Origin of the sequence: Pseudoalteromonas sp. DY56-GL22 (genome assembly GCF_041414715.1) — a bacterium.
GTDB classification, from domain to species: Bacteria; Pseudomonadota; Gammaproteobacteria; order Enterobacterales; family Alteromonadaceae; genus Pseudoalteromonas; species Pseudoalteromonas simplex.
In genome coordinates this window covers 57,672-288,357 of sequence record NZ_JANHZR010000001.1, presented here as the reverse complement: position 1 = coordinate 288,357, position 230,686 = coordinate 57,672, and the positions used below count along the sequence as shown (strand labels likewise).

The following is a 230,686-nucleotide window of genomic DNA, read 5'->3' as shown; positions in this document are numbered from 1 at the left end:
TATAAAAAGGAATTATAATGACTTCTGAAAACGATAAAACACGTATTGCCTCAATAAAAAATAAAAATGCAATACAAAAAGAAAGCAAGCTTCATCTAATTGGTAAAACACTCGCAAAACGCTATTTAATTGAAGAATTAATTGGCGAAGGTGGGATGGGTTATATTTACCGAGCGCGAGACACCTATCTAAATACTCATTCTAATCAAGATGATATTGTAGCAATAAAAGTATTACATCCAGAGCTAGCTGACTCTGAAGATGCGTTATTGTTGTTGAAAGATGAGACTATTAAAACTCGCGCTCTCTCTCATCCTAACATTGTGAGAGTTTTTTCTGCTGCATCAAGTGACATGTACCATTTTGTAGTAATGGAATGGATTGAAGGTGAAACTCTTGAGCAATTAATTAAAAGAAATAAACCCAGTGGTTTATCTCAAAAAAGAGCTAAGCCTATCATAAATCAGCTAATCGATGCCCTTACTTATGCCCACTCTAAGGGAATAGTTCATAGTGATTTAAAGCCTTCAAACATAATTCTTGACTCACAAGGAAACTTAAAAATCTTGGATTTTGGAATTGCAAAGACAAATCTACATGAAGATAAATATGCAGCTCCAGCTAACGATGAACAACCTAATAGCAATGGATATACTCCTACTTATGCGAGTCCTGAGCAATTAAATGGAGGCAAACCTTCCGCCAAAGACGATGTATTTGCATTTGGCTGCCTCGTATTTGAGTTATTAACAAGCAAGCATCCGTACAATAGAGTCGCTGCAAATCAAGTAGCAAAAGATACAAGTGTCAAGAAACCAAGCAATTGCTCTATCAGTGTTTGGCTCAAACTCAAAAAATGCATTTCACTTGATGCTGCAAATCGTCCTAAATCATTGTCCGAAATTAGGTCCGAACTAAACAATAATAGAACCACTCTATTTATCCATGCAGCTTGCTACGCTTTACTTCTTGGCGGTGCTGGTTACCTTTACTTCTCTCAAAGTGATACACAGCAATTGATTGAAGCAAACTATCAGAACTCGCTCGCAAAAGTTGAACAACTTGAAACATGGATGGGTTGGTCTAGTGATGGCTTACCACAACGCCTAAATGAAATACCTCCACAATATAAAGTTTTAAAAGAAGGGCTTTTAGCTGTCCATCAAAATAAAATCGTAGAAAAATTTTCTCAGCAGGTTGAAGATTTACCACGAACTTCCATAAATACAAGAGCCTATGATGAAGCTATTCATATCTATGACGAAGCGAAAAAGGTCTACCCTGATTCTGAAACACTAAGTAATAAACTCGAAAGTTTACTTACTGAAAGGCAGTCGATCCTTTCTGATCTTAGCTATCGTCTGGATGTACTTTTATCGCAATCGAGGTATACCGAGAGCGGTGACAATAATATAGATAGCCTTGTATCTCAAATAAACATTATTGATTCTAGTTTTGTATACGCACCCAACCAAGAACACATAGATAATTTCAAACTAGCTGTTTTAAGCTCGATTGAAAACGAGGATTTCGTTACACAGAAAAGGCTACTTGATGTAGGTGAATTAGTTTTTTCAAATACTTCAGAACTTGAGCCACTCGTTACTGCGTTGAGGAAAAAAGAGTCAGCCATGATCGCTTTAGCTGAATATAAGAAAAAAATCAGTGAGGGGATCACAGTCAGTTACCCTGACGATGATGCAAAGATTTTTTATCAAGAAAAGTTAGCAAAGTTTAGCTCTCAACTAGCTAATGTTTCAGACTATAAGCAGCTTATCGAATTTGATGAGTCATTTAGCAAAGAAGCAGAAATTTTCCCTGAGTCATTTGAGCCTATTTTAATGATCAAAGATCAGATAGCGACAACGTATATTTCTATGGCAAGCAGCTTAATGAAAGTAAAAATGTACCGAACGGCAGAGAAGCTAGTTGAACGCAGTGAAGAAATACGGAAGAGTCTAGAAAATACCCTCTAACTCAGTAACTTAAATAATCAAGCGTCAGAGAAGAGCAATTTTGCAAAGTTTTACTTTTGAAAACACCACTCTTCTTCTTTCACGTTTACTAAATAGTGTAATTAAATGGAGTAATTATGAAAAAATTAAGTCTGGCTTGTGCGTTAGTAATACTAGCGGGCTGCTCATCAACTACAGAAGTTTCACCGGAGCCAGAGCCAATTGTAGAGCCTGTAGCTGAAGTGGTAGAAGAAGTACCTGTAATTTCATTAACGGTAGTCACAACACCTGATGATGCGCGCGTTCGTATTATGAATATTAAACCTGTTTATGAAGATGGTATTGAACTTGATGAAGGTAAGTACGACATTGAAGTAACCAAGCCAGGTTACTTAACTTACCGCAAATGGGTTGTTGTTGATAAGAAAACAATTCTAACAATTGAACTTGATAGCATTGAATCAATTCAAGCTGCTCAATAAGTGGTTTTAACAAAAAAGGAAAGCGACTGCTTTCCTTTTTTGAGCTTCTTTTAAATTAACTTAAAATAATATAGCGACCATATCGCACTGCAATTAACAATAACTGTTAACCAGAGTACAGCAATAAAACTGCGTTTTTTAGATTTGTGTCTTAACCATTGCTGTGCAATGAATGAACCTGGCCAACCGCCGATTAACCCTAAAATATGCAGTGTACGCTCAGGTACTCTTATCACATGCTCGCCATGTTGCATTGCTAAACGTTTATCCCAGCCATACACCAAAAAGCTTACTAAGCTCGCTACACTGTAAGTGCCTGCAATAAAGTAGGTAATATTAAGTTGCCATGATGTCAGCCATAGCAGCGCTAAAAACAACAATGAAAATGTAATTAATGTTTTCTTAATCAACGAAGTATCACCTATACTGTGCAAAACAAATTAATTTTATCGGGGCGCTATTATGGCATACCTAAAATCACTTTTACTATCAATCTGCCTGTGTTCGCTTTCTGTTATGGCAGCAGAGCAACAACTTGATGACAAGCTAAAAGTGTTTGAACCTTACTTAGGCACGTGGCAGTCAGACTTTAATGTCGCAGCAGGTAAACCTGCGGTGCAAGATGTGAGTACCTGGCAACGCGCGCTCAATGGCACGGCTATTAAAACCATTCACTCTATCAATGAAGGTGAATATGGTGGTGAGTCGATGATTTTTTGGGACAATAAAAAGCAGTCTTTGGTGTTTTATTACTTCACTACAGCTGGGTTTTACACCCAAGGCACTATGAATGTACTTAGCCCTACTCAGTTTGTTGCTTATGAAAATGTAACGGGTAATAAAGATGGGATCACTAAAGTCAAATCGACAAGCGAGTTTAAAGATAACAGCTTTGTAGTGTCGACCTCTTACCTTAAAAAAGGTCAATGGACAAAACCCGATACCCGAACTTACACCCGCAGCGAAAAAACGGTTAAGTTTAAGTAAGCTATGCCCAAACCTCCTCAAGATGCAGAAACTCGCACCTTGAGGTGGTTTGGGTATATAGCCGTGCTTTATTTATTACTTAATAAATTTTTTAAACGGCTGATCAACAGGCGTATCAGCTAAATGGTTCGTATAATTACTCATCACTTTTTGTGCTAAACCTAGAACAATTTCTAATAATTGCTGATTTCCATAACCCGCACTGTAAAACTCTTCTAACTCACTTTCGTCAATTACACCTCGGTTTCGCGTCATTGCTAAGGTTGTATTTCTTAAAGTTTCTAACTTGGGATCAGCAAGTGGAGTTTTATTAACTAACGCATCAACAATCTCTTGATCAACCTTCATACTCGCAGCGATTGCACTATGTGCAGGTACACAATAATGACAATTATGTTCAACATTAATTGTTTGCCAAACAACTGTCAGCTCTTGAGCATTAAACGATGTTTTTTGAAATAACTCATGAAGCACTTGGTAACCTTCAAGTAGTGTAGGTGCCTCTGCCATCACGGCATGTAAATTTGGCAACATACCAAAGGCTGATACTGAGTTATCGATAAGTGCTTTTGAGCCCTCTGGCGCGGTTTCTTTTGTGTAGAGTTCAAAGTTTTTCATGTTATCTCCTATCGTGTCTGACTAAGATTTATGATTAGCCTAGTTGTTTTTGAGCAGTTGTTCAAGTTAAAATTGAACAACTGCTCAATTTTGGTATTCGTCATGGTCAATAAAGTTAAATTCAATCGCGATGAAGTAATCACGAAAGCACAAATGCTATTTTGGAAAAAAGGTTTTTCTACGACATCTACCCGTGATCTCCAAACGGTCGTTGATATGCGCCCAGGCAGTATTTATTCAGCGTTTGGTTCAAAAGAAGGTTTATATTCAGAGTCTTTAAAAGTCTATGCTACGCAACTTAAGCTGTTGCTAGCGAGCCATATTGAGAATAGCGAAACAATGCTTGATGGCTTACATGCATTTGTTGTTACGGTACTTGAAAGTGCTGAAGATGGATGTGAAGTATGTATGTTAATCAAAGCAAGTACAGAATTCGATCACACTCAGCCTAAACTTAAAACGTTAACCGATGACCTTTTGCAGCAGTTTGAACACGACTTATCGACTCTATTTGATATTGCACAACAGCGTGGTGAACTAGCCAACACTCATAGTCCGCTAGAATATGCTCGTTTATTTCAGATACAATTTACTGGCTTAAGAAGTTATTTACACAGGCCAATGTCGAAACCGATGACTGAGCAGCTTATTGGTATGATGTTCACACTTATAAAAAATTATTAAAGGGTAAGGCGTTTATCACCTTACCCTCACATATCAATGTCTAAAGTCTGACATTAAAGCCGGAATACCTGGCAGCATCCCCACTATTGCCATCACGCTTGTTAAGATAACAAACATCACTAATGGAATAATCCAGCGGCTCATTGGAGACAGCTCAGAGCTTCGCTCTTTACAACCAATTAAGCCCAAATTGTCGAGCAACATAGTTAATGACCAACCAAATGCAGGGTTCACTAAGGTCGAGGAAAACACCACAATAGCAGCTGATTGCGTAGTTTTACCTTCACGGGTCATTTCCATGCCAGCTTCAAGAAGTGGGATAAACACACCGACAATCAAAGCGACGCATAACACAGGTTGCCAAATAGCTAAATCCATTGGGTAGCCCCAAATACTGGCAATGATACAAAATAATGCTGTTAACACCGCTCCCGCAGGAATTGGGCGTTTAGCGATAGCTGCTGGCACGATGTAGGTTCCCCATGACGAGGTAAAGTTAGAGCCGCCTAACAATGAACCAAATGTCTGGCGGATTGAAGCACTAAACATGGTATCGTCAATGTTCATTTGTACTTTTTCAGTGCGTTCTGGGTAACTAATTTTTTGGAATACTTGATGTCCTAAAAAGTCAGGTGACCACATGGCAACCGCAAGCACCGCGAATGGCAAGACCACTACAAAGCTCTCTAGGGTTGGTAATCCCAGCATCCAACCGGTATTTTCACCCCACCAATACATTGGGTTCATATTTGGTAAACCCGGTGCTGTTTTAAACTCAAACGGCGCCCCTAGTAAAAATGCAATTAAACCGCCAAGCAAGCAACTTAATGGCACGGCTAACCAACGTTTTTTGTAGTGCTCAAGTAAGGCGTACAACACGATAGTCGATAAAATTACAATGAAAGCAATATGGGTCATATCAATGCCTTCAGCCCATGCAAACAGCTTTTTAACCTGTGAAATCGTACCAATAAAGCCAAGGTAAAGCAGTAAACCGCCACACACGCCTCGGCTGGTTAACCCCGCCAGTAAACTCCCGCCTTTACTAAGCGCCAGTAATAAGCCAAACGCCCCTATCAGTAAACCGAAGGCCATTGGGTGACCACCCGCTGCCACCACTATCGGGATCAAAGGAATAAGCGGCCCATGCGTACCCGCTAAGTTTGCTGTTGGTAAAAAGAAGCCCGAAAATAATAAAATGAAGATCGATACAATTAACAGCTCATAACGCACGTTTTCTAAAATAAAGCCTTCACCTAAGCCCAGTGGCGCTGCAAATGTTGCAGCAATTGCACCCACCATGACCACCTTGCCTATGGTCCCTGCCATGGCAGGGATAGAGTCTTCTAATTCAAATCGATAGTCACGAAATGGTAAATTTGGACGCCAACGCTTAGGCTGCATAATTTGTAATTCGTGTTCAAGGTATTCGTCACGACTCGAAAATTCACTGCTGGGTTTATGAAGATCTTGATAGCTTTGTTGCTTCTTATTCATAAGTTCTCCTACTACCTATCTTGAAAAATTGTGTGAGTTTTTATTATGCAGTTAGGGTAAAGCAGCCTGATGTAAAACACGATTAGGCAAAAGGTAGGGTATGAATTTATAAAATAGGTGTTTTTAATAAACTGAGAGCATCCGAAAATAAATTTAATACATTGATATAAATAGCTTTATTTAGAAAAAACGCTATGAAAAAGTAAGCTAAAGGTTATTTTTCAAACACATTAACTATTAGTCTAATAAATTGTATGAATAGCAGACAATCAAGTTGTTAAGTCACAGAAGACAAGCGTCACGCTTGCTTGGCGCACGAAACACGTTTCACGCCTACGGCCAAGGTTTTACTTTTGTGTGGTGATTAATCTTTCATGACTAAAGTCATTCCTACGATAAATGAGGTGCGAGGTGCGAGGTGCGAGGTGCGAGGTGCGAGGTGCGAGGTGCGAGGTGCGAGGTGCGAGCATGAGCTTAAGTTTCTTTGCACTATACGACTAGTAATTAATTAACGGCTCTGATAAAAATACACTGAATATGGAAGAAAACGAGCTATAAGCCCGTTAAGTTTAATGGAATTACTATCCTAGTGAGGTTCAAATGGAAATTGAAGTAACCAGACCAAAACAATATCATGATAAAATTAGAGATTACACTTTATGGGCCGATTCTAAAAAAATCGGAAAAATCAAACCCAACTCTTTAACCAACTACACAATACCTGACGACGCTAGATTCATCTGGTTCTCCATTGATTGGTGCTCTAGCCCTAAACTTTCTGTCAAAGATATTCAATCAAATAAAGTAACTGTTTCGAACACTATGAGCAGTAACTTACTATCGGGTCTATTTTTACCCATTTATTACGTTACTTTTGGTAAAAATAAATATCTAACAATTACGAGCGATGTATAACCACCCTTAATCGATTTCAGATTCGATTACTTCATCGCATAACGATATTTTTACCCTTCGTCGCGGCATAAAGCCGCTGCGACCTGTAGGCGTCACGCTTGCTTGGCGCACGAAACACGTTTCACGCCTACGGCCAAGGTTTTACTTTTTTGTGGTGATTAATCTTTCATGACTAAAGTCATTCCTACGATAAATAGATACAAGATGCGAGCTTGTAGCAGCGATTTCACATCGCGTTTTTCTCGCATCTCTTATCTCGCAACTAGAACTTATAGCTCCCTCTCTATTTCGTTTTTAACTTATTCAACTCATCATCTTGTTGTGCAACAAGTGCATTAAGAGTTTGGCTACCATCACCGGCTTGGGTAGATAGCTCAGCGAGTTGTGATGCGGCATCTGAAATTAACGTCAGGTTGCGGTTTATTTCTTCTGTGACCGAGCTTTGCTCTTCTGCAGCCGTTGCAATGTGGGTAATTTGTTGCGTGATTTCGTCTACTTTAACTACAACTTCGTGTAATGCATCAAATGCAACTGAGGTTTCATCTACCGCGGTCTGTGCACGCACAACACCTTGCTCAATAACCTTAGACGCATTACCTACTTCTAGCTGTAAGCTGTCAATTAAACCACTGATGTCATCGGTTGATGAACGCGTTTTTGAAGCAAGGGCCCTTACTTCATCAGCCACCACCGCAAAGCCACGACCTTGTTCACCAGCCCTTGCTGCTTCAATTGCCGCATTCAGTGCAAGTAAGTTTGTTTGCTCTGCAATCGTTCGGATCACGTCTAAAATTTGTGTAATGTCGTTACTACGTGCCGCAACTTTTTCGACCGCTTGATTAGCCTCTTTAATTTCGTCCGACATGGTTTTAACTTGGGTAACCGCAGACGACAAGCTCGATTCACTGCTAACAACTAAACCATTTATTTCATCGGCTTGTTGCGCTGACTGCTCTGAGGCTCTTGCAACTTCAAGGGCTGTTGCGCTCATTTCGTTCATAGCGGTCACTACGCTCTCAATTTCTTGGAATTGAGCTTGAACGTTGTGCTTAGTATCAACAGCAACACTAGTCGCTAGGTGAGCCTGCTCTTTGGTTTGCGTTGATACATTCTTAAGCTCACCAATTAAATCGCGCAATTTAGCAAGAAACGCGTTAAAGCCAGTTGCTAATGCGATTAGCTCAGCGTGAGTATCAACATGTAAGGTCTGAGTTAAGTCACCTTCAGCACTAGCAAGGTTATCAACGCGCTTTTGAATCTGCTGTAATGGTGCCACAATTGTACGGATCACTAAGGTCATGATCACAAAGGCTGCACCAGCAATAATAATACCCGTCACCAAAATCAAACCGCCTAGTGTGTTGGCATTTTCACTCATGCTATTTGCTAGCGCTTGAGGCCCTTCAAGGGCAAGCTCGGCGGGTACTTCAATCAGTAAGTTCCACTGTGTTTTAGCAAGCTTTATGGTAATTGGGTAGTTAACTAAATACTCATCACCGACTTTAAATACACCACTTTGCTTTTTCGCTTTTACGTAATTGTCTAAAGTGCTTTTAGCCACCGCCTCTTTTAACGGTCTGCCAAGCTTATCTTTGTAATGGCTGCTACCAACCACTAAATCGAGTGAGCTTAATAAAGTGACGCGAGCTTTGCCGTTATACAATTCTTTTGAGAGTTGCTCGGTCATGCTTTGAAATACAGGCAATGTTAAATCAACCCCGGCAACACCAATAAATTCGTTATCACGAAGAATGGGCACAGTTAAAGAGGTCATCATTTCAGAATAACCAGGGGTGATTTCGTATAAGTAGGGTTCCATAATACATGGCACTTTGGTGTCTTTTACACACAAGTACCACTCAGCTTCACGCTGACCAAATTCATTGAGCGTATCCACATATTTTTCAGCCGCATCGTCAACTGCCTGCTGTTCTATGCTGCCATCTCTATTACGAGTAAAGTAGATTTCTAAAGTACCTACACCAGCAACTGAGTGATCATATCCACTAATAAAATTAGCATCTCGGCCATCAAACGCATTTGCTTCAAATTGCGAATAAATAGATGAAAGAATAGTATTTTTTTGTAGCAAAGAGCGATTTAACTCAACCACCGCATCTCGAGTTAAGGTGCCTGCTGCATCGTGATCCCCTAAGATTGCTGCAAATGAGTAAGGTACTCGATAGGCTTCGTTTATGAAACCTGCAACTTGTTCACCATACGCTACGGCATTTGAGGCTAGCTTTTCTTCAACTTCGGCGACAATCAGCTTTTCTGATTGCGCAGCTAAATCTTGGTTACTGCTCGATAATTGCCACCATAAAACACTTGATAAAACAAAAACGGTTATGAAAATGCTTCCAACTGTAAGCCATAACAACTTTTTCGCTAACGCTAACTGCCGCATTGATTCTTCCTGCTACTATTATAAATCACCTTTAGTTTAGACCATTTGTCTGGTTTCATTAGGATAAATATAAAAAAAGTATGATTTCTAATAATTAAAAAGTAAGTTAATAATCAGCTAAATTAATAATAAACACCAATAGGCGAAAACAATGCAGCAACACACATTTGATTTTGACCAAATTATTATAGGCTCGGGATTTGGTGGCTCTGTGAGTGCGCTTCGCCTAAGCGAAAAAGGTAACCGGGTTTTAGTACTTGAAAAAGGTCTTCGCCGCGAAGACAAAGAGTTTCCAAAGACCAACCTAGATATCAAAAACTATATGTGGCAGCCAGAAATTGGCCTTAAAGGCTGCATTCAATTTTCGTTTACCAGCAAAGTCGCAGTGTTACATGGCGTTGGTGTTGGCGGTGGCTCACAAATTTATGCCAATGTGCACCTTATTCCTGATGATGAAGTCTTTCAATCTCCTGCTTGGACACGGATAAAATCAGACTGGAAAGACAGCCTCATGCCCTACTATGGCCTTGCACAGCGCATGTTAGGTAGCGCCAAAAATACCTATACCAATGTTGCCGATCACACACTAAAAGACATTGCTGATCAGATGGGGCAAGGCGACTCATTCAAAACCGTGAACACCGGGGTGCTTTTTGCAAAACCCGGCGAAGCCTATAAAAAAGAGCTACCCGACCCATACTTTAATGGCGATGGTCCGAGGCGAAATACCTGCCATTACTGTGGTAGCTGCATGATTGGTTGTCGCCATAATGCCAAAAATACTTTAATGAAAAATTACCTGTACTTTGCTGAACGCAACGGTGTAGAAATAAGACCTAGCTCTGAAGTAATCAAAATCATCCCGCTTAATGCAGATGGCAGCGCCGGATACAAAATTAAAATTAAAGATACCAGCCATCGCAATAGCCATATTTATACGCTGACAACACGGGGCGTCGTGCTAAGCGCAGGGGTCATGGGCACCGTGCCTTTGCTTTTAAAAATGCGCGATAAAGACAAAACACTGCCCAATATTTCAGCTTGGCTAGGCCAGCAAATTCGCACTAACTCAGAAACCCTCACCACCGCGAACAATACCACTAAAAAAGTTGATGATGGCGTTGCGATCAGCTCATTTATTTCGGTCGACAAAGACACCAACATTGAAATTTGCCGGTTTAGAGAAGGCGCTGATGGCACATGGCTATATTTACCTTACGTTCCTATGGTGACAGGCAAAGGCCTCAAGCGTATTGCTAAGTTTTTAGTGAATACACTGCGCCATCCAATAAAAACAGCTAAAGTATTGCGGCCAAAAGGCAAAGCCCGCAGCTCAATTGTATTTTTGGTGATGCAAAAATCCGAGGCGTTTATTCACCTTGAATGGCGACGCAAGTGGTATCGGTTATTTAAGAACAGCATTACTGCGGTGCAAAAAGACAATGACACGCCGCTTAGCGTTAGTTTTCCAAAAGCAGAAGAAGCAACCAAACTCTACGCCGAAAAACTCGGTGGCGTGCCCGGTTCAGCCTTAACTGAAGTGCTCTTTGGTGCCCCAATGACGGCGCATATAATGAGTGGAGTCGCCATGGGCACTGATGCCTCTAACGGCGTTGTTGATAGCTCAGGTGAAGTGTTCGGCTATCAAAACCTACGTGTTATTGACGGCTCAATCATACCCGGAAATTTAGGGGTAAACCCATCATTAACCATTACCGCATTGTCGGAATACGCAATGAGCCAAATACCGGTATTCGATGCAGCCCGAGCAAGCAAGATAAAGCCAATACAATTTAGTGAACCACGCGAAGGTCTAGTATCAGCACTTACTGGTTCAGGCGATTTAGCAAAATCGATTGCTGAAAAACAAAAAAGCCGTGCATAAAGCACGGCCTATTTTGGTAAATAGCGATTAGATCACTGATAACTCTACAGCAATGTTACCGCGTGTTGCGTTTGAGTATGGGCATACTTCGTGCGCTTTATTAACCAGTGCAAGGGCGGTGTCTTTATCAAGATCACCTACCGATACCGCAAGCTTAACTGCAATACCAAAACCACCTTCGATAGGACCAATTGATACTTCAGAATTAATGTGGGTATCTGCTGGTAATTTAATTTTTGCTTGGCCTGCCACTAACTTTAATGCGCCGATAAAACAAGCCGCGTAACCAGCTGCAAATAACTGCTCAGGGTTTGTACCTTGACCATCATCACCACCTAACCCTTTAGGAGTTGATAGTGCCACATCTAAACGACCATCGTCTGATTTTGCTGTGCCTTCACGGCCACCTGTTGCTGTTGCGTTTGCTGTGTATGCGACGCTTTGTAGTTCTTTCATGATTACTCTCCTAATTGAGTGAAAATATATTTTGTATGCAAAGTATATTAGATCAGCTTTTTCGGGATTGCAAATACTTTGCATGCAAATTAAAATACTCGTGTTGAATTTTGAGGATCGTGCATGAAATACCCACAACTAAAATTAGATAACCAGCTATGCCACCGCTTGTATATGGCATCGAATGGGATTGCCCGTGCGTATCGAGATTCTCTCAATCAATTAGATTTAACCTACCCGCAGTACGTAGTTATGATGGCGCTGTGGGAAAAAGATCAGATCAGTATTGCTGAATTACTTGAAAAAACCGCCATTGATGGCGGTGCGATGACGCAAATTTTGAAAAAAATGAGCGATAAAGCATTGTTGTCGATCACTAAGGATAGCCATGATAAACGCAAACGACTCGTGCAGCTCGAAGCCAAAGGCAAGGCGATGCAAGATCAAGCCGCTGAGATACCGTCGCAAATTCGTTGTCGCTTCCCGAGCATTAACGAACAACAAGCACTGCAACTAATTGAATTACTCGATTTAGTAAATAGTGACCTTAATTAACAAAAATTATTTGAAAGTGAATTTGGATTACACCTCTTTTTAATATAATTCTATACGCTATAGTGTTTAAAACTCATCAATACGGACACCATTATGAAAGCATTTGGATACACTACAGCAACCCCAACGTTATCTGACTCATCACTACAAGCGATTGAATTAGCTGATCCCGTTGCGACAGGTCACGACATTCTTGTCGCCGTAGAAGCAATTTCAGTAAACCCTGTAGATACTAAAATTCGCGCTAACGTTTCACCAGACAATGGCTACAAAGTTATTGGCTGGGACGCCGTGGGGACGGTTAAAACTGTTGGCGACAAAGTATCGTTATTTAATGTCGGTGACCGTGTGTTTTATGCTGGCGACTTAACGCGCCAAGGCAGTAATGCTGAGCTGCAACTTGTTGATGAACGCATTGTCGGTCTTGCACCAACAAGCCTGAGTAATAGTGAAGCAGCCGCCCTGCCCTTAACAAGTATTACGGCATGGGAGCTATTGTTTGACCGCTTACAGATTGAAAAATCTAAGAACAATAAGCCAGCCTCTGTATTAGTAATAGGTGCCGCAGGTGGTGTAGGCTCAATTTTAGTGCAGCTTGCCAAACAGCTTACCAATTTAACCGTTGTTGGTACCGCCGCACGAGAAGAAAGCGCCAACTGGCTTAAAGGTTTAGGTGTTGATCATGTGCTTGATCATAGCAAAAACCTTAACGAGCAACGTCTTGCGGCCGACCTGAATGAATTTGATTACGTAGTGAGCTTAACGCACACCGACCAACACCTTGATAGCATTATGGAAGTGATCAAGCCACAAGGTAAATTGGCACTGATCGACGACCCTGCAAGCTTTGATATTTTGAAGTTAAAGCGTAAAAGTATTTCGTTGCATTGGGAGTTTATGTATACCCGCTCAATGTTCCAAACAGAGGATATGATTGCCCAGCATCAGCTTCTATCAGAACTTGCCACCTTGGTTGATAACGGCACAATTAAAACAACATTGGGTGAGCATTTAGGTAAGATAAACGTAGCAAACCTTATTAAAGCCCATGGGATTTTAGAATCTCACAAAGCTCGCGGAAAGCTTGTGTTGGAAGGGTTTGAGTAACGAGGAATGAAAAACGAGGTGCGAGCACGTAGCAGCGATTTCACATCGCGTTTTATTCTCGTATCGCACCGACCTTAGCCATGTCGCGGCATAAAGCCGGTACTACCTGTAGGCGTCACGCTTGCTTGGCGCGCGAAACAAGTTTCACGCCTACGGCCAAGGTTTTACTTTTGTGTGGTGGTTAATTATTCATGACTAAAGTCATTCCTACGAGAAATAGATACGAGTAAGTAGTAGCGATTTCACATCGCGTATTTCCTCGTTCAACAATAAAAGCACGCATCATTAAAGTGCATTACTGCATTTGCCTTTCACTATTTTAGTGCCTGATTTTAGGGACACTCAAACCACCATAAGTTAACCTATTGATTTTTAATGAATTTTAATTTAATAAAGGGTTGGCACAGATCTTCCAATAGTGAGTGTGAACTGGCACTAACAAGGAGACTAACGTGACTAACTTCTTTCACACTCTTTATCTACTTTGGCGATTAGACATCAGCACATGGCATATACATGAAGCAAACGATCCGCATAATGTTGCTGATTTGGAGCGTCGTTATGTTAAATAATGACCCTGCATTTATTGAAGCGCTAAAAAAAATTTCGGTGCACCAACTGACAATCACCGAAGCGTCTGAGCAGTACCACATTCCTAAGCGTGTGTTATATAAAGCTGCACGACAGCAACAAGTTAAACAGAACAAACAAAAAGCGTATTTAATTGCCACTCAGAAACGCCTTCAACAAAGTTTGCGTCATGTCGAATTAGAGTTAGCTAGCTTCAGCTAAATAACTTCTGTATGGTTAAAATACACGCACAAAAATGATGGACAAAGTATGCACGCAGTAGAAGTTAATTTTGATGGCTTAGTGGGGCCTACCCATAATTACGCGGGATTATCGTATGGCAATGTCGCTTCACTAAGTCACGCCTCTTCACATTCAAACCCTAAAGAGGCTGTACTACAAGGCCTTGAAAAAATGAGGGCGATGCACGAGTTAGGACTAGAGCAAGGTATCTTTGCACCTCATGCTCGCCCCGACATTAGCGTACTAAAACGACTGGGCTTTACAGGCACCGATAGCCAGATTATTGAAAAAGCATTTAAAGCCGACCCCATTTTACTGCGAGCTTGTTACAGTGCATCGGCCATGTGGACAGCCAATGCTGGCACTATCTCGCCTTCAGCCGATACCCTTGATGGCAAAGTACACTTTACGGCTGCTAACTTAAATAATAAGTTTCACCGCTCGCTAGAACCCGTTACAACTACAGCATTATTAAAAGCCATGTTTAACGATGAGCGTTACTTTAGCCATCATACGCATTTACCTGCTCAAGGCTTTTTTGGTGATGAAGGCGCCGCAAATCATAATCGATTATGCGACAGCCATGCAGATACAGGGCTTGAGATCTTTGTTTATGGGGCAAGTAGTTTTAATAGCGCCTTACCAAAACCTGTTAAATTTCCTGCAAGACAATCTCTTGAGGCTTCGCAAGCAGTTGCCCGTTTGCATCAGCTAAAGCCAGAAAATCAGTTATTTATTCAACAAAATCCTGATGTGATAGATCAAGGTGTCTTTCATAACGATGTGATCGCTGTGGCCAATGGCAATGTACTTTTATGCCACGAACAAGCCTTTTTGCACCAAGCAGATACGCTGAAACAAATTAAACAAGCCTACCTTGGCAACAAGCCGCTACATATTATTGAAGTGCCAACCAATAAAGTGAGCATTACAGATGCTGTAAGCAGCTATTTATTTAATAGCCAATTAATTACCTTAAGTGATGACAGCATGATACTGGTTGCCCCTAAAGAGTGTCAGCGCAATCAAGCTGTTCACGATTACATTCAAGAAATGATTTTGGCTGATAACCCTGTTCAGCAAGTGCGCTTTTTTGACTTGCGCCAAAGCATGCAAAATGGCGGTGGCCCTGCTTGTTTACGCTTGCGTGTTGCACTCAATTCGGACGAACTGGCAGCGGTTAATCCGGCAGTACGATTCAGCGAAGAAAAATATACCCAACTAGTAAATTGGGCGAATAAGCATTATCGTGACTCGTTAAGTAGTGACGACTTTGCCGATCCGATGCTTTTAACCGAAAGCTATCAGGCACTTGATGAGCTAACCAGCTTACTTAACTTAGGTTCTGTGTATCCATTTCAACAAGAATAAATAATGAAAATTAAAGCAGTGCATTCTATAAAAGGGGTGTCGAAATCCCTCAATAATTTGCTAATTGATAGCGTGGCCAGTGGCGCATCAATTGGCTTTATTGCTCCTTTATCATTACAGTCAGCACACGACTACTGGCAAGGGGTTGATAGAGATTTAGCAACACCTTACCGTAGGCTTTACCTTGCCCTAGATGGTGATACGGTGATTGGTTCAGTACAGCTTTCTTTATGCGCCAAAGCTAATGGCGCTCACCGCGGTGAAGTAGAAAAGCTCATGGTGCACAGCGAATATCAAGGCCAAGGAATTGCAAAACAATTGATGAATAGCCTAGAGACCGACGCGCGTATTTTAGGTATTCAATTACTATTACTTGATACCCGCCAAGGTGACACTGCCTCATATTTGTATCGTAAACTCGATTATATTGAAGCGGGCACTATTCCTGGATTTGCGAAAAGTTCCTCCGGTGAATTTGATGCAACAGTGTATTTTTATAAACAAGTCGCATAAATCAGCTTCAATAGCCTATCGATCTAACCATAAAGTCGACTAATAAAACTTTTGAAAAGTACTAAACTAGTACTGCGGATTTTTATTAGGAGCGATAAATGGCGCTATCAATACAGCAACGGGTACTCTTTCTAGCCCTACTTCCCCCCCTACTCATTGCAATTATGCTGACACTCTACAATTATGTGCAATCAAAACACAGTGGTGCACAAACCGTTGAAAGTTTTGCAACACAAATGGAAAACGACCGTAAGTCTGAAGTTAGCAATTACCAAAAAATTGCCATGAGCTCGATTGCTAACCTCATCGCACAAGATGATGGCTCTAATACTGAGCAACTACAAAACCAAGCAAAAAGCATTTTACGTAATTTGCGTTTTGATGATGCTGGCGATACTGGCTATGTGTTTGTTTATGATGTAAAAGGTGTCAACATTGCCCATGGGGTTAACACCTCTCTTGAGGGTAAAAACCTTTATGATTTCAAAGATCCTAATGGGGTTTATCTCATTCGAGAACTGATTGATGCTGCAAAGAACGGCGGTGGTTATGTGCAGTATTCTTGGAAAAATACCAATGGCAGTGTGAATCCTAAGCTCGGCTATGCCGCTTTGGTACCAAAATGGAATTGGGTGCTAGGAACAGGTTTTTGGATCAGTGGTCTTGAGCAACAAGTCGCAGCGACAGAACAACGCGTTAATGAAGGTATCGATAATGCCTTTATAAACACCATCATCGCTTCTGTATTTGCTGTCGCAATTACCGCAGCTATTGCAGTGGTGGTATCGCGCAGTATTACTAGCCCTTTGCACACAACCGTACTAGCAATGAACGATATATCACAAGGTGATGGCGATTTAACCCAACGTTTAATGGTGAAACGAGACGATGAACTCGGCAAGCTTGGCAGTTCGTTTAACCGCTTTGCCGATGACGTTGGTAAAATGGTTATTGATATTCGCCAATCATCGCAATCGATGAATCAAGCGTCACATAGGCTCAACGAGCTACTTGCCAATATGCATGCAGGTATTAATCGCCAACATGAAGAAAGTGAACAAGTTGCAACCGCAATAAACGAAATGTCGGCGGCGTCAATGGAAGTTGCACGCAGTGCGCAAGAGGCCTCAACGGCTGCTGAGCATGCCGATCATTTAGTCAAACAGGCTAACAACCAGTTGCTCATTGCCATAAAGGTGATTAACGGCCTTGCTAAACAAGTTGATGAAGGGGCGAATGCGGTCGATCAGCTTAATCAACAATCGAGTCAAATTGGTAGTGTGCTTGATGTGATCAGAAACATTGCCGAGCAAACAAACCTACTAGCACTAAATGCGGCAATTGAATCTGCCCGAGCTGGTGAAGCGGGTCGTGGCTTTGCGGTGGTGGCTGATGAAGTGCGAACGCTAGCAAAACGCACGCAAGATAGCACTCATGAAATAGAGGCGATGATTGAGCAAGTACAACAAGGAACAACAACTGTAAATAACATTATGCAGTCAATCAAATCAGGCAGTGCAACCAGTGTTAATGAAGCGGGCGAAGTCGAAAAAGCACTCAATGAAGTATTGCTTTCGGTTAACACTATCACGTCACAAAATGCACAAATAGCCACAGCTGCTGAAGAGCAAACATCAGTGTCTGAAGCGATTAACCAAAACATGACGACCATTGTCGATATTGCGAATAAAACCGCCAATGATACCGATGTAGCCACATCGTACATGCACGAGCTGACAGACACAGCAACTCAGTTAGAACAAAATGTAAGTCGTTATAAAACCTAATATCTAGCGCCATGGTTAAGCAGGTAAATGTGCCTGCTTAACAAAAATCATTGGTCTTTTGTAAGTTCTTTAACCAATCAAACAAATCGTTATCGTAGCGCTTTAAGCGTTGTTGGTGTTTGTCATTAAGGCTATAAAAAGGCGCAAAGCAAATATATTTTTCGCCCATAACAAGCACTAATCGCAAACCAAAAAACGAGTAATGGTGAATAAATTGCACTTGTCTTGCATGCATATGGCGGCATTGCCCGAATAAATTGCGGTAATGCACACCGTGGCGGCATACCGTTAAATTGCGTTTTGAATTGAATACAAGTACCGCTAATAGTAATGAAACAGAGCACAACAAAAAACTAAAAAGTAAATTACTTACCTCCGATTTACTATTCATAAACCCCACTAGTAAAAGCATATTTACTGCACTTAATAATGCCCAGCTCATAAGCTCAAAGCGCTTTTCCAAGTCAATAACCTTCATTTTCGTTCCTAGGTTCTTATTTTTTGTCATGGTGTCAGCAAAATGTGGAAGAAAAATGGATTTACCTAAAAAGCATTCTAAACTTGCAGTTATTTTTTATTCTGACTTTCAGCTTGTTACATAAAAGGTACAAAGGTGTTAATCGAAACTTATCATTAGAAGTTCAAGTTACATTAAGTTTTAGTTATTACACTGCTAATAAATTTTTAGAACACAAAGGGAAGAAATGATGAACTTTAAAACTACATTACTTAGCAGCGCCGTTTTATTTGCACTTGTTGGTTGTGGCTCAGATAACGACAAGAACGACTCGGTTGATCCTCAGCCGCAAACTGCACAGTTCACATTAGGTGTGTCTGATGCACCAGTGACAGGTTTAAAAGCTGTAAATGTTGTGTTTGATTCAATCACATTGAAAACCCAAGGTGGAGAAGAATTCACGTTTGAGACCCGTGAAGATAATGATGAAACCATGCCTGAAATGGTTAATTTATTAGACTACACAGGTGATGATGTATTTTCTTTATTAGAAGATGAAGAAGTGCCTGCTGGCGAATATCAATGGATCCGTGCAGATGTGATCAATGGTGACACAAACGATTTAACCATGACTTCGCATGTTGTTTACGAAGATGACAGCATTGCACCACTGGTTGTTAAACGTAAAGGCAACGATGGTGTCGGTGAAATCCAACTGGATGGCTTTACCCTTAACCAAGCTGGTAACGACTTTGTTATTGAATTTGACCTTAAAAAGTCATTAGTTGATCCACAAAATAATGATGAGATCTTCTTAAAACCACGCGGTGTTCGCTTAGAAAACCTTGCTGAATCTGAAGATATCGAAGGCACTGTAAGCGACGTACTTATCGCTAACTGTGAAACAGATAATATCGATATCGCACTAGAAGATGGCTCATTCGGTCATGCTGTTTACCTATATAGCAGCGATGTTGAAATGCCAATGGACAACTATGAAGTTAACGAAGATGAAACACCATTAGATGCACCTCTTGCAACGGCGGATGTTGTGTTCGATAGCGAAGATAACCAATTCGAATTTGAACTTGCGTTCATTCAACCAGGTGATTATCAACTTGCTTATACCTGTGCAGCGCACATCGATGACGCTGAAACGCAAGACGAAGCATTTACGCTTTATCAAGTAAAACCAATTACAGTAACATCGGGTGAAGACTTAGACGTATCTTTCACTGTTTCTGAATAATATTGGCATACCCCATTAAAAAGCCCGCACTGCGGGCTTTTTAATTATTGGCCACCCATTTAGCGACTCCTAGTGCTTCCATCACAAACTCAACAGATAATGCAGCTAAAATTAACCCCATAATTCGCGTTAGTATCGATGCACCGCCAACCCCAATAACTTTCAAAATTCGCTCACTTAACAACAGCAATAATAAAGTGATCAATAACACTACCAGCATTGTTATTGCCGAAATTACTTGTTCCTGAACGCTATAAATATGGTTATCGGTAATTAGAATAACCGCTAAAATTGCACCCGGCGATGCTGTTGCGGGAATTGCTAAAGGGAATACAGAAATATCGTGCTGTGACTCAACATCACCTTGCTGGGCCTCCTCAGCAAAAATCATTTGTAGACCGAACAGAAATAAAATAATGCCACCAGCAACTTGGAACGACAACAAACTAATACCCATTGCAGTTAACAGCAACTGCCCTATGACAATAGCTCCAATTAATACAATGGCAGCATAACCCACCGTTTTAAAAGCAGTCTTTCGCCTCCTATCGGCAGGCAATTTAGCTGTTAAAGCAGCAAACAACGCCATTGTGCCGATAGGGTCTATTGTTGCCCAAATGACTAAAAAATCATGCAAAACTTTATCTAACATATGTACCTTAAAATGAGAATACACTCCTTTTACATTAGCAATTTTTTGCACTAATAAGTATTACACAGATCCTTGAGTTATTGAGCTGCAGATTTTTAGAGCCTTTTTGTAACGATTTAATGACAGGAAAACTCTTAATTAGCCAAATACTAAAACCGGCATAGCCTCCCCTTGTAGCTATGCTGGTTTTCTCGTTGTTACTATCTGAATATGTTAATATTATAAGCCTTACCCAAACAGCCTAGGCTTTGTTATGACATCGCGTATTCTCAAATCGATTTTTTACTCATCTTTTCTATTAGGCTCTGCTGTATTTTTGCAAGGTTGCCAAGAACAACCTCAATCAGATCAAATTGCCGTCACCGGCGGGCTTATCCAAGGGCAAAAAGAAGGACGTTTTATTGCCTATAAAGGCATTCCGTATGCTGCAGCTCCGGTGGGAGAGTTACGCTGGCGAGCACCGCAACCTGTGCCCAAGTGGCAAGATATAAAAGTGCTTAACGATTACGCGCCTGACTGTATGCAAAAGCCGTTTGCAGCCGATGCAGCGCCGCTGACAACAACCCCTTCGGAAGATTGCCTTTATTTAAATGTATTTAAACCCACTAAACCCAGCGATACTCCTTACCCTGTTGTGGTGTGGATACACGGGGGTGGTTTTATAAATGGTGGCGCATCACCTGCTGTTTATTCAGGTGAGAGCTTTGCTAAACAAGGGGTTATTTTTGTTAGCTTTAATTATCGCTTAGGCCGATTTGGCTTTTTTGCGCACCCTGCTCTGAGTCGTTTTGAGAACGATGCGCTTGGCAACTACGCTTTAATGGATCAAATTGCGGCACTTGAATGGGTGAAACAAAATATCGCTCAATTTGGTGGTGATGCTGCAAAAGTGACACTCATGGGTGAATCTGCAGGAGGCGCATCGGTACATGCGATGATGCAAACCCCTGCTGCTAATGGCTTATTCCAGCAAGCGATTATTATGTCAGCGGGCGGACGAGAGCTATTTAAGCAGTTGCCACTTAATAGTGATGATGACACCGTGTTAAGTGCCGAAAAAATTGGCGAAAACTTTGCCAAACAACACACCATTTTAGGCAGTGATGAAAATGCTCTTGCTGCACTGCGTGAGTTATCTGCCGAAGACGTGGTTGATAACCTAAATTTGAGCACATTAAATCGACAAAATAATGATGAGTCTACTTACGTTGGCGGGCCAATTATTGATGGCACTATCATCAATTCGGCGACAGAAGCGCGCTTGAGTAAAGGCACATTTAGCCATGTTGCGACCATGGTTGGCACAACAGATATGGATTTAGGCTTTGCTAATTTTGCTTCTAAAGAGGCGCTATTCGCAAGTTTTGCCCCGCACAGTACACAAGCAAAAATGACTTACGATGCAAGCGGCGAAACGCCATTGCCTTTACTCAATTACCAAGTTGGGCAAGATGCTTTAATGCAAGAGCCAGCAAGGTTCGTTGCAAAACGTGTGACAGATATGGGTAACGATGCCTTTTTGTATCGATTTGGTTATGTGGCGCAAACCTTAGATAAACCTGGTGCAGAGCACGCCAGCGAAATTCCGTACTTCTTTAATACTGTGGCTGCTAAATATGGACATGTAACCACTGAGCAAGATAAGCAAGCTGCTAAAATAATGCACCGTTATGTGACGAACTTTATTAAGTTAGGCACACCAAATGGCCCAGGTTTGCCGACTTGGCAAGCATATAAAAATGATGAATCTTTTATACTGCAAATGAATAAATCAGGGACTGCAGAGTTTTTACCGGACCCCTTACAAGCGCGGTTAAACATCACAGCAACCAAAGCTGAAAAGTAATAATTAAATAAGGCGCTTAATATAAGCGCCTTATTTTTATCCTTGCTGCTGAACATACTCAAGCGCTGTCATCTTGTGGTATGTCACATTAGGATGAAATACGTGAGTAGGATCTGGGTCTACTACTTCAATTGGCGTGCCTTGACTGCGTGCAATGTCGAGTGCCATTTGCGTAATGTTGACGCTAAACGAGGTGCCGATAAAGACGATTTTATCGGCATCGAGCATACGCTGTTGCGCCTCAGAGATTCGATAAAGCTCAGTGTAGTATTCATCAAATAACAACACGTACGGCTTAAACGATTCGTTTAGCTTGGGGCTTTCATTATTAATATTGAACACCTCAAGCAAGGAGTGGTGGAGGTTGTCTTCGTTTACTTTATCCCACGGCGCGTTAAAAGCCATCACATCGTCACCTTGATGGTGAAACAGTGTCATTTGATCTAAGCGACCATGAATAGCAATAAAATCAGTGTTTCCAGCTTTGCCATCAAGGCCATCAATATTTTGCGTAATGAGATTTTTATCACTCAACCAATGATGAACCTCATTAGGGCCGTGATGGCGGTAGGTTGCAAAACGATGATAATACCAAGCTAAAAATTCGCGAGGGTTGTTTTGGTACATAGCACGGGTTGCCATTTCCATCGGCGTATAATTTTTGCTACCAATGGTCCAATAACCATCTTCACCACGAAAGGTTGGTATACCGCTAGCGGCACTCACTCCCGCTCCAGTAATATAGAGTGTATTCATAGAGATAACTTTACCTTGTAACCAAGCGCATCGGCTGTCACTTGTTGATTATTGTCCATACCACCCAGACGATACAAACTTCCTTGGTGCTCTAATAAACCTCGATGATCCATGCTCGCGGTATCGGCTTTTGGCATTACTTGCCATGTGTTTTTTTCAATATCAAAGCGCCAAACATGATCACTCGCTGGTGCTGGTTTGCCATCGTATCCCATGCCATTGTAGTTATATGGGTTATCAGAGCCTCCCATCATATAAATATCGCCATTAAAACTGGTTGCTGCCATACGGTAATGGGCAACACCTGTAGGGTGCGGCACGGTACGCCAATCTATTTTTAATGGGTTATCAGCATCAATCGTGCCTTTTAAACACTGTGCAACCGCAGCAAAAGAGCGGCGCTTATCAGCATTCGCCTGTGTTTTAACGCCATCACACACCAATAGAGTGTTTCCACTAATTGCCGCTGCTTGGCCAAACACCGGTTGACCTAAAAACGGCGATGCCTGTTGCCAAGTATCTGTTTGCGTATCATACACTTGTACTAAGTTAACATTACCATCGTTATGCCAACCACTGACCAAATAGATATAACGCTGCTGGTACTTAAGTGCCACACTGTCATCCACCGGAACAGGCATACTGGCAAGTTGCGTATATGAATTAGAGAGCACATCATAGCGATATACATCGGGTGTAGAGATTTCTTGATGATCGGCGCTAACGGTATACCCACCAAATACATAGGCATGCTTACCAACCCCCACTGCGGTACTTGCCAAGCGCCCAGTAAGGGGCAACGTACTTGGCACAGCTTTAGCCGCTTGCCAGGCGTTATCGCCCACTTTAAGGACCCACACTTTATTATGAACATCGGTATGTGCCTTGCCTGAGCTCAAGCCCATAAAGCTTAAAAAGTAGGCTTGCTCATCAATAACAACTTTGGCGACAGCATTGTTCGCGACGGGTTCAGGTAAAGCAGGAATGGTTGCAAGTGCAATAGAAAATAACAGGCTCATAAATTAAACAGGTAACTTAACACGTCTCTTAAGAATACCATTTTATGAGCCTGAATAAAGGCTCGCTATTAGTAAGCAATACTAATACGTTGATTTAAATGCGCTGCCGACTGTGCTTCATCAAGCATCGCTTTAGCATAATCAGTAACTGATATTTTGCTTTCGCCATTTGCATCAGTAAAGAAGCTGTCGCCACCAACACGGTACGGGCCTTCTGACTCCCCAGGGTAAATGACCGCTGCCGGTGAAACAAAAGTCCAAGCTGTATCTGCTGCTGATGCTCTAAATACATCAAGTGCCTCACCTTGAGCAATGGCTTCTGCTTTGTATTCAGCAGGAAAGTCTGGGCTTGATACCAGAGTTACACCGGGTGCCACTTCTAAGCTACCAGCTCCGCCCACCCATAAAATACGTGTGCCAGTACCTGCAAGCGCGTTTAATAATTGCTTTGCTGTGTTTGCAACAATTTCATGATTCCCTAAAGCACGACCACCAATTGCCGCAATAACAACATCACTACCTGCAGCTGCAGTTGCGATATCGTCTTTAGTTAAATCAAATTCAGTCACAGTGACGTTATCTTGGGTTACTTTACTTGCGTCTCTAACTAATGCATTAACTTGATGACCACGTGCGATTGCTTCTGAAGTAATGTGGCTGCCAATCCAACCTGTTGCGCCAATAACTGCTAATTTCATGAGGAATTCTCCGTTGCTTGTTTCAATGATTGCAGTTTACTTGTTCACCAATTACTGATAAATACACTATATAGATACAAATTGTTTCATTTTAAGATACCAATGGATAAACTCACTTCAATTACTAGCTTTGTCGAAGTTGCCCGTACAGGCAGTTTTACTCAGGCTGCAGAGCATCTAGGTTTAAGCCGATTACAAGTTTCTAGGCATATTCAAGACATTGAAAAGTGGCTAAATTTAAGGTTGTTTCATCGCACAACACGCAAAGTAAGTTTGACCCTTCAAGGCGAAGAAGCCCTTAGCTATTGCCAGCAAATATTAAATCAAGTGTCTGATTTACAAAGCCGAGCACACAGTCATAACAACGAATTGGTAGGTACCATTCGCGTTGCCTCCCCGATTGGGCTTGGCCAACATAAGCTATTTGATGCCATCGAAGAGTTTACCAAACGCCACCCGCAGACGCGATTTGAACTGTTACTTTCTGATAGTTTATCGCAGCTGGTTGATGACCGCGTTGATATCGCTTTGCGTTACATCCACCAGCCCGATGAAGGTCTTATTGCCCGTAAGCTAATGTATATCGCAACCGCCGTATGTGCCTCTAACGATTATTTAGCTGTGCACCCACAGATTTTTGAGCCGAGTGACTTATCTGTTCACAATTGTCTTGTTCATAACAAACACACTATTTGGCAATTTCAACACGGCGACAACACACAAAAAGTGACCGTGAAGGGCAACATTGTTGCCAACGATATGGGGGTGCTTCTAAAAGCAGCAAAACAAGGAATCGGGGTGGCTCACCTACCATGCGATCTCGCCAATGACTATTTGGCATCGGGTGAGCTTGTAAAAGTACTGCCAGAGCATACTACTATGGGCTCTCACTTATGGGCGGTGTATTTATCGCGTAACTTCCAACAAAATGTAGTCAGAGCGTTCATCGACTTTTTAGCAGAGCACTGGCAACACGATATTTTATAATCTAAACCTGCTGCAAATACGTATAAGCTACAAAAAGGAGCCGGAATGCAGCACTTAGATCATGAAGTATCACGCATCATAGAGATGGCGTGGGAAGACAGAACCCCGTTTGAAGCAATAAACCAACAGTTTGGTTTAAATGAAAAAAACGTTATTGCACTGATGCGTGAGCAATTAACGAGCTCGAGTTTTAAACTCTGGCGAAAGCGCGTATCAGGGAGACAAAGTAAACATATTAAACTTCGCCATCCCGATATTTTAAGAGGTTATTGCAAAACTCAATATAAGCACAGGTAACACTATTTAAGTTGGTCAGCGAACTGACCAACCGCATCGACCACTTTTTGTGCGCCATTTTGAATATCTGACATAACTTTGCCAGATTCAGTTGCTAGGCTGTAGCCTTGTTCAGCTTTGCTCTTACCTTGTTCTATAACTTCAACTGTATTTTGAGTCAGTGCCCTGTTTTGCTGTACAACATCAACAATTTCAACAGTCGCTTTTGAAGTACGTGAAGCGAGCTGTCTTACCTCATCAGCAACAACAGCAAAGCCCCTTCCTTGTTCGCCAGCACGAGCTGCTTCAATCGCTGCATTAAGCGCTAATAGGTTTGTCTGATCAGCAATACTACTGATACTTTGAACTATATTTGCGATTTGCTGAGACTGTTTATCAAGTGCTGTGATCTCATTTGCTGCTTGTTCCATTTTATTTGCAAGTTCATCCATAACACTAACCATATTACTGAGTACTTCAGCTCCTTGATGAGCGATTTGATCAGTTTCAGTCGAGGTACTATAAGCAATGTCAGCTGCTTGAGACACAGCTATTTCACGATTTACTTGATCAGTAATCACCGTTGCAAACTTAACAACCTTATAAAGCTCCCCTTGTTCACTAAACACAGGATTATATGTGGCTTCTAACCAAACGGGATCACCATATTTATTAACACGTTTGAATCGAGAGGAAACAAACTCACCTTTTTGTAGTTTCTGCCAAAATGCCGCGTACTCTGATGAGCTTGCTTCTTCAGGTGAACAAAACATACTATGGTGCTTACCAATAATTTCGTGTTCTTTATAGCCGACACCCAGTAAAAATTGCTGATTTGCTTTTAATACATGACCCGTTAAATCAAACTCGATTACGGCCATAGAGCGATGAATTGCTTTTACTAAGTCCTGGTTTTCGCGTGACGATTCAATCGTGCGTGTTAGTGCATTTGCATGCAATGTAAAATGAAGAAATTGGTTTTGCTTATTTACCACAGGATGAACGAACACTCTTAGCCAAGCCTCTTCACCTTTAGCATTGACCAACTGAACGGCTCCTGCCCATGGCTTTTTGTTTTGTAGTGCGTGTTTAAAGTTCAGATAGTGTTCTGTTTTTCGCGCCAATTGCGGCACTAAATCAAGTAATGCAATCCCATCAAGTTGATTTGCGCTAAAACCCAGTTCAATTTGAACTTGGGGATTAGTATCAATAACACAGCCTTTGCCATCAAGCGTTAATGTAAGCATTAGCTCATCAAGATTTTGCTTTATTTGAGAAACCCTAAATAATTCGTCTTCAAGATTGGTTATTTTATTTTTTAGTGGCTTGGTAGAAAACATGGGGTACATCACTTCATTGCTAAATTAAAATTCAAACAGTGAACTCATTTACTTAAAAAGTTACTGAATATTAAACTATTACAATATATCCCTATATTTCTATGATATGGAGTTTCAAGAAGTGAGACAAGGTATTCCTTCCAATTCGCAAAAAATAGGAGGAGCTTTAAGGAAATTGAACCGCATTGATAACACAGCAAAATTTCGTTATTAGGTTGCTTATAATAATCTGTACCTGCATCCATGCAGATGTCTAAAGCTTATTGCAAATTAGAATCACTTATTTAACTGGTTAGCAAACTGGCCAACTGCATCAACAACTTGCTGTGCTCCATGTTGAATATCTTCCATTACTTGTCCTGATTCATTCGACAAAGCAAGACCTTGCTCTGCTTTGACTTTCCCTTGTTCTATAACCTTTACTGTATTTTGAGTTAATGATTGATTTCGCTGAACAACTTCCACAATCTCTTCAGTTGCTTTAGATGTCCGAGATGCTAATTGCCTAACCTCATCTGCAACCACCGCAAAACCACGGCCTTGCTCACCTGCACGAGCAGCTTCAATTGCAGCGTTAAGCGCTAATAAGTTAGTTTGATCAGCAATACTACTAATGCTTTGTACAATACTTGCTATATGTTGCGACTGCTTATCTAAGGCTGCGATTTCTTGCGCCGCTTGCTCCATCTGTAAAGCAAGTTCATCCATAACAGCCACTGTGTTTTTAAGTACTTCAGCTCCTTTTACAGCGAGTTTGTCGGTTCCTGTTGAGGTACCGTAAGCAATCTCTGCCGCTTGAGAAATTGCATGCTCACGATTCACTTGTTCAGTGATCACAGTTGCAAATTTCATTACTTTATAGAGATCCCCAAAATCATTAAAAATCGGATTGTAAGAGGCCTCAAGCCAAACGGTATTACCAAACTTATCAACACGTTTAAAGCGAGACGCTATGTACTCACCATTTTTTAAACGCTGCCAAAATTGCTCATACTCAGTAGAGTTTGCTTCTTCTGGTTCGCAAAACATTCTGTGATGTTTACCTTTTATCTCTTTTTCGGAGTAACCCATCGCATTATAAAAATGACTATTTGCACTTAAAACATGACCCTCTAAATCAAATTCAATAACCGCCATAGCACGGTGTAACGCTTTAATAATGTCTTTATGCTCTCTTGCGGTAGCAATTGTATCGGTTAGTAAAGTGGCATAAATTGCGAAAAATAGAATTTGATCTTGAGGCCCTTTTACTGGGTGCGAAATAATTCTAAGCCACTCTGTTTTACCACTTTTGTGATAAAACTGCAGCGCCCCAACCCAGTGCTTACAATGCTCTAAAGCAGAAGAGAATTGGCTAAATTGTTCAGTAGATTTGGACTCATTTGTAATGATGTCAAATAGGTGCGTGCCAGGGAACGCATCTTTATCGTAGCCAAGTGCTTTGATAAAGTTTTGATTTATATAGGATACCTCGCCGCTTTCAAGTACATTAAGCGAAATCATTTCTTCATTCAAGCCATCACGCACCTGCTGTAGATGAAATAACTCAGTCTTTAACGACACAAGCTCAGAGTTTACTGACTTACTGAAAAACATAGGATCCTCAAGAGATTAACGTGCATTAAAGTAAGTGTAGAACATTTGAATCAAGGTGTACTAATAAGCAGTAAATTTTATTTTTAATTCACTCAGTCAGCTTAATATACTTTTCAGCAAGCTCATCTAAGGTTTCACGATGATTAGGATCGGGCTTAATACAGTCGATAGGACATACACTAACGCAGGTAGGATTATCATAATGCCCAACACACTCAGTGCATTTATTAGGATCGATTTGATAGATTTTTGCACCCATATAAATAGCTTCATTCGGGCACTCAGGATCACACATATCACAGTTAATACATTTGTTATTGATGAGTAATGCCATGACACACCTTTAAGCACTATAAATGGGTATTGTTTTTAAAATCTAATCTAGTTTTTAAAAACAACGAAAATTGCAGCCGCGCACTATAAATTGCAGCGTATTAAGTTTCTTTGATCTAGATCAAGCTTAAAAGTAGTTAAGATCCTCCGAGAGCATTATTAAAGCTGTAATGTAGTGGGATTATCTACCGAACTAAGTTATGTGATGAGATAAGTGAGAGGTTTGGTGACTATGTATGTTTTAAGTATGAATAGCATTAATAAGATAATAACTCGTTACTGGACAAAAGCACGTTAGAGTATTTATTCGGTAACTCCTGAGTATGGTGCGCGACGAAATCGCGTAACAGTTGAGCTTGCTCAACGGCATAATTCTTTTGTTAGTTTTTATCATACCGCTCTTTCCAGCTAGAGTTATAATTCTGGTTTTTCATTTCGATCCACATTTCCGCATCACTGCCCATAAACATATATGCAATGTGATCTGGACTAAAAGTCAGCGTAGTTTGGTATGTAATCCCAGATTTCTCAATTTGTGAATAAGGTGTGTTGTTTAAGCCTATCTTTTTTACGCTGCGCAAATTTTCAATTAGTAACTCTTTATCGTGCCATGATAATAAGAAACCCTCCCAAGCATTTAACGATGACTTTGCTAAAACGATAGAGTCAGAATTATTTTTACCATCATTAAACATAACAACCAGTTCAGCGCTTTTATCATCTTCATTTGCTTTAATGCCAACCGAAAATGATTTTGTCCCACCTTCGCTTCGCACCAATAAAAAAGCACCTGACTCTACATCTTCACTAAAATGCAGTTTGTTGACATTGATATACCCAGTAAAGCTACATTTGTTTCCGCAGGTTTTCTTGAATGTATTTAATTCAGCCATCCCCACAGGTACAGAATGTTCGCTTTTCACAAGTACATTGGAAAGGCTTTCGACGGAGAATAAAAGCAACAAAATAAGTAAATATAATCGCATAAACTCCCTTGCTAACTAACATTTTAGTATTTATGCGACACGCAGTTTGTGTTGCATAATCGGTTGTTGGACTGAGCTGTTACCTGCTCGGAGTGTCAGAGTTGGTATTGTCTATGCTATGGCTTTACTTATAAAAACTAGGCTTTTTTGAGGCTCTCACTTTCCTAGCTAGTTTAATCAGGTTAGTTAGTGTTATGTAAGCTCGGCCTGCATTGCTCAGCGTTTATTATACTTTCATTACACCTAAGTTTGGCTAAATAAGCAACTATATATTTGCACGCGCAAAGCAGCCATGAGAGCATTTATCCTAACTCGTCTTGGGGCAGAAACAAGTTGAAATACTAGCCATGTTTCTAATTACATTAAATGATAAGTAAACAAAAAGAAGTAGCACGCTACTCCTTCATTGCCCTTAAGCCTCGCCTTACATTATCGTTAGCAATACGCTTTTGCATTATCACAATGGAAAAGTATATTTGCGTACAATTCCCTCACTAGTATTATCAGAGTGAACTCTGAATGCGTTTGTTTGATTTACGATATGGTCTAAAGGAACGAGGAAGGGGTAATATTAAGAAAGCGAACCCGAAGGTTCGCTTGTTTAAGTTTTTAAATTGGCTGTTTAATTTAGCTGACCTTCTTCACACTCTTCCCACTCATTGAAAAGACTGTCGTCATTGGCTGTGCGCCATATTTCGTATACATAAGTAATTTCTGGGATTTCTCTAATATTGAAAGAGAAATGGAAGCCTTCAGACTTATCGTCATTACGAATACAAGGCACTGCAGGTACTACGGTTTGAAATGCTAAGCTTTCGCCTTGTTGAATAACACGTCCTTCATATAGGTTTTCAAAACGAGGGGTAAGACTCGCAAGACCACCATTAATATGGCTCACCTTAACATTTTCAACTGTATACGCACTGTCCATAGCACTTAGCTCCCACTGCACATAGCCTTCTTCTAAGAATGGACGCGAGCTTGCACTAAAGCCATTTGCAAATGGTGGAATTGTTTCATACGGTAGTGGGTGCCATAAGCTTTCGCCATCTTCATTAATACTTCGTAAGCGAACACCTTTCGCTTCTGATAATGGATCAACTTTAACAACAAAATCATATTGTGGTGCATCGTCTATTAAATCAGTCGCTGAATAACGGAATGTATAAGTACCTGGTTTGGTAAACACTTGACCGCGTGTGGCAGGACAATCAGCTTCATCAGGGTAACTTGTGAACTCACCACCTTCAGGCGTGCTAATTAACTCTTCATGGGTGAATACTTCGTCACCATCAGCATCAACCGTAACAGGGCGATGTAATAATGACATGCACGGTAAGATTTGATAGTAATCTTCACCTGGCTGTAGTCTTCCCCAACTACGTGCCCACACAACAGAACGAATTTCAGGCGCAGTATTGGTAAGTTTTGCAAGGCCATCATCTTCTGCATAAGTTTTTGCAAAAAGTCCGCGGTCATCTTCAACAATCAAGCGCGCAGTATATGAGCCTGGTACGTCAGTTACCACGCGAGCACGGCGATACTCTTGGGTTTCAGGTTCAATAACTGGCTCAATAACCGCGTTACTGCCATCTGGACGATCAACAAGTTCCCAATGGAATGTCATTGGATCATCATTTGGGTCTTCACTTGATGCATCGAATACGAGTGCATCACCTACAATCACTGATTTAGATTGAGCATCTACACCGCGTGTTGAAGGCTGCCCATTAACATTACCAATTTTAGCTTCCATTGTTGCATTGGTTGTTAGTTGATTAACACCATCAGATACAACCATTCGTACTTTATACATGCCTTCAACATCAAGCTTTTGGATCTTTTTGCCCATTGGCTTCCAAGAACCAATATCAACTAACTCAACAGTACTTGTTTCTGGCTTTTCTATAAGTTCCGCACTGATTATTTGCAGTGCTTCACCTTCTGGATCATAGCCTGAAAAATTAAACTCAGCGCGTAAACCAACTTCTTGTTCACCAATACTATAAGAAGGGAAATAGCCTGTTGCGAGTAACTCGCCAACGGGTGCTTTGTTTTTATTAGACTCAGGATCTTTCTCTACAGTTACAAGAACTTCACGCTCTTCGCTTTTTCTTGCACCATCAAACACAAACAGTACCAATGAATACTCTCCCGCTGCAGCTGGCGTAAAAGTAAGTGTATCTGTTGTTCTTCCTGTTAATTCAGGTAATGGAATAGCATCAGGTTCAACAGGACTGTAAGCCCATTTCCAACGGTATTGTAAAGACGCTCCTTCAGGGTCATTACTTTGTGATGCATCAAGCGTGACTGTTTGCCCAAGCTTAACCGTCACATCGTCAGCAATCGCAACAGGTGGAGCATTACCTGATGAAACAGTTACGGTAACCGTTTTTGGTTCACTGGCAATATTTCCGTAATAAACAACCAACTCAAGTTTGTAATCTCCAGCTACATCAACAAATAGAGTAGCTAAACTAAGTGTTTCATTGCTTAAATAACCCGCACTTTCAGCCGGTTTTTCAACAATCTTCCATTGATAATCTAAACTGCCTGTCTCGCCTGTAGGAGGTAAACTAGCACTTGCATCTAGGCCGACACTCGTTGTGCCCAAACTTACACTGTATACAGGCTCAGTGATTGCTGTCGGATATGGTGATGTTGCATTAAAAGTAATGCGTGTTGCTTCACTGTTATTAACACCGTCATTAACAATAAGACTAATGACATATTCACCAGGAAGATCAGCCACAAAGTCGGTGCTAAGACTATCATTGCTGGTTAAAACCGCTTCACTTTGTTCTGGGCGAGAAATAAGTTGCCATTGATAACTAAGTTCTTTGTTATCAGCGCTACTACTTTGATCAGCACTTAGTTGAATTTGTACTGCACCATCTTTAAGTGAGAACGTTGTTTGTTCTGTACTGCTAGTGATAACAGCCGTCGGTTTTTGTTCAACAACAACAGGGGTGCTATCGTCGTTACCACCACCTCCACCACAAGCGGTTAGCGCTAAAGCTAGCCCTATAGCGGTGAATGTATGTAGCATCAATTTCATCGGGGTCTCCTTGCAGGTTTTTCTGGCAATTAAAATTGTAAAGTTAAGCTAAGCTTGGCTGTGCGCCCTGGGGCTGGCACAAGTCCTAAGCTCAATGCGTCTAAGTAGTAACGATCGGTAATATTATCGATAGTAAAATCAAGGGTCGCCGTATCGTTAAATTGGTATGAACTGTAGAAATCTAAAAGGTTATAGCTGTGCCATAGCACAGGCTCATTAAAACCTGTTGGTGCGTTGTATCGAGGAATTGAGTTTCTCTCGCCCATAAAGGTAGCGCGTAAACCAGTCTCGAATTTTTGATCAAAAAGACGTAAGCCTAAATGCATGCTGGCATGCCAGTTAGGCGGGATCATATTATTGATGTAGCTCTCAGGGATCCCCCAGTCATTACAGTAATAGCGTACATAGCTACCAACATTACACACTTCAATATGGGAATATTTAGTGCCACTTAATTCAACTAACCAAAAAGGTGTTGTGTAACTAAAGTTCAACTCAACACCATTAAGATCTAAACTGTCGATATTGCGCATGCGGAAAAAATCGAGCATACCGCCTTGTGATTGCTCCCATGCATTTGGTTGTGTTCGAGTCAAATAGTCATCTACATGATTCTCGAAATAGGCAAGCTTGATAGCCAGTTGCTCTGTGTTATTCGCTATTTTTTCGTTTAAATAATTAATACCCAATTCTTGGTTTTTGGCATGCTCGGGTTTCAGAGGGATATCAAGCACAGGGCTCACAGACCAGCCCGAAGTACTTTCAAACAAGCTTGGCATGCGTAAAGCTTCTGCGTGTCTAATGTATAATTGAAGACCGTCTAACGCTTGCCATGTTAAAGCAATAAGCGGCGCACTACCTGAGTGACTATTCTGATAATTGACAGGGACACAGCTTCCTTGCCCATCAGGTGTGCATGCGGGATCATTGGGCTTAAGCTCTAAAGGATTTTTATCTTTTGAAGAGAAATGACTAAAGCGTAATCCTGCTTCTAATTGCCACTGCTTTGTAATTTGCCAATCGACAGCGCTAAAAGCACTAAACTCTTTACGCCAACCGCTTCGTGAACCAGCATAAAAACCTTCTGTTTGGGGCGTGTCGGTATCCATATCTTCCCACTGCCCAGCAATGCCATAGCTCAATGCAAGTTCGCCATGATTGTAGAACATCATTTTATTACTAAATTCAGCACCCCAACGCTGATAGTCATCTTTTCGAGCTATGTTATCGGCAATATCCACCGAGCCGACATCTGGCGTATTTAAATCTGTAATCGCATCTGTGTGCCACAAATTAGCCGAAAAGTCGGCCCAATCATAAGTAAGCGGTTGCCATTTGTATTTTAATGTATAGGTATGGTTTGTTACTTCGCTGTCAAGCCATTGTCTTGCTTGACCAAAAGAGCGAATTTGCGAAGGCATCATTTCGCCATATTCGCTGTTATAAAGGATATAACTCATCTCTAAGCTATGATCTTTTGGCATCACCAAGTTCGTTTTAAGTAATACCGACTCACTATTGAAATTTGTATTTGGTATACGCTCATTAGCACGAAATCTTGACGCACCTTCCACTGACACTGGGGTCTCGGTATACCAAGCCATTTTAACCGGCTCACCATAAATCAATTCGGGTTTAGGGCCATGGCTACCTGCATAATAATTGCCTTGTTCACGCTTAGCGTAAGCACCAACTAAGTCACCCCAACTAAAGCGTTTTGCTGCAGCGACACTCCCCGCGTAACTCGCAAACTCTAACAAACTAGGCCTGTCCATTCCTTCTTCTGGGGCAAAATGCTCAGGCATCAAGTACTGTTCAGTACAATAAGTTGGAAAGCGACAGTCTGAGCGATAAGCATTACGAGGGAGATAATAGCCTGCATAGGTTCCAGGCTGAGGTGCGTTTGAGCTATTACCAATAGCACTCGCTCTTAAACGTACACCTGACAGCTCCCCTTCTTTGACAATATCGTCTGCATTAAGAGTGCTAACACTTACTAATCCGCCCGTCGCACCGGTCCCTTGCGCGTCCATAACAGGGCCTTTACTAATCGTCATTGAGCCAATTAAATCAGGGTCAATATAACTGCGGCTAGAGACACCTGAATACCCTCGATAAACAGTTGTTTCTTGGCGACTTCCATCAATAATAACTGGCACACGGCCTTGACCTTGCATACCGCGGATATTGATGTCTAAACCACCTGAGTTACGGTTCTCACTGACTAATACCCCAGGTGTACCTTGGAATATATCGCCAACACTGGTACCGCGAAATCGTTCAATATCTTGCTGAGTGATGACGTTTACCGATTTTGCCTCGGTATAGGTTTTATTTTTGAGTTTATTGTGTTGTCCCTGAACTTGAATAGTATCAAGAGCAATCACATCTGATTGTGGCTTTGCTTTAATGATCCAAGCGTTTTGAGCAATCAAAAACGCTTCTAATGAGGTTGATTGTAAAAGTTTATTTAAAGCAGTTTCTGTGCTGTAGCGTCCTTTAAGCTCTAATACAGAGATATTTTTTACGATTTGCTCATCAAAGCTCAGTGTGATCCCTGCTTGTCGTGAAAGCAGCGTTAATGAATCACCTAGATTACCTGCAGGTAAGTCAAATTGAACTAATGTGAAATTAGCTGAACTAGCTGATGATTGCGCCGCATAAATTGGGGCCACAGACAACAGGCTCGAAACAAATATGGCACAGCTAGTAAGCAATACACGAGACGGCATGTGAGTTTCCTTTTTTCGTTACATACCTATAAAGCCGAACGAAAAATGAAAAGCCGTAAAAATAAATGAGAATTATTTTACTTTGGTAAAATTTCAGCCCAGAAACGGGTCAGATAGTTAAGCTTTGCACCCACTGATTGTGCAACAGTTGATAAAATTAAATCTGTATCTGAAAGCTGAAATACACCAGAAATTAGCGTGTCGTTTAAACTTGGATGGCAACGAATATGGCCGCTTCGATAACGAGCCAATTCGTGTAAAAAATCGGCAAGCGGCATGGCTCTGGCAGTGAGTAGATTTTGACGCCAACTACTGTAATCAAAAACCCCAGAATTTAACGTAAATTGTTTATTGGAAAAGAGTTGATACGTTGAGCCTGCTTGTAGGGATAAACTGTTTTCACTTGCCGCTGCACTGTAATGCAGTAAGCCTTTATTTACTTGTACAACCGCATGGCTTGCCTCATGACGAACAAATACTTCTGCGTTTTGAGTAGCAAATACACCATGCGCAGTGTGCAGTTGTACTGGTGCATCAATAGCTGCGGTTTTTAAAAATAACTCACCTTGCGTGAGCGTAATAGAATTACTCTTGTGCTCATCAATTTCTACCGTACTATGGCGGTTTAACCACAGTTGGCTATTTTTGAAAACGGTAAATTCTTCGCGACTATTTCTGGTTGATAAATCGGCACTTAAATAATGACGAACGCCTTGCTGCTCAGCTAAAAAAGCCACACCAGCTACACTTAGTGTCGTACCAAGCGCGCTTTTGAGCAAACGTCTACGCTGCAGATTATCAATTTCATGGTCTGTTTTTTGTAATGTTTCTCGTGCATACCCAGCGGACTTAACAGCAACATCACTAAATGCTTTATCAAGGTGTAGTAACCGAGCACATGCCAGCTCATGCAATGGATCTGCACTGCGCCACTTCACAAAATGTGCCTGCTCTGCCTCACTGATGCTGCCAGATTCAATTTTAATTTGCCATCGAATTGCTTGTTGAACTATGTGTTCTGGAATATGAGCTTGATTGTGATTGAGTCTAAAATTCATCAGATTTAGCTGTCAAAATAAACAAGTTGGTAGCACTGTAGTGTTGCTTTAGCGATATATTTTTCGACTGAAGATAAACTTACTTTTAGTTCGCTTGCGACATCTTTATAACTCATGCCATCCAATCTAACCATTAAAAAAGCTTTTTTTTCTTTTGCTTTCAAACCCGTGAGTAACTTGTCAATTTGCTCAAGTAAGTTAAGCAACTCTAATTGCTCTTCGGGCGAAAAGTAGTCAGACTCAGGCATTGATTCGAGCATGCTTTGATAATTACGTTCAAGCACTTGCCTGCGTAATTGATCTGTCATCAAGTTACCAGCAACTTTCGTAAGCCAGGCACGAGGGCTACGCATATCATCATAAAGCATTGGCTTATTTAACAATTTTATAAACGTATCTTGCGCCAGATCCTGGGCATTATCAGCACTACTTGTTCGCTTAGCAATCCAACGAACTAACCATTCGTGGTGTTCTTGATACAGCGAGTTGAACCCAGTTCTGTTAGTGGTCTTGCTAGTCAAAATTTACAAAGTCCCGTTGCGTGGCAGGCGGACATTATAAACAATAATCATTCTCATTCAAACTAATTTATTAGGTAAACCTTCTTAATTATTAATTAAAGTGAAATTCTTTTTAATTATCAGCCATTGCATGAGGAATACGATCAATAAAAGGTTTAAACAAATAACTCAGCATCGAACGCTCTCCATTTTTAACAAATGCTTGAACTGGCATCCCTGGCTGTAACACCAAATCTTTTAGCAGCGCTTGTTCATTGACGCGAATAGTTACTTGATAATAAGGTTGCCCAGTTCGTTGGTCGTTGACAATATCTTGTGTCAGGCTATCTATATTGCCTTTTACCTTTGGCGTGGTGCTGGTATTAAAAGCATTAAATAGCAAATCAACTTCTTGACCAAGTAAGATGCTATCAATTAGATGAACTGGTACTTTCGCATCGACAATAAGAGTTTGGCCTTTAGGCATTATTTCCATTAATAATTGTGATTGGGATACTACATCACCAAACGCATTAAGGCCTACGACTTGCCCCGCTGCTGGTGCGCGAACTTCACTATTATCCAGGCTAAATTGAGCCGTAATGATCTGCTGTTTGAAATGACTAATACTTGCTTGATTGGTAGCCATCTGTTGACTGAGATCTTGTTTGTAAGCTTTTATTGTCTGTTGTAATTGAGTGTCTTGCTCTAATAACCTGGCCTGTTGTGCTTTTAGTTCTGCTTGTGAATTTGCTGAATCAGCACTGATCTCCGCAGCTTGTGCCTGTAATTGATAAAGTTTTTCTTGTGATTGATAGCCTTTATCAACTAAAGCTTGTGTGTCTCTAAGCCAGTTTTTATATACCGCCAATTGCTGTTGCTGACTGGCAACCACATTTTGTAGGCCTAAAATTCTCGATTGCGTAGTGTGTTTGTTATTTTCTAACAGTAAGAGTTTAGCATCCTGTGTTGCTTTTCTTTGTACAAACAATTGCTGATGCAAGCGCATAGCCTCTTCGGCTTGTGGTAATGCTATTTCGGTTAGCGCTGATGAATAATGCAACTTCGGCGTTTGTGTAAACTCAGCATATAAACGTTCCTTTTCTGCCAGTGCCATATAATATTGAGTTGTTGCGGCCTCAAGCTGACTTTTAGCGACTCGGTTATCGAGGGTCACTAAAGGCTGATTTTTCTCAACCCACTGACCATTTTGCACTAACAACTGGGCAAGCACCCCACTTTGTGGAGCTTGTATTTGTTTTTTTCTTCCAGATACAATAACTTGACCTTCAATCACAGCACCTTTATCCAGTGGTGCAAAGGCTCCCCAAAGTAAAAAAACACCCAAACTTAGTGCCGTCATAATCCAGCCCCAAAGAATGTATTTACGACCTGCTATGCCGTGTTGAGCATTCATGCTATTGCCACTCCTTGTTGACTTTGTTTGGCTCTTTGCATGGCGTTTAATACGTTTTCTTTAGCGCCAAATGCCTGAACATGGCCTTTGTTTAGTAACAATATTTTATCGCTCATAGCTAAAATATTCGCTCTGTGAGTTATGAATATCACACTACTGCCAGCTTGCTTTAACGTTTTGATTGTTGCTGCTAACGCAGCCTCACCGCTGTCGTCTAAATTCGCATTTGCTTCATCTAAAATAACCACCTTAGGATCAGCATACACTGCTCTTGCAAGACCTATGCGCTGTTTTTCGCCGCCCGATAAACCGGTTCCTGCTTCACCTAGTTGCGTTTCATAACCATTACTTAACTTGAGTATCATGTCATGGACCCCAGCCAACTTCGCGGCTTTAATCACCAAGTGATCATCCACCTCGCCAAATCGTGCAATATTTTGCGCGATACTGCCTGCAAAAAGGCTCACATTCTGTGGTAAATAACCAATAAAAGGGCCTAAGCTTTGTTTATTCCACTGAAATACATCTGCGCCATCTAAACGCACTTTACCTATACGCGGCTCCCAAATACCGCATAGCATTCTCGCAATTGATGATTTACCAGCACCTGAGGGGCCTATAATGGCCAAAATTTCTGCAGGTTCAAGCTCAAAACTAATATTTTTAAGAACAGGATGCTGAGCCATTGGTGGGATTAAAGTGGCGTTCTCAATGGTTAATTTACCGCTTGGTTTAGGTAAACAAAGCCCTTCCTTTACTGATGGATATTGACATAACAAGCCATTTAAACGTTGTTGTGATTGCTTTACTGATTGCCATTGTTTAAAAGCACCAACCAATTGCTCAACTGGCGAGAGCATGCGTCCTGCCAAAATAGAGCCCGCAATCATCATTCCAGCTGTTATTTCTCCCGCAACAGCTAACCATGCGCCTGCACCTAGCATCATTGACTGTAATGCTAGTCGTAAAACTTTACTGGTTGCAGTAAGCACAGAACTTAAATTACTCGCTTCACTTTGATGGCAAATTCCAGCCCAGTGTTCTGACTGCCATCGTTCTTGTAAATTTTGCTGCATACCCATGGCTTGAGCAACTTCGGCATTATTAATGATATCGCTGGCGAGTCTGTTAGCATTTGTAGTTGCTTGTGAGGCTAAAACTAGAGACTGTTTAGCCCATAATTCATTTGCTAAAGCCAAAGCAAATAACACTAAACTACCAACCAATGCGAGCGTGCCCAATAAAGGGTGAAAAAAGAACAGAATGACTAAGAAAATAGGCGCCCAAGGCGCATCAAAAAAGGCAAACACGCTACTCCCTGTCATAAACTGACGAACTTGATTAAGATCGTTAATCAGTAGTCCTGAGTTAGCGTTACCAGTTTTAAGTTGATGCTGATATAACGCATTAAATACACGGTTGTGTAAAGTTTTATCAAATTGTTGACTAATGCTTATTAATACTCGGCTCCGGATCCACTCCAGCCCCCCCATTAATAAGAAAAATACCGCAACCATCGAAGAGATTAGCCATAAGGTGTCTAAATTTGCTGAGCTCAAAACGCGATCATAAACCTGCAACATGTAGATTGCAGGCAACAGCATTAATACATTAATGACCGCACTAAACCCTGCAACATGATAAAAACTGCGCATTTGCAGCTTTAAAGCATCTTTAAGTGGTTTACTAAGCGCTTGCGAAGCGTTCATTTAAACCTCGTTGCACGAACTGGTTTAAACAATGCTGCCGCAGTTAACAAAAACAGCCAACGCCAGTCTAAACTGCCGCCATTACCATAGCTAAGTGACTCACTGTCTTTTGCTTTTGCTTCTGCATCCACATACAAGGTTGCTAGGGCAGCAAAACGACTATTCACATCGCTATCCTTACAATTAACTGTCAATGTATAAACCCCTGTCTGTGGCGAAATAACCATACTGCCTTGCGGCTCTAGTGGCGAATCAGGTTGCCAGTCGCCAATCACTGTTTCCCCCGTTGCTTTACAGTCTGTTGCATTAAAACTGGACCAAGTCACTTCGGCTTGCTCTCCTTGCTTTATAGTCCCTGGAGTTATGCTGATTGACACTGAGCCTGTCGGCTGTTGAGCACTTAAATCTACTTCAAATACAGTACCGAATTTATCATTGAGGTATTTATTACCAGAATTATCGGTATACCCTCGGCCACCATATAAGGTGGTGCCGTATAAGTTACCGTTTGCAGCTAACATAATACCGGTTGGCACTTTGCCGTCGGCATCAACATCTATCCCCGCTTTAAAAGAGTGTACATGTTCAAAACCACTTTCAACGACCACGCCATTTTCAACTTTAATATCTGCGAGGCGAATGCGATAAATGGTGCCATTCCCGGTTACTTCCCCAAATTGTGAAGGATATGGGTTACCTTGCTTTACGCTTATAACTTCATCTTTATGGACACCGCCCCCCATCGTTGTACCATAAAGGTAGCCATTGTCCGTAATCGCCATTGGTCCGCGGGGCTGACTGCCATCTAGGTCACTAAATGTATGCACTAACACAAAATCAGAACCATCTTTTTTTACTCTAAATACAGAGCCAAAAGGGTTACTGCCATCATAATGAGGATATTCTGTATGGATGAGGTTTTCTTTATCGGTCACAGAATATAAGGCATAGCTACCACCACAAATGCCATTATCAAATTTTGCCTCTTGCTGATTATGAACGATTATTCCTTTTGTTTTACAAGTACCTACCGACGTGGTGCCGTATAAATAACCTTGTTGGTCTTCAACCAAATAGGTGGCTATACGCGCAGCTTCACCTCTTGTCCACGGAACTTCTCCCTCGGCTAAGGTAAACTCGTGTATAATTTCAGGGCTTTGTACTGGGTCGTTACTTAAGTCCATTGCGTAGAGGGCGCCGACAATAAAATCATCATCAATCGAGAGTGTATCTAAAAATGGTGTGCCTCTGGGGTAGGCCAAATAGCCAAATAATGTATTACCACTCAATAACATACCTCCCGCACCAGTATAATAGCCATGCGGGTTATTGTTAAATCTATGCAGTTCAATCAGGGTGTTATCGGCGTCTAAGCGCATTAACCGCGAGTAAGATTCGCCGTCAGTGTCTATAAACAATAGCCTCCCCTGCTGATCAAAAATAGGCTGAACGTTAGGTTGACTGCTAAGCTCTTCCTCACTGTTATCAAAAACAATATTTTTATTGCTGCCATCTGAGTGGACATAAAAAATGTTACCATCTAAATCAATACTATAAAGCCTATCAAGCTGTGGATGCTCAGCAAAACCCACGTATGATTTAATATCTTTAGCCAATGAAAAATAATGACCTTGCACCGGCGCCAGCCCCCACATATTTGCTGCCCTAGTGTCGTTACCAAAAATATCTACATGTCCTGTGGATGATATTCCCAGCAGTTGGTCTCGCTCAGCATTATAGATAGGGGGTGCATAGGGTTTCCCTGCCGTAGGCCAACCTTCAGGGCCACTATAATGAAGTGAAGTCAGGTAATTTACACTAACATCGTCAACCGCCGTGGTAGCAAAACAAGAAAGCGGCAAAGTGAATAAAAAAATGCAGAGTGTTTTCATAGCTAGCTCAATAAGTTTTAAGTAGCACTGCAGCAAAGCTACAGTGCAGTTAGATTATGCAACGAGTTCGTATTCGACAAAGCTTGAAACACCAATAGTGTCAAGTGATGCAAAGCTAGCAGCACCTGTGTCGTTTAGGGTTAAGTCAATTCCATTGTCAGATAGTAAAGTAGTGAAGTAATCAAACTCCGCATCTTTTAAGCCATCTACAATGTTATGGGTGGTATTGTCACCAGTTGTACGGTCAATCACATTGCCGCTTGCATCAATACCGGCATTTAAGCCTATGGTATCTAGACCATCGAAACTAACTAACTCATCAGTTAAGCTGTATTCACCGCTAGCATCTTGAGTGATGCCGTAACCAAAGGAAATTGAGGCAATTTCACCGTAAATTGTATGAGATGGGCTAGAGAAGAAGGTGTAATCTAAGTAAGAACCATCAGCAGCCTGAATGATAAAGCCTAGGCTGCCATCGCTTGAAGTGCCCTCTTGCACAAATTGCGTGCCAGAGAATGTGCCAAAGCTCCCCCAAAAACCTAAATCTACAATAGGATCTGGATTTTCAGTACCAGCGAAACTACCAATGCTTTCATCGTAAGTTGTATCGGTAAAAAACTCACTTGCGTAGGTGAAAAAGTCATTTAAACTGCCGTAGCTATAATTTGCACCATATGAAACTTGTATAGACATAATATTTCCTTTTCTGTTTTTGTAATGACCTAGAGGTCTGAAACAGTCATATCAATTGCGCGCCAGATTGATATGACTGGGTTAATTAGCAAAACTGGTTGCTAATTTAGCTTTTAATTTTGTTACGAAAGCGCCTACCAACTAATAAGCCAAGAGCCAAGATTACACCGCCAAATGCCCCACCACTGCTGCTATTATCTTCCGGTTCAGGCTCTGGTTCTGGTTCAGGCTCTGGTGCAGGATTAACTAAAATATCCAAAGTTTGAACATAGTCAGTTTGGTCGTTATCTTGGCAAGTTAGAATGTATGATTTGTTGCCATCAGTGCTTGGCTCGATAGTTTCGGTACCACTGGTTTCTTTTGTACCTTCCCAGTCACCACTAGCCGTACATTGGCTTAAGTTAGATGTTTGCCAATTTAACTCTACGCTTTCTCCTAAGGTGATTTCGGTAACTGAAGAAGTAAAGTTCAGCTCTGGTTTTGGATTTACAACCACATTAACTAACTGAACATGTGTTTTTTGGTCAGTGTCTTGGCAACTTAATAAATAAGATTTTTCACCTTCAGAGCTTGGCTCAATTGATTCAGTACCACTGGTTTCTTTTGCACCTTGCCAATCGCCACTGGCAGTACATTGGCTTAAGTTGGTTGACTGCCAGTTGACTTCAACACTCTCTCCTAAAGTTATTTCAGTGGTTTGAGTATTAAACTCCAAGGCATGCTCTTTTACAGTGAATTGATATACGCTTCCTGTGTCGTTTACCGCGTCGCCATTGGTGGCACCGTAAATAATTTGTTCGCCATTCTCTCGCGCACCAGCAGTTAAACCTACTGGTAAAGGTGAAGCTTGATCTGCAAAGTGGAGTACAAGCTGAAAATTGTCTTGCTCTTTATCAAGATCACGTGCATCTGTACTTAGATTAATACGAAATAGCACACCTGAATTATCGTCACTGCCTCCGGCGGTTATTGTACCGTAAATATTTCCATCTGCTGCAACTACAAGTGGACCCGCTGGCGTTTTACCATTTAGGTTTGTTTCTGCTTCATCTTGTTCTGAACCAAATGTATGTAACACGGTAAATGCGTCTAAATTGGTTTTGTGGGCACGCCATACTGTTTTAGCTGACGTTCCGTATAACCAATCACCGCTTTCTACTAACGAGTTGGTTGCTAAGGTATGGTCATCGATTAGACCATGTAGGTTATTAGAAAAGGTTTTTAAAATTTGTACTTCTGAGCTGCCATCCGTTTTAACATTGGTTAAATCTAGCTTAAACAAGGTGCCGCTTGGGAAGTCGCCATCTTCTAAGCCTTCGGTACTGCCTGCTCCATCAGACTTTGAAGATTTATGTGCAAGGCCATATATAGCATTATCTTGCTCACTGTATATCAGTGAGGCAGGCGCTTCACCTTTAGTAAAAATATTGCCCTGTTTGTATTCATCACGGCTAAAGTCAATCAGTACTGCGATTTCACCTTCACTATTAAGACGCAGTAATGCACTATAATCACTACCTCGTTCATAAGCGGCAAAATAGATGTTGTCTTGTGCATCTATTGTCATCAAGCCTTGTACTCGGAAGTCTCCCCCATTAATACTAGAGAGATCCAAATGCGATAGTGCATCCTCTATTACTTCGCCTTCACTCCATTTGAATAATGTTCTGTTTGCGCCACCGTAAACAACTCCCTGACTATCAACCACGGTATTCGTTACAAAGGCTAGCGTGTCGTTATTAACTTCGTTTATATATGTGATGTAGTCGGTCAACTCGCCTTCGGTTAATTGGGGAGTGAAGCTATAAATACCCGACTGCGTTAGCGTGGCAAAGTCACTACCACCACCAGAAAGAAAAGTACCTATTAATTTACCATTATGGGTATTTAATGTCGGTGGTTTTGCAGGCATCATGCCTTTATCGCCGCCCATCATAATGGTCTGCGGTGTACCAAATGCATGTAATTGTTGTAGGTTAATTTCAGCTGCACTTGCAAGATTTGCGCTAAACAATGCACTGGTAATAAGGGCTAGCTTAAAGGTATGTTGCATTTTTATTCCTTTATTATTTAAAATGTTGCGGTTAATTGAGCAGTGGCGGTGCGCCCAGGCGCAATCCAATATGAAGTACCATTTGCTTCGGCATAATTGAGATCGGTCAGGTTGTCGACCGACATACGTAATTTAAACTGTGATGTGAATTGATATTCCAACCAAAAGTCATAAACTTTCCAGTCAACAACGTCTTCATAAGCGCTGCCACCACGACCGTCGTTATCTTCGTAACGCATTCGAGCGCCTAACTTTAAAGTGTCTTCAAATAACTTTAAGCCTAGGGTCAATGCACCACTGTGTTTTGGTGGAGGGATATAGTTCAAGCTTCCCGATCCAGCTTGACCCATACTTGTTTCTGGATAACCTACTTGGCTGCCGAGAGGAAATGGATCATAGCCTCCCTTGCCAAGGTCAACATTCATTTTGGTGTAATTAAGCTCAGCAAATAGCCTTTTTGATTCATAATCAGCTTGCAGTTCAAGGCCATCAAAACGGATTTCATCTTGTAAATTGACATAACTCAATGTCATTCCACTGTCATCAATAGAAGTAGGTCTCATCACGCGACCTTGGACAATAAAGTTATCGATGGTATTTTCGAACCATGCTGTTTTAATGAATAAATCGTGGCCTTTGGCTATATCAAGCAACTCAAAATTAAGACCAATTTCATTATTCCAAGCTTCTTCAGCTTCAAGTCCAGGGTTTGGGTAAAAAGGGAAAGAGTTACCAACATGAGCACCAAATAATAAGGTTTCTGTGATTTCAGGCGGCCTGACTGCCTGAGCTGAACTTAAGTAGCCTTGTATTTTATCGTTAAAGCGATAGGCTAAACGCATATTTGGTGAAAGGTAATTTTCATGCCGGTCAACGTCAAAGTCGGTATAGATCAAAGTGCGACTAGGCGAAACTCCGGGAGGGTTAAGAATGTAACCAGAGTATATTTCTCCACCTCCTTGCAGTGAAAATTGCTCATAGCGCAAACCTGATTCAAAAGAAAAATGCTCGCCGTATTGCCAATCTGCTTGAATATAAGCACTGCCTAGAGAGCGATCACCTTCTGGGGTTGCACCTGTAAACCAAGATGGGTCGCCAGTTCCTGGCGTTTGCTGTATTGCTTGAGGCTCTGTCCAGTCTTTAAAATACTCGCCGCCTAAAGTAACTAATAACAATGACTCATGTTGTGTTAACCAATCATGCTTGAGACTAAAAAAGGCAAGATTATCAACAACCATACCTAGGGTGTTGGTTTCATATTGCAATTTAAACTCGCCGTAGGGATTGCTGCTTTCTCCCATTTCATAAACATGCTGACGCATTTGAGTGCGGTTGTAATAAACACTGGCATTAAGATTGAGGTAATTTGAGTTTGCAGCCCATGTGTAATCTAATTTAATCGTATCGTTATTAAGTGAACTGCTACTTTCGGGCTCTGCATCTACTGATGTCGTTGAGCCTTCTTCAAAGTTGCCATAAAAGCCGATATAGCTAAGTTTTACTGACTGCTCTTTATTTATTGTGTAATCAGCTTTGAGTAATGACGACCAGTTATCTTGCTCGGTAAAGTTACTCATTGCGCTAAAGTAATTACTAGAATCAGCATTACCACCATGTTGGCCTGGCTTAAAACGGCCAACATTCTTATGTCCTACCGCAGCAACAAGTTCTAGATCTTTTCCCACACGCACAGTAGACGCTAATAAGCCTTGCATGTGATAGGCATTGTTGCCAGATGAAATGGCTAGCTTAGTACCATGATCTTTACCGGGAGCCGCCAAATCATCAAATTCAAGCGTTTTAAAATTTACAACACCAGCAATCGCGCCAGCACCACCACTTTCACCTACCGGTCCTTTTGCAATTTCGACATTCGACAGTAATTGAGGATCTAAATAAACCATCCCATTGGCACCATGACCACTTCGTTTGAAGTTCTGCCTAGCTCCGTCAATCATCACATTAACTCGACCAAAATCTTGTAAGCCACGAACATTTACTGCAACCCCAGGCTCCTGCCGAGTTTGGGAAGTGGTAACACCTGAAACGTTATAGAAAATATCTGATGTATCACGTGGGGCAATACGTTGAAGCTGAGCTTGATCAAGTTGAGTATTTGAAGAGGCTGATTGATAAATTTCTATACGCTTATTAGATGTGGCCTGAACCTCTAAGGTATCGAGTAAAATATCACCATTTGATTGGGCTAAGAGTGCACGTATAACATAACTTCCATTAGCCGTTTTCTCGGCATACAAGCCAGTCCCTAAGAGAAGCTGTTGGAACCCCGTATCAAGTTCGAATTCACCTTTTAGACCAGTTGATTGCAGATCGCCAACTTGCTTAGGATCAAACTGCAGCAAGATGCCTGTTTGGAGGGCAAATGTATTAAGTGCTTCAGCCAAACTACCTTGCGGTATATCAAGTTGGTGGGCTTGATCTGCTAACACCTTTGCAGAAAATGTAAATTGCAAGCATAGCCAGACTGTAAAAATGAAACGCGATAAGCGGCCTTGTAACATAAATAGTTCTCATTATTTTTTAGAGCTATTAATAGGACGCAGTAAAATCAAAAAGCAGTAATAAAATTTATTAAATAATGAAATTAATTTTATAACTTATTTTATTTCAATGAGATATATTCAAAATAATTGGCGACAGAGGTATGGGTCACCGCGGGTTCTGACGCTATCATCTGTAGCGCCATAGCAATATTGTCTGTTGGGTAAACACCTGAAACTCGGATATGTTCAAGTGCGGATTGGTTGTAAATAAACACGCCTTGATAATGAGGCTCAAGCAAACTTAATAACCTAGCTAAACTCATATTATTAGCAACTAACCTATTATTTAACCATGCTAATTCTATATCGGGGTTTGTAGCTGTTGGCCCAATGAGGTGACTATTAGCCACTGACATTGCTTGACCTTCCTTACCTACGACACATTTTTGAGCAGGTAAATAGCACAGCTCTACTTTTGATTCACTCACAACGACAAAGGTATCTTGTTCGTGGCGTTTAACAGTAAATTGTGTCCCCAAGGCTGTTGCCGTTGCTTTATCTGTCTCCACCACTAATGGCCAACTTGAATTAGTTTTTGCCACTAAATGTATCTCTCCCTGATTCAACTTAATCAATCGTTGCTTAGAACTAAATTCTATATCCACTTGGGTTTGCGCGTTGAGAGTCAGTATGGAGCCATCTTTAAGCTCAACAGTTTTTTGCTCCCCTTTTAGAGTGTAATAATCAGAACTGATTCCTGTTAGACCTACATGACTGGCTATGAGACCAAACCCGACAAAAAGTGCCGATAAAACGACCGATTTAGCAAAATGATTAGACTTAGGCTTATCTTTATCTAGTACCCTATTGAGGATTTTCGAATCAAAATGGCTGTTATCAGTGCTGTCAAATTCGCGCCACAGTGCTTGCAATTCTGAGTAAGCTTTTTGATTTTCAGGATCGGCTTTGAGCCACTGACTATGGGCTTGAATATCGGCATCGGTGAAGTTGTCAGAATTGAGTAAAACACACCAATTTGCGGCTTGTTCAAGCTTAGATTTGTAGTCTGGGTACTGTACGGACATTATGGCTTAATCGAGTAATTGACTGTGACAATGAAGCAATGTTTGAGCGATATATTTTTGCACCATACTCAAAGATATATTCAGTTCCTGAGCAATTTCTTGATACTTCAGACCATCTAACCTTGCCATTAAGAATGCGCGCCTTGGTTTATCTGCTAACCCTTCAAGTAAGCGCGATAACGCCTCTAGTTTTTGAATCATTTCATGCACTTCTTCACACGAAGGGGCATATTCTTGTGAAGACTCTAACTGAGCTTCAAGGTAGGCTTGCTCAATGCGTTTACGTCTTGCTTTATCGATAATTAAACGATTTGCAATTGTAGCAAGGTAAGCACGGGGTTCTTTCACTTCAAATAAATCAATTGACGAAGTCAGAGCACGAATAAATGTGTCTTGTGAAAGGTCTTGTGCATCGTGATGGCAATGAAGTTTAAGTTTCTTCTGTAAAAACCTTAATAACCAAAATTGATTGTCGCGAACAAATAGATCCATACCGGTGTAATTAAGCACTGCGGTTCCCTACCAACAACAGCAAATGATAACAATTATCATTACCGTATCATTGTTATTTATTCAAGGCAAGTTTGTTGTTTAAAATATGATAATTACTACTTTTGGCTAATCTCTTTTCAAAACATTCCATTCAATCAGAGAATTACAACGAATCGCTTAAGGCAAATGCCCGCCGTCGACAAAAAATTTTAATTTTTATTACGGGAAAATGATTTTGGTGCGTCTTATTAAATATGACGTTTATTTTTTTCGCCATTTTTGTCAGTTGGCTGGAGTAGATTTAATGAAATTTGGAGAAGTGCTTTTTGTGGCTCTTGTTGGCTTTTTTACCGGGCATAGTTATTCATCTGAGCAAGACCCAGTAAATGAAATAGTAAGCCAAGTAACTAAATTAGATAACCCACAATTAGCCGATAGCGCAGCTTTTGTTAGTCATGATCTGTCGCCTTGGGGTATGTATTTAGCAGCCGATGTGATTGTTAAAACCGTTATGATTGGCCTACTACTAGCTTCAATTGTGTGTTGGGGTATTTTTATCGCGAAGCTTATTTATCTTAATAAAAGTAAACGTGAAGGCAGGGCTTTATTAGTCAAACTATTAAATAGTCATAACTTAAAAATGGCAGAACAAGGTTTAACTCAAGAGCCAAGTACGGCAAAACTATTAATTCAAGCTTGCCTACATGAGCTTAGCTTAAGTAGTAATAACGCAACGACAAGTGATGCATTAAAAGAGCGTGTTGCAGCTCGATTAGATAGGGTAAAAGCCGAGCTATCTGCAGATATGAACAAAGGTACGGGGGTTTTAGCAACCATTGGTTCTGTTGCTCCATTTGTTGGTTTGTTTGGTACTGTTTGGGGGATTATGAATAGCTTTATTAGCATCGCCAAAACACAAACAACCAACCTTGCTGTTGTCGCGCCAGGCATAGCTGAAGCATTACTAGCAACAGCTCTTGGTTTAGTTGCAGCAATACCCGCAGTTGTAATGTACAACTATTTTTCACGCTCTATAACAGCCTATAAATCGCAATTGTTAGACACAGTGACTGTCATAATGACAATCCTTAGCCGAGACTTATCAGCAAAAGATTCTCAAGCAAAACCATTAGAGCAGTTAATTGACTATCAGCAAATCAAAGCTGCAGGGAAATAAAGCCGTGTCTTTTAACTTACAACAAGATGATGAAGAACTAGTTGAACAACATGACATTAATGTCACGCCGTTTATTGATGTTATGTTGGTTTTACTGATTATTTTTATGGTTGCTGCACCATTAGCAACAGTTAGCGTGCCTGTTGAACTACCCAGTATTGATTCTGAAACGAAAGCCTCTGAACAAAAACCAACTTACCTTACATTACAAAAAGATTTGTCTTTGGTTATTGGTGAAAAGCAGTCTGTCGCGAAAACCGAACTAGTTGAAGCGTTATTGCAGCAAAAAATCACTAATGAGCACGCAATTTTGATCCGCGCAGATCGCAGTGTGGATTACGGGGACTTTGTTGATTTGCTGAATATTCTTTCTAAAGCAGGCTATAAGAACATTGCGTTAGTTGGGCTAGAAAAAACACAAGCGAGTCAGCAGTAATGAGCATGATAGCTGGCCAGCCAACGCTTAGAACAGGCTATCGTAAATTACAGTTACTCTGTGTTTCAACAGTATTAGTTGTTCATCTATTGGTTGCAGCTTACTTTATTATGAGCCCAGCAGTTGCAATAACACAAACGGCAAATGCCGCAATGCCTGATGCCGTCGTCATTAGTATGGTAGCCGCACCTAAAGTACCCAAAAATGCACTACCTGAGGGGCCTGAACAACAGATGGCAAGTCAATCCTCAGCTGAGAGTAAGCCTAAACCCAAACCAAAAGAACAACCAAAAGTCGAGCAACCAGAGCTTATCGCCAAGCAGTCTGAAATTAAAATTACAAAGCCTAAAGTAACTAAAAAACCCAAAGTAGCTAAAGTTGAAAAAGTGCAAAAAACAGCTGTTGATGACGCTAAGCCTGTTAAAGAGAAAGTTGAACAGACAAAACAAAATTCCCAGAACGACAGCGCTGTTGCACAGACAACTGCACCAAAATCAATTGATGCAGCCCCAGCAGAACAGCGTACAGGCCCAGTAAGTAATGTATTTAGCAAGCAACAAGCTGAGGCTAAGCAGCGCTGGCAAATGCAATTATCAGCTCACCTTGAAAGACGTAAACGCTATCCTCGAATGGCAAAACTGAAACGTCAGCAGGGCGTGCCTTGGGTCAAATTTACAATGGATCGAGAAGGCCAAGTAATTGCAGTCTCTTTATTTAGAGCAAGCGGTGTGTCATCCCTTGATGAAGAGGTACTTGCTCTGGTCAAACGTGCAGAACCATTACCCTTACCCCCAGACGAAATAGCAGGTACTACATTAACGCTCACCTTACCTGTTGAATTTTTTATAAATTAAATATTAGCTACACGGAGTTAATCATGTCTTCATTGGATATGGAAACAATTAAAGAGAACACTTTAACAGCCCAGTTTAAAGCAGAAACATCTTCTATTCATGATGGTTTAGATAAAGCGATTATGACTAAAAGGCCTTTTTCAAGCATTGAACGCTATGCATTGTTTTTACAAGTACAGCTAGCATTTCATATTACGGTCGCCCCTTTATATCATGATAAAAGGTTTCAAGATTGCATTGCAGGGCTTGCAGGTATGCAGCGCTTAGATGCTGTGTACGATGATTTATGCGATTTATCATTTAAGCAGCAGGCCGATGAAATTCGTAAGCAATACGCTGATAAGCACACATTCTCATTTGAACAAGGCTTAGCGTGGTTGTATGTAGTTGAAGGCTCAAATCTCGGTGCAGAATATTTATTAAAAGCCGCCAAACGTATTGATTTATCAGAGACATTTGGCGCTAGACATTTAGCACCAGCCGAGCAAGGCCGCGGTGCTGCATGGCAACAGTTTTCTAATTCAATCAATAAAATAGAGCTTGATGATTTACAAAGAAAAAATGCGCTTATTGCTGCTCAACAAGCATTTTCGTTTGTTCGTGAGCTAGTCGATAAAACATTTGCATAAGCCAAAAATAAAAATGAGCAGCAACAAAATAAAAAACACACAGGGAATGACTGAAGGTTCCAAAGTACTGAAAGTACTATTCTTTCTCACAGGTTTAATTTTTACTGGGCTTGGAATTATAGGTGCGATTCTACCCGTGATGCCAACGACTGTTTTTTTAATTGTTGCTGTTTATTGCTTTGGGCGCTCCTCATCGCGGTTCGAAGCCTGGCTTTTAAATCATCGCCATTACGGACCAACATTAAGAAACTGGCAACAATATGGCGCGATTTCGCGTAAAGTTAAATGTATTGCCTGTGTGGGGATGGCAATAGGCTTCATATTATTTTATCTTGGTGCGTCACCAGCGTGGCCGCTTACAACAACAGTCGCTTTGTTTATGCTATTGTCAGCTTGGTATGTCTTATCAAGGCCGGTTGCAAATGAGTAAGAAACTCACGTTAGCTGTTTAAAGTTACAGCTAATACTAATCTGCAATAATACTTAATCATTTTAAGGGATTAAACCCACTATCTGCGTTAAAAATTTCTGCTTTACGACCGCATGGATGCAAATGGTAGAGCAATGCATAGGCAATTGCCGAGCACAACTGAATAACGAAATTTTTGCCTTATTATCAACGAGGTTTTATTGTCTCAAAATAGACCACTTTATTAAGCGAATTGGTATAATTCGATATCGTAAAATTGTGTTTATTTTTAAATTGCTCTTTGAATGAAACATAAACTAATTTTCTTCTAACCATTGAGTGATATCAGTAATAAGCTGGGTAAGTATTTGCTCTATTTCTATAATAGTTTTCTCAAGGTTTAAATTGCCTTGGCTCGCTTTTTTTTCAACGTCAGCGAATAAACTTCTCAAGTGACTGGCACTTATTTCTCCGCACATCCCCTTTAAGGCATGTGCAACCTGACGAACTTGCTCACTATCTTTAGCATTAATTTGGCTTTGCAATTCTTTAAGCCTTAGCGGCGCTTTAGTAATGAACATCTCGCATATTTTGATTAATAAGGCTTCTTTATTTAAAAGTCTAACCAATGCTTGCTCACGATCCCAAAGAGGCTCTAAATTACTTTGTTCAGTACTAAGCGAATCTCCCTCGTAATTCGATAAAGACCACTTAACAACTTTTGACTGAACTTCGTGAGCTTGGATAGGTTTACTAACATAATCACTCATACCAACTGCAATACACTTTTCCTTCTCACCAGCCATAGCACTTGCCGTCATTGCTATGATGGGAATTTGTGCATAGTACTGACCAGCCTCTGCGGCTCGGATTTTTTCACACACTTCATAACCATTGAGAACCGGCATTTGGCAGTCCATTAAAATACAATGAATAACTTCGTTACTCGCTTTAGAATTTAATAAAATTTCCAGCGCTTCTTGACCATTTTGAGCAGTAATAACCTCTATAGGCAATCCATCTAAGGCGCCAAGTGCAACTTCAATATTTATATCATTGTCATCCACAATTAATATTCGGCAGCCTTTAAGTTGGGTTAAAACATCTGCTGTTATGTCATTTTCTGTCGTTCTGTTTTCACTCAGCAAATAAAGTGGCTCATTTTCTGATACTTCAAAACCTGCAACTCTCAATAAATTAGTTTGTGTAATTGGTTTATTAAGGGATGTAACTTTTGTATCGAGCGCCTTTGGAAGGGGGTTAGTTGGTAGATGCAGTAAAATTATACGGCCTTGTTCTAATGTATTCGCGAGGCTATTTACCAGTGATTGAGGGTTTATCGCTTGAATACTTTCATAATCAATAAAAACATAATCAACATTGCTTGTATGTTCATCAGCAAGTGTGTTTATGTCGCTAACTTTAACATCAGCCCCATATACTTTTAGTAACTTTTGCATCACATCATGGCATTGCGAGTTGTTACTAATCAATAAAATACGTTTATGATTATAATAGTCTGAAACATCTGGTTTAGGGGCTTGGCTACTCCCAACTTTAATGTAAAAGCTAAATGCGCTCCCTTCATTAATTGCAGAATTAACTGCAATATCACCATTCATTATATTACACAGCTGTTTGCATATTGATAAACCAAGCCCTGTTCCGCCATAGTTGTCGGCTATAGAACTATTAGCTTGTTGAAATGCATCAAATAAATGACGTTGAGTATTTAACTCTATTCCTATCCCCGTATCTTGCACGGTAATTTTTAAGGTATGCTCCGTATTAGAAACCTGCTCAGATGATGCCGTTACTTTGATAAAGCCTTGCTCTGTAAACTTAATCGCATTACTAATCAAATTATTAATGATCTGAGTAAGCCTAAGTGGATCAGTCTTAACTTCGTAACAAGCCAGCCCGCTCGTATCTAAATACACATCAAGACCTTTATCAAAAGCCCTCACAGAGCATGACTCGACTAAACTTTCGATCAGTAATTGAGGTTTGATTTTTTGAATGTTTAAATCGAGTTTACCCGACTCAATTTTAGATAAATCTAAAATATCATTTATTAATAGCCTTAAATTTGAAGCACTTAACTCCATCATATCTACAAGCTTACGGGCATTATCGGGCAATGTTTGACGTTTTAAAATATTCAACGTGCCAATCACTCCATTTAATGGCGTGCGTAGTTCATGACTGATATTAGATATAAATGCGCTTTTGATATCGCTGTGCTTTATTGCTTCATCTTTAGCTTCAGCAAGTGCTTGAGTTCTTTGCCTTACTTTTGCCTCAAGCTCCGAATTTAAACGTTTAACTTTATTCGCAGCTTCTTGTTCTTTGCTAATATCTCTAATTATCAATGCAACCCCGATTAAAACGCGCTGATCCGAAAAAACAGGGCTAACCGAAATGGCGAAATAATTCACCACACCGTTTTCAGAAATACTGCATTCATCTTTGATTTGTGTTTTTGAGTTTTGAATATCCGCAATGTAATCAGGAATAGGTAATCGGGCCAAAAAATCAATATCTTTACTCGCTTTTCCTATCGACATCGAACTTGCCAACATTAATAGGTTTTCAGCTGTTTTATTTAAACTTGTCAATTTACCTTCTAGATTTAAACCAACAATGGCATCTATCGACCCTTCAACGATAGCAGACGCTTCTCTTCTAGCCTCTGCTAGTAACTGGCTCCGGTTTGCGTTTCGGTAAAACGTTAACAGTAATACCCCCGTAAAAAGAATTATCAAAATTAATAAGCTATAGGTCATGACCCGCTTTTCATTTATTACTTTATCAACGTATTGCTTAGCCACTAAAAGATTAAAATTGATAAAGCCATAGCTTTTACCTGGTCTTGTTTGTACTTTTTCTGAATGAACATAAAACTGCCGAGTTGTTGGTGAAGTTGCAGTGACTAAATATAACCCTTGGTGCTGAACAGGCTGAGCGTACACTGACTGCCATGTAATAGACGGATCTAAGTCTCTCGTAAATTGATACCCTTCATAAGGGTGATAAATAAAATCTCCCTCTGAACTGCTGATCACTAACTGAGAATAATCAAAAATAGTTTCTTTTAGCTTCTGTATTAATGGGGTGGCATTTACATTCATGATTAAAAAAGCAAATCGCTTTCCTTTATCACTGTATATGGGTATAGAAAAACGCAACATGGGTTTGTAAGGAAACACTACCTCGCCAAACTCTTTGTTTAGCGACATAGGCGACATGTATATTTGGTTCACTTCTAATAATGAACTTGGCAAAAAATAAGGTTCTGCGCTTTTCGCTTGTAAAGAATAGTCAGGTACAGCTTCTACTGAAGCGCCAACACGTTGCACACGAATTAACTCTTTTCCTTCTGCGCTCACAGCTATTATGCGCAGCTGTTCAACCGCAAGATTGTTCTCCATAAAGCCTATAAAAATGGTTTCAAGCCGCTCCTTCCATTGCTGATAGGTTGTACCATCGTAGGGGTCAATTCCATCATTAAAATGAGCCCGAGGTAGGCCAGCTATAGGGGGCGTTGAATATAAAAATCGTAAATCAGATTTCGACTGCAATATCGAAGATGTGAGTATTTTCTTTAAACGCTGGTTTGTTTCTGTAAACTCTTGATCAATTGAGTTTAACGCATCCCGTTTAACATGCCCCTCGAAAAAGTAGACAGCGATGGCAGCAAAAACGCTAAAAATTAATGAAACAAATAACAAAAACGTTTTAGATGACATTGTGCTTTTATTATCTATATTGAGACTGTTCACATTGCTTCCTTGTTAGTTTATTGGTGATGCTAAGAGCACCACTTAACCAAAACACGTTTTAAGTTTTCGAACTTAATTGGCTTGCCAATAAAGTCGTTCATACCCGCTTCAAAGCATCGCTGTTTGTCTGCTGCAAGCACATTTGCGGTTAATGCCACTATGGGTGTGTGCTTATAGGCAGGTAGTTTTCTAATTTTCAATGTTGCCTCAGGGCCACCCAATACCGGCATTTGCATATCCATAAAAATAATATCAAACGCCCCTATTTCACACTGTGCTATGGCCTGTTCCCCATCATCAGCTAAACTGATCGACTTTATATTAAACTCAGCCAGCATAGACTCGATTACCACTTGGTTAATATCATTGTCTTCAACCACCAGTGCAGTTACATGGGAAAAATCAACGGACTTTTCACTACTCTCTTCAAGAAGGCTTTCACTAATAGCAGGGGTTATGAATGTTCGGGTAACATTAAGCTCAAAATAAAACATAGAGCCTTTATCTGGTTCACTTTCTACTTTTAATGACGAATTCATCAAATGTAACAACTTGCTTGAGATAGTCAGGCCAAGCCCAGTGCCACCGAAGCGACGAGTAATAGAAGCATCTGCTTGAGAGAAAGCGTCAAACAAAGAATCTAGCTGTTCATTGGCAATACCAATACCCGTGTCAGATACACTAAAAGTAACTTTAAACTCATCATTCACTACTTCTTCAATAATGACGTTGAGTAACACGCTACCACGATGAGTGAACTTAATTGCATTGCCTAATAAATTAATGAGTACTTGTTTGAGCCGAGTTTCATCACCTAAAAATATAAAGTCGGTGAGCTCTGGCGTTGTCGTAATAAATAACTCAATACCTTTATTTTCAGCTTGTTGCGAAAATAAATGCGTTAACTCGTTCAACAAGGAGCTTAATTCAATTGGACCTGACTCAAGCTCTACTTTAGCAGCCTCAATTTTACTCAAATCTAAAATATCGTTAATAATAACCAGTAAACTTGCACCTGATGATTTAATGATATTGAGCATCTTTGCTTGCTCTGCCGATAATGGTGTGCGACTTAGCTGCCGAGCCATACCTAAAACACCATTCATAGGAGTTCTGATCTCATGACTCATATTTGCTAAGAATTCAGATTTTACTTTCGCTGTACGCTCAGCTGATTGCTTTGCATCTGCAAGGTCTTTACTTAAAACCCTGAATCGTTCTGCTGCATTCGCTAAAACACCAATTTCATCTTTGCGATTTAAATCATAAATTTTGGCCGAAAGGTCACCACTCAAAAAGTATTTAAAACTAACGGTAAGGCGCTTAATTGCATGCGAAATTTGCAAATGAAACGCAATTGCAAAAGCCACAATATAAATAACAACGCCGATCGCAAGGAGCTTTAAAATACGCTCAGAATTTGAAACTGTTTTTTCAGCATCCGATTTAATTTGCTCAAGTCTCGATAAAGAAAGCTCTCTTAGCTGGTTTGATAAAGTACTAAATTCAATAGCATCGCCTGCCATAACCACATTGACTAAACTTAAGTAATGACGGTTAGCTTGAATACTTTTAGAGAATTGCTGCTGATAATTAGCAGTAAACTGGGACATTTTATCGAGTGTTATCGCAGGACCTTGAAGCACTTGTAGTTTTTGATTAAGCAAGCGCAGTGTAGTATTCACTTTAGCCCTTTTTGAATAGTCTTTCTTCGATAAAAATTGATACGCATCATGATGCATTGAATGCCATAGGTTAGTGAGCTCTGCGATACTTAATTTATCTTCTGTATTGATGCTCTTTGATTTCAACTTTTCAAGTTCTGCTATCGCATTAGTGTAGATACTTGGTAACACCTGATAGATTAAATGTGCCCTGACCTCATAGCGTTTTGTAAGTACTGCTAGGTTCTCATCGTATCGGCTCAAAAGCTCAGACATCGAATCTAAGTAAACCTGACTGTTTGCTTCATTTTGATTAAAATTTATATTACCTAAACGTTTTTTTATACTTTGAAAGTTATCTTCTATTTTATTAAAAACAGACTTACTCCCTGAGTTGCCGTACACAGAAATATCACGCTGCATCTCTACAATGTCTTTATTTATTCTTAAGATACTCACCGCATAATTACTGATACGGCTAATCTCTATAAATGCCGTTTCTATGGTTTTTAATCGCTTATCCATTACAAAAAAACTAGCACTCAATGCTAATAATAATAGCAGCAGCGCCAGCGACATCTTTGCAGCAATTGATTTAGAAAAGATGTTAAGCAATCTAAGCCCTTATGAATTTAACAATTCAAACCATTTATCTAAGCTGTAATCGTAATTAGGCATCACAGTATTCCATACTGCGATATTTGAAAATCGCTGAATATAGCTACCACCATCACGCTTTTGACCCGTTTTTACAGATACCTTTTCATCGGTACCGCGTAAATCTACAACGGCTTCTTTACCCTCATACCAATAACTCCACTCCGGCTTTGACATTAAGGGCTGGCTTCGCTCTGGGTTTGAAATGTAGTACCCTTGCCTTGCGATAAAAGCTCCTGGATAACCAGATAACCACCAATTCATATAATCGTATGCTGCATCTTTTACATGCCCTTGTGTATTGGCTGATAAGCACATAACACCATGCCAAGCTCGGTAGCCTTCTTTTGGAGATGCATAAACCACGGGAATGCCTGCTCCACGACACGCACTCACCCCTGGCGAGAACATACTTTGGATGTTTACTCGTTTTGTTTTCATAAAGTCCACCGATTGTGGAACCGATGTCCAAAAGCCAGAAAAATGCCCTTGTCGTTTTTTTTCTAATAAAATAGCAAAAAGTTGATCAATTTCGGCAATACTCATATCGCCCATGTCATTAAAAGTCATTAGTCCCTGACCCTGCGCAGCAAGGGCCGCATCAAAGATACCTATTGTAGGGGCGTTTACTAGCGCAACTTTTCCTTTGTGTTTTTCATCAAGTAACCAAGCCCATGATTCAGTTTGATAAGGGATCCCTTGCTCTATCACTTGGGTGTTGTATCCGAATGAGTCAACATTATGAACATAAGGCATAAAGCTAATTGCTTTGCTCGGAGTTTGCGATAGCGTACCGTCGTCTTGAACATAAAGCAGTTTATTAGGAGAGTCGCCCGCGCCAAGTTTAGCTTCAGGGACTATTTTTCCGGTTTTTGTTAATGGGTTTATTTCATCCCAATAAACAAGCCTATCTATATCGATAGGTTGAATTGCCCCCGCTTGCCATAAAATATTAATTGAGTCTGACCATTGTTCGTACAAATCAAATGAACTTGGATTTGCTGCTGCTTTTTGTAAAACGGCGGCGCTTCCCATTGGCGTAAACTCTAGGTTAATGCCTAATTCACGCATTGCCCTGCTTCTGAGTTCTTCTTGCAATGTAACATGTGTGCCAAGCACCCTTAATGTGACTTTATTTTTAGCAAAAACATAAGGTGCTTTAAATGCAAGAGTAGAGACGGCCGCGCCAGCTCCTAAACCTTTAAGAAAACGCCGACGATCAACTGAGTTAGTCATTTGAAGTTCCAACGAATTTATAGTTTTTAAAGTGTAGAATAAATTTCAAAAATTGATTCAAAAGACATACAAAAGATAAACTTAAGCTCAAACATACTGGTCGTTATTGTGCAACGAGGGTAAAAGCAATTGCGTTAGGCTTTCATAATTCATTGGCTTACCAAGCAAGTAGCCTTGCCCTGTGGCACAGCCCAGCTCATCTAGTTTGTTTTTTTGCTCAGCCGTTTCTATTCCTTCAGCAACAATTTGAAGATGAAGAGAGTGCGCAAGTTCAATAATCGTTGAAACAATATCAAGCGCTTGCGAATCAGTTAGCATATCACGTACAAAGGACTGATCTATTTTCAATACATTTAAAGGAAACAGCCTTAGATACGACAAGCTAGAATACCCTGTACCAAAATCATCAAGGGCAATACTTACTTTCATATTGGCAATTAATTTAAGTTGGTTGACCGCATACTCATAGTTTTCAATTAGCGCTGACTCTGTCACTTCTAACTCTAAATATTTACTCGGTAGCTGAGTTTTCTCTAAAATCATCGCGACTGTGTCTACAAGTTTTGAGTCGGTAAACTGTTTAGCGGAAATATTTACGGCCACTTTTGTCGGCACACCTGCATCTAACCAGCGTTTTGCACTAATACAGCTTTTTTCTAAAACTTGCTCGCCTAACCTAAAAATTAAGCCCGTTTCTTCAGCATACTCAATAAAATTCAGTGGTGATATAAACCCGCCCTCATCATCACTTAAACGAACTAAACTTTCTACGCCAACCATTTCGCCACTACGTAAATCGTATTTAGGTTGATAGTGCACATCAAGGGCGTTATTTTCGAGGGCTTTTCTTAACTTATTACCTACATCAAGGCGTTTATTCATTTCAACCTGTAAGTCTGTGCTGAAATAGCAATAACTATTTGCCGCTTCGTTCTTTGCCTTATACATAGCGGAGTCTGCATGGCGAAGCATTTCTTCAACACAATTAGCATCATCAGGGTAAACACTTATGCCTAAGCTTGCAGAAAGAATATGTTGTTCGCCACCAGAGCGAAATGGCTTACTAATTACATTAAGCACTTGATTTATCAAAGGCTCTAGACTCAAAGAATGTGACTCATGAGGGACAACAAGCGCAAATTCATCCCCCCCGACACGTGCAACTGTAATATCGTTACAAGCAAAGCAATCTAAAGAGTGGCCAATATGAGCAATAATTTCGTCTCCAATATGATGACCTAACGCATCATTTATAAACTTAAATTTGTCCAAATCGAGCAGTAATAAACTTAGCTTAGTGTCATTAAAAGAGGCTCTGGCAATACCTTGAGTTAATCTATCATGCAGTAATACGCGGTTTGGTAGTGAGGTTAGTTGATCATGATGTGACAAGTACGTCATTTGAACCGACATAGCGAGCGTTTCACTAACATCTTGAAAAACCATAACAGCACCGCATTGTTGTTTTTTTTCATTTAAAATTGGTGCTGCGCTATCTTCAACTCGGTGTTCAACCCCTTGTTTACTCGTTAGTTGCGTGTTTATTGCCATCGCCACAGGGCGGTTTTCCTTTAGAGCAACAGTAAGTGGATTTATTGAAGGTGTTTTTGTTGTGGAGTCAGCTAATTTCATCACCTCTTCAATATGACGACCCTTTGCAGCAGTTTGAGACCAGCCCGTAAGCCTTTGCGCTACAGGGTTCATATAAGTAATTTGGGCATGTTGATCCGTTGAAATAACGCCGTCTGCTATCGAATCAATTGTGATACGTAAATGCTCTTTTTCAGCAAATAAAGCAGCTTGGGTATTTTGTAAAATATTCTCTTGCGCTTTAACTTTAACGTGATTTTCTATTCGCAATCGACATAACTTTAAGTTCAGAGGTTTAGAAATAAAATCGATTGCGCCTAAAGACAATGCTGATTCTTCAATTTGTGGATCACCATGTGAAGTAATAACAATAATTCGTAGCTGTTCAAACACTGGGTTGAATTGAAGTTCTTGTAAAATATCAAAGCCACTAATTTTTGGCATTTCTAAATCAAGTAACAAAACATCAGGTTTTGCTTTATGGATTAACTCCAGTGCTTGGGTACTGTCGTTTAAAGTGATTATGTTACCAACATCTTCTAGTGCGTGTTCAAGTTGTAAAGTGTTAATCTCTTCATCATCAATGATAAGAATAGTGCAATTATCGACCATCTTTTTCCCTCTACTACGTATTTGTACCTGATTAAACATAGTTCGAAAATCAAAAAAGCGGCAACACTTTTTCATTAGAAAAATTAAAATTAAATCCATTTTCATTAACTGCTTTAACTTTCTAAGCCAAAGCCAATTCCTTTTAACTAGCTAAAGGAGCGCTTTGCTTGGCCTTACTCTAAATAGTCTTGCTTCGATGCCGCTTTTAAAAGCCTTGGCCAACTGCTTTTTAGAATAATTACTCAAATTAGACTTGCAATTACCACATTTCAGCTTACACTTGTTCGCCAAATGGGCGTACACTTGTAAGCTAAAGGCGAAAAATGAGAGCGTTATTAAATTCATTATCAAAACATTTATTGCATCATCAGTCATGGGCAGGATACTGGGAGCCGGTGGTTCAGTGCTTTAAACCAGGCTGGCGCGAAGGCTACTTTCGTGCACAAGTAAAACATGTACAGGTGTTTGCTGAACAAAGCGTTGAGTTGATTATTGAGCCAGAAAAAACATGGCCAGTTCATCAAGCAGGCCAGCACATTGCGTTAACAATCCAAACGAATGGACGATTGCTAACGCGTGTATTTACCATCGCAAGCGAACCACAATTAGCAAGGCAGCAGCGACAAATTCGTTTATTGATCCGCAGCCAAGAGTTCGGCGCATTTACATCAAAGCTAACATATTTGAGGCCAGGACAATGGCTTAATATTTCTGAGCCTAAAGGCCAGTTTGTTATGCCAAATACCGCGCGTTCTTTAATCATGCTTGCCGGTGGCTCAGGCATTACGCCATTTATAGCCATGCTTAAATCTTTACCTACATACAGCAAACAAACTATAACCCTGCTTTACTATGCAAAGCCGAACAGCCACTGGATTAAAGATGAGCTTGATCAACTAAAGCAATCACTGAGCAATTTTGATTATCACCTACTTGAGCGCAGCAAAGACGGTGATGCGACGACATGGCTGACAACAAATGCGCATAAGTACTGGTTAGTGTGCGGCCCAGCTGCTTTGTATAAGCAAGCAGCCGCTTTAGCTAAGCAACTAAATACGCCGATAGACAGTGAGCATTTCAGTGCAGTCCCTGCTGCTGTAGTAACCTCTGATAAGCACGATTTAACACTCACTCATCAGGGCAAAACATTCACGATTGATAACCAACAAACCTTACTGACCCACTTACAAGCGAATAAGCAACCTGTGACAGTTGGCTGTGGTATGGGGATTTGCCATCAATGCCAATGCGTCAAAAAGCAAGGCATCGTGCGTGATATTCGCACCGGTGAGCTCTCTGATAGCTCAGAGCAGTTAATTCAACTTTGTATATCTCAACCAGTCAGTGACGTGGAGTTATCAGCATGAACACAACAAAAACAGTCAATTATGAAAAATTAGCAGCTCAACTCGATAGCGTTAAAGCAGATGTAAAATCAAAACTCGGTGAGCAAGACGCGAAATACATTCGCCGCGTTATTGTTTGCCAGCGAGTGTTTGAATGGAGTGGCCGAATTCTATTAATGCTAGGCTTTATTCAGCCTGTTTTATGGCTCGTGGGTGTGCTTAGTTTAGCCACTGCAAAAATCCTCGATAACATGGAAATTGGCCACAATGTGATGCATGGCCAATACGACTGGATGAATGATAAATACATAAATTCAAAGTCTTACGAGTGGGATATAGCGTGCGATGGAGCTAGTTGGAACCGCGTTCACAACTACGAGCACCACACTTATACCAATATTATTGGTAAAGATCGCGACTTCGGTTATGGATTACTGCGCTTATCGAATGACTTTCGTTGGCGGCTAAAAAACCTGTGGCAATTTGTCACTTACCTATTACTCAGTGTGCTGTTCCAATGGGGTGTGTCGTACCATGAAATGGCAGCCGAGCGCGTATTTTTTGGCAAGAAAAAAGATGACCGCGATTACAAAGTATCGCACAGCGAACTGAAAAAGCGCTTTTTTAGTAAGGGTGCACGCCAGCTAGTGAAAGACTATCTGCTCTTTCCAATGCTTGCTGGGCCTTTATTTTTGTGGGTTTTAACGGGCAACCTTGCCGCTAATTTATTACGTAACCTGTGGACCTCAACCATTATCTTTTGTGGGCACTTTACCGGTGAAGTAGAAACATTTAACCAACAAGACTGCGAAAATGAATCACAAGGCCAGTGGTATTACCGCCAAGCGTTAGGCTCATCAAATATCAAAGGGGGTAACCTGTTTCATGTAATGACTGGGCACTTGAGCTATCAAATAGAGCATCACTTATTCCCAGATTTACCCGCAAAACGCTACCACGAAATTGCCCCTAAGGTGCAAGCTATCTTTAAAGAGCACGGCATCCACTACAATACCGGAGGCTTCTTTCGCCAGTACTTTTCTGTTGTAAAACGGATTGTGCGCTACTCTTTTCCGTAATTGATGAACGCCAGTGCACAGCGCTGGCTTTTTTAAAAATAATTTTATGGCAAGGAGTTAGCTGCGATAATCAGTTCGTTAATATCTAACTGTAATTCATCATCTGCTGCTTGTTCCACGAAAGTTAAAGCTGTATTGGCAAAGTTTAGGGCTTGGGCCTTATCAGCTTTCTCTAGGTAATTCTCTGCAATCGCAAAATTAATCGACGCTAAATAATCCTCTAGTTCGAGTAACATTGCTAACTCTAGCGCTTTAAAATAATAGCTAAGTGCAACCTCTGGCTTTTGATAGGTAAAGTCAGCGAGCGTTTCCCATTGAAACGGATGATCAAGCGGTGTGCCTGCAAACTTGTCGCATATTTCTTTTATTTGATTGTACGCCGCCCACTCTTGTTGTTTATTTGGAGCATTTACAATATCAAGCGCAAGTTGATGAATCGCCTCATAATGAGGTGGCTTTTTAATTGATTCAACTTCTCCAAATTGTGCCTTATGCATTCCCTGCCCTCTCTAAGCTAATTAAATCTCATTTGATTCAGACCAAACTCGTAACTCATCGAGTATATGCAGTGCTGAGCGGCCAAAATCAGTAAGTTCATAGGTCACCGCTATCGGGCGGGTGCTAATAACATGACGGGTGATCATCGCTCTACTTTCAAGCTCTTTTAGACGTTGGTCGATCATCTTTTTGCTTGCACCACCCAGCATACGCGTTAAATCATTAAAACGAACTGGGCCATCTTTTAAATGATAGATAATAGATCCCGTCCATTTACCGCCAATCAAACGCATGCCTTTTTCAATAGCACAGGGTTCCATGCAAGCATTTAAAACTTTTTTTCTACCCTTACTATCTGTTTCTACTGAACTTTCCAAAACATCCTCGCATTTTTCAGACTAGTTACAAAAAGGTGACTGGTTGATTTAATAATCTAGGTTACTATTATATACCACAGAATATATTTTGAACACGATAAAGTAATTAGCAAACGGATACTCAACTATGAAAAACGTATTAATTCTTAACGCACATCACTATTACCCTTTTTCTGAAGGTAAGTTAAATGCTGCTTTAATCGAAAAAGCTGACGCTTTTTTTAAAGCAAAAGGCTATCAAACTCGCGTGGTTAATACACAAGACGAATTTGATGTAGAAACTGAACTTGAGAACCATCAATGGGCAGATATCGTCTTTTTGCAATCACCTATTAATTGGATGGGCATGACATGGTCATTCAAAAAATACATGGATGAAGTGTACACAGCGGGTATGGGGGGAGCGCTTTGCCATGGTGATGGTCGTCATCAAGACAATCCAAAAGCCAATTACGGTAAAGGCGGCACCTTGACTAACACTCAATATATGATGTCGCTGACTTTAAATGCGCCTGCAGAATCATTTGCAGATGCCGCTGACTTTTTTGAAGGTAAAAGTGTTGATGACCTTGTTTTCCCAATGCATATGAACTTTAAGTTTTTCGGTATGCAAGCGATGCCAACTTTCGCCTGTTATGACGTGATGAAAAATGCAGACATCGACAGCGACTTTGCGCGCTTTGAAAAACACTTAAACGAGAACTTTTAAGGAACAATCATGAGTAACGAATCTGTTTATAGCAATAAACTCCATCCGGGTAGTGCATTTCCTAGTATTAGTGCTGCACTTTTAAATGGTGAAGAGGCTGTTCTTGGTCAACCTCAACACGGTGCAAGCTGGCAGCTTGTTGTTGTTTATCGTGGTAAGCATTGCCCTTTATGTACCCGCTATTTAAATAGCCTCGAGCAGTACAAAGCGGCGCTATTAGAAACGGGTGTTGATGTAATTGCTGTTTCAGGTGATAGCAAAGAGCAGCTAGAAGCGCATTTAGAGCAGCTATCTGTGTCATTTCCACTTGCTTACGGTTTGACTACAGAGCAAATGCAAGCATTAGGTACTTACATTTCTGATCCCCGTTCACCACAAGAAACGGATCACCATTTCGCAGAGCCCGCACTGTTTGTGGTTAACGAGCAAGGTAAAGTACATGTGGTTGATTATTCTAATAATCCATTTGTAAGACCTGATTTAGCAACTTTGGTAAGCGGGCTTAATTGGATACGCGAACCAAAAAATAATTACCCAATTCGCGGTATGCATAAGTAGAGTGTAGCCATGAGCAAAATGACAGCTTTGCTGATTGGCTTGGTGAGCACAATTATGTGCTCACAACATGCTTTTTCAGCACAACTTCCCCATGCACATATTGCTTCACCCAATCACTATGAAGTATTGCTAGATAACAGTGAAGTACTTGTTTTACGTATGACTTTAGCACCAGGTGAGCAAGATAATTGGCATAAGCATAATGCTGAAACAGTCTATTTTGAGACAGGTGGTAAAGCGACCATCAGTACTAAAGAGTCACAAACAACAATTGAGATCCCTAATGGCTATGTGATGTGGCATGACGCATGGACTCATCAAGTCAAAAATGAGGGTGAAACCACCATCACTGCAATTATTGTCGAAAGGAAATAGATAGGATCAATTATGGCATTAGAAAACCACCCAATGTGGCGCTTACCTAAGCATCACCTAGATTTAAAAAGTTCACATGACCATGTTCATTGGGTTGAATTATTTTATGACCTTATCCATGTGGTAATCATTTTTTTGCTAGGTAATTTTTTGAGCGACCACTTACATTTAAGTGGTTTTCTTACATTTGCAGGTTTGTTCATCACCGTATGGTTTGCGTGGGCTGACTCCAGTGTTTTTAATTCACTCTATGTCAGTACTGATGTAAAACACCGGCTGATCATGGCCTGCCAAATTGTTACCGCCATGGTTATGGCTGCCTCGCTCCCTCATGTACTTGATAAAGGTTGGACATATTTTGCATTAGCCTATGCTGCTAATCGCCTTATTACAGCTTATTTATTTCATCGCACCAATCAATTGGGGGTCGAATCAACAAAATTAGCACGCAGTGTGAGCCGTAACTACTTTGCTCTTGCCATCATTTTTGCTACCACAGCATTTATGCCTGCCCCCTATCGTTATTGGGTGTTTGGCGCTGCGATTGCCGCTATCCAAGTTTTATATATGGCTCCAAAAATTGGTGTACTTGAAAATAAACGCTTTTTACCACGCCTTGGGCATATGTCTGAGCGCTTCGCCCTTTTACTGCTTATTGTCGTAGGCGAAGGTTTCTTTAAATTGGTGATTACTTTATCTGAAAAAGGAGTTTATAAAGTCGACCCCACTGTACTGGCTAACTTTATGTTTGGTGGTATTGCGGTATTTGTGCAATGCTGGATTTACTTTGATTTTGTTGGCAATGGTAAACCTAAAAATCAACACAAATGGACACTCGTTAGTTGGTGGTTAGCTCACCTATTTTTAATGCTATGTGCAGTTATGGTTGGCGTTGCACTCGCCGGCGAAGTGAAAGCCGGGTTTTGGCAGCCGTACCCCCTAAAATATGGTGTCATTGGTTGTGTAGGGTTAGCAGGCTACTTATTAAGCTTATTGTGGATCCAGCTAATGATCGAACATCGCGTAGCCCATCGTTTTGCTACAGCCAAAGTAAGAATGTTTGGCGTCATACTTGCCTTGGTTACTATTCCTATTTTACCCCATGTGCCTTCGCTCATTGGCAACTTACTTTGGGGCACAGCACTGATTTCACAAATTGCCTACCCAGTCACTCGCGCATACTTTACCCTTTCAAAAGAAGAAGCTAATTCATAACGATTAAAACACCTTTGCAAAAACGACAAAGGTGTTTTGTTATCCCTGCTGTTTTTCGCAAAAACTTTCCTCGCCATAATACCCTCATTACTTAATCATCAATCACTTTCAGGGCCGCATTAAATTGTTAAGTATTGCTTAGCTATGTCCCTTAAAGTTTGGAGTCATAATGAGTTTTGATAAATTAGCGCAAAAACCATTCTCAATTGGGGTTGAACTTCCACTTGATAATGATTGGGCACATTTCAATCAACAATCAAATCAATCATTTGGGATCCCTAATTTAGCTAACCATGAATCACGTGTTCAACTTGCTGATGAGCTTGGCTACGCAGCGGCATGGGTTCGAGACGTACCGATTTATGACCCGAAATTTGGTGATGCCGCCCAAGTTTATGAAACCTTCAGTTACCTTGGCTACTTAGCAGCTAAAACCAAGAATATATTACTTGGCACCGCAGCGGTGGTATTGCCATTGCGCCAACCTTGGCTTGTTAAAAAGGCAGCAAATACTGTGCAAGCGCTTAGTAATGATCGGCTAATTTTAGGTGTTGCCAGCGGTGATAGACCTATTGAATATCCTTTATTCGATATTGATTTTGCAAGCCGTGGTGAGCAACTACGTGAATCTGTTTCGCTACTAAAAGGCGCCCCTAAGCGACCTTTAGAAGCGGGTCAAAAGCTACTACCAGAAGTGAAAAATTTCCCACTTTATGTAGCAGGTCTTGCTCAGCAAAGCCCTCAATGGGTTGGCGAAAACATGGACGGCTGGCTTGCTTACCCAGGCACACCAGATGATCATTAAAAGCGTGTCGCTTTGTGGCGAGAGGTCGCAGGAAATAAGCCGTACGTTAGTTTTATTCATTTAAATTTATTAGATGATCCTGATGCACCTATAAAACGTCACCGTTTTGGGGTTGAAACAGGCGTCAACGGACTCATCTCAGAACTAAAGGCAATGAGAAATGCCGGTGTGAATCACATTGGCCTGCACTTTAGACGTAACGAATTACCCATTGAATGGGCATTAAAGCACATTGGCGAACATGTTTTGCCCAAGTTCCATAATTAAGGAGTTATGATGTCACAATCAATTATGCCAAAACTGGGTTTTGGTACATTTAGATTACAAGACGAAGTTGCATATCAAAGTGTGCTAACAGCTATTGAAGAGGGCTTTAGACACATCGACACTGCGCAAATTTACGGTAACGAAGAAGCTGTTGGCCGAGCGATTAAAGACAGTGGTGTTGCACGTGGTGAGTTATTTATTACCACCAAAGTATGGAATGATAAGTTAAATAAAACGGACTTTATTAACAGCGTAAAAGAGAGCCTGACTAAACTACAACTAGATTACGTCGACTTACTGCTTATTCATTGGCCAAGCCCAGCCAATGGCGAAAGCATGGATGAGTATTTAACCGAGTTACAATCAGCAAAAGAGCTTGGTTTAACGAAAGAAATTGGTGTTTCAAACTTTACCATTGCACAAATGGAAGAAGCCTTAAGTATTTTGCCAAAAGGCGCATTATTTACCAATCAAGTTGAAGTTCACCCCTACCTAACCAATCAAAAGGTACGTGATTTTTGTGCCCAAAACGACATTCTCGTTACCGGCTATATGCCATTTGCGGTAGGTAAAGTACTTAAAGATCCAACCATCAAAGCGATTGCAGACAAACACCAAGTGAGCACCGCTGAAGTAGTCATTGCTTGGGAGTTAGCGCATGACATGGTAACGATACCGTCATCTACCAAACGCGAAAATATGGCTACTAACTTAAAAGCCCTTTCGCTTAGCTTAAGCCAAGACGAGATCAATCAAATTGATGCCCTTAGTTGCGGCGACAGGCAAGCAAACCCGGATTTTGCTCCTGACTGGGATCATGATGAAGTAAAGACAACTCAAGCTTGGCAGTTTCAAGGTGCTGATAAAGCACTCGCTTTGGGATTAAAAGCTGTACCAGCACTTAAAGCAGGGCAAATTTTGGTCCGAAACCTAGCGGTTGGTATTAATCCAGTTGATTGGAAGTTTATTCAAGCTGACCCTATAAATTGGGCAGATACACATACACCTGGCGTAGACGGTGCTGGGGTTGTTGAGCAGGTAGGCGATGGCGTCGATACCAAACTAATAGGTAAAACAATCGCTTATCATCATAGCTTGAGTGAAAACGGCAGCTTTGCTAAACACACAGTACTTTATGCAGACCGTGTTATGCAGGTGCCAAAAGGGTTAGCTGTCAATGTTGCTGCTGCATTACCTTGCCCACTGCTTACTGCATGGCAAGCTTTTAGCAAAATACCATTACGTAAAGACGAAAAAGTATTAGTAACCGGCATGGGAGCTGTTAATAAACTGCTGACACAAATGCTGAATCACAGTGGCTTTGAAGTACATGCTTTATCAAAAAGCCTAACGACTGAGCAAGCCGAAAAGCTTGGCGTTAAGTTAGTATTACGCGACGCACCATCTGAAGGTGGCTACTTTGCACTCTTTGATGCTAATGGCCCTGAAGAAGCTAAAAAGTTAGTGCCACTTCTACAGGCAAATGGTCATGTGATCAGTATTTTAGGACGCATTGAAACCCCAGTCGATGAACCATTCACGCGCACTATTTCTTATCATGAAATTGCCCTTGGTGCATTACACGATTATGGTGATTCACAGCAATGGCAACGTCTTGTAAGTGATGGCGAAAAGCTCCTTAATGACATTGCGTCGGGTACTTTAAATGTTGAAGAACCCACTGACTTTGAATTTAACAATCTCAATGATGCCCTTGAGTTTTCTAAAGTTCAAAAGCAAAAAGCCGTTGTAGTTGTTTAGTTATCATTTAAAAGGCCTCTTCTGAGGCCTTTTTATTTTATTCTGCTGTTTCTTTAGGTGTATTGTTGAATACAGCTAAATGATAAATAATCACTAAATTCGCTATAAACCACAGATCTTTAATTACAAACTGACCTAATCGCTCAAACACTGTAACGCTGCTAAGCGCATTAGGTGCGGTAATTAAAAATGTTTGTGTCATGATAAATACCGAGCAACAGGCTAGTCCAGCAAGTAAAATAAGTTTCGCATTTCTGATAAACAAGCCAACACCTAACAGCGCCACACTCAAAATATCAAATATGCCAATCGCATTTGATGCCCCTTGCACGCTAAAAACAATATACAACCAAGACATAAACGGTGAAGACTCAACAAGGCTAACAATCGCATTTGCTTCAAAAGCAAAAAACTTCATTGCGCCAATCCAAACCAACACTAATGCCACCGATGCATAATTCAAAGCAACATGCGCTTTATCACTCAAAACATCTTTGTAAAACACAAATAAAAATAAAGGAATAACAGCAAAATACTTAATAATACCCTGCCCCGAACCAATTACTGGAAAACCCCCTTCACTTGCAAGCCAACGATTTGCACTGAACAATGTAAGTAAACAGGTAAGTGCAATAATAAGAGCTGTCACGGTGGGAAGCGCCCTATTAATAAATCCTAAATGAGAATGAAGGCTGGTAATACCTACAAAACAAAGTGCAAAGCCTGCAATCATACTCATGAGATGATCAGGTACCTGAGTCTCTAAACCATAAAACGAAAATATACTGCCAATAGCATTGGGGTTTGCCCCCAAAATAAAAGACAAACCCAATAAAGAAAAACTGATAGTAATAAGTGCAATCACTAAATTATTTGATATACGTAAATTCATTTAAACCCCTCTATAAAACTCAATTAGAAGACCTAAGTTAGGGATAAAAACATTCACCATTTTATAATTTACTATCACCTTTTCCTGTTAAATACATATAACATTTTGAATAATAACAATTATAAAGTTAGTCTTGTGAAACTTTCACAAAGAGTGAAAAGATAGTCGCCAAAGCAATTAACATCGCTATTACGACCAATGCAGACGCAAGTGAAGAAAAATGTGCAATTTGACCGACACTTGCAGGCCCCATTAATACACCTAAATAACCAAATGTTGTTACAGCAGGAATTGCCGTAGCTTGCGACATGTAGGTTTGCTTCCCTGCCGCAGAAAACATAATTGGTACAACATTGGCACAACCTATTCCCATTAACACATAACCAAATAGCGCAACATAAAAGCTCATTGATACAATAGCGATTATCAAGCCAAGGCTTGCTACTAAACCACTTATAGTCAGAACAGCCCTTTGCCCATGCTTTGCAATAATGCGATCGCCAAATAAGCGCCCTAAAGTCATTGTGACTGAAAAGCTAAAAATCCCTAATGCCGCCATTCCTGTTGATGCATTTTGATAATCAATTAAATATATTCCGCTCCAATCTAAAACGGTTCCCTCTGCGAGAAACATTGCAAAGCAAATAATGCCAATTAAAATCACCGGGCCTTTTGGGAGCGCAAATGCAGGACCTTCATTGGGGCTTGCAAAAGGAAGTAAGTCTCTCTTTGCGAAGATCAAACACAGTAATACTATCGCCGCCATTAGCATACAGATTTCGAATGCCGAAAAACCAGCAATTAGCAGCATTGCTACAGCACCCGCCCCTAAAATACCACCTAAACTGTAAAAGCCATGAAAACCAGACATAAGTGAAAGCTTAGAACGTTCTTCAACCAACACAGCCTGAATGTTCATAACACAATCAGTTGCGCCGATAGAAAGGCCAAAAATCACCAGTAAAGTTGCCAAGCTAGCCACACTATTTACTAAAGCAAAAAATGGTAGGCAAAAAATAATCATCATCGTTGAGAGCTGTAATACACGTTTACAACCATACTTAGTTGCGAGCGCACCTGATACAGGCATAGCAAATATTGCACCTGCACCAAGACACAAAAGCAACAACCCTAAAGTACTCTCATCAATGCCAATATGCGCTTTAATTACTGGTATGAGCGATGCCCACGTAGCCGTGGCTAAACCTGCACACAAAAATAGTAACCTTGTAACGAGTACTTCGCGCTTTTTAAACGGATACCTTTCTAACAACATCAAGCAAAACCTTCCATAAAACATCACAATCGAGCATGGTAAGTGACTAGGTTAAAACCCGTCACCTTCCCTCATTCCAGTTTATAACTAAGCTAAGGCTTAGTTATTGAGCTATTTAACTCTAAATAATCACAAAATTGCTAAAACGAGCATGCAATGCTACATTAGACTCAGTTTAAACTGCTCAATTATGATTATTTATGCTCGATTATGCTTCATTCCCAGATCAGAGGCAAGCACTGATCAAAGATCATTTACAACAAACCGGCCGAGTTGTGTGTGTTCAATTAGCCAAAGAACTTAATGTCTCAGAACATACGATCCGCCGAGATCTGCAAGAATTAGCAAATCAAGGGGTGTGTAAAAAAGTGTATGGCGGCGCTGTCATTAATGCACAAAATGATGGCAGTTTAGTGCAACGAATGGTTTTAAATAGTGACCGTAAGCAGCTTTTAGCTAAAGCGTGTATTCCTTACTTTAAAGAGCATGCATTTGTATTTATTGATTCTGGCAGTACCAATTTAGCCATTGCAAGTAAGATCCCACACGATCTTGCCTTAACGGTGGTTACCCACACGCCTGCAATTGCTATTGCACTACAATCACATCAACAATGTGATGTAATTCTATTAGGTGGAAAAATAAGTAAGCAACAAGGCGCTGCAATTGGTAGTTGCTCGTTAAAGCAATTACAAACAATGCATTTTGACCTAGCAGTTTTAGGCGCTTGCGCAATCGATGTCGAGGTGGGTGTTTCAGCGTTTGACGTTGAAGATGCACAGTTTAAACACGCTATAGTAAAACAAAGCAATAATGTATTAATCGCCGTTACTGAAGAAAAACTGTCTTCAGTCGCAAGGCATAAAGTGACAGCGTTAGACGCTATTTCTGTTTTAGTTACTGATGCCAAGAAAAACGATATAAAACTCGCTGAATTTAAAGACACTGAATTAGAACTTGTCTGTACCTCTGAATAAATTAAAACAGCAATTTTGTTCAAGTTTTTAGGTTGCCAGCTTCGCTATATTGGCGTAGGAATAATAACGAAGCGCACACCCTTCAGGAGCACCTGTGAGCAAAGACAATCACTTTAAGTTCATTAACAACGAACAGCATCAGAGCATCTCGATGTTGACTGCGACTATGAGTGATTTTACCTATGCAAAACATGCTCACGAAGAGTATTCAATTGGTATTACTCTACAAGGGCGGCAAGATTTCTTTTGTCGTAATGCGTTTTATAAAAGCGTACCTGGCAATGTCATTTTGTTTAACCCTGAAGATATTCACGATGGTCACTCTGGCACTGAGCAAAACCTAGAGTATCTAATGCTTTATATTCATCCCGATGAATTTCAGCCGTTGTTCAAAGCGCTAGGGTATAAGCAAGACTGCACATTACGTATGGCAAACACCTTGTATGCTGATCCATTACTGCGTAATCAAGTGATTAATTTATCAATGCTTTTACAAACCAATAGCACCAGCAAAATAGAGCGAGAAGCTGCAGTATTGCAAATGGCGCAGTCTTTAGTCAGGCTCAACGGCAGTCTTGATTTGCCAACTTTAAGCACCCGAGTTGATAGCTTACTTCTGCGCGCAAAAGACTATATTTTGGCAAATATCGACAATGACATTGCTATTGATGACATTGCCCATGCTGCCACTATGTCGAAGTTTCATTTTATCCGCCGCTTTCGCGAGCACTTCGGTATTACTCCACATCAATATGTTTTGAACTGTCGTATTAATTATGCCCGTAGAGCGTTACAAGTTGGCCGCGATGCCACCAGCGTGGCGGTTGAATCTGGTTTTGCAGATGCCAGCCACCTCAATCGTAACTTCAAACGAGTATTTGGTATGACACCAAAACAATTTCAACTGCAATGGGCTCGAAGATAGAGCTAAATGACTGATTTGGAGCTGTTATGGCAGATATTTTTGCATATGCTATTGGCATTATGTACACCCCTGGGCCAATCAATTTACTCGGTTTAAGCAGTGGCTTAAATAAACAAACTCGTTCACACCTTGGGTTTTTTATCGGCGTGGGTAGCGCGATGTTTATCTTATTTGTGCTGCTTGGCTACCTTGGCTTACAAGTGATCAATCCGCAGTTTTTGCCTTATGTGAGCTTAATTGGTTGCGGCTATATTTTGTATATTGCTTGGAAGGTTGCAAAAGCAAAAGTACAGGTGAATGATACCTCAGCGGATGCCTCACTTAGCTTTTTCAATGGCCTGTTTATGCAGCTATTAAATCCAAAAGCCTTGGTGGCCACTTTGCCAATTGCTACGATTCAGTTCCCAAGCGCAGATATTACCGGCGCTGCAATCGTATTTTGGTCTCTTATTTTAGCCATTCTTGCCTTTGGTGCGCCTACAAGTTACTCGTTAGCGGGCTTAATGCTTGGCAAACAAGTATCACGGCCGGGTGTTTTTAATGTGTTTAATAAATTGATGGCTGTTTTGTTGGTTTATGTTGCGCTAATGATTGCCTACGAGCATGTGCTAACCCCGTTAATGGCCTAAAATTGATCATCCCTAGCAAACAGGCATAATAGCCTTATTCAGCAAACGGTTATCACAAAACGATGCAAGGCAATCTATCTATTCGTTCTTACAGTACTAAGCCTGTTAGTCATAGCCATGACTATCATCAACTTGTACTGCCCTTAAAAGGTGTGATTGCCATTAGTGTGGGTGATTTTCAAGGTAAAGTCGCTCCCGGTGAATGCGTGGTTGTCAAAGCCTCGCAAACACACCTGTTTACCGCAATGCCAGAAGCCCGATTTGTGGTGGCCGATATGCCAAAGCTACCAGATAACCTGGCCACTGCTGAGCGCTGCGTGTTTGCTATTAATCAATCACTTTGGGCATTTTTGCAGTTTGTGGCAAAGCAACTTGAGCAAGCGGTTAATCGTGAATTAGAACTTGCCATGTTTAACACCTTCGACTTGCTGTTAGCTGAGCAAATTATGCAGCCTAAGGTCGACAGCCGTATTAGCGAGGCACTGCTTTATATTGACAGTCACTTAGGTACTCCTCTTCATATCAAACACCTTGCCAGCATTGCCTGTTTAAGCCCTACGCAATTTAAGCTGCTGTTTAAGCAACAAACCGGATTAACTGTCATGAACTATGTAACTAAACAGCGAATGGAAAAAGCCCAAGCCTTACTCAGTCATACCGACTACCCGTTGCAGCGTATTAGTGAGTTAGTTGGTTACAATGAGCTTTCATCTTTTAGCCGTAGTTTTTCAAAGTACTTTGGCTTATCACCGAGTAAATTCAAAAAGTAACTTTAGTTTTTAACGCCAACAAAACCGTCCTTTTTGTCAAAAACCTTGCATCAATTTTGATTATGCTTTTGATATCTTAAATTTAAAGCGAATCATCAATGAACCATACCATCGCGACCATTGCCGTTTTAGTTGCCAGTGTGTTTTGGGGCACAACAGGCACAGCCGCAAGCTTTGCACCAAACATTAGCCCTTTTGCAATAGGTGCGTTTGCGATGGGGTTTGGCGGCGTATTACTTTGCTTAACCTCACTAACTCAGCTAATAAACAATGCAAGTACACTGCGTAAGCACTACCCCCTAACCCTACTTGGCTCAGCCTGTGTTGCTATTTATCCGCTGGCATTTTATACCTCGATGAATAGCGCTGGTGTGGCTATTGGCACTGTTGTTTCGATTGCCAGCGCCCCTTTATTTACCGTCTTATTAGAATACTTAATTGAGAAAAAGCCCATTACAACTCGCTGGCTAGTCAGCTTTTGCTTTGGTGCGATTGGCATTGGCTTAATCGCGTCAGGTAAAGAGCATAACCTTGCCGCTACGGGGCTGTTTAGCCAAAACATCGGCATTTTACTTGGCTTAATTGCAGGGCTTACCTATGCGGGCTATTCATGGGTTGCCAAACGCTTAATTAGCAACGGCGTTCATTCAAGAGCGACCATGGCAAGCTTATTTGGCGGCGCTGCATGTGTACTCTTGCCTTCGTTATTGATCACTGGAGATACGCTTTTTGCCACAGTTACCAATACCAGCGTGGCGCTTTACATGGCCATTGTGCCGATGTTTTTAGGTTATTGGCTATTTAGTATTGGCTTAAAAACCATCGCGGCTAGCCAAGCCGTGCTCATTACTTTACTTGAGCCGATTATCGCCACCGTACTGGCTATTGTGATTTTAAATGAGCAATTTCAGCAAATTGGCTGGCTTGGAATTAGTTTAGTGAGCGTTAGTTTGGTAATTCAAACGGTCAATATTAAGCAGTTCGTGATACACTGCAAAAAACGCATATTGACGACTTAAGATGAGAAAAGACAGCCGATTATCACGGGTTTTGCATGTGCTGATCCATTTAGACAGTTACAGCCACCCTATTACATCAGAGACATTAGCAAACATGTTAATGACCAACCCTGTGGTCGTGCGCCGTACAATGGCGTTACTGCGCCAAGCAGGTTATGTGTCGGCAATCAAAGGCCACAATGGCGGCTGGCTACTGGCCACTCCCTTAACAGACATCACTTTATTTGATATTCACCAAGCGCTTGGCGAAAAGAACCTGTTTGTAATTGGTCTAACCGATGAGCACAGCAACTGCCCTATCGAACATGCAGTTAACAGCGCCCTGCAAAACGCAATGGACGATGCAGAAGCCCTGTTATTAAAACGTTTTGCTGAAGTGTCGCTTGCAGAGCTTGCCAGTCAATTTAAAAAATAAGCGTCGTTACACTGCCTATTAATTGGCTTACGGCAATAAAAATAGGCAATCACAGCCTAATTAAGAGCCTTATACTTATAAAGCAAGCGGTATTTCGATTTTAGAAATAAAATCCCATCACTGTCATCATGTAGAGCAAGCACTCTAAACACCCTACAAACCCGACCATTTCAAGCAATTAAGTAAATTCCCAATCTATCCTGGTCATTTTCCGATTGCCTGCCATAGTGCTTTTTCGGCATTTTAGACAAACACCCTGTCATTTTAGGCAAACATTCGTTTCAGCCCACTCCTATACTTAATCTCAATCAAGGACGCAAAGCAAACAGCTCTGCAATCGAGAATAGTCTCTGTCCTTACTTATTAACCCAAAGAGGATTTACGCTCATGAACAAAGTTACTTTTCCAAACACGAACGGTTTAGATATTACTATCGCGGGCTTATTAAATTTACCTGCTGATTTTGATGAAACAAAAACATACCCAGCCGTTGTCGTATCGCACCCAGGTGGTGGTGTTAAAGAGCAAACAGCAGGGACTTACGCACGTAAACTAGCTGAGCAAGGTTTTGTCGCTATTGCATACGATGCATCTTACCAAGGTGAAAGCACAGGCGAGCCACGCCAACTTGAAAACCCACATGTTCGTACCGAGGATGTGAGTGCAGTAATCGATTACTTAACGACCTTACCTTATGTAGACAATGATCGCATTGGCGCAATGGGGATCTGTGCGGGTGCAGGTTACACCGCAAATGCTGCAATTAACGACCGCCGTATTAAAGCCGTTGGCACAGTCAGCATGGTAAATATTGGCCAAATGTTCCGTAATGGCTGGGATAACAATGTAAAAGACAGCGACGCTATCCCATATATCCAAGCTGGCTCTGATTCTCGCACATCGGATGCAAGTGGTAACGAGATTGCGACCATCCCAATGGCACCACTTAAAGAAGAAGATGCACCAAACGAAGAGCTTCGCCAAGCGTGGGAATACTACCACACAGACCGCGCAGCTTATTGCACTGCACCGGGTTTTGCGACTGCACGCAGCTTAAATCAAATCATCACTTATGATGCATTCTTTAAAGCTGAAGCATTTTTAACGCAACCATTACTGACCGTCGTCGGCAGCAATGCAGGCAGCAAGTGGATGAGCGATGACCTAATGGCGCGCGCAGCATCAAGCAGCAAAAAAATGTACATCGTTGAAGGTGCGAACCACATGGACCTATACGATGGCGAAAGTGAAATCACTGAAGCAATCAGCGTATTAGCCCCTTTCTTTACAAGCAATCTGTAATTATTAATCCGTATGAGCCCAAACAGGGCTCATACCTAAACGGTATTTAGGAGAAAAATATGAACATTCAAACAGTTAGTATTCAAAACCACGATATGGCTTGGGCTATCTCAGCACTTGTTTTAACACCTGCTAATTTTGATGAGTCAAAAACCTACCCAACCATGATCAGTGTTCACCCATTTGGTAGCTGTAAAGAACAAACCTCAAGTAGTGTATATGGTAAAGCACTTGCTGAAGCGGGTTATGTGGTTATTGCCTTCGATGCCAGCTATCAAGGTCAATCTGGCGGTACACCTCGCTTTATTGAAAATCCATCACAACGTGTTGAAGATATTAGCCATGTTATTGATTATGCGGTGACACTGCCTTATGTCGATAACGAGCGCATTGGTAGCATTGGGGTATGTGGTGGGGGTGCTTATGTATTTAACTCTGCACTGACTGAAAAACGCGTAAAAGCCGTGGTCGGCATTACGCCGGTTAATTTAGGTCGTCTATTTAGAGAAGCATTCACCGAGTTTAACCCGCTTGGCGCACTTGAAGCGATGGCGGCACAACGAACTGCTGAAGCACTTGGTGGTGATTTACAAGTTAACGAATTACTCCCACCAAGCATTGAGTTTGCCCGCGACAATGGCCTGACTGAACGTGATGTTTTCGAAGCGACTGATTACTACAAAACATCGCGTGGTCAAAGTGAAGGTGGCGCAACACGTATGTTATTTTCTCATGCACAAAAAACTCTCACTTGGGACGCCTTCGCATTTGCCGAAACATTAATGACCCAACCTATGATGGCTGTAATTGGTCAAAAAGTAGGGGCATTTGGTGCATACCGTGACGGTAAAGAAATTTACGGAAAATCATTTGCATCAAAAGACCGACAACTCGTTGAACTAGAAGAATGGTCGCACTATGACCTGTACGATAAGCCTGAGCCAGTTGCGCTAGCGATGCAGCAGATACTGCCTTTTTTAACCAAGCATTTATAAAAAGGCACTTGTAAGCTGAGCATGCATAAAGCAAAGAAGTTAGGCCTCATGCTTGGCCTAACTTACTTTTGTTGTTGATTTGAATTTGCGATTTTAGGAGTTAACAGAATGATTAAATGGCTATTTATAATACTCGCAGTGGTCGTATTAGGGCTTTTATCTCTTGCCATTTGGGTCACACAAACAGAAAAATCACAGCATGCTAAAAACAGCTTACGTCTACAAAATGCTGAGCCGAAAATCACGCTTGATGCCAAAACAGCCGTCGTGGTTTTTTCTCGCTCTGGGAATACTGGGGTTTTAGCAGATCACATAGCGCAAAAGCATAACGCGGAGCTGTTTGAGATAACGGCTACCGATTACGAACTAGGTATTCCTGGTTGGATAGCCGCTCTTAATGATGCCAGAAGCAACGTAGCAACAATTACCCCGAGCAATATTAACCTTGAGAAGTACCACACCATTTATTTAGGCTCGCCTATTTGGCTATACAGCCCTGCCCCACCGATATGGCAGTTTGCAAAAAATAATGACTTTTCAGGTAAAAATGTGATTTTATTTAATACCTTTAATAGTAAGTTCGAACAGCATTTTATTGATGATTTTGAAAAACTAGTTCGGGCAAATGGCGCAAAAACGTTTTCTCACAGGTACGTGAATCGTGGCCGTATGGGCTCTCAAATTAGTAGCCAAGATATGCTTGATAAATTTGACAGCCAAGATAACTAACCGTGAGTTTTAAACATGATAGACACCAACCATCAAGAAATTGCTAAACCACTCGCGCAAAAAATTATGTTATTCGCTAATAAAGCGGGTGATATTACCTCTCATACGCCAGAGCTCACATTACATATTCGTCACGCCCCAACCGACCCCTTGCATTGTATTTACACATTAAGCCTTGCGGTGGTGCTGCAAGGTGCAAAAATGCTTTCAGTCGAAAACAGTGTCCTGCCCTGCGCTGGTGGGCAAACCATGTTAACAACTTTCGACTTACCTGTGGTATCCCATGTGACCGAAGCAACACGCCACCAGCCATTTGTTGCCATGGTGCTAAAACTTGATTACAACTTAATTTTGCAAACAGCCGCAGAACTTAAACTGCCAAAACAATCACGCAACGAAACGTTTGCGCCGATTTCTATTCATAATATCGATGCAGGACTCACTGATGCACTCACTCGGTTATTTGAGCTTGAATATAACCCTGCACTTCGCGACGGCTTACAGCCATTACTCATGAAAGAAATTGTTATTCGCCTTTTACAGGGACCTCACGGGCCTCACCTTAGAAAACTGGCATCAGAGGGGTCACCAAGTAGTCATATTGTCAGAGTTGTGAGCTGGCTTAAAACCAACTTTATGCGCCCAGTACAAATTGACGAGTTAGCAAAACAAGCGCATATGAGCTCATCAACATTTCGCCAGCACTTTAAAACCATTACTGGCACCAGCCCATTGCAGTATTTAAAAACCTTACGCTTACAAGAGGCTCGCGATCAAATGCTGATCAATGGTCTTGATGCTGGTCAAGCAAGTGGTGTGGTTGGTTACGAAAGCCCTTCGCAATTTAGTCGCGAGTACAGCCGTTTATTTGGCCTGCCACCGCAAAAAGATATGCAAAGGCTAAGGCAACAACAGTTATAAGAGATAATTGCGCTAAGTATGACTTAGCGCATCTTCTATTAAGCTTTATTAAATGGGTTACGGGTATCTTGGTCGGCATCGAGATTCCGCATCAAAATTGCGTGCTCTAAATCGATATCTTCTGGTAGAGGGATTTTAACAATATGGCCCGAACCTTTTGCATCGCTAATGGCTTCGCCTTTTTTGTTTTCCATAAAGTCTAGCTTGAAGTTAATATTCCCTTTTGGTGTCATTAATTCTAATGAATGACCAGTACAGAACTTATTCTTCACATCAATTTCAACTAAGCCATTATCGTTGCGGCCTAATACTTCACCCACAAACTGCTGTTTATCTGACACCGAATGACCGTATTCATAGTTTTGATAGTCTTGATGTGCGTGGCGCTTTAAAAATCCTTCGGTATAACCACGGTGCGCTAAGTTTTCGAGGGTTTTAAATAAGTTTGCGTCAAATGGACGACCAGCAACGGCATCATCAATGGCTTTACGATACACTTGCGCAGTACGTGCAACATAGTAGAAAGACTTAGTGCGGCCTTCAATTTTTAAACTATGCACGCCCATTTTCGTTAGTTGATCAACATATTGAACTGCACGTAAATCTTTTGAGTTCATTATGTAAGTACCATGCTCGTCTTCAAAAGCAGGCATATACTCACCAGGACGGCCCTGCTCTTCAAGCATAAATACTTCGTTACTTGGGACACCATCTCCTAGAGTTGGGATCACCGCTTTAGGGTCGATTTTATGTACCATTTCGCCGGTTTCATTTTCGGTGCCTGGTTTCACATCGTAGTTCCAACGACATGCATTAGTGCACGTTCCTTGGTTTGGATCGCGTTTATTAATATAACCCGATAACAAACAACGGCCAGAATATGCCATGCAAAGTGCACCGTGAACAAACACTTCAAGTTCTGTATTTGGACATAGTTCACGAATTTCAGCGATTTCTTCAAGCGACAATTCGCGCGATAAAATGACTCGTTCAATACCCTGCTGAGCCCAAAAGTTCACTGTGGCATAGTTTACCGCATTGGCCTGCACAGATAAGTGAATAGGCATATCTGGCCATTTTTCACGCACTAGCATAATTAGGCCTGGATCAGACATGATCAGCGCATCTGGCTGCATTTCAATGACTGGCTCAATGTCGCGTAAATACGATTTTACCTTGGCATTGTGAGGAGCAATGTTCGACACTACATACAATTTTTTATTTTGCGCATGGGCTTCGTTAATACCGATTTGCAGGTTATCTAGGTCAAACTCATTGTTACGAACACGAAGGCTATAACGAGGTTGGCCAGCGTAAACGGCATCTGCACCATAGGCAAAGGCATAACGCATATTCTTTAAACTACCCGCAGGTGATAACAACTCAGGCGTAAAAGGACGAGGGGTCAAAATAGGTGACGACATGAAAGCTCCACACATCGAACCGAGTACAAGTCGGTTGCATGAATTAATACGATAATGAAGCGCGGCAGTATAATAACCTGCCCAGTAATTTTATTGATCTAGATCATGCTTGATAGAAACTTAGCAAACCAGCTGTGAGCCTATAAAAAGAAAAAAGGTGACCAATCCTATGGCCACCTTTTTAGATCAAACTCAATTAACTATCCAGGGTAATTGGTTTGGAATTGCTAATAATATCACTTAACCATCACTTTCTATTAGGTAATTTTGCTATATGAAGAAAGCAAAACTCTCAATACAAGCTGTTAGTATATTTGTAACTTATTAAAATTTATCACATATTTATGACACTGATATGAAAAAAGCTCATAAAATATTTATGAGCCTTTGGCAACTAATACAGTAATTAAAGGCTATGTATCTAAGTGTGCACAGCGGCCAAACTTGGCACCAGCTTTAACAGCTTTAACCACTTGCTTAGGAAAACTAAGCTCACGATCTTGCCCTTTATCACACACAAAGGCCTTATTTGCATCAACCTCAATGGTTAATGGTGTAGGCAAACCTACAACCCCGGCCATCATTTCAGAACCATCACTGCTTACGCCAAAAATACCATTAGTCATCAAGTTAGTTGCTTCTACAACACCTTGTTTAGTGAAGAACTCTTCCCCAGTCATCCATCCTAATCCGTCAATATAAATCGTTGCCCCTGCAGGCATACCATTAATTAACACACGACCAGTTATGACCGACAAATCATCATTCGCATCCAAAACCATATTTAGTGGTAAGCCTGCGGTTTGAACGATATCTTCGTGGGTTTGATTAAATGGTGATGCGCATAAATTATTATTAAAGTAAAAATACGGTACATCCTCACACCAGCGTAAACCACCTAACAAGGTTACTTCATCTGTTACGGTATTCCACACTTTAACGCCTTCACCGAAGGCACTACGACCAAACCCCCTTTGTGTACCAAAGGCGACAAGCTCACCATCAACTGAGATCACCGATGAATTTAACGCTCCAAACTCTTTGTAAGTATCACGTAATTTTCCATCCACCCAAGCGAGCTGTGAGTTATTATTATTACCAGATCCTGTCACAGTGCGGCCATTACCAGATACGCGATCGGCACGTACCCACGCTTCAGTTCGTTCACCATTGATCAAAGCTTGTACTGTTCCATAACTACTAGGAATGAACTCTATACCATCTGTTAATAAAGTTGCCTTTCCTGTTTTTGTATTCCATACAGTGGGCACGCCATACGAACTGGCTCCTTCACCAACAGCACACTCATCCCCGCCAGCATTAGGTTTTCGAGAGTTACCAACTACCTTGTGGCCCAGATCATCCATATCCCAAATAGAGTGCGAGCTTACGCCTTGCTGGCCACCTAAAGAGCAGGTGTTATTGGTTGGATCTTCAAGTTCAATTAATTTATTTGAGCGAATATCCCAAACAGCACCTTGGCCTACACCATCATTATCAAGATCTGCAATCACAGCCGCTTTGGTTGCATTTTTGTTCATTGCCGCGTTGGTGGCAGACAAAACCGCGTAACCCTCTGGCGTCGTTAATGTCTCAAAAGTATTATGATTGCTATCATAAACAAACGGCGTGCCTCCCTGCGTTGTACCAAACGCCCTTTTACCATTTTTTGCATGATCACTTACCCATGCAGAAACTAAAGGCGTATATTGAATGCCATCATTATAGCCATTGAAATACATAGCGACTTCTTTAGTTTCACCTCCTGCAACGACGATAGGTGTCATGTTGCAAGCATCATCCAGTGCTGGAGAACTGCTTTCGCCTTCATTCCAATATTCATTCACGGAAATAATATCGGTAGGTGTCGTTGGGTAGCCGCCAGCTCTAATTGGGTCCATGTAAAGTGCGTAACGCCCACCAGGCGTCAAACCATTAATTGTAAAAGAACCGTCTGGGCCAATACGACCTTGAGTTAAATTACCACTTTGTTGAGTGATCACATCGTACAAAGGATTATCAAGATTACGTGCAACCATATTCATACCTGAATATTCAACGCCTTCTTTTGTAAATAGCTTTCCTTTTATAGTTCCATACTCACTGAGATAACTTGCGCTTGGGTATAAATCAGAGATATTTACAATGTCATCTCGAACATTAACTGTTCCCTGCTCTTGTCCTTCAATGCTGCGAACATTAATAAAAGGAAACATTGTTTCAATACTATCAGTCGGTGCTTGACCACGACCGGTGTAAGCTGTTGTTCCCGTACAGCCTGCAACACCATCGTGCATTTGATACCATGGCGTTGCAATATAGGTAAAATGACCATTTGCTTGAGAGTGAGACATATTCATCGCGTGGCCAAACTCATGGGTGAACACACCTTGTACCATCTTCCCTTCTGTATCATTAATATCGATATACCAACCATTCATTAAAGCCGTTGCTTCAGTAATTTCACCGGTTTCTTCATCAGCCCATTCAGGAAAAGCAATACCTAGTACTTGGTCGCGTGGAATACCAAAATAATTTTCTAAGATAGCACCATCAGTGTCGTAGTTAACCCAAAAACCATAACCGTTTTCTGCATTATAAATCTGGTCTACATTCGATGCATTGACATCGCGGATCCCTGTTTGACTTTCTATCGTACCCGCCACAGACATTGTTAGGGTCGATGTTTCAACATTTGACCACTGCGCAACAGCCTCTGCTGTTACGGCATTAGCTTGTGCAATTGTCAAAAAAGTATAATCACGCTCTAACGCTACATCTTTGGGCAACACAGTGCCATCAGGCAATGTGATATCGACATTAAAGATTGTTCCCTTCTCTAAAACAGTAAATGACTGAACATCTTTCCCATTCTTATCTTTAATTAGTTGCCCCCCATCAGTCCAAACTGGAATGTCACCTTTTGAGGTATCCCATTTATAAGGTTGCATGGTTTTATCATGAATATATAAAGGCCCACCTGCTAATGCAGTTGTAGAAAGCGATGCCAATGCAATACTTGCAGCAAGTTTCGTAAATCTCATCATTATTTTTCTCCCGCTAATTTGCCAACTAAGTGCATAAATTCATCCACGTTTATGTTTTGAGGGTTAGTCAGCATATTACGCTCTTCATGCGAAAAATTAGCAGTGTCCATGCCTTCAAATAATCCACTATTCGCAAACTGGTTAAGAACCTTGCCATCACGAACAATAAACTTACCTTGCGCCATGCCAGCCGTTGTTTGAAAACCAGTAATAGATGCTGGTTTATACATAAACGCAATGACATTTTCTCCTTCATGCCATTTTGCAAAGCCATCAGGGGTTACCCCCAGATACACCTTGCCATTACCCATTGAGCGAGGCTTGATTAGGCCAAACTGACGGAAGGTGTAATTTGAATCGTCTTTTAACTTACCTTTAGCATCTGACGAAACCTGAATAGTCACTTCGGTATAGGGACGGTTGTTGTCAAAACCATCGGTTACGCTTACTACCTGCCCGGCAATAATGCTCTGTGAAACAACGGCCATCTCTTGTAAGTTTTGTTGTTTTAGTTTCATAGCATTGGCTGCTGGGCTCAAAGTTAGCATGCTGCCAAGTGCAAAAGCTGACGCGCATGACAACTTAGAAAGTGCACTGCGTAGTTTCATTATTCTCTCCTTTATTATTCGAATGAAAATAAGACTTTTTGTTTATAAAAAACCCAATTGCTAATATTTTATGATTGAATAAGTTCAAGAATTCACGAAAAACTATGTAGCGTTTTGCACACCTAAATTTAACATTTGAGTTACAACTTAGTTGTTGCTATTTCTCACAAACAAGATAGGCTAAAGATCCAATGAAATTATATACTATTAATTTTCAACAATTTAAAACGAAATAGTTTATCATTAGCAATTAGATAAGCCGCGTAAAGTGAACAAGAGGTTAACGGAATAAGTTGGTGTTTTTACACTTTTTAGATGTATTATGCAGAGGGGTGAATTACTACTAATTAGCTTAGCTAGGTGAGCTAATTGTAAGCGAGTAGAGATTAGGTATGTCAGCAGAGAAGCCCCCGCGACAATAGCTGATTAATAGCGATTTAAAAAATATGACTACTTCCAACTTCAGGAACTTGGTTAGGTTTAGTTCAATAAATATAGGGGCTGTAATGGGTAATACGCTTGCGAAGTCCTCTACACATGCATAGTTGCCATCACTGTAATAATCAAAATCATTAACAAACACTTCTGTGATATCAAACACGCTATGTATACTCGTAACCACGCTGAGTTCATTGTGGAAACAAGTGCTTAACTGTAAAAGGTGTTCGCATTTTATACTCGTTTTGCTGAACATTTTTAGATTCATGAAAATGCCATCAAATGACTATTTAATTAAATTAGGAATTTTCACGTAAAGCGCGTATAATTCGCGCCCGTTAATATTTAACCTTTTAAATTTAAAATTATTGGAGCATAAAGATGGCTTTAGAGCGTACTTTTTCAATCGTAAAACCTGATGCAGTTGCTAAAAACCACATCGGTGCTATCTACAACCGTTTCGAAACTGCGGGTCTTAAAATCGTTGCAGCTAAAATGGTTCACCTTTCAAAAGAAAAAGCTGAAGGTTTCTACGCTGAGCACAGCGAGCGTCCTTTCTTCGGTGCTTTAGTTGAGTTCATGACATCTGGTCCAGTAATGGTTACTGTTCTTGAAGGTGAGAACGCAGTACTTAAAAACCGTGAAATCATGGGTGCTACTAACCCTGCTGAAGCACTAGCTGGTACTTTACGTGCTGACTACGCAGACAGCATCGACGAAAATGCTGTTCACGGTTCTGACGCTGTTGAATCAGCTGCACGTGAAATCGCATACTTCTTCGCTGACGAAGAAATCTGCCCACGTACTCGTTAATTTCGAGTTCACAGCTAAGTCTGTGATGCAGAAGAAAAAGGGCTTTCGGGCCCTTTTTTAGTCATTAGCTAAGCCCATTGTAAATCTGTTTAGCTAATGACTAAGTCGATTAAATAATGTACAATCGCGCACCCAAACTACTTACCACCGTCACTGATTGAGGTTGTTTCATGACCACTGAAAAAAAGATTAATTTATTAGATTTAAACCGAGATGCAATGCGTGAGCTTTTTGTATCATTCGGTGAAAAGCCATTCCGTGGCGATCAGGTGATGAAATGGATTTATCATTTTGGCGTAGACAATTTTGACGACATGACAAACGTCAACAAAAAGCTGAAAGAAAAGCTAAAAGCTGAATGTGAAATTGTTGCTCCTGAGATCTCAGTTAAACAAGTAGCGACTGATGGCACTATTAAATACGCCCTGATGCTACAAGGTGGCCAAGAAGTAGAAGCTGTTTGGATCCCAGAAAAAGACCGTGCAACTTTATGTGTATCTTCACAGGTAGGTTGTGCCCTTGAATGTACCTTCTGCTCTACGGCTCAACAAGGCTTTAACCGAAACTTAGCGGTGTCTGAGATCATCGGCCAAGTTTGGCGTGTCGCGAAAGATATTGGTTTAGACGGCGACAGCACTAAACGCCCTGTAACTAACGTTGTAATGATGGGTATGGGTGAGCCATTACTTAACCTTAAAAACGTCGTACCAGCAATGGAACTTATGATGGACGATTGGGGTTTTGGTTTATCAAAACGTCGCGTTACATTAAGTACCTCAGGTGTGGTTCCTGCGCTTGATCTATTAAAAGAGAAGATTGACGTAGCATTGGCTATTTCACTGCATGCGCCAAACAATGAGCTGCGAGATGTACTAGTACCAATTAATAAAAAGTACCCAATTGAAGAGTTTTTAGCCGCATGTCGTCGATATATCGATGGTTCTAAAGCAAACAAAGATGTGACTATCGAATACGTTATGCTACAAGGTGTGAACGACAGTACCGACCAAGCCCACGAATTGGTTAAAACACTTAAAGGTACACCTTCAAAAGTGAACCTGATCCCGTTTAATCCATTCCCGGGTAATGAATATGGCCGTTCGAGTAACAGCCGTATCGACCGCTTCTCTAAAGTATTACAAGCAGCAGGTATTACCTGTATCGTTCGCCGTACTCGTGGTGATGATATTGATGCAGCTTGTGGTCAATTAGTGGGTGATGTCGTTGACCGTACTAAACGTTTAGCGAAAAAGAAAATGCGCGAAGATAACGCAATTGCGGTAAACATTCACCAAGCATAAGCGTAACTTTTGAAGTTAAGCCTTTGTGGCAAACTCGTTATTTTTAAAATAATAGATGCAACACAAAGGCTTTTCGGTAAGATAGGCATACGGAATCAAAGAAGAGATTAGGTAATGCGTTCTATACTTGCCATTACTGTTAGTGCATTTGCATTAACAGGGTGTGTTACAGAAAACAGCTACGAAGGTAGCGACAGACCCGTTGTTGAAAAACAAGTTAACAATACCGGTGCTGCCCGTACCCGTATCGCCCTTGCGTTACAGTACTTAAAAACAGGCAATAACTCACAAGCAAAATATAATTTAGAACGCGCCGCAGATTTTGCACCTGACCTCCCTGAAGTTCATTACTCTTTAGCTTATTACTATCAACAGGTTGATGAACCAGAACTTGCCGATAAAGCCTATCAGCGCGCATTGAAAATTGCCCCTAATGATCCAAACACCTTAAACAATTATGGTGTATTTTTGTGTGGCATTGGTGAGTATGACCGCGCTGCAGAAGAGCTTCTTAAAGCGATTTCAATTCCTAGCTATATCCGTGTAGCTGAAAGTTACGAAAACTTAGCTTTATGTGCGATTGAATTTGATGACTTTGAAAATGCGGAAAAATACCTAAAATCAGCACTTAATCACAGCTCGCAGCGCCCTTCTTCAATGATAAGCTTGGCTGGTTTGTATTACGCAAAAAGCGATCTACATAAAGCTGAAGATATCATTGAAAAATATGAATCAACAGGCCGCGTAACACCTCGTGCACTTATGCTCAGCTATCTTATCCAGCAACGTATGGGACACATAGAAAAAGCCGAAGCAACTGCAGGTATCATTTTACAAACTTACCCCGGCTCAAACGAAGCTAAAGCCATTTCTTCTGGGCAGGTTAAACGTTCAGAGTTTGAAATATTACGAGAAAAATATCGTCAAGCTCAACTCGAAGAGCTCCAGATTTCAAGCGATAACTCATCGGTTAGCAAAGACCAACCAAAGATCCGAATCGTAAAAAGAAAAGCCCCAACAAAGGCGAATGAAACAGTAATTGTAGATAAGACAGATGTACAAACTTCTAATGCAAAAGAAGTATATGCTACGAATCAGCAAAAGTCAGAAGTGCCTGCAATTAATGAACAAGAAACTGTCGAATCAACCCAATCTGTTGCAAACATGCCAGCCCTAGTTGTAGAGCAAGCAAAGATTCAGCCCGAAGCTTCGGGTTTTAAGACTGAGTCGTCAAAAAAAATAGCATCAACTCCAACTAAGCCTGTCGATACTGAAGCTGTTGTTAATGCGCTTGCGATAAAAACACCAGAACAAAAGAAAAGTATATCAACACCTAAAGCAGCTAACGATGAAGTCACTATTGTTTCTTTTGGGGCTCCCACATCTCCTGAAATTAAGCAACAAACTTCGACTTCTGCAAAAGCTGTCAGCAAAAATGAAAGCACAGTGATATTTTATCAGCCTGAAAAAGATGAAAGTGTCTTTGGCGAAGAATCCAACCATGCAGGCCAAACGAGTCAAACCTCGTACTCAGTGACTTCTGAACAAATACAATTACCCATGCTCAACCCACGTGTACCTGCGCTGAATATCCCCTACCATATTATTGAAAATGGTGAAAACCTATTTAGCATTTCAGTGCGATACAATGTTAAACTACAGAAGATTTTGCTGTGGAATGGCTTAAAAGAATCGGATCGCGTACAAAACGGTACTCGCATCTATTTAAATGATCCGAATATTTACCACGACATTAATGCTGGTGATACTTTGTACGACATTGCCACGCAGCATAGCGTATTAATCGATCAATTAATGCGCTGGAACAAATTGAGCCCAGATGTTGCCCTTAAGCCTGGGCATAGACTTTTATTGGTAGATCCAGACTCATACGCATTATGAATGAAGAAAACAATTTAGAACAACCACAAGAAACGCTCGGCCAGGCGCTAAAAAAACGCCGCGAAGATGCAGGAATGAGCCTTGAGCAGCTTGCTGGTGCATTAAAATTATCAGTTTTACAATTACAACGATTAGAAAACGACGAACATGAGTTACTAGGCCCTGCAACCTTCGTAAAAGGTTATATCAGAAGCTATTGTCGCGAGCTAAAAATAGATAGCCAAGCCATGCTTGAATTGTTACCTGAGCATGTTGAGCCAGCTAAAAAATCTAATATGCAGAGCTTCTCTCGTCGCACCGAAAAAGAAGCAAACGATAGCCGTTTAATGCTGTTCAGTTATTTTATTTTAGCTGTCATTATAGGCTCATCGGTCGTTTGGTGGTGGCAAAATAGTAATCAAAGTATCGAAGAGCCGGTAACGACGGCGATGCCAAATCAGCTTGAAAGCAATGAGCTAACCACTAATTTAGCAGACGAAGCGCCAGTTGAAGAAACAGTTCAATTGCCTACAGAAGACAAAGAAGTTATTGAGCCACAAGAAACTGTGCCAACAACTAACAACGAAGCAGCAAATCAGGCTGCATCACAAAACCAATTAACTGCTCAGCCGCAAACCAAAAAAGCTGATCCTGAGCACAGCGAAGTGGTGATGCACTTCAATGAAGATAGCTGGGTAGAGATTCACGATGGCAACGGCGATCGTATTGCTTTTGGTGTTAAAAAAGCAGGTTACGTTATGACAGTAACCGGCCCACAGCCGTTTAGTGTGGTGCTTGGCAAACACCAAGTAGTCGATATTACTTTTCAAGGTCAAGCCGTCGATACCTCACATTTTGCCAAAAATCGCTTAGCTAAATTTACTTTACCGTTATCAGAGTAACCGCAATGTTTTCAGAATCTCCTATTAAACGCAGAAAATCGACCCGTATTAACGTAGGTAATGTGCCAATTGGTGATGGTGCACCAATTGCCGTTCAGTCGATGACTAACACCAACACCCTAGATATCGATGCAACGGTTGCACAAATTCAAGCTATTCAAGATGCTGGCGCCGATATTGTGCGTGTGTCTGTACCAACCATGGAAGCAGCTGAAGCATTTAAAAGCATTAAAGAACAAGTCACAATTCCACTAGTAACAGATATTCACTTTGATTACCGTATTGCGTTAAAAGTGGCTCAGTATGGTGCGGATTGTTTGCGTATTAACCCAGGTAACATAGGTAGCGAAGAGCGTATTCGTGCCGTTGTAGACTCAGCCCGTGAGCACAACATCCCTATTCGTATTGGTGTTAATGGCGGTTCATTAGAGCGTGATTTACAAGAAAAATACGGCGAACCAACACCAGAAGCACTGCTTGAATCAGCTATGCGCCATGTTGAGATCTTACAACGTTTAGACTTTGATCAATTTAAAGTATCCGTAAAAGCGTCAGATGTATTTTTAGCGGTCGGTGCATATCGTTTACTTGCCAAAGAAATCGACCAGCCACTGCATTTAGGTATTACCGAAGCAGGCGGCATGCGCTCAGGATCTGTTAAATCAGCTGTTGGCTTAGGTATGCTACTTGCCGAAGGCATTGGTGACACATTACGCGTATCACTTGCTGCCGATCCGGTACAAGAGATCAAAGTGGGTTTTGATATTTTAAAATCATTACGCATTCGCTCGCGCGGCATTAACTTTATTGCTTGCCCGAGCTGCTCACGCCAAGAGTTTGATGTGGTAAGCACCATGAACCAACTTGAAGAGCGCCTTGAAGACGTGGTTGAGCCTATGTCAGTGTCGGTGATTGGTTGTGTGGTAAATGGCCCTGGTGAAGCGCTGGTTAGTGATATCGGCCTTGCTGGTGCGAACCGTCGCTCTGGCTTATACATCAATGGTGAGCGTCAAAAAGCACGTATCGATAACGATAACATTGTCGACCAACTTGAAGGCTATGTGCGCGACTTTATCGCTAAAAAAGAGAAAGAAACGCCAATCGACATCAAAATCGTTGAATAATTCGCATATACTCGGCAAACCCTTGGGTTTGCCGTTTACCTTTAGAGCCCAAACGGTATAATAGCGGGTCAATTTTTAGTTTTTCTTGAGGCGCGATTTTTTCAGCGCAATTACAGTATTTAGGATTTATCAGTGGCAAAACAAATTCAGGCAGTTCGTGGTATGAACGATTGTCTGCCAGGCGATACGCAAATTTGGCAGAAAGTAGAAGACATTTTACGTGAAACAGTTTCATCGTTTGGTTATCAAGAAATTCGTTTTCCAATTGTTGAATCAACCGACCTATTCAAGCGCTCTATCGGTGAAGTAACCGATATCGTAGAAAAAGAAATGTACACCTTTGCTGACCGTAATGGCGATAACTTAACTCTTCGCCCTGAAGGTACCGCAGTGTGTGTACGTGCAGGTAATCAAAACGGTTTACTGTATAACCAAGAACAACGTTTATGGTATATGGGCCCGATGTTCCGTCACGAGCGTCCACAAAAAGGCCGTTACCGTCAATTCCACCAATTTGGTTTAGAAACATTCGGCATTGCCACTGCTGATATTGATGCAGAAGTTATTTTGCTGACAGCCCAATTATGGAAAGAGTTTGGTATCAATGAACACGTTCGTCTGGAGCTTAATTCATTGGGTTCAAATGAAGCGCGTGCAGACTACCGTGATGCACTTGTTGCTTACTTAGAGCAACACGTCGATGTACTTGATGAAGACTCTAAGCGTCGTATGCACACCAACCCTTTACGTGTGTTAGATAGCAAAAACCCTGATGTACAAGCCATTTTAACTGATGCGCCTAAACTATCTGAGCACTTAGATGCTGAATCAAAAGAACATTTTGAAAATTTATGTGAACGTTTAGACGCTGCTGGCGTCGAATACACGGTAAATGAAAAGCTTGTACGTGGCCTTGACTATTACAACCGCACCGTTTTTGAGTGGGTAACCGATAGCCTAGGCGCACAAGGAACCGTTTGTGCCGGTGGTCGTTACGATGGCCTAGTTGAACAACTTGGCGGTAAAGCAACACCAGCGGTAGGTTTTGCAATGGGTCTTGAGCGTTTAGTGTTATTACTTCAAGCACTAGAAAGTGTAGGTGACATCCGCCGTAGTGCTGATGTATATTTGGCAGCCATGGGCGATAAAGCCAGCATTCAAGCGCCTATCATTGCCGCTCAGTTACGTAAAGATGTTGCAGGTCTTCGTGTTATGGTGCACGCAGGCGGTGGCAACTTTAAAAAGCAATTAAAACGCGCAGATAAAAGCGATGCGCTAGTCGCAGTTATTATCGGCGAAGATGAATTAGAACAAGGCGTTGTGACAATTAAGTACTTACGTGAGCGTAAAGAACAAGTCACCTTAAAACTAGAAGAAGCGAAAACGCTACTAGCTGAGCTTATTTAAGCCCAGCTAGCAACAGAGGTAAGCATGGAAATTTATTCAACAGAAGAACAACAAGAAGAAGCGATCAAACGCTTTTTCCGTGAAAATGGTTTAGCACTTGCAATTGGTATTGTTGCAGGTTTAGGTGGTTTATATGGTTGGAAAGCTTATAACCAAAACCAAATCACCACAGCTGAGAAAGCATCTGACTCTTTCACACAACTTGTTGAAAGCGGTGCCGTGCTAGAAAAAGCGGATACGTTTATTAAAGAAAATAACGAGTCAAGCTACAGCACGCTAACAGCATTTGTTGCGGCAAAAGAAGCCGTAGAAAAGAATGACCTTGATGCGGCAAGCGAAAAGCTTAACTGGATCATCACCAACGAGCAAAACCCTGAGCTTAAAGCAACGGCAACAACGCGCCTTGCTCGTGTTCACCTTGCGCAAAAGCAATATGAGCAAGCGTTAACAACGCTAAACGCCCAGCTTCCAGCATCATTTACTGCTGCAGTCGCTGAATTAAAAGGCGATGTTTATGCTGCACAAGGCGATAAGGCAGAAGCACGCAGCCAATACCAAGCTGCTGCGGATAATGGCGGCCTTGAAAACAACCCGTTATTACAAATTAAACTTGATGACTTAGCACAAACTAGCCCAGCGGCGTAAGGGGTTAAGATGAAGAAGTTAACAGCGGCAACACTTGCTCTGTGTATCGCAACCCTAACTGGGTGTTCGTCAAGTGATGACGAAGAAGAACTGGTACTGCCTGAAATTGTTAATCAGTTTGAGACAGACGTAGTATGGCAAGAATCAATTGGTGACGGTGTTCAGCATTATTTCTCGCGCTTAACGCCGGCTATTCATAACGATGTTGTGTATGTAGCAAACCGCGAAGGTGAAGTTGAAGCCCTTTCGCTTGAAAATGGCGATACGCTATGGCAAACCGATGTGCGTGAAAACCCTGCCTTTTGGCCTTGGGAAACCACAGAAAGTGCCAAGTTATCGGGTGGTATTTTACAAGCTTACGGCAAAATTTTTGTTGGTTCTGAGCATGGTTACTTAACCGCGCTAGACCGTGAAACAGGTGAAATTGTTTGGCGTAAAACGATGCCTGGCGAAGTACTTGCTAAACCTGCTGCAGGCGACGGCTTAATCTTTGTAAACCTAGGCTCTGGTAAATTATTAGCAGTGCACCCAGATACAGGTGAAGAACGTTGGCGCTTCGAACAAGAAGTACCACCACTGACATTACGTGGTCAAAGTTCACCAACTGTGGCAAACGGCGGTGTATTACTAGGTCTTGAAACAGGTAAATTGAGCGTATTAATTTCAGAAAACGGCTACTCTGCATGGAGTGCTGAAATTGCCTCTCCAAAGGGTGCATCTGAGTTTGAACGTTTAGTTGATGTAGATACACAAGCATTAATTAGCGGCCCATACGCCTATGCAATCGCTTATAATGGTAACTTAGCAGCCGTTGATATTCGATCAGGTAATGTTGTTTGGAAACGTGAATATAGCAGCTACCGTGATCTATCGATGGATAGTCAGTCTATCTATGTTGTTGATAGCGATGGTGTTATTTACAGTCTAGATAAAACATCAGGTATTGAGCGCTGGAGCCAACCAGCACTGCGCGGCTGGTACTTAACAGGCCCGACTGTGGCTGGTAAATATTTAGCATTAGGTGACCAAGAAGGTAACCTACACTGGTTAGACAAAGAAACGGGCGAGCTTGTATCGCGCGAAGACTTTGACAGCTCAGGTTTCTTTATTGAGCCTGTTGTTGCCGGTGACAAATTAATTTTATACACCCGAGATGGTGAAGTTAGCGCGGTTAAAATTCCAAACTAACTTACTAATAGTAAACGTTATTTTTCTAAGGCTTCGCTTGGCGAAGCCTTTTGTTGTTTTTTTAAGAGGTAGTTTATGCTTCCCGTGATCGCTCTTGTTGGGCGACCCAATGTGGGCAAATCCACATTATTTAACCGTTTAACACGTACTCGTGACGCCCTCGTAGCCGACTTTCCAGGCTTAACACGAGATAGAAAATATGGCCAAGCTGATTACGATGGCTATGAATTTATCGTGGTAGACACGGGTGGTATTGACGGTTCTGAGCAAGGTATCGAAACTGAAATGGCTGAGCAATCGCTTCTGGCAATTGAAGAAGCCGATATCGTGTTATTTTTAGTTGATGCCCGCGCAGGTATGACCGCCGCTGACCAAGCGATTGCTAACCACCTTCGTAAACAACAGAAGAAATGTTTTGTTGTGGCAAACAAAGTCGATGGTATTGATGCAGACTCATATTGTGCTGAGTTCTACCAGTTAAGCTTAGGTGACGTACATCACATTGCAGCGGCTCACGGCCGTGGTATCACGCAGCTACTTGAAACAACTTTACAGCCAGTTATTGCCGAACTTGCAGGCGAAGCTGAAGAGCTTGAAGAAAGTGATGACGAATTAGTTGATCTTTACAGCGAAGATGAAGAAGGCGAAGACAACCAGCAAGCCTTTGCTGATAAGCCAGTAAAGCTTGCTATTATCGGTCGCCCTAACGTTGGTAAGTCAACACTTACAAACCGTATCTTAGGCGAAGAACGTGTAATCGTTTACGATATGCCGGGTACAACCCGTGATTCTATTTATATTCCGATGACACGTAACGACAAAGAGTACATTCTTATTGATACCGCAGGTGTTCGTAAACGTAAGAAAGTAAGCGATGTTGTAGAAAAATTCTCTGTGATCAAAACCCTTAAAGCGATTGAAGATGCTAACGTGGTATTACTCGTAGTTGATGCGCGCGAAGGTATTTCTGATCAAGATTTGAGCTTACTAGGTTTTGCCTTAAACGCAGGTCGTTCATTGGTTGTGGCTGTTAACAAATGGGACGGCCTAGACGATTACGTTAAAGAACGTATTAAGTCAGAACTTGACCGTCGTTTAGGTTTCATCGATTTCGCACGTTTACACTTTATCTCTGCTTTACATGGCACCGGTGTGGGTCATTTATTTGAATCAGTAGACGAAGCGTACGAATCAGCAACTAAGCGTATTAGCACAGCGATGCTGCGTCGTATCATGGATATGGCACAGGCCGATCACCAACCGCCACTTGTTCGCGGTCGCCGTGTAAAACTTAAATATGCTCACGCAGGGGGTTATAACCCTCCACGTATCGTGATCCACGGTAACCAAGTTCATGACTTACCAGATAGCTACAAACGCTACCTAATGAACTATTACCGTAAAGCATTAGGTATTATGGGCACGCCAATCAAAATTGAATTTAGAGAAGGCGACAACCCATACGCTGGCCGTACCAACAAAGTGACCTTATCGCAAAAACGTAAAATCCGTGCATTTGCGAAAGAAAACCGCAACAAGTCTTAGTTACTACGACTAAGCTTTAAGTATTACAAAAACCTTGTAAGTATGACTTACAAGGTTTTTTTATTGCTGAAACTATGCTTTATTTAATAAACGAATAATAAATAGAGCAGCATAAATGGACTTTTTAAGTCAGGTTATTTACGTCGATAACGTAGAAGAAGTACTCGACTTTTACTATCAAGCATTTGGTTTTAATACCAATCATATCAGTGACGATGCTGAGTACGGTGAACTTGTTACAGGGGCTGTAAAACTTGCCTTTGCAACCCACCCGCATGCGCAAGCATATTTCAAGCAAGGGTATATTCGCGCCCATCCAAAGCAGCCTGCTCTTGGTTTTGAGCTAAGATTCAGTTGCCATAATTTAGTCGAAAGTTACGATAAAGCTGTACTTGCTGGTGCTGAGCCATTATGCCCGCCCACTAAAAAAGACGCCCAGCATTATGCGTATGTTCGGGCTATTGAGGGCACTTTAGTGTGTTTAGTAGAAGATTAGCTTTTTGTAAGGTCCGTTTTTGTTAGGTCAGTATGCAGCTCAAGGGTTAACTCGCGTAATAACTCGATTCGCTCCAAACTCATATTTGAGCGTGCCATTAACTTAGCCGTTAATTCTTCAGCATCAACTTTAAGTTGCACTCAATGTAATGAACGATTACGGCCGTATTCCTGTATGTGGCATGATCTCAGGTTACAATAACGACACTGCACAGCCAGGGCCAAGCAACCTCTTTTATATCAACTCGAAAAAGCTCACCATGCAAGGCTTTATCGTGATTGATTATTTTGATCAGTTCCCTGAGTTTATTGAGCAAATGAGTGCGTGGATCAGCGAAGGCAAAGTTAAATCTGAAGAAACGGTATACCACGGCATTGAAAATGCCGTTGATGCATTTCTTGGTCTGTTCGAAAGTAAAAATAAAGGAAAAATGCTGGTTAAGCTATAACACTTAATAACTAATAAAGCCTGTATCTTAGTTGGTACAGGCTTCAAATTAAGCAAGTTTAAAAATACGATTACCAATACCAGCACCAACCCCACATAGGAAAGAAACAAAATCCCGGCTTGGCGATGTTTTTTGCATTCGCTCACACAGTTTCGTTCTCCGTGGAATTTAAAAGTGCTAAGCCCTTTTTAGATACGAACACCATAGGTACTTTTAAAAATCGCGGCGCACCTTGTTGTTGCCACAGTTCCGGCTCTATAGTTTTAACCGATTGATAGTATTTATACTCAGCTCTCGCAGCATAAAGCATTAACAGCGCCCACACTGAAACCAATATTATTGTTATTAGCATAGGTTACCTGATCAATTTATTTAGTTCGGTTTAAAGTTTATGCCATCAAACAAAATTCACAACCCGCTAATTTACTTACTCTACCCTGTAAAGCGAACTACCATATTGATTCCTGAGCAAATGACCTTTGCTTAACCCTGCTTCAAATAATGTCATAATTAACCCAACAAAAGGTACAAACCAAATTAAGCAATTCCAGCCTGACTTTCCAATATCGTGCCAGCGTTTGACTTGAGAAGCCATTAGTGGCCATTGAAATAAAATAAATATGCCAATAAATAAAAATATATCAACTACAGCAATTATTTGGATCACAAGATAAAACCCATGCACGAACCAAAACTGTTTTCGATTTAGGCGACCATGAAAAGAGAACATCACATCAAAAAACTCTAAATCTCGAGGTTTCGAGAGATAGACAGGTTTGCGAGTGAGCTCAGCTTCAGGTGTTTTATATAAATTATCAGTCATTCAAAATCGATAAATAGGCAAGTTCTGCTAGTTTTTCTAAAGGTGACGTTGCATTAGACTCAGGCTTTTTAGCATGAACCGAGTAACGCCTTTTGGGAATTTTAACTTGAATAAAACCATGATTATTGGCCATATCAATACGTAGCATTTCACGCTCTTTTGGCGTTAAATGATTTTCATGTATTTTTTCAAGCTCGCCATGATCAAGCCAAATAGCCGCACAATTTGGACATTCGTCTATTTCAACCACTTTTAGTGGCGTGAAAAAGCGTCGCATCATCACCACGTCAGGGCACTTCGGACAATTAATTCGCTTTGCTAAATCAACGCATTCTGTTGGCAGAGTTTGTAAATGAGCCACCAGCACTTGCGCTGGTTTTAAACTTGGATCGCTAAAGTGGAATATTTGTCGATTATCAAAAAATACACCACCGCTTTTTGATAAATACACGTTAACATCGCCAATGCTCACTGCTTCAAGTGCTGTTTTAGTACGCGGGCAAAACATAGACCTTCCTTGTTTTAAATTTAACTTAGCGCTTTTGTAATTATCGGTTTAAGCGGCTCAGGTAAGCTGATGTTACCAGCTAACACAAAGTCATGTGCTTCGTTTGACATTTTTTGCCAAGTTTTACGAATAATACCCAACCATTTTTGCTCATCGTAATCAGGCTTGCTAGTTGCAAAATCAAGCATGTAATGTTCGATAAACACAAGGCTTGCGATGTCTTCAATTAATTGGCTATCAGGGTTTCGCTTTATATTCTTTTTAGCCACGGCTGCGTATACGCGCTCACATTCACCCGTTGAGTAACCAGCGGTTTTCATAAGGGCTGTTACACGCTCGGCATGAAAATCATATAAAGCAGTGCGCCATTGATAATAACCTTGCTTACCCATAGGGAAGTCACTGCGAGGAGAGCGCCAGCGTTCAATATGTTGGCCCCGTGCAGCAATATGCATTAGTTCATCGGCTTGCGGATTAAAACGGTTAAGCATATCAGTCATTCGCATAGAATATAAAGATTCTTTAGCTAACGCTTGCCCAGCATGCTTAACACGATTGGGATCTGCAGCATTCGCTGCATCTATGGCTTCTATAACAGTTTGAGACATATAACATTCTCTAGTTGGTTTATAGCCATGATTATAATGAGCATCAACTACTTTAGCTACTTTGCTCTAGCAAACAACTCTATTACAAACGAGTAAGGTCCATCGCGATGCTGTGCTTAGGCTTTTCAATCATTCGAAGTAACTCTTTGCCGTTAGAGCTTACAATAAACGTTGGGGTATAACGAAGGTCGTACTGCTTAGCTAAACCATCAGGGTCAAGCTTATCGTAACCAACCGCAATTAATTGGAGTGATCCCAGCTTTACACCCGAACCATCAAGTAACTTTAGTAAACGAGGCACTTCACGCTTAGAGTCATGACACCACGTACCTAAAAATACTAATACTTGTTTACCACTGAGCGTTTTAATCGTGTTTAAATCATCCTCAGATGGTGAATAGTTTTTATATTCTTTAGCAAAAGCAGGATACTGTGCGAGTAAATCCTCAGCGGTAATTTCCCCACTGTACGGCGACGTCGTTGCAAATGTGAATGATGAGAATAATAAGGTAACGAAATAAATAACTTTTTTCATTGTGAGTGCTCTTTGTTCTAATTAACTCACAATAACCAAATTATCGAAAACACTCCAGCATTACAATTGCGAGTTTTCACATACTTACTTTCTATGAGGTGCTTTAGATAAACTCGCAATGCTGTGAATAAGCCATTAAAATACGCTTTTATAATTAACCATGGTGCCATTTATGTCTTTTCCTCCTTGCCCACAATGTAACTCTGAATACGTGTATGAAGATCAAAACAATTTAGTTTGCCCTGAGTGTGCTCACGAGTGGGACCCCAATGCGGTTGATACCGATGATGTGATCAATGTGAAAGATGCTAACGGCACTTTATTGGCTGATGGTGACAAAGTGACCGTTGCTAAAGATTTAAAAATTAAAGGCAGCTCGCAAGTTATTAAAATTGGCACCAAAGCCGTGATCCGCCGTGTGCTAGATAAAAAAGACCACGAATTAGACTGTAAAGTCGATGGCGTAGGTGAAATGATGGTGACCGCTAAGTTTGTTAAAAAAGCTTAAAGAAGCATAGTAAGTAAATCGACTAACCAGATTTACTTACTAACATTACTAGAGTTACTTCTTTGTCACCACGCCTTCAGGTATGTGTAAAGTACGTTGTGGGAAAGGAATTGTCAGGCCTGCTTTCTCGATTGACTCTTTGACACGTTTGTTTAAATCCCAATAGGTTTGCCAATAGTCTTCATTTTTAGCCCATGCTCTTAGCTGAATATTCACCGAACTCTCAGCCATGGCTGTCACCATCACTTGCGCCGCCGGTTCACTCAGTAAACGGCTTTCGTTCGCGGCAATATCTTTTAGCACCGCAAAGCCATCATCGATTGAATCGGCATATGAAATACCCACAACAATATCCATTCGGCGTTTGCCATTTCGGGTGAAATTTTTAATATTGTTACCCCACACTATGCCATTAGGTGATGCAATATAAAGACCATCAATCGTTTGAAAAACACTGGTGAATAGGTTTACCTCAGAGACAGTACCTTGCATCGAGCCTATTTCAACAAAGTCACCAACTTTAAACGGCCTTAATATAAGTAACATCATGCCTGCTGCAATATTACTTAAAGTGTCTTTAAGGGCTAAACCTATCGCCAAACCTGCCGCCCCCATTAGGGCAATAAGGCTTGCCGTATTCACGCCAAAGATATCTAAAATAAATACCCCGCCAATAATATACACCGCATAGCCTGCCACAGACGACAAAATAGGCAGCAAGGTATTATCAACTTTTTTAAGCGTCGCGTTGGAGTTTTTTATAGCCTTTTTCACTGACTTAGCAAGCACTGCACTGGCAATTAAAATAACAATTGCGAGTATCAATTTATACCCTAGCGCTATGATTGTTTCTGAGTTATTGAGCCAAAACTCATTGAGGGTTTGTTTCATAAAGATCCTTGATTTTTTTAAATTCGAAATTGCATTTATTGATAAATTGAAAAGAAAAGCCATGCGTTATAGGCAATAAAAATCAGCAATAAACCAATACCTTCAGCGCGATTTACCCTGCCAATACCTCGGTGCCCATAAGCAAAAATTAATAAAAATATTGAAAGAGAGAACATCGCCAGCCAATCTCGCGATAATAGATCCGGTGAAAGGTTATCAGCTGGCGCTATCATCCCTGCAATACCTGTGACGGCCAAGATATTAAATATGTTTGAGCCAATCACATTACCAATGGCAATGTCGTGTTCACCTTTTCTGGCTGCGGCAATTGAAGCTGCAAGTTCAGGGAGCGAAGTGCCAAGTGCCACAATTGTGAGACCGATAATGAGGTCGCTAATACCCATAATCTCAGCAATACTGACTGCCCCCCATACCAATAGCCTTGAGCTAATAATGAGTACAACAAGCCCAACTACCAGCCAAACAATAGCTGCTTTAAGTGACATTGTTTGCACGTTAAGTTCTTGCTCAACATCTGTTGCTAAGCTGTCATTTTTGCTTTTAAGGCCAGAATAAATACTCCACCCCATAAAACTAAAAAATCCAAGTAACAATACACCTGCGTCAAAACGTGATAAGCCACCATCAAAAATCAGTAATGCAAATAGCACACTCACCACAAGCAATAGTGGGAGTTCTTTTTTAACGATATTAGAGTGAACAGCAATCGGGGCAATCAGCGCTGTTACCCCTAGTATAAGCCCAATATTGACAATGTTTGACCCCAGCGCATTACCTAAAGCAAGCTCTGGGCTGCCATCAGCAGCAGCCATGGCCGATACCAACATCTCAGGAGCCGACGTACCAAACCCAACCACAATCATACCAATGAGTAAACTAGGTATACCTGCATATTTTGCGCTTACAGCTGTACCATCAACAAAGCGATCAGCGCTCCAAATCAGCAATACAAAACCAACTAAAATGGCAAGGATAAACAAGTTCATAGTGCTCTCCAACAGAAGGGTTGCAAAGCAAAATGTGATAAATAAACCGATTTAAGAGGACAGAAATAACCAAATAAATGGTCTAGAAATGTAACAAGCACGAGACGGTTCCTTAGGGCGAAGAACAATAAGACACGCATCAAGGTCGCCCATTGAACCCAATACGTGCCTTAGGTCTTGTCAATCCGGCTTGCGGACATGAACGCCACGAACATTGGTTCGGAGACTGTTGACGTTCATCTTAATCTAAGAGACTACTCCCCTAAGGTTAGGTAAAGACTATATAACTAAAAGTCATACAATTAAAGCTCTAATTGTTCCTTTTTTACTTGTTATTTAGAAGCTCAATGTTCTACAACAATCCCTGTAACTTGACAATTTTCACAGCTCAATTGCCAGCCAGCAGCCCATGTGGTTGCGTTAAGATTTCCTTTGCAAAGTGGGCAAACTTCGCCAGCAAACGTACTGGGGGTAATATCTTTAGCTCGCTTAGAAAACGGCCTTAAAAACCAAAGAATATTATCGTCGATACTGATGGTTAGATCGTGGCGTAACGTCTCACAATACGCATTAAACACAGCTTGTTTGTACTGCTTTTCGTGCTCAGCAGATTGACTGGCATAAACACTCAACGCGTTTTCGATGTTTCTTAGACGATCGGGCCATGCTTGTGCGTCTATATTCGCTTTGCAATCTAACAACTCTTCAAGAGTGTAACTTGCATAGTTTGGTTCAAACATCATTGCCATCCTTGCTTTGGGTTATTAATTCTTTGGGTACTCAGTGCTTTAGATATAATGTACCATTTTGCTTTATTTGCAAAAGCCATTGATCAAACAAATTGTTCGCGATACTCAGCTCTTCATCTGAAAGTGTCGGGTATTGTCTTTGCTCAAACCACGCATAACGATTATACACATCGTTATTTTGCGTGATTTCCATAATGAGTCGATTTATAGCGTAGGCTTTTGCTGCACTATGCTCACCAACTTGTTCGCTGTAATACATGCTCGCTAAACTCATCAGCGCTTGTTCACTGCCCTGCTTCGCAGCTTGCTCTAAAAATACGGTTTTACGCTCTTTAAAACCATCACGATTTTTGATGAACTCGGCACGTGACAACTTCTCAGGAAATTGCGACTTCATGTAAAATTCGGGAGTTAGCCCAGCAAACGTTTGCTGCGCAAAGGCAGAGCCCTGTTCTGCTGCCATTGCCAAATAACGGTAAAAAGACCGCCGCGTTGCTAAATCAACCCCTTGGCAATACTCATATTTTTCTAAAACACGGTTTTGCGTATCACCAGCATCGCTAAACTCATAGCTTTCGGCTAATGTTGCCTCAAGCGCCTCAGCATCTAAAGGAGCATTAAAACAATACTTAAGATTTTGTGCGATGAGATAGTTAGCCTCAGCATCACCTTGCTTAGCGCGTTGCTTTAGCTCAGTAAAATGGTCAATAAACACACCATCAAAACGCCATTTCGGTGCATTTTTGATAATAAATTCACGGCTATCATTGGCTTCACTCCCTTGCTCAGCAGATTCATCAGCTAACAAACTCGTATCAGGCTTTGTGGCTGATATGTTTGCTTGTGCCTCAACGTGCTGCGAAGCTGTTGTATCATTTGATGACTCTGAATTGGTTGCAAAAATTGCAGCTTCTCGTGAAGAATATATATAAATAACGAACAACAATACCACAATTAAAAATGGCTTTACTCCTTGCCTAACAAAAGCATACCCAGACATAACAACCTACTTATTATTTTTGTTGCTCAGTAAGTTACAAGAAAACAGTGGTGAAAGCGAAACTTAACTGCGGTTTCGCTTTGTTTGCATTAAACAAGCAATAACAATAAAACTAATCCCAACTAATTGCTGCCCATTTACCGGGCTATCTAGAATGGTTAACTGTAGAAGATATGAAAACACCACTGACGTATAAATCAGCGGCGCTAGTTCAGAGCCGGTAGTAACTAGTTTATATGCAGAGCTTCTAAAGTATTGCGTAGCACTACTAAATACCGCTAATAGCACTAATAAACCTAACATTAACCAAGCACTCTCAACCACCAAGCTGCCTGCTGCGAGCTCAGCATTTAGCCCTCCAACAAACAGCGGCAGAATGAAAAATAGCGTACTGAATAGTGCTGCAATTAAAAAGCAAAAACCATTGGCAACCAGAACCGGGGTTTTCTCTTTACTAATTTGAAATAAACACAATTGCGAGCAAGCATTAAAAAAGCCAGCTGCCAGACCAATTAATAGCTCCCAACGTAACGTAATCCCTTGGTCGGTCATACTTTGAATGATCAGCCCTATCATCATTAACAACAAAGTCGGCACGACAAACAAGTCGATTTCTCGCTTATACACTACACTTTCAAGCAGTGGGATAAACAAAGGCCCGGTGCTAAACAACACAACTGCCTCAATTAACGTAAGTTTGTAAAGCGCTAAAATAAAAAACCCTTGGCACAAGGTGATAAAAACAGCACGTAGCATCACATTTTTTAATGCAGAAAAACTAACATAATGCCAAAACCGTGCTCGCGCTGTTGCTAACATTAAACAACCAGGTAAGAGCAACCTTAAGAATAACAGTAAAATAATTGGCAGCATGGGGGTTAACAGCTGGGTAACCAGTCCATTCAGTGCTAGAGTGAGGGTAGATAGCAGCATTAACGCACTAGAGCGGTGACTAATATTCATTTACATTGTTTATAAAGCGAGTAGATGACACTCACGATACGCTCTGCTGAAATTATAAAAAAGCGAATAAAACCGCATTAATATGTAAGAAAAACTAACATATGAAACACAATATCCCGCTCAAATCCTTATACAGTTTCATTGCTGTTGCAGAGACTGGCAGCATGGTTAAAGCCGCAGATTCAATTCACGTTAGTCACTCGGCTATCAGCCAAGCTATCAAGTCTCTTGAGCAACAGCTTGAGGTAAAACTTTTCGATAGGGTTGGCAGACAAGTGTATTTAAATGATGCTGGGAAACTTTATTATCAGCGCGTTTCGCCCGCCGTTCAGGCCATCATTTCAGCAAGCGAAGAGGTTAAAAATAAAGACAAAGATCATCATTCAATTTCACTCAACATGGTGAACTCTTTGGCATTACATTGGTGGATACCACGAGTTGATAAGCTACAAAATTGTTATGCTGAGTTAGATATTCGCTTATCAAACTTTGTAGGTGATGTTGATCTCGAAAGACGCAATATCGATATGGCTATTTTTCAAGGCGATCCGCAAAATTGGCAAAAGTACCACTGTGAGAAATTAGCAGATGATGAACTTGTTTTAGTTTGCAGCCCGTCATTATTAAAGTCAGAAACTACAAACAACATCAATGAACTATTAAACCGCTTTCCCGCCATTCAAGTGCTTAATGCACGCAGAAACAATAACTGGCAGATTTGGGCAGAGCATAACCACATTGCCTGCCCTAAAACACAAAAAAACCGATCTTTTGAAACCACAGCTCAAGCATTGCAAGCTGTAACGAGAGAACTTGGCCTACTGGTTACCCATAAGCAATTTGTTCTAGAAAAGCTCGAATATGGCGAATTAGTGCAGCTAGGCAATGCAGTAATCCATCCGCAGCAGTCATTTTTCTATGCCTGCAAAGCTGACAAATTAAAACATACCAGCATTCAACAATTGATCGCATGGCTAAAAAATGAATTTTTAGCAAGTTAGCAAAATTGTAGCGACGATTTTATATCGCGTAGAATTGATTGCTTTACATTGAATCATTTATATAGCACCAGCAATAAAGACCAATTCAAAACTATTTTATTTAGAGCTAGTTATATGCCAAACGTGATTAGCTTAACTTATCTTTATACTCACACATGCCTTTTAACGCATGGTCGATTAAGGTTTTTATGTTCGTCAGCTCAGTGATTTTGGCGTCTATTTCTTTACTTTTTTCAATCAATTTGGCGGCCATAGCTTGCTGAGTTAAGTTGTTTTTGCCAAGTAGCTGTGTGAGATCTTTAATCTCTTTTAAAGTGAAGCCTAGGTTTTTAGCCATTGTGATCATGTTGAGCTGCTCAACTGTTTTTTCACTATAAATACGATAGCCATTCACATCTCTTGAAGGTGGCGGGATCAACTGCTCTTTTTCATAAAAACGAATGGTGTCTTTTGTGAGGCCGGTTAATTGCGTGACTTGCTTGGTTTTCATAAAAATACGCTTGACTGTAGAGTAAGCTCCACAGTTTATGCTCAACGCATTCTTCTATCAATACTAATAAAAAAATGAATACATCGATTAGTGTTAAAACAGCCGATAACGTCACTTTAAATGGCACTCATTTTGCGGCCAACAACCCTAAAGCAACGGTGCTATTAAACCCAGGTACAGCAACAAAAACCACCTACTATTTACCGTTTGCGGAGTTCTTAGTCAGCCAAGGTTTCGATGTGGTTGTTTGGAATTACCGTGGCTTTTGCGAATCGAAAACAAGCCAGTTAAAAGGCTGTATTTATCAATATTCAGACATTGGCCGCTTTGATATGCCTGCCATGATTGATAAAGCTAAAAGCATTAATCCTTCTCTGCCACTTTATTGCGTTGGTCATAGTGCTGGCGGTCAGCAAATAGGTTTAGCTGCCAATTACCAAAAGCTTGATGCCCTTGTTGCGGTTGCAGTTTCTGCCGGATACTTTGGTTATATGCCAACCGGTTACCGTATTAAAGCTAACTTCTTCTTTCGTTTATTTTCGCCGATTACGGGGGCATTATTTAAATACGTGCCTGCTAAAAAAATGAATTTTATGGAAGACTTACCCGTTGGCTTTACGCGTGAATGGTCAGCGTGGTGTAGAGAAAAGCAGTTGTTTTTCTCGAATAAATTTTACGGTAAATCGATTGCCGAAGGTACCTATAAAAACTTTGATATTCCTACCTATGTCTTTACCGCTGACGATGATGAAATCTGTACCGAGCAAAACGTGCATAACTTTTGGCGCAATGTAACCAGCAAACACCCAATTGCTTTTAAGCGTTATCAATCTGCACAATTACCCGCTAAAAAAGTAGGCCACTTTGGCTATTTCAGAAAACATAATCAAGCAATTTGGCATGACATATTAACCGCGTTAAATGAGACTCATAATGCAAAACAAAGCAGTGCTATTTAAACAACACGCTCGTTTACTCTTTATTGTACTCGCGAACTTTATCGCCAGTATTTTGCATTATGTGCACAATATTATGTATTTTGAGCACTATCCTGAACCTGATTGGCTTGCAGCAAACGTGGTCGACTACTTTTGGTTTATCATGACTTTTGTTGGCTTATATGCGCTGCTCTGTTTAGCTAAGCAACGCATTAAACACGCCATGTGGCTGCTCTATCTTTATGCTGCGATGAACATGTTATCAGTACTGCATTATGCGGTTGATAGCGATAACGTTATGACAACCGCAATGCATGTATTAATTTTGCTAGAAACCGTTGTTGCTATTTGGCTCATTATTTTCGTTGCAAAAACACGCTTAGCAACAACCAACTAACGGTCACTCTTGAGTCTTTTTAATTGACCTATTTTGCTTTTGAACAGTATTAACCATTTTTGAAAACGCGCGCTGTTTGGCGCGCTTTTCAGCCATGGTGGCATTGTTGTGCTCATTTTCAGCTAACAACTTACGGTAATTTTCTAAGCGTCTTATTGATAATGAGCCCATTTCAATTGCTTTAATAACAGCGCAGTCCGGCTCTGTTTGGTGTTGGCAATCTTTAAATCGACAGCTATTTGCGAGTAGCTCAACATCTTCAAATGCACGTTCAATACCTTGCTTTGAATCACTTAATTGCAATTCTCGCATACCCGGTGTGTCCATCAATAACGCACCATTAGGCAACCATTTAATCGATCTAAAGGTTGTTGTATGACGGCCTTTGCTATCTTGTTCACGAATACCTGCTGTTTTTAATTCATCGGAGCCAAGTAGTGCATTAACGATGGTCGATTTACCTACTCCAGATGAGCCCATAAATGCGAGCGTTTGCCCCTTTCGACAATAAGGTGTAAGTAAATCACAACCCTCTTCTTTTAACGCATTAATAGCAATAACACTCAAAAGAGAGTCTAGGCTTTGCACTTGCAGGCAGTACTTTTCAACGTCTGGGCAAGTATCAGCTTTGGTTAGCACCACCACAGGCTCAATGTGGGCATTTTTAATCAAGGCTAAATATCGCTCTATCCGATTTAAACTAAAGTCATCATTAAGCGATGTAACAATAAACACGGTATCAATATTCGCCGCGATTAATTGAAACGCGTGTTTAGAGCCTGCAGCCTTGCGCTTAATGATTGAAGCTCTTTCGAGTACCCGTAAAATACGCGAATCATCAAATACCACCCAATCACCTACGCAAATTTGTTCAAGACCCGGTGTTAAAGCAAACCGCATCGTGCCTTGCTCGCCAAGCAATACAACCTCTGTTTTGTGATGCTCAACAACACGTCCTAAATGGCTGTTTTCCAGCTCATCTAAACTCAACTGTTGTTGAAAGAAAGGTCGCATGCCTAATTCTATCAGTGAAGGTGTTTGCATAGTGTTTACCAAAGCTGTGGATTATCGAGTGGTTTTAGGCAACTTGGCTTACCAGTAATTGGCAAAATTTCGTCATCTAAAACCGGTTTAGCAAGCCAGCCTTTTGGGTATGATAAGCTATGAGGAGCTTGAATAACTTCTTCACTCACAACGGAAAAACCGACTTTTCCATAAAAGTTGATATCACCATAGGTCATCACTAGGCTGACATTTTGTTCAGCTAACTTATCGCAGCCAAATTGGATCAGCTTTTGTCCTATGCCTTGTCCTTGATAATCCGTTGCCACTGCAACAGGTGAGAGTAAAAACACCTCTTTAGCGTGCGCAAACAGTAAACGCGACAGCACAATCGCGCCGACGATCCGTTGCTCATCTGTCGCGACAAACACATATAAATCGGTTGATGGATATGGCTCAGCTAAAAAGTCAGTGACTAAACGGGCAACTTGCTCGCCTTCTTGTTTTGACTCTGATGCACTAAATGTTGCCAAGTAAAGCGCGATAATCTCGTTTTTTTGGCTCTGTTCGTAAATTGAAAAATTCACTTAAACTCCTTAACTTTTAAAATAAAATAGTGATAAGTAAAGTTTTGCCCAGTCTCATTTTCGTAAAGAGCAATTTCTGTTTGTATGTCTTTTACAGCTTGAGACTCACTTATCGATGGCGTTAACTCAGCAAGGCGCGCCTTGAGTGGTTGCCAATAGTTTTGCCAAGCTTGCTGATCCAGCGAAAACTGCTCTATAAGCTCATAACCAAGCTCATCAAATAAGGCTATGCGGCTTTCGATTGATTGCATATCTGGGTAATTCGCTTGCCAGTACTCTTTAACCGCCATTTCAGGCTGGCTGTTAAGCCAAACTAAATCACTGACCACAATCACCCCATCACGGCGAAGAAACGGTTTCCAGCTTGATAGTGCGCTTTGCATACCCATGACATATACACACCCTTCAGCCCAAATAACATCGAATGAACTTGCTTTAAAAGGCAGCGCAGTCATCGATGCGCACGTCAAAGACACATGCTCATCCAATTGCTCTTCGAGCAATCGCTCCTGTAAATAAGCAAGTGCCGATGACTCATTATCTAAAGCTGTGATCTTGGCATCAGTTTGCTTGGCGATTAGTAATGTTGATGAACCTTTACCACAGCCAATTTCTAAAATTTGGTTGGCATTGTTAGGAACAGCAGCAATGGCTTTTAATGTAGCTTCTTCGCTACCAGGCCCCCATCGCTCTAATGGCTCAAACACAGTCATAAAATCGTGCATGTAGCTTTCATGGTCACTCATATCTTTTGATAACCAACGAAGCCGCAATGCCTCTTTTTCTGTGTATCCTTGCTTTAACAACCAATTTAAATGCGCACTTGGCGCACGCTTATTCAGCTCATCATGTAAGTGTTTTTGAGAGCGTTCGCCAAGCAAACTCAGTAATAAATCTTTGGCTTGTAACTTAGCGGTAATTTCATCTTCAAGTTGCGCTAAGCGCTGTTGCAAAATCGCTTTATCTAGCTCTACATCTAAACAGCTCTGACATTCTTTTAAGGTTAACCCCGCGCTTTGTAACTGCTGGATCAAAACCAAGCGTTGTAAATCAGCCTCGCTGTAATAGCGATAACCATTTGCAAGCCTGCGCCCCTGAATGATTTTAAGCTTCTCGTAATACAACAAAGCCGTTCGCGACAAACCAAGTTTTGCTGCTAACTCTGAAATTAAATACATGATGAAATAGGCCTATAAGGCTTTTGAATACAATAAGTATGAAGTGTAAAGCTGTAGACAGGTCAAATATTTTTGCAAAATAATTTAAGAAAATAAGGTAAGCAAGAAAGCTTACCTTTATAGGGCGTGTTTAGATTCAACTAAATTTGTTTTGGCAATTTAGTCGATATAAGGGCGGTAATTACAATAAATAACAGTGAGATAGCTAAACAAGCTGCTAAGCCATAAAGTTGAAACACTAAGCCCGACAACACAGTGCCAATTAAGCGACCCATGGCATTAGCCATATAGTAAAACCCAACATCAAGTGATACGCCATCGGCGTCAGCCATGCTCACAATCAAGTAGCTGTGCAAAGATGAGTTAATCGCGAATAACACACCAAATAACATCAACCCGCCTATCAGCATTGGTTTTACAGCCCACTCAAAGCCAATAGCAAGGGCAATGGCTAAGGTGACTACAGCAAGCAAGGATGCCCACTTAACTGTTTCTGCGCTTGGTGATGTTTGCTTATTGAGCTTAATGATTTTAGGAGCAAAAGATTGCACAGCCCCATAACCAATGACCCAACTAGCTAAGAAGGCACCCACAGTCCAGTGATCCCAATCAAAGGCTTGTGATAAAAACACCGGAAGTGCAACTACAAACCAAACATCACGCGCACCAAACAAAAACAACCTCGCGGCCGACAAGATATTGATTGAACTACTCTTTGAAAATATCTCGTTAAACTTAGGTTTGTTTTTAGCTTTGCCTAAATCATTTTTAAGTGCATAAATACTAAAACACCACACCACCAGCAAGGTGGCAGCCATGGTTAGCATTGCGCCTTTAAACGACATTAATGTCAGTAGTAAGCCACCTAAAAAGAAGCCTACACCTTTTAAGGCGTTTTTAGAGCCTGTTAGTATCGCTACCCATTTAAACAAGGTGCCTTCTTGGCCACTGGCAACCAGCATTTTAATTGAGCTTTTAGCGCTCATTTTATTGAGATCTTTTGCAATGCCCGACAGCGCCTGCGCCAACATCACATAGGCAACACTCAGCCATTCAGGGGGGACTGCCAACATGAACAAGACCACAACCTGTATGGCAAGGCCAATGTTCATGGTCTTGTTTAAACCAAGCCTTGCGCCTAAATAGCCGCCCACTAAGTTAGTGACAACACCAAAAATCTCATAAAACAAAAACAGCATGGCAATACTCAAAGGCGAGTAGCCAAGCGCATGAAAATGCAGTACCACCAACATTCTCAATGCGCCATCTGTAAGCGTAAATGCCCAGTAATTCCCAGTGACAATTAAGTACTGCTTTATATCAGCGGGAAGATTAGCCAAACGCGTCATTGCTTTTAACCTTTAAGTGATCGCGCAACTTTACGGGCAAGTTCGGCAGTGCGGTTTGCGTAACCCCATTCGTTATCGTACCAAACATACAGCTTAACTTGTGTCTCGTTGACAACCATGGTTGATAACGCATCAACAATGCTTGAGCGTGGGTCGGTTTTGTAATCGATAGAAACAAGTGGCTTTTCTTCATAGCCCAAAATGCCTTTTAGCTCGCCCTCTGCGGCTTCTTGCATCCATTGGTTAATTTGCTCAGCAGTGGTCGGCTTTTCAACTTCAAACACACAGTCTGTGATTGATGCATTTGCTAAAGGCACACGAACCGCGTGGCCGTTTAATTTGCCTTTAAGTTCAGGGAAAATATGTGTGATCGCCGTTGCAGAGCCGGTTGTAGTTGGAATTAAGCTCATGCCACATGCGCGAGCACGGCGTAAATCTTTATGGGGCGCATCTAAGATAGTTTGCGTGTTAGTGATATCGTGAATGGTCGTCATTGAACCATGTTTGATACCAATTTTTTCTTGCAATACTTTAACCACAGGCGCTAAACAGTTGGTAGTGCATGATGCCGCAGTCACAATATCGTGCTGCTGTACATCATATAAATCATCGTTTACACCCATTACAACGTTCAACACGCCGTCTTCTTTTACAGGCGCAGTGACAACAACTTTTTTCACACCTTGATCAAGATAGGCTTGCAGTAATTCGGTTTTTTTCATTTTACCTGAGGCTTCAATAACGATATCGCAACCAGACCAATCAGTGTCTGCAATCGCTTTATTTTGCGTAACGTTAATTTCGTGGCCATCGATAATCACAGCATTGTCGTTACTTTCAACCTCATGAGGCCAAATACCGTGTACCGAATCATACTTTAGTAAGTGAGCCAGTGTAGCTGCATCACCCGCTGGGTCATTAATTTGCACAAACTCAACGTCGTCCCATGCAAACGCTGCTCTTAGCGATAAACGACCCATACGGCCAAAACCATTAATGCCTACTTTAATTGCCATTGTTAAGCTCCTACTTTTTGAAAATTGTCGAAAAATGAACGTTGTACTGGGTTATGCAACGATTTAGGGCGAATAGCCTGCACTTGAGTAACTATGTCGTTTTTAGCATAGCCAAGCTCATGCATTAATAAACCAATAACTAAGCCTGTACGGCCTGAGCCGCCTTTACAATGTACAGCCACGCTACCACCACTTTTTATGATGGCAAGAATGTCGTTAAGGTGTTTGTTGAAAGCTTGATTAAACGCTTCGTTTGGCGCGTCATCATCCAAAATAGGTAACTGAAACCAGCTAAGGCCTGCTTGCTCACATTCGATTACAAGCTGCTGCGCCCCATTTTTAACAAGCTCTTCATCGTACATTAGCGTAATAATGGCTTTTGCACCTGCCGCTTTTAAATCAGCAACAGACTGTGATAAGCCAACGCCTTTTGTGCCAGGGCAAGGGGTAAAAATAAATGCCCCAGTTTCTAGCTGTAAAATATCAAATGGATGTGATTGCATTATGATTCCCCAATTACTCTTTAAACCAATGTGTTGTTTTATTAACGATTGCAACCAACGACAGCATTACAGGTACTTCGACCAACACCCCAACAACGGTTGCTAATGCTGCCCCAGAGTGCAAACCAAATAATGAAATAGCCACTGCAACTGCTAACTCAAAAAAGTTAGAAGTACCAATTAAACATGCTGGCCCTGCAATGTTGTGCTTAAGCCTAAGCTTTAACGCAATGAAATAGGTGATTACAAAAATACCGTAGGTTTGCAAAACAAGCGGAATAGCAATCAGTACAATGTTAAGCGGTTGGGCTAAAATCGTGTTCGCCTGAAACCCAAATAGCAAGACCACTGTGGCCAGTAAACCAATAACTGAGTAAGGTTTAACTTTCTCTAAAAATGACTGCACAGCAGCTTCATTTTGCGCTGAATTATTAAGAGCTTTGCGTGTTAATACCCCGGCAATGAGTGGTAGCAATACATACAACACAACCGAAATCATCAGTGTAAGCCAAGGTACATGAATATCAGACACACCCAGCAACAACCCCGCAATAGGTGCAAAGGCAAAAATCATAATGATGTCGTTCACAGATACTTGCACTAAGGTATAATTTGCATCGCCTTTGGTTAGTTGTGACCACACAAACACCATTGCCGTACAAGGTGCAACACCGAGTAAAATCATGCCTGCAATATATTCTTGCGCCGTTTCAGGGCTAACAAAATCAGCAAATAACCCTTCAAAAAATAACCAACCTAATGCGGCCATTGAAAACGGTTTGATAAGCCAGTTAATGATTAAAGTGAGCATCAGCCCTTTTGGATTCTTACCGACTTCTTTAATCGTTGAAAAATCAACTTGCACCATCATCGGGTAGATCATTACCCAAATAAACAGTGCAACAACAATGTTTACATGCGCCACTTCGGCTTTCGCTATTAGCTCAAATAAAGGCGGAAACATCACCCCTAGCGCCACACCAATGGCAATAGCAGCAGCAACCCATACAGATAAATATCGTTCAAAAACACCCATTTTTAGTCCTTAATTGCAGCAACGAGCAACACGGGTTGGGCGATCATCGCCCATCGCATTTAGCCTTGCTAACTCGTTTTCTATGAAATTTGGTTCGTTTACCACGGTCGAGGTAATTGTTTGTTTCATCCACATAGGTAGAGTCGGGTTTAAAGAGTAAAACACCCACTGCTGGTGTTTTCTATCCGACAAAATGCCCTGCTTTTTAAGTTGCGCTAAATGCCTTGAAACCTTTGGTTGGCTCTGCTCGTTAAGTGCCGTCATTAGTTCGCATACGCAAACCTCTTGCTCAACAGCGATAAGCAATAAGCTTTTTAAACGAATATCATCTGCAAGCGCTTTATAAAATGTAGTTGGCGAAATCGATACTGGTTTTTCTTTGTTATGGGATTGCACAAACTGCTTAATTCGCTCATTGATCTCTTGCAAGGTTTTTTCAAAGGCATGAGGTTCAGGGCGAGTTTTTGGATCAACAAAGTCCCAGCCTAAACAATGTGTGCCATCAACACGATTTGCACATTCTTTAGCTGCCTTGTCGCACAATGTAATGACATAATCAAAATGCAGGTTAGTTACATCATTTAAGTGCTTTGAGTGTAAGTCATCGGTTTTTAGGCCAAAATGCTCAATCGTAGCAAGCGTACGAGGGTCTACCGCATAAGGTTCTGTGCCCGCACTAAATACCTCAAACTCACCTTTACCATGATGTTTAAGCAATGCTTCAGCCATAATTGAACGGGCTGAATTTTCTGTACATAAAAAGAGGACTTTCACGGCTTACTCCATAATAATTTCGTTATATAATATTTTTGTTATATACCATTTGCAAGCTGAATTTTATAAATGGCGCGTTTTGCAATAACGATGGCGCGATCTGATGTCATGTGGCACCAATAGATGGCCTACTATGCATATAACAAAACAACAGCTCAAATTAATGGAGTACAAACATGACATCAACAGCATTGATCACTGGCGCCTCAAACGGGATTGGTTTAGAACTTGCGCATATTCACGCACAGCATGGCGATAATTTAGTGCTGGTAGCTCGTTCAGAAGACAAACTGAATGATCTTAAACAACAGCTTGAATCAAAACACAACGTAAAGGTTACGGTTATTGCTGCCGATTTATCTAAGCCAGATTCAGCTGAGTATGTTTTTACACGTACTGAGGCACTTGGTTTGCACATAGATATTTTGGTGAATAATGCCGGCATTGGCGGACATGGCAAGTTTCATGAGCGTGATCTCAGTGCAGAACAAACGATGATGCAACTTAATATTGTGACATTAACAAACCTAAGCCACTATTACTTACAAGGCATGGTTGAGCGAAATCGTGGCAAAATTTTAAATATTTCGTCTACAGCTTCCTTTATGCCCGGCCCACTGCAAGCGGTATATTATGCAACGAAAGCGTTTGTGACTTCATTCAGTCAAGCAATTGCAGAAGAAGTAAAAGATAAAAACATTACGGTCACCGCGTTATGCCCAGGAACAGTAGCAACAGGCTTTGTTGAAGCAGGTGATCTACAAGGGGTAGATGCTTGGAAGAATGCTAAATCAGCGCATTCTGTGGCACTGTGTGGTTACAAGGCAATGCAAAAAGGTCAGTTAATTGCTTTTAATGAAGCGCCGCTTAAATTTATGCTCAATTGGGTGATCCCTTTATTGCCTCGCAAAACTGTGTTAAAAATTTCTCGTCAGTTTATGGAAAAAAGCGGAAACTAATATGAAACGAGCCAGCAAGTTTTTGATCCCTCCCAACTGGCAAGTATTACTCAATGATTTAGAAATCAACCTAGAAGAGGCACTGGCTTATGCCCAGTTGCCTTCAGGTTTATTTTCTCAAGATAAAGTATACTTAACGCCCGCTCAATACTTCCAATTATGGCAGGGTGTAGAGACAGCAGCAAACGGCATTGAGTTACCCTTAAAACTTGCCGAAGTCATGACAATAGAATCATTTGACGTACCAATTTTTGCCACGATTTGTAGCCCAAACTTAAATGCTGCTTTAGCGAGGTTACAACAGTACAAACCACTAATTGGCCCTATGGAGCTAGCACTTGAAATTACCAATACTCATACAAAAGCCCAAGTAAGCTGTTATGGTTTTATTGATACGCTGCCCAAGTGCTACAGCTTGGCTGAACTGGTATTTTTTACACAATTAACTCGCCTTGCTACTCGAAAACAAATTAACCCTGTTACGGTTATTGTGCCAGAGCTACCTGAAAAGCTCATGGAATACGAAGCCTACTTTGGTTGCCCGTTGAAAGTGGGGAGTACCCCTAGCGTGACATTTTTAGCAGAAGATGCAAAAGCGCCATTTTTAACCAGTAATCAGGTGATGTTGTCATGCTTTGATGGAGATTTAAAACGTAAGCTGCAAGATGTTATCAGCGAACAAAGCCTTACTGATAAGGTATCAAGTATTTTGTTTAAATCCCTACCTCAAGGGCAAAGTAACATTGAACATGTTGCCTCAGAGCTAGCACTAAGCAAACGCTCTCTACAACGAAAACTAACAGCTGAAAAACAAAGTTATCAAAAAGTCTTACAACAAGTACGAGAAGATCTTGCACAGCACTACTTAATGCAAACTGAGTTACCAATTATCGAAATCGCCTTTTTACTCGGTTTTAGCGAAACAAATTCGTTTGTTCGCGCATACAGTAGCTGGACGGGCGTTTCTCCCGCCCATAAGCGAACACAAGTGAGACACTAGTTTTTTTGTTAAGCCAACTAAAAGCCTAGCTAAAGGCTGCTTAACAATAGCAGCCTTACTGGACACACCATAACCGATACGTAAAAGCTAATGTTTCTGCCTTAAATCTCTTTCAAATTCAGTTTCTGTTTTAACTGGATTGCAACGCGTTATAACTTCAGTTTTGCCAACTTTTTCAGGTTCGTCAGAGCTATAAATCGTGGTGTTATAGCTTCGATCTATTTCCCCTGGACAGTGATGTTCTGCGATTACTACATCCTCAAACTCACCCGTTTGCTGCTGTGAGGCGCAACCAGATAAAAGTAGTGCAATAAAGGTTACTGTGTATTTCATAACAAATCCTCTGTAAAAGTACGGGGCTGATTTTTTGGCACATTGTCTTGGCTTAACATCCATTTTGCTATGTCATCTTTACGCATAAACTTAACCCCTTTGTGCTGCTTTGCATAGGTTATAAAGTCGTCCAACGCTTTCACTCTGGCGGGAGTGCCCGCTAATCTATCGTGAGCACTGATAGACATCATCCTTCTGCGCTGTTTGCCTTCTTTGTAGAGCACATCAAACTCGTCTTTAAGCTCTTGTAAATATGCCTTACCAGTCATAGCTGTGCTGCCAGTGTACCGAACTATATCGTTGTTTCTAAACGTGTATGGAACAACAACAATGTCGTCACTTCCAACAGGTGTTAGCGATGGCTCATCACGAGATAAATCGTCTATGTGATAAATAAAACCTAATTCTTTAAGGATTTTGAGGGTATTTTTTGAATGTCTCATCCAAAAAGCGTTAAAGCCCACAGGCCGCTGCCCTGTTACTTTTTCAATGATATTTGCACTTTTTATGTATGACTGTCGCTCTTGTTCTTCACTCATAGAGTATTGAGGGGTCCATGTTTGTCCGTGCCCTGATGCTTCATGCCCGCGTTGAACCACTTCTTTTGCTAACTCAGGGTTTAACTCAACAGCTCTGCCAACCATATGAGAGGTGACTTTAATATCATGCTTATCCCATAAATCTAGCAGCCTAGGAATGCCCTCGTTCATGCCGTATTGGTACCAAGAAGGCGAAATAGTGTCAGGATATCCAACCTCTTGCGGTGGAAACGGGCCCGGATCTGATTGGTCTTGCGCTGTGGCCTCAAACTGCATCGAAATAGAGATCACAAGTTGAGCATCATCAGGCCAAAATGCAGATGTTGCCTCCTTAGCCTGAGCAACACCTAAGCAACTTAAAACAAATACCGACGCAATTAAAATTGGCTTTAAAAATTTCATCATTTATTCCCCCTGAAATACTGGATAGTCTGTGTAACCTTGCTCATCACCACCAAATAAAGTAGTAGGATCTGATATTTCATTTAGAGGTAAATTGTGCTCTAAGCGATAAGGTAAATCTGGATTTGCAATAAACTTTCTGCCAAATGCAACATAGTCAACTAAGCCTTCACCAATGAGTTTATCGGCCTTTGCTAATGTGTAGTTTCCTGCCACCACTATTTTGCCACCAAAGCTTTCACGTAATTTAACTCTAAACTCATCGGTTACGAGGGGAGCATCATCCCAATCAGCTTCCGCTAAATGCAGATAAGCAATGCCAAGTTCATCAAACTTTTTAGCTAAATATAGAATGACATCGATTGCTTGCGGATCATCCATGCCTCTTTGTGTAATAAAAGGTGCTAATCGAATAGCCGTTTTTTCTGGGCCGATAGCTTGACTAATTGCAGTAATGATTTGCAGCGCGAACTTTGCTCTATTTTCAATATTACCGCCGTATTCGTCACTACGTTTATTTGATGTTTGTCTTAGAAATTGATCAATTAAATAGCCATTACCTGCATGTACCTCAACGCCATCAAACCCTGCTTCAATCGCATTTAAAGCAGCTTGTTTATAGTCTTGAACGATGCCCTTTATTTCATTGGTCGATAATTCACGTGGTGTAGGACAATCAAGCATTTGGCCTTCGCCATTTTCATCAACCACCCACACTTGCGCATTTGGGGCAATAGCACTTGGCGCAACCGGCAAGCCGTCTGGATGAAAGACACTATGCGACATTCTGCCAACATGCCATAACTGAGAAAAAATGAGTCCATTGTGCTGATGAACGGCTTGCGTTACTTTGCGCCATCCGTTGATTTGCTCTTCAGTATAAATCCCGGGGGTAAATGAGTAGCCCTTTCCTTGTGCAGAAATTTGCGTCGCCTCTGATACTATAAAACCCGCACTGGCTCGTTGCGCATAATATTCTGCCATTAGACTTGTCGGAATATCACCTGGTTGAGCCGTACGTGAACGGGTCATAGGAGCCATTACTATTTTATTTGCGGTTTTATGATGACCAATTTGGTCTGGATTAAATACTCTATTTTTCATGTGTGTACCTTTTAAATAAGCTCGCTGCGTGTAAATAAAATTTCTATTTTTAAGCCATCAGGCCCTTGAATAAACACTTGATGCTCATTCGCTGCCGGCACTTCCCGCTCAACGAATGGTATTGAAGTTGCTTTTAGCCGTGCTTTAACTTCTTGATAATCAGTTGCAAAGAAAGCAAGGTGGTCAACCGTTGATAAGCCAACTGCTTCTGTTGATACCGAAGCTTGGCTTAAGTAATCAGATTGCGATTCATTTATGCCAAACTTAGCTGCTATATGAATGCATGGCGTATCCAAGTCGTCATATAACCAAACACCATCAAAACCAAATGCTGGCCTTGGCCCCTTTTTAAGGCCTAACGACGACTCTAAAAACTGAGCCATGTGCTGGATATTCGTTGCTAAAAGCAGAGCGTGATTAAGCTGCATTTCTATCTCCTTCAAGTGATGAAATGAGTTTAACTATTTTGACTAAATTTATAATTAGCCTTAGAGTTAAATCAGTATTCATTAAAACTGAAGAATAATGTCAAAAATTGATGATATGGCGCTTTTTGTTCACGTTGTAAAAGCGGGAGGGTTAGCCGCTGCGGGAAGAAAATTGGGGCTTTCGCCTGCAAGTATGACAGCACGAATTAATAAAATTGAGCAAAATTACGATACGCGATTATTAACGCGTAATACGCGCAGTATTGCCTTAACAGATGCAGGTGAACGTTTTTATAGTGGCTGTTTAAGAGTATTAGCAGAAGTCGAAAACACAGAAAACATACTTCAAGAGTCGCAACAAAACCTAAGAGGCCAGCTAAAACTCTCTGCAACATCAGACTTTGGTCGCCAGTTTGTTGCTCCCGCATTAGCAGAATTCATCAATAACCACCCAAATGTTAAACCGCATTTAGTACTGACAGATGGGGTTACCAATATTGTTGAGGAAGGTATTGATCTGGCATTTAGATTCGGCAATTTGCCTGATAGTAACTTGATTAGCCGCCCGCTATGTAATAACCGCCGTGTGCTATGCGCCTCACCTAGCTATATAGAATCGTTTGGTTTGCCAAGGCATCCCGAAGATTTAAAAAATCATCGTTGCCTTGTGCTTGAGCGACTCGGGCAACCACTAAATGACTGGCATTTTGAGGTAGATAATACGCACTTTTCTATCAAAGTAGCTCCCCACCTTTCATGCTCAGACGGCGAGGTGATAAGGCGCTGGGCAAATCAAGGCCATGGCATAGCCTTAAAATCATACATTGATATCAAAAATGACCTCAAATCAGGCGACCTTATTTTGATACTAGATGAGTATGTTCGAGGCTTTAGCCACAGCGATAAAAAAAGTGTCGGCCTACAGGTGATATATCCAAGCAGGCAATTTCAACCTCGGCAAGTGAAAGCGTTTATAGAGTTTTTTGAGTGTTGGTTTAAAAATAAGTAAGCCGCCCAACAAAGTAGAGCGGCTTGGGTATTTATTAATTAACCACCAAATTGAATTCGCATGCCTGCATTAACGGTAAAACCGTCATTTCGAGACCATATATCAGTTGTCCAGCGTCCACTTGCAGCTTGCTCAGGCAAGGTGAGCGGATGTTCTTTTGTTTGACGAACGTTAAGTAAGTTCTCTGCGTTTACAAACCAGCTTACGTTGCCCGTGGTTATTTGACCTAACAGCCCCAAATGCCAATATGGTTTGCTTCGTTCAAGGTAAGGGTTGTCTTCAAGATGCTGAGTACCAGTATAATAGGCTTCAAAACCAACTAGATGACTGCCATGCTCCTCCCACATTACAACAAGCCCAGCCGAGTGCTCTGGTGTTAGAGTGAGTTTTTCGCGACCATACCCTGCCTGATTTTGCTTCGTTGCATCGGTATATAAATAGCTACCGGTAAACTTAATACCATGCCAGCGATAACGCATTAAAAACTCTGCGCCTCTGATTTGTGTTTGCCCTTGGCTGTTTACAAGTCGAACGGCTTTTTCACTGCCAACTGGAGAGGATTCAAGCTCTGTAACATGCTCAATATTTGATGAAAATAACGTTATGCTGGTTTCTAAATCACCAGCAATGTAGCTAATATCGAATGAAGCTGTATCTGCTTGCTCTGCTTGTAAGTCATTAATGGGCTCAAGCTGTGATAAACCGACCTCATCAATTTCTTCAATAAAAGGGGTTGGTGCAAAATACCCTTTACCGTATGCACCTCTAAATAGCCAGTTTTCTGGATTATAGAGTACAGAAAGTCGGGGACTAAATTGATTGCCATACTCACTGTGATCATCTGCACGAGCACTCACTGACATTGATAAGTCATCCGTTGCTTGGTAATCAATTTGTGAAAACAGTCCTGGCACCTCATAACGATAATCAAACGCCGAAAATGTCTGTGAGGAAAATTGCTCTGTTTGATAAGCAACACCTACCAACCAAGCAGTATTGTGCAAATAACCAGATACACTCGATTCAAGTAAATAACTATTATGCTTATCTTGTTCAAATACCTGACCGTACTGGTGATCATGATCTTGTTCCATTGCTGAGCCACGAACATTTAAATCAAGTTCTTCAGCTAATGCTTGATCATAAACAAAACCTAAGTCTGTTCTGAGTGTATCTTGCTGCTGCACAAATGGCAGACCATCAGGCATTAAAGCCCCAGCTTCAGTGCCACCTTTACGCTTTTCTTTCATCCCTCCAAGAGTTAAGTAGAGGTTTTCTCCATTTTCGCCTTGATAGTAAAGCCTAGGCCTTGCAGTGACCCGTTCATACTGTGCTATATCTATCCAACCATCATCACCCAGATCCTGTTTTGCTTGATGATGAATGCCCGCCGTCAAAGAGCTTGCGAACGACTCATTGATCGGGGCCGATAAATAGGTTGTTACATCTTGGCCATCTTTAGATGTCGCATTAAGCAATACCTCGCCGCCAAACTCGTCGGCAGGTGTTCGCGAAATTAAGTTAATTACACCACCAAGTGCTGAACCACCATATAAAGATGAGGCAGAACCTTTAATTATCTCAACATTTGCAAGATCAGTAGGTGGAATTTGTAAAAGGCCAATCGAAGCCGTTTGCCCACCATAAAGTGGCAAGCCATCGCTTAGTAACTGGGTATATCGACCATACAAACCTTGCAAACGAATATTCGCGCTGCCTAGTGACGGTGATGTTGTTTGCACCCTAACCCCCCCTGTTTCAGCAACTAACATCGAAATATTTCCAGGCCGCATTAATGCCTTTTCTTGAACTTCTTCACCGTTAATAATCTCAGTGCGAGTAGCTGATTCTGTCACAATACGCCCTAAACGTGACGCTCTGACCTGAATTCGCTCGATACTTTTTTCTTCATGATGATGTTCATCTTCATGTGCACTTGTATAACCAGCCGATGGCAATAGCAGTGTAACCGCGGCTAATTTAAATAGTCTTTGACGCATTTTTACCTCTTAGAATGCTTATTGTAATGACAAATAAATTTTCATTAACCAGCACCTATAGGCGAGCAAATGCCAACTTATAGGTTTTGGTTAAGAGGTAAAAATGGGTGGGCGATATAATTGCCGTGCAATTAAGTTGGGGGGTTGTTGCTGATCACTGAATCGAAAACCAGCAAAATAGGGCAACTTAATTTTTTTAACTTCAAGGTCTAAATACAAGATTGGTGAGCATAAACTTGCTATGCAAGAACACCCTAATTCACAGCAATCGATATTGCAGCAATCATTAGTTTCACTCGGGCTGATTTGGATGGTTGCGCTATCAAGTGCAGCGAGCTGATAAATATCTTCACTTTCACAAGGTAACTCAGACGGCGACGCAATAACCTGCCCTACAAAAGAGAGCAAAACACACATTATCACCAACCAAGTTGAACAAAGCTTAGACATTTAATTTAAATCTGAAATAAGTTACGGGTCATTGTAACACTCATTGCGCTTATTTTGCTTGTAATGTTAAGTAGTCACTCATCACTTTTTCAAGCTGGGCATAGTCTTTTTGCTGAGTAACAGCTCCTGCGACCACCACCTGCGTTGTTGGCTCATACATCACCAAAGTGCCCCAAAAGCCACCATGTTGATAAACCAAAGTGCCGTTATATTCTTTTGCAAATACACCTAAACGATAAGGGCTACCTGCAGGTAAGCCTTTATTAGAGAGCATCAGTTTGAGCGTTTCTGGGTGTTTGAAGACCTTACCTGAAAATAAAGCCTGATAAAATTTAGCCATACCGATTGGACTGGCAACAAGCCCACCGCCACCGTATAAATCGACAGTTGGACTCCAATTAAAGGTGTCGGTGCCGTACAAGTATTGATGCACGCGTCGTGACTCATCCACAGCAACTGAATCACCACGTTCCCAGATCACATTTTCAATATGATTTTTGTCGAAACTTAAGTATTTACGAACCGCTTCAGGCAAGGGTAAATCTGTCACTCTTTCAATAATATGGCCGAGTAACACATATCCGGTATCTGAATATGAAAAAAGCTCGCCAGGTTTGCCAACTGGGTCGCCCCACTCTACACACCCTTTAATTTGCTCGCGCATCGTAATATCTTGCTGCGGATTTGCCATTATGCCAGCTAAATACTGATCGCTTTGAGCGTGATCGTATAGCCCTGCCGTATGACTCAGCACTTGCTTAAGCGTCATTTTATCAAGGGCATAGCCATCGCTTTCAAGAAGCGCAAAAAAGTCGTCAGAAATTAACTTATCAAGTGTTGTATCAAGATTTAATTTACCTTCTTCATGCAAACGTAGCACAGTTGCTGCAGTGAAGGTTTTAGTCACGCTGGCAATTCTAAATAAACTGTTGGGATTAATAACTTGCGGCGCATTTTCTTTACTTTGCTTTACCGTTGAAAAAGTATGTCCATCATCAACAATCACATGAAGTGCAAAACCTGTAAGGGGAGCTTGTTGGTGTGCATTGAGAATTTGGCCCATTAAAGCGTGGTGAGTTTCGAGTGGCTTTGTAGCCTCAGCAGTCACTGGCAAAGCCATTAGTGATAGAGCAACAAATAAAGTGCTTAGCGTTTTTTTACTTGCTAGAGAGCACCGACGATCCATAACAGGTTCCTTAAAAAATGAATCCTTTATTAGCGCCTAAAGCCAAAATAAGCGCGCAGTTAAGCAGCCTAATTACTACTTAACTGACATTAACAAACGACTTTCGTGTTGTCGAATTAATAAGTTAACACTATTTTGTAAGCATATTCACAGCCATAATAACCAACAGTCCAGCAAATATTTTTTTAATAGTAGAGACGGGTAAATGATGCGTTGCTTTTGCACCTAATGGTGCGGTAAACCACGAAGTACAAACAATACCAAACAAGGCAGGCAAATAAACAAATCCAGCAAAGCCCTCTTTTAATGTAAAGTACTGACTGCCTGAGCTGATGTAACCCACAGAGCCAAATAGCGCAATGACAATACCGCACGCCGAAGCACAGCCAATGGCTTTTTTCATATCAACCGAGAAAAACGTCAGTAGCGGCACAAGTACCGCACCACCGCCAATACCTATCATGGCAGATAGACCCCCTGTGATGGATGTATAAAGTGTCAAAAGGCCTTTATTAGGTAGCGTTCGTGATGTTTGGCTGTCGTTTTTACTGCTGAAAATCATTTTTAATGCAACAAGCACCACACTCACAGCGAATACAATTCGCACCACATTTGCGGGTAATAGCGAAGCCAAAAAGCCACTGATAAGTGCGCCTAGTGCAACCCCTGTCATTACCCACGGAGCCAATTGCCAAGGCACATTACCATTTTTGTGGTGAGCGATAGCTGATGACGTTGAAGTAAAAAGAATTGAGGCGAGCGATGTAGCAATCGCCACCAGCACCACTTGCTCTGCGGGTAACACCTGAAAATACAGCAAGATCATGCTTAATATAGGCACGATCACTAGGCCTCCACCAATTCCTAACAGCCCAGCTAAAAAGCCAACCCCGCTACCAAGTATGGCGCAAGCGATAATAAGCACGATTAATTCATTCATTGTATTTGTCTGTGTTGTTGATTTGTGAAACCGAGTATAACAACAATAAAGTACGGGGTTGCTCTCAAAAGTCCTGTTAACTAGTGAATATTACTCACGTTTTATATGAAATTACTGCAACTTCAACATACAGCTTTAGAAATCTAGACGTCCAAAATAACTTTAAAGCATTTTTTCATTCCCAGTTGCTGTTTTTAGAACTAAGACAACAAAGCAGCATGAATCTGCCTCATGTTTTACCTGAAATAAAAACGTTTTTCTTCATGATAGTAAGAACGTATAAATTTATTAGCGCTGCAGAGCAACCTAAGGTTAATGACCTAGCGATTTAAGGAAGGTGAGCAGCAATCATTTATCTCAGGACTTTTGGATACATTGCCATGAACAACGATTTCAGATTTACAATTAAAAGTATTTGCCTCGACGAAAATTATCATCCGTCAAATAGCACACGACTTACCACAAACTTTGCGAACCTAGCTCGCGGTGAAAGTCGCCAGCAGAATTTACGTAACGCCTTAAAAATGATTGATAGTCGCTTTAATGCGCTAGCAAACTGGGATAACCCGCAAGGCAACCGCTACTCAGTAGAGCTTGAGATCATTTCTGTTGATTTAGAAATTGCACAAAGCGCAGAGGCATTCCCGTCAATTGAAGTACTAAAAACGAATATCATTGATCACCAAACTAATGAACGTATCGAAGGTATTGTTGGTAATAACTTTTCATCTTACGTGCGCGATTATGATTTTAGCGTCCTGCTGCTTGATCATAACAAAGCGAAAAGCGAATTTAGCATCCCCGAAAACTTTGGTGACTTACACGGTAAACTATTTAAATACTTTATTGACTCAGAAACTTACAAACAGCACTTTAAAAAGCCACCGGTTATTTGTTTAAGCGTGTCTGATAACAAAACGTACCACCGCACAGAAAACCAACACCCAATTTTAGGTGTTGAGTACCAACCAAATGAGTCCTCATTAACCGAGCAATACTTTAAAAAAATGGGCTTGCAGGTGCGCTATTTTATGCCACCAAACACAGTTGCTCCGCTGGCGTTTTATTTCTTTGGTGACTTGCTGAACGATTACACCAACTTAGAGTTGATCAGCACGATTAGCACTATGGAAACATTCCAAAAAATCTACCGTCCAGAAATTTATAACGCCAATGCCGTGGCGGGTAGTTGCTATCAACCCAATTTAAGAAACGCCGATCACTCTATCACGCAAATTGTTTACGACCGTGAAGAGCGCAGTCAACTTGCGATTGCACAAGGTAAATTTACTGAGCAGCACTTTATTAAGCCTTATCAGTCAGTACTTGAAAAATGGTCTGCCAACTACGCAATTTAATGAGATTAAAAATGAAAAAGTTATTACCTACATCAACAGCAGGCAGTTTACCAAAACCAGCTTGGCTTGCTGAGCCTGAAACCTTATGGTCACCTTGGAAATTGCAAGGTGCAGAACTTATTGACGGCAAACAAGACGCGCTGCGTGTTGCCTTACAAGAGCAGCAACAAGCTGGTGTTGATATCGTGAGCGACGGCGAGCAAACCCGCCAGCACTTTGTAACGACCTTTATCGAACACTTAAATGGCGTTGATTTTGAGAACCGTAAAACAGTGACCATTCGAAATCGCTACGAAGCCAGTGTACCAAGTGTGATTGGCCCGGTGTCACGCAGCAAACCCGTGTTTGTTGAAGACGCCAAGTTTTTACGTTCGCAAACCAAGCAACCTATAAAGTGGGCGTTGCCAGGGCCAATGACCATGATTGACACCTTGTATGACGCCCACTATCAAAGCCGTGAACAACTAGCGTGGGAATTTGCCAAAATCCTCAATCAAGAAGCGAAAGAGCTCGAAGCTGCAGGTGTTGATATTATTCAATTTGATGAGCCTGCGTTTAATGTGTTTTTCGATGATGTTAATGACTGGGGCATTAAGTGCCTCGAAAGAGCAATCGAAGGCTTAGAGTGCGAAACTGCTGTGCACATATGCTACGGCTATGGCATCAAAGCCAACACTGATTGGAAACAAACACTGGGCAATGAATGGCGTCAATATGAAGAAGTATTCCCAAAACTTCAAAAATCGAATATCGATATTATTTCACTTGAGTGCCACAACTCTCGCGTGCCCATTGAGCTATTAGCACTCATACGCGGAAAAAAAGTGATGGTTGGCGCCATTGATGTAGCGAGCAATGAAATTGAAACCCCTGAAGAGGTCGCACACACATTACGCGAAGCTCTGAAATACGTTGATGCCAACAAGCTTTACCCATGCACAAACTGCGGTATGGCTCCCCTCCCTCGCCACATAGCAAGCGCCAAACTCAGTGCGCTAAGTAAAGGTGCAGAGATTGTAAGAGGCGAGGTTTTAGGGGCGAGAAGCTAGGTTCTAGAGGTAGTTAGCGAGTAACTAAGGGAAAGAGTAAAGTTACGAGGTGCGAGATTCGAGAGGCGAGGTGCGAGATTCGAGAGGCGAGGTGCGCATCTCCCTCGAGCCTTGTCGCCATAAATAGCGACCTACATGGTAGGTCGGGCTTTAGCCCGTCAGATTTTAAATTTAGTCTGAACCTGCTTGTGTAGCAGCGATTTCACATCGCGTTTTACCTCACCCATCACCCATCACCCCTCGTTTCTCGTTTCTCGTTTCTCGTTTCTCGTTTCTCGTAAAAATTTATCAATGCCACAGCATAAAGCCGATGCTACAACGTAGGCGTGAAACGTGTATCGCGCATCCTATCCTCTATCAACTAACTACTGCCCACCCCCTAATACTATTAAATCAACCCATTCAGAAAGAGTTAATTCAAAAGATGCAAAATTGGATTGGCTAAATTAATTACTTTTTGCTAGTTTTATTTGTACCCAATGGAAGGGCAAAGATTAAAGGATTAATATGAACGAATTTGATATTTTCATCAGAAATATTGTCTTAGATTGTATTCGCGAACAAGGCACCTGCAGTGATATTTGCGAAGAAGACGAACAGTTAACTTTTTATGTTGATATTGAAAACCACGATAACGTGATATCGCGCAAACAGTTTAAAGTGACTTATCCTATTAGCTACTCTATTCAATCGGCACTCAAGCATGAAACTGATCTACTTAGATATTTAGACTCTGGCGAAATCAGAACGCCCTTTACAACTGATATTATCGAAGTACTCAAATCTGAGTTACAGGCCTTTATGTTCAGCAACAAACCACGTGGTGAATATCATATTTGCTAATTCTTGATTTATAGCCTGGTGACAAATTATCAGGCTATAACTCAATTAGCTCACCATTATAAATACGGTAGCGTAACGTGGTTTTCTTGCTGGGGCAGCAACGAGGATCATTTTCATCATATGTACGTAATTGTATGACAAGCTCTTCGCCTACCTTATTTGTACTTTCTACAACTCCGTTAAAAGAAATAGACGACAACTCGTTATAACCGTCATTTTGAACCTTAATAAGAGTCAGCTTCTCTAACCAAACATTGCCTGATTGATAAGTCCAAAATATAGAGACTCTGCCATCAATATGCTCATAAAAACGCTTTAACCGGCCAACTTCATCATCAGAGACTAACTCTGGAAAATGATCTTTATATTGGCTTTGAATAAACGCATCAACTTGCTGCTGTATTTGCAGCTCGGTGGCATACCCTGTTAAAGATACAAATAGTGCTATTAAACCAAAACTTTTCAACCCAAACCGAGAGTTCTTTAATCTATATTTTTTAAATGAGCTCATAATTCACTCTATTGATTTATACACTTTTTGATAAAAATAGACTTAATTTGTTTGATAATAAAAGCTTGTCTCAGAGAGTGGTTTTATTACGTCATACTCAAGGCCAATTGCATTTCTATCACCTTTCCTAGGTATATTACTTTTGTCTAAAAGTACCACCCCCCAATGATTATCGCTAAGGCCGCCAAAAATTACATTTACGCTGTCATTCTTATCTTTTGTGACAGCTGCAACTTTATGTTTAATCATTAAATCTCTGAGCTTTTGAGAATAAGCTGATAGCTCCATCAAACTAGAGGCTGTATCAGGTGATAGAATTTTATAATCGGCAGATGGTACAAAACCCGCATACTTTGATGGTGTATAGCTTAATAATTGAGTTGGGGAGTAAAAAGTATTGTTAATACGATAAACATTCGGCGCAGTTAATTGTACAAGGTTCAAGCTAATGTTATTTTTAAAAGCTAAGATTTGCTCCTCCGATACAGCTAAAAATGAGCTAATTTGCTTTAGCCTTTGTTCCGTACACTTATCTTTTTTACAAATAACTAAATTAGGAAGTTTTGTTCCAACCTGCGGTTCTACATTTAAAAACTGACTACCAAGCACGCCTAAATTAAAGTTAGTAAACGCTTGCTTATCTTTGTCATTTTTCAATTTTGTGGCATGAATATCAAAGATGCTAAACGGGTAAAAAGAGGGTAAGTAAGCAAGCTCTAAATCGGTTTGCGGCATCATTTCATCCATGTGCTTTAAAACCGCGCGATACTCTTGATCTATCTCATTATTAAAGTAGGCTGGCATGTCAGCCATTGCAGTAACAGAAAATAGAAAAGCACCACTAAGAAGCATCTTATTTAGCATAAAAAAGTAATTCCTTTTAATTAAATTTACACTGAGGACAATACCATTTAAGGCACAAAAATCATATTTTTGAGATAAAACTTATAGCAACGCTATACCTTTAGTGATTATAAAAAAACACGAACTAAAATTTCATTCTAGAATTAATAAGCTAGCCATTAAGTTCATCTCCTCCCAAAACTAGCACAATAAAACTGGCCATATTTCCAACAGCTGATATTCTTAATAAAGACTAAAAATTCAGAATAATTATTTTTATATCAAACAGTTAATATATATGAATGAATTCATCCCCCTTAACAAGGAGTAAAGTATGAAAAGGTTTTTAGTTCTCAGTCTGTTAATCGCATCATTTTCTGTGGTTGCAGAAAAAAATGTATTCAATGATGCAATCGTTGAAAAGCCAAATATGGAGCCAGCCATTCCTCGCCCTGAACAAGAGAAAGTTGCGGCCTCAAAGCTAAAGAATCTCGAAGCTAAGCAAGGCAGAAAACCAAATGTTCTTGTTTTACTAGTAGATGATTTAGGCTGGGGTGACCCTGGAGTGTATGGTGGCGGTGCAGCGATAGGTGCTCCCACTCCTAATATAGATAAACTGGCAAACGAAGGGCTTCGCCTCACATCAATGTATTCACAACCAACTTGCACATCTTCTCGAGCTGCACTGACAACTGGTAGATTACCCGTAAGAAGTGGCTTAGTTCGCCCTATTCTAACTGGCGATAAAGTGACACAAAATCCGTGGGAGAAAGAAGTATCTCAAGGTAAGCTATTATCTAAAGTGGGCTATAAAACGGCGCTAATCGGTAAATGGCATGTTGGTGAAGCTGAGGGAATGCTTCCTCATGAGGTAGGTTTTGATTATTTCTATGGCCTCCCATCAGTTCAATCAGATTACACCCAATTTTTGGTAGAGCGCCAATATGCCGACATGATGACAAACAAAGAGCTTTACACTAAAGCTTCTCAGCTGCGTCCTGAAGGCCTGATAAAAGGCCGCAAAGGTGGTAAGCGTGAAGTTGCGTATCCAATTAATAGTATTGAAGATATCTCAATGATTGATCAGGTATTGCGAGATGAGTCTGTAAAATTTATAAACCAAGCTGTTGATGAAGGGAAACCATTTTATTTAATTCATTCTTTTTCAAAGATCCATAACGACAACTACCCAGCTCCAAAATACAAAGGCGCAAGCCCAGCTGCAATGCCCGTTCGCGATGCTATGGTCGAAGTTGATGATATTACAGGTGAACTTGTTGCTCTATTAAAAGAAAAAGGGCAGCTAGAAAATACACTGATTATTTTCACTTCAGATAATGGCCCTAATGAAGATACTTGGCCAGATAGTGGCTATTCGCCGTGGCGTGGTGGTAAAGGAACAACATGGGAAGGAGGAGTTAGAATTCCCGGCATTGCTTACTGGAAAGGCATGATATCTGCTGGGCAAGTCAATAATGGCTTAATGGACCTCACCGATATCTACATGACTTCTTTACGATTAGGTGGTGTTATTGATGAGCTTCCGAGTAATATGTATTTCGATGGCATAGATCAAACAGCTTTCTTACTAGCTGATAATGGCAAATCACGACGTCAAGTTGTGTATATGTGGAGCCGTGAAGATTTCACAGCACTTCGCTGGTTAGACTACAAAATTCATTTTAAAGTGTTCAATACTGCAGTGCCAAGACGCAACATTGATGCATCATTCTTATTAGATATCGGAACGGCGCCTTGGGTTTTCAATTTAAATATGGACCCTAAAGAAATGGCAAGCACAGGGCACCAATATTTTGAATGGGGCATGCCTCAAGCGACTAAGTTTATGAAAGCACACATAGCCACAATGAAAAAATACCCAAATACGGATATAGGACTCGGACTCTAATCTTATTTGGTATAGTAATTAAAATGAGCCTGCCACATGCAGGCTCTGTACTATTTTTGATAAACTAACGATTAAATCCCAACAACGATACTATTATGTCCATCGAACAAATCTGGCTTGAATACAAAAATAGTTTACGTGCTTTTTTAACCACAAAAATATCGAACCCTGCTGATGTTGAAGAACTTTTACAAGATATTCTGTTAAAAACACATCTTAATATTCATCACTTACAAGATCAGCGAAGTTTAAAGGCTTGGTTATTTCAAATAGCACACCATGTTATTGTTGACTTTTATAGGCGTCAAAATAAGCATGTAGAAATAGAGCTTGATGATATTATTTCGCAACAAGAAAACAAAACCGTAAAAGCTGAACTCATAAAGTGCATTGAACCTTTTTTACAAGCTATGCCTGAAGAAGAAGCGGATCTAATTAGAAAAATAGATCTCGAAGGATACTCTCAAAAAGAGGAAGCTTTGAAGTTAAACATCAGCTACTCAACCTACAAATCAAGGCTGCAAAAAAGTCGCTCAAAATTGAAGGCATTATTCGATTGTTGTTGTGACTTTGAAATCGATAAGTACGGCAACTTAGTTGATTACCACCCCAAACAAAAAAAGTTCTGCTAACACTTCGTCTTTTTGAAAAACATTACGTCTTACTAGGTAAGCCTCAATCATTCAGGAGATGTAATGAAATACTTAAATGATGCAAAGTTTGACGTAACCCCGACTTTCGATAATGCAAGCACAAGCAAACCTCGAGTTTTAATTTTATACGGGTCTTTACGAGAAACGTCGTTTAGCCGTTTTGCTAGTGAAGAAGCCGCAAGAATACTTGAACACTTAGGTGCTCAAGTTAAAATATTTAACCCAGATGGATTACCATTATTTGATAATGGAGAGTCAGTAAACAATCAAAAAGTACAAGAGCTGCGAGAGCTTGTGAAATGGTCCGAAGCACAGGTTTGGTGCTCACCTGAAATTCACGGCAATATGTCAGCTGTGCTCAAGAATCAAATAGATTGGATCCCACTTACTGATGGTGCTGTTAGACCAACACAAGGTAAGACGCTAGCCGTAATGCAGGTATCTGGCGGTTCGCAAAGCTTTAATGCTGTAAATAACATGCGCATTCTTGGTCGCTGGATGCGTATGTTAACGATACCAAATCAGTCATCAGTCGCAAAAGCTTGGCAAGAGTTTGACGAGGCTGGCAATATGAAAGAGTCGTCGTTTAGAATGCGCATTGTCGATGTGATGGAAGAGTTAATTAAATTTACTTTACTAACCAGAGACAAACTGGACTGGCTTGTAGACCGATATAGCGAAAGGCAAGCGGCTGCGAACTTACAAACAACTAAATTAGTGGATGACAGTAAAGTGCTTGAACCAAACTCTTAGCTTTAACAACTTTCCACAAGGCTGTTCAATGAAGTTCAGCCTTATGCTATTTGACCAAAACAAACCTGCTACATTCACTATGAATGCTAGCCAGAACATCTGCAAAATTAATATTATGGATAATAATTCCTGACGGAGTAACATTTAAAATGTTTAGGATTTTTTGCTTTCTATTATTCTCTTCTCAGCTTGCTGCTACTGAAGTATAAAACGAAATAAACAAAGTTTTTCAAGGCTTTACAACAAAAGCCGAGGCTATAGCTATCTTAAGCAAATTAGAAAAACAAATGCCTTATGAAAATGCGCTAGATAATGCGCAAGTAATGGCGTTTAAATGTTGGTTTTCTAATGTATCAACTCCAAACGGGATTAGTGAATACAAACAGTTTCTAGAAACAGCCAAACCAGTCATTCAACAAGCAAACAATTTAAGCTTAATACAGGAACTTGCTGTCTGTGAAGCAAACCAAGAGTATACACAAGGTAATTATCAAACAGCTCTAGAACACTTAAAACCAATAATTAACACCACGTCAGTAGAAAACACAATCTCCCCTAAGCAATTGTCGACCATCGCTACTGCCCACATAGTACTTAACCGTATTCAGTTAACTAAAGGCAACTATCAAGAGGCATTCGACTCTGCTAAAACTGCTTATCAGCTACTTGAAAAAGCAGGTAATGACTACGAAAAAGCACTTGCATTAAAAGAAATTGCCGATATTCACATAGCGTTGTACAACTATGAACTTGCAATTGAACAACTGCAGCGAGCCAAATTAGCGTTAACGAAATTCAATGAGCAAGAGCACTACAAAGTAACGGATCAACTCGCGTATACCTACGAAGAAAAAGGCGACTTAATAAAGGCAATTGAGCTATACAAGTCGATTAAAAAAGATGTTCGTCGTTTCGAAAGCGACAACGGCTATGCTTACATATTGATAAAACTTACGGAACTCAATATAAAACTTAATAGTTTATCTCAGGCTGATTCATATCTAACTGAGTTAAACACGCTTTCTGTTACAGACAGCTGGATTTTGACTCTTTACAACCTCACTAAGTCAGAATGGTACTTAGCTAACTCTCAATTGCAAGCCGCCCTTACATCTTATGAGAAGATAGCCGGGCATAATCAATCATGGCCCACTAACTTAAGGGAACGCTATTTAAATTTAACCTCTCGGCTCGCAGCTGCAAGAGGAGATACTTACTTACAAATAGCATCTCAACAACAATTAATCGCTTTAATTAGGGATAAACAACAAGCTATCGCAAATAACACACTTATTTCTGCCAGGTTAAACTTTAATTATGAACAACAGAACCTTGAGATTTCTCGTTTAGAGCATGAGTCAAAGCTACAACAAAAACTTTTAGCAGTGGCCGAAGATAAGTCTTTTTGGCAAGGCTTAACTGTGATAATAACTTGCGTGTGTTTACTCTTATTCGCCGTTTATACATTTAAACAAGTTCGCCAGAAAAAGTACTTTGAAGTTCTCGCTTTAAAAGATGAATTAACAGGGATAGCGAATCGAAGAGCTATTTTAAATTTAAAACAAAGTGTCATGCTGCAAAACAAACTAAATCAGCAAATCAGCTCATTAATTTCTATCGATATCGATCATTTTAAAGCGGTCAATGATCAATACGGTCATGATATTGGTGATGAATTAATCATATCCATAACCAATACGATTGTGCAAACAGTCCGTTGTTCCGATCGAGTAGGACGTGTCGGCGGAGAAGAGTTTTTAATTGTGCTTGAGAATCAGTCTTTAGAGCACGCAAAAGACATTGCTGAACGTATTAGGCTTTCTGTTGCCGAAAAGGAACATACATCTTTGTTTATAAGCGCAACGATAAGCTTAGGTGTTATTGAAATTGCACCAAACGAAACGTCAGAACAGGCTACCAAAAGAGTCGACTTACACCTTTATGAGGCAAAAAGAGGAGGGCGAAATGCTGTTTATTCTTAGTTTTACGAAGGAGTTCAACAACAATCAAAAAAGACAGACTAATATCCGACCAAACGAATCAAATATTCAACTTTCCTCTGTTTCTGAAATAAATAATCCGCAATATGACAATAGTCATAATTCTGTCATTTAACTGATCAATAATTGACGCTAATTTAATCACCTAACGTAATGAAGAAGTAATGGACAGTGCCTTGGTGCAACTTTCGTTTGCACTCCCCTCTAGTGAAGACCCTTTATGTGCTGCACTTGCGCATACTATGGAATACGAACAATTGCATTTTGCGGCTAATGAGCAAAAGCGTGTTGTGTTTTGTTGTGTGCTACCAGATGATGCCCATGAAGGCGATGTGATCTCTATCAGTGCAACCCGCCCTGATGCGCGCGAATCGGCGTATTTTACTGCACACACTTTAACGCAACACGATCTAGAACAGCACGTTATAATGCTTACCTTAGAAAACGTTACTCATAGTGGTGAATTTGTATTGCAATTAATGCTACACGGCTTGCATGCAACACTTAAAGACAGCGCCCAGTTTGATGTCAGTATTGCAGCTAGCACATCACCAGAGCTATTAACTTCTGAGCAAGCTAAAAACCAGGGCTTACGCCATTACATTAGTAATATTGGCGCAAGCTTTTTAGCCTTTTTCTAGGGCCTAGTCAGCAAAGCTAATTTTACCCATGGTAATATCGGGGATCCCTTGCTCGGTATTACCAAAGCGTTGTTGCCCACCCGACAGACATTCGTTCGCTAAAATAGCAAATAACACAGCTTCTTTTGCATCTGGATTAATCCCCAACGAATCGGTATTTTTTATCTCTGAAAGCGCTGGGCAATTAGCCAAAATAATGTCCATTAATAATGGGTTATGGACCCCACCACCACTGGCGTATACAGCCACATCGGTCAAACCTTCGCTGCATTGGTTAATTGCTTTAGCAATCATTGCTCCTGAAAACTGCACTAAGGTTGCCATCACATCAAAGTGCGATAAGTTCTGCGTATTCGAGCGTGCTTGTGCTGCAGCTAAATAGGCTAGATTAAACACTTCTGGCCCGGTGGTTTTTGGAAACCCTAAAGCAAAAAACGCATCATCACACAGCGCTGTGAGTAAACCTTCACTTACCGTGCCTTTTGTTGCAATAGCGGCATCTTTATCATAATGAAGTGGTGCAAAATAACGCTGCACATAAGCATCCATAATGGTATTGCCGGGGCCTATATCAGAGCTAAAAACCGCTCGTGCATCTGCCGATTTAGGTAAATAGGTTAAGTTTGCAATGCCGCCCATATTAAGCAATATGCGGTTTTCGCTGGAGCTTGTGAAATACAAGTAGTCACCATATACAGCAAGCGGTGCACCTTCACCACCCGCTGCAATGTGCTTTTGTCTAAAATCAGCTATGGTTGTAATACCTGCAGTCACCGCTAAATGATCGCTATCACCAATTTGTAGTGTTGCATTACCATATTCAGGGCGTTTGTGTTGGTTTTTAGGGCAGTGATAAATAGTTTGTCCGTGGCTAGCTATCACATCAATAAGTTCTTTTGCTACTCCCCAGCTGGCTAACGTTTTGGCAACCATTTCCCCATGTAATTGGCCAATCCAAGGATTGAGTAAAGTGACTTCTTCAAGGTCACATTCGCGTTTGGCGAACACTCGCTTTACACGCGTTTTATAATCATCGTCGTAGTCGACCGTCGTAAACTTTACGACTTCGACATGAGTATCCATGCCTTGCCCTGATACTTCGCATAGCGCAATATCAAGACCATCTAATGAGGTGCCACTCATTAGACCAATTATTAATTTTCTTTCTTTTTTTGCGCTTAAATACAGTTTTTCAATATGTTGATGCATAAATAAATCACTTAAAATCAGCTTATTAGATGTAAATAAGCGGGTTAACGACTTGGAATAGTTTATATTTTAAAATAATAGATTTAAAGAATAATTATTGCAAAGACTTTTAAATTGCTTTAAAACTGTACCGGTGAGCTCCCCAAAAGGAGAGCACACAAGCATCATAACAAAAAGTATGACTCATTAAATTAACTAAATGGTCTAGGTCAGACACCAACCTGCGTTGATTTAAATGATAAAACGCAAGGGAATCATCATGAAAGCAAATACATCAACAGGGCATCGCTCGCTATTGCTGCTATCACCTTTAGCTCTCGCTGTAAGTTCAGTAATTAGTTATGCACACGCAGAGCAAAGCACTGAAGCAAAAAAACCTGAAGTGATCACCGTAACAGGTTCACGTATTCAACGTACTGAGCTGGTCTCAAGTAGTCCTGTAGTGAGCGTTGATGAAGCACAAATTCACCTAGACCGTGCAGTGAACGTTGAAGATATTACCGCGAAACTGCCACAAGCTGCGGCGGGTGCCAACAGCACCGGCGCCACAGTCGGTGACTCATTTGGCTCATCAACGATTGATTTACGCGGCCTTGGTCAAAACCGCACATTGGTTCTTATTGACGGCACTCGCGCGGTACCATTTAGTTTTCGTAACTCGGTTGACGTAAATACTATTCCAGCCGGGTTAATAAAACGCGTTGATGTATTAACAGGTGGTGCAGCAGCGGTTTACGGTGCCGATGCGGTAGCTGGTGTTGTTAACTTTGTTTTAGACGATGATTTTACTGGCGCTGAATTCTCAACCAGTTACGAAAGTGCTGACGGCGGTAACGAAAAGCTTAACTTTGAAGCAATTTTTGGTGGTGACATCGCCGACGGTCGCGGCCATGTAACAGGCTATATTGGTTACACCGAACGAAAAGAGCTGTTAGCTGGCGAGCGTGACTATGCGCTTGAAAACTCAACGGCAATGATCAACAGCGGTGGTTATTATACTGACGTTGCCTCTGGCAACAGCATCGGTATTGCGGATTCTGGTGCTGTAACAAGTGAGCGTCAAACAACTGATTTCACAGCTGACCGTTATTTAACTCAACCGATGGACCGTTTTTCTGCGGGCTTATTATTTGACGTTGATGTAAGCGACAGTGCCATTGCCTATGGCCGCGCAATGTATTCTAAAGTGACCGTAAATGGTGCGGGAGCCAGTGGCCAAACACCGATTTTTGTTAACGAACAAGTGACCCTCACGCAAGACAACGCCTATATTCCTGATGAACTACGTGACCAACTCACGTTTGATAGCGAGGGCAATGCCCTTGTTAATGTTGAACGTAACCTAGGTTTAGGTGTGCAACACACCGAAGCGGTACGTGATTCAATGCAATTTCAGTTGGGTCTAAAAGGTGATATTACTGACTACTTACGTTATGACGTATATGGCCAGTATGGCAAAACGGACGAAGTAGCCACCATATACAACAACGCATACCGTAATGATAACAGCGGTAATAGTCGTTTTGCTGCCCTTGCAAATTCAGTGGATATTTTTGATCCCAACCATGATTTCAGCGACTTTAGTGATCCGCTGCTTTATACCACTCGCGACCGTACTCAAAGTGTCATCTCAGCAACACTATCGGGTGATTCTGGGTTCTTATTTGAATTACCAGCCGGCGCTATCGATTTTGCAATCGGTTACGAATACCGTAAAGAAACCGGTAAACAAACACCGGGCGATGCATTTAGAAACGGCACCAGCTTTGCGTCTATTAGCGCATTTGATATGGATGCAAGCTTTAGCTCTGAAGAGTTTTATGCTGAAATTTTAGTGCCTATCTTAGTTGATAAACCGTTTGCTGAAGAGCTTAGCTTTGAAGGTGCCTACCGTATTTCTGATTACTCAAATACCGAAGCAGAAGACACTTACAAACTAGGTATCAACTGGGCAATAAACAGCGACATTCGTATTCGCGCCAACCGCTTAACCGCATTTAGAGCACCTAACTTAGGTGAATTTGCCAGCCCAATCACAGCGCTCTCGTTATCGTTATTTGACCAAAATAGCGACCAGTTTGTGCCACGACTAGCAGGGCGTTATAACGGCGATCCATGTTTACTTGGCACCGGTGATGCAACTCAATGTGCTGCGTTTGGTGCGCCACCTGTTGGCACCGAGTTTGATTCAAGTACCGCAGAGTACACCTATGGTGGTAACCCAAATATTAAACCTGAGCAAGCCGAATCAGATACATTAGGCATTGTTTATACACCTAGCTACTTAGAAGGCTTTGATTTATCACTCGATTACTACAGTATTCGTGTAACCGATGCGGTAAGCCAAATTCAGCCAGGTGCGGCACTACAAAGCTGTTATGTTGATGACCCGAACCCGAACAACCCATTGTGTGATGCGGTACTTCGCGATCCAAACACGGGGTTTATTAGCACAGCCATCGTTAATGACTTTAACTTAGCCGCCATTGAGCAAGAAGGTATCGACGTTGCAGCAAATTATGTGATTGATGCACCAGAGCAAATGGGTGGTCGTTTTAGATTCTCGTACCAAGGTAACTTTGTTACTAAACAAACGCGTCAAAACAACAGCACAGTGCCTGAAGTTGACTGTAAAGGAACTTATGGCAGCGCCTGTTCGGGCGACTTTGCGAGTATCTTGCAAGCTGACTACAAACATCGCGCAAGCATTGATTGGCAGTTAGACAACATGAACTTCCAACTTGGCTGGCGCAGAATAGGTGAAGTAGAGTATGCTGTCGACCGTTCAGAAACAATTTCAGCACAAAATTACTTAGATTTTGCTGCTGCATGGCAAGTTAACGAGGAACTTGCTGTTAACTTTGGTGTCGATAACTTATTAGATCGTGAACCACCAACACCTGAGGTAGGCGCAAACCACTTTAACACCGTGAGTGATTACAGTGTGATTGGCCGTTCAGTCGGTGTTTCACTGAGATATGCCCCAAGCTTCTAATTAATCCTACTGTTTTAGCTACACAGGATTGATCCCCTCAAGCGCACCCTGCCCGGTGCGCTTTTTTATTTTAGAAAGTACGAATATATCCAGAATAAAAAGGGACAGCGCATAGATTGTTGTTTAAGATATAAGCAGTAAAACTGCAAGGAAGGTGTTATGCTCAAATCAATAAAGTCAAAAATTCCATTTATTTTCCTAATCAGTATTAGTCTTTTTTGGGGCATTTATTATCAGGGAAAGCATCCACTAAATGACTTTGGCAAAGCAAATTTTGAATGGTTATACCTGCTTGATGCACTGATAGTATTACCTGTACTTTGCTTAATATTAATTAAAAATAAGAAAGAAGCGGCTTTTAAAGCATTGATGATGTGCTCACTCGCTATTTTAGTGGGGAGTTACATTATTCCCGAACAAAACAAATTTTTAATGAATTACTTAGAGCAAGGTCGTTACGGGCTTTTAGCTTTGATTGTAATTTTAGAGCTAAGTGCTCTCATTACTGTGTACCTGGCAATAAAATCCGCTTTAAGCCAGCAGACAGATCCTGATATAGCTATCGAACGGCCAATTAACAAGCTTTTCAAACAAAGTGCTATTGCAAACTTTTTATGTTTCGAAACACGGATGTGGGCTTTCTTTTTTTACGCTAAACACATTAAACCTAGTTATTTCACTGGTGAACAGCATTTTAGTTATCATAATAAAGACGGTGCACAAGCTAACTTACTTGGCTTTATTTTTATTATCTTATTAGAACTGCCCATGATGCACTTCTTCATACACTTTGTGTGGTCATCAACAGCAGCAAACATAATCACTGGTTTAACTATATTTAGCCTTTTATTCTTCATTGCAGAATACCGAGCAGTTGCAAAGCGCCCTGTTTCTATTAGTAAATCGCAACTCATTATTCGCTATGGGCTCTATCCTGCTTACAATATTGCTTTAAAAAATATCAAATCCATTGATTTAAATACCGACTTTATTGCACGCGCTCGTTCAATCAAACGTTACAACTACTCTGGCTACCCGAATATTAAAATTAAGCTCAATGAACCTATGGGTGATATTAACACTGTTTTCCTGGGGCTAGATGACCCTCATCAGTTTATAAACGCAATGAACAAGGAACAAAAACATGCCATTTAACGAACAAGAACGCAGCGCGCTTTTAGCACTCAAAGGTGTCGGACCAACGGTTATAAAACGGTTCGAAGAAGTTGGGATTGAATCGTTTGAAGACTTAGCTGGGTTTGATGCCAACACTATTGCTGAGCGAGTAGCGTCGATGCTGCATTCAAATTGCTGGAAGAATAGTCCGCAAGCAAAAGCGGCAATCACCGCTGCTATTACGCGAGCAAAGCAAGGCTAAAGTTCAATCACTTCGATTGCCCCGCGCTTTTGCATGGTGACATACACTTTGTTTTGCGTCTCGTTGAAAGCCAAATTCGTTGGATGCTGGCCTTTTAATTGGTAGCTATTTAAGAGCTTGCCGGTAGGCGAGACTTCAAGCACCTTCCCTGCGCCATAACGAGTAATAAACACATGCCCTTGATTATTAACGCGCATGCCGTCTAAGCCATGATCAGCAAATTTAATCAAAACTTTTTTATTACTAATGTTTAAGTTGTCATCTAAGTCATATTGCCAAACGATTCGTTGCACACTTTCGTTCACATAGAGCTTGGTATTGTCGTTATTAACCGCTACTCCATTGGTAGTCCCCATGTTTTTTTCGAGTAAATGGGTGCTGCCATCCGCATTAATACGCCATAGCTGACCCGTTTCGTTCGCCCAGTTAGGGTCACTTGCAAACAGCGCCCCACTTTTGGTGATAGCAATGTCATTGGGTTGATTCATCTTGCTATTATGGGCGAACACTTCTGCTTTATTGCTGCCAGCAGGTACTTTTAAAATATTGTGGTTAATGTAATCGGCAATAAATAAATTACCTTGTGAGTCAAACTGTAAGCCATTACCAACGCTGTCATTCGGTAACCGCACAAACAACGATGTTTTGCCCATGTTATCTACGCGGCCAACCGTTCCTTGCTGGGCATAGTTCACCGCGTATAGGGCACCGTTATACATGGTTGGCCCTTCAATGCCTTGCGTGAACACGTTATCTTTAACAAAGTCTTGGCTATCAATAGCAAAACCTAACGGTGAGCTTAAAAGTAATATCACTGCCAGTGGCTTAGGTAATTTCATGGGTCTGCCTTTTACTCATCTAAACTCGTGTATACCGCTAAAATGGGGTATTCATTTTCACCAAAAGATAAAGTCAGTGAGCGCTTTTCACCATCATCTAACTTGATACCTTCATCAAAAGCTAACGGGTGTAAGCGACGCCCATCGGCAAATAAAGCCATAATATGGTCTGCTTGTAAGATACGCGATCCTGATGCTTTGTTTTCAACAGTTACCACAGCTAATCGTCGGCCGCTTTCACTGCTCATCGAAACACTGTGAACAATACTAAACTCACTTTGCTTTGGATAACGTCTTGCGTCGTTTTCAAACGTAAATACGTTTCCTGGTGTGATAGGATCAACCGATAAAACACTTGTATTAGCATGCGCACCCCTTGCCATAAAACCCGCAACAAGCGTAAAAGCTATAAGAGAAATACCTTTCATATCAATTTGTTTCGCCATTTGAATATTTTTCCAGCATACACCTTTACACTATGCCGTGCAAAATGGATTGTCGTTTGAATGAAATTATCATTTTCTACTCGGTAACAATTTCGCCATTGATTTCTAATTACATGCCCGCACCTATTTATTAAACAGGATTTAAAACAAATCATAGGAGATAAGTATGACTGAAATTAAAAACCGTCAGTATATTCTTGAATCACGTCCAACAGGCCCTGCAACAGAGAATAACCTCGTTTTAAAAACATCTACTCTTCCCTCACCTAAACAAGGTGAAGTTTTACTAAGAACAATTTATTTATCTCTTGACCCTTATATGCGAGGCCGTATGAGCGATGCAGAATCATATGCTGACCCTGTTGAAGTTGGCGATGTGATGGTTGGTGCGACAGTGTGTCAGGTGGAGCAATCAGAGCACCCTGATTATAAAGTAGGTGAATGGGTACTTGCCTATACTGGTTGGCAGGAGTATGCGATAAGTAATACAGAAGGACTGATGAAGTTAGGAGAAAGTCCAGATACTCCTTCCTATGCACTCGGTATTTTAGGTATGCCAGGGTTTACTGCTTATATGGGACTACTAGATATTGGTGAACCAAAAGCAGGCGAAACAGTGGTTGTAGCTGCAGCAACAGGGCCGGTTGGAGCAACCGTCGGTCAGATAGCCAAATTAAAAGGTTGTAAAGTCGTTGGTATCGCTGGAGGCTCTCAAAAATGTAAGCATGCGATTGAGAACTTAGGGTTTGATGCATGCATAGATCATAAAGCCGATAACTTTGAAGAACAGCTTAAGGACGCCTGTGATCAAGGTATTGATGTTTACTACGAGAACGTCGGTGGTCATGTTTTAGATGCGGTACTGCCTTTACTTAACACAAAAGCACGAATCCCACTATGTGGATTAGTATCACAATATAATGCAACTGAGTTACCGCCAGGGCCTGATCGCCTATCTATGTTGATGGGCTTAATTCTTAGAAAACGTATTAAAGTACAAGGCTTTATTATCTTTGATGATTACAGTGATCGTTACGGTGAATTTGCGCAAGATATGCAACAATGGCTGAACGACGGCAAGATAAAATACAAAGAGCACCTTGAAACTGATTTCGAAAATACTCTTAACGCTTTTAACGCCATGTTAAATGGTGAAAACTTTGGTAAAACCGTGGTGCAAGTTCAGCAGCCAATTTAAAAAATTAGGCGCAACAAATAATGTTGCGCCACTATTAAGGATAACAAATGATTAAATTACACCATTTAAACAAATCACGCTCTAAGCGTATTATTTGGCTGCTCGAAGAGCTTGGCGTTGATTACGACATTATTGCCTACCAACGTAATAAAGAGACATTTTTAGCACCTGATGAGTTAAAACAAATTCATCCTCTCGGTAAAGCTCCTGTGATTGAAGATAACGGTAAAGTAATTACTGAATCGGGTGCGATAACTGACTACCTAATAACTCAGTATGGCAAAGGTAAGTTTATGCCAAACCAGCAAAGTGAGAGTTACATTGATTATCAACAATGGCTCCATTTTGCTGAAAGCTCAGCAATGGTGCCTTTTTTATTAAAACTATTTATTACAAAAGATGGCTGTAAAACTAACTTCATTGCTGATTATGCCGACCATGAAATTGGCAAAATACTCAGCTATGTTAATCAACATCTGAAAGGTAGAAAGTACTTTGTTGATGACAACCTTACTGGCGCTGATTTTATGATGTCATTCGTCATAGAGAAAGTCGCTGAGTCTGGCATGCTGTCTCATTTTGCAGAAATAGAGCGGTATTTCGAGCGATTAAACACCTATGAGAGCTATCGCACAGCAAATGAGTTAGAAGCCAAATACGGATAAAGACAAGCAAAGGCATACTCCAATGCCTTCGCACACACACTTACAAAACTCCAAAGGATGAGCGTGATTACACTTCGAGACTTCGTAGAGTCAGATGCAAAACAACTTGTTGCAATTCTTAACGACATGGATGTTACACAATACCTATCAACTAAAATCCCCTCTCCTTATAGTTACGAGGATGCTCAGTGGTGGATTAATGAAGGTAGTCAAAGTCAGCTCATTAAAGCCGTTATATTTAACGATAAACTTATTGGATGCGTGAGTGTGCACCCAGGCGAGTTTGAATTTGATCGCTCAGGTGAGCTAGGTTACTGGCTGGCAAAAGAGTACTGGCGGCAAGGTATCACTGTAAAAGCTGCATCTATGCTACTCGAAACAGTATTCTCTAAAACGAAAATCGCCAGAGTGTTTGCTTACGTGTGCGAAGATAATCCTGCCTCAATGAAGGTTCTGCAAAGATTAGGCTTCGAACAAGATGCAGTTTTAAAAAACGCGATGTTCAAGAAAGGACACTTATTTAATGCGCACCTTTTTTCATTGTTAAAACCTAAAAATTAAGCAAATGAGTATGCATACATCACCATATCATTTGAATGCCCTATTAAGTAACTTTTAAAGTTTCCTAAAATAAAGTAAGCTAACCACTTCTGTAACACTTAAAGTTACCTACTAGGTTTTTACTATGCAACAACATGAAGTCACCGCCTTATTTGATCAACAAGCAGCTAATTATGATTCACAATGGCAAAACATGGCCCCCATTAGCCAGGCCTTGTATTTTATGATGACACCTTTATTCAGCAAACTACCAAGCAATGCGCATATTCTTTGCGTTGGAGCGGGCACCGGAAATGAAATTTTGCATTTAGCACAGGCCTTCCCCCACATTTAGTTTCACCGCAGTCGAACCCTCGAGTGAAATGATCAAAGTATGCAAACACAATTTAACGCAAGCAGGGGTGGCACATCGCTGCCAGTTTCATAATGGTTACGTAGATTCACTTAAAAACTTGATGCCCTTTGATGCAGCGACAGCCGTGTTAGTATCGCAGTTTATTGTGGATGAACCTAAACGAGTGGCATTTTTTGCTGATATTCACAAACGTTTAAAAGCAGGTGGGTTACTTGTCAGCGCAGACTTAAGTGCTAATCAAAGTGACAAAACTTACCCAATGCTGCTTAGTCACTGGTTAAGCGTTATGTCATCAGCCGCAGTCAGTCCTGAACAAATTGAAAGAGTAAAACTAGCTTATGGAAATGACGTTGCTTTAAAAGAATCTCAAGTCATCGAAAGCATCATTGCCGAATCAGGCTTTACAGGCGTTTACTCTTTTTTTCAAGCTGGCCTAATAAAAGCATTTACCGCCGTTAAAGAATAGTTTAAGCCACACACACTCGATTGCGGCCTGACTTTTTAGCTTGATACATAGCTTCATCGGCCCTTTCGATTGCCGTTTCAATATTATCATCGGCGCTTATCAGCGTTACGCCACATGAGCCTGTAACATTAATGTGATTATCGTTGCTAATGTCGATTTTTAAAGCCTCAACGCCAGCTCTTAGCCGTTCAGAGAATGACTTAGCATCATCAAGCTCTGTTTGTGGTAAGCAGACTAAAAACTCTTCGCCACCATAGCGATATAATTGATCGTATTTTCTTAGCTGAGATTTAATGCATTTCACGAGAGCTATTAACACCTTATCGCCCGCAGCATGACCAAATTCATCGTTTACTTGCTTAAAGTGATCAAGGTCGATCATTATCAGTGCGCAGCTTAGTGATTTGCGCTTACACAGCTCGTGTTCTTTTTGCAGGTTTTCTAATAAGTTCGTACGATTTGATGCACCCGTTAAAGGGTCGCGTGTGTGAAGCACTTCAGTAAACTCATCGATAAGGCAGTCAAATAACTCGCGTAATCTATCTAAATCCGCATGAAATTGGTCTAATAAGTTTACTGGAATAACAGTCTTAGACTCTTTTAACGACAACAAGACTTTCGCTCCTTGATGCATTTTTTTATGTGCAGAAGCGATTTCAGAAAAGTGAGGGTGAAGCTTTATAGTCTGATCAGGTAGCTTATTAAACCACTGCCCAAAGCGACAAAAGTTATGAGCATTATCTGCTAAATCTTGTTCATTTGCGGGAGTATCTGCAATTAGACACCTTAATAAGTTTTTATACCATGACTGGTGCCACTCAATAGCTTGCTCAATTTCTGCAATCACATCTTCGAGCTGTGTATTCGACAATGAACTAATACCTTGTCTGTTAATTTGATGCATGGCCAATGAAGGGACTTCCGCTTTATTATTATTATCTAAAACAGTACCTAAGGAATGTTACAAACTCAACCCAAAGCGAGGTAAAGAGATAGTTTATTCAACTAAGCGGTAACCTACGGCGGGCTCGGTTAAGATATGTTTAGGGCTCGCCGCATTTTGTTCAAGTTTTTGTCTTAACTGACCAATATGTACACGAACATATTCGGGGCGATTAATATACTGCTCTCCCCACACTTCAGATAAAATAGCGTTATGCGTTAACACCTTATCTTTTTGCTGAAACAACAACAGTAAAATAGCGTACTCTTTTTTAGTTAGTTTGACTTCTTCAGCGCCTTTACGGACCACGTGCTTATGTGGGTCGATGTGAATATCGCCACATTGCAAAGTTAGGCTGGGTGTTGTTTGTGTGCGAAGTAGCACCCGAATGCGCGCTAGTAATTCGTTTGCGCTAAATGGTTTGGTTAGATAATCGTTGGCGCCGTTATCAAGGGCGGTGACTTTTTCTGTTTCGCCGTCGCGCGCAGAAAGTACTAATACAGGGAGCAGACTCCACTGCCTAAACTCCACCAGCCAATCTTGCCCATCCATATCGAGCAAGCCTAAATCAAGCAGCACTAAATCAAACTGCTGCTGGCTTAATAGTGCAAACGCATCAAGCCCTTTGGCGCACACACTAACTTCATGATCACTGGCTTTTAATAGTGTTTTTAAAAAACTTTGCAGAGGTGGTGAATCCTCTAAAACCAAAATATTAGCCACGACTGTTACTCCAAATTAATATAGCTGTTGCTTGCTTTGCTTGCTCATTGAGGGTTAATTCAAAGCGCCCTTGATGACATTTAGCAACCACATCGCAAATCACACTCCCCAGTCCAACACCTTCATCTTGACTCGTCTCATGCTTATTCGCAAAAGGATTGGTTAACACAATTTGATATTCATTGCGTGTTTCAATAAATTGCATGTTCGCCGAACCATCTCCGTAACGAGCTGCGTTCTCGAGCATATTGGCAAAGGCAATTTCTAGTAGGGTTTCATCGCCAAAACAGATGCTTTGTTGCTGAGCCTCGATGCTCAGTTTAAAGTTTTGTAGTTGCTGCTGACGACGAGATTTTGCCTCGCTAATTAAGGTCAAAATAGGCAGCTTTTGCCATTTAATATTCTCAGCTAACTTATTAACTTTACTGAGCTCCATGACTTTATCAAAGTGCTGGTTAAGTATTTTACTTTGCTCATAAATGTTAGCAGCTTGCTCTTTGATAATCTCAGAGCTTAGTTGGATATCATCATCAGCCAACATGCTTGATGCGCCCATAATGGTCGCTAATGGCGTACGTAAGTCATGGGATAAACTGCGCAACAAGGTGTTTTTTGACCTCTCTAGCTCCGCCTGTACTTTTATCGCCGCTGATTGCTCGCGTAATAAGGTTTTTTCTTGAACCTGATACAGTAAAGAACACGCTGTATTCGCCAAAGCCTGTTGCTCTGCATTTAGCGTTTTGGCAAACGCAATACCACCAAATTCCGCTTGTTGTTCGTTTAAATAAATAAACTGCTTTGACGCTGTTAGCTGCCAATCACACGCAACCTTTAAATGCGCGCTCATGGTTGTTAAAAACAGCTGCTTTTGCTCCTCAAGGCTATCGAGATCATTAAGCTTTTTTGCTAACTCATACAATAAGCGACTATTACTTGCATAGGCTTGCACATCGCGAACCTTGGTATTGAGCTCTCCGGCAAGGTGACTTATCACTAAACCCACAATCAGCATCACCAAAAAGGTGACCACATATTCAATATTTTCGATATGAAAAGTAAAGTAAGGCACCACATAAAACCAGTCCGTGCAGGCAACACTCACCAAGGTGGTAAGTGCTGCAACACGGCGATTACTGCGCACCGCAACCCATGTCACCCACAAAAGCTGTAGCATCACAATATCGGTGGTTGTAAACAGTTCTCGAAATGGGAATATCGCAAGCACCACGACAAGTGGCATCAACACACTTAAAAATGCGGCTTTTAAATACTGTATTTTGAATACTGACTGCATCATCTTTTCACTTATTGTTTATCCCTATTAGATTAAAGGGTTTTCAATTTTGTCACTATAAAGTTTTTATAAAGTTTTTTTATCTCGGCATAAAATCTTTATAAAGCTTTCAAGCTCTCTAGAGACTTCTGTTTTTTTGCCATTAGCATTTAGCGCGTACCCACAATAGCGAGAAAGACTATGGCTCAGTTTGCAGTAATCGGATTAGGACGTTTTGGCGTAACCGCCTGTTTAGAACTTTCAAAACAAGGTCATACAGTGTGTGCCGCCGATATTAGCGAAAGCACCGTTAATCACTATGCCGACCAACTCAGTTTTACCGTGGTGGTTGATGCCAGTGATGAAACACAATTAGCACGGCTCGATTTACCCAGTTGCCAAGCCGTATTGGTGGCCATTGGCGAGAATATTGAAGCCAGTATTTTATGTGTATTGCACTTAAAAAACTTAGGCGTAAAGCAAATTTGGGTAAAAGCCTGTACCAAAAGCCACCATCAAATACTAAGTAAACTTGGCGTTGACCGCATAATTCACCCTGAAGAAGAAATGGGCGTGAGGGTTGCGCAAGCGCTTAACTACCCAATGGTTAATCAATATTTCCCGCTTAACCAATCCACGTTTATTGTTGAACTAGGCATTGATCTGCAGCTTTCAGGTCGCAAAATTGGCTGGCTGCTCAAAGAACGTAATAGCGATATTAAACCACTCACACTACGACGTGATGATTACTTCAATACAGAGCTGACTAACGACACCGAACTGCGTCACGGCGATAGTCTGGTGCTACTGGGCTCTAAAACTTACTTAACTAAATTAGCAAAACGGTTTCGTGCATTATGATCAACTGGCAAGCCAACGTTTATCCAAAACAATTTAGCGGTGTAAAGTGCCGTAAGCGGCAAAAAATAAACCCACCTTTAGTGCTTACTATCGGCTTTATTGTGTTAATTATGCTCGGCACGGGCTTGCTTATGCTACCAATGGCAAGCACCCAACCGATCAGCTGGCTCGATGCATTATTTACGGCAACCTCTGCGGTTACAGTAACAGGGCTGGTGGTCATCGACACAGGTACTGATCTGACTGTATTTGGTCAAAGCGTGGTCATGCTGCTGATTCAAATAGGTGGCATTGGCTTTATGACCGTGGCGGTGATTTCAATACTAAGTTTAGGAAAAACCCTAGGCTTACAACAACGCTTACTCGCTAGCCGCGCTTTTGACACTAACGATTTAACCTCGGTGATCAAAGTTGCTAAGTATGTTTTAGTGTATTCATTAGTGATTGAGTCGGTGGCATTTTGCTTACTCTTTATTAGTTGGTTCGATGACTATGGCGCACTAAAAAGCGCCTATCACAGTCTGTTTTATACGATTTCGGCGTTCAATAATGCGGGCTTTGCGTTAAGTGGCGATAGCTTATCGGCATTCAAGGGCGATATAACCGTAAACGTAGTGATCACCGCTTTGTTTATCATCGGTGGTTTAGGGTTTACTGTACTGATTGATATCTACAAACAAAAGCGCTGGTCATTACTATCGACCAATACCCGCCTGGTGTTAATTGCCACCTTAGTGCTCAACTGCATCGCATTTATATTGATTTTTTTCTTTGAACACGCCAATCCGACGACATTAGCGCCGCTATCAACGTCTGAGCAAATATTAACGGCTTGGTTTCAAGCGGTGACTCCTCGTACAGCAGGATTTAATACCCTACCGATTGATGGTTTGAGTCAAGATTCAACGCTTTTGACTATGCTGCTGATGGTGATTGGCGGTGGTTCAGTCAGTACGGCGAGCGGCATAAAACTAGGCACCTTTGTGATCCTAATTTTAGCAATGCGCAGCTATTTAAAACAGCAAACCACGGTTACCGTGTTTAACCGCCAGCTGAGCGACAAGTTAGTGATCAAGGCATTAAGCGTCATGATACTGTACTTATTTATCGCTTTTACCAGCATTATGATCATCACTAAGCTTGAACAAGGGTCGTTACTTGATATCACCTTTGAGGCAATTTCGGCACTCAGTACCGTAGGCCTTTCGCGAGGTATAACTGGGGATTTAAGTGCGCCTAGTCAGCTCATCATCATACTGCTGATGCTGATAGGTCGGGTTGGGCCATTAACCTTTGCTTATTGTTTTGCTCGCCAGCACAGCCAACCTTTGACCTACCCGACTACCAGTATTCAAATTGGTTAAGTGTACAATTTTGACACTTTTTAGTGTTAAATTTGTGAACTTGAAAAGCACTAAAATAAGTCTACAATAATGACATATAAATATGCCATTAATCATTACTTGAGAAATAAATTGAAAAAGTCAGATGCAATCAAAAAGCTATCAGAATTTGATAAACAAGGACGTTATATTTTTACAATGTCTGATTTTGCAAAGATTTTTTTTGATGATACTAATAGGAGCTTGAGAGCGGGGATTTCTCGACTCATCGATGATGGCTTTTTAATTAGAGTTGCAAATGGCATTTTTATTTACGCTCTTGCTCAGTCAAAAGGAAGTGATACGCTGGAGCTAATTGCAAAAACAATCCGCCGTGGTGAGTACAATTACGTTAGTTTAGAGTCTGCACTTTCAGAGTATGGAATTATTTCACAAATCCCCGTTGGCAGATTGACCATTATGACAACAGGACGCTCGGGTGAATATAAAACGCCTTTTGGTACAATTGAATTTACTCACACTAAGCGAGACCGTTTAGACATTCTAAAAAACACAATGAAAACAGATCGCTCTTTGAGATTTGCAACGAAAAATACTGCTCTAAGGGATTTAAAAAGAGTTGGCCGAAATACTCATTTAATTGCAGAGGAAGCATAAGATGAAAACTGAACAAGAGAACTTTGCGCAACTGGTAAATCTCGCTATGCAAACCACAAATGTTTCTCATATGCGGGCTGTTATAGAAAAAGAGTTATTGCATTACGACATCCTATTTGCTCTCGAAAGAGGTGGATTTCTTGATAAGCTGGTATTTCAAGGAGGTACTTCTTTAGGATTATGTTACGGCGGAAATCGCTTTAGTGAAGATTTAGATTTTGCTGGTGGTAAAGAATTCAATTCACTCATGTTAAAAGATATCAAAGCATGTATTGAAAAGTATATTGGCGAAAGATATGGCCTTGAGGTGACGGTTAAAGAACCGAAAGAGTTAAAAAAAGACCCTAAATACTCAGAATTAAAAATTGATAAGTGGCAAGTTGCAGTAGTAACTGCACCACAAAGAAAGGATTTACCCAAACAAAAAATTAAGTTAGAAGTTGCCAATATTCCGGCCTACACAAAGCAGCCTTTACCACTTAATGTGAACTATGATTTTCTGCCTGATGGATACAGCGATACACTGATCTTAGCTGAAACACTCGATGAGGTGATGGCTGACAAAATAATTTCATTACCAGCCACAACAAAGTATGTGCGACATCGAGACATTTGGGATCTTGCTTGGTTGCAACAGCAAGGGGCTCAATTAGATATTGAACTAGTTAAAAATAAAGTTGCTGACTATCAACTTGAGCAATATCAGCCCATGCTCTCTCATTTAATTGATAGGTTACCCGAACTTACCACGAGCCCTGAGTTTATCGGTGAAATGAAACGCTTTTTAGATACCGAAGTATTCGATAGAACTCTCGGTAAAGAAAAGTTTCAGTTGTACTTACAAAACACCCTGACAGAGTTATTCAAGACAGTTCTGTCAAAAATGTTTACCGAAGCTAAAGAGCCTGATTTTAAAATGTAAGACCCTGCTACAACTGCTGTAGCAAGGCTTTAATGTCACTGTAGCGCTGCGGCTCGCAAAGGCCAAAACCTGAAAGCTGCCTGACTTTATTACGGGTAAATAAAGGCACGCTCATGCCCGCTAAAAAGCGGCACTGAGTATCGATGCTGACATCACTAATTCCTTTAGCGGCTAAGTGCTGTTTAAGCTCTGCAACTTTACTGGCAATCACATTTTGCTCAGGCATTTGATGCACTAATGAATAACTTAGCTTTACCTGCTGGCCTCTACACACTGAACAATGGCCACATTGCTGGGGTGCATTCTGGTCATCAAAATAGCGGGCTAAGTTATAACTTAAGCAGCTATCTAGCTCAAAAAAGCGCACTAAAGTGGCGATACGTTTAATTTCGGCCTGTTCTTTTTCGATAAAATATTGGTGAAGTTGCGGTGCTAAATCTGCGTGGTTTATTACCGAGTTATTCACCTCATACACTTGCGTGATGCGTTTGGTCTCAAGGGCAATATGACCTTTCTCGGCCAAATAATCGAGCGCTGCAACCACACGTTTTCTATCAACTTGAGTGGCACGGGTTAACGCATCAAAATTAAGTGTGCCCCAAATTTTCTTAAACTCAGTGTGTTTGAATACCTGTTGTAAAAACGCTTGTCGGTCAGCATCAAACTGGCTAAGTAGCTCGTTTTGATCCGTTAAAAACTTATATTTAAAATCGGCGTAATAGGCATATAAAGGCGTAATAGCCCCTTGCATTTCTAACTGCACTAGTAAGGTTTTTAACGCTAAAGCACGAATATTACTTTCGCTAGATAAGCTGTACTCTTGCATTTCCCACTGGTTGTTCGTTTGTTCGTTGCGAATGTTATTAATGACATAGTCAATCCCACTTTGCTCGGGCGTGTCGGCATAAACAAAGTTCTCAACGGTATTTAAGCCATCAAGGTTTGCTAGGGTAAAACAGTTTGAAGGCGAACCATCTCGCCCTGCGCGGCCAATTTCTTGGCTATAGTTCTCAATCGATTTTGGCAAATCATAGTGGATCACAAAACGAATATCAGACTTATCAACACCCATCCCAAAAGCAATGGTTGCTACGACGATATTAATTTTACCCGCCATAAAATCGTCTTGAATTTGCCAGCGTTTATCATCCTCAAGGCCTGCATGATAGGCCACTGCATTAAAGCCCGCTCTTGCCAAGCCTTCGGCCACTTGCTCAGCAGTATGCTGTAAGGTGACATAGACAATCCCTGCCCCTTGTTGGCTGGCTATGATATTTGCTAATTGCTGAGGTTTTTCTTGGCTTGCAACACTGAGCACTGATAAATCGAGGTTGCTTCGGTAAAAGCCTGTTTGCACTACACATTCTGGGGCAATGGCAAAACGCTCACACATATCGCGCTTTACTTTTTTAGTTGCGGTGGCGGTAAGTAGCAATACCAACGGAATATTAAGCTCTTCACGATAGCGCGGCAGTTTTAGATAATCAGGCCTAAAGTTGTGGCCCCATTCAGATATACAGTGTGCTTCATCAACCACCAGCATCGAAATAGGCACTTGTTTAATAAATTCACGAAAGCGCTCATTCTTAAAACGCTCAACTGAGACCATTAAAATTTTCACCTTCCCTGCTCGCACATCACTCATTACCGTATGGCTTTGCTCACTGGTTTGGCTTGAATCAAGGCTTGCCGCGTAAATACCTTTGCTATTTAAAAAGCTGATTTGATCTTTCATCAGTGCCAATAATGGCGATACCACTAAGGTCAAGTTGGGTAAGTGCAATGCGGTTAATTGATAGCACAAAGATTTACCTGAGCCAGTTGGAAAAATTGCCAACGACGATTGCTGATTTAATAGCTGCTCAATGGTTTGTTGCTGACCTTGGCGAAACTCATTAAAGCCAAAGTATTGATTCAACGAAGTGTGTAGTGGTGTAGTCATCCTGATCCCTCACTTTCATTCCCTTTTCAGGTAATGATAGGTCTCTTACTGCGAATTAGCCATGTTAACGTGTTTAACTCAATCTCCCAAGGCCATTGATATAACTAAGCGCACTATATTGTTCTTAACAGGTACTGACAAAACCAGTAAAAAGGCGCACAATGGGCGCGTTGCCATGGGGTATTGATGGATGGACTTGCAATACCTAAGCGCTTTTTCGCAAGAGTGTTTAGGTATTATACTTTTGAGGGCAACGTAATGATTAACCAACCTCCTAAAATCGTGATAGTCGGTGGTGGCGCTGGTGGCTTAGAGCTAGCAACACAATTAGGACACAAACTCGGGAAAAAACGTCAAGCAGAGATACTTTTAATCGATAAAAACCGCAGCCATATTTGGAAGCCGTTACTTCATGAAGTAGCGACGGGGTCGATTGATGCCGATTTAGACGGCGTTGTATACTCAGCTCATGCAGCAAAACATCATTATAATTTTCAACTCGGCAGCTTTTGCCACTTAGATCAAACCAACAAAACTATCACTTTAAGTGAGTTAAAAGACGAACTTGGCCACCGTATTTTACCTGAGCGCCAAGTCAGTTATGACTACCTTGTACTTGCTATAGGCAGTGTCAGTAATGACTTTAATACCCCAGGTGTTAACAAGCACTGTTTTTACCTTGATTCAAACCAACAAGCTGAGCGCTTTCAGCATGCTCTACTCGATAACTTCACCCGCTTACATCAAGATGACGACCCACAACATTCTTTAACCATTGCCATAGTGGGAGGTGGTGCAACCGGGGTTGAGCTGTCGGCAGAGCTTTATCATGTGTCAGACATGCTAAAAATGTATGGCCTTAATAAAATGACCGCGAAACGCTTACACATTGATTTAATTGAAGCGGGGCCGCGAATTTTGCCCGCATTACCCGAGCGCATTGCAAACTCAGCTAAGCGTGAACTGGTTAAATTAGGAGTAACAGTCCGCGAAGGCACGCAAGTAAAAGAAGCCACAGAAAACAGCTTTATTACCAAAAACGATGAACATATCAAAGCCGACATTATGGTTTGGGCTGCGGGTGTAAAAGCACCTGATTTCATTAAAGATATTGGTATCTTTGAGCTCACCCGCAATAACCAAATTAAGGTGAACCAATATCTGCAAAGTAGCGTTAATGACGATATTTTTGTGATTGGTGATTGCTGTGCATTTACTCAAGAAGATGGCACACAAGTGCCACCCAGAGCGCAATCGGCTCATCAAATGGCACAATGTGTTGAAAAAAACCTAATAGCCACACTCAAAGGCCAGCCACTCAGTGCCTTTACCTACAGTGATCATGGCTCTTTAGTTAACTTGTCACGCTACAGCACGGTAGGCAGTTTAATGGGCAACCTAACCAGTAATAGCTTTTTTATAGAGGGTAAAATAGCGCGATTTATGTATATTTCGCTCTATCGTATGCATCAACGTGCTATCCATGGCAGTGCAAAAACTTTTGCACTGTGGATCAGCGAAAAAGTACTCCGCGTTGTTAGGCCAAAAATGAAACTGCATTAAGCTACGGCATAAAGCCGGCAAATTAGTTGTTTGTCGGCTATTTATGCACTTCGTCCCTAGGTAATTGACATCACTCTACAAAGTCATACACTTCAAGCAAGATAGATCCATGGATTGAAGATGAAAAAAGGTATTTCGCTAACCGTTTTTGCAGGGGTTTGTGCCTTTGGTACCTACCTGATATTAGATAAACCCACTCCCATCGAAGCGATAAGCAGTAAAATATCAACATCTACTGCTGCTACAGCTAAACAAAATAACGCTACGAGTTTATTTGAACCATTAAGCCTGCAAAATAGCAAAGCAACAGAGCTGGCTAAACTCAAGCTAGCCAAACGCCAGTGTAAGCAACAAAGTTTAAAAGCCACTCAAGCTGCAGCTGATCACAGTCAAATAGAAGCAGCGATTAAACAAGCACTAAAAGACGGCGACTCCCTTGAAGATATTTCAAGTTATTCGGAACTTGTGAAAATATCCTACCGTTCATTTAATACCTTAGTTATTAACGCCATCAAACAAAATGCAGAACAGCAATTTCAATATGCCTCATCAGTTGGCATATTAAAAAACTGGCAAGGGCTTGAGGTCATTGATTATTTTGATATAGATACAATCAATCAACTAACGGCAATTGATGGACCCCTTAGTCAAAATACTGGCTCAATGATGTTTAATGTGCCATTACCTGAGCAAGTAAACAAAACAGCATTGTACAAACTATTGGATAACAACGATGATTTTAATACCTATTTAAAAACGCCGTTTAAAATCGGCCCATCAAGGCTCATTTCACCATCTATTTTGTTTCTTGTTAATGCTCATGCGCTTAGTTTAACTGAGTTTGAAAACGCGATATCTAGTAAAGAGTTTACTGTTAACGACATTGCTGTGGCTTTAAAAATCAACTTACCTAATGATTACCTAACAGCGCTCATCTCTCAAACAGCACAGCTAAACGGCTCGCCTACAGCAATGAGTGATGACTTTATGGATGAACAACTGTATTTAAACCTTGCAGATGTCGCTGTGAGTGAATTTAACGTGCCAATTTTAAAGTTATTAAGTGAGCGAGGTATTGAGCCCACTAATCAGCCAAATGTATTTACAGCGATGGATATTGCCATTGTAAACCTAAAAGGCAGCTCAAATAGCGAAGTGCAGCCACTAGAGAGCAAACACATAGAAACACTAAGTTATCTAAAAAATAAGGGTTATCGAGCTCACGGCGAGCTTGTACGCGACACACCGAACGATAGGCTGCTGATGCTTAAATCTTCATTGTTACCGAGTAGCCTTTTATTTGTTGGCGACCAAGTTGCTAATGATGCTTTTTCTCAGTTTATAGATTTAAAGCTAATTCCAAATAACCAAGCATTTAAACGTAAAGAAAAAGATAACTCTGCAATATCAAAAGCACTCAGCGCCTATGAACTACAAAAACAGCAAGCGAAAAAAATATCTCCTGAGTGTGAAACGATAGATCAGCGGATTTATTCGCTAGAAGCGATAAAAACACGCTCTCAAGCACTCAAAGAATTAGAAACACTCGAAGCGCAACAAGGCTTACTAACTCCCGATATGCTTCAAGCCATCGACCCTGTGCAGGTTCATAATTGGCAATTCTTGCATTCAAATGAGTATAAATATCAAACCTCAACGCAGTACCAAACCTACAAAGAAGCAATTATTGAAAAAGACTTTAATACCATTGCCAGTATCACCCAAACAGCAAAACTGAGTACCCACCAGACAAATATGTTGCTCGCAGCAACAATAGAAAACGCTCAACAATTAACGTCTATTTGGCAAAACAGAGTCGACCCAACTGCACCTAAGAATCTTTATGTTTTTACTAAATTGCCATTAGCACAATGGCAGACATTAGCTGATAACGGCTTTGATTTTTCATTAAAAGAGATGCAAAACAACGACATGTATTTTTATGCAAGCATGCATTCAAATGCAGCTGTTAAGTTTTTAATGAGCCTTGCAGTTGCGCATGACTTTTCTAAACCTGGGCTTGATATTCTCGATCAAGCACTGGAGCAAAGCTATAACACACAAACCCTCGCTGACTATATGCCAAGCGCATTAAAACTTATTGACCAATATGAGCCTAACCACTTTCGTCGTGCCGAGCGTCTAAAAATTTTTGTTCCTGATGTTTATGAAGAGCTTATTAAACTTGAGCCAAAACTTGCACCCAAAGATGGCACTGTAATGAATAACTATCAGTACAGCGCTTATTAAGCTCCTTACCTATTTGAGCCGTAAATTAACCTATCTGTTTTGAGCTTCGCCGCGTATAATGCCCACTTTTTGTGGGGCGCAAAAATTGAATATTATTACGCTAAGCGTTTTGTCGCTTGCAATGTCGACTGATGCTTTTGCAGCTTCAATCACCAAAGGCAGTACACTTAAAAACCCTCGTGTTCTGAGTGCAATCAAGCTTGGTTTATTGTTTGGCTGTATCGAAGCTATCGCACCGATTGTTGGCTGGCTGATTGGCAGTGCCGGTGCAGATTACGTTGAAGCCTTTGATCACTGGATTGCCTTTGTGTTGTTAGTGGGTTTGGGTATTCATATGTTGCTTGAGAGTCGTAAAGAAGATGACGACGATGAAGAGGAACTTGCACCGAATACCAAGCGCTCTTTCATTGCCACACTACTAACTGCCGTTGGCACCAGTATAGATGCTATGACAGTAGGTATCAGCCTTGCTTTCATGAAAGTGAATATTTACTTAGCTGCCGCCATGATAGGCCTAGCAACCACAATTATGGTTACCATCGGCGCGCTACTTGGTAACGTAATGAGTGGCTGGGTAGGCAAAAAAGCCGAAGCAATTGGCGGTGTTGCACTTATTTTTATCGGCTGTGGCATCCTATACAGCCATACCGTGACTTAAACTAATAGCTTATCAAACTCTTCTTTGGGCATGGGCTTATAAAAATAGTACCCCTGCCCAAGTTCACAGCCTAAATCGATCAACTTATTTAGGTGCTGTTTTTCTTCTACTCCCTCGGCAACAATTAATAGACTTAATGAATGAGCTAAGCTTGTTATTGTCTTGACTATATCCATACTCTGCGAATCAACCATCATGTCTCTAACAAATGATTGATCTACTTTTAAAACATCGACCGGAAAAAGCTTTAAATATGAAAGACTGGAATAACCCGTTCCAAAATCATCAATCGCAATAGTCAGGCCAAGCACCGCTAAATCATTCAGCATACTCTTAGTTACTTCAAAATCTTCCATTAACGCACTTTCTGTAACTTCTAATTCGAGCAATTCACTCGGTAAGCCCGACATTTGGAGAGTTTGCGCCACAAAGTTGCAAAAGTTTTTATCCGTAAACTGCTTTGCTGAAATATTGACAGCAACCTTGATACGAAAGCCTTTATCTAACCACTCCTTTGCTGCGTAACAACTTTGCTTTAAAACTGACTCACCAAGAGCGTTAATAAGTCCAGTCTCTTCAGCTAAAGGAATAAATTCAACTGGCAATATAATTTGATTATTAGTATCTCGTAACCGAACAAGTGCTTCAACACCGACTATTTTTTGTGAACCCAGTGCGACCTTGGGTTGATAATAAACTTCTATCTTGTCGTTTTCTATCGAAGTACGAATCAGTTTTTCAACACTTTGGCGCTGTTTAAACTGATGCTCTAAATCATCTGAGTAATAACAAAAGCGATTACGTCCTTGCTCTTTCGCTTTATACATAGCGGCATCAGCATGAGTCATCATATCTTCTGCTGTCACTGATTCTCTAGGATAAATGCTAATACCTACACTCACTGACAAAATATAAGGTTGTTCATCAATTTTGAATGGTTCACTCATTGTATTAATGATGTCAGTAGCAATCACATCAATAATTGATGTTAGCTTTATTTCAGGGATTAATATCGCAAATTCATCACCGCCGATCCGCGCTAATGTGTAGTTTAAATCAATTAAAGATTCTAATCGCTTCGCAACAAGTTTAATTATTAAATCACCTTGTTGATGACCAAGTGTGTCATTCAAGTATTTAAAATGATCAATATCAATTAAAATTAAAGCAACTTGTTGCTCCTTGCTCTTGGCTACTTTGCAAGCATGGGAGACTCTATCATAAAGCAAGACTCGATTAGGCAAGTCGGTTAGTAAGTCATGATTAGCAAGGTGACTCATTTTAACTGCCATTGCCACTGACTCACTAACATCGTGAAAAACGATGATCCCACCACTGACACGACCATCATCATCACGAATTGGCGCAGCAGAATCTTCGACTCGATAAACACGGTTATCTAATGCTGTTAATTGGGTATTTAACGACATAGCAACAATACGATTTTCTCGCAAAGCAAGTAGGATAGGATTAACTAGGTTTTGTCCTGAATACGCATCAGTCAACTTCATCACGTCATCAATATGTTTTGCCTGAGCCTGCTGTGCTGAATAACCCGTTAGCTTTTCAGCAATGGGATTCATAAACGTAATATGGGCTTCATTATCTGTTGCGATAACCGCATCACCAATCGAGTTGAGCATTACTCGCAATCGCTCAGACTCAGCAGCTAATAACTTTTTAGTGCGCTTAATTGATGTAATATCCGTAAGCGTCAATATAACGCCTACCGCTTGTCCTTCATGAAATTGTAAATTAATTTGTGCCCTAACATGCTCAATATTATCGCTCGGATCGACAAACGGTACATTTAACACTTCCTGCGGCTTTTGCTCTTCTAAACAGTTATGCAAAGCAAGGTATAGATCATCAGGAAGAATATCTTTAGCTCTGTGGCCAATCATCTCATTGCCACTTACGGCAAACCACTGACAAGTCATGTCATTATTAAAAAGGTTTAGCTCTTGCACTGACCAATAAGAAATAAATACCGGAACTTGAGCTATTAGTGCCGCAACGTCATCTTTTGCAGTACTTATTTGCACTTCCTGTTGCTTCATTTTTAGATGATTTACTATTCTCAACCGACATAGATTTAAGTCTACAGGCTTATGAATTAAATCAACTCCACCATTCTCAAAACTCTGATACTCAAATATTTGTTCATTATGCGAGGTAACAAAAATAACGATTGATAGGGCTGTTAGTGGGTTTTGTTTAATTGCTTTGCATACTTCGAAGCCATTCATATTTGGCATTTCAATATCAAGTAAAATAATATCGGGCCTGAATGAAAATGCTACGCCTAAGGCTTCAACTCCTGACGCACATCCAATAACTTCACCTAAATCACCAAGAGCCTCAGTCATCACCAATAGACTTGTAGGTTCATCATCAACAACGAGTATTTTACTCTGCCGATTATTTAGATGAGAAAAAAGCAAGACTATGACCTCAATTAATGTAACTAAAAAAACTCTAGTCCTATCTCATCAGTAGCGCCAATAAAAAATATAATTTTCCATTCTTTAGTTGTAGAAATTCTAAAAATTCAGTCTATGCTTAATCAACACTCAGGGAGAAGATAATTTGCAATCTAATGAAGTAAATAACAACAAACTGATTGATGATTCCATCATTTTGATAGTCGATGACGAGCCAATCAATGCGACTGTCATTGAAGGCCTACTAGCATCACATTTTAAAACCCACACGATTAATTGTGGTGAAGAAGTGATGTCTGTTTGTGACTCTATTAAACCCGATCTAATATTGTTAGATGTCATGTTAGGGTCTATGAGTGGTCTTGATGTGTGTAAAGAGCTAAAAGCTCACCCTTCTTATAAAGATATTCCGGTTATATTCATCACTGCAATTATGGATCAAGAAGACCAAAACCAATGCTGGCAAGCAGGCGCTGTGGATTTTGTAACTAAGCCAGTCTATGGTGTAACCCTTCTAAACAGAGTGACTGCACACCTGACATTAAAGAAACAAGCAGATCTTTTAAAACAACAGACACAGCAAGACAGCCTAACGGGATTAAAAAACCGCCGTTCTTTAAATACGACTCTGACGCAAAATCTATTACTTGCGAAACGTCATAGTCAGGCACTATCTGTGCTGATGATCGATATAGACTGGTTTAAACAATACAACGATCAGCTTGGACATCAACAAGGCGACAACTGCTTAATAAAAGTAGCTACAGAAATCAAAAATAGTATTAACCGACCAACAGACACAACTATTCGCTACGGTGGTGAAGAATTCCTCTGTATTTTACCTGATACCGATATTCAAGGAGCACAGTTTATTGCTCATAAGCTATTGGCCAACATTAAAAATCTAGCTATTAAACACCCAACTACAGAGTCAGGAATAGTCTCGATAAGCGTGGGAAGCGCAACACTGTCAGATCATAAAAATTTTACTCCAGAAAATTTAATCAACAGTGCAGATACAGCGCTATATCAGGCTAAACAACAAGGAAGAAATCGCTGCGTTTGTATTATCGCAACCAGTGAATAATTTAAATTTTTGTAGATTTTTTCAAAATGACATAACTATAAAGGCAAATAAAAAATGAACAGTGAGATGTCAGGGAAGCAGCAAACAACAAACTCGAAAAGCGAAAGTTTAGAATTGAACCATTGGAATAAAAAAGCGGCACTTTACCGACTCATGAACAATGAGGTCTTGCTCATTAGAGTAAGCAAAATGTTTTTAGATAGTTCTCATGTCAAATTAGCGTCACTATCTCAGTCCATACAGAACAGAGACTTTAAAACAACTACATCAGCCAGTTATTCACTTAAAGGAGCCTGCGGCGATTTAGGTGCTACAAGATTAGATCAACACCTAAGCGAATTAATTGTATTAATCGCCAATGAGCGTCACCCTTTTGAGGAGATACAATCGAAATTATTTGAAATAAAAAAAGACTACCAAGTATTACTGACAATCTTACAAAAATACACCTCTTGATAAACCACTTAGTTTTAATTTAGCAGCCACGTTAGCGTAGCATCAAAAATGCTCGTCTAGGTGAATCTTTGTCTTCAAATTTTCATAAAGTGGGAGTATGTTTATACAAACCACTAAAGGAATGACGCTATGACCGCTAAAACGCTGATTTTCAACTTTGATGGCACAGGCAGTGAGCCTCGTGATGCTGAACAATTCAGCGCCGCACATTTCAAAGAAGACGCCAGTATTTCTAATATTCTTAAACTTCATTTATTGTTTGGCGGCGCACTCAATAGCGAACCCGCAACACCATTTCCTACTCAACTTAGCTTTTATTATCAAGGTATAGGCACCCAAGGTAGTCGCTTTCGACGTTTATTCAATCAAGCCCTTGCGCCAAGAGGTGATGATGTTGCCAGCATTTTAAACCGGGCTATGGGCGACTTTAAAAGCTATTACAATGTAGGCGACAAGGTACTTCTAACTGGTTTTAGCCGCGGTGCTGCTCTTGCTAGGCGCTTTGCCAAATGTTTAGAGCCACTTATCAGTGATGATGTGTACTTATGTGTATTCGATACCGTTGCATCAATAGGCTTTTCGAAAGTAACAAAAGCAACCCGCGGTGCTGAGCATGTCATTTTTGAAAACTACACACTAGCAAGCAATATAAAAGCTGCCCTTCATTGCGTGGCACTTGATGAAAAACGCCGTGCATTTGAACCCACACTTATAAACAGTGCACCGCATGTGCAAGAGATCTGGTTTGCAGGCGCCCATTCTGATGTGGGTGGCGGCTATTATCGTGATGGCTTAGCAGACATTTGTCTGCGCTATGCGATTGAGTGGCTGATTGAACAAACCGTTGCATTAAACTTACTTACCAGCGCGGATATCAATTACAACACTCTGCTCCCAGAAGAGCATCGTAACCTCATTGCACAAGATGATGTAACCGTTACCCCAGATCCGCTGGCTCTTAGTCATCAGCAAAACTATTTTTGGTTTAACCCGTTGTTCAAACTGGTAGATCGCGAATGCTGTGTATTGGTTGATAACGAACAAAGCACGCTCGCACCAACCATTCATTACACAGTAGCAGAGCGCATTAATCGCCTAACGAGCTATCGTCCGGAGTCGTTAAAAAGCCTTCATTACGATGTACTTTATAGCGATGAAACCCGCTTGAAATTTAAAGGCTTAAGCCCACATATTGCGCTTGATAAACAAAATATGACGGTGTTGGGCATAGACGAAAGTAAAGATGTGTTTGTGTATGGCGCTGAAAAGTACAATCACACAGGCTTAATGTTAGAGCAAGGTGGCACGTACCGATTTACGCCTTACCCAGAGCAAACTTGGTATGACGACGGCATTAGTTGCGGACCTGCAGGTTGGCACCGCGACAATATCCAACTTGGGGTGAAAGAAATCCCAATGGCCGTGCTTGAACCGTTTAGACGTTTACCCCACGCACAATGGTTTGCGCTAATTGGTGCTATCGATAACAACGACGATCATTTATTTGAAATTGCTGAGGGTGCTGATATTCGTATTGCTAAATCAGGTGAGTTTTGTCCTTTTGCCAACGACCTAAACCGCTTTTATGGGGCGAATGCGGGGCGAATTAAATTGCGTGTGACTCGTTTAGGATAATTTAGTGATTAGGCTAGCTTAGTGCTTAACATAGCGAGCGATAATCTCGGTTATCGCTTGCTGGTTGTTTATAATTGCTGAGTTAATAGCTGCTCTGTCTTCTGCTAAAAGGGTTGTTTCACTCAGCATAAAATGGACGCTGTCATTATTGACAATATACGGATGCAACTCGATCCCCTGCTGGTTATTTTTTTGAATTAAATATAAACCGGCTAATTCATTATCAACAAAAAAATCGACCCGCTTAGCAACCAGCATAGCTAGCCGCTGGCGCAAAGAGGGTACAGTAACGAGTAGCTCTTTATACTTTGGTTCTTCTTTTAAATGAGTAAAGTCAGATCCAAAGTAGCTCCCGCTGTTAGTTAAAATAACTTGCTGATGTTCGAGCAAACCTTGCAAGTCTAAAGACTCTAACCGGCCATGAGGATACCAAAACAAGCGCATCACTTCATTACGGTAAGGCTCTGAAAAAAAACTAAAAGAGTCACGCTCTGTGCTATAACTTGCGGCAGGTAGTAAATCGACTTTACCGTGTTTAAGCTCTGTAAACCCGCGTTTAGATGAAGGCATGACGACGTATGTTGCACAAAACCCTGCCTCATTTAGTACTAAGTTGACCACATCGATATCTATGCCGGTGAGTTCACCGTTTTGCGTAAAGACATAAGGCGCCCACTGCTGACTAATTCCCACTTTTAAGGTTTTATCGCAGCTAAATACCGAGTTACTAAATACAAAAACGGTAAGTAAAAACAACACGCTTAACCTCATTTATCCACCTTAGCTTAAATACTTACAGATCATATTATTCAAGTATGGTTGATAATGCCTGAAAGATCAGTGTATGAAATGAGAAACAGAAAGTTAGTAAGTTTTAAGGGGAAAGTTCCGAAATGCGAGGTGGCAGCCCGTAGGACTGGCTTTAGCCGGGAAATGTCTTAAGTTAGCGAGTTTCAAGGGGAAAGAGTAAAGTTAAGAGATTCGAGGTGCGAGATACGAGTCTGTAGCAGAGTTTTTACATCACGCCCCAGCGCCTATGTTTTCCCCCGTAGGCGTGAAACTTGTTTCGCGCGTCTGAAGATAAGAAATTAGAAAAGGTTTACATGGATTATGTTGGGTTTCACTCCGTTCTACCCAACCTACTTCCCCCACAAAAAAGCAGCCATGCGGCTGCTTTAAAGGGAAATCACATTTTAATGATGGGCATTAAATGTGGTTGTTACACTTAAAGTGCTTTCCATACATCCGCGACGCCTGGCTCGTCTCCTTGAGTCCACCATTTCGCTTCGTATTTATTACCTTGGTGAGTGACTTGGTCACCACCGTTGTAGATACCTGCAGCTTGCCACACAACATCACCGTTCCCATCTGTTGGTTGTGAAGTTGCCTCCCATGGGCCGCCTAAATCAGGGCGGTCACCTTGTGTCCACCACTTAGCGGTGTACTCTACGCCGTTATAAATCACCGTATCACCACCAACATAAGTCGCCGCTGCATCCCATGTGGTTTCACCATCTGGCGGAGTTGTTGTACCAGAATCTGTCACAGTAATATTAAAGCTCACTGCTGTAGCAGTTTGACCATCGCTTACTGAAACCGACACAACATAACTTGTATCTGCATCAACGCTGCCCGCTTGTAAGCTCACATCAGCACCTGAACCCACTAACGTTAAGCCTGCTGGCACACTCCAGCTGTATGAAAGCGTATCGCCATCAGCATCAGATGCCGAAACAGCCACGTCCACACTCGCCTCTTCTGCCACTGTTTTATCAGCAATTGCCGCAACCACTGGTGCTTGGTTCTCACCTGTTGTTGGTGCTACAACATTAACAGTGACGTTACGGCTTACACTTGCCTCACCATCGCTCACACTCACAGCAACCGTGTATTGCGTATCAGCAGTCACTGATGGCGCTGTGATAACAAGGGTATTTGAATTTTCACCGCTTACTGTTAACGCGCTGTCAGCTGTCCAGCTAAAGCTTAGCGGATCGTTATCAGCATCTGTTGCCGATGCACTAATAGATACACTTTCGCCCGCATTCACAGATACGGTACTTGATACAGATAGCACTGGCGCTCTATTGCTAGGCTCAGTTACTGTGCCACCAAGCGCTTCGTGCATAGCGTTAAGAATATCGCCATTATCAGCGTCAATTTCCCATGCAAACAGACCACCTAGATTATATTGATTAACATAAGCACCTTTTGCCAAAACAGAACGACGGTTATCGTATGTAATTAATTTACCGTTACTGCGGTTCCATACATAAGCGGCTTCGGCTTGTTCGTCATAACCTGTTTCAAACCCATTGATGCCATTTTCTGCAGCGCCCAGCATGTAAGTTTTGATGCCTTTATAATCAATTACACCATCTTCCCATACGCCTTGCGCTGTAGTGCCTTTAAGTTTGCCGTTGCCCGGTGCTGTCATAGGGTTATCAGCGATAGTGGCATTTTCTGGATAAACGCCTTCCCAGCCACGGCCATACATAGCGGCACCTACCACGATTTTCTTCGATGGTACGTTTTGCGCAAGTAGATTTTGCACTGCGTTATCAGTTGTGTAAGCAGGGCCTTTATATGGAACGCCTTCTTCATCGACACCTGTGCCATCACACTGACCAACACGGAAATGCGATGAACAATAAAGTGCAGCCTGATGGCCCGTTACATTGCTCCATGCACCATAGTAGTCATAGCTCATTAAGAAAATGTAATCCATATATTGTTGAGCTTGTGAGTAGTCGACATCTTCAATTTTGTCGTAACCCGCACCAATCGCTGATGTTAATTCATACTCACGACCTGTCTCGGCTTCAAGCTTATCAAGCATCGCTCGCAGCTCTTGCATTAACGCAACGTATGCAGGGCCGTCAGCAACTGGGTCGCCTAAATTTGGATTAGCACCCTGACCACCAGGGTATTCCCAGTCAATATCTACACCGTCGTAGAACTTCCACGTTCTTAAAAACTCTTCCATTGATGCCACAAACGTGTCGCGATTTGCTTTATCGGTAAAATAAGCAAATGGGTCTGATAAAGTCCAACCACCCACCGATGGTAAAATTTTCAGATCAGGATAGCGCTGCTTTAACGCCATTAACTGCGAATACGTACCACGAATTGGGTCATTGCTATCAACACCTGGTAGCGCTTTTTGAATCGCAGCCCATGGGTCGTGGATCACCACTTCAAAATCTTGCGATCCTGCACACGCCGTATTTAGCGCGTTTTTAGGCCCACCTGTTAACGAATCATTAGGTCCACAAATTGGAATAAACCCATACAAGATATGACTGAGGTTTTGTGCTGGTATATTGGTTACGTCGAAATCGCGACCATAAATACCCCACTCAACAAAGTAGGCACCGGTAACAAGACCATCTTTGGTGCCAATATCTTGGTTGTTTGGATCATAATCCATCGGCAATGGCGCTAAGTGACCGCCATCTGTATCGGCAATAACAATTGGCTTACCTTCACTGCGAGCACAGGTGGTACCGCCTTCACATAGTTCTACATATAATGTGTGACGACCTGCTTTATCATACGGGAAGCTAATAACACCACTTTTAGTGCCTGCTGCAAGTGACCCTTCATTAACCAACATATCATCGAAGTACACTTTATAGCTGTCGCCGCCGTCACCACTCCATGCGTTCCATTCAATGCTGATAGTGACTTCATCAACGCGGTTCACTAAGCTCTTGTATGAGCCTGTACCTTCAAGATCAACCTCAACAAATGAGTACTCTTGTGGCTCCCAAATAATGGTTGGTGTTGAAGGTGCTGCATTCGCTGCACTTGCAAAGAGTGCAACACCAATGGCTGCGCTTAATTGTTTTATATTCATGATTCTCTCTTATCTGTTTTTATATAGCGTTACGCTGTTATTGATAAAGTTTGAACTACAAAACTTTAGATTTCTGTCCATACTTGGCTGGCACCCGGTACATCTCCTTGGGTCCACCACTGCGCTCGATAGCGCTGTCCTTGATAGGTTACTTCGTCGCCGCCTTGATAGGCTTTGCCGCTGTTCCACTCGATTGATGCACTGCCTGATTCAAGCTGCCATGCATCACTACTGTCTGGTTGTGCGCCTTGGTTCCACCATTTCGCACTGTAAACTCCGCCGTTAAAACTCACTTTATCGCCCGTGTTGTATTGGCTTGTGCTATTCCAAGCAGGCACGCTCGGATCAACTGGATCAGGGTCGACCACAGTGCTATTGAGCACAGTCACGGTAAAACTTACTTGGCTTGTGAGCTCGCCATCTGACACCGATACTCTTACGGTGTAGCTTGTATCAGCATCTACAGAGGGGGCATTTAGCGTGATGTTGGCATCGCTACCCGTAAAGCTCAGTGGTGCAGGTACATCCCAGCTATAAGTTAATGTGCTTTGTTGATCATCAAAGGCGTGTAGGTGTATCGCGGTGCTGCTTTCTTCTTCGACTTGAAGGTCATCTGGTTGATGAATAATTGGCGCGGTATTGTCAGGAGCCGCTTGTACGCTTAGTGCAAAGCTGTAATTTGCATTCGTTGTAAAGACCTGATTAGTCATTAAATCAGACGCATCAAAGGCAATATCTCCAGCGCTATTTTGCACGCCAATATTAACTAAGTGCGCGTAATTAAGGTTTAACAGTGCTGCAAATTCAGCCTGCCAATTAGCTTGGTTATCAGCTGTGATCTGCATTTGTTGAGTGAGTAACTCTTGGCCATTTTCATCAAATAACCTCGCTGACACTCTACCGCCAACCTCAGCGTCTTGTCCTTGACGAACAAAGTAGCTAATTGCTGCCCAATCGGTTGGCTCTGTCGGGGTCGCATCGCTGACAATATTAATATCGCTACAGTTGTAGAAGCCTTCGCCACCGGCATCATCTCGTTGCCAACGCGTGTATAAAATGGCATCGCCACTGCGCCCTTGTGGAATAGATACGCTCATTTCATAGTAACGGCCGTTGTTAGCATCAATGCTAAAATCAAGATTACCGTACTCTTCAACAAGCTCTAGGTCGTCCCAAGTAAGCACTTGAGTCGCACTATCAAAGCCCGGTTTTGTTAAATAAAACTGCCAGAAACTCGGGTTATGCGGCGTACTTGCTAAAAAACGCACTAAAATATCGCCATTCGCATTAGGAATAACCTCACTGCGTTGCCAATGCGCTGAAGGTAAATCCATACCGCGTTTTTCAGGGTCGCCTGCGGCACATAATCGGCCATCAGGCACGCTTTGCTTTACTGCATCAAGGCTTGTGTAATCAATGGTATTAGCTGAAAATTCAATGTCTTGAACAAACTGTACATGCCCTGCTTCAACAAACGCTGCACGACAAGCTAGGTTAGGAATACCACTGCCATCAGCAGGCCACCAGTACCCACCATCAGCATTACATATCGCTTGACGAGCCTTCGGGCTTTCTAAAAATCCGTGGGCATTCACATGGCTTGATGCACAGGCAAGCAGCATGCTGGTTGCCACTGCCGATAAAGACAATGCCTTTGATTTCATTACTTTCATTGTTGTTCTCGCTGTAGAAATGCGGAGCAAAGTGCTTGCTCCGCTTAGTTAGTTAAAGCGTGCAATTCACCGTCCAGTCAGCAGATGTGCCTGGCTCTGTGCTCGTCCACCACTTTGCTTCGTAAATCACGTTGTTGTGATTCATTAGGTCGCCGCCAACAGCATGGCTTGGATTACCAGCCCAGTCAGTTTGCGGCCAATTTGGATACACTGGGATGCTTGCTACATCGACACCATTACAGCTTCCCTCGCCACCCGTATCACCACCGGTGTCACCGCCAGTATCACCACTGCCTGCCGTGCCATCTGGTAGCATTGGGTATTCGTATTTGAAGGCGTAAGTTTTGCCATTTTTCTCAATGGTGAAGTTAGTTGGCCCCGTAATTGGCATGTAGTACATAACTTGCGCCTCAACGGTTTCACCTGTGTTAAATGACTTTTCGATACCGCCCCACTCATTCACTAAGGTGATTGAAAAACGATGAAACTCATTTTCAAAGCCGCCGATATTATCGCCAGCCGCATTAGAGCCATTCGCTTCAACAGCCATGCCGAGCTTTTCTTGTGCATTCCAATTTGATTTGAAAATTGCCGAGGTAGAAACGGGCACATCAAAGCTGATTTTTGCGCCGCTTAAGTCGATACCTGAGTTATTGGTGAATGCGAATGTAGGTGCGATTGGGTAGTTATCATCACCAATTGGAAAGTCTTTCACTGTAAAGCTTACGTCAACCGCTTCGCTTGGCAGGGTGAAATCGACATTGCCTTGATGAGTATTGTAAGCCACACCACTTTGGTTAAATTTATCGTAAGCAAGTGTGGTTAAGCTTGAGCCCATGAAGTACTCACCTTTCGCTGAGTCATAATCATAGTCACCGGCAAGCTCCCAGAACATGATGCCGCCAAGACCATTGTTGATAACATAATCAACTTTAGTTGCCATTGATTGCTCATCTTCAATTGATAAGAATACCTTTTTCTCTGCATTCCAAAGCCATGGAGCAACCGCTACATCATCGTAAAAACGTGTATAAGTACCTGTTAATACATCATCTGCATCGGTTTCTGGCGTTAGACCATAGATTTCAAGGTAAGAAGGGTTAATGCCATTTTCAAGATTTTTCGCATGCCATAGTGGGTTAGAACCTGCTGGCATTTCTTCACCAACATCGTTCTTATCGTGCCATAGGTTATCAATGCCGAGTGCGCCATTACCGCATTGATTTTTCTCACCAACGCCAGTCCCTTTCGCACATTTTGATTGATCTGGCAGCGCTGCTTGGCCCCATAAACCATTAGTACCACCGGATACATCTTTAAAGCCACGGGTATAATATGGAATACCAATATTGATTCGACCTGCAGAGACCGCACCGCGGAAGTAACGCACAGCCCAATCCGTATTTAAGTAGCCAATACCTTCAAACTCAGCGGTGGTATAAACGCCCCATTGCGCTAATTCAGAATCAAGACCGGTATCAAACAAGGCTGCGTTATGGCCTACATGTGAATTCCATGCACCATGTAAGTCATAAGACATAATGTTAACGTAGTCGAGATACTTCACGCTTTGGAATGTTTCCATGCCACGTAATAAGTAACCTGAAGATGGCGAAGCAATCGTTAGTAAGTAATGTTTACCTGCCTTTTCACCTGCAATATCAAGCTCTTCACGTAGTTTTTGCATCAATACACGATACGAGGCGTTAAGACCTGCGCGACGAGCATTAGAGATAGGAAAATCATCAGGGTGGCCTGAGTCATTCATTGACGATGGGTATTCGTAATCAATATCGACACCATCAAAACCGTAGGTTTCAATAAACTCAACGGCACTTTTCGCAAAGGCATCAATCCCCGCTTGGTTCACTGAGCCATCGGCATTGGTTGTCATCGTGTAGAAACCACCGCTGTTTACGCGAGTACCGTCTTCACCAAAATAACCACCTGTTTCAGCCCAGCCACCTACAGAGATTAAGGTTTTTACATCTGGGTGTTGTTTTTTGAATTTATTGAGTAAGTTAAAGTGACCTGTGTAACTAAAGCTTGGATCCATTTCAGCGCCTGTAACGCCCGGCCAAGTCATGTTTGTCGCTGGGTTGCCAGCTGCATTTGGATCACCAATCGAGACCTTGTTATTACCATCAACATGCGCAAAGGCATAGTTAATATGGGTGATCTTGTCCCAAGGAATATCGTTAACTAAGTAGCTTGGCTGACCATTGGCACCATTTCGCCAACTCGTAAAATAACCAATAACGCGGCGTGGATGATCTGGGCCCATTTTCTCGCGGCCATTTGCATCATACACGCTACAGTATGGGGTATTTACACCCGGCGTTTGGTATAAACCTTGCGGTTTACAATCTGTGCCTGGCTCTGTTGCTTCAACAACATTCACAACTTTGCTTTGTGTATCCGTCGCGCCTTCGTTATCGGTCACCGTTAAGGTAAATGAAAATTGCCCAAGTGCTGGAGCCTGCCACGTGTAACTTGAAGAAGCAGCACTTGCTTGATGAACTTCAGTGCTGTTTTCAGTTAGCGATAACCCAGTCACTTGACCATCGCTATCAGTGCCAGAAAGCGCAAACACCACACTGTCACCCACCGTTACTTGTGACGGCAGTGAGCTAAATTCAATGCTTGCCACCGGTGCTTGGTTGACCGGCTCAACGTCATCAGACACATTCACTGAATGTGCAACCGCTGTAGAGGTTAACCCTAAATCATCCGTTGCGACCGCGCTGATTACATGGCTGCCTTGAGTTGCTTGCCAGCTCGCTGAATAAGGTGCGCTTGTCACAACACTCAGCGAAGTACCATCAACAAAAAACTCTACACTTGCCACACTACCATCAGGATCAGCAGCGATCGCACTTATGACAACGCTGTCACTTGTGGTAAATAAAGAACCCTCTGCGGGTGTTAAGCTGCTAATTTGAGGTGCTTGATTTTCATTGACAACGCTGTCACAAACACCCAATAAACGCCACTCTTGATCGACACCAGAAGTCTCCACAGGGTTGGTTTGCGTCCACCATTTGGCTTCATAAGCGCTACCTTGTGCTTGAACCTGATCACCACCAACATGTGTTTGCCCTTGTTGCCACACTTCTAAGTTGCTGCAATCAATCGCAGCCTGTGCTGTAAAGCCGTATAAACCTAGTGACAGCGCACTCAGTTTAAAGGCATTTTTTATTAATTTATGCGAGCTCATTCGCTCCCTCCGCCCAAAGTTTCAATAACATTTATTTTACAAATCCAACTTTAAAGTAACACAAAGCACTGTTACGTCAAGCTTGCATTTACCCACAAAAGGTAAAATAAACACACTTTTTGATGCAAAATTTAAATATAGGCACTAAAAAAGAATTAATTATTTTTATTGAAAAGCAAAAACGAGGATGATTCTACAGAGTAAAAATGAACACAAAATTAACAATAAATTAACCGCAAAAGTACGGTTTATCTGGTTTGCGCACAAAATAGTCAGAGGTTATGTGAGGAAAAACAAAAATAATTACCGTATCGATTCTGGGTATATAACGAATAAATTAGTTTTCAGGTAAAAATTTCTATCAAAATTGGGGGAAATTTATTCTTAACACGAATTTTAGTCATAAAAAAAGCAAACACTCAGTGTTTGCTTTTCACAAAAATCCTATTTGATCACAACTTAATTAAGCAGCGATTAAATAGGACTCTCGTCCTGCATGTTTAGCCTTACGTTGATATGCACCTTTACCTTTTTTAGGTTTCTCTACTTTTGCTGTGAACAGCTTAGATGTCACCATTGCGGCGTACACATTGTCGTTGATTACACCACGACCAGTATCAACTTGGCCTTGTGCGCGTTGTTTCTTTTTGCTCATTTTTTGCTCCTATTAAACGTGCTGCGAGTATATACCTAGCCAAGCTCTACGCAAGTATTTTTAATAAAAAAACGATGATTTTTTACCCCTTATTTTGTCTTACTCGTTTTGACTAAACACCATTCCTTGTTGTCATTTTACTGACTAAATTCGCTTTTTGATTGCATTCACTACCTAACTACTGGCAAAACTAGCGAAACCATCCATAGTTAATTAAAAACAAACAGGATTACGATGACTGACTTTCTCTTAATCGCCTATATTTTCCTTATTGCAGGCATTATTGCCGTGCCTATTGCCAGCAAACTGGGGTTAGGCTCAGTACTTGGCTACTTACTCGCTGGTATTGTTATTGGGCCAACACTGACATTTTTAAATGTTGATGTGATTGCCATCCAGCATTTTGCTGAATTTGGTGTGGTAATGATGCTGTTCATTGTTGGCTTAGAGCTTGAACCCAAAGCGCTTTGGTCAATGCGAAAACAGCTTATTGGACTTGGTGGCGGACAGGTGGTTTTATCAGCTGCCGCCTTTACGGGTATTGGTTTAGCATTTGGTCATGCTTGGCAAACAGCACTTACAATAGGCTTAATTTTATCACTTTCATCGACCGCGATTGTGCTGCAAACGCTTTCAGAGCGCGGGCTATTAAAGTCAGATGGTGGTCAAGCCTCATTTAGCGTATTACTTACTCAAGACATAGCCGTTATTCCTATGCTTGCGTTTATTCCCTTGCTTGCTTTACCTGAACTAGCGCCAGCCATTGCAGATACAGCCCATACAAGTGATGACACTCATGCTAGTTTAAGCTTGGTGGCGGGTCTTGAGAGCTGGCAAGCAGCGCTGGTTACTTTAGGTATGATAGCGCTCGTTGTTTTTGGTGGTAACTACTTAACCGCACCCATTTTTAGATTTGTAGCACAAGCACGGCTTCGCGAATTATTTACTGCAACAGCCCTATTCTTTGTTATTGGTATCGCTTTGATGATGTCGTTAGTAGGCTTATCACCTGCGCTTGGTACTTTTTTAGCGGGTGTTGTGCTTGCAAATTCACCTTATAAACACGAACTCGAAAGTAATATCGATCCCTTTAAAGGGCTGTTGCTAGGATTATTCTTTATCACCGTTGGCGCTAGTATCAATTTTCAATTACTCGCAGATAACCTAGCTACCATTGTGCTCTTAACCAGTGCATTGATTGTAACAAAAACAGCTGTACTGCTTATTTTAGGTCGTATTTTTGGTCTTAGAGGCGCCGCTCTCTGGTTGCTAGCACTGGGGCTTGCTCAAGCTGGTGAGTTTGGTTTTGTACTACTTGCTTACAGTGTCTCTAATAATGTATTGGCAGACAACATCGCCGACCAACTTTTACTGGTTGTTACTTTATCCATGCTACTTTCACCTGGGTTATATATCCTTTATCAGCGTGTGATAGCACCCCGTTTCATTTGTGAGCAACCAGGAAAAGAAACAGACGAGTTTCCCGATGATAGCCATGTGATCATTGCAGGCTCAGGCAGAATGGGTGGGCTGGTTGACCGTATTTTACAAGCTGGCGGCTATAAAACGACTGTGATTGATTACAACTACAAGCAACTCGAAGCCTTAGAGCGTGTTGGTATTCGTAATTTCTTTGGTGATGCAACTCGACCAGACTTACTCAGTGCTGCAGGCATTGAAGATGCAAAACTGCTGGTTGTTGCGCTTGATGATGCCGAACAAATCACTAAATTAGTTCGTTATGCGATGCAAAATTACCCGCATTTACATGTGGTTGCCCGCGCTGTAGACCGCCATCATGTATACGATTTATGGGCTTACGGTTGTCGAGATATTATTCGCGAAACATACGACAGTACCATGCGTATGGGCCGCTCAGCTTTTGAAGCACTCGGTATTGAGCAAGAGAAAGCCCAAGAGATGGTCGATATTTTCAGTGAGTTCGATAAAGAAATGCTACGCGAAGCCGCCGATGTCTACGAAATCGGCGTGCCATTCGAAGAAAACCATGCCTATATCGAGCGGATCAACAAGATATTCGATGAAAAAGAACCAGAAATAAAACAACAAATGCGCGAGATTTGCGACCGAGTGGTTAATGGTTCGAAATAGCAAAAATATTACAATTATGGAGGAGGTGTTTTCACTTCCTCTTTTTCTTCTCATTAACTTCTCTTTGTGAAAATAATTTTAATCACAGACAACAAAAAGGCGCTTCGCGGTACACAGAGAAAACAAAAACTCTCAAAGAGGCTGCGCATTGAATAGGATAAAACGCGATATGAAATCGCTGCTACAAATTTGATGTCGTTCGTAGGAATGGCTTCAGCCATGAACTCTCAAACACCACACCTATGTAAAACGACTAGACGTAGGCGTGAAATTTATTTCGCGCGCCATGCAAGCATAACGCCTACGTAGCAGCGGCTTTATGCCGCGACATTGGTGATGGATGCGAATTATAAGGTGCGAGATTAAAATCGCAGCTACAAGTTCGTTTCTCGTAACTTACCTGAATGTGAAGATATTAAATAATGTAATAAGGAGTATTACAGCATGGAAAGGCTTAATAAAAAGGAAAAGCTGCTATCAATTTTGTTCGGATTGGCAGCAATTATTAATTTAACTGTCGGTGTTTATTCGCTTATATTACAAGGCCTAGACTGGTTAGAGTTCATTAGTTGTCTAGCAATTTCACTTATAATTTTAGCGGGTAGCTTAAACCCAAAGCTATTCTTTAAACCGGTAAAAAAATTATTTTCACCACGCTTCACTTTAGAGCCAATAATTAATTCGACTGTCTACTACACAATTATAGTTGCAGGTTGGATTTTGTTATTTGGAAGCATTCTACTAAATAGATTCTGGAGTGCTTAAATGCAAAAAAGCGAAATAAAACGCGATATGAAATCGCTGCTACAGACTCGCATCTCGCATCTCGCATCTCGTATCTCGCATCTCGTATCTCGTATCTCGTATCTCGAAACTCGCAAACTTTCCCCTTGCAACTCTCTAATTAAAGACAAATGTCGGATACTACAATTAAGCAAAAAATAGCGCCGTTAGGCGCTATTTAAGTTTCATATCAACTTAGGAATTAAAAACTAAAACTTAATTTTGCGTAGTAGGTCATACCATCAAAACCATAAGGTAGTGCACGAACAGGGTATTTGAATGCTTTATTTGTAATAAAATCAAGCGCTTCATCTTCGCCTAGTTCGTCTGGCGTTACATCAAAGATATTATCAATACCCGCCGATAGCATGAGTTCGTCAGTTAGCTGATAGCCCACATTAACATCCACTAATACCGCCGATTCTACCGTGCTTGTGTCTTTAAACTCACCGGTAGGTGATAGCTCATCAGGCAAACCAATGTGGTCATTACCAAAGTATTTAACGTCTGTTTCACCATAGTAATTAAAGCGTAGCATGCTGTTGAAATCGCCACGATCGTATTCAAACGTTAGCGTTGCACGCTCACCTGGTTGACCGTCTGTTAAGAAACTACGTTGTAAATCATCAAGGGCGATTGATTCAGGAATACCCTCTGGTGCATTTACATCATCAATTTCAGTTTCGTTAATGTTACCCGCGAAGGTTGCTGAGAAATTACCGTCGTATAAATCGGTGCGGTACGAAGCAATAATATCAACCCCTTTAGTGGTTGAATCAACTGAGTTTGAGAAGTAGTTGGCTTGCTGTGCCCCTGTTGCATTAAGCGCAGCCACAGCCTCTGCACTAAATGCCACATCGTCCGCCGACATTAAGCTGCCAAGGGTAATTCTGTCTTTGATCTCTACATGATAAAAATCAACAGTTAATGATAAATCGCTGGTTACGTTATAAACAAAACCCGCACTTAAGTTTTCAGAGCTTTCAAGGCCTAGACTATCAACGCCAAGTGCTGATGGGAAATCAGAGCCAGCAGTTGCTGTGAATGACTGCAATAACACACCACCAGCACCTAGGTTTGTAGTGTAAGCAGTGTACGCACTTTGTTGCAATGATGGCGCTCTAAAGCCAGACGAAATCGCACCACGCACGGCAAAGTCATCGGTAATTTCATAGCGCGTTGCTAGCTTACCAATGATGTCATCACCGGCATCAGAGAAGTCTTCATAACGAAGCGCTGTACTTACTTGCCATGCATCCGTGATCAACGTTTCGGCATTCACATAAAATGCATAGCTGTGACGACTCTCTTTATTTGACGCTTCAGGGCGTAAACCGTTATAAGCTTGGAAACCACACTCAGCAAATACGCTGCTGTCGTTTACCGCTGGGAATGAAGTATCTGAATTAGCTAAACCACACGCATAAGACGCTTCTTCGCCCGGCACGATTTCATAATTTTCTTTACGGTATTCGGCTCCCACTGATACATATAAAGGCTCACTGCGGCCAATATCAACAATACCATTCAGGTCTGCATTTACTGTTGTTTGATCAAACCTAAAGCCACCTGAGTAGCCACCATTAGGGCCTGCATTTGCAACAATATCAGCATCGCTTGCATCAGGGTTATTCGCTACATATTCAGCAGCATACGAGGCGTTTAGGGTGTTTTTTGACGTAAAATCATAACTGTTTTCACCATATACGGCAGATACGTCATAGCTCCAATCTGGATTTAACTCACCGCGTAAACCAAGTGAAAACGAAATATCTTCGGCTTCGTTATCGATGCGAGGTAAAAAGCCATCGCCATATACTTGCACCACGTTCTTCGCTGCTTGGTCAAAGTTACGATAAAAACCATTACCTAGCGCAGTACGGTTTGAGTATCCACCAAATGAGTAAAGCTCAGTCTCACCAAATGGTAACGCCATGTTATAAAACACAGACGTAAACTCACTATCTGCGTTACCTTGCCCCCAACGAACCTCGTCAGATAGCGTACCTGCTGGTACATCAACTGAGCCACCAGTATCACGCTCTGCGCGGTTGGTGCCATCAGCATCACGGTATTCTAAAGAAAAGTTAATGAAGCCGCCTTCATCACCTAAATCAAAGCCCCGGTTTAAACCCATTGAAATAGTGTCACCATCGCCTTCACCTGTACTACCCGCTTGCACATAGCCCGTTGTTACACCAGTTGAATCGTTTAACGATAAGTTGATAACACCAGCAATCGCATCTGAGCCATATTGCGCCGCAGCACCATCACGAAGTACTTCAACGCCTTTTAAAGCGGTAAGCGGAATCGCGTTCATATCGGTACCTGCAGCACCGGCACCTACAGTACCATTTAAGCCAAAAATAGATTGGTTATGACGGCGCTTACCATTGATAAGCACTAACGTTTGGTCAGGCTGTAAACCACGAAGAGTCGCTGGTCTAAATAAGTCAGAGCCATCTGACACTTGCGTGCGTGAAAAGTTAAATGAAGGAGCCGTCGCTTGCAGACTTTGGCCGAGCTCAGTAAAACCACCTTTGTTTAGGTCATCTGCATCAATTAAATCAACGGGTGATGTTGATTCGGTAGCCGTACGATTAGCAACCCGAGAGCCTAATACAGAGATTTGTTCGATGTTTTTATCTGCTTTGGCAGCAGGTGCTTGCTCAGCTGCCTGCACTGAAGTCGCAGAAACAGCCACACTGACCGCAACGGCCAGCATACTTAAAGAATGTGTTGTCATGTGTATCCTGTTGATATTCTGGCTTTCCTTAAAACAAAAGACGCCCCTTTTGGAGAAATTTAGAAAAGCACTAAGCACGTATTATTGATTTTAAAATCACAAGTTTGAAAGCTAACTCAAGCCTGCGAGTTAACCTTTACAAAACATCCTATCAACAAATCCACAAAATGAAAGAAAAAAGAGGTACGACTTAGGTATAAATATTTCTATTTATAGTATTAATAGAGTTTCAGTGGTGGGAATTATTCACTTTACAGCAGAAATAAGCAAAATAATGCAACTATCAGCTTATTTCTACTGAGGTGAGGAGTATTTACTTATCTTGTTCCAACATCGCCAGCTTTTCATCTTCAAGCATTAACGCCATAGTGGCAATTTCAGATAAACTCTCGTCTAGTGCGTTAAAGAAGGTCACAAACCCTTCGCCTAGTTTATCTGGTTCAGGGTGGTTTGCTAGCGCCTGATCCCACATTGCAAAGGTGGTAAGCAAATCGAGAGTTGCTTCAAAATTATCAATAAACAATTGACCATCTTCGCTTTCATTTTCTTGTTGACCATCCGCTTGCAGTAAAAATTGTAAATCGCTGTGCCAAATTTCTTGATTCACGATATAAGCTGCAATATAGCCGCTACAAAAATCTTGCAGTGCTTGGCTTGGCTCATTGCTGTTTACTTCATTTGGATATAATTCGGCTAAAATCTTCTTTTGTTCAACTTGTGCTTCGGTCACATTATCGAGCAGCTCAATCATTGCATCGCGTGGCTCAGAATCCGTCATTAAGGTGTTGAATACCGCTTCATCATTATCAGCAATGTAATTGGCAAGCTCTGACTCTCCAAAAAACTCTGAACAGGCTAACAAACCAGACATATAGCCAAGCACTTGATCCAAACTCACTTGATTTGTTGCACTTTGACTGGCGAGATAGTTGTTAAAAACATCTGAACTTTGTTGATTGAGCATAACGTGCCTTTTCAATAATTTTAAATGGGTTTAGCTCTACACTAGCGAATCCATAAATTTTTGCAACAACTGAAATATTGTCAACTAGTTACCTGACTCAAAACAGGAAATACGCAACTCATTCTTGTGCCAATTCCTTGCGAGCTTTGAATATCAATTCGACCTTTATGTTCATGCACAATAGCATACACCATCGTCATACCCATGCCGGTACCTTCTCCTACTGGTTTAGTAGTGAAAAAAGGATCATATATTTTAGCGATGGTCTCTGCTGACATACCAATGCCATTATCTTCAATGTCAATATATATGTGTTGCTCTAGCTCATAAACATTGATAGTAATTTTTGTTTGAGAGTCTTGATTATCGCAAGCTTGTTTAGCATTAATTAAAAGATTAACAATTACTTGGCTAATAGCAGCTAGATTACACCAGCTTTGAGATATTGGGCTATATTGCGATTGCAAATGACAATTTCTTAATTGATTAGTAAGAAGTTTCACCGCACTTGTCACTGCATCTGTCATATCAGCAAACTGCATATCCTGACTTTTAGGGCGAGAAAAATTCAACAAGTTCGACACTATTTTACTAATCCGTTGCAAACCTTGTTCTGTATCATCAATTAAATCAGGTAAATCATCAGCAACAAACGCAAAAGAGTGTACTTGGTTTAGATCCACCAACTGTTGATGAAAAGCCTCTTTGTCTATGTGATTTTCACTAAACTCGCTACATAATTTCAGTAGCTTGCTGAAGAAACCACAGTAGCTTTTCAAACTATCAAGGTTACTCATACTATAAGCAAGCGGGTTATTAATTTCATGTGCGACTCCAGCACACAATGTGCCTAAAGTTGCCATTTTTTCAGCTTGAATAAACATAGCTTGATGATGCTCTAAATCAGCAACTTTTTGTTCAAGCTCACTATTAACAGCTACCAGAATCCGGCTTTTATCGGCAAGCAATTGTTCGGCCTCTTCTCTGGCCGCTTTCTCTAATAAATAAGCTTGTTTAAAATCATCCATTTTAATCTCAAACTGTGTTTGTCTCTTTTAAAACCTAGCACAAGGCTTAATTTAAGGCTATGTTATTGATTAACGATGATTCATAGTAAAATGGCATGGCAGAGCAAATTAGCAAACAACATATTCAGGTTTTATGCATTGATGATGATGAAATAGTGCTGCGAACTCTTTTGCGGTTATTATCAGCTAACAATATCACCGTAAAAGCCTGCTCAGATCCCAAAGATGGACTTAAAACTCTAGCTAATTATAGTTTTGATGTAATTATCTGCGACATGCGTATGCCAAGCATGAATGGGGCTGAGTTTTTCGCACAGGCACTCACCATTGCTCCTGAACCACAGCGCATTTTACTAACCGGTTACTCAGATATAGAAAACACGATTGCTGCAGTCAATATCGGTAAAATTCATACTTACATACAAAAACCATGGCAAAACGAATTACTACTAAGCAATATAAATGATGCGATAGAAAAAACATCTTTGAAACGCCAGAATCAACAGTTAGAACAAAAAATTAAAGCGCAAAACAGCCAACTAAAAGAGCTAAACAACAACCTTGAGCAAATGGTAGAAAAGCGCACACAACAAATCCGTAAAGTATTAAAACAACTTGAAACAGTAAATGAACGAGAGAAGCATGAGCATCGCGCTACTTTTGAGATTTTATATAACTTTATAAATGCCAACCCTTACCTAGATGGAACACAAGCTCAAAATATTGCTGCTACCTGTAAACAACTAGCCACGCGCCTTGGTCTAGACAATCAACTTATAGAAATGACAGAAATGGCAGGATACTTATCACAAATAGGTCTACTTGCAATGGAGCCAGAGCTTTATAAAAAACCAACTAAAGAACTCACTGAAACACAACGAAAACTATTTTATACGCACCCAAGTACAGCACAATTAATGCTCATGCCTGCGCCTCACTTAAGTGACGTATCTGAAGCAATTTATTACCAATTTGAACACTATAATGGGACAGGAAAACCGAAAGGGTTAAAAGGGAATGAGATTCCAAAAGCCGCGATGATATTAGCTGTAGCCCGTGATTTTTGGCAAGCCGTTGCACAACTTTCAAGCTCAGAGAGTAGTAATTTTGAAAGGGCTCGCGATCAATTACAGCTCTATAGCGGAACATACTACCACCCAAAAATTTTAGAAATATTTAATAGCTTAGAAATTAACTGTGCGAGTGTTCAAAATGTTGGCACTATGAAAATTCTTTCAGCACAAAACCTTAAAAATGGCATGGTGCTTGGTCACGCGCTCAGAAATTACGACGGTATTTTACTGTTGCCAAAAGGGCATGTATTTGGCCCTAAATCGATTAATAAACTGCAACAACTAGAATCGAAAAAACCGAACCCTTTCAGGATCATGATCAAAAATTAGCGAATAAAGTGATCACATAGTCAGCTTACTTCGTTACAATGTGATTTATATTACGATTACTTCATACAGGAGCACTCAGTGTCGCGATTTTCCGCCATTACCGATAAGCCGCACGACGGCCGATTCAACAAAAAAACGGGCATTTTACTGACCAACTTAGGGAGCCCAGACGCCCCTACTACCGCGGCACTTAGAACATATTTACGCGAGTTTTTATCAGACCCACGAATTGTCGAGATCCCGCGTTTCATTTGGATGATCATCCTTTATTGCTTTGTACTTACGTTACGCCCAAAACGTTCAGCAGCACTTTATAAAAGTATCTGGACTGAAAACGGCTCACCGCTTACTCATATTACCCTAGAGCAAAGCAAAAAGTTAGCAGCCCTTTTAAAAGACAAAGGACACCACGACACCGAAGTAGTTATGGCCATGCGCTACGGTAACCCTTCAATTGAAGCAGGCCTTGAAGCGCTGCGCGAAAAAGGTATCACTCGCGTGATTGTGCTGCCTATGTACCCACAATATTCAAGCACGACCATTGGCTCAACATTTGATGCAGTATCAAATGTGCTTCGCAAGTGGCGCTGGGTGCCAGAGCTGCATTTTATTAATGGTTATCACGACAACCCGACTTACATTGATGCTCTAGCCGCTAGCATTAGCGAAGATCTAAATGCCCATGGCACGCCACAAAAGTTGGTGTTTTCGTACCATGGTACACCTAAACTGTTTTTAGAAAACGGCGACCCTTACTACTGTTTTTGTATGCAAACCACCCGTTTAGTGGCTGAGAAACTTGGCTTTGAAAAAGACTTTGCTGTAACAACCTTTCAAAGCCGTTTTGGTAAAGCTGAATGGTTGAAGCCATACACAGACGCAACCCTTGAAAGCTACCCTGCTGAAGGCATTAAAGACGTTGCTATTTTAAGCCCTGCGTTTAGTGCCGACTGTTTAGAGACACTAGAAGAGCTCGAAGGCGAAAACCGCGAAAACTTTGAGCATGCAGGCGGTGAAAAGTACCGCTACATTCCAGCATTGAATACCCGCGATGACCATATCAATGCAATGTTTGAAGTGATAAAACCACTACTTAAATAACAAAAGGCCCTAGCTATTATATAAAGTAACTAGGGCCTTTTTTATTATTGAAGCGTGTCACTAATCTTTGCGTGTCATAACCAAAGTCACCGTACCTGCAACAATTCCCCAAAATGCAGAACCAACCGAGAACAAAGTTAGATTAGACGCTGTGACCAAAAAGGTCACGATAGCGGCTTCGGTATAATACGCCTCAGTTAAAGCTTGCTGTAAGCTACTGGCAATAGTGGCAAATAGTGCGATACCCGCCAACGCCAAAATCAATGCCTGTGGCAAGCTTGCTACCAAACCAACCAAGGTTGCCGCGAGGAGCGCCATAATAATGTAAAACACCCCACCAGCAATGCTTGCCCAATAACGTTTTCTTGGATCTTTATCAGCCTCAGGGCTCATACAAATGGCAGCGGTGATAGCCGCTAGATTAATGGCATAGCCACCAAATGGTGCAATAAATACATTTAATAGCCCGGTTACATTTAACGCTGCCGACACAGGGGCTTTATAGTGATGCGCTTTTAATACAGCAATACCTGGTAAGTTTTGCGACGTCATAGTCACAATAAACAGCGGTAAACCAACACTTATCATGGCGTTTAAATCAAACTCAGGTGCAATGTAAGCAAACTCGCTCATTTTCCACTGCCAGCTAGAGGTATCAATTTGCCCAGTTACACCTGCTATTAAAAATCCCGCCACAACCACTGCGAGCATAGCAAAGCGTGGAAAGTAACGTTTTCCACATAAATAAACAGCCACCATTAACCCAATCACTAAAGGCAGCTCGTTCATAAAGTTGAACACATCAATACCAAAATTCACCAACACGCCTGCAAGCATTGCACAGGCCAGTTGACTTGGGATCTTATTCATCATTTTTTCGAACACGCCAGTAATGCCAGACAAAAACACCAGCGCAGCGGAGAACATAAACGCGCCAACAGCTTGATTTAAGCTATAGCCTTGGGCACTTGAAATAAGGAGTGCCGCTCCGGTTGTTGACCACGCGATAAGAATAGGCACCTTGTAGTAGTAAGACAACGCAATTGAGCTGACGCCCATAGCAAGACCAAGCATTAATACCCAGCTAGCAACCAAATCAGGTGTGCCACCTAACACCATAACGACCTGATAAATAAGTGCAATTGAGCTAGTAAAACCAATAATAACGGCCACTAACCCCGCAGTTGCTCGACTGATGAGCTGACTCATGTACACACACTCCTTGCAATTAAAAATCTACCATATCCTATGATATGCCAGATGGCACTGTACACTTTTGTAGTATTTTAAGATTAATTTACTATACAGAAGAGGCATTTACTGCAATGCCAAACATTAACAAAATTTAATTTTCTCTCCACCTTCAAGCAATCCTTACTTAGTTAAACTGCAAACACTGACTAATTTAAGGACCAATCATGACAAAACTAATCAATCAAAATCGCCTATCTATTATTTCGTTAGCAACAATCAGTGCACTACTTTCAGGCTGTGGCAGTAGTAGTAAGAGTGAGGAACCGGTACAAAATACTCTCACTTTGCCAAGCTTATTAGTCGGTGAGGTAAGTGCGATATCAAGTAACAGTATTACAGTTAACCAACATCAAATAGCCACAAATAATGCTGACATTGAGGTGGATGACAACCACGCATTAATCAGCGATCTAAAAGTGGGTATGATGGTTGAAGTTGAAACAAATGGTAAAGAAGCAACTCAGATTGATTATGATCCAAGTTTTAAAGGGCCTGTTAGTATCAATGAACAAGGCGCTACAATTGCGGGCTTCAAGTTAAATAATTTAAATACCGAAAACCTTTCAAATGGTAGCCTGGTTGAATTAAGCGGTTATAACAATAGCCATAGTGAATTCACGGTTACCTACCAACAACCATTATCTAACAGCGCAGAATTAGAACTCGAAGGTTTCATAACAGATCTAAACACTGCCTCTTATACTTTTAAACTAGGTGATTTAACTGTTCAATATCAACAGGCAGACATCGACGGCGCATTAGAAAACAATCAATTCGTTGAAGTAGAGGGCCGCTTAGAAGGTAACTTATTAATGGCACAAGAGGTTGACGCTGAACATAACTTTACAGCTGATGACGATCTAGATACAGCGCTTTTTGGTACAATTACCTTCATCAACAATGACGCTTCCTTGGTTACCCTGAACAATCAATGGCAAGTGAGTATTACCGATCAAACTAAATTTGAAGATACCACTCGCGCTACATTAACCATAGGAGATACGATAGAAGTAGATGCCATCTGGCAGCAAGCTAATAATTGGTTTTTAGCCCACGAAATAGATCTGGAGAAAAGCCACACTTCGCCTAATTTAAGCAGTAATTTTAGTGTTTCTGGCTTTGCCAATTACAGCAATGGCAACATTATTATCAATGGCATCAGCTTGAAAATCACAAATAGAACCGTTTTTGAAGATGGGTTAACAGCAGATACTCTTTCAGGTGAATGGTTAGAGCTTGAAGGTCTTATTGATGGACAGAGCTATATTGTCAGTGAAATCGAACGTGATAACAGCAATGAACCTCTTGAATTAAAAGGCATAGTAACAGTAACTGAATCGCAACAGGCTAGTTTATTCGGCTACATCAGTGAAGATAACAGCTTAGCGAGTTTTACAGAACAATATGTTGATCTAGAATGCCAGTGGGTACAAGATAACATCGTACGTGCATGTAAGCTTGATGATTAACAACAAAATACAACAATGGCAGCACTAAACGTGCTGCCAAACTAATGTCGAAATATTATGAAAAAACTAGTTTTAACTTGCCTGTGCTTAATTTCTGGCCTTGCTTTTGCTGCAAGTTCAGCCATTTTTAATATGCTAGATTCAAGCACAGCCCCTGCCCCGACTGAAGTTTTATATAACATAGAACAACACTATGCGAAAAATGCCGTTATTGTTGAGTTTGAACTGGAAATTGAAAATGGTCAAAGCGTATTCGAAGTCACTTTATATGAAGCTAAAAAACAACGATTTATCGAATTACTTTTAGACAGTGCGGGAAAGGTAATAGAGCTTGAGTATGAAGCTCCGGAGCTTGATGAACAAGAAGAAATAGCAGCTGCTAATTTGATGAGCCGTAAAGGTTACACATTACATGGTTTAGTAACACAACTAGATAGTGAGCCAACACACTACCTAATTGAAGCCCAATTAGAGCAAGACATGGGTATCACATACATGGTCGCCACATTCGTAACCAGCAAAGGGCGTCACAAAAAAGCGATTGATCTTGAGACGGGTAAGAACTTACCTTTGCTTCGTTGGGGCAATTAATGAAACTATTATTAGTTGAAGACGACCAGCAAAATCGCGAGTTTTTATACAAGGCTTTTATTGAACAAGGCTACACATTAGATTGCGCAGAAGATGGTCAACAAGGGCTTATGCTAGCGACGTGTGAACATTACGACGCGATTATTCTAGATCGTATGCTTCCTAAGCTTGATGGTTTACAGGTATTGTTAGCATTAAGAGCAACCGGCAAAACAACGCCAGTATTAATACTATCTGCGCTAGATAAAGTAGACGACAGAGTGACAGGTTTAAAAGCCGGCGGTGATGATTATCTAACAAAACCCTTCTCTTTTTCTGAATTAGCTATTCGAGTCGAAAACTTAATAAAACGGCATACCTTTCATGCCCCACTGAGCACTAAAATTAGTCTTGCCAATTTAACGCTCGACTACAGTAATCAACGAGTTGAAGTAAACACTAAAACTGTTAATTTACAGCCCAAAGAATTTAAATTGCTTAGGTATTTATTAGATCACCAAGACAAATTAGTCACCCGTACCTTATTGTTTGAATCGGTATGGGAATATCATTTTGATCCTGGCACCAACGTTATTGACGTGCATATTGCGAGGCTTCGTAAAAAGCTCACAGAAGCGTCCGCGCAATTAGAAATCGAAACTGTTCGCGGTGTCGGCTACCGCTTAAAAGCTAGTGAGAGTTAATGTACGAAAATAACCTACGTTTGTTCGACCCAAGAAAAAGCTCAGTTTGGCGTTTAACATTGGCCTTTGCAGCAATTACCGCTGTTACTTTATTACTTGCGATTACTTTAATCTACCAACTGTTACTTGGCGAGCAAAGCCGTCAAGTTGAACGGCGCCTTGATGCCGAAAAAACACGTATCGAAGCGCTCGCCTCCGAATTTGACAAGCAAAGCTTTTTTCAACAGCTGGATGTTTTCAGAAGCGAAGGTGATATTTTAATTTTTTGGCAGAGTGATTATGAACAAAGCCAGCAGCTAAGCTTTTTACCCGATAATATCCCCTCACTCCCTGAAACAGTTGTTTTTCCTGTTCTTGATACCGGACGAGGTCAAATACGCCTACTCACAACAGGCAAAGTTAAAACCGTTTATGGCAATATCGTGCTTGCCACTGCCACAGAGCATTTACAACGTTTAATCATCGATTTCAAATCAATCGCTAGTTGGACTTTTATCTTAGCAATAGCGTTAACAGGCTTGTTTGGTTACCTATTTTCTCGTCGACACTTGCGTCGTGTAAACTACTTCAATGCAACAGCCGAACAAGTTCAAAATGGCAACTTAAGCGCGCGTTTATCCCATAAAGATAAAGGTGATGAATTTGATCGTTTAGCAGCTCACATCAATACAATGCTCGATGCAGTAGAGGAAAATTTCGCTTTGGTACAGGGAATTACCGATAATATCGCTCATGATCTAAAAACCCCACTGACACGATTAAAACTTAATTTAGAGCAGCGTTTACAAAAGCTGCCAGAAATGGGCTACGAGCTTGAACAGCTCAATAGTATCATTAACACCTTTGACGCCATGCTAAAGCTCGCACGTTTAGAACATGGACAGTTTCCGCTACAGCTCGAAACAATTGATAGTAGTCAACTTGCCAATGATATTAGTGAAATTCTACAACCCAGTGCCGAACAAAACGGTCAATTAATTGATGTCGCTATTTCTTCATCTTGGCAATTAAGCGGTGATCGAAACCTGTTGTTTCAAGCAATTTTTAACCTAGTCGAAAATGCTATAAAGTACGCTGGCAAGGGCGCAACGATTAAAATAATAATTTCTGAAAAAAGTATATCAGTTGTCGACAATGGTAAGGGTGTCAATGAACATGATTTACAACAGCTCACAAAACGCTTTTATCGCAGCGATCCGGCGCGTCAAAAAGAAGGGTTTGGTTTAGGCCTTGCAACCGTACAAGCAATTTGCAACCGCCATTCACTCAACTTATTTCTAAGTTCAGAAAATGGCTTTTGTGCAAAAATAACCGAAGATTAAGCTGCGCTCTCAGCTGCTTTTTCTTGCGCTTCTGGTTTTGTGGGCTTATCAAAAATACCTAAACGAATGCGAATAAAGTGCAAAATCTCTTTAGCGACATCAATACCCAACGCACCTTCTAAGCCTTCAAAGCCAGGGCTTGAGTTTGCTTCACAAATTTTAAAGTGCTGCTCATCAAACAATAAATCGATGCCTGCTACATCAAGGTTGAGTACGTTCGCTGTTTGGGTTGCAAGCCATTCGATTTCTGGCGTAATAGGAAATGACTTACCTGTGCCACCTGCACTAACATTGGCTTTAAAGTTTTTACCCTGTGAGTTACGTTCCATACATGCAACAGCACGACCACCGATAGTAAGTACTCGCAAATCACGGCCATGACTGGACTTAACAAACTGCTGTAAAATGATGTTTGCTTGTGGATTTGCAGCCTCAATCAGCTGCATTAAGTCATCAAACTCTTCTTTTGATTTTGATAAAAATACACCACTCCCCTGCGAGCCCGATAAGGTTTTAATAACCACAGGAAAGCCAATTTGCTTTTCAACCAAATCAATATTCACCGGAAATTTAACCAACATGGTATTTGGCGTTGGTAAATTACACTCTGCAAGAATTTGCTGTGCAAATAATTTGTCTTTTACTGTTTCGATGGATTGCGAACTGTTAACACAGTACACACCTAAACGTTCAAGGTGGCGAATAATCGCTAGCGCAAAATAAGTTGTACTTGCCCCCATGCGAGGGATAACAAAATCGGGGAGCTCAACTGACTTACCATCAATTAAAATACTTTTACCGTCTTCACGGGTAATAGTCAGGTCAAATTGATCAGGCGAATAAACTTGTAAATCTATGCCCTCTTCTTTGGCTGCAGCAAGTAAACGTTCTACTTCATAGGTTTCTTGTTTTAACAAGCCTTGGCTATCTTTATAAATGATCCACCCGCGCATGCTTGGTACCTCTGGTCTTTGAGTTTCGGTGACAAAAAAACGCGGATTATGCTGAGCATTCAAAGCCGAGTAAAACAAATTAATTTTATCGACACGATAATAAAAACCACTACTTAGTGATTAACCATTGACCGGGTTGTTAACTTAAGGTAAAAACTAACAATGAGTTAACATAAAAACCCGTAAGAGAAACATGTGAACAGGACGCTTGCATTAATCTTCATTCTGCCACTTACAGCATTTGCACTGAATGAATGGCACATTCAAAGTGATGGTTTTAAAACAAAACCAAGCACACAGCAGTTTGTTGCCTCTTACAAAGCGCAGGCCGACCAAATAGCCCCACAGCCCATTGTGAACTTAACTGCGCCGCTTAATCAGCTATCTAATCATGCGCACGATTATCTATATAAACAAGGCCGTTTGCCTGACCAATTAGCAAACACCGCATTCAGCGAATTTGATTTAGACACCCTAAAAACCTTACAACCCGGCGATCACTTTATTTTAGTGATCGATGAATACCTTAGTTACACCGTCGAAATTAGTAACATTATTGAAGCCAGCAATGGCGATAGAAGTGTGTTTGGCAAAGTCAATGATCAAACTAAAGCAGGCCATCAAGCCGTGATGACCCTCACAGAAAACACCCTACAAGGCCAATTTGATGCCGGTAATCAAAGCTACAAGTTTCAAAGCCATGGTGAGTATGGGTGGGTAACGAAGTTGTAGGTAACGGGTGTGAGTCTGTAGCTGCGATTTTACATCGCGTCCAAGAACCTAAATCCTAGCGCCCAGTGCCTAATGTATTAATTCGTAGGCGTGAAGCTTGTTTCGCGCGAAATAAATTTCACGCCTACGGTATCGTATTTAGCCTTAGTAATGTGCTGGCACAAACTAACTCAAAGCTTACTGCTTCATAGCCGGCCACAAACTTGCGCCGTCGCTGTCGATTGGGCTTAAAATCTCAAGGCCAAGTATTTTAGCGATCAGCGGGTACACATCTAAATTACTTACTTCGTCTAAACGAAGGCCTTGTTTAAAGGCGGGGCCAGTGGCGATAAAGGTTGCGGCCATATCTTCGCTGTAAGCGTAACCATGAGTGCCTAGGTAACCAGCCATTTTACTGTCGGTAAACACACGAGGTGCGTCGGTTTGTAAAATAATATCGCCAACGCGCGGGCCTTTATTATAGTGATAATCACGCTTGTGCTGCTCGCTTAGCACGACGTAACGACCATCTGCGGCTTTAGCAAGCTTTTTGCTGAACTCCTTGATGTCTGCTTTGCTATCTGGTTTTGCATAATATAAAACCCGAGGGCCAGTGTTTTGCACTATGAAGTTTTCATCTTGCGGCAAGCTATCAATTTTAATGCTAAGGCTTGGATCAACAGAGGTCATTCCGTGATCAGACACAATCACCAAGTTAATGTTTTCATCAAGCGCTTTTAAACGGCTCGATAAATCAGCCATTAAACTATCGAGCTTTTGCACTGCGTCATAAGTCTCTTTGGCATCTGGGCCAAACTCATGCCCCATGCTATCCACCAGCGAAAAGTAGCTTATAACCAAACGTGGACGCTGCGCTTTTGGTAAGCTCAACCACTGAATAATTTGATCAACACGCTTTTGGTAATCACTGTGTTTTGAATAATGATAAAAGTAATCAGGCAACATACCGTTAAAGCGCGCATCTGATTCAGGCCAAAAATAGGTTGCGGCTTTTAAGCCCTGCATTTGCGCTAGGTTCCAAAGCGGAATACCACTCACCCAAGTGCTATCATCTTTCCCTTTCCCCATTTTGTAACAGTCGTTGCGCTCAGTATCACAAAAGCGGTTCTCGACAATGCCATGATTAACCGGCAACAAGCCGGTAATAATCGACAAATGATTCGGGAAGGTTTTGGTCGGGTAAACAGGACGCATTTTGCTAGCTCGTACGCCCTGCTCACTGATTGCTTTTAAGTGTTTTGCATGGTGTTTTTCAATATAATCCCAACGAAAGCCATCTATCGAAATAAGGACCACAGATTGCTCTTGCTCCGCTTTTACAGCCGAGCTAAACATTAATATACCCGCTAAAACTAATTGCCAAATACGCATGCGAAACCCTTTTAGTTCAATTTTTTAACTTGCTCAGAAACGTTACCAAACTGTTTTGAAAATTTTGTGATCATGCTCTCAAGCTTTTTCACACTACGCTTTAAACGTGAGCCGTTTATTAGGCTGTAAATAAAGCCCCAAATGCCTGTAACCACACTTAATACAATAAACACAGCAACCGGAAGCCCATCTAAATGTTCGACCACTTGCGGGTAATTATTGAGTAAATCAATCCCGGCCTCTGGTACGAGTGTATTTATCAACGGGTAAAAATCTTGAGCATCAAAGTACCACGCTAGCCCTATTGACGTAAGGCCAAGCAGTACCATACGGTTAAAACCATGTACCATACCAAAGCTACGTACTGATGAGTTGCCATAGGCAATGTCTTTACTCACATTAACCGCATACTCTCGGTAATACTTATAATAACGCTTTGTGTCTACACTGCTGTAGGCGTAATACACCCAATCGCCGATATCAACTGAGCCCAATAAATCTTCACCGGCTTTAAAAACAAACGGCTCACCAGTGGCCGTTTCAAGCATAATTTCGCCTTTTAAAGTCGTGCTACGATTGCGATATACCTCTACACGCTCTTTTACATCGCTACCCACATACATGCCACCTCGATAGGTGGTTGTTGTTTCAGTGGTGGTTACTGTTTCACGTGTTTCATTGGCATGTGCGCTTTGCTCTTTTTCTAATACTTTACCAAGCACAGCACGATGACGAATAGTGCCTTTTTCGTTACGTGCCCAAACATTTTTATGCACGTAATCGTTTTCATACGCAAGACTATATTCATCCATAATGGCATGCTCAAGCTCAGCGATACTAGTTGGTTTGGTTATAGTTGGCTCTAACGCTTTTTGAATGCTAATAGCTTGCTCATCATCTTTTGCAAGCGACTGTTCGTTTGCAGCAATCGCTTCAACATGTTGCTTAGCACCACAGCAATAGCAATGTGCCGCATCTTGGCTGATACGCTGCTGACACGAGATACAAATAACATCTGACTTACTCGGCGTTCTTGCCAGCATGTTATAACCCAATTGATTTAGGGTGGTCGATAGCATCACATCTGTTGCCGCTAAAATCGCATCATACTTTGCTTCTTGTTTGGCTTTGGCTTTTTTATGGTAGTTTTGCTCTGCCATAAACACCCCAATTGCCACAGGCAATGACGCAAGTAGCGCAGGCAAAAACTCAAGCTTTGCAGCGAACAACATGATTAAGAATGTAATAACACTTAGCACCAGCCACAATATCGTTCCACCAGTGTAGTTTCGGCTAATGGTTTTGTCCCAGCTGCGATATTGTTGATCGGCAAAATGCACAATCACAACTGGCATAAAGCGGTCATTTTTAACTACCCGCCTAGCATTGCCATCAGCAATGCGATAATTAAGCGTTAACGGTGTTTCCTGAAAAGCAGTGATCACATTACCCTTTTGTAGGTTAGCAATTACATCTTTTTCTGCATCAACACTAAACTCATGAATAATGCCGTCTTTGTCTTCTACTTCTAGCCACCAATAACCATATAACATGTTGTCGTTATTGGTTTTATAGCGGCGCTTATAGTAATACATTGACTTCACAACACCTGTGATCGTACCCGCTTGTGGCGCATAGTTTTTTACATCAACCAGTAAATCAGGGTTGAGTTCCTCAACCGTGTGCATTTGTCTTTTTTGCTCAAGTGCTTCTCCACAATCACAACAGTGGAGGTCGGTGGCATACACCGTATTTTGGCAATGTTGCATTTTCATTCCTTGCTAATTACTTGCTTAAATCAATGGTTAATGTTTGTTCACCAGCATCAACTTGGTGCCAACGTCGATACGTTTTATATCCAGGCGCCGATACTTGAATATCATAAGCACCCGTTTTTAACGTCATGCCTGGACGATACTTCGGGCCGATATTCATGATACGAATTGTGGCATTCGCCGCATTCGTGGAGATTGTTAACTTAGTTTTTTGCTCAACCATGTATTGTCTGCGCTGCTGTTGTTCTGCACTTAAGTTGGCATCGCCATGACGCAAAATATCAACCTTAGCTAAAGCATGGCTCACTGGACTAAAACTCTCGTAAATATGCAGTTTTTCTTCAAATTCTAAGCCTAGAGGATGCAGCAAAGGCTGGGCATGCAAAGTCCAACGAATCGCATAACTAAACACCGGATTGCTCGATTCATCGACCTTGTCTAAAAAGTAGTTAACAGGGCTTTGGTCGTCTTCAGTAAAGGTGTTATGCACAAACATTACTGGCACGATCAAAATCAGCGCTGGCATAATCAGCTTTTGCAAAACAGATACAGCAGTGGTTGGTTGCTTTTCTTGCTGAGGTTTAATCAATTGCCATAGTTTTAACGGCAGCTTGCTAAAGGTTAAGCAAATCAAAAACAGTGACAACGACATCGAAATAGGCGGAATAATCACCGAACGCAATGCTTGTTTACCGTACTCAGCATACTCGCCACCATCTGCAAATTTACCTTCTGAACTATTAAGCATAGCTAGGTATTTGTCGGTGCGTTTTGCAATGTTTGGATCAAGCACCTTGTCTTTAAAATTCTTTTTATTCCAATCGGCGCGTATGTTTTTTACGTATAAATCGCCCATTCTATCGGCAATTTTAGCTTGAATTTGCGGGTGTAACTGAAACGCAACCCAGCTTAAGTTTGGCTCTAAGCTCATGCCACGTTTACGCATTTCACTTTGCCATTGTGCATTCGCTTCGTTGGTAACTTTGGTTGCGACTGCATTAGCAAACGCTTGGCGTTGATTCACATTCCAATTGCTTTCAAGTTGTAAACCTTTACTAGCAAAATGTGCTCTAAGCTTGTTTTGCGTTGTTTCGTGAGTACGAAACGCCACTAAGTTTTCAACCGTAAACGGGTAACCTGTCTCGCTAACAAACATCTTATGAAAGTTCGGATGCTGTAAAAAGCGTAACTGATAATGATCGGGATCATCGGTGTATTTGTAGCGTTTATCCTTAAGACCACCATCGCCACCGGTTGCTAAACTTGCCGCTTGCAGAGCTGTATAAACACCGCCAGTGAGCACCCCCATCAAAATAGTGCCTGCGGCATTTTCTGCAGCCGAGATTTCTTCTTCGATAAGCCAGTAATCAGGCTCTATATAGCCAATACCCGCTTTTAAAATAGTGCTTCGGTAGTCTGCTGCTTCGCGCTCATAGCAGCGATTACGGCGATCTTTTTCGCTGCTCTTATCATAACGCTCACGGCATTTAGCGATACTGTGATGGTAATCATAAATCTTAGGGCCATACTTTTGCGCTCGTGCCGATGCTTTGGCAATGTGGGCTTTTTGTGCTTGCTGATACTTGCTCCAGCCACTGTTGATCTCTTGCTCAACTTGCTGCCAATAACCTTGTTCACGTTCACCTATTCCAGCCAAAGTGTTGTTATACTTTTTACTGCCATCAGCATAGGCTTTGTATTTAACCACCAGCTCATCATATAGCTGGCTGTAGTTTTTATAATGTTTATCAAAATCTTGATACGCTTTCTTCTGCACAAAAGCAGCGATGATCTTACGTTTATCTTGCTCTAAATTATCTGAAAGTGCGGCATCGCTATACAGTAAGCCACCAAATAGCGCCAAAAAGGTTAAGTTCTCTGAACTATGTAATTGCTCAGGGTTATAATCGAGATCATTCACTTTAACCGAGTTAATTGCTAGAGCATCACGCAGTGCTGCACTGTACGTAGCAAACTGACGTTGCTCTGCTGTAGAGGGCTCAATCAGGGTCTTTTCAATTACATACTTCTGGCCAAAAAACACCACTGGCCAAACTAAACACAGTAAAGCGATAAACGAGATAAGTCCGCGGCCAACTTTAGCAACCATGGCTTTAGGTAAAAAGTCAGCTAACAGCAGCGCAACACCTACTCCAGACACTGCTCGGCCATAAATTTCAAGGTGTTCAAGATCTTCTGCTGAAGGAGTGCCTAACCCTACTAATGACACTAATTGGGCATTAAAAATTGCTTCGGGTAATAAATATAAAGTAGCTAAAACAAGTAGCAAGCAGCGCCACCAAAACGGCTTTATTAAATCAGTCATAGTTTTGTTCTTATTGTTTTTTACGTAGTTCTAGTTCAACAGCAGGATCTGTTTCTAGGCTAAAGTCTTCATCGGCTTGGCGAGTCCCTATTTCTAAATTAGGCGCTGAAGGAGTCGATGTTACTTTGGGAATATAAGTTTGTGCTTGCGTTGATTTAAGCGTGCCGCCCACCGCAGGATAAAGCTGATTAGCTTTATAAGCATACAGCTCATCTAAGCGTTCTAAATCAAGGTCTGCAGGCATACTAGCAATTAACTTAGCTTCTGGGTCATCGCTAAAAAACGGCTGCATTTTTGGCAACTCGAACACAGAACAAAAACCATATACGGTGTCGTCCATGATCACCGAGTCTGGACGCAGCGAACGTGACTGCGCTAATAAGCTGCGCTCATGATAGTCGTGACCATTAATTGAATATGTAGCAATCATAATGCCGCGCGCTTTAGCAACTGGTTTCAAGCGAGCTGCACTTTGCTTGTAATGACGAATATCAAGCACATAGCCAAAGTTACGTTTTAGCTGCTTTGCCAATTTATCAAGCTTAACAGGGCTGTCGTAACGCTTTTCACGATGGTAACGATTTCCAAGTGCTTGCAAGCTTTCAAGTTCTTCTTTGTTACGCTCATAAATAGGATCACTCCCAGCACCGCGTTTTAGATCACTTGCTAGCTTATTCATTGAGGCTTTTGCCGGTGATTGAATAAATGCCAAATAAATGTCTGGGTTAATATCGCGCATACGAGTAAGGTTGCGCATTTCTAAGCTACTAAAAAAGTAGTTTCCGCCGCCAACAAACTCATATGCCAAGTAATCAAGCATTTTTAAATCGTTAACTGAGGCCTTTGATTTTATTTCGATATTCAGTTTTTGATGGGGTTTACGATAGCGTGCAAACGTAGCTGCTAGCTCTCTAAATGATGGCGGCATTTTGTCGGTAAGTAGCCCAGTATCTTGATTACGATGACGTAAATAGCCCCACTCTTTTTTGTAGTTCATCGACTCAATTTTACGACGCTTATTATCAACCGTGCCTGTTTCGCGGCCGGTGCGAGCATCATGATGCACAACCCACACATCGTCACGGGTAATACGCACGTCAATTTCAACAACATCAAAGTTGTTGTCGATAGCATCAATTACTGCGTTAAGCGAGTTTTCGGCGTAGCGAATTGAGCCACGGTGACTTTGTAAATTAAAGTTACTGCATTGCCTCGTTGTAGCGTAATTGATATTACCTAGCTGACTTTCGTAAAAACCACGGGCGCGAAGTGCATCCTGTTTGGCCTTAATGGCATTTTTTTCGACTACTGTTAAGGTGTTTTCAGTACTTGTTTCAGGGGTACTTTTACAAGCAGTTAAACCAATACAATACAAAAGAATACTGGCTAGCAGCCATGTTTTTTTAGACAGAGTTTGCATCATTGCTATACAGCCAAAAGGCTTTCCTTTCTAATTCAAGATAATGAAGAAGTGCGTGAAACTGAATAATATATGAATAAAGGACTTAATTTAAAGTAATAACTTTAATAAAAATGAATATTTTAATTTAAGATACAAGCTGTTAGATTAAATTTAATAACTAGCAAAGTTTTGCTAACAACATATAAAAGCCCGATTTTTACCGCTTTGTGGGAACGAAAAATGATCGATTTTGGTAAAAAAATTACCCCAGCACGCGAAATGCGTTCTACCAATAATTTACACACTGCGCTTGAAAGTGATCGGGGTCGTATTATTAACAGTGCAGCAATTCGCCGCTTACAACAAAAAACCCAAGTATTTCCACTTGAGCGCAATGCCGCAGTGCGTTCACGGCTGACTCACTCGCTTGAAGTGCAACAGGTCGGCCGCTTTATTGTGCAAACCATTTTTAATAAGCTCAGTGATGCAAAGCAAAAAGAATATGGCCTATCTGGACTTGAGCGGCCACTAGAAAGCCTCGTTGAAATGGCCTGCCTAATGCACGATATTGGCAACCCACCGTTTGGTCACTTTGGCGAAGCAGCCATTAATCAGTGGTTCGAGAAACACTTAGACTCACTAACCCCAGAGCGCTGTAAAGGCATTGGCATCAGCGTGATTTTTAAACACTTAGCCCAAGATATAAAAAGCTTTGAAGGTAATGCCCAAGGTATTCGTATAATTCATTCATTACTTTCACTAAATTTAACCTACAGCCAAAGTGCCGGAATTTTAAAATATACTCGCCCAGCCAGCATGGCGAAAAAAGACAGCCCGCAAGATAAAAACTACTTAATGAAAAAAGTGGGCTACTATTTTAGCGAAAAGCCTTTTGTTGACGCACTGCAAAATGAGTTAGAGATTGAACAATATTGCCGCCATCCTGCAAGCTACATTATGGAAGCCGCTGACGATATTTCGTATTGTTTAGCCGACATAGAAGATGCGGTCGAAAAAGGCATTATTAGTGTCGAGTCGCTTTGCGACAAGCTAAAAGAGCAATACACCCGCACACTCACAAACCTAACCATAGACGATACCAAACACAGCGACTTTGCCGAAAAAGCCATTGATTATGCGTTAAGTAAAGCGCAAGAGCAGCCATACAATTTTAACAGCGAATTTTTTATTTACCTGCGTGTGACCTTGCTACACCCATTAGTAAGCTACGCAGCAGAACGGTTTATCAGCAACATAGAAGCCATTTACCATGGTGATTTTAATCAAGCGTTATTAGAAGATCGTAGCCATCTGCACGCTGTCACGCTCACCTTAAAACAAGTGGCATTAAAGCACGTTTTTTGCCACAAAGAGGTAGAGCGCTTAGAGCTGCAAGGTTATCGAATCATTAGCGGTTTACTTGATTGCTACAAGCCCTTACTTGCCCTTGACGCCGATGCTTTTAAACGGGTTTTAAAAGGCGATCAACACTACTTAATTGAAACTCGTCTGGTGAAAAAACTATCTAATAAACATTTAAATAGCTATCAAAAAGCCATTGATGCCCTAAAAGCCGAACCTGATCATTTTACCGCCTACGAGTTCTATTATCGCTGCCGTTTAATTCAAGATTACATCAGCGGAATGACCGACCAATTTGCTTATGACGAATACCGAGCGCTCATGGTGATCGATTGACTTTGCTATTTCGCTGAAATTATTTAATGAATGTGGATAAATTGCCCTACTGGGCTTAGAATTAACTCATTGTTTGGGTAACCAGATAAACCTTACTGGTCAGGAAACTATGCCAATTATAAAAACAACTTTATTACTATTACTTGCAAGTCTGAGCTTTACATCAAAAGCACAGTACAACGAAGCTATGTGTATTTTGTTAAAGCAACAAATGCATGAGTATCGTAACAACACTAGCAACAAAAATTATCGTTCAGCTGCCAGAAATTACGAAAAAAATTGCCAAAATCCTACCCCACTCAATAATGGTTCAAACCTAAAAGTTCAGCAACAGCCAACACAACCCGTTGAACCAGTAATTCAGGGTAAAAGCACCCGCTCAACTCAACATTCAGGAGCAATACTAGGTACGCCTGAAGAAGCAACACAGCCTACAGTTGAGCAAGCATCAGAGATTATTGAGCCGCAACAGCCTGCAGAACAATTACAAATAGAGCCAGAACCACTAGAAACGCAAAATACACAGCTAACACCACCAGTGCAGCAAACAGAAGAGCCCGCTGACGTTGATCGCATTATAATCTCTGATACCCCGACAGAAACTGTGGCCGAGCCTGTAACCTCTCCTGTGATGGAACAACAGCTTGATAACGCAGCGCCTGATAGTTCGCAAAACAGTGAAACTACAGATGTAAGAAAAGCTGTCGAGGCAGAACCTGTTGAGCCAGCATTTACACCGGAGCCTGCTGCTCCTTATGAAAGTGAAAATAGTTCATCAAGCTCATTATTAATGCCAAGTTTAATTGTCTTGCTAGTACTACTTGTTGCAGGCTTAGTGATTGTTCGTATTCGTCAAAATAAAAATACTGATGCAGACTCAGAGCTTGAGCAAAGCTTAATGCAAGCTAAAGCCCTAAAAGCAGCGGCCCAAGCGCAAGCTTCTGCAGAAAAAGAAGCCGAAGAACTTCAAGCAGCAACGGCTGCCGTGCTAGATGAAAACTCAGAGCAGTCACAGCAAGACACTGATTCATTACCTGACTTCACAAACGAATTAACCGAAAAAAATGATAACGACGATCTCTCTGAGCTAATGCACTTTAGTGCACAGCATGATAGTGAAAAGCCACAAATCCCATCTACACAAACAGCTGATGATTTTGCTGACGCCAAGCAATTTAATGATCTTGAACTTGGTTATGACGATAAAGACGTAAACGACTCTGATGATGACTTCTTAGATGAGCAACGAGGCCTAGAGCAAGAGCTAAAATTAGCGAGCCTTGCTTCATCTTACAGCATCAATGAAGAAACAGCTCCAAAAGCAGAGGAATCTAAACAAGATGAACCTGAACTAGAAGAACCGAGAGATTCCGCTTCGTCATCATTCGGCTTTGATGAGTACACAACAAAAGAACCAATTGCCGACGACGAGCCAGTTTTAGCTGAAATCGAAGCGCTAGAAAAACCTGAAATCGATGAGCTTGAGAAGCCAGAGATTGACGAGCCAAGCTTTACGAGTTCGTCATCATTCGGCTTTGATGAGTACACAACTAAAGAACCAATTGCCGACGATGAACCTGTTTTAGCTGAGATAGAAGCGCTAGAAAAACCTGAAATCGATGAACTTGAGAAACCAGAGTTTGACGAGCCAAGCTTTACGAGTTCGTCATCGTTTGGTTTTGATGAGTATAAAGCTAAAGAACCAATTGCTGACGATGAACCTGTTTTAACTGAAATCGAAGCGCTAGCAAAACCTGAAATCGATGAGCTTGAGAAACCTGAGATTGACGAGCCAAGCTTTACAAGTTCGTCATCGTTTGGTTTTGATGAGTATAAAGCTAAAGAGCCTATTGCCGACGATGAACCTGTTTTAGCTGAAATCGAAGCGCTAGAAAAACCTGAAATCGATGAGCTTGAAAAACCAGAGTTTGACGAGCCAAGCTTTACGAGTTCGTCATCGTTTGGTTTTGATGAATACTCAACAAAAGAGCCTATTGCTGACGACGAGCCGTCTAGAGATGACGTGCCTGAATATGACTTATCGTCATTGATGGGTGATGATTTATCGTTTGCTGATCATTTTGCTGAAGATAAACAAACAGTCACGGCTCCAAGCACAACAGACGATCACGACGACATTAGCGATGATGATTTAGCAAAAGCCTTACAAGCGCTTGAACAAGAGCTACAGGACGAACCTGCATCATTTAGCCCTGAAGAACCAACAAAACCTGCTGAAGATACGGTTGATTTGTCTGTCGAACTGAGTAACGACGATATGCTAGAAGAGATGGCTAGTGACTCTGATGAAGCTGATAAAGAAACAAATTTAGAGACCGAGCAACAAGATGATAAGCCGTATAATCCATTTGCAAACTTATCGCTTGATCCTACGTGGGACCCTAATTCTGACGAAAAGCCTGTGATAGAAAGTAAAACCAAACAGCCAAAATCACAAGCTCTTATTGATGCAGAAGAACGCGCTAAACAGCTTAAAACAGATGAGTGATTAAGTAACGAGAAACGAGCCTGTAGCAGATTTTACATCACGACCTAGCGCCTAAAGCCCAGTGCCTATTGTTTCCCCCGTAGGACTGGCTTTAGCCGGGAATGGTTTGAGTAAGTAACGAAAAGTGAGTTTCGAGAGACGAATGTGTAGCAGCGATTTCATATCGCGTCCTAGCGCCTAAAGCCCAATGCCTATGCTTGCATGGCGCGCGAAATAAATTTCACGCCTACTAAATACTCACTTCACCACAGGACGTGGGCGCATCAACCAATGAAATATAAAAATCAGCCCAAAAAACACTGATACCGCTAAAACACATAATACAATTATATTGGTCGGTAAGAAGGAATCTGTTGTGTTGCTGTAGCGCTTTAATTGCTGTTGCGCACTCAGTTTTGCTCGTTCTGTTTTACTTGGCAGCACAAACTCATGAAACGAATCTGTCAGCTTAGCTTCAGAACGCGCGATTTGTGTATTCTTTTGCTGCCAGAGCGTATCAAATTTCTGAAATTGAAACTGTTTATTGTCAATACACCAATCTAGATATTTAAGCTCAAGAGGCTGATTAAAGCAGCGTGTTGGCATCACGTAAAAACGTTGCCACGCAGCTTGTTTTTCTAAATAAGCTTTTTGAGACAACGGTTTAGCTAGTTGGTTTTCAAGTAAACTAATATCAGGATTAAAAAGCGCAGCTTTACGGTCAGCTATTTGTTCATTGGTAAAACATGTTTCAGCAAATCGAGCAGATAAGTTCTGAATTTGCTGTTTATAAATTTCTATTTTATCAAGTACATGAGACTTTCTTAACGCAGATTGCAATTCAGCGCGCTCAGTTTGAATACTTTTGCACTCATTAGAAAGGATTGGCTCTTTCGCCCGTGTAGATACAGCTACTAGCAATAGCACTGTAAGCATTAAAGTCCGTTTAAACATGAATTTACGTCACTGTAAAATTTAGAGGTACAGACTAACAGCTTCAAATAAAACTGCAACAAATCTGCGCTAAATTCACCTGAAAGACTGATAAATTGCTAGTTCGATTTATGTTCTCACAAAGTGAAAGAGCAATAACAAATCTGAATATTAATTCTTGCCAAAGTAAAACTGTTTATCATCCAATGCATATTGCTCAAGTAACCACACTTTAAACAGCTGCATAACCAATACATAGGCAAAGAACAAACAGTCTCAGCCAAACTGTTTGCAAAACGCCCAATGGCCGCGTGTTTAACCCGCGAAAAAGCCAAACAAATCCTGCATATGCTGTAACCATTTCAACCTTGTAAACTAGGCTACGAGTAGCAGTACTTCCCCAGTAGCCAAGTTTTTTACCTGTGGGCGTGAAACTTGTTTTGTACTTTGAGAGTATGAAATTTGAAAGGTTTACATAGGTTTCTCTATGTAGTGCAAAGCGCCTCGGTGCCCTCTGTGGTTCCAATATTTTTATTCACAAAGAGAAGTGAATGAGAAAACAATGAGATACAGCCAATTAGTTAATTGCCTCTAAAGCGCAGCGCCTCATAATCTCTTTGTGAAATTACCTTTCCTATGTAGCGCGCAGCGCCTCGGTGCACTCAGCGGTTCAATACCTTTATTCACAAAGAGAACTGAACGAGAAGACAATGAGATACAACCAATTAATGCTCTTCTCTAAAGCGCAGCGCCTCTTAATCCTCTTTGTGCATATTAAACTAAAGCTCTTCCACTTTCTCTACCTCAACTGGCTCTGCCAACGCATTTTCATAAAATGCGAACACCGCTTGGGTATAAGGCTGAGCATAATGCTCATCAAGGGCGGCTTGCGATTCAAACTGCTCAACTAAAAACAAACAACGCTGCTCTTTGCTCGCAAACAACTCAAAACGATTACAACCAGGTTCTGCGCGAGTGGCTGCTAATATGCCCTGTAAACGCCCTTTACAGTCATCAAATAATGCTGCCTTTGGGGTAATTTTTGCCACGATATTAATCATACTGACTCCTTACTATATAACTTTAAAACCAATGCCCTAATTGGCGGGGCAACCGTAAAAGCCACCACAAACGCAGCAGGCCACGCATTAGCAAACGCCTTCATCCAACTTAGAAAAAATGTATCGCTCAACCCTAAGTTGACATAAGTGACCCATGCCGAAAGTAAAAACGACATTAAAAACGAAAATGCCGCAGTAAAAGTAAAATGAATTTTCATATGTCCTCCTTGGCGTTACTATATTTGCACAGGCCAAGTGGCAACAGTCACGAAAATGCAAACTAAGATTGAGGGAGTCGTATGCTGGATGATCTGCATTTATTTATTGAAATAGCGCGCCGTAAAAGCATGAGCCAAACAGCAAAAGATTTAGGACTGAATCTATCAACCCTATCAAGGCGCATTCAGGCATTAGAAGAAAAACTCGCCGAGCCATTACTGCAACGTACAGCCCGAGGCATTGTGTTAACCACCAAAGGCGAATCTCTTTATAATGAGTTGGGCGAGCAAGTGCTTGCTCTTAACAGCCAGCTTGAGCAATTAAATGAGTCATCCACCGCAAAAGAGTTTTACCTATTGTGCCCACAAAACATCATTGCGGGCCCACTGATGGGGGCAGTTAATCAGTTTGCGATGGAAAACCCTGCGCTAAACCTCCACATTTACCCAAGTAATGCCAACAGCCAACTAAGCCAAAAACGTTTTGACTTAGCCATTCGCATCGGCGATCAACAAGACTCAAGCTACTTTCAAAAGCGCCTAGGCATGATCGCAATAATGCTGATTAAAAAGAAAGATGCCCCAACATCAAGGCTGATATTGCCCTATTCAGAATCACAACTCCCCAGCGGTTTGCTTAACAAATTAAAAACCGAGTATGAACATACAAGCTTTTGCTTTGATATTACAATCGCCAGAAGAATGGTTGAAGCAGGCTATGGCATTGGCTTACTGCCGATGAGCGAAATTTGCTGTATAGACGAAACCAGCAACTTTAGTTATATCGACTCCCCCCACGATATTCCCGCAAGGCCAATTTACGCCCTCTGGCCACATTCACGCACGCCATCAACAAATGCCCAGTTGTTGATAGAACAACTCCAAACCAGTATTGCAAACTCACCGAGCTTGCAAGGAGAAGTGTTAAGGCTGTAGTTGCGAGGAATCGTAGGTCGGGCTTTAGCCCGTGAAACAACTCAATAATAAGGTTTATAAATACACTTGTAGCAGCGATTTTATATCGCGTTTGTTTAATTTTCTAAAATCCATCATTAAGTTTAATATTTAAAATTTGCATTTCGATGGTACCCTATACGAATACATGACAGAACGGACTTCTCATGATTTTAAAAGATAAAACACCTTCTACCTCACTATCAATCAAGATTAAAGCTGGGGACAAGCAAGAGCTAGATGTCGCATTTTATTTGCGCCGAGCATTCAAAGATCATCCACAAGTGTTCGTATTTAATGATGTTAAATTTAAGCACAATAACGAATCAGCACAGATAGACCACTTAATTGTTTATACATATGGGTTTATTTTAATCGAATCAAAAAGCATAGCAGGCGAAGTTGCCATAAATGAGCATCAGGAATGGAGCCGTAGTTATCGAGGAAAATGGCAAGGAATGCCATCACCAATAAAGCAAGTTGAACTCCAACAAGCCTTATTAAAAAGTTTAGTGACGAGTAACGCAGAGCAGTTACTTCCCAAAATGTTTGGAAAATTACAGCAGAACTTCGGAGGACGAGAATGGCATAGCATCTGCGCAATTTCGAGCAATGCCATAATCAATCGAGATAGCATGCCACAGTCACTTGAAGATCGATTAATTAAATCTGAATTTTTAGCTGATAAGCTTTTAGAGATAATGAAGTTACCAGCATCACCCCCTAACCCACTACACTTTTTTTCAACTAACGTGCGCCCATGGTTTAATGAGGAAAGCCTATCTAAGATTTGTCAGTTTCTTTTAGCTCAAAATATTAAATCAACCGAGCAACCAGTAAACGACGAGTCACCAGTAACCCTTAATGAACCCGAATCAATTTACAAAAGTGAAATTAAAGAAGAGGTTTTATTAAGTGCTGAGGAACCTAAAGTCATACACTTAAAGTGTAAAAATTGTAGTAATGAACACACTCTTGAAGCCCGTTCAGGACGATATGGATACTATGTCAATTGCTCAAACTGTAATACGAATACTCCAATGAAAGCACCGTGTATTAAATGTAATGATCAAAATACGAAAGTTAGTAAGCGTAAAGATACTTACTCATTGATTTGTGATGGTTGTGGTAATAAAGCGCTAATAAAATTTGATAAAAATGTCGCGTTGGCGACGGCAATCAAAGATAAGTAAATACTGTGTAAGATGTGTCTGTGTACTTTCCATATCTTAACTTGCATCCATGTAAGTAATTACTCATCAATTGATGATTTTCAGGCAAACATGATGGGGAGTTATCCTTGCAGAGCTCTATAATCCAACAGATGGTTAATGCTTGGTAATACTGTACTTTCAGTAAAATTTATATTCACTAAAAGAGGGAGAGTTTATGCAATTAATATTTAATGAAATAGAGACTATTTTAAAGTCTAAAAACCACCTAAAAAGAAATTCATTTAGCATTTTAAACACTAAAAATTGGAAAATGAATTTAGCTATTTTTTTAATCATATACATTGTTTTATTTTTTACATTGCCCTTTATCTTTAATATCAAATTTCCCGACATTTTTGATAATATTCTCAATTATTCTGCAGTAATATTTTTTATCACCCCGGTCATCTGCCTCTTCATAAGATTTATGATTGAGACTTATCTCACCTTACAAAACCCCAGCCACGACTTTTTTAAACCAATAATGAAAGATATAAGCTTGCATATAGACCTTGTAAATAAATTTTCTACATTTCCGAGCTGTGAACTATCTCAGTCAATTAGAAGACTTAGTTACGATATTGAAAGAGTTAAAGGTAGACTTGGTTTTTTAGTTGGTGCAATAGAAAAGCTAGGGATTATTCCCTATTGCATAACTTTATATTTCGCATTTATTAACTTTCTTGATAAGCATGAGAACAACACAACTTATATTTATGCACTCGCTTTCTTATTTGGTTTATATAGTAGTTCAATAGTTATTATTAGATCATTAGAGAAATTAGAATTTATAAAAGTGATACTAGTTGATGCTTATGAGGTGGCTGAACAAAGAGAAAAATATGAAATAGAGAAAACTGACAAAAAGGCTTAATCTTTTAATTTACTTTTAAATCGCCGCTATAAGTTTATATCAATTGCTAGCTGCAACAAAGGAGCGAAATGTTTGCAAACATGACTTTACTGAAATAATTTAACCATGAACCAGGGCCCCTGTAAGCATCCATACTGTTAATTACTCAGAATTAATTCAATTTCAACTTCAGCAATCGCCTGCAACTGAACAATGAGTTATTGCTTGTTTTCATTAGCTATTTCAGTAAACTGGCTGTAAATAACAGGGAGTGGTATATGGAACAGGTTGGCATTTACGAGCAGCTTATTACTCAGGTGATTGAGCAGAATTTAGATCGTAAGCAATTTTATGTAGGAGAACGCCAACTAGAATCTGCCGAAGCCGCAACTTGGTTAGCTCGATTTTTAGGAAAATTAGTCGCACATGCGATTGATGCCATCCCCAACTCTACAGATCGATTAAGCGAACAAATTGATTTAGCTAATAACTTAGTTTTATGGCTTAAAGATCATATTAAAGACGATGAGCTAATCAATGAAAACCTCATAGATAGCCAAGGTAAAATTCTTACAGCTCTATTCAATACTGAAAACCCTGTAGCAACTAATCTCAAAGACTACTCAAACAGCATTTTCCCACTAACAGGTCTTACGCAAAGTGAGCTATTTAGTGGCGCAAATGCTGGCCTATCTCTTGAGACTGAGCTTAAGAGAGAAATTAAATCAGCTGATACTATTTATTGGCTCGTTTCATTTATCAAATGGACTGGACTGCGGATATTTAAAAGTGAGCTAGAAGCCTTTACAAGAAAAGGTAATAAGCTAAAAGTAATCACCACCTCATACATGGGTGCAACAGACGCTAAAGCAGTTGAGTTCTTAGCTAGCTTACCCAACACAGAAGTAAAACTAAGCTACAACAATCAACAAGAACGTTTACACGCTAAATCTTACTTATTTATGCGTAACACAGGTTTTCATACAGGCTACATTGGTTCATCAAACTTATCACATTCAGCACTCACCAGCGGCCTCGAGTGGAATTTAAAAATCACCGCGCAAGAAATACCGCATATTATTGCTAAAACCAAAAGCACCTTTGAAACCTATTGGCAGTCGCCAGATTTTGAATTATTTAGCGGCAAAGTTGAATGCAAAGAAAAGCTAATAAACTCACTTAATGAGCAGCGTGGTAAAGGCCAATCAAGTAACCAGTTTTATTTTGATATCACACCAAAAACTCATCAATTAGCTATTTTAGAAAAACTAAGTGTTGAACGAAGTGTTCACGATCGATTTAGAAACTTAGTGGTGGCTGCAACAGGCACTGGCAAAACCATCATATCGGCATTTGATTTTAAAACCGTGTATGACAAAAAACCAAATGCCAATTTTTTATTCGTCGCTCATCGAGAAGAGATCCTTACTCAAGCACAAAGCGCCTATCGTGGTGTGCTAAAAAATAACGATTTCGGCGAGCTTTGGGTCGGTAACTATAAACCTCAACGATACAACCAGTTATTTGCCTCAATTCAGACTCTTAATAATCAAATCGACAACATGAAATTGAGCGCTGATTTTTATGATTACATTGTCATAGATGAAGTACATCACGTAAGCGCAGCAAGTTACCGCGGTATTCTTAACCACTTTAAACCAAACATTTTATTGGGCTTAACTGCCACGCCAGAAAGGCAAGATGGTGCAAATATTTTGGAAGATTTCTGTGGTGTAATTGCTGCAGAGATCCGCTTACCAGAAGCAATAAATCAACGCCATTTGTGCCCATTCCAATACTTTGGGCTTGATGATGATATAGATTTAAGCAAAATAACTTGGCGTGGCGGTCGTTATGATATTAGCGAATTAAGTAAGCTCTACACAGGGGAGAACAACCGCGCTAAAAAAATCATCTCGAGCCTCAATGAAATCGCCACTAATATTCACACAATTAAAGCATTAGCATTCTGTGTTAGCCAAGATCATGCTGAGTTTATGGCTAGTAAATTTAACCTTGCAGGTATAAGTGCGGACGTACTCACCAGTAAAAATACTCATGAGCGAAATCACAAACAACAGGCGCTTAGAAGAGGTGAAATAAAGATCCTCTGTGTAGTAGATATTTTTAATGAAGGGGTCGATATCCCTGAAGTTGATACTTTGCTCTTTTTACGACCAACCGAAAGCTTAACGTTATTTTTACAGCAGTTAGGACGAGGCCTGCGTTTACCTGACAATAGCCAAAAACAATGCTGCACCGTTCTCGATTTTGTTGGTAACGCTCGCCCAGAGTATGACTTTGCTAATAAGTTTCGAGCTCTAATTGGCAAAACTAACCAGTCAATAAAAGCCGAAATAGAAAATGACTTTCCGCACTTGCCGTTGGGTTGCAGTATAGAGCTGCAAGAACGTACCCAAAAAGCAATTTTGCGTAATATTCAACAGGCAATTAATAGCAAAAGGCGCTTGCAACAGCTTATAAGTAGCTATTCACAACATACTAACGCCCAACTATCTCTAAGTAACTTTTTAACCATAAACCCTCAAGTGACGTTAGAAGATATTTATAAACCGAAGGAAAATAAGCTCGGTGGCTGGCACTGGTTAAAAGGTGATGAAATACCAGTAGAACAAGTCGATATTTACGCTGCGTATTATCGTGCAATAAACACTCAATTACTTAGTTGCAACTCACTGAGCTATTTGAGCTTTTTACGCGATTTATGTAACAGTGACTTTAGCATTGAGTTAACGCCTAAAAATCAACAATACGCTCTAATGGCTCATTACAATTTTTGGGATAACACTGGCACAAGTCTGGGGTTTAAATCTATTAAGCAAAGCTTACAAGCACTAAAAAACCCACTATTACAACACGAGTTATCTGAAGTGATTACGCTTTTAATAAATCAAATTCACCAACAAGAAAGTGATTTAACGTGTCTCCCTAATCACGCAATAAAATTACACAGCCGTTATACACGCCAGCAAATATTAGCTGCATTTGGTGCACATACGTTTGATAAAAAATCGACTGCACGCGAAGGCGTATTAGAGTTCAAAAAACAAAATTTAGAATTACTTTTTGTAACCCTCAACAAATGCGAAAGAACCTATTCGCCAACAACGCTATACCATGACTATGCAATCAGCCCTACTCTGTTTCATTGGCAAACGCAAAACAGCGCACGACCAGAACACGGTAGAGGGTTAAGTTATATTCAGCACCAACAAACTGGAAAAACAATCTTGCTGTTTGTGCGGGAACAAAGCAAAGACGAAAACGGTAGAACAATGGGATTCGTTAACTATGGCGAGGTTAAATACCAAAGCCACAATGGCAGCCAACCAATGAATATTACTTGGGAGCTAACAAACCCCATGCCAAGTGAAATGTGGCATGAGGCAGGGAAGTTGGCTGTAGGTTAAAACCTAAGCTCATTAAGAATCATATTTGTACTTTGTCTGCGCGACTAAATCTAACGCTTGGACATTTTTACTTCCCGCCAACTCAAACCTATCTTTTGCAAGCCAAAGTTTTGCGCCATTGCTGCTTGCAACTTGGTATGCCCAATTGCTTACTGCAAGGGATTTATCTACATCACAATGAAAATAGCGAGTTAGTTCATCAGTGAGTAGCTGGCTGTGGCGATCTAGATTTTGGTCTTGCCAACGTTCGCGGTGCAGCTGGGCTGCTAAAAAGTCACGCTTACTGTTATTACAACTTCGATGGGCGGCAACAAAATTATGGCCTAAATCGTTAGCGTAGCGGGCAAAGGGAATAAAGTGATCAACTTCTATCGCACTTGTAAGCGGCTTTTGACAATAAAAGCATTGGCCTTTTTGTATTTCGACTAAAATTGGTTTTGCTTTATTAAGTGCTGTGCGGTCGAAACCAAATAAAAAGTCATGCAGTTGGCTTTGAGGGCCAATAAGTGCTTGATTGTGCTTAATGCTTTGAATTTTTTGTAGCCATGCATTTTTAGCTAAATAGACAACTAAGTCGTAAAAGCGTCTAAAGCAAGCGGCTATGCCTGCATTTAGAGTAATATAGCTTTTGCCTTTTGTGTGCGGATATAAAAAGCACTCTTCTTGTTTGGCGAGAATTTGTAAACGCCACAACGGGCCTGTTTTTAACGTGTCTAAAGCTGCTTTGTAAGTAGTGTGCCAGTAAGGGCTTAATTTGAGCTGGCGCAAGCTACGAATATTGTTTTGCTGGCACTCATATAGCACCGCAATTACTTTTGATTGCGCACCCGAATTTTGTTTTAGTAAAGCACTTTCACCACTATGAGCAGAAGAAAATGGCACTGCATGGTGCCAATAAAGCTCTATTAACTTTTCAGCTAGCTTAGCAAGATCAATGTTTAACTCGCTAGCTTCATACATCATTGGTTGCTCAACACAAACATCAGCCAACGCATGCAATAGTGCAAACTTATAGGTAGCACTAAAATCACCTTCCACCAGCATACGCTGAATGTAAGCAATAAAATCGAGTTGCTGCTGCATGGCCATCATCAATCAAGCCTTATGTGTACTTTTAAAAAGTGCTCTAAAGTTCATGAACTATTCCCTGTTTGCGCCTCATATTTGCCACTTATGCCTATAACGCATTGTTGTAGCTTGAATATTGGTGATTTAGTTTAGGAACAATCTAGCATGAAAAGCTATTGCAAATATAGGATTTTAGGTAGAGCTATACTCTAAAACCCATACAATATTAGGAGGGTTGCGGTATAGCCTGCTATACCGCATATAAATTATTAAATCGTTCTTCTATGCAGAATAGCGTTTAGCCATGTTTCTGTGGCGCGCTCTGGGCGTTGGTCGGCGCTTTGCCATGACTTGAGGATAAATAGGTCTGTGCCTTTAATAATGCTTTCAAGGGCTTGTTCGTTTAGGTCGGTAAATTCGCGACCGTTGTGTTCACGTTCGCCTTCACCGTATTTAAACGATACATACACGATGCCTTGTGGCTTTAATGCACGGGCAAGGTTATTGAATGCGTCGGTTAAGTCATTTTTTGCTACGTGAATAAGGCTTGCGCAGCACCAAATGCCGTCGTATTTAGCAACCTCGTTTAGCTCTAGGAAGCTGCTTACAGCTACGTCTTGGTTTAAGTATTCTGACGCCAGCTTTGCCATAGCTGGGCTGATATCGAATGCATCTACGCTATAACCACGCTCTTTAAAGATGAAAGCGTCGCGGCCAGAGCCACAACCGGCATCGAGTAAAGCGCCTTTTTTTGGGATCAGCGGTAAGAATTCGTCGTAAAGTTCATTGAGGTCTACATCGAGTGTGGCATCGACAAATGCTTGCGCATTTTGGTTGTAGTATTCGACGGTTTTGGATGCCATTTTACTTCCTTTATGGGGGCAAGATTGCTTGGCGCTAAAATACCATTAAAGCTAGGTAACGCAAAGAATGAAATGTGATTTTAGGTGCTAAAAACAAGGGTTTTATAGTAGGCATTAGAAGTTAGTTGGAGAGAAATAGGAGATCATAGTTACGAGGTGCAAGAAGAAAAAAGATGATCAATTTTAGTATCGCTTGATTAAAGGCTTTTTATTTCATTTATAACTGTTTTCATTCGCTTGGCTAATGGTCTATTGCGATGATGGCATGCATATATATCTTCACAAACGGGGTGCGTTAGTGTGTGCACGTGTATTTTTTCTTGATTATGAAACGCACTAACAGCATGAGCAGGGAGTACAGTGAAGCCAAGCCCTAAACTTACTGGCTCTAGAATTAAGTTGATTTGATTCGAAAAACCACTGCACTCAAACTGAGCTATTGATTCAAACTCTGCAAAGTTCGCACTTAATAACTGTTGTGCATGATGTTTTCCATCTGGGTGATTAATAAAACCTAATTGGCAAAGTTGCTGCCAATCTATAGTTTTGAACTGGGCTGGCGTTATCAATAACAAGGGTTCATTAGCGATTTTGTGCCCTGTAACCTCAAGCATTGTAGGTGCTTGGCTCATAAAACCAATGTCTATTTGATGACTCGCTATGGCCTTTTCGACCCCCGAATTAGGCGCAAACGCATATTCTATAAAAAGTTTTGGGTGCTTTGATTGCAAGCTTAACAATTCGTTATAAAACTTAAGCCCACAACTTCCCGGCGATTGTATTTTTACGCGGCCTTCAAAAGGTGAATCATTTTTTATTTGTTGCTCCAAAAATTGCCATTCTTTTAGTAACTGGCTACCTCTGTTGTATAAGCTTTGGCCCTGTGGAGTAAGTGTAAATTGTTTGCCGTGTCGCTCTAGCAATAAAGCTCCAACTTGCTGTTCTAGCTTTTTAATATGCTGGCTTACGCCTGATTGGGTCATAAACAGTCGCTCAGCTGTTTTTGTAAAGTGATTGACTTCGACTAGTTCACAAAATGTTTTTAACCAAACCGGATTTATCATAACAAAATATACTTATTTGAATGTTAAATGATAATTTAACTTAATACCTAGGCACTCGTAAACTATAAACTCATTCTTATTTAGGAGAGTTAATTATGAGTAATACATACCCACGTACTTTTTCGCATATTGGTATTTCTGTTCCGGATCTTGATGCGGCCGTTAAGTTTTATACCGAAGTATTAGGCTGGTATCTTATTATGGAGCCAACGGAAATTACCGAAGATGATAGCCCTATTGGCCAGATGTGTACTGATGTTTTTGGTGCTAACTGGGATAAGTTCCGAATTGCTCACTTATCAACGGGTGATCGAATTGGGGTTGAGATTTTTGAGTTTAAAAACCAACAAAATCCAGAAGATAACTTTGAGTATTGGAAAACAGGTATTTTCCACTTTTGTGTTCAAGATCCTAATGTTGAAGAGCTTGCAGAACGCATTGTTGCTGCAGGTGGTAAGAAACGTATGGAAAAACCACGTTATTATTACCCAGGTGAAAAACCATACCGCATGATTTATATGGAAGACCCGTTTGGCAATATTTTAGAAATTTATAGCCACAGCTACGAATTAACTTACAGTGAGGGCGCTTATTAATTAAGCCCATAAATTAGTAATTAGCTAGCCATTATAGTAAGTAACGATTTACGAAAGTAGATCGTTACTTATCATTTGGATTTACCAAAATGATGAAAAGTTAAACTTCGATGTACTTGAGTCTTTTTATTCCACTTAACATTGCGATAAAGCCAAATGTAGAGAGATGATGCAAAAAACGAGATATTTATCAATTGCCCTTACATATTTGGAGACAAACCTACCATCAAACAGTAGTGTAGGCTGACGAGCTATTTTAAAAAAATAGCAAGTGCATAAAAAGGAGTGCTTGTTCCAAGCCCTTTATCCCAACTAGGTGGGTAGCCCCATTTTCTGGCATTTTATTATTAATATTCCTTACTGATATTCTCGAGAATATAGTCATTATCATCATTAGGAAAAAGAAGAAAATGGTGCAGTATAGAATTGAGTTGAGTATAAAAATTTTTTAATATACTTCACCCGGTTACTTATATTTTAGTAAATAAACGCGTAGATCTAGCTATGCTTTAAAAAAGTTATTATACATAGGCTGAGTACAGCTCCGATAATAGAAACCAAATGGATTGCACCAATAATTTTATCTAATGTTCTTGTGTACTTTGCGACAAAACGGCCGTCAAACATAGGCGTCGGTATACGAGAACGTTCAAAAAACATAGCAAATATATAAAACGAAACGCTTGCGCCGATGCCTTTATCCCAACCAGGCGGAGATACTCCATCTTTTTCCATATGCTTATCTATATACTTAACTGATACTCTATAAAACAGCACGCCTGAAGCAAAAGTAACTACTGTAAATACGAGTAGGGAGTAGAAAATAAAGATTTTAAAACCCATTTCGCAAGTTCTCTTTTATTTAGACTGTATCTAAATACATGGCTGTAAACACACTGATTGTGAGCCCTGCCACTGTGAAAAGGTGCAAGAATGCTAAAACTTTATCTACCGGCCTTGCATGTTTTGCTATAAAACGGCCATCAAAAAGAGGTGTGGGTAATCGCGAGCGTTTAAAAAATATTGCCATAGCGTAAAAAGGGGCGCTAGCGCCAACACCTTTGTCCCAAAGCGGAGGGGTAATATTATCTTTTAGCATTTTTTTATTTATGTGTTTGATAGAAATGCGTGCAAATAAGACCACAAAAATAAACGCTAAAGCCATAAAGATGAACATACTTGCCAGAGCAAACTTATCTATACTAGGCATTATAATAACGGCTCTCTGTCATAAATTTTTTCAGTTAGCGACTTCACTTTTTCGTTCACAAAAAACGATGATTTAAATTCTGTATATAAGCCAGTTCCTATAGCTACAACCCAAACATCAGGCGTTAGCATGAGAAGTGTGCTTGCTGCTAACTTGTGGTGTTAGTTATAACAAAACATATTCTAATAAGACCATAATTGAAATACTAAGAATAAAGCCAAATGTAGAAAGAAGATGTAAAAAAGCGAGAAACTTATCAATTGGCCTTGCATGTTTGGCGACAAACCTACCATCAAATAGTGGTGTAGGCTTACGAGCTCTTTTTAAAAAAATAGCAAGTGCATAAAATGGAGCGCTTGCTCCAAGCCCTTTATCCCAACTAGGTGGGGAAGCCCCATTTTCTAGCATCCTATTATTAATATGCCTTACTGATATTCTCGGGAATATAACAGTCATTATCATCATTAGGAAAAAGAAGAAAATGGTGCAGTATAGAATTGAGTTGAGTATCAACATTAAAACAAATCTTTCATCAAAGGCTGCCTATCATATATGTTTTCTGTTAGCTTTTTGCTTTTTGTATTAACCGCTAGGCTCATTAAAAAACCAGCACCTAACCCAACCCCTAAAGCAACCACCCATCCATATGGGGTTAACATTAGAAATGAAGATAGGGCCGTGGTGACTGATGATGCTGTTATGATACCTGCAAATGTTGAAGCCCCAAAACTAGCTAACTCTGTAGATAAACTTCGCTGCCAGTCCTTATTGTTTTTATAGTCGTTGTAAACTTTGTTCGCTCTAAATGCACCATCAAGTAAAATCATGCCATTGCCAAGCCAGCGTCCGGTATTTTCAATCCGCTTAATTTTATTGAATTCAGCGGTGCTATTTATATCGAGCTTGGCAGAATGCCTTGCTGATTTAGCTATATTGATTCCCCGATTCGGATTAGACCAAACCGTGCCACGACGGCTTGCACGGTTTACACTCATAAAACGTTGCAATTCTGCACGAAACTGACCGTTCAGCTCTTTGAATATACTGAATGCTTTTTGTTCTAATGCAACCATATGATACTTGGGCATTCCTGATTTATGAGCCATACGAATATCTCTTAAAGCGGCTTCATATTTGTTGGCATAGGTGGCGAACTTTGAGCTACGAGCCTGAATTGATGTTGCTCCAGACCCAACTATTCCATGTGTATTTTCAGACAAAAATGGCATAACTTGGTTTTGAAAATCAGAGATTGCCATAAGCGTTTCACTGCCAAAATCGCGAAGCATATATGCAATGTTTCTGCGGGATTGCGCAGGCAATAAATCGAATTGACGAACTATACTTTGCTGTTCATTTGTAGGCGGAGTGTAAGAGTCAGTGTATTCTCTTCGCCATATATATGGCGTGCCTGAAGTAATAACTTGATTTTTTATATGGTTATTGTCTTTGGTAAAGCTGTCTTCTTTATCTTCTTTACATTTCACAAATTCAGCGGTTACTGAATCAATACAAATTCTAATTTCTAAAGCCATAAGTAGTATCCATACTAACTAATCATCCTTATTTAGAGGTTATCTTCATCACTGTAATGAGTCAATGAAGAATAAATAAAATGGGTACATGTTATGTGGCAAATGATTTTTGCTAATAGTTAATGATTCTCTCGTTCACTTATCTTTGTGCGTTACGTTTTGAACCACTGAGGGCACCGAGGCGCTTTGCGCTGCACAGAGAGACAAATACTCACAAGACACTTCACTTTAAAGAAGTACACTTTAATACCTCCTTGTCTTCCTCTGTGTTCTCTATGTCCTCTATGGTTAGAGAAGATCTAATATGTCTATGAAAACATACGTAAAGTAAATACGATAAACCCTCATTGTTTTCTCATTAACTTCTCATTGTGCATAAGAATATTTGAACCACAGAGCACATAGAGGCGCTTCGCGCTTCACAGAGAAAAACAGATACTTACAAAGAGGATAAGAGACGCTGCGCTTCAGAGAAGTAAGTTTTTATACCTCATTATTTTCTCGTTCACTTCTCTCTGTGAAGAAAGAACCTACAGTAAATAAATGCCTGTTTGACGCTATGTAAAACGGCAGCAACATATTTTCTCTATAGTTTTATACTTTTGACTCAACAACATTGCACAATTGATAATTTACTAGCACTATTGAGTTATTAAGACTTCATTCAGAGGTGCTAAATGCGCAAAGAGCAAACTCAATGTCAGCCAAAAGGTTGTAAACATTGCGAAGACCATTTAGCACTTGGTTTTGATTTTACAATGGCTTTTCAGCCAATCGTTGATTGCACCGATAAACATATTTTTGGCTACGAAGCATTAGTTAGAGGCCTTAATAATGAGTCGGCTTATTCGGTCATTTCGCAAGTAACCGACGAGAATCGCTACACATTCGATCAACTTTGCCGTATTAAAGCTATTTCACTTGCTGCCCAGTTGAAAATTGATTCAATCGTGAGCATTAATATTTTACCTAATGCAATTTATAAACCTGAGCGTTGTATAAAAACGACACTTGAAGCTGCTAAGCAATATGATTTTCCGGTAGAACAGATTATGTTCGAGTTTACCGAGGTTGAAAAAGTTGAAGATACTACACATATCAAACGTGTAGTTGATTATTACCAATCTTTGGGGTTTATTACTGCGACCGATGACTTTGGGTCAGGTCATTCTGGGTTAAATTTGTTGGCTGATTTTCAGAGCAATATAATTAAACTCGATATGAATTTAATTAGAGATATACACCTTCACAAAGCAAGACAAATTATTGTTAACCATTGTATAGCCATGTTTGAAGAGCTCAATATTGTTGCTCTTGCAGAAGGCGTAGAAACAGTTGAAGAATACCAGTGGTTGCGCCAAGCTGGTGTTAGCTTAATGCAAGGCTATTTTTTCGCCCACCCTGGGTTTGAGAGCTTGCCAGACGTTGACTTTAGTAAGTTGGATTAAGTGGTTATAACGAGAATCGAATTTAGACAAGGCAAGAGCTGTCAGCCTTCAAACGCGCGAAACAAGTTTCACGCCTACGTGTAGCAGCGGATTTATCCCGCGTCATCATCTAGGTTTTAGGTGCTAGGTTCTAGGCGCTTGGACGCGATGTAAAGTCGCTGGTTTCTCATAACTTTACTCTTTATCGTTGAATTCTTGCTAACCTAAACCATTCCCGGCTAAAGCCAGTCCTACGAATTCCATGCTTGAAACTTGCTAACTTCTTTTAGTATTTAGTCGTATTTATATTATAAATTTTTATTTAGGATGCTAGGCTGAATATTCTTTAAGCATATTGAGAAAGGATAATGATGTTTTTACGCATACTGTTAGTCTCAGCACTTATTTTATGCTCTTCTGCTAACTTAATCGCAAAAGAACAGCCTCTTAGTTTTGATGCTGAATTAAGCAATTATCAATACGACTTACCCGTTCAATTTTTTAATTTTTCATCACAAAATACGCCATTAAAAATGGCTTATTCTTACCTTAAACCAAGCAATAACATGCCAACCGTTATACTGATGCATGGTAAAAACTTTAATGGCCATTATTGGACCAATACTGCCAACTACCTTAATAGCAAAGGCTATGGCGTATTGATACCGGATCAAATTGGTTTTGGTAAATCGTCAAAGCCTGCTGATTATCAATTTTCGTTTGCTGTATTAGCCAATAACACTCATCAGCTAGTGTCATCTTTAAATATTGAAAACCCTATTGTACTTGGTCACTCAATGGGCGGCATGCTGGCAAGTCGTTACAGCCTGATGTTTTCTAGCCAAGTTAGTAAACTTATTTTGCTAAACCCAATTGGTTTAGAGAACTATTTAAATTATGTGCAATACAAAGACACCGATTTTTTCTATAAAAATGAATTGGCTAAAACACCTGATAAGATTATTGCTTACCAGAAGAAAAACTATTATGACGGTAAATGGAATGACACTTACGAGCAATTAACCCACTTTATCGGTGGTCAAATTCAAGGCCCTGATCACAAGCAGGTCGCATGGGTTAATGCTAAAACCTACGATATGATTTTTACGCAACCTGTAATAACTGAGTTTGCTCAGTTAAGCATGCCAGTGTCATTAATTATAGGCACACGCGATAGGACTGGCCCTGGCCGTAATTGGAAAAAAGCAAATATTGACTATGAGCTTGGCCGTTACGATAAGTTAGGCAAAGCCGCGGCAAGTATGATCTCAAAATCGCAATTAATTGAATTAGATGATATTGGCCACTTACCTCACATCGAGGATTTTGACCGCTTCAAAGGCGCATTAGACAAAGCTTTATCATTTTAATGTTGCTCGCGCGAAACAAGTTTCGCGCCTACGTGTAGCAGCGGGTTTATCCCGCGTCATTAGTCAGGGTTCTAGGCTCTAGGACGCGATGTGAAATCGCTGCTACAGACTCGCATCTTTTAACTTCCCTTTCCCCTTATCGCTTTTATCTAGCAACTTTATCCACTTTTAGTACCGTTTTTGTGAAAAATAACGACTTATTCATTGATGTAATTACAATTTATATGTAACTTGTGTCGCCCATTTCGCTACGCACTACTATAATATTAAGCGAAATCAACATTTTCATACTAAATACTAGGGATACACAATGAAAAAACTTCCTATTGCATTGGCTCTATGTGCTGCTTTTGTGTCTGCAAACACAATGGCAGAGGTTCGCATAAACGGCTTTGCTTCTATTGTTGGCGGTAAAGCCCTTGACGACGACGCAACGCTTTACGGCTACGATGACGATATTTCATTTAAAAACGAAAGTATGTTTGCATTGCAGCTTTCTGCAGACTTACAAGAAAAGCTAAGCGCTACGGCACAAATTGTGGCGCGTGGTAGTGATGATTTTGATGCTGAGTTCGAATGGGCTTATCTAACTTATGAGTTCAGCGATGAGCTTCAAGTAAGTGCTGGTAAAATGCGTGTACCTTTTTACCGTTATTCAGACTTCTTAGACGTTGGTTACACTTACCGCTGGGTTCGTCCACCGCAATCTGTTTATAACCTTCCGTTTTCAACGTATGAAGGTCTTAGCCTGTTACACAACACACAATTAGGTGATTGGGATTCAACCGTTCAAGTTATTTACGGTAGCTTCGATGGCAACATTGCTGTGGTATCGGTTAATGGCGATACAGAGCTTAATGATATTGCTGGTATCAATTGGACAATGAGCTATGACTGGTTTAGCGCTCGTGCTGCATACTTTGTTGCAGATACAACAATTGATATTGAAAACGACACCGATGCAGGTGTTGCACTTAATGGCCTTGAGCAGACTCTTAGAGCAGCCGGTTTTGTTGATCAAGCCGATGATATTGCTGTAAACGAAGATGATGGCTCTTTCTTCGCTGTGGGCTTTTCAATTGATTACAACGATATTTTATTTGATGCTGAATACACTGAGTTTGAAGTAGAAAACAGTGCTCTTGCTAAACAAACTCAATACTACACGTCTATTGGTTACCGTATGGATGAGTGGATTGTGCACTTAACTTACGAAAATAATGACGACAAACACGATAGCAACCGCTACAACGCGCTACCTGCAGTACCAGCTTTAAATGCGGGTATTAATCAAGTGCTTGAGGGCGTGAAAGCAAAAAGCAACGTGTATACCATTGGTACGCGTTATGACTTCCACCCATCTGCTGCTTTAAAAGTAGATTTCAGCCGTTTTAAAGATGACATTTCAGATACAGAAACCGACGTTGTAGCTGTTGCTGTTGATTTAGTTTTTTAATTGGAGTTCATAATGAAAAAATTGTTAATCGCGACAGCACTAACGCTATGCTCGCACGCTGTACTTGCTGATGTTGCAGTTATTGTGAACCCAGCAAATAGCAGTGCTATTGACGAAGGTATGATCAAAAAGATTTACCTTGGTAAGGCAAAGTCGTTTGATGATGGCACAAAAGTAAACCCAGTAAACCAAGATGGCACCAGCGTAAGCGATGAGTTTAACGATAAGGTGGTTGGTAAATCGAGCAGCCAGCTAAATGCTTATTGGTCAAAACTGGTGTTTACTGGTAAAGGTACTCCACCTGAGAAACTAGCTAATGATCAAGCTGTGATTGACTTTGTTGCAGGTAATGCTGATGGTATTGGTTATATCGATGCAGCAAAAGTAACTGATAAAGTTAAAGTGGTTGGTACTTTTTAAGTTCTACTACGGTTAATAAAAAACCAGGCGATGCCTGGTTTTTTATGCGCTAAAATTACTCGACTTTAAATTTAGCTGTGGCGTCTAGTAACGAATCAGAGAGGTAATGAAGGTTTTTCGCTACATCACGTACTGCCGATAATGAATCCATTGTTTCTTCAAACGACATATGCATATTCGTCACGTTATCAACTACCATACTAGCAACAGATGTTTGCTCTTCGGTAGCTGCGGCAATTTGCGAATTCATACCGTTAATTTCTAATATCTGTTCAGAGATTTTATCAATCGATTGCCCTGTATTTTCAGCGGCCTCTGCATTATTTGTAGCCATATCTCGGGCTGAGTTCATTGCATTTACTGCATGGCTTGCTGCTGTGGTTAATGTAGAAAGCAGCTCTCTGATTTCATTCGTAGACTGCGATGTTCTTGAAGCAAGCTCACGCACTTCGTCAGCTACAACCGCAAAGCCTCGGCCTTGTTCACCTGCACGTGCAGCTTCAATCGCAGCATTTAACGCGAGTAAGTTAGTTTGTTCTGCAATCGAGGTAATAACGTTTAAAATTTGCGTCACATTCTTGGTGTCAGTGGCCAGTTGATTAATAGTTGATGCTGCTTGATTTATCTCTTCACTTAGTGTTTTTGACTCTGTCACAGAACGCTGTATTTGCGTTCGACTTTGCTCAACTTCTCGCTCGGCTGTTTGCGCAGCTTGTGATGCATTTGCTGCTGAATGAGAAATATCAGCGACACTCTGGCGCATTTCTTCCATTGATTGCTTAACTATTTCAGCATCTGATGTTTGTTTAGTTGTGGCACGCTCGGCACGCTCCATGCCTTGTACAAGTCGTGTTGAGTTCTCCATTAATGGCTCACAAACCGCTATAACCTCAAGTACAGCAGCTTTTAACAGCTGTATAAACGCGTTGAAGTTAATCGAAACTTGACCGATTTCATCTTTAGCGTGTACTTCAAGTTGTGTGCTTAGAGAGCCTTTGCCGTCTGCTAATAGGCGTAAGTTATCTGCCGCAGCGCTAGCTGATGAGCCAATCCCACGGGCAATCCAAATTGAGGTAACCACCAATAAAATAAGTGATACTACAGACACTACAAGCATTAAGTGTAGTGCGTTGTCTGAACGCGCTTTGGTTGCTTGTACAAGTTCAAAAAAGCGATCATCTGCGCGGGTTTGTGCTCGTTTAAAGCCAGCTAGAACGGCCTCATACTGCTGCGTTTTTTGCTGTGCTTGTTGCTGAATTTTACTAAAGTCAGCGGTGCCGTCGATCATTGAAGTTGCTATACTTGACGAGGTTTGTGCATAAAGCTCTAATTGTTTTTTGGTATCGGCATGCACGTAGCTGTCGTTGATACTGATTATATTTTGTAGATTTTCATTAATCGTTTTATACGTTTGCGCTGCACTATCAACTAAATCTGACTCACCAAATGTTACCGCTTGAGTGTATAACTCATCTAGTTTTTCGAGTAGCGCAACGTTTGCTGAAGTGAGTTTAACGACCTGATATGATGACTTTTCCAGCTCGTCGAGCGAGATCTTGTTGTCATTCATGGCTATAAAATTGGTTACTACTATGATCACGAATGCCGTAATGGCAATACATGTTATGGCGTGTATTTTTTTTGTGATGCTCAAGTTATTGAAAGAAATACCTGCAGACATTGAATCCACCTTTGCTGTCATATTACTTAGTATTATCGCCCGATTTCCCTAAAGTATTAACTATATTTATATATTTTCAGGTTTTTTTCGTAATTCGTTCAGTTTGTGGAAGTCTTGTAGGAGGTACTTCAGTGCCGAACCAAACATAAATAAGAACTATCAGCCTTCAGCTCTCAGACGCGCGAAACAAGTTTCACGCCTACGGATGAAACATGGGCGCTAGGATCTGAGTTCTAGGCGCTAGGACGCGATGTGAAATCGCTGCTACCTCACATCTCGTTACTCGCACCTTTCCCCTCGTAACTTGAAACTCGCTAACTTAGTCATTTCCCGGCTTAAGCCAGTCCTACGGGGAAACATTAGGTTTTAGGACGCGATGTAAAATCACAACTTTCATTTCTTTTTAATAGCGTTATTAGGGGCTGATCTGTATAATCCGCGGCCTATTATTTACCCTATTGCTTGTTTATTTTCGCAGTTGCTGCGCCCATAACCCTGTCAGTATTTTTCTAGGAATAATTCGTTGATTTCAACCGCAAATATCACCATGCAGTTTGGTGCAGAGCCTCTGTTTGAGAACATTTCAGCTAAATTTGGTAACGGTAACCGCTATGGTTTAATTGGCGCGAATGGCTGCGGCAAATCGACCTTTATGAAAATTCTAAGTGGTGCGCTTGTGCCAACGTCTGGCAATGTGTCGATTGCACCGGGTTTAAAGCTAGGTACGCTAAGCCAAGACCAGTTTGCATTTGAGCAATACACTGTGGTTGATGCGGTGATCATGGGTGATGCAGAACTTTGGAAAGTAAAACAAGAGCGCGACCGTATCTATTCACTACCAGAAATGAGTGAAGAAGACGGTATGAAAGTCGCTGAACTTGAAAGCATTTTTGCCGAAATGGATGGCTACACAGCAGAAAGTCGTGCAGAAGAAATTTTGATCCAAGCGGGTATTGAGCAAGAGTTTCATTACGGCTTAATGGCAAACGTCGCGCCAGGTTGGAAACTACGTGTGCTGTTAGCACAAGCGCTGTTTGCAAACCCAGATATTTTGCTACTTGATGAGCCAACCAATAACCTTGATATTCATACCATTACTTGGCTAGCTAACGAGCTTAACCAGCGTAAGTGTACGATGATTATTATCTCGCACGACCGTCACTTCTTAAACTCGGTATGTACACATATGGCCGATATAGATTACGGTGAGCTACGAATTTACCCTGGTAACTACGAAAAGTGGATTGAAGCTTCAAGCTTGCAACGCGAACAACTACTTGCTGAAAACGCAAAGAAGAGCGCTGAAATAGACGAGCTACAAGAGTTCGTAAATCGCTTTGGTGCCAATGCATCAAAAGCAAAATTAGCCAGCTCTCGTGCTAAGCGCATGGATAAAATTAAGCTTGATGAAGTAAAAGCATCAAGCCGTATTAGCCCATCACTTCGTTTTGACGAAGGCAAAAAGATGTATCGCCAAGCATTAGAGCTTACTAAGCTAGGTCATGGCTTTGATGGCGAAACCCTGTTCAGCGGTGGTGACTTATTACTAGAAGCCGGCGCTAAGCTTGCGGTTATTGGTGAAAACGGTGTTGGTAAAACCACCCTATTACGTTGCCTAGTGAATGAATTACAAAGTAACGAAGGTGTAGTTAAGTGGTCAGAAAATGCCAGCATTGGTTATTGCCCGCAAGACAGCAGTAAAGACTTTGATAACGACTTAACTTTATTTGATTGGATGTCGCAGTGGCGCACCGCTAAGCACAACGATTTAATGGTACGTGCTATGTTAGGCCGTTTATTATTTACCGCAGACGACGCTAACAAAAAAGCCCGTAACTGCTCGGGTGGTGAAAAGAACCGCCTATTGTTTGGTAAGCTCATGATGCAAGACATCAACGTGCTCATTATGGATGAACCAACTAACCATATGGATATGGAAGCCATTGAAGCACTCAATAACGCATTAAAAGATTACCAAGGCACGCTGATTTTTGTGAGCCACGACCGTGAGTTTGTATCGTCATTAGCGACTCGCATCATCGATATTAAAGATCAACAGCTTATCGATTTTCAGGGCACGTTTGACGAATATATGGATCATGTCGCGCAACAAGCGCAATAACCCCCTCTTCAAATAGGTGAGCAAGTTTGCTCACCCTTTTTGTTTACGTTCAGTTACATAATACCTTTGACTGACTTACCTTATTTGGGTAATTTGCATTTCTTTTACACAGAAAACAACATTTTAAAGGATGTAAATGAATAAGCTACTTAGCGTATCGGCATTGACTCTGGCTCTAACAGCCTGTGGTGGCGGGTCATCAACAGACAAAAAGCCAGATGCAGAAACGAAAAAAAATACCGCCCCTACTCTATCTGGATCACTCACACTCTCTACCAAAGCACTTGAATCAGCCAGCTTAGTTGTTGATATTAAAGATGAGCAAAACGACAGTGTGACAACCACGATTATTGATAAGCCAGAGTGGCTAAGTGTCACGACCAGCAGCAATCAAGTGACTTTTAATGCTGAGCCGAGCCTATTTGAAGTAGCTAACCATTCTTTTACTGTAGAAGTGTCTGACGGTAAAGCAAGTAATCAATACACTTTAACCGTAAATGTCGCTGAAAACCGTGCAGCATGGCAACCTATTGAGCTTAGCAATAACGAAGTGATAGGTAACTGGCAATCAAGCGATGGCAGTGTACGGTTGGTATTTGCTAGCGAAGATGCAGGTGTAATCGCTCAAAATGGTGAGTTAAGTCGTTTTGAATGGTCGAACCCTGATGTCATTGCGTTAAATACCCAAGCGATTGATTGCTTGCATGAGTGTAATCAACAAGCCTTACTTGAAATGGAAGTGTTAGCTAAGCGCGATGATGCTATTCGTGTTGAGCTATTTAATGTTTCAACCGATAAAGGCGAAGTTGTCACCCTTTATAAATCAAATGCAGAATTTAGCTCTGAGTACTACGCTGATGTGGATCAAAGCTCGTTCCACTCTGTAAATTATTTAAGTACAACGGGCGAGGAAAGTTACTTTGAAGTATCGCTAGCAAGCTATATTCCAACGGCTTCAGGAAGCACTACGTCGTATACTTATGCTGACTTTTCGGCAACGTTAGAGGGTAAAGCATTAAAAATTAACAGTGATACATTAGTTACGACTCAAAACACAAAGCAATTGAGTAACCTTGGTCATGAAGTAGATGTCGCATTTGATCTTAATCTAATTGATGCAGAAGTTATTGCTCAGTTTGATGACTTTTTAGTGCTAAAACTACGTCATGTTTTAACTTATAAAGATGAAAGTGCACAGAATATTATTAATGAATCAACCGAACTGGCTGAAGCTCTGCTAGAAAAAACATCGATTAGCGCACTTCGAAAACTTACCCCTGTTACAGTTCCTGAGCTGACAGTAGGTAAATCATATACTGGTCGTTTAAATAATAAAAATTCAGATACGGGCGAAGGTTTAACATTCCGTTATGTACCCACATTTTTTACAATCACTGCAGCCGACACAGCAACGGTCACATTCAATACACCTAAAAGTACTGACTCATTTAAATGGCATTACAACTTAGACAATAACGGCGAAGCCGTTAAAGTAACGGGTAATGGCCTAGAAACGAGCTTACAATTTTTCACTCAGCCTGATGGCAAAATGATCATGGCACGCGAGCGTAATAAAGAGCAGCGCCAAGCTCGCTTAGGGTATGAGTTCATAGAAGTAGTTGATGATTCAAGCATCACACTCGATGACTATAAGCATCTATTTAGCTACTTACGTCAAAATTATACCAGCAGTAGCCAGAAAATATACTGGTATATAAATGATGATGGTAAAGGCAGCTTCTATTATGCTGACCAATATGGCCTTGAAAATAGAGCTGACTTTACACCAAGTAGCTATTGGCAATTAGAAGCTGATAACAGCATTAGCTTTGCAATGATGTCGCAGTGCCCAAATGCAGTTGATTACGCTAGCTGTAAAGATGAAGTATTAGCAAATCAAGAAGTTGCCTATTCATCATTATTTAATTTCAAAATTCTTGCTAAAGACGGTAATAAATATCTTTTTGACCGCCTGTTTTGGCAAAGTACGTATGCTTACAGCGAAAGAGAATTAAAAGAGAGTATTTTTCAAAATAGCTATTGGTTTGGGATTGAGAAATAAAGGAGCTTACAGCGGTGCGCGAAACAAGTTTCACGCCTACTTTGTAGAAGCGGGTTTATCCCGCGTCATCAGCGAGTTCTAAGCGCTAGGACGCGATGTGAAATCGCTGCTACTTGTTCGGCGTTAAAACGCCACCTACATCTCGTCACTTTCCCTTTGTAACTCGCTAACTTCTCTAAATAAAAAAGGCCACACAGTTAAACTGTGTGGCCTTTGTACTTAACGGAATTTTAAATTAAATGTCGAAGCGGTCGGCGTTCATTACTTTCACCCATGCGTCGACAAAGTCTTTTACAAAACGTTCATTGTTGTCGTCTTGTGCGTAAAA

202 protein-coding genes and 2 pseudogenes (1 of these 204 running past the window's edge) are annotated in these 230,686 nt (G+C 41.0%); 106 read left to right on the top strand and 98 right to left on the bottom strand.

The window, feature by feature from the left end; all coding sequences use genetic code 11:
* Positions 1-17 precede the first annotated feature (17 nt).
* The gene (locus NO991_RS01240) at positions 18-1,976 is read left to right on the top strand and encodes a serine/threonine-protein kinase (RefSeq protein ID WP_371351571.1); all 1,959 of its coding nucleotides are present in this window, start codon (positions 18-20) and stop codon (positions 1,974-1,976) included.
* A gap of 116 nt (positions 1,977-2,092) precedes the next feature.
* Positions 2,093-2,437 (top strand): PEGA domain-containing protein, encoded by a 345-nt coding sequence (locus NO991_RS01235; protein ID WP_138618862.1) that lies wholly within the window; start codon positions 2,093-2,095, stop codon positions 2,435-2,437.
* A 50-nt stretch (positions 2,438-2,487) separates the two neighbouring features.
* Here NO991_RS01235 and NO991_RS01230 read toward each other — a convergent pair whose 3' ends face one another.
* Positions 2,488-2,847, bottom strand: coding sequence for a DUF1294 domain-containing protein (locus NO991_RS01230; protein ID WP_371351570.1), 360 nt, complete (start codon positions 2,845-2,847; stop codon positions 2,488-2,490).
* Positions 2,848-2,899: 52 nt separating this feature from the next.
* Between NO991_RS01230 and NO991_RS01225 the strand changes: the two genes are divergently transcribed.
* A complete protein-coding gene (locus NO991_RS01225; protein ID WP_054553611.1) occupies positions 2,900-3,424 on the top strand; it encodes a hypothetical protein in 525 nt (174 codons plus the stop codon).
* Positions 3,425-3,499: 75 nt separating this feature from the next.
* Here NO991_RS01225 and NO991_RS01220 read toward each other — a convergent pair whose 3' ends face one another.
* Positions 3,500-4,042, bottom strand: coding sequence for a carboxymuconolactone decarboxylase family protein (locus NO991_RS01220; protein ID WP_054553610.1), 543 nt, complete (start codon positions 4,040-4,042; stop codon positions 3,500-3,502).
* Positions 4,043-4,144: 102 nt separating this feature from the next.
* On the opposite strand from NO991_RS01220, the gene NO991_RS01215 reads away from it, so the two are divergent.
* Positions 4,145-4,726, top strand: coding sequence for a TetR/AcrR family transcriptional regulator (locus tag NO991_RS01215; RefSeq protein ID WP_235377911.1), 582 nt, complete (start codon positions 4,145-4,147; stop codon positions 4,724-4,726).
* A gap of 33 nt (positions 4,727-4,759) precedes the next feature.
* Here NO991_RS01215 and NO991_RS01210 read toward each other — a convergent pair whose 3' ends face one another.
* Together NO991_RS01210 and NO991_RS01205 are read right to left on the bottom strand one after the other, a co-directional pair.
* A complete protein-coding gene (locus NO991_RS01210) occupies positions 4,760-6,223 on the bottom strand; it encodes a DUF3360 family protein (protein ID WP_138618854.1) in 1,464 nt (487 codons plus the stop codon).
* 1,198 nt (positions 6,224-7,421) lie between these two features.
* Complete coding sequence (locus NO991_RS01205; RefSeq protein ID WP_054553606.1) at positions 7,422-9,545, bottom strand: methyl-accepting chemotaxis protein; 2,124 nt, start codon at positions 9,543-9,545, stop codon at positions 7,422-7,424.
* A gap of 151 nt (positions 9,546-9,696) precedes the next feature.
* Between NO991_RS01205 and NO991_RS01200 the strand changes: the two genes are divergently transcribed.
* Positions 9,697-11,430 carry a GMC family oxidoreductase gene (locus tag NO991_RS01200; protein ID WP_054553605.1) on the top strand — a complete coding sequence of 578 codons (1,734 nt, stop codon included), beginning with the start codon at positions 9,697-9,699 and terminating at the stop codon, positions 11,428-11,430.
* 27 nt (positions 11,431-11,457) lie between these two features.
* Here the strand turns inward: NO991_RS01200 and NO991_RS01195 are convergent, their stop codons facing one another.
* A complete protein-coding gene (locus tag NO991_RS01195) occupies positions 11,458-11,886 on the bottom strand; it encodes an organic hydroperoxide resistance protein (RefSeq protein WP_166338488.1) in 429 nt (142 codons plus the stop codon).
* A gap of 123 nt (positions 11,887-12,009) precedes the next feature.
* On the opposite strand from NO991_RS01195, the gene NO991_RS01190 reads away from it, so the two are divergent.
* The 6 genes from NO991_RS01190 to NO991_RS01165 all read left to right on the top strand — a co-directional run bounded on the left by NO991_RS01190 (position 12,010) and on the right by NO991_RS01165 (position 18,032).
* Positions 12,010-12,441 (top strand): MarR family winged helix-turn-helix transcriptional regulator, encoded by a 432-nt coding sequence (locus NO991_RS01190; protein ID WP_054553603.1) that lies wholly within the window; start codon positions 12,010-12,012, stop codon positions 12,439-12,441.
* Positions 12,442-12,534: 93 nt separating this feature from the next.
* Positions 12,535-13,548: a zinc-binding alcohol dehydrogenase family protein gene (locus NO991_RS01185; RefSeq protein WP_371351569.1), complete on the top strand. Its 1,014-nt coding sequence runs from the start codon at positions 12,535-12,537 to the stop codon at positions 13,546-13,548.
* 561 nt (positions 13,549-14,109) lie between these two features.
* Complete coding sequence (locus NO991_RS01180; RefSeq protein ID WP_138599189.1) at positions 14,110-14,340, top strand: helix-turn-helix domain-containing protein; 231 nt, start codon at positions 14,110-14,112, stop codon at positions 14,338-14,340.
* A 48-nt stretch (positions 14,341-14,388) separates the two neighbouring features.
* A complete protein-coding gene (gene astB, locus NO991_RS01175; protein ID WP_235377909.1) occupies positions 14,389-15,732 on the top strand; it encodes an N-succinylarginine dihydrolase in 1,344 nt (447 codons plus the stop codon).
* Between the two features lie 3 nt (positions 15,733-15,735).
* Positions 15,736-16,245 carry a GNAT family N-acetyltransferase gene (locus NO991_RS01170; RefSeq protein WP_194441270.1) on the top strand — a complete coding sequence of 170 codons (510 nt, stop codon included), beginning with the start codon at positions 15,736-15,738 and terminating at the stop codon, positions 16,243-16,245.
* Between the two features lie 98 nt (positions 16,246-16,343).
* Positions 16,344-18,032 carry a methyl-accepting chemotaxis protein gene (locus NO991_RS01165; RefSeq protein WP_054553599.1) on the top strand — a complete coding sequence of 563 codons (1,689 nt, stop codon included), beginning with the start codon at positions 16,344-16,346 and terminating at the stop codon, positions 18,030-18,032.
* Between the two features lie 37 nt (positions 18,033-18,069).
* On the opposite strand, the gene NO991_RS01160 is transcribed toward NO991_RS01165, so the two are convergent.
* Positions 18,070-18,510: a hypothetical protein gene (locus tag NO991_RS01160; protein ID WP_054553598.1), complete on the bottom strand. Its 441-nt coding sequence runs from the start codon at positions 18,508-18,510 to the stop codon at positions 18,070-18,072.
* A 229-nt stretch (positions 18,511-18,739) separates the two neighbouring features.
* On the opposite strand from NO991_RS01160, the gene NO991_RS01155 reads away from it, so the two are divergent.
* Positions 18,740-19,738: a DUF4382 domain-containing protein gene (locus tag NO991_RS01155; protein ID WP_199530048.1), complete on the top strand. Its 999-nt coding sequence runs from the start codon at positions 18,740-18,742 to the stop codon at positions 19,736-19,738.
* 40 nt (positions 19,739-19,778) lie between these two features.
* Here NO991_RS01155 and NO991_RS01150 read toward each other — a convergent pair whose 3' ends face one another.
* Positions 19,779-20,390, bottom strand: coding sequence for a MarC family protein (locus NO991_RS01150; protein ID WP_054553595.1), 612 nt, complete (start codon positions 20,388-20,390; stop codon positions 19,779-19,781).
* A gap of 253 nt (positions 20,391-20,643) precedes the next feature.
* On the opposite strand from NO991_RS01150, the gene NO991_RS01145 reads away from it, so the two are divergent.
* Complete coding sequence (locus tag NO991_RS01145) at positions 20,644-22,236, top strand: carboxylesterase/lipase family protein (protein ID WP_194441267.1); 1,593 nt, start codon at positions 20,644-20,646, stop codon at positions 22,234-22,236.
* A 36-nt stretch (positions 22,237-22,272) separates the two neighbouring features.
* On the opposite strand, the gene NO991_RS01140 is transcribed toward NO991_RS01145, so the two are convergent.
* From NO991_RS01140 to NO991_RS01130, 3 genes are all read right to left on the bottom strand, one after another.
* A complete protein-coding gene (locus NO991_RS01140; protein WP_054553593.1) occupies positions 22,273-22,992 on the bottom strand; it encodes a Sir2 family NAD-dependent protein deacetylase in 720 nt (239 codons plus the stop codon).
* Positions 22,989-24,011, bottom strand: a complete 1,023-nt coding sequence (locus NO991_RS01135; RefSeq protein WP_054553592.1) for a kelch repeat-containing protein — start codon at positions 24,009-24,011, stop codon at positions 22,989-22,991. Before NO991_RS01135 ends, NO991_RS01140 begins: the two co-directional genes overlap by 4 nt.
* A 68-nt stretch (positions 24,012-24,079) precedes the next feature.
* Positions 24,080-24,709: an NAD(P)-dependent oxidoreductase gene (locus tag NO991_RS01130; RefSeq protein ID WP_054553591.1), complete on the bottom strand. Its 630-nt coding sequence runs from the start codon at positions 24,707-24,709 to the stop codon at positions 24,080-24,082.
* A 102-nt stretch (positions 24,710-24,811) separates the two neighbouring features.
* On the opposite strand from NO991_RS01130, the gene NO991_RS01125 reads away from it, so the two are divergent.
* Positions 24,812-25,696 carry a LysR family transcriptional regulator gene (locus NO991_RS01125; protein WP_054553590.1) on the top strand — a complete coding sequence of 295 codons (885 nt, stop codon included), beginning with the start codon at positions 24,812-24,814 and terminating at the stop codon, positions 25,694-25,696.
* Between the two features lie 45 nt (positions 25,697-25,741).
* Positions 25,742-25,993, top strand: a complete 252-nt coding sequence (locus tag NO991_RS01120) for a TIGR03643 family protein (RefSeq protein WP_054553589.1) — start codon at positions 25,742-25,744, stop codon at positions 25,991-25,993.
* A 2-nt stretch (positions 25,994-25,995) separates the two neighbouring features.
* Here NO991_RS01120 and NO991_RS01115 read toward each other — a convergent pair whose 3' ends face one another.
* The 16 genes from NO991_RS01115 to NO991_RS01040 all read right to left on the bottom strand — a co-directional run bounded on the left by NO991_RS01115 (position 25,996) and on the right by NO991_RS01040 (position 49,438).
* A complete protein-coding gene (locus tag NO991_RS01115) occupies positions 25,996-27,312 on the bottom strand; it encodes a PAS domain-containing methyl-accepting chemotaxis protein (RefSeq protein WP_054553640.1) in 1,317 nt (438 codons plus the stop codon).
* A 276-nt stretch (positions 27,313-27,588) separates the two neighbouring features.
* Positions 27,589-28,908, bottom strand: a complete 1,320-nt coding sequence (locus tag NO991_RS01110) for a methyl-accepting chemotaxis protein (RefSeq protein WP_054553588.1) — start codon at positions 28,906-28,908, stop codon at positions 27,589-27,591.
* 88 nt (positions 28,909-28,996) lie between these two features.
* Positions 28,997-29,242, bottom strand: a complete 246-nt coding sequence (locus NO991_RS01105) for a YfhL family 4Fe-4S dicluster ferredoxin (RefSeq protein ID WP_054553587.1) — start codon at positions 29,240-29,242, stop codon at positions 28,997-28,999.
* A gap of 379 nt (positions 29,243-29,621) precedes the next feature.
* Positions 29,622-30,227, bottom strand: coding sequence for a hypothetical protein (locus NO991_RS01100; RefSeq protein WP_152967131.1), 606 nt, complete (start codon positions 30,225-30,227; stop codon positions 29,622-29,624).
* 622 nt (positions 30,228-30,849) lie between these two features.
* Positions 30,850-33,285, bottom strand: coding sequence for an Ig-like domain-containing protein (locus NO991_RS01095; RefSeq protein ID WP_194441266.1), 2,436 nt, complete (start codon positions 33,283-33,285; stop codon positions 30,850-30,852).
* A 29-nt stretch (positions 33,286-33,314) separates the two neighbouring features.
* Positions 33,315-36,017: a TonB-dependent receptor domain-containing protein gene (locus NO991_RS01090; RefSeq protein ID WP_371351568.1), complete on the bottom strand. Its 2,703-nt coding sequence runs from the start codon at positions 36,015-36,017 to the stop codon at positions 33,315-33,317.
* Between the two features lie 77 nt (positions 36,018-36,094).
* Positions 36,095-37,075: a DUF4880 domain-containing protein gene (locus NO991_RS01085; RefSeq protein ID WP_194441264.1), complete on the bottom strand. Its 981-nt coding sequence runs from the start codon at positions 37,073-37,075 to the stop codon at positions 36,095-36,097.
* 5 nt (positions 37,076-37,080) lie between these two features.
* Complete coding sequence (locus NO991_RS01080; protein WP_054553565.1) at positions 37,081-37,596, bottom strand: sigma-70 family RNA polymerase sigma factor; 516 nt, start codon at positions 37,594-37,596, stop codon at positions 37,081-37,083.
* Positions 37,597-37,708: 112 nt separating this feature from the next.
* Positions 37,709-38,992 carry an HlyD family type I secretion periplasmic adaptor subunit gene (locus tag NO991_RS01075; protein WP_194441262.1) on the bottom strand — a complete coding sequence of 428 codons (1,284 nt, stop codon included), beginning with the start codon at positions 38,990-38,992 and terminating at the stop codon, positions 37,709-37,711.
* The gene (locus NO991_RS01070) at positions 38,989-40,701 is read right to left on the bottom strand and encodes a type I secretion system permease/ATPase (RefSeq protein WP_235378206.1); all 1,713 of its coding nucleotides are present in this window, start codon (positions 40,699-40,701) and stop codon (positions 38,989-38,991) included. Before NO991_RS01070 ends, NO991_RS01075 begins: the two co-directional genes overlap by 4 nt.
* The gene (locus NO991_RS01065; protein ID WP_194441260.1) at positions 40,698-42,593 is read right to left on the bottom strand and encodes a hypothetical protein; all 1,896 of its coding nucleotides are present in this window, start codon (positions 42,591-42,593) and stop codon (positions 40,698-40,700) included. The genes NO991_RS01070 and NO991_RS01065 overlap by 4 nt, the downstream gene beginning before the upstream one ends.
* 54 nt (positions 42,594-42,647) lie before the next feature.
* Complete coding sequence (locus NO991_RS01060; RefSeq protein ID WP_371351567.1) at positions 42,648-43,286, bottom strand: heme acquisition protein HasA; 639 nt, start codon at positions 43,284-43,286, stop codon at positions 42,648-42,650.
* Between the two features lie 106 nt (positions 43,287-43,392).
* A complete protein-coding gene (locus tag NO991_RS01055) occupies positions 43,393-45,339 on the bottom strand; it encodes a choice-of-anchor tandem repeat GloVer-containing protein (RefSeq protein WP_371351566.1) in 1,947 nt (648 codons plus the stop codon).
* A gap of 17 nt (positions 45,340-45,356) precedes the next feature.
* Positions 45,357-47,861 (bottom strand): TonB-dependent receptor domain-containing protein, encoded by a 2,505-nt coding sequence (locus tag NO991_RS01050; RefSeq protein ID WP_371351565.1) that lies wholly within the window; start codon positions 47,859-47,861, stop codon positions 45,357-45,359.
* 101 nt (positions 47,862-47,962) lie between these two features.
* The gene (locus NO991_RS01045; RefSeq protein WP_371351564.1) at positions 47,963-48,928 is read right to left on the bottom strand and encodes a FecR domain-containing protein; all 966 of its coding nucleotides are present in this window, start codon (positions 48,926-48,928) and stop codon (positions 47,963-47,965) included.
* Between the two features lie 6 nt (positions 48,929-48,934).
* On the bottom strand, positions 48,935-49,438 hold the full coding sequence (locus tag NO991_RS01040) for a sigma-70 family RNA polymerase sigma factor (RefSeq protein ID WP_371351563.1): 504 nt from the start codon (positions 49,436-49,438) through the stop codon (positions 48,935-48,937).
* A 286-nt stretch (positions 49,439-49,724) separates the two neighbouring features.
* On the opposite strand from NO991_RS01040, the gene exbB reads away from it, so the two are divergent.
* Genes exbB through NO991_RS01015 form a run of 5 tightly spaced genes read left to right on the top strand, consistent with a single transcriptional unit; the run spans position 49,725 to position 52,946 of the window.
* Positions 49,725-50,597, top strand: a complete 873-nt coding sequence (gene exbB / locus NO991_RS01035; RefSeq protein WP_371351562.1) for a tonB-system energizer ExbB — start codon at positions 49,725-49,727, stop codon at positions 50,595-50,597.
* 4 nt (positions 50,598-50,601) lie between these two features.
* Positions 50,602-51,033 carry a biopolymer transporter ExbD gene (locus NO991_RS01030; RefSeq protein WP_235378200.1) on the top strand — a complete coding sequence of 144 codons (432 nt, stop codon included), beginning with the start codon at positions 50,602-50,604 and terminating at the stop codon, positions 51,031-51,033.
* Positions 51,033-51,887, top strand: a complete 855-nt coding sequence (locus NO991_RS01025; RefSeq protein WP_371351561.1) for an energy transducer TonB — start codon at positions 51,033-51,035, stop codon at positions 51,885-51,887. The genes NO991_RS01030 and NO991_RS01025 overlap by 1 nt, the downstream gene beginning before the upstream one ends.
* Positions 51,888-51,910: 23 nt before the next feature.
* On the top strand, positions 51,911-52,516 hold the full coding sequence (locus NO991_RS01020) for a biliverdin-producing heme oxygenase (RefSeq protein WP_235378199.1): 606 nt from the start codon (positions 51,911-51,913) through the stop codon (positions 52,514-52,516).
* Between the two features lie 13 nt (positions 52,517-52,529).
* Positions 52,530-52,946: a YbaN family protein gene (locus NO991_RS01015; protein WP_371351560.1), complete on the top strand. Its 417-nt coding sequence runs from the start codon at positions 52,530-52,532 to the stop codon at positions 52,944-52,946.
* 296 nt (positions 52,947-53,242) lie between these two features.
* Here the strand turns inward: NO991_RS01015 and NO991_RS01010 are convergent, their stop codons facing one another.
* The 4 genes from NO991_RS01010 to NO991_RS00995 form a co-directional block, all read right to left on the bottom strand.
* Complete coding sequence (locus tag NO991_RS01010; protein WP_371351559.1) at positions 53,243-56,707, bottom strand: ATP-binding protein; 3,465 nt, start codon at positions 56,705-56,707, stop codon at positions 53,243-53,245.
* A gap of 29 nt (positions 56,708-56,736) precedes the next feature.
* Positions 56,737-58,986 carry an ATP-binding protein gene (locus tag NO991_RS01005; RefSeq protein ID WP_371351558.1) on the bottom strand — a complete coding sequence of 750 codons (2,250 nt, stop codon included), beginning with the start codon at positions 58,984-58,986 and terminating at the stop codon, positions 56,737-56,739.
* Between the two features lie 9 nt (positions 58,987-58,995).
* Positions 58,996-60,264, bottom strand: coding sequence for a PotD/PotF family extracellular solute-binding protein (locus tag NO991_RS01000; RefSeq protein ID WP_199528748.1), 1,269 nt, complete (start codon positions 60,262-60,264; stop codon positions 58,996-58,998).
* 87 nt (positions 60,265-60,351) lie between these two features.
* Complete coding sequence (locus tag NO991_RS00995; RefSeq protein WP_371351557.1) at positions 60,352-62,466, bottom strand: EAL domain-containing protein; 2,115 nt, start codon at positions 62,464-62,466, stop codon at positions 60,352-60,354.
* 323 nt (positions 62,467-62,789) lie between these two features.
* On the opposite strand from NO991_RS00995, the gene NO991_RS00990 reads away from it, so the two are divergent.
* Positions 62,790-63,833, top strand: coding sequence for a flavin reductase family protein (locus NO991_RS00990; RefSeq protein WP_371351556.1), 1,044 nt, complete (start codon positions 62,790-62,792; stop codon positions 63,831-63,833).
* Positions 63,830-64,891, top strand: coding sequence for a fatty acid desaturase (locus NO991_RS00985; protein WP_371351555.1), 1,062 nt, complete (start codon positions 63,830-63,832; stop codon positions 64,889-64,891). Before NO991_RS00990 ends, NO991_RS00985 begins: the two co-directional genes overlap by 4 nt.
* A 44-nt stretch (positions 64,892-64,935) precedes the next feature.
* Here the strand turns inward: NO991_RS00985 and NO991_RS00980 are convergent, their stop codons facing one another.
* A complete protein-coding gene (locus tag NO991_RS00980) occupies positions 64,936-65,388 on the bottom strand; it encodes a hypothetical protein (RefSeq protein WP_371351554.1) in 453 nt (150 codons plus the stop codon).
* 21 nt (positions 65,389-65,409) lie between these two features.
* Positions 65,410-65,766, bottom strand: a complete 357-nt coding sequence (locus NO991_RS00975) for a helix-turn-helix domain-containing protein (RefSeq protein ID WP_054553546.1) — start codon at positions 65,764-65,766, stop codon at positions 65,410-65,412.
* 127 nt (positions 65,767-65,893) lie between these two features.
* Here NO991_RS00975 and NO991_RS00970 point away from each other — a divergent pair, with 127 nt between their 5' ends.
* The 8 genes and pseudogenes from NO991_RS00970 to NO991_RS00935 all read left to right on the top strand — a co-directional run bounded on the left by NO991_RS00970 (position 65,894) and on the right by NO991_RS00935 (position 71,456).
* A complete protein-coding gene (locus tag NO991_RS00970; RefSeq protein WP_054553545.1) occupies positions 65,894-66,475 on the top strand; it encodes an NAD(P)H-dependent oxidoreductase in 582 nt (193 codons plus the stop codon).
* 9 nt (positions 66,476-66,484) lie between these two features.
* On the top strand, positions 66,485-67,033 hold the full coding sequence (locus NO991_RS00965) for a redoxin domain-containing protein (RefSeq protein ID WP_371351553.1): 549 nt from the start codon (positions 66,485-66,487) through the stop codon (positions 67,031-67,033).
* Positions 67,034-67,042: 9 nt separating this feature from the next.
* A complete protein-coding gene (locus tag NO991_RS00960) occupies positions 67,043-67,408 on the top strand; it encodes a hypothetical protein (protein WP_228482482.1) in 366 nt (121 codons plus the stop codon).
* Positions 67,409-67,420: 12 nt separating this feature from the next.
* Positions 67,421-68,623 carry a low temperature requirement protein A gene (locus NO991_RS00955; protein ID WP_138617859.1) on the top strand — a complete coding sequence of 401 codons (1,203 nt, stop codon included), beginning with the start codon at positions 67,421-67,423 and terminating at the stop codon, positions 68,621-68,623.
* Positions 68,624-68,792: 169 nt separating this feature from the next.
* Positions 68,793-69,428, top strand: a complete 636-nt coding sequence (locus tag NO991_RS00950) for an LLM class flavin-dependent oxidoreductase (RefSeq protein WP_371351552.1) — start codon at positions 68,793-68,795, stop codon at positions 69,426-69,428.
* 12 nt (positions 69,429-69,440) lie between these two features.
* Positions 69,441-69,695 carry a hypothetical protein gene (locus NO991_RS00945; protein WP_371351551.1) on the top strand — a complete coding sequence of 85 codons (255 nt, stop codon included), beginning with the start codon at positions 69,441-69,443 and terminating at the stop codon, positions 69,693-69,695.
* A gap of 9 nt (positions 69,696-69,704) precedes the next feature.
* A pseudogene (gene dkgB, locus NO991_RS00940) lies at positions 69,705-70,511 on the top strand (2,5-didehydrogluconate reductase DkgB); the annotation flags it as partial.
* 60 nt (positions 70,512-70,571) lie between these two features.
* Positions 70,572-71,456, top strand: a complete 885-nt coding sequence (locus tag NO991_RS00935) for an alcohol dehydrogenase catalytic domain-containing protein (protein WP_371351703.1) — start codon at positions 70,572-70,574, stop codon at positions 71,454-71,456.
* Positions 71,457-71,493: 37 nt separating this feature from the next.
* Here NO991_RS00935 and NO991_RS00930 read toward each other — a convergent pair whose 3' ends face one another.
* The gene (locus NO991_RS00930; RefSeq protein WP_138617863.1) at positions 71,494-72,348 is read right to left on the bottom strand and encodes a DUF417 family protein; all 855 of its coding nucleotides are present in this window, start codon (positions 72,346-72,348) and stop codon (positions 71,494-71,496) included.
* Between the two features lie 127 nt (positions 72,349-72,475).
* Positions 72,476-73,624 carry an MFS transporter gene (locus NO991_RS00925; RefSeq protein WP_054553540.1) on the bottom strand — a complete coding sequence of 383 codons (1,149 nt, stop codon included), beginning with the start codon at positions 73,622-73,624 and terminating at the stop codon, positions 72,476-72,478.
* A gap of 200 nt (positions 73,625-73,824) precedes the next feature.
* On the opposite strand from NO991_RS00925, the gene NO991_RS00920 reads away from it, so the two are divergent.
* From NO991_RS00920 to NO991_RS00875, 10 genes are all read left to right on the top strand, one after another.
* On the top strand, positions 73,825-74,601 hold the full coding sequence (locus tag NO991_RS00920) for a DeoR/GlpR family DNA-binding transcription regulator (RefSeq protein WP_300358151.1): 777 nt from the start codon (positions 73,825-73,827) through the stop codon (positions 74,599-74,601).
* Positions 74,602-74,695: 94 nt separating this feature from the next.
* Positions 74,696-75,526: an AraC family transcriptional regulator gene (locus tag NO991_RS00915; protein WP_300358148.1), complete on the top strand. Its 831-nt coding sequence runs from the start codon at positions 74,696-74,698 to the stop codon at positions 75,524-75,526.
* Positions 75,527-75,552: 26 nt separating this feature from the next.
* Positions 75,553-76,155 (top strand): LysE family translocator, encoded by a 603-nt coding sequence (locus NO991_RS00910; RefSeq protein WP_300358145.1) that lies wholly within the window; start codon positions 75,553-75,555, stop codon positions 76,153-76,155.
* Positions 76,156-76,217: 62 nt separating this feature from the next.
* Positions 76,218-76,925, top strand: a complete 708-nt coding sequence (locus NO991_RS00905; RefSeq protein ID WP_300358143.1) for an AraC family transcriptional regulator — start codon at positions 76,218-76,220, stop codon at positions 76,923-76,925.
* A gap of 98 nt (positions 76,926-77,023) precedes the next feature.
* Complete coding sequence (locus NO991_RS00900) at positions 77,024-77,944, top strand: DMT family transporter (RefSeq protein ID WP_300542755.1); 921 nt, start codon at positions 77,024-77,026, stop codon at positions 77,942-77,944.
* Position 77,945: 1 nt separating this feature from the next.
* A complete protein-coding gene (locus tag NO991_RS00895; RefSeq protein ID WP_194441243.1) occupies positions 77,946-78,359 on the top strand; it encodes an Rrf2 family transcriptional regulator in 414 nt (137 codons plus the stop codon).
* Positions 78,360-78,746: 387 nt separating this feature from the next.
* A complete protein-coding gene (locus NO991_RS00890; protein ID WP_138617873.1) occupies positions 78,747-79,661 on the top strand; it encodes an alpha/beta hydrolase in 915 nt (304 codons plus the stop codon).
* A 59-nt stretch (positions 79,662-79,720) separates the two neighbouring features.
* The gene (locus NO991_RS00885; RefSeq protein WP_367278477.1) at positions 79,721-80,656 is read left to right on the top strand and encodes an alpha/beta hydrolase; all 936 of its coding nucleotides are present in this window, start codon (positions 79,721-79,723) and stop codon (positions 80,654-80,656) included.
* Between the two features lie 108 nt (positions 80,657-80,764).
* Positions 80,765-81,385: a flavodoxin gene (locus NO991_RS00880; protein WP_300542751.1), complete on the top strand. Its 621-nt coding sequence runs from the start codon at positions 80,765-80,767 to the stop codon at positions 81,383-81,385.
* Positions 81,386-81,400: 15 nt separating this feature from the next.
* Positions 81,401-82,306, top strand: coding sequence for an AraC family transcriptional regulator (locus NO991_RS00875; protein WP_300417664.1), 906 nt, complete (start codon positions 81,401-81,403; stop codon positions 82,304-82,306).
* A gap of 38 nt (positions 82,307-82,344) precedes the next feature.
* Here the strand turns inward: NO991_RS00875 and yegQ are convergent, their stop codons facing one another.
* The 3 genes from yegQ to NO991_RS00860 form a co-directional block, all read right to left on the bottom strand.
* Positions 82,345-83,730, bottom strand: coding sequence for a tRNA 5-hydroxyuridine modification protein YegQ (gene yegQ / locus NO991_RS00870; protein WP_166338425.1), 1,386 nt, complete (start codon positions 83,728-83,730; stop codon positions 82,345-82,347).
* A gap of 413 nt (positions 83,731-84,143) precedes the next feature.
* Entirely contained in the window at positions 84,144-86,777 is a 2,634-nt protein-coding gene (locus NO991_RS00865) for a hypothetical protein (protein ID WP_371351550.1), read from the bottom strand.
* On the bottom strand, positions 86,777-87,385 hold the full coding sequence (locus NO991_RS00860; protein ID WP_371351549.1) for a hypothetical protein: 609 nt from the start codon (positions 87,383-87,385) through the stop codon (positions 86,777-86,779). The genes NO991_RS00865 and NO991_RS00860 overlap by 1 nt, the downstream gene beginning before the upstream one ends.
* An 819-nt stretch (positions 87,386-88,204) precedes the next feature.
* Here NO991_RS00860 and ndk point away from each other — a divergent pair.
* The 11 genes from ndk to NO991_RS00805 all read left to right on the top strand — a co-directional run bounded on the left by ndk (position 88,205) and on the right by NO991_RS00805 (position 99,573).
* On the top strand, positions 88,205-88,636 hold the full coding sequence (gene ndk / locus NO991_RS00855; protein ID WP_036972405.1) for a nucleoside-diphosphate kinase: 432 nt from the start codon (positions 88,205-88,207) through the stop codon (positions 88,634-88,636).
* 170 nt (positions 88,637-88,806) lie between these two features.
* On the top strand, positions 88,807-89,937 hold the full coding sequence (locus NO991_RS00850) for a bifunctional tRNA (adenosine(37)-C2)-methyltransferase TrmG/ribosomal RNA large subunit methyltransferase RlmN (protein ID WP_054553528.1): 1,131 nt from the start codon (positions 88,807-88,809) through the stop codon (positions 89,935-89,937).
* A 114-nt stretch (positions 89,938-90,051) separates the two neighbouring features.
* Complete coding sequence (gene pilW / locus NO991_RS00845; RefSeq protein ID WP_371351548.1) at positions 90,052-91,839, top strand: type IV pilus biogenesis/stability protein PilW; 1,788 nt, start codon at positions 90,052-90,054, stop codon at positions 91,837-91,839.
* Entirely contained in the window at positions 91,836-92,720 is an 885-nt protein-coding gene (locus tag NO991_RS00840) for a RodZ domain-containing protein (protein ID WP_371351547.1), read from the top strand. Before pilW ends, NO991_RS00840 begins: the two co-directional genes overlap by 4 nt.
* 5 nt (positions 92,721-92,725) lie before the next feature.
* Entirely contained in the window at positions 92,726-93,844 is a 1,119-nt protein-coding gene (ispG, locus tag NO991_RS00835; RefSeq protein ID WP_054553525.1) for a flavodoxin-dependent (E)-4-hydroxy-3-methylbut-2-enyl-diphosphate synthase, read from the top strand.
* Positions 93,845-93,976: 132 nt separating this feature from the next.
* The gene (hisS, locus tag NO991_RS00830; RefSeq protein WP_055022058.1) at positions 93,977-95,251 is read left to right on the top strand and encodes a histidine--tRNA ligase; all 1,275 of its coding nucleotides are present in this window, start codon (positions 93,977-93,979) and stop codon (positions 95,249-95,251) included.
* A gap of 24 nt (positions 95,252-95,275) precedes the next feature.
* Positions 95,276-95,896: a tetratricopeptide repeat protein gene (locus NO991_RS00825; protein ID WP_187489352.1), complete on the top strand. Its 621-nt coding sequence runs from the start codon at positions 95,276-95,278 to the stop codon at positions 95,894-95,896.
* Positions 95,897-95,905: 9 nt separating this feature from the next.
* Positions 95,906-97,084 carry an outer membrane protein assembly factor BamB gene (gene bamB / locus NO991_RS00820; RefSeq protein ID WP_054553522.1) on the top strand — a complete coding sequence of 393 codons (1,179 nt, stop codon included), beginning with the start codon at positions 95,906-95,908 and terminating at the stop codon, positions 97,082-97,084.
* Between the two features lie 75 nt (positions 97,085-97,159).
* Positions 97,160-98,629: a ribosome biogenesis GTPase Der gene (gene der / locus NO991_RS00815; RefSeq protein ID WP_054553521.1), complete on the top strand. Its 1,470-nt coding sequence runs from the start codon at positions 97,160-97,162 to the stop codon at positions 98,627-98,629.
* 115 nt (positions 98,630-98,744) lie between these two features.
* Complete coding sequence (locus NO991_RS00810; protein ID WP_187489350.1) at positions 98,745-99,125, top strand: VOC family protein; 381 nt, start codon at positions 98,745-98,747, stop codon at positions 99,123-99,125.
* A gap of 148 nt (positions 99,126-99,273) precedes the next feature.
* Positions 99,274-99,573: a hypothetical protein gene (locus NO991_RS00805; protein WP_371351546.1), complete on the top strand. Its 300-nt coding sequence runs from the start codon at positions 99,274-99,276 to the stop codon at positions 99,571-99,573.
* A 427-nt stretch (positions 99,574-100,000) separates the two neighbouring features.
* Here NO991_RS00805 and NO991_RS00800 read toward each other — a convergent pair whose 3' ends face one another.
* The 4 genes from NO991_RS00800 to NO991_RS00785 all read right to left on the bottom strand — a co-directional run bounded on the left by NO991_RS00800 (position 100,001) and on the right by NO991_RS00785 (position 102,047).
* Entirely contained in the window at positions 100,001-100,396 is a 396-nt protein-coding gene (locus NO991_RS00800; RefSeq protein WP_300361735.1) for a DUF805 domain-containing protein, read from the bottom strand.
* On the bottom strand, positions 100,389-100,904 hold the full coding sequence (locus tag NO991_RS00795) for a zf-TFIIB domain-containing protein (RefSeq protein WP_054553516.1): 516 nt from the start codon (positions 100,902-100,904) through the stop codon (positions 100,389-100,391). Before NO991_RS00795 ends, NO991_RS00800 begins: the two co-directional genes overlap by 8 nt.
* 20 nt (positions 100,905-100,924) lie before the next feature.
* Positions 100,925-101,512 (bottom strand): DUF4202 domain-containing protein, encoded by a 588-nt coding sequence (locus NO991_RS00790; protein ID WP_371351545.1) that lies wholly within the window; start codon positions 101,510-101,512, stop codon positions 100,925-100,927.
* Between the two features lie 82 nt (positions 101,513-101,594).
* Positions 101,595-102,047 carry a thioredoxin gene (locus tag NO991_RS00785; protein ID WP_138617898.1) on the bottom strand — a complete coding sequence of 151 codons (453 nt, stop codon included), beginning with the start codon at positions 102,045-102,047 and terminating at the stop codon, positions 101,595-101,597.
* A 172-nt stretch (positions 102,048-102,219) separates the two neighbouring features.
* Between NO991_RS00785 and NO991_RS00780 the strand changes: the two genes are divergently transcribed.
* Entirely contained in the window at positions 102,220-102,555 is a 336-nt protein-coding gene (locus NO991_RS00780) for a zinc ribbon domain-containing protein YjdM (protein WP_054553514.1), read from the top strand.
* 54 nt (positions 102,556-102,609) lie between these two features.
* Here NO991_RS00780 and NO991_RS00775 read toward each other — a convergent pair whose 3' ends face one another.
* The 5 genes from NO991_RS00775 to NO991_RS00755 form a co-directional block, all read right to left on the bottom strand.
* Positions 102,610-103,446, bottom strand: coding sequence for a mechanosensitive ion channel family protein (locus tag NO991_RS00775; RefSeq protein WP_138602278.1), 837 nt, complete (start codon positions 103,444-103,446; stop codon positions 102,610-102,612).
* A 35-nt stretch (positions 103,447-103,481) separates the two neighbouring features.
* On the bottom strand, positions 103,482-104,453 hold the full coding sequence (locus NO991_RS00770) for a calcium/sodium antiporter (protein ID WP_371351544.1): 972 nt from the start codon (positions 104,451-104,453) through the stop codon (positions 103,482-103,484).
* 344 nt (positions 104,454-104,797) lie between these two features.
* On the bottom strand, positions 104,798-105,196 hold the full coding sequence (locus NO991_RS00765) for a hypothetical protein (protein WP_371351543.1): 399 nt from the start codon (positions 105,194-105,196) through the stop codon (positions 104,798-104,800).
* A gap of 37 nt (positions 105,197-105,233) precedes the next feature.
* Positions 105,234-106,202, bottom strand: a complete 969-nt coding sequence (locus NO991_RS00760; RefSeq protein ID WP_371351542.1) for a hypothetical protein — start codon at positions 106,200-106,202, stop codon at positions 105,234-105,236.
* 63 nt (positions 106,203-106,265) lie between these two features.
* The gene (locus NO991_RS00755) at positions 106,266-107,165 is read right to left on the bottom strand and encodes an EamA/RhaT family transporter (protein ID WP_371351541.1); all 900 of its coding nucleotides are present in this window, start codon (positions 107,163-107,165) and stop codon (positions 106,266-106,268) included.
* A 101-nt stretch (positions 107,166-107,266) separates the two neighbouring features.
* On the opposite strand from NO991_RS00755, the gene NO991_RS00750 reads away from it, so the two are divergent.
* Positions 107,267-108,166: a LysR family transcriptional regulator gene (locus tag NO991_RS00750; protein ID WP_138617906.1), complete on the top strand. Its 900-nt coding sequence runs from the start codon at positions 107,267-107,269 to the stop codon at positions 108,164-108,166.
* Positions 108,167-108,293: 127 nt separating this feature from the next.
* Here the strand turns inward: NO991_RS00750 and NO991_RS00745 are convergent, their stop codons facing one another.
* A complete protein-coding gene (locus NO991_RS00745) occupies positions 108,294-108,656 on the bottom strand; it encodes a MerR family transcriptional regulator (protein WP_054553508.1) in 363 nt (120 codons plus the stop codon).
* Positions 108,657-108,730: 74 nt separating this feature from the next.
* Here NO991_RS00745 and NO991_RS00740 point away from each other — a divergent pair, with 74 nt between their 5' ends.
* Both NO991_RS00740 and NO991_RS00735 read left to right on the top strand, forming a co-directional pair.
* Positions 108,731-109,615 carry an alpha/beta fold hydrolase gene (locus NO991_RS00740; protein ID WP_054553507.1) on the top strand — a complete coding sequence of 295 codons (885 nt, stop codon included), beginning with the start codon at positions 108,731-108,733 and terminating at the stop codon, positions 109,613-109,615.
* Positions 109,590-109,991 (top strand): hypothetical protein, encoded by a 402-nt coding sequence (locus tag NO991_RS00735; protein WP_371351540.1) that lies wholly within the window; start codon positions 109,590-109,592, stop codon positions 109,989-109,991. The genes NO991_RS00740 and NO991_RS00735 overlap by 26 nt, the downstream gene beginning before the upstream one ends.
* A gap of 3 nt (positions 109,992-109,994) precedes the next feature.
* Here the strand turns inward: NO991_RS00735 and rsgA are convergent, their stop codons facing one another.
* The 8 genes from rsgA to NO991_RS00695 form a co-directional block, all read right to left on the bottom strand.
* The gene (rsgA, locus tag NO991_RS00730; RefSeq protein ID WP_371351539.1) at positions 109,995-111,035 is read right to left on the bottom strand and encodes a ribosome small subunit-dependent GTPase A; all 1,041 of its coding nucleotides are present in this window, start codon (positions 111,033-111,035) and stop codon (positions 109,995-109,997) included.
* A gap of 5 nt (positions 111,036-111,040) precedes the next feature.
* Positions 111,041-111,580 carry a GNAT family N-acetyltransferase gene (locus tag NO991_RS00725; RefSeq protein WP_371351538.1) on the bottom strand — a complete coding sequence of 180 codons (540 nt, stop codon included), beginning with the start codon at positions 111,578-111,580 and terminating at the stop codon, positions 111,041-111,043.
* A complete protein-coding gene (locus NO991_RS00720) occupies positions 111,577-112,758 on the bottom strand; it encodes a methyltransferase domain-containing protein (RefSeq protein ID WP_371351537.1) in 1,182 nt (393 codons plus the stop codon). Before NO991_RS00720 ends, NO991_RS00725 begins: the two co-directional genes overlap by 4 nt.
* A 140-nt stretch (positions 112,759-112,898) precedes the next feature.
* A complete protein-coding gene (gene arsJ / locus NO991_RS00715) occupies positions 112,899-114,107 on the bottom strand; it encodes an organoarsenical effux MFS transporter ArsJ (protein WP_371351536.1) in 1,209 nt (402 codons plus the stop codon).
* A gap of 5 nt (positions 114,108-114,112) precedes the next feature.
* Entirely contained in the window at positions 114,113-115,123 is a 1,011-nt protein-coding gene (locus NO991_RS00710) for an ArsJ-associated glyceraldehyde-3-phosphate dehydrogenase (protein ID WP_371351535.1), read from the bottom strand.
* Positions 115,124-115,125: 2 nt separating this feature from the next.
* Positions 115,126-115,626 (bottom strand): dual specificity protein phosphatase family protein, encoded by a 501-nt coding sequence (locus tag NO991_RS00705; protein WP_371351534.1) that lies wholly within the window; start codon positions 115,624-115,626, stop codon positions 115,126-115,128.
* Positions 115,627-115,639: 13 nt separating this feature from the next.
* Positions 115,640-116,662 carry an ACR3 family arsenite efflux transporter gene (gene arsB, locus NO991_RS00700; protein ID WP_054553500.1) on the bottom strand — a complete coding sequence of 341 codons (1,023 nt, stop codon included), beginning with the start codon at positions 116,660-116,662 and terminating at the stop codon, positions 115,640-115,642.
* Between the two features lie 9 nt (positions 116,663-116,671).
* On the bottom strand, positions 116,672-117,436 hold the full coding sequence (locus NO991_RS00695; RefSeq protein WP_054553499.1) for a metalloregulator ArsR/SmtB family transcription factor: 765 nt from the start codon (positions 117,434-117,436) through the stop codon (positions 116,672-116,674).
* A 176-nt stretch (positions 117,437-117,612) separates the two neighbouring features.
* Here NO991_RS00695 and NO991_RS00690 point away from each other — a divergent pair, with 176 nt between their 5' ends.
* Positions 117,613-118,395 (top strand): SDR family oxidoreductase, encoded by a 783-nt coding sequence (locus NO991_RS00690; RefSeq protein ID WP_300419835.1) that lies wholly within the window; start codon positions 117,613-117,615, stop codon positions 118,393-118,395.
* A gap of 1 nt (position 118,396) precedes the next feature.
* Positions 118,397-119,395 (top strand): AraC family transcriptional regulator ligand-binding domain-containing protein, encoded by a 999-nt coding sequence (locus NO991_RS00685; protein WP_371351533.1) that lies wholly within the window; start codon positions 118,397-118,399, stop codon positions 119,393-119,395.
* 87 nt (positions 119,396-119,482) lie between these two features.
* On the opposite strand, the gene NO991_RS00680 is transcribed toward NO991_RS00685, so the two are convergent.
* The 4 genes from NO991_RS00680 to NO991_RS00665 are packed head-to-tail and all read right to left on the bottom strand — an operon-like array spanning position 119,483 to position 122,201.
* Entirely contained in the window at positions 119,483-119,728 is a 246-nt protein-coding gene (locus NO991_RS00680) for a hypothetical protein (protein ID WP_209328208.1), read from the bottom strand.
* Positions 119,725-120,672 carry a polysaccharide deacetylase family protein gene (locus NO991_RS00675; protein WP_240920975.1) on the bottom strand — a complete coding sequence of 316 codons (948 nt, stop codon included), beginning with the start codon at positions 120,670-120,672 and terminating at the stop codon, positions 119,725-119,727. The genes NO991_RS00680 and NO991_RS00675 overlap by 4 nt, the downstream gene beginning before the upstream one ends.
* Positions 120,673-121,773, bottom strand: coding sequence for an alkene reductase (locus NO991_RS00670; RefSeq protein WP_371351532.1), 1,101 nt, complete (start codon positions 121,771-121,773; stop codon positions 120,673-120,675).
* An 11-nt stretch (positions 121,774-121,784) separates the two neighbouring features.
* Complete coding sequence (locus NO991_RS00665) at positions 121,785-122,201, bottom strand: lactoylglutathione lyase (protein WP_166338370.1); 417 nt, start codon at positions 122,199-122,201, stop codon at positions 121,785-121,787.
* Positions 122,202-122,298: 97 nt separating this feature from the next.
* On the opposite strand from NO991_RS00665, the gene NO991_RS00660 reads away from it, so the two are divergent.
* Positions 122,299-123,210, top strand: a complete 912-nt coding sequence (locus NO991_RS00660; protein WP_371351531.1) for a LysR family transcriptional regulator — start codon at positions 122,299-122,301, stop codon at positions 123,208-123,210.
* A gap of 38 nt (positions 123,211-123,248) precedes the next feature.
* Here the strand turns inward: NO991_RS00660 and NO991_RS00655 are convergent, their stop codons facing one another.
* From NO991_RS00655 to NO991_RS00645, 3 genes are all read right to left on the bottom strand, one after another.
* Entirely contained in the window at positions 123,249-125,210 is a 1,962-nt protein-coding gene (locus NO991_RS00655) for a TonB-dependent receptor plug domain-containing protein (protein WP_371351530.1), read from the bottom strand.
* Between the two features lie 499 nt (positions 125,211-125,709).
* Complete coding sequence (locus NO991_RS00650; RefSeq protein WP_371351529.1) at positions 125,710-126,846, bottom strand: serine hydrolase domain-containing protein; 1,137 nt, start codon at positions 126,844-126,846, stop codon at positions 125,710-125,712.
* A 130-nt stretch (positions 126,847-126,976) separates the two neighbouring features.
* Positions 126,977-127,786, bottom strand: coding sequence for a sulfite exporter TauE/SafE family protein (locus NO991_RS00645; RefSeq protein WP_371351528.1), 810 nt, complete (start codon positions 127,784-127,786; stop codon positions 126,977-126,979).
* A 380-nt stretch (positions 127,787-128,166) separates the two neighbouring features.
* Between NO991_RS00645 and NO991_RS00640 the strand changes: the two genes are divergently transcribed.
* From NO991_RS00640 to NO991_RS00630, 3 genes are all read left to right on the top strand, one after another.
* Entirely contained in the window at positions 128,167-129,144 is a 978-nt protein-coding gene (locus NO991_RS00640) for a DUF1852 domain-containing protein (protein WP_054553489.1), read from the top strand.
* A gap of 11 nt (positions 129,145-129,155) precedes the next feature.
* Positions 129,156-130,193, top strand: coding sequence for a methionine synthase (locus NO991_RS00635; protein ID WP_371351527.1), 1,038 nt, complete (start codon positions 129,156-129,158; stop codon positions 130,191-130,193).
* 507 nt (positions 130,194-130,700) lie between these two features.
* Positions 130,701-131,036 (top strand): hypothetical protein, encoded by a 336-nt coding sequence (locus NO991_RS00630; protein WP_054553487.1) that lies wholly within the window; start codon positions 130,701-130,703, stop codon positions 131,034-131,036.
* Between the two features lie 34 nt (positions 131,037-131,070).
* Here NO991_RS00630 and NO991_RS00625 read toward each other — a convergent pair whose 3' ends face one another.
* Together NO991_RS00625 and NO991_RS00620 are read right to left on the bottom strand one after the other, a co-directional pair.
* Positions 131,071-131,547: a hypothetical protein gene (locus NO991_RS00625; RefSeq protein WP_371351526.1), complete on the bottom strand. Its 477-nt coding sequence runs from the start codon at positions 131,545-131,547 to the stop codon at positions 131,071-131,073.
* 42 nt (positions 131,548-131,589) lie between these two features.
* Positions 131,590-132,411: a hypothetical protein gene (locus NO991_RS00620; protein WP_228482476.1), complete on the bottom strand. Its 822-nt coding sequence runs from the start codon at positions 132,409-132,411 to the stop codon at positions 131,590-131,592.
* Between the two features lie 313 nt (positions 132,412-132,724).
* On the opposite strand from NO991_RS00620, the gene NO991_RS00615 reads away from it, so the two are divergent.
* The 5 genes from NO991_RS00615 to NO991_RS00595 all read left to right on the top strand — a co-directional run bounded on the left by NO991_RS00615 (position 132,725) and on the right by NO991_RS00595 (position 138,346).
* Entirely contained in the window at positions 132,725-134,299 is a 1,575-nt protein-coding gene (locus tag NO991_RS00615; RefSeq protein WP_187489899.1) for an arylsulfatase, read from the top strand.
* A 95-nt stretch (positions 134,300-134,394) separates the two neighbouring features.
* The gene (sigZ, locus tag NO991_RS00610) at positions 134,395-134,931 is read left to right on the top strand and encodes an RNA polymerase sigma factor SigZ (RefSeq protein WP_054553484.1); all 537 of its coding nucleotides are present in this window, start codon (positions 134,395-134,397) and stop codon (positions 134,929-134,931) included.
* Between the two features lie 63 nt (positions 134,932-134,994).
* On the top strand, positions 134,995-135,705 hold the full coding sequence (gene arsH, locus NO991_RS00605; RefSeq protein WP_054553483.1) for an arsenical resistance protein ArsH: 711 nt from the start codon (positions 134,995-134,997) through the stop codon (positions 135,703-135,705).
* A 287-nt stretch (positions 135,706-135,992) separates the two neighbouring features.
* Positions 135,993-137,687, top strand: a complete 1,695-nt coding sequence (locus NO991_RS00600; protein WP_371351525.1) for a GGDEF domain-containing protein — start codon at positions 135,993-135,995, stop codon at positions 137,685-137,687.
* Positions 137,688-137,869: 182 nt separating this feature from the next.
* Positions 137,870-138,346 (top strand): hypothetical protein, encoded by a 477-nt coding sequence (locus NO991_RS00595; protein WP_054553476.1) that lies wholly within the window; start codon positions 137,870-137,872, stop codon positions 138,344-138,346.
* A 3-nt stretch (positions 138,347-138,349) separates the two neighbouring features.
* On the opposite strand, the gene NO991_RS00590 is transcribed toward NO991_RS00595, so the two are convergent.
* Positions 138,350-139,555, bottom strand: a complete 1,206-nt coding sequence (locus NO991_RS00590; protein WP_371351524.1) for an anhydro-N-acetylmuramic acid kinase — start codon at positions 139,553-139,555, stop codon at positions 138,350-138,352.
* A 259-nt stretch (positions 139,556-139,814) separates the two neighbouring features.
* Between NO991_RS00590 and NO991_RS00585 the strand changes: the two genes are divergently transcribed.
* The 3 genes from NO991_RS00585 to NO991_RS00575 all read left to right on the top strand — a co-directional run bounded on the left by NO991_RS00585 (position 139,815) and on the right by NO991_RS00575 (position 143,928).
* Positions 139,815-142,550 carry a TonB-dependent receptor domain-containing protein gene (locus NO991_RS00585; RefSeq protein WP_300542590.1) on the top strand — a complete coding sequence of 912 codons (2,736 nt, stop codon included), beginning with the start codon at positions 139,815-139,817 and terminating at the stop codon, positions 142,548-142,550.
* 159 nt (positions 142,551-142,709) lie between these two features.
* A complete protein-coding gene (locus tag NO991_RS00580) occupies positions 142,710-143,705 on the top strand; it encodes a hypothetical protein (RefSeq protein ID WP_054553473.1) in 996 nt (331 codons plus the stop codon).
* Positions 143,695-143,928: a helix-hairpin-helix domain-containing protein gene (locus NO991_RS00575; RefSeq protein WP_054553472.1), complete on the top strand. Its 234-nt coding sequence runs from the start codon at positions 143,695-143,697 to the stop codon at positions 143,926-143,928. The genes NO991_RS00580 and NO991_RS00575 overlap by 11 nt, the downstream gene beginning before the upstream one ends.
* Here NO991_RS00575 and NO991_RS00570 read toward each other — a convergent pair.
* Together NO991_RS00570 and NO991_RS00565 are read right to left on the bottom strand one after the other, a co-directional pair.
* Positions 143,925-144,767, bottom strand: a complete 843-nt coding sequence (locus tag NO991_RS00570) for an SMP-30/gluconolactonase/LRE family protein (protein WP_199528795.1) — start codon at positions 144,765-144,767, stop codon at positions 143,925-143,927. The genes NO991_RS00575 and NO991_RS00570 overlap by 4 nt on opposite strands.
* An 11-nt stretch (positions 144,768-144,778) precedes the next feature.
* Positions 144,779-145,213: a hypothetical protein gene (locus NO991_RS00565; protein WP_300357439.1), complete on the bottom strand. Its 435-nt coding sequence runs from the start codon at positions 145,211-145,213 to the stop codon at positions 144,779-144,781.
* A gap of 166 nt (positions 145,214-145,379) precedes the next feature.
* Between NO991_RS00565 and NO991_RS00560 the strand changes: the two genes are divergently transcribed.
* The 5 genes and pseudogenes from NO991_RS00560 to NO991_RS00540 all read left to right on the top strand — a co-directional run.
* A complete protein-coding gene (locus NO991_RS00560; RefSeq protein WP_300357436.1) occupies positions 145,380-146,411 on the top strand; it encodes an NADP-dependent oxidoreductase in 1,032 nt (343 codons plus the stop codon).
* A 47-nt stretch (positions 146,412-146,458) separates the two neighbouring features.
* On the top strand, positions 146,459-147,076 hold the full coding sequence (locus NO991_RS00555; protein WP_054553468.1) for a glutathione S-transferase family protein: 618 nt from the start codon (positions 146,459-146,461) through the stop codon (positions 147,074-147,076).
* Between the two features lie 57 nt (positions 147,077-147,133).
* Positions 147,134-147,637 carry a GNAT family N-acetyltransferase gene (locus tag NO991_RS00550; protein ID WP_138599379.1) on the top strand — a complete coding sequence of 168 codons (504 nt, stop codon included), beginning with the start codon at positions 147,134-147,136 and terminating at the stop codon, positions 147,635-147,637.
* A gap of 124 nt (positions 147,638-147,761) precedes the next feature.
* On the top strand, positions 147,762-147,971 hold the full coding sequence (locus NO991_RS00545) for a hypothetical protein (protein ID WP_371351523.1): 210 nt from the start codon (positions 147,762-147,764) through the stop codon (positions 147,969-147,971).
* Between the two features lie 10 nt (positions 147,972-147,981).
* Positions 147,982-148,458: pseudogene (locus NO991_RS00540) on the top strand (methyltransferase domain-containing protein); the annotation flags it as partial.
* Between the two features lies 1 nt (position 148,459).
* On the opposite strand, the gene NO991_RS00535 reads toward NO991_RS00540, so the two are convergent.
* From NO991_RS00535 to NO991_RS00525, 3 genes are all read right to left on the bottom strand, one after another.
* Positions 148,460-149,362: a diguanylate cyclase gene (locus NO991_RS00535; RefSeq protein ID WP_371351522.1), complete on the bottom strand. Its 903-nt coding sequence runs from the start codon at positions 149,360-149,362 to the stop codon at positions 148,460-148,462.
* 93 nt (positions 149,363-149,455) lie between these two features.
* Complete coding sequence (locus tag NO991_RS00530) at positions 149,456-150,124, bottom strand: response regulator (RefSeq protein WP_054553464.1); 669 nt, start codon at positions 150,122-150,124, stop codon at positions 149,456-149,458.
* The gene (locus NO991_RS00525; protein ID WP_371351521.1) at positions 150,117-151,421 is read right to left on the bottom strand and encodes a DUF4118 domain-containing protein; all 1,305 of its coding nucleotides are present in this window, start codon (positions 151,419-151,421) and stop codon (positions 150,117-150,119) included. The genes NO991_RS00530 and NO991_RS00525 overlap by 8 nt, the downstream gene beginning before the upstream one ends.
* Positions 151,422-151,598: 177 nt before the next feature.
* Between NO991_RS00525 and NO991_RS00520 the strand changes: the two genes are divergently transcribed.
* From NO991_RS00520 to NO991_RS00505, 4 genes are all read left to right on the top strand, one after another.
* Positions 151,599-152,258, top strand: a complete 660-nt coding sequence (locus tag NO991_RS00520) for a TrkA family potassium uptake protein (RefSeq protein ID WP_054553462.1) — start codon at positions 151,599-151,601, stop codon at positions 152,256-152,258.
* Positions 152,255-153,622 (top strand): TrkH family potassium uptake protein, encoded by a 1,368-nt coding sequence (locus NO991_RS00515; RefSeq protein ID WP_300357418.1) that lies wholly within the window; start codon positions 152,255-152,257, stop codon positions 153,620-153,622. Before NO991_RS00520 ends, NO991_RS00515 begins: the two co-directional genes overlap by 4 nt.
* A 69-nt stretch (positions 153,623-153,691) precedes the next feature.
* Positions 153,692-154,258, top strand: coding sequence for a type IV toxin-antitoxin system AbiEi family antitoxin (gene abiEi / locus NO991_RS00510; RefSeq protein ID WP_235523702.1), 567 nt, complete (start codon positions 153,692-153,694; stop codon positions 154,256-154,258).
* Position 154,259: 1 nt separating this feature from the next.
* On the top strand, positions 154,260-155,180 hold the full coding sequence (locus NO991_RS00505; protein WP_371351520.1) for a nucleotidyl transferase AbiEii/AbiGii toxin family protein: 921 nt from the start codon (positions 154,260-154,262) through the stop codon (positions 155,178-155,180).
* A 7-nt stretch (positions 155,181-155,187) separates the two neighbouring features.
* Here the strand turns inward: NO991_RS00505 and NO991_RS00500 are convergent, their stop codons facing one another.
* Positions 155,188-157,122 (bottom strand): ATP-dependent DNA helicase RecQ, encoded by a 1,935-nt coding sequence (locus tag NO991_RS00500; protein ID WP_300357412.1) that lies wholly within the window; start codon positions 157,120-157,122, stop codon positions 155,188-155,190.
* 258 nt (positions 157,123-157,380) lie between these two features.
* On the opposite strand from NO991_RS00500, the gene NO991_RS00495 reads away from it, so the two are divergent.
* The 3 genes from NO991_RS00495 to NO991_RS00485 all read left to right on the top strand — a co-directional run bounded on the left by NO991_RS00495 (position 157,381) and on the right by NO991_RS00485 (position 161,593).
* Complete coding sequence (locus tag NO991_RS00495) at positions 157,381-158,685, top strand: NAD(P)/FAD-dependent oxidoreductase (RefSeq protein ID WP_166338337.1); 1,305 nt, start codon at positions 157,381-157,383, stop codon at positions 158,683-158,685.
* 120 nt (positions 158,686-158,805) lie between these two features.
* Positions 158,806-160,935, top strand: coding sequence for a hypothetical protein (locus NO991_RS00490; RefSeq protein WP_371351519.1), 2,130 nt, complete (start codon positions 158,806-158,808; stop codon positions 160,933-160,935).
* An 85-nt stretch (positions 160,936-161,020) separates the two neighbouring features.
* Complete coding sequence (locus tag NO991_RS00485) at positions 161,021-161,593, top strand: manganese efflux pump MntP family protein (protein ID WP_138619787.1); 573 nt, start codon at positions 161,021-161,023, stop codon at positions 161,591-161,593.
* Here NO991_RS00485 and NO991_RS00480 read toward each other — a convergent pair.
* Positions 161,590-164,037, bottom strand: coding sequence for an EAL domain-containing protein (locus NO991_RS00480; RefSeq protein ID WP_300416523.1), 2,448 nt, complete (start codon positions 164,035-164,037; stop codon positions 161,590-161,592). The genes NO991_RS00485 and NO991_RS00480 overlap by 4 nt on opposite strands.
* Before the next feature lie 145 nt (positions 164,038-164,182).
* Between NO991_RS00480 and NO991_RS00475 the strand changes: the two genes are divergently transcribed.
* The 3 genes from NO991_RS00475 to NO991_RS00465 all read left to right on the top strand — a co-directional run bounded on the left by NO991_RS00475 (position 164,183) and on the right by NO991_RS00465 (position 167,215).
* Complete coding sequence (locus tag NO991_RS00475; protein WP_371351518.1) at positions 164,183-165,124, top strand: diguanylate cyclase; 942 nt, start codon at positions 164,183-164,185, stop codon at positions 165,122-165,124.
* 54 nt (positions 165,125-165,178) lie between these two features.
* Positions 165,179-165,580: an Hpt domain-containing protein gene (locus NO991_RS00470; protein ID WP_054553455.1), complete on the top strand. Its 402-nt coding sequence runs from the start codon at positions 165,179-165,181 to the stop codon at positions 165,578-165,580.
* Positions 165,581-165,709: 129 nt separating this feature from the next.
* Positions 165,710-167,215, top strand: a complete 1,506-nt coding sequence (locus NO991_RS00465) for a DUF2235 domain-containing protein (protein WP_235377850.1) — start codon at positions 165,710-165,712, stop codon at positions 167,213-167,215.
* A gap of 18 nt (positions 167,216-167,233) precedes the next feature.
* Here the strand turns inward: NO991_RS00465 and NO991_RS00460 are convergent, their stop codons facing one another.
* From NO991_RS00460 to arfA, 5 genes are all read right to left on the bottom strand, one after another.
* The gene (locus NO991_RS00460) at positions 167,234-167,986 is read right to left on the bottom strand and encodes a substrate-binding periplasmic protein (protein ID WP_371351517.1); all 753 of its coding nucleotides are present in this window, start codon (positions 167,984-167,986) and stop codon (positions 167,234-167,236) included.
* A gap of 454 nt (positions 167,987-168,440) precedes the next feature.
* Positions 168,441-171,074, bottom strand: coding sequence for a glycosyl hydrolase family 18 protein (locus NO991_RS00455; RefSeq protein WP_371351516.1), 2,634 nt, complete (start codon positions 171,072-171,074; stop codon positions 168,441-168,443).
* 65 nt (positions 171,075-171,139) lie between these two features.
* Positions 171,140-172,747, bottom strand: a complete 1,608-nt coding sequence (locus NO991_RS00450) for a lytic polysaccharide monooxygenase (protein ID WP_054553451.1) — start codon at positions 172,745-172,747, stop codon at positions 171,140-171,142.
* A gap of 52 nt (positions 172,748-172,799) precedes the next feature.
* Positions 172,800-175,964, bottom strand: coding sequence for a glycosyl hydrolase family 18 protein (locus NO991_RS00445; RefSeq protein WP_339980270.1), 3,165 nt, complete (start codon positions 175,962-175,964; stop codon positions 172,800-172,802).
* 463 nt (positions 175,965-176,427) lie between these two features.
* Positions 176,428-176,619 carry an alternative ribosome rescue factor ArfA gene (gene arfA, locus NO991_RS00440; protein ID WP_054553449.1) on the bottom strand — a complete coding sequence of 64 codons (192 nt, stop codon included), beginning with the start codon at positions 176,617-176,619 and terminating at the stop codon, positions 176,428-176,430.
* Positions 176,620-176,853: 234 nt separating this feature from the next.
* Here arfA and NO991_RS00435 point away from each other — a divergent pair, with 234 nt between their 5' ends.
* Both NO991_RS00435 and NO991_RS00430 read left to right on the top strand, forming a co-directional pair.
* Positions 176,854-178,731 (top strand): monovalent cation:proton antiporter-2 (CPA2) family protein, encoded by a 1,878-nt coding sequence (locus NO991_RS00435; protein WP_339980272.1) that lies wholly within the window; start codon positions 176,854-176,856, stop codon positions 178,729-178,731.
* 444 nt (positions 178,732-179,175) lie between these two features.
* Positions 179,176-179,496, top strand: coding sequence for a hypothetical protein (locus NO991_RS00430; protein ID WP_054553447.1), 321 nt, complete (start codon positions 179,176-179,178; stop codon positions 179,494-179,496).
* Positions 179,497-179,716: 220 nt separating this feature from the next.
* Here NO991_RS00430 and NO991_RS00425 read toward each other — a convergent pair whose 3' ends face one another.
* The 3 genes from NO991_RS00425 to NO991_RS00415 all read right to left on the bottom strand — a co-directional run bounded on the left by NO991_RS00425 (position 179,717) and on the right by NO991_RS00415 (position 184,252).
* A complete protein-coding gene (locus NO991_RS00425) occupies positions 179,717-182,260 on the bottom strand; it encodes a TonB-dependent siderophore receptor (RefSeq protein WP_138599361.1) in 2,544 nt (847 codons plus the stop codon).
* A 313-nt stretch (positions 182,261-182,573) separates the two neighbouring features.
* Positions 182,574-183,224, bottom strand: a complete 651-nt coding sequence (locus tag NO991_RS00420) for a UPF0149 family protein (RefSeq protein WP_138599362.1) — start codon at positions 183,222-183,224, stop codon at positions 182,574-182,576.
* 80 nt (positions 183,225-183,304) lie between these two features.
* Positions 183,305-184,252, bottom strand: coding sequence for a sensor histidine kinase (locus NO991_RS00415; protein WP_054553444.1), 948 nt, complete (start codon positions 184,250-184,252; stop codon positions 183,305-183,307).
* A gap of 95 nt (positions 184,253-184,347) precedes the next feature.
* Here NO991_RS00415 and NO991_RS00410 point away from each other — a divergent pair, with 95 nt between their 5' ends.
* Positions 184,348-185,655 carry an HD domain-containing phosphohydrolase gene (locus NO991_RS00410; RefSeq protein WP_138599364.1) on the top strand — a complete coding sequence of 436 codons (1,308 nt, stop codon included), beginning with the start codon at positions 184,348-184,350 and terminating at the stop codon, positions 185,653-185,655.
* Between the two features lie 78 nt (positions 185,656-185,733).
* Complete coding sequence (gene hemH, locus NO991_RS00405) at positions 185,734-186,756, top strand: ferrochelatase (protein ID WP_371351514.1); 1,023 nt, start codon at positions 185,734-185,736, stop codon at positions 186,754-186,756.
* Positions 186,757-186,816: 60 nt separating this feature from the next.
* Here the strand turns inward: hemH and NO991_RS00400 are convergent, their stop codons facing one another.
* Positions 186,817-187,965 (bottom strand): benzoate/H(+) symporter BenE family transporter, encoded by a 1,149-nt coding sequence (locus tag NO991_RS00400; RefSeq protein ID WP_054553441.1) that lies wholly within the window; start codon positions 187,963-187,965, stop codon positions 186,817-186,819.
* 209 nt (positions 187,966-188,174) lie between these two features.
* Here NO991_RS00400 and NO991_RS00395 point away from each other — a divergent pair, with 209 nt between their 5' ends.
* Genes NO991_RS00395 through NO991_RS00380 form a run of 4 tightly spaced genes read left to right on the top strand, consistent with a single transcriptional unit; the run spans position 188,175 to position 192,075 of the window.
* Positions 188,175-189,479, top strand: coding sequence for a DUF5666 domain-containing protein (locus NO991_RS00395; RefSeq protein WP_138619794.1), 1,305 nt, complete (start codon positions 188,175-188,177; stop codon positions 189,477-189,479).
* 57 nt (positions 189,480-189,536) lie between these two features.
* A complete protein-coding gene (locus NO991_RS00390; protein ID WP_054553439.1) occupies positions 189,537-190,070 on the top strand; it encodes a hypothetical protein in 534 nt (177 codons plus the stop codon).
* Positions 190,070-190,753: a response regulator transcription factor gene (locus NO991_RS00385; protein ID WP_138599367.1), complete on the top strand. Its 684-nt coding sequence runs from the start codon at positions 190,070-190,072 to the stop codon at positions 190,751-190,753. Before NO991_RS00390 ends, NO991_RS00385 begins: the two co-directional genes overlap by 1 nt.
* On the top strand, positions 190,753-192,075 hold the full coding sequence (locus tag NO991_RS00380; RefSeq protein WP_371351513.1) for an ATP-binding protein: 1,323 nt from the start codon (positions 190,753-190,755) through the stop codon (positions 192,073-192,075). The genes NO991_RS00385 and NO991_RS00380 overlap by 1 nt, the downstream gene beginning before the upstream one ends.
* On the opposite strand, the gene NO991_RS00375 is transcribed toward NO991_RS00380, so the two are convergent.
* Positions 192,072-193,028 carry a RimK family alpha-L-glutamate ligase gene (locus NO991_RS00375; RefSeq protein ID WP_371351512.1) on the bottom strand — a complete coding sequence of 319 codons (957 nt, stop codon included), beginning with the start codon at positions 193,026-193,028 and terminating at the stop codon, positions 192,072-192,074. The two genes, NO991_RS00380 and NO991_RS00375, sit on opposite strands and share 4 nt — an antisense overlap.
* A 195-nt stretch (positions 193,029-193,223) precedes the next feature.
* Between NO991_RS00375 and NO991_RS00370 the strand changes: the two genes are divergently transcribed.
* Positions 193,224-193,760, top strand: coding sequence for a hypothetical protein (locus tag NO991_RS00370; protein WP_194441192.1), 537 nt, complete (start codon positions 193,224-193,226; stop codon positions 193,758-193,760).
* Positions 193,761-193,937: 177 nt separating this feature from the next.
* Here the strand turns inward: NO991_RS00370 and NO991_RS00365 are convergent, their stop codons facing one another.
* The 4 genes from NO991_RS00365 to NO991_RS00350 are packed head-to-tail and all read right to left on the bottom strand — an operon-like array spanning position 193,938 to position 200,655.
* Positions 193,938-195,131, bottom strand: coding sequence for an alkaline phosphatase family protein (locus NO991_RS00365; protein WP_371351511.1), 1,194 nt, complete (start codon positions 195,129-195,131; stop codon positions 193,938-193,940).
* Positions 195,132-195,142: 11 nt separating this feature from the next.
* Entirely contained in the window at positions 195,143-196,900 is a 1,758-nt protein-coding gene (locus tag NO991_RS00360) for a hypothetical protein (RefSeq protein ID WP_371351510.1), read from the bottom strand.
* A gap of 16 nt (positions 196,901-196,916) precedes the next feature.
* Positions 196,917-199,232, bottom strand: a complete 2,316-nt coding sequence (locus tag NO991_RS00355; protein WP_371351509.1) for a carboxypeptidase-like regulatory domain-containing protein — start codon at positions 199,230-199,232, stop codon at positions 196,917-196,919.
* Positions 199,233-199,242: 10 nt separating this feature from the next.
* Positions 199,243-200,655, bottom strand: a complete 1,413-nt coding sequence (locus NO991_RS00350) for a glycerophosphodiester phosphodiesterase (RefSeq protein ID WP_228290655.1) — start codon at positions 200,653-200,655, stop codon at positions 199,243-199,245.
* Positions 200,656-200,874: 219 nt separating this feature from the next.
* On the opposite strand from NO991_RS00350, the gene dgt reads away from it, so the two are divergent.
* Positions 200,875-202,332 carry a dGTPase gene (gene dgt, locus NO991_RS00345; protein ID WP_371351508.1) on the top strand — a complete coding sequence of 486 codons (1,458 nt, stop codon included), beginning with the start codon at positions 200,875-200,877 and terminating at the stop codon, positions 202,330-202,332.
* A 109-nt stretch (positions 202,333-202,441) separates the two neighbouring features.
* The gene (locus NO991_RS00340; protein ID WP_371351507.1) at positions 202,442-204,841 is read left to right on the top strand and encodes a hypothetical protein; all 2,400 of its coding nucleotides are present in this window, start codon (positions 202,442-202,444) and stop codon (positions 204,839-204,841) included.
* Positions 204,842-205,078: 237 nt separating this feature from the next.
* Here NO991_RS00340 and NO991_RS00335 read toward each other — a convergent pair whose 3' ends face one another.
* From NO991_RS00335 to NO991_RS00325, 3 genes are all read right to left on the bottom strand, one after another.
* Entirely contained in the window at positions 205,079-205,774 is a 696-nt protein-coding gene (locus NO991_RS00335; protein ID WP_138618960.1) for a hypothetical protein, read from the bottom strand.
* 758 nt (positions 205,775-206,532) lie between these two features.
* The gene (locus NO991_RS00330) at positions 206,533-206,814 is read right to left on the bottom strand and encodes a putative quinol monooxygenase (protein WP_054553427.1); all 282 of its coding nucleotides are present in this window, start codon (positions 206,812-206,814) and stop codon (positions 206,533-206,535) included.
* Positions 206,811-207,032 carry a DUF2798 domain-containing protein gene (locus NO991_RS00325; RefSeq protein WP_054563225.1) on the bottom strand — a complete coding sequence of 74 codons (222 nt, stop codon included), beginning with the start codon at positions 207,030-207,032 and terminating at the stop codon, positions 206,811-206,813. The genes NO991_RS00330 and NO991_RS00325 overlap by 4 nt, the downstream gene beginning before the upstream one ends.
* A gap of 81 nt (positions 207,033-207,113) precedes the next feature.
* Between NO991_RS00325 and NO991_RS00320 the strand changes: the two genes are divergently transcribed.
* From NO991_RS00320 to NO991_RS00305, 4 genes are all read left to right on the top strand, one after another.
* The gene (locus NO991_RS00320) at positions 207,114-207,968 is read left to right on the top strand and encodes a LysR family transcriptional regulator (RefSeq protein WP_371351506.1); all 855 of its coding nucleotides are present in this window, start codon (positions 207,114-207,116) and stop codon (positions 207,966-207,968) included.
* 185 nt (positions 207,969-208,153) lie between these two features.
* Positions 208,154-209,179 carry a nuclease-related domain-containing protein gene (locus NO991_RS00315; protein ID WP_371351505.1) on the top strand — a complete coding sequence of 342 codons (1,026 nt, stop codon included), beginning with the start codon at positions 208,154-208,156 and terminating at the stop codon, positions 209,177-209,179.
* A gap of 196 nt (positions 209,180-209,375) precedes the next feature.
* Positions 209,376-210,074 (top strand): hypothetical protein, encoded by a 699-nt coding sequence (locus tag NO991_RS00310; RefSeq protein ID WP_371351504.1) that lies wholly within the window; start codon positions 209,376-209,378, stop codon positions 210,072-210,074.
* A 257-nt stretch (positions 210,075-210,331) separates the two neighbouring features.
* Positions 210,332-213,484, top strand: a complete 3,153-nt coding sequence (locus NO991_RS00305) for a DUF3427 domain-containing protein (RefSeq protein ID WP_235378333.1) — start codon at positions 210,332-210,334, stop codon at positions 213,482-213,484.
* Positions 213,485-213,496: 12 nt separating this feature from the next.
* Here the strand turns inward: NO991_RS00305 and NO991_RS00300 are convergent, their stop codons facing one another.
* From NO991_RS00300 to NO991_RS00290, 3 genes are all read right to left on the bottom strand, one after another.
* Entirely contained in the window at positions 213,497-214,567 is a 1,071-nt protein-coding gene (locus NO991_RS00300) for an HNH endonuclease (protein ID WP_371351702.1), read from the bottom strand.
* 254 nt (positions 214,568-214,821) lie between these two features.
* Entirely contained in the window at positions 214,822-215,415 is a 594-nt protein-coding gene (locus NO991_RS00295) for a class I SAM-dependent methyltransferase (RefSeq protein ID WP_371351503.1), read from the bottom strand.
* A 197-nt stretch (positions 215,416-215,612) separates the two neighbouring features.
* Positions 215,613-216,479: a LysR family transcriptional regulator gene (locus NO991_RS00290; RefSeq protein ID WP_235374316.1), complete on the bottom strand. Its 867-nt coding sequence runs from the start codon at positions 216,477-216,479 to the stop codon at positions 215,613-215,615.
* 95 nt (positions 216,480-216,574) lie between these two features.
* Here NO991_RS00290 and NO991_RS00285 point away from each other — a divergent pair, with 95 nt between their 5' ends.
* Positions 216,575-217,075: a lactoylglutathione lyase family protein gene (locus NO991_RS00285; protein WP_054553420.1), complete on the top strand. Its 501-nt coding sequence runs from the start codon at positions 216,575-216,577 to the stop codon at positions 217,073-217,075.
* A gap of 498 nt (positions 217,076-217,573) precedes the next feature.
* Here NO991_RS00285 and NO991_RS00280 read toward each other — a convergent pair whose 3' ends face one another.
* From NO991_RS00280 to NO991_RS00265, 4 genes are all read right to left on the bottom strand, one after another.
* Positions 217,574-217,918 (bottom strand): hypothetical protein, encoded by a 345-nt coding sequence (locus tag NO991_RS00280; protein ID WP_138618978.1) that lies wholly within the window; start codon positions 217,916-217,918, stop codon positions 217,574-217,576.
* 19 nt (positions 217,919-217,937) lie between these two features.
* A complete protein-coding gene (locus NO991_RS00275) occupies positions 217,938-218,285 on the bottom strand; it encodes a hypothetical protein (RefSeq protein WP_054553418.1) in 348 nt (115 codons plus the stop codon).
* 165 nt (positions 218,286-218,450) lie between these two features.
* The gene (locus NO991_RS00270) at positions 218,451-218,741 is read right to left on the bottom strand and encodes a hypothetical protein (RefSeq protein WP_138618980.1); all 291 of its coding nucleotides are present in this window, start codon (positions 218,739-218,741) and stop codon (positions 218,451-218,453) included.
* A gap of 59 nt (positions 218,742-218,800) precedes the next feature.
* Positions 218,801-219,820, bottom strand: a complete 1,020-nt coding sequence (locus tag NO991_RS00265; protein ID WP_371351502.1) for a hypothetical protein — start codon at positions 219,818-219,820, stop codon at positions 218,801-218,803.
* 677 nt (positions 219,821-220,497) lie between these two features.
* Here NO991_RS00265 and NO991_RS00260 point away from each other — a divergent pair.
* From NO991_RS00260 to NO991_RS00245, 4 genes are all read left to right on the top strand, one after another.
* Positions 220,498-221,268: an EAL domain-containing protein gene (locus tag NO991_RS00260; RefSeq protein ID WP_371351501.1), complete on the top strand. Its 771-nt coding sequence runs from the start codon at positions 220,498-220,500 to the stop codon at positions 221,266-221,268.
* Positions 221,269-221,615: 347 nt separating this feature from the next.
* A complete protein-coding gene (locus NO991_RS00255; RefSeq protein ID WP_371351500.1) occupies positions 221,616-222,617 on the top strand; it encodes an alpha/beta fold hydrolase in 1,002 nt (333 codons plus the stop codon).
* A gap of 310 nt (positions 222,618-222,927) precedes the next feature.
* The gene (locus NO991_RS00250; protein WP_054553413.1) at positions 222,928-224,073 is read left to right on the top strand and encodes a porin; all 1,146 of its coding nucleotides are present in this window, start codon (positions 222,928-222,930) and stop codon (positions 224,071-224,073) included.
* A gap of 12 nt (positions 224,074-224,085) precedes the next feature.
* Entirely contained in the window at positions 224,086-224,493 is a 408-nt protein-coding gene (locus NO991_RS00245; protein WP_054553412.1) for a hypothetical protein, read from the top strand.
* Positions 224,494-224,548: 55 nt separating this feature from the next.
* On the opposite strand, the gene NO991_RS00240 is transcribed toward NO991_RS00245, so the two are convergent.
* Positions 224,549-226,174, bottom strand: coding sequence for a methyl-accepting chemotaxis protein (locus tag NO991_RS00240; RefSeq protein ID WP_138618986.1), 1,626 nt, complete (start codon positions 226,172-226,174; stop codon positions 224,549-224,551).
* 523 nt (positions 226,175-226,697) lie between these two features.
* On the opposite strand from NO991_RS00240, the gene NO991_RS00235 reads away from it, so the two are divergent.
* Both NO991_RS00235 and NO991_RS00230 read left to right on the top strand, forming a co-directional pair.
* Positions 226,698-228,296: an ABC-F family ATPase gene (locus tag NO991_RS00235; RefSeq protein WP_166338271.1), complete on the top strand. Its 1,599-nt coding sequence runs from the start codon at positions 226,698-226,700 to the stop codon at positions 228,294-228,296.
* 136 nt (positions 228,297-228,432) lie between these two features.
* Positions 228,433-230,358 (top strand): hypothetical protein, encoded by a 1,926-nt coding sequence (locus NO991_RS00230; protein ID WP_371351499.1) that lies wholly within the window; start codon positions 228,433-228,435, stop codon positions 230,356-230,358.
* A 235-nt stretch (positions 230,359-230,593) separates the two neighbouring features.
* Here the strand turns inward: NO991_RS00230 and katG are convergent, their stop codons facing one another.
* Positions 230,594-230,686, bottom strand: the 3' portion of a protein-coding gene (gene katG, locus NO991_RS00225) for a catalase/peroxidase HPI (RefSeq protein ID WP_166338267.1). It continues 2,085 nt past the right edge of the window; the window shows 93 of its 2,178 coding nt (coding positions 2,086-2,178); its start codon lies off the right edge, out of view; its stop codon occupies positions 230,594-230,596.

Bases quoted from the DNA above. Each gene is read 5' to 3' on its own strand.
- NO991_RS01240 (WP_371351571.1), top strand. From the start codon at position 18: ATGACTTCTGAAAACGATAAAACACGTATTGCCTCAATAAAAAATAAA.
- NO991_RS01235 (WP_138618862.1), top strand. From the start codon at position 2,093: ATGAAAAAATTAAGTCTGGCTTGTGCGTTAGTAATACTAGCGGGCTGC.
- NO991_RS01225 (WP_054553611.1), top strand. From the start codon at position 2,900: ATGGCATACCTAAAATCACTTTTACTATCAATCTGCCTGTGTTCGCTT.
- NO991_RS01220 (WP_054553610.1), bottom strand. From the start codon at position 4,042: ATGAAAAACTTTGAACTCTACACAAAAGAAACCGCGCCAGAGGGCTCA.
- NO991_RS01215 (WP_235377911.1), top strand. From the start codon at position 4,145: ATGGTCAATAAAGTTAAATTCAATCGCGATGAAGTAATCACGAAAGCA.
- NO991_RS01210 (WP_138618854.1), bottom strand. From the start codon at position 6,223: ATGAATAAGAAGCAACAAAGCTATCAAGATCTTCATAAACCCAGCAGT.
- NO991_RS01205 (WP_054553606.1), bottom strand. From the start codon at position 9,545: ATGCGGCAGTTAGCGTTAGCGAAAAAGTTGTTATGGCTTACAGTTGGA.
- NO991_RS01200 (WP_054553605.1), top strand. From the start codon at position 9,697: ATGCAGCAACACACATTTGATTTTGACCAAATTATTATAGGCTCGGGA.
- NO991_RS01195 (WP_166338488.1), bottom strand. From the start codon at position 11,886: ATGAAAGAACTACAAAGCGTCGCATACACAGCAAACGCAACAGCAACA.
- NO991_RS01190 (WP_054553603.1), top strand. From the start codon at position 12,010: ATGAAATACCCACAACTAAAATTAGATAACCAGCTATGCCACCGCTTG.
- NO991_RS01185 (WP_371351569.1), top strand. From the start codon at position 12,535: ATGAAAGCATTTGGATACACTACAGCAACCCCAACGTTATCTGACTCA.
- NO991_RS01180 (WP_138599189.1), top strand. From the start codon at position 14,110: ATGTTAAATAATGACCCTGCATTTATTGAAGCGCTAAAAAAAATTTCG.
- astB (WP_235377909.1), top strand. From the start codon at position 14,389: ATGCACGCAGTAGAAGTTAATTTTGATGGCTTAGTGGGGCCTACCCAT.
- NO991_RS01170 (WP_194441270.1), top strand. From the start codon at position 15,736: ATGAAAATTAAAGCAGTGCATTCTATAAAAGGGGTGTCGAAATCCCTC.
- NO991_RS01165 (WP_054553599.1), top strand. From the start codon at position 16,344: ATGGCGCTATCAATACAGCAACGGGTACTCTTTCTAGCCCTACTTCCC.
- NO991_RS01160 (WP_054553598.1), bottom strand. From the start codon at position 18,510: ATGAAGGTTATTGACTTGGAAAAGCGCTTTGAGCTTATGAGCTGGGCA.
- NO991_RS01155 (WP_199530048.1), top strand. From the start codon at position 18,740: ATGAACTTTAAAACTACATTACTTAGCAGCGCCGTTTTATTTGCACTT.
- NO991_RS01150 (WP_054553595.1), bottom strand. From the start codon at position 20,390: ATGTTAGATAAAGTTTTGCATGATTTTTTAGTCATTTGGGCAACAATA.
- NO991_RS01145 (WP_194441267.1), top strand. From the start codon at position 20,644: ATGACATCGCGTATTCTCAAATCGATTTTTTACTCATCTTTTCTATTA.
- NO991_RS01140 (WP_054553593.1), bottom strand. From the start codon at position 22,992: ATGAATACACTCTATATTACTGGAGCGGGAGTGAGTGCCGCTAGCGGT.
- NO991_RS01135 (WP_054553592.1), bottom strand. From the start codon at position 24,011: ATGAGCCTGTTATTTTCTATTGCACTTGCAACCATTCCTGCTTTACCT.
- NO991_RS01130 (WP_054553591.1), bottom strand. From the start codon at position 24,709: ATGAAATTAGCAGTTATTGGCGCAACAGGTTGGATTGGCAGCCACATT.
- NO991_RS01125 (WP_054553590.1), top strand. From the start codon at position 24,812: ATGGATAAACTCACTTCAATTACTAGCTTTGTCGAAGTTGCCCGTACA.
- NO991_RS01120 (WP_054553589.1), top strand. From the start codon at position 25,742: ATGCAGCACTTAGATCATGAAGTATCACGCATCATAGAGATGGCGTGG.
- NO991_RS01115 (WP_054553640.1), bottom strand. From the start codon at position 27,312: ATGTTTTCTACCAAGCCACTAAAAAATAAAATAACCAATCTTGAAGAC.
- NO991_RS01110 (WP_054553588.1), bottom strand. From the start codon at position 28,908: ATGTTTTTCAGTAAGTCAGTAAACTCTGAGCTTGTGTCGTTAAAGACT.
- NO991_RS01105 (WP_054553587.1), bottom strand. From the start codon at position 29,242: ATGGCATTACTCATCAATAACAAATGTATTAACTGTGATATGTGTGAT.
- NO991_RS01100 (WP_152967131.1), bottom strand. From the start codon at position 30,227: ATGCGATTATATTTACTTATTTTGTTGCTTTTATTCTCCGTCGAAAGC.
- NO991_RS01095 (WP_194441266.1), bottom strand. From the start codon at position 33,285: ATGAAATTGATGCTACATACATTCACCGCTATAGGGCTAGCTTTAGCG.
- NO991_RS01090 (WP_371351568.1), bottom strand. From the start codon at position 36,017: ATGCCGTCTCGTGTATTGCTTACTAGCTGTGCCATATTTGTTTCGAGC.
- NO991_RS01085 (WP_194441264.1), bottom strand. From the start codon at position 37,075: ATGAATTTTAGACTCAATCACAATCAAGCTCATATTCCAGAACACATA.
- NO991_RS01075 (WP_194441262.1), bottom strand. From the start codon at position 38,992: ATGAATGCTCAACACGGCATAGCAGGTCGTAAATACATTCTTTGGGGC.
- NO991_RS01070 (WP_235378206.1), bottom strand. From the start codon at position 40,701: ATGAACGCTTCGCAAGCGCTTAGTAAACCACTTAAAGATGCTTTAAAG.
- NO991_RS01065 (WP_194441260.1), bottom strand. From the start codon at position 42,593: ATGAAAACACTCTGCATTTTTTTATTCACTTTGCCGCTTTCTTGTTTT.
- NO991_RS01060 (WP_371351567.1), bottom strand. From the start codon at position 43,286: ATGTCTATACAAGTTTCATATGGTGCAAATTATAGCTACGGCAGTTTA.
- NO991_RS01055 (WP_371351566.1), bottom strand. From the start codon at position 45,339: ATGCAACATACCTTTAAGCTAGCCCTTATTACCAGTGCATTGTTTAGC.
- NO991_RS01050 (WP_371351565.1), bottom strand. From the start codon at position 47,861: ATGTTACAAGGCCGCTTATCGCGTTTCATTTTTACAGTCTGGCTATGC.
- NO991_RS01045 (WP_371351564.1), bottom strand. From the start codon at position 48,928: ATGTCCGTACAGTACCCAGACTACAAATCTAAGCTTGAACAAGCCGCA.
- exbB (WP_371351562.1), top strand. From the start codon at position 49,725: ATGAAATTTGGAGAAGTGCTTTTTGTGGCTCTTGTTGGCTTTTTTACC.
- NO991_RS01025 (WP_371351561.1), top strand. From the start codon at position 51,033: ATGAGCATGATAGCTGGCCAGCCAACGCTTAGAACAGGCTATCGTAAA.
- NO991_RS01020 (WP_235378199.1), top strand. From the start codon at position 51,911: ATGTCTTCATTGGATATGGAAACAATTAAAGAGAACACTTTAACAGCC.
- NO991_RS01015 (WP_371351560.1), top strand. From the start codon at position 52,530: ATGAGCAGCAACAAAATAAAAAACACACAGGGAATGACTGAAGGTTCC.
- NO991_RS01000 (WP_199528748.1), bottom strand. From the start codon at position 60,264: ATGACTAACTCAGTTGATCGTCGGCGTTTTCTTAAAGGTTTAGGAGCT.
- NO991_RS00995 (WP_371351557.1), bottom strand. From the start codon at position 62,466: ATGGTCGATAATTGCACTATTCTTATCATTGATGATGAAGAGATTAAC.
- NO991_RS00990 (WP_371351556.1), top strand. From the start codon at position 62,790: ATGAGAGCGTTATTAAATTCATTATCAAAACATTTATTGCATCATCAG.
- NO991_RS00985 (WP_371351555.1), top strand. From the start codon at position 63,830: ATGAACACAACAAAAACAGTCAATTATGAAAAATTAGCAGCTCAACTC.
- NO991_RS00980 (WP_371351554.1), bottom strand. From the start codon at position 65,388: ATGCATAAGGCACAATTTGGAGAAGTTGAATCAATTAAAAAGCCACCT.
- NO991_RS00970 (WP_054553545.1), top strand. From the start codon at position 65,894: ATGAAAAACGTATTAATTCTTAACGCACATCACTATTACCCTTTTTCT.
- NO991_RS00965 (WP_371351553.1), top strand. From the start codon at position 66,485: ATGAGTAACGAATCTGTTTATAGCAATAAACTCCATCCGGGTAGTGCA.
- NO991_RS00960 (WP_228482482.1), top strand. From the start codon at position 67,043: ATGAGCAAAATGACAGCTTTGCTGATTGGCTTGGTGAGCACAATTATG.
- NO991_RS00955 (WP_138617859.1), top strand. From the start codon at position 67,421: ATGGCATTAGAAAACCACCCAATGTGGCGCTTACCTAAGCATCACCTA.
- NO991_RS00950 (WP_371351552.1), top strand. From the start codon at position 68,793: ATGAGTTTTGATAAATTAGCGCAAAAACCATTCTCAATTGGGGTTGAA.
- NO991_RS00930 (WP_138617863.1), bottom strand. From the start codon at position 72,348: ATGAATTTACGTATATCAAATAATTTAGTGATTGCACTTATTACTATC.
- NO991_RS00925 (WP_054553540.1), bottom strand. From the start codon at position 73,624: ATGTTGTTAGAAAGGTATCCGTTTAAAAAGCGCGAAGTACTCGTTACA.
- NO991_RS00920 (WP_300358151.1), top strand. From the start codon at position 73,825: ATGCTCGATTATGCTTCATTCCCAGATCAGAGGCAAGCACTGATCAAA.
- NO991_RS00910 (WP_300358145.1), top strand. From the start codon at position 75,553: ATGGCAGATATTTTTGCATATGCTATTGGCATTATGTACACCCCTGGG.
- NO991_RS00905 (WP_300358143.1), top strand. From the start codon at position 76,218: ATGCAAGGCAATCTATCTATTCGTTCTTACAGTACTAAGCCTGTTAGT.
- NO991_RS00900 (WP_300542755.1), top strand. From the start codon at position 77,024: ATGAACCATACCATCGCGACCATTGCCGTTTTAGTTGCCAGTGTGTTT.
- NO991_RS00895 (WP_194441243.1), top strand. From the start codon at position 77,946: ATGAGAAAAGACAGCCGATTATCACGGGTTTTGCATGTGCTGATCCAT.
- NO991_RS00890 (WP_138617873.1), top strand. From the start codon at position 78,747: ATGAACAAAGTTACTTTTCCAAACACGAACGGTTTAGATATTACTATC.
- NO991_RS00885 (WP_367278477.1), top strand. From the start codon at position 79,721: ATGAACATTCAAACAGTTAGTATTCAAAACCACGATATGGCTTGGGCT.
- NO991_RS00880 (WP_300542751.1), top strand. From the start codon at position 80,765: ATGATTAAATGGCTATTTATAATACTCGCAGTGGTCGTATTAGGGCTT.
- NO991_RS00875 (WP_300417664.1), top strand. From the start codon at position 81,401: ATGATAGACACCAACCATCAAGAAATTGCTAAACCACTCGCGCAAAAA.
- yegQ (WP_166338425.1), bottom strand. From the start codon at position 83,730: ATGTCGTCACCTATTTTGACCCCTCGTCCTTTTACGCCTGAGTTGTTA.
- NO991_RS00865 (WP_371351550.1), bottom strand. From the start codon at position 86,777: ATGATGAGATTTACGAAACTTGCTGCAAGTATTGCATTGGCATCGCTT.
- NO991_RS00860 (WP_371351549.1), bottom strand. From the start codon at position 87,385: ATGAAACTACGCAGTGCACTTTCTAAGTTGTCATGCGCGTCAGCTTTT.
- ndk (WP_036972405.1), top strand. From the start codon at position 88,205: ATGGCTTTAGAGCGTACTTTTTCAATCGTAAAACCTGATGCAGTTGCT.
- NO991_RS00850 (WP_054553528.1), top strand. From the start codon at position 88,807: ATGACCACTGAAAAAAAGATTAATTTATTAGATTTAAACCGAGATGCA.
- pilW (WP_371351548.1), top strand. From the start codon at position 90,052: ATGCGTTCTATACTTGCCATTACTGTTAGTGCATTTGCATTAACAGGG.
- NO991_RS00840 (WP_371351547.1), top strand. From the start codon at position 91,836: ATGAATGAAGAAAACAATTTAGAACAACCACAAGAAACGCTCGGCCAG.
- ispG (WP_054553525.1), top strand. From the start codon at position 92,726: ATGTTTTCAGAATCTCCTATTAAACGCAGAAAATCGACCCGTATTAAC.
- NO991_RS00825 (WP_187489352.1), top strand. From the start codon at position 95,276: ATGGAAATTTATTCAACAGAAGAACAACAAGAAGAAGCGATCAAACGC.
- bamB (WP_054553522.1), top strand. From the start codon at position 95,906: ATGAAGAAGTTAACAGCGGCAACACTTGCTCTGTGTATCGCAACCCTA.
- der (WP_054553521.1), top strand. From the start codon at position 97,160: ATGCTTCCCGTGATCGCTCTTGTTGGGCGACCCAATGTGGGCAAATCC.
- NO991_RS00810 (WP_187489350.1), top strand. From the start codon at position 98,745: ATGGACTTTTTAAGTCAGGTTATTTACGTCGATAACGTAGAAGAAGTA.
- NO991_RS00805 (WP_371351546.1), top strand. From the start codon at position 99,274: ATGAACGATTACGGCCGTATTCCTGTATGTGGCATGATCTCAGGTTAC.
- NO991_RS00800 (WP_300361735.1), bottom strand. From the start codon at position 100,396: ATGACTGATAATTTATATAAAACACCTGAAGCTGAGCTCACTCGCAAA.
- NO991_RS00795 (WP_054553516.1), bottom strand. From the start codon at position 100,904: ATGTTTTGCCCGCGTACTAAAACAGCACTTGAAGCAGTGAGCATTGGC.
- NO991_RS00790 (WP_371351545.1), bottom strand. From the start codon at position 101,512: ATGTCTCAAACTGTTATAGAAGCCATAGATGCAGCGAATGCTGCAGAT.
- NO991_RS00785 (WP_138617898.1), bottom strand. From the start codon at position 102,047: ATGAAAAAAGTTATTTATTTCGTTACCTTATTATTCTCATCATTCACA.
- NO991_RS00780 (WP_054553514.1), top strand. From the start codon at position 102,220: ATGTCTTTTCCTCCTTGCCCACAATGTAACTCTGAATACGTGTATGAA.
- NO991_RS00775 (WP_138602278.1), bottom strand. From the start codon at position 103,446: ATGAAACAAACCCTCAATGAGTTTTGGCTCAATAACTCAGAAACAATC.
- NO991_RS00770 (WP_371351544.1), bottom strand. From the start codon at position 104,453: ATGAACTTGTTTATCCTTGCCATTTTAGTTGGTTTTGTATTGCTGATT.
- NO991_RS00765 (WP_371351543.1), bottom strand. From the start codon at position 105,196: ATGATGTTTGAACCAAACTATGCAAGTTACACTCTTGAAGAGTTGTTA.
- NO991_RS00760 (WP_371351542.1), bottom strand. From the start codon at position 106,202: ATGTCTGGGTATGCTTTTGTTAGGCAAGGAGTAAAGCCATTTTTAATT.
- NO991_RS00755 (WP_371351541.1), bottom strand. From the start codon at position 107,165: ATGAATATTAGTCACCGCTCTAGTGCGTTAATGCTGCTATCTACCCTC.
- NO991_RS00750 (WP_138617906.1), top strand. From the start codon at position 107,267: ATGAAACACAATATCCCGCTCAAATCCTTATACAGTTTCATTGCTGTT.
- NO991_RS00745 (WP_054553508.1), bottom strand. From the start codon at position 108,656: ATGAAAACCAAGCAAGTCACGCAATTAACCGGCCTCACAAAAGACACC.
- NO991_RS00740 (WP_054553507.1), top strand. From the start codon at position 108,731: ATGAATACATCGATTAGTGTTAAAACAGCCGATAACGTCACTTTAAAT.
- NO991_RS00735 (WP_371351540.1), top strand. From the start codon at position 109,590: ATGCAAAACAAAGCAGTGCTATTTAAACAACACGCTCGTTTACTCTTT.
- rsgA (WP_371351539.1), bottom strand. From the start codon at position 111,035: ATGCAAACACCTTCACTGATAGAATTAGGCATGCGACCTTTCTTTCAA.
- NO991_RS00720 (WP_371351537.1), bottom strand. From the start codon at position 112,758: ATGTATTTAATTTCAGAGTTAGCAGCAAAACTTGGTTTGTCGCGAACG.
- arsJ (WP_371351536.1), bottom strand. From the start codon at position 114,107: ATGACGCGTTTGGCTAATCTTCCCGCTGATATAAAGCAGTACTTAATT.
- NO991_RS00710 (WP_371351535.1), bottom strand. From the start codon at position 115,123: ATGGCAATTAAAGTAGGCATTAATGGTTTTGGCCGTATGGGTCGTTTA.
- NO991_RS00705 (WP_371351534.1), bottom strand. From the start codon at position 115,626: ATGCAATCACATCCATTTGATATTTTACAGCTAGAAACTGGGGCATTT.
- arsB (WP_054553500.1), bottom strand. From the start codon at position 116,662: ATGGGTGTTTTTGAACGATATTTATCTGTATGGGTTGCTGCTGCTATT.
- NO991_RS00690 (WP_300419835.1), top strand. From the start codon at position 117,613: ATGACATCAACAGCATTGATCACTGGCGCCTCAAACGGGATTGGTTTA.
- NO991_RS00685 (WP_371351533.1), top strand. From the start codon at position 118,397: ATGAAACGAGCCAGCAAGTTTTTGATCCCTCCCAACTGGCAAGTATTA.
- NO991_RS00680 (WP_209328208.1), bottom strand. From the start codon at position 119,728: ATGAAATACACAGTAACCTTTATTGCACTACTTTTATCTGGTTGCGCC.
- NO991_RS00675 (WP_240920975.1), bottom strand. From the start codon at position 120,672: ATGATGAAATTTTTAAAGCCAATTTTAATTGCGTCGGTATTTGTTTTA.
- NO991_RS00670 (WP_371351532.1), bottom strand. From the start codon at position 121,773: ATGAAAAATAGAGTATTTAATCCAGACCAAATTGGTCATCATAAAACC.
- NO991_RS00665 (WP_166338370.1), bottom strand. From the start codon at position 122,201: ATGCAGCTTAATCACGCTCTGCTTTTAGCAACGAATATCCAGCACATG.
- NO991_RS00660 (WP_371351531.1), top strand. From the start codon at position 122,299: ATGTCAAAAATTGATGATATGGCGCTTTTTGTTCACGTTGTAAAAGCG.
- NO991_RS00655 (WP_371351530.1), bottom strand. From the start codon at position 125,210: ATGCGTCAAAGACTATTTAAATTAGCCGCGGTTACACTGCTATTGCCA.
- NO991_RS00650 (WP_371351529.1), bottom strand. From the start codon at position 126,846: ATGGATCGTCGGTGCTCTCTAGCAAGTAAAAAAACGCTAAGCACTTTA.
- NO991_RS00645 (WP_371351528.1), bottom strand. From the start codon at position 127,786: ATGAATGAATTAATCGTGCTTATTATCGCTTGCGCCATACTTGGTAGC.
- NO991_RS00640 (WP_054553489.1), top strand. From the start codon at position 128,167: ATGAACAACGATTTCAGATTTACAATTAAAAGTATTTGCCTCGACGAA.
- NO991_RS00635 (WP_371351527.1), top strand. From the start codon at position 129,156: ATGAAAAAGTTATTACCTACATCAACAGCAGGCAGTTTACCAAAACCA.
- NO991_RS00630 (WP_054553487.1), top strand. From the start codon at position 130,701: ATGAACGAATTTGATATTTTCATCAGAAATATTGTCTTAGATTGTATT.
- NO991_RS00625 (WP_371351526.1), bottom strand. From the start codon at position 131,547: ATGAGCTCATTTAAAAAATATAGATTAAAGAACTCTCGGTTTGGGTTG.
- NO991_RS00620 (WP_228482476.1), bottom strand. From the start codon at position 132,411: ATGCTAAATAAGATGCTTCTTAGTGGTGCTTTTCTATTTTCTGTTACT.
- NO991_RS00615 (WP_187489899.1), top strand. From the start codon at position 132,725: ATGAAAAGGTTTTTAGTTCTCAGTCTGTTAATCGCATCATTTTCTGTG.
- sigZ (WP_054553484.1), top strand. From the start codon at position 134,395: ATGTCCATCGAACAAATCTGGCTTGAATACAAAAATAGTTTACGTGCT.
- arsH (WP_054553483.1), top strand. From the start codon at position 134,995: ATGAAATACTTAAATGATGCAAAGTTTGACGTAACCCCGACTTTCGAT.
- NO991_RS00600 (WP_371351525.1), top strand. From the start codon at position 135,993: ATGCCTTATGAAAATGCGCTAGATAATGCGCAAGTAATGGCGTTTAAA.
- NO991_RS00595 (WP_054553476.1), top strand. From the start codon at position 137,870: ATGGACAGTGCCTTGGTGCAACTTTCGTTTGCACTCCCCTCTAGTGAA.
- NO991_RS00590 (WP_371351524.1), bottom strand. From the start codon at position 139,555: ATGCATCAACATATTGAAAAACTGTATTTAAGCGCAAAAAAAGAAAGA.
- NO991_RS00585 (WP_300542590.1), top strand. From the start codon at position 139,815: ATGAAAGCAAATACATCAACAGGGCATCGCTCGCTATTGCTGCTATCA.
- NO991_RS00580 (WP_054553473.1), top strand. From the start codon at position 142,710: ATGCTCAAATCAATAAAGTCAAAAATTCCATTTATTTTCCTAATCAGT.
- NO991_RS00575 (WP_054553472.1), top strand. From the start codon at position 143,695: ATGCCATTTAACGAACAAGAACGCAGCGCGCTTTTAGCACTCAAAGGT.
- NO991_RS00570 (WP_199528795.1), bottom strand. From the start codon at position 144,767: ATGAAATTACCTAAGCCACTGGCAGTGATATTACTTTTAAGCTCACCG.
- NO991_RS00565 (WP_300357439.1), bottom strand. From the start codon at position 145,213: ATGGCGAAACAAATTGATATGAAAGGTATTTCTCTTATAGCTTTTACG.
- NO991_RS00560 (WP_300357436.1), top strand. From the start codon at position 145,380: ATGACTGAAATTAAAAACCGTCAGTATATTCTTGAATCACGTCCAACA.
- NO991_RS00555 (WP_054553468.1), top strand. From the start codon at position 146,459: ATGATTAAATTACACCATTTAAACAAATCACGCTCTAAGCGTATTATT.
- NO991_RS00550 (WP_138599379.1), top strand. From the start codon at position 147,134: ATGAGCGTGATTACACTTCGAGACTTCGTAGAGTCAGATGCAAAACAA.
- NO991_RS00545 (WP_371351523.1), top strand. From the start codon at position 147,762: ATGCAACAACATGAAGTCACCGCCTTATTTGATCAACAAGCAGCTAAT.
- NO991_RS00535 (WP_371351522.1), bottom strand. From the start codon at position 149,362: ATGCATCAAATTAACAGACAAGGTATTAGTTCATTGTCGAATACACAG.
- NO991_RS00525 (WP_371351521.1), bottom strand. From the start codon at position 151,421: ATGATGCAGTCAGTATTCAAAATACAGTATTTAAAAGCCGCATTTTTA.
- NO991_RS00520 (WP_054553462.1), top strand. From the start codon at position 151,599: ATGGCTCAGTTTGCAGTAATCGGATTAGGACGTTTTGGCGTAACCGCC.
- NO991_RS00515 (WP_300357418.1), top strand. From the start codon at position 152,255: ATGATCAACTGGCAAGCCAACGTTTATCCAAAACAATTTAGCGGTGTA.
- abiEi (WP_235523702.1), top strand. From the start codon at position 153,692: ATGACATATAAATATGCCATTAATCATTACTTGAGAAATAAATTGAAA.
- NO991_RS00505 (WP_371351520.1), top strand. From the start codon at position 154,260: ATGAAAACTGAACAAGAGAACTTTGCGCAACTGGTAAATCTCGCTATG.
- NO991_RS00500 (WP_300357412.1), bottom strand. From the start codon at position 157,122: ATGACTACACCACTACACACTTCGTTGAATCAATACTTTGGCTTTAAT.
- NO991_RS00495 (WP_166338337.1), top strand. From the start codon at position 157,381: ATGATTAACCAACCTCCTAAAATCGTGATAGTCGGTGGTGGCGCTGGT.
- NO991_RS00490 (WP_371351519.1), top strand. From the start codon at position 158,806: ATGAAAAAAGGTATTTCGCTAACCGTTTTTGCAGGGGTTTGTGCCTTT.
- NO991_RS00470 (WP_054553455.1), top strand. From the start codon at position 165,179: ATGAACAGTGAGATGTCAGGGAAGCAGCAAACAACAAACTCGAAAAGC.
- NO991_RS00465 (WP_235377850.1), top strand. From the start codon at position 165,710: ATGACCGCTAAAACGCTGATTTTCAACTTTGATGGCACAGGCAGTGAG.
- NO991_RS00460 (WP_371351517.1), bottom strand. From the start codon at position 167,986: ATGAGGTTAAGCGTGTTGTTTTTACTTACCGTTTTTGTATTTAGTAAC.
- NO991_RS00455 (WP_371351516.1), bottom strand. From the start codon at position 171,074: ATGAATATAAAACAATTAAGCGCAGCCATTGGTGTTGCACTCTTTGCA.
- NO991_RS00450 (WP_054553451.1), bottom strand. From the start codon at position 172,747: ATGAAAGTAATGAAATCAAAGGCATTGTCTTTATCGGCAGTGGCAACC.
- NO991_RS00445 (WP_339980270.1), bottom strand. From the start codon at position 175,964: ATGAGCTCGCATAAATTAATAAAAAATGCCTTTAAACTGAGTGCGCTG.
- arfA (WP_054553449.1), bottom strand. From the start codon at position 176,619: ATGAGCAAAAAGAAACAACGCGCACAAGGCCAAGTTGATACTGGTCGT.
- NO991_RS00435 (WP_339980272.1), top strand. From the start codon at position 176,854: ATGACTGACTTTCTCTTAATCGCCTATATTTTCCTTATTGCAGGCATT.
- NO991_RS00430 (WP_054553447.1), top strand. From the start codon at position 179,176: ATGGAAAGGCTTAATAAAAAGGAAAAGCTGCTATCAATTTTGTTCGGA.
- NO991_RS00425 (WP_138599361.1), bottom strand. From the start codon at position 182,260: ATGACAACACATTCTTTAAGTATGCTGGCCGTTGCGGTCAGTGTGGCT.
- NO991_RS00420 (WP_138599362.1), bottom strand. From the start codon at position 183,224: ATGCTCAATCAACAAAGTTCAGATGTTTTTAACAACTATCTCGCCAGT.
- NO991_RS00415 (WP_054553444.1), bottom strand. From the start codon at position 184,252: ATGGATGATTTTAAACAAGCTTATTTATTAGAGAAAGCGGCCAGAGAA.
- NO991_RS00410 (WP_138599364.1), top strand. From the start codon at position 184,348: ATGGCAGAGCAAATTAGCAAACAACATATTCAGGTTTTATGCATTGAT.
- NO991_RS00400 (WP_054553441.1), bottom strand. From the start codon at position 187,965: ATGAGTCAGCTCATCAGTCGAGCAACTGCGGGGTTAGTGGCCGTTATT.
- NO991_RS00395 (WP_138619794.1), top strand. From the start codon at position 188,175: ATGACAAAACTAATCAATCAAAATCGCCTATCTATTATTTCGTTAGCA.
- NO991_RS00390 (WP_054553439.1), top strand. From the start codon at position 189,537: ATGAAAAAACTAGTTTTAACTTGCCTGTGCTTAATTTCTGGCCTTGCT.
- NO991_RS00385 (WP_138599367.1), top strand. From the start codon at position 190,070: ATGAAACTATTATTAGTTGAAGACGACCAGCAAAATCGCGAGTTTTTA.
- NO991_RS00380 (WP_371351513.1), top strand. From the start codon at position 190,753: ATGTACGAAAATAACCTACGTTTGTTCGACCCAAGAAAAAGCTCAGTT.
- NO991_RS00375 (WP_371351512.1), bottom strand. From the start codon at position 193,028: ATGCGCGGGTGGATCATTTATAAAGATAGCCAAGGCTTGTTAAAACAA.
- NO991_RS00365 (WP_371351511.1), bottom strand. From the start codon at position 195,131: ATGCGTATTTGGCAATTAGTTTTAGCGGGTATATTAATGTTTAGCTCG.
- NO991_RS00360 (WP_371351510.1), bottom strand. From the start codon at position 196,900: ATGCAACATTGCCAAAATACGGTGTATGCCACCGACCTCCACTGTTGT.
- NO991_RS00355 (WP_371351509.1), bottom strand. From the start codon at position 199,232: ATGACTGATTTAATAAAGCCGTTTTGGTGGCGCTGCTTGCTACTTGTT.
- NO991_RS00350 (WP_228290655.1), bottom strand. From the start codon at position 200,655: ATGATGCAAACTCTGTCTAAAAAAACATGGCTGCTAGCCAGTATTCTT.
- dgt (WP_371351508.1), top strand. From the start codon at position 200,875: ATGATCGATTTTGGTAAAAAAATTACCCCAGCACGCGAAATGCGTTCT.
- NO991_RS00340 (WP_371351507.1), top strand. From the start codon at position 202,442: ATGCCAATTATAAAAACAACTTTATTACTATTACTTGCAAGTCTGAGC.
- NO991_RS00335 (WP_138618960.1), bottom strand. From the start codon at position 205,774: ATGTTTAAACGGACTTTAATGCTTACAGTGCTATTGCTAGTAGCTGTA.
- NO991_RS00330 (WP_054553427.1), bottom strand. From the start codon at position 206,814: ATGATTAATATCGTGGCAAAAATTACCCCAAAGGCAGCATTATTTGAT.
- NO991_RS00325 (WP_054563225.1), bottom strand. From the start codon at position 207,032: ATGAAAATTCATTTTACTTTTACTGCGGCATTTTCGTTTTTAATGTCG.
- NO991_RS00320 (WP_371351506.1), top strand. From the start codon at position 207,114: ATGCTGGATGATCTGCATTTATTTATTGAAATAGCGCGCCGTAAAAGC.
- NO991_RS00315 (WP_371351505.1), top strand. From the start codon at position 208,154: ATGATTTTAAAAGATAAAACACCTTCTACCTCACTATCAATCAAGATT.
- NO991_RS00310 (WP_371351504.1), top strand. From the start codon at position 209,376: ATGCAATTAATATTTAATGAAATAGAGACTATTTTAAAGTCTAAAAAC.
- NO991_RS00305 (WP_235378333.1), top strand. From the start codon at position 210,332: ATGGAACAGGTTGGCATTTACGAGCAGCTTATTACTCAGGTGATTGAG.
- NO991_RS00300 (WP_371351702.1), bottom strand. From the start codon at position 214,567: ATGCAGCAGCAACTCGATTTTATTGCTTACATTCAGCGTATGCTGGTG.
- NO991_RS00295 (WP_371351503.1), bottom strand. From the start codon at position 215,415: ATGGCATCCAAAACCGTCGAATACTACAACCAAAATGCGCAAGCATTT.
- NO991_RS00290 (WP_235374316.1), bottom strand. From the start codon at position 216,479: ATGATAAATCCGGTTTGGTTAAAAACATTTTGTGAACTAGTCGAAGTC.
- NO991_RS00285 (WP_054553420.1), top strand. From the start codon at position 216,575: ATGAGTAATACATACCCACGTACTTTTTCGCATATTGGTATTTCTGTT.
- NO991_RS00280 (WP_138618978.1), bottom strand. From the start codon at position 217,918: ATGGGTTTTAAAATCTTTATTTTCTACTCCCTACTCGTATTTACAGTA.
- NO991_RS00275 (WP_054553418.1), bottom strand. From the start codon at position 218,285: ATGCCTAGTATAGATAAGTTTGCTCTGGCAAGTATGTTCATCTTTATG.
- NO991_RS00270 (WP_138618980.1), bottom strand. From the start codon at position 218,741: ATGACTGTTATATTCCCGAGAATATCAGTAAGGCATATTAATAATAGG.
- NO991_RS00265 (WP_371351502.1), bottom strand. From the start codon at position 219,820: ATGGCTTTAGAAATTAGAATTTGTATTGATTCAGTAACCGCTGAATTT.
- NO991_RS00260 (WP_371351501.1), top strand. From the start codon at position 220,498: ATGCGCAAAGAGCAAACTCAATGTCAGCCAAAAGGTTGTAAACATTGC.
- NO991_RS00255 (WP_371351500.1), top strand. From the start codon at position 221,616: ATGATGTTTTTACGCATACTGTTAGTCTCAGCACTTATTTTATGCTCT.
- NO991_RS00250 (WP_054553413.1), top strand. From the start codon at position 222,928: ATGAAAAAACTTCCTATTGCATTGGCTCTATGTGCTGCTTTTGTGTCT.
- NO991_RS00245 (WP_054553412.1), top strand. From the start codon at position 224,086: ATGAAAAAATTGTTAATCGCGACAGCACTAACGCTATGCTCGCACGCT.
- NO991_RS00240 (WP_138618986.1), bottom strand. From the start codon at position 226,174: ATGTCTGCAGGTATTTCTTTCAATAACTTGAGCATCACAAAAAAAATA.
- NO991_RS00230 (WP_371351499.1), top strand. From the start codon at position 228,433: ATGAATAAGCTACTTAGCGTATCGGCATTGACTCTGGCTCTAACAGCC.